The sequence below is a fragment of the Sulfitobacter sp. CB2047 genome (assembly GCF_000735125.2).
Taxonomy (GTDB): Bacteria; Pseudomonadota; Alphaproteobacteria; order Rhodobacterales; family Rhodobacteraceae; genus Sulfitobacter; species Sulfitobacter pontiacus.
This window is the reverse complement of sequence record NZ_CP072613.1, coordinates 515,660-745,635: the sequence shown is the minus strand read 5'-3', so window position 1 is coordinate 745,635 and position 229,976 is coordinate 515,660. Positions and strand designations below refer to the sequence as shown.

Genomic DNA, 229,976 nt, shown 5'->3' with positions numbered 1-229,976 from the left:
TCGCAGGATCGACACCGTATCCTCGACCGTAGGTTCGCTGACCATCACAGGCTGGAACCGACGGGCAAGTGCTGCGTCTTTTTCGACATACTTACGGTATTCGTCCAAGGTCGTCGCACCAACGCAGTGCAATTCACCCCGCGCCAACGCCGGTTTGATGAGGTTGGCCGCGTCCATCGCGCCGTCCGCCTTACCGGCACCAACCAGCGTGTGCATCTCGTCAATGAACAGGATCACCTCGCCCGCGGCTTCGGTGACCTCGGTCAGGACGGCTTTCAACCGTTCTTCGAACTCGCCACGATACTTCGCGCCGGCAATCAGCGCGCCCATGTCCAGCGCCAGCAAGCGTTTGTTGCGCAGGGATTCTGGCACATCGCCATCCACGATCCGCAGGGCGAGCCCCTCGGCAATCGCGGTTTTACCCACGCCGGGCTCACCAATCAGCACCGGGTTGTTCTTGGTACGGCGGCTCAACACCTGCATGGCGCGACGAATTTCCTCGTCCCGACCGATGATCGGGTCGATTTTGCCTTCACGGGCACGTTCCGTCAGATCAAGGCTGTACTTCTTGAGCGCCTCATACCCGTCTTCCGCACTGGCTGTATCAGCCGTGCGCCCTTTCCGGATATCATTGATAGCGGCGTTCAACCCCTGTGCGGTGACCTTACCCGCATCCAACGCGGTTTTCGCACCGGATTTTACCATCGCAAGTGCCATCAGCACGCGTTCGACCGGCACAAAGCTGTCGCCCGCTTTTTTGGCCAGCGTCTCTGCTTCGGCCAGCACTTTTGCGGTGGCATTATCAAGGTATACCTGCGCGGCGTCGCCCGACACCTTGGGCAGCTTGCCCAAAGACAGCGTCAGGGTTTCAATCACACGTGCAGGATCGCCACCGGCAGCAGCAATCAGATTGCTCGCCAGCCCTTGGTCGTCATCCAGCAGTGCTTTCAATAAATGCTCAGGCGTCAGCCGTTGGTGGCTTTCACGCGTCGCGATTGTTTGCGCAGCCTGAATAAAGCCGCGCGACCGTTCTGTGAACTTGCTCAAGTCCATGAGCTTCTCCTTTTCTTAAAGCGACCACAAAGAAGATGCCCGCTTTGCAGCACATCATGGCGTGGTCCTCGGGATAGAATTTGGGGACAGAAGGAAGGGATTCAAGAGAGTCGCCTCACAAAAGCGTCAACAAAAAACATACACCTTTTAAGATTATTTTTCAGACTGGTGGGATTTCGCCACATTGCGAACACATTGGAATCCCACAAGAAAAGTGCAGTTTCGCAATTTGCCGCTCATGGCAAGAAATAATTACAAAAATGTTAATTGACTGATTTTAAGCGAAAATTTACATTTATCCACATGACGGATGCGCCCCAGTGGAACCATTTAGTCACACATACGTTGTACTGGCAGATGAACGAAAACAAATCGAGCCGACTTTAACCAGTACAACAAATCCTTGAGGTACGAACATGCAGACGCGCCAGATTCAGATGAACGACGTTATCTACAACGCGGCAGAGCAATGCTTCGAAGCTTTGGTCACCGTCCACGATGGCGATCGGTCCCGCAAATATGCCTGCGCCATCAACGCGCCGATGACGATGTCCTTTGATCAAGCTGCCAAAGGCCTGACCAAACAAGCCGAGCGTCGCCATATAAGCCGCGGCGGCATGTATTCCGAGATCCGCGCCCAGAAGCCCGCACAACGAAGTGGCCGCCCTCGGTTCGATCCAAAAGCTTGGTTGCGCCATGTCGCCAACCTTCCCGGCCTTCGCGCCGCCTGATTTACAGTTTCGGCGGAACTGCCTGCGCGCCCGTCCCGGCGCGTGTCCCGCCCAATCCAGAGACAACTGCCTGCCTGCACGTCTCTGACACTCGCCCGGACAGCGATTGCGCTGCCCGGGCCTTTTTCTTTGCGCGATCCCTGTTTTCATAGACATGTCATGTCGAACACCGTAAGCCTCCGGCGTTTGCCAAATCTCATTACTTCGGAGCCCGCCCCATGTCAGATGACCGCCTGATCGTTGCCCTTGATGTCCCCCACGCTGTTGCCGGCCTTGAACTGACCCAAAAGCTGGGCGACGCGGTGAGCTTTTACAAAATTGGTCTGGGCATGTTGACGGGCGGCGGCCTGGCGCTTGCGAACGAGCTGATCCAGGAACACGGCAAACGCATTTTTCTGGACATGAAACTGTTCGATATCAGCGCGACCGTCGAAGCAGCGGTGCGCGGGCTTGCCCAGTTCGACCTCGATTTTCTGACCGTGCACGGTGACCCCCATGTTGTCCGCGCCGCGATGGAAGGCGCCGCAGGATCCCGCACCAAGATTTTGGCGGTGACCATCCTGACATCGCTGGACCGCAACGATCTGGACGCGGCGATGATCCAGTCGGGCGATATCCCCGATCTGGTCCAGACCCGCGCCGGGCGCGCGCTGGAGGCTGGTGCTGACGGCGTCATCGCCTCCCCGCAAGAGGCGCGCCTGATCCGCGCCCTACCCGAGGCCAACGGCAAGCTGATCGTCACCCCCGGCGTGCGACCAAGCGGGGCGGCCCTTGGCGACCAGAAACGCGTGGCAACACCGGGTCAGGCGATCTTGGACGGGGCGGATCACATCGTCGTTGGCCGTCCGATCTGGCAGGCCGAAGACCCCGCCGCCGCCGCCCGCGCGGTGTTGGCAGAGCTGCCCTAAACGCAGCCGAAATGCGCGAAACCCAACAAATAGCGCATTTTCGCCTATGTGATAAATCGGTAACAAACGTGAACTGGCTGCCAGCAACTGGAAGTTCCGTGTATGTTTTATGACATTCATATGGCAACCTTACTTTGGTGATACTCCCCGACGGGCTGGTTCTTCCTGAAGCCCGTCACCTCCCCCCGCTTCAGGCGGGGGTCTTTCTTTGCCCACCTCGCATCCACTTTTCTCCCTCTACCCGACGCTGCACGTATGTGCATGGCGAAGTCGCGTGTGATCGGGTAGACTTGCGTTAACCAGCCCTTAACCCTACCTGACCGCCATGCCCGCCCTCTGCCGAGACTGCCTGTCCGAAATCGCGCCTGCGCGCCGGTGCTCTGCCTGCGGCAGCCCGCGCATCTCGTCGCATCCCGAATTATTCGACCTTTCCATCGCCCATATGGATTGCGATGCCTTCTACGCATCCGTGGAGAAACGCGACAATCCGGCGCTGAATGGCAAGCCCGTGATCATCGGGGGCGGACGCCGTGGGGTCGTGTCGACCGCCTGCTATATCGCGCGGATCAAAGGGGTCCGGTCCGCCATGCCGATGTTCCAGGCGCTGAAACTCTGCCCCGAAGCGATCATCATCAAGCCACGCATGGATGCATATGTCGAAGCCTCCCGCGCGATCCGCGCCATGATGGAAGAGCTCACCCCCGCCCTGCAGCCGCTGTCGCTGGACGAGGCGTTTCTGGACATGACCGGCACAACCAAGCTTCACGGGGCACCCCCTGCCGTGATGCTTGCGCGACTGGTGCGTCGCATGAAGGTCGAACTGGGGCTAACCGGATCAATCGGGCTGTCACACAACAAGTTTCTGGCCAAAGTCGCCTCTGACCTTGATAAGCCGCACGGGTTTTCAGTGATCGGCAAGGCAGAAACACAGAGGTTTCTGAACGACAAACCGGTGAGCATGATCTGGGGCGTGGGCGCGGCAACGCTTGGATCTCTGAACAAGGCCGGCATCCAGACCTTCGCGGACCTGCTGCGATGGGAAAGAACCGACCTGATCGCGCGTTTCGGCAGTATGGGCGACCGCCTGTGGCATCTGGCGCGCGGCCAAGACAACCGCCGTGTTTCCGCGCATGAACCGATGAAATCCATCAGCAACGAAACCACCTTCAACGAAGACACCTCCGACCCCGACCTGCTGGACGGCCATCTGTGGCGCATGGCGCAAAAGGTGGCGGACCGCGCCAAGGCCAAAGACCTTGCCGGCCGCGTTGTCGTGCTCAAGCTCAAACGGGCCGATTTCTCGCTGATCACGCGGCGGGTGTCGCTGTATGACCCGACGCAACTGGCCGACCGCATCTACCGCACCGCGCGCGGGCTGTTTGACCAGCTTGGTGAACCGGGGCCTTTCCGGCTGCTCGGGTGTGGCATTTCGGACCTGAGCGCGGCTGACGGTGCCGATACCGCGGGCGACCTGCTGGACCCGGATGCCGCCCGCCGGGGTCAGGCAGAGCGGGCAACAGATGCCATCCGCAACCGGTTCGGGGACAAGGCAATCGTCAAGGGGCGTGCGCTGCGCTGATCACTCCGCCGCGAGGGCGAGGCTTTCTGGACGGATCCGCGCAATCTCTGCCACAACGCCGCGAAGCGCTTTTTGGACATCCTCGAAATCACCGTTGGGGCGCACCAGAGATTCGTTCATATACAGCGACCGGTCCAATTCGACCTGTACCGCATGCTGCCCCCGTGCCGGACGACCGTAAGCTTGGGTGATATAGGCCCCCGCAAACGGCGTGTTCCGTGTGACAGTGAACCCTGCCTTGACGAAAGCGGCCTCTATCTGATCCACAACATCGCTGCTGGCTGCCGCGCCGAACCGGTCACCCAAGACCACTTCAGGCCGTTTCAACCCCATACGCGCGACGCCATCCATCGCCTCGTGCGGCATCGAATGGCAATCCACCAAGATCGCCTGCCCGTGATCCGCCCGAGCGTCGTTCAGCAGGCTTTGCAACATATCGTGGTACGGCACCCAATAGGTGGCGATTCGCGCCCGTGCTTCATCCAGTGTTAATTTGCCCCGATAAATCGAGCGCCCGTTCGCCACGACACGCGGAATAACCCCCAATCCGGAGGCAACCCGCGGGTTATGCGCCTGCCGCCGAACCCCTTCGATCAGGGCCGGGTCAAGCTCGTCTCGGGACCGGTTCAGATCAAGGAACGCACGGGGGGCTCCCGCCATCAGAAACGGAGCCCCGAAATGGGGGGCAGAATTAAACAAAAGGTCAACAAACGCGTCCTCTGACGAGCGTATGCTATGCCCGTCCAACACCGTGGACCGCAGGAAGGAAAAGCTGTAATTCCGCCCCGAATGAGGGGATGCAAACACCGCGCAGGAACGGGCTTGATCGGGGCGAACGACTTCGTAGGCGATGTGTGGCATTGTTGCACCTTTCAAGAATGATCATAGCGCATGTTTTTACAAAGCCAAAACCCCTTGATCATGCCTCCGACTCTATTTATAGACCCCGCTACCGGCGCGAATATCTCGCGCCCCGATTTGGTTTGGGGTGCAAATTTCGTGCTACATAGGGGGTGATTAGCTCAGCGGTAGAGCACTTCGTTGACATCGAAGGGGTCACTGGTTCGATCCCAGTATCGCCCACCACCTAATTCATGGTTCAGCATTCGCTGAACTGCCCGCAACCCGGCGCTGGCCCGCGCCACGACACAGGAGAACGACCATGAAGGTTCGCAATTCGCTCCGCTCGCTCAAGAACCGGCACCGTGACTGCCGCGTTGTGCGTCGCAAAGGCCGCGTTTACGTAATCAACAAAACGCAGCGCCGTTTCAAAGCCCGTCAGGGTTAAGCTTCGCGCGCATCTGATGAAAGGCCGCTCCTTCGGGGGCGGCTTTTTTCGTTTGGGCCGCCGTCAACCGCGCCTCCCCCCTGCCCCAGCCAATCTGTGCTGACCTCTTGCGATCCCCCCAATACCGCTTAGGTTCTCTTCAGACTTCATCAGACGAACTGAAAGGGATCTCATGACCGATCTGCCCGACTACACCCCACCCGCCGTATGGGAGTGGGAACCCGGCAATGGCGGTAAATTCGCCAATATCAACCGCCCCATCGCAGGCCCCACCGCAGACAAAGAGCTGCCGGTCGGCAAACATCCCTATCAGCTTTACTCCCTCGCGACGCCCAATGGCGTCAAAGTCACCGTGCTGCTGGAAGAACTACTCGCCGCCGGGCACAAGGGCGCCGAGTATGACGCGTGGCTGATCAACATCGGCGAAGGGGATCAATTCGGATCCGGCTTTGTCGACATCAACCCGAACTCCAAAATTCCCGCGATGATGGACCGGTCCGGCGACGCGCCACAGCGCCTGTTTGAATCCGGGTCGATCATGCTGCATCTGGCCGAGAAGTTCGGCGAATTCATCCCCAAAGACCCAAGCCAGCGCACCGAATGTATGTCGTGGCTGTTCTGGCAAATGGGCAGCGCGCCCTATCTTGGCGGCGGCTTCGGCCATTTCTACGCCTATGCGCCGGTCAAGATTAAGTACTGCATTGACCGTTTCGCGATGGAGACCAAGCGCCAGCTTGACGTGCTCGATCGTCACCTTGCCGATAACGAATATATGGCGGGCGAATATTCGATCGCGGATATGGCGATCTGGGCATGGTACGGGCAGCTGGTTCTGGGCCGTCTCTATGACGCAGCAGAGTTCCTGAATGTCGATTCCTACGAAAACCTGATGAAATGGGCCAAGAAGATCGACGCGCGCCCTGCCGTTACACGTGGTCGCATGGTCAACCGACCGTTCGGTGAACCCGAAATGCAGCTGCACGAACGACACGATGCCAGCGATTTTGATACAAAGACTCAGGACAAAATCGGCGACTGATCCCGCGCGTCTTGCCGCCCCCACGCGGCAAGACGCTTGTCCTATTAATTCACTCAAGTATTCCTTGATATCAGCCCTCAAATCTGTTTCTTACTTTTTTTATAAGTTTTACACAGATGGAGGTCACCTGATGACTCTGACGAAATCCGCTTTCACGGCCGCCTTGATGGCCACAGTTGCGATGCCAGCATTGGCCGAAGGGCAGCTGAACCTCTACTCCTCGCGTCACTACGACACAGACGAGCGTCTGTATTCCGACTTTACCGAGCAGACCGGCATCACCATCAACCGCATCGAAGGCAAAGCAGACGAGCTACTGGCGCGTATGGAAGCCGAGGGTGCAAACTCCCCCGCGGACGTTCTGATCACCGTCGACACCAGCCGCCTGAGCCGCGCCAAGGAAATGGGCCTGCTGCAATCCGTTGACAGCGACATCCTCGAAGAGCGTATCCCCAGCAACCTGCAAGACGCCGACAACGACTGGTTCGGCTTTTCGCAGCGCGCGCGGATCATCTTTTACAGCAAGGACGCTGTAGACAACCCGCCACAGAACTATCTGGATCTTGCCGATCCTGCCTATGAAGGTCAGGTCTGCATCCGTTCCTCCACCAACTCCTACAACCAGACCCTGCTGGCGGCGTTGGTCACGCACCACGGTGAAGAGAAAGCCACCGAATGGGCACAGGGCGTTGTGAACAACATGGCACGTGCACCACAGGGCGGTGACACCGACCAGCTGCGCGGTCTGGTATCGGGCGAATGCGAAATCTCCGTCTCGAACTCCTACTACTTTGCCCGTGCCATCCGCACCGAAGTAGACGGGCTGAGCGCCGATCTGGATAAAATCGGTCTGGTGTTCCCCGACCAGGAAGGCAACGGCGCGCACATGAACCTGTCGGGTGCCGGTGTTGCAGCAAATGCGCCAAACCGTGACAACGCGGTCAAGTTCCTCGAGTATCTGTCCTCCGACAGCGCGCAGGCCTACTTCTCTGCAGGCAATGACGAATTCCCCGCCGTCGAAGGTGTAGAGCTTGCGGAATCGGTCGAGAAGCTGGGCGAGTTCAAAGCAGACGAGGTGAACCTGTCCGAAGTGGCCAAGAACATCCCCACAGCACAGAAAATCTTTAACGCGGTTGGTTGGGAATAATCCCAGCCTGCCACGGCAGAGACACGACATTGAACCGCATCTGCCCCTGGCCGGTGCGGTTTTTTCATGCGCAAAGGGAAATGTCTATTTCTGCCGTCCGACCTGACGGCAGATCAGGATCACGGGCAGTAATCCCATTGCCACGATCACAAGGCTCGGCACCGCCGCCCCGTCCAGCCGCTCGTCGCTTGCCAGCCGGTAGGCCTGTACCGCCAGCGTGTCGTAGTTGAACGGTCGCATGATCAGCGTTGCAGGCAGCTCTTTCATCACATCGACGAAAACAATCAGCAGCGCGGTCAGCAGGCTTGGCGACAGAATCGGTAGATGCACACGGCGCAGCGTGCCCACAGGGGTTTCCCCCAATGACCGTGCGGCAGAGTCCATATTGGCATGCACCATCGCCTGCCCCCCCTCATACGCCCCCAGAGCCGCCGCAAGGAAGCGTACCATATAGGCGGCGACAAGCAGCCATATCGACCCGGTGACCAGCAGCCCGGTCGATATGTCAAAGGTGCTGCGCATCCAGGCATCAAGCTGGTTATCAAAGGTCGCAAAGGGCACCATCAGCCCCACGGCAATCACCCCGCCCGGCACCGCATAGCCCAACCGCGCGATATAGCCTGCACCGAACGACAGCTTGCCCGGACGCAACCGCTGGAAGAACCCCACGCAGACTGCAGCGGCCACAGTCAGCACCGCCGCCACTCCCGCCAGCGTGGCAGAGTTGCGGATGAAGCCCAGATAGCGCGGGCTCAGCAGGTCTTGCTCTGACCCGATGCCCATCCAGATCAGCACGATCACCGGCAGGATCGCCCCAAAGACAACGGGAATACCGCAGGCCAGCATCGCGGCGGCGGCCTGCCACCCCTTAAGCTGCGCGGGCGGCATCGCCACGGCACGACGCGCCGGATCGTGGTATTGCGCCTTGCCGCGCTGGATACGCTCCAGCATCGCGAGCAGCAGCGCAAAACTGAGCAAACACAGTGCAAGCTGCGCCGCACCAGCGCGGTCGAACAGGGAAAACCAGCTGGTGTAGATCCCCGTCGCAAAGGTCTGCACACTGAAATAGGCGACGGTGCCGAAATCGGCGATCGTCTCCATGACGGTCAACAGAACACCTGCGGCAATCGCCGGTCGGGCCAGCGGCAGGCTCACCTTGAAGAAGGCCGCCCAGGCACTGCTACCCAAGGCACGTGCGGCCAGAAACGTCGTGGCGGATTGCTGCAGGAACGCGGCGCGCGCCAAGAGGTAGACGTAGGGATAAAGCACCAGCACCAGCATCAAGGCCGCGCCCCCAAGGGACCGGATTTCCGGGAACCAGTAGTCGCGCGGACCCCAGCCCGTGACATCACGCAGCACCGTTTGCACGATTCCAGGGTGGTCAAGGATATGCGTGTAGGCATAGGCCAGCACATAGGCGGGAAAGGCCAGCGGCAGCACCAGCGCGATTTCAAGCATGCGGGCACCGGGGAAGCGGGTCATGGTCACCAGCCACGCGGTCCCCACGCCCAAGGCAAAGGTGCCCGTGGCCACCATTGCGACCAGCAGAAGGGTGGTGCCCGCGTACCCCAGCAGCACCGTATCGATCAGGTGGCGCACGGTATCGGTGCCCCCAACCAGCGCGGCCAGCAAAACGGCCACCATCGGCAAGGCACAGGTCGCCGCAATCGCGACCGCAACCCCCGCCAGTAAACGCACGCCGTCCCGCGATCGTTTCACGGCGGCGGGGCTTGTATTGATATCCTGTGTCGTCATGCAATCGGTTTCGACTAATTCAGTCGGAAATACCAGCGGGATGACTGAAAATTGTAGCGCGAGGCGCAGGTGCAAAGGCGTGATCCTGCCTTTGCAGCAGAATCTCCGGTGTCAGGATGCGTGCCTTCAGCACGGGTCAGTCATAGCTGCGCTGGTCTTCGATCACCAATCCGTCGTTGGGCAGGCTGCCCGGCGCGGCCAGCACGACCTTGCCCTTCAGCTTGAGAAGCGCGGCGACAGAGGCACCGTAGCTGTCCGCGTCATCACCCGTCGTCTCAAGATGCACGGTCATGACGTCCTGTTCATTCGCACGGCTTGCCACCACGCGGGCCTTCGTGACCTCGGGGTGATTAGCAACAAGCGCCGCGACCTGTTCGGGGCGTACGAACATGCCCTTGATCTTGGTGGTCTGATCCGCACGGCCCATCCAGCCCTTGATGCGCATATTGGTCCGCCCGCAAGGAGACGCCCCCGGCAGTACGGCGCTCAGGTCGCCGGTGGCGAAACGGATCAGCGGATAGTCGGGGTTCAAGGTGGTCACGACGACCTCGCCCACCTCGCCCGGAGCGACGGGGGTGCCGGTGCCGGGGGTCACGATCTCGACGATTACATTCTCATCCACGATCATGCCTTCGGCGGCGGGGCTTTCGTAGGCGATGTTGCCCAGATCCGCCGTTGCATAGCTTTGCAAACAGGTGATCCCCCGCTCTGCGTAATAGTCGCGCAAGGACGGGAACAGCGCGCCCCCGCCCACGGCCGCTTTGGTGATGCCAAGGGTCACCCCCATCTCATCCGCCTTTTCGAGAATGATCTTGAGGTAATCCGGCGTGCCAGCATAGGCGGTCGTGCCGATATCGCGCGCGGCGATGACCTGCAGTTCGGTCTGCCCCGTGCCCGCCGGCAGCACCGCAGCCCCCACAGCCCGCGCCCCGGATTCAAAGATCATGCCCGCAGGTGTCAGGTGATAGCCAAAACAGTTCTGGACGATGTCGCCCTCGCCAATCCCCACCGCATGCAGGAACCGCCCCATGCGCCACCAGTCCGGCGCGTCGGACGAGGGTTCATAGATCGGGCCGGGAGACTGGAAGATATGGGTAAACGCATGGGCGGGTTTGGTGGTGAAACCGCCAAAGGGGGCCGACTGCGCCTGCTGTTTCCCGATCTCGGATTTGCGCAGAACCGGCAGCGCGGCCAGCGCCTCGACATTGGTGATCGTGTCTGGCGCGACCCCGTCCAACGATCCGGCATAGCCCGGCAGCGCCTGCGCCCGTGCGATCTGCGCGGGCAAGGACCGGGCGAGATCGGCCGCCCGTGTCTCGGGGCTGCGGGTCTCTAGGCTGTCAAAATAGGACGTCTGTGCCATGTCGCTTACTCGCAATTCATCTGGGTGGTCAGGAAATGGAAAACTCGTGGGCCGTGCGCTGGATCAGCTGAGCCAGCGTTTGCGGCGCCGATAGCTGCGGACATCGCGGAAGGATTTGCGCCCCTCGTCCGACATGCCAAGGTAGAATTCCTTAACGTCCTGGTTCTCGCGCAGGTCGGCGGCAGGGCCGTCCATCACGACGCGACCGGATTCCAGAATATAGCCGTAATGCGCAAAGCGCAGGGCAACGTTGGTGTTCTGTTCGGCCAGCAAGAAGGTCACGCCTTCGTTTTCATTCACCGATTTGACGATCTCGAAAATCTGTTCGACCAACTGCGGCGCAAGACCCATCGATGGCTCGTCCAGCAGGATCGTTTCAGGACGCGACATCAGGGCACGACCAATGGCGCACATCTGCTGTTCCCCGCCCGAGGTATAGCCCGCTTGCGATTTGCGCCGTTCGCGCAGCCGTGGGAAATAGTCGTACACCATTTCCAGATCACGGGCGATCGCCGCCTTGCCGTCGCTGCGGGTATAGGCACCGGTCAGCAGGTTCTCTTCGATGGTCAGGTGTTCAAAGCAATGCCGCCCCTCCATCACCTGCACGACACCCCGTTTCACCATCTCTGCGGGGTCGAGCTTGTGCACCGGATCATTGCGGTATTTGATCGACCCTTTGGTGACCTCGCCCCGTTCGGAATGCAGCAGGTTGGAAATCGCCTTGAGCGTCGTGGTCTTGCCCGCGCCATTGCCGCCCAACAGGGCCGTGATACCGCCCTTGGGCACCTTCAGGCTCACGCCCTTCAGCACCAGAATGACCGAGTTATAGATCACCTCGATATTATTGACCTCAAGAAGGGTCTCGACCTGCGCGTCGGGCGTTGGGGTGGCATCCAGCATGGGTGTCTCTTTCACTAGGTGGCGTGGGGGTCGGGCGCGGCAACAATGCCGCCGCGCCCTTGTTCAAGGGCTGCGCTTAGCAGCTGGGTTCGATACCGGATTCCGCGGCAAAGGCCTGCGCATCTTCGGTCACCAGCGGGGCCAGCACGTCTTGGTCCGACTGGATGTAGTCGGTGATCAGGCTCCAGCTGTCGGCAGCAGCATCCCACTGCGCCACAGCACCATAGCCGTTACCGCCGTGGTTTTCACAAGACACCGTGAACTCTGGCCCAAAGTTCGGCAGACCCAGATCCGCCATCTTGGCTTCGGTGATTTCCAGTGCTTCCATGCCGTCCCGCATCTGCGCTGGTGTCAGCGCCTTGGTGTCATGGATACCCTGCGCCGTTTTGGCAGCTTCGGCAGCCAGCATCGCGGCGTAAAGACCACGGTTATACAAAGCGGTCCCGATCTGGTCGCCCGCACCTGCGGCCTTGCCAGTATCAACAACATACTTCTGGATGTCGTCGAACACGGGGAAGTCATCGCCCACGTTGTGGAACGTCAGCGCCTTGTAGCCATTGGCTTTGTCGCCCGCTGGACGCACGTCGTTTTCAGAACCGGACCACCAGATGCCGATGAACTGATCCATCGGATAGCGGATGTTCGCGGCTTCCTGCACGGCGACCTGGTTCATCACACCCCAACCGTACATGATCACATTGTCCGGCTTTTCACGACGGATCTGCAACCACTGGGATTTCTGTTCCTGACCGGGGTGATCAACGGGCAGCAAGGACAGTTCGAACCCGTGCTTTTTGCCCAACTCTTCCAGGGTGCGGATCGGCTCTTTGCCGTAGGCAGAGTTGTGATAGACCAGCGCGATTTTCTTACCTTCAAGGCTGCCACCGTTCAGATCCAGCAGGTGCTTGATCGCGACCGAAGCGCCGTCCCAGTAGTTGGTGGGGTAGTTGAAGATATTCTTGAACACCGACCCGTCTTTGGCCGATGTCCGGCCATACCCCATGGAGTGGACAGGGATGCCATCTGCCGTCGCTTTGGGGATCAGCTGATAGGTGATGCCGGTGGACAGCGGTTGATAGACCAGCGCGCCTTCGCCCTTGGTGCTTTCATAGCATTCCACACCCTTTTCGGTGTTATAGCCGGTTTCACATTCGATCATCCGGATCGGTTCGCCACCGATACCGCCATCACGTTCGTTCAGCAGCGTGAAGTAATCCGCATAGCCGTCGGCAAAAGGAATCCCGTTTGCCGCATAAGGGCCCGTGCGATAGCTGAGCGACGGGAATACAAGCTCTGCCATTGCAGGGCCCGCAGCCAGAGCAGCGCCAAGCGCCAACGTAGTCATCTTCAGTTTCATCGGTGTTTCCTCCCTTGGATGTATCCGATCTTGCCGGGTTGTCCCGGTCGTCTCTTCTTCGGCCTTGGGTCTCCTCCCCCCGGCCATGCGTCCTTCCCTAGTGCGGGAAGGGCCACAATCTCAGTTTTTCCTTGGCGACGCGCCATAGCTGGGCCAGCCCATGCGGTTCCGCGATCAGGAAGATGATGATCAACCCGCCCACGATCACAAGCTGCAGATGCGCAACGATATCCGTCGGCCAGCCGAACCAGTCGACGCCCACGATTTTCAACGCAACCGGCAAGAGCACAAGGAACGCCGCCCCGGCAAAGCTGCCAAAGATCGATCCCAGCCCGCCGATGATGATCATAAAGAGCACAAGGAACGATTTCTGGATGCCAAAGGCCTCGCCCACTTCGACCGCACCCAGATAGACCGCAAAGAACAGCGCCCCCGAGATGCCGATGAAGAAAGAGCTGACCGCAAAGGCCGTCAGTTTCGCCCGCAGCGGGTTCACCCCGATGATCTCGGCCGCGATGTCCATATCACGGATCGCCATCCATTTGCGTCCCACCGACCCACGGGTCAGGTTGCGTGCTACATAGGCGCTGAAGATCACGAACATCAGGCAGAACAGATAGGTCGCCCAGGCCTGCGTATTCGGTCCGGTGATCTCGATTCCGAAGAATGTCCGCTCCGGCGCGCTGATCTGGCCCGAGGCAGAGTAGTTGTAGAACCACGGCACACGGTTGAAGAGCCAGACCAGAAAGAACTGCGCCGCCAGCGTTGCCACGGCCAGATAGAACCCTTTGATCCGCAGCGATGGCAGGCCGAACAACACGCCGACACCGGCGGTCACCAACCCCGACAGCAACACATGCACCAGCATGCTCACGTCGGGAAAGGCGGTCATGAATTTGTAGCAGGCATAGGCCCCCACGGCCATAAAGCCACCGGTCCCCAAGCTCACCTGCCCGCAATAGCCCACCAGAATGTTCAGCCCGATCGCCGCAATGGCATAGATCAGGAACGGCAGGAACAGCGAGTTTACCCAATAGTCATTGATCACAAACGGGATCACGGCGATGGCGATGAACAGCACCAGATAATAGCGATACCGGTCGAACTTGATCGGAAACGTCTGGCTGTCTTCTTCGTATGAGGCGCTGAAATCCCCGGCTTCACGATAGAACATCAGATGCTCCCCCCGTTCCAAATGGTTTTAAATCCTGGGTTCCGGGGCAAAGCCCCGGTCAGGGAGTTGCCAAAACTACACACGTTCAATGATCTTCTCCCCGAACAAGCCCTGCGGACGGAACACCAGAAAGATCAGCGCCAGCATGTAGGCGAACCAGTTCTCTGTCGCACCGCCAAGGAATGGCGCACCGATCAGGAATTCGAACAGCTTCTCCCCCACACCGATGATCAAGCCGCCGACGATGGCACCGGGGATAGAGGTGAACCCCCCTAGCATCAGCACCGGCAACGCCTTCAGCGCGATCAGCGAGAGCGAGAATTGAACCCCCGATTTCGTGCCCCACATAATGCCCGCGACAAGGGCGACAAAGCCCGCCAGCGACCATACGAGGATCCAGATAAAGTTCAGTGACACGCCGACAGACAAAGCCGCTTGGTGGTCATCCGCCACAGCCCGCATGGCGCGGCCCTGTTTGGTGTATTGCGCGAACATCACCAAGCCGATCACCAGCAACGCGGCAATGATGCTGGCCACGATATCCAGATTATCGATAAAGAACCCGTAGCCAAAGGCGTTAAAGGTGGTGTCATCGATCCAGGTGTTCAGCCCCTGCGGCAGCCCCACATCCATAGACTTGATGTCGGACCCCCACATCAGATCGCCCACCCCTTCCAGGAAATAGGCCAGACCGATGGTCGCCATGAAGAGGATGATCGGCTCTTGCCCGACCAGATGGCGGAAGACCAACCGCTGCACCGCATAGGCCAGCGCGATCATCACCACCATCGTCAGCAAAATCGCGAGGAACGCCGGCACGTGCCAGCCGAAATGGTGAATATCCGTGCCCAGGATTGCGTTGATCAGGTGGCTAAACGGCACCTGCCCGTCAATGATCCCTGCCAGAGTCAGGGCCGCAAACAGCGCCATAACCCCTTGGGCATAGTTAAAAATACCCGAGGCTTTGTAGATCAGAACAAACCCCAGGGCGACCAGTGCATACAGCACCCCCGCCATCAGCCCGTTCAGGAACACCTCGATTGTAAAGGCCAGTTGCTCAGGCATATCAGACCCTCCCCATCGCAAAACCAGTGGCAAAATCAGTCATGTGCAACCCCCAGATATGCGTCGATCACGTCTTGGTTGTTGCGCACCTCGCTCGGGGTGCCGTCGCCGATCTTCTTGCCGTAATCCATCACGACCACACGGTCGCTCAGGTCCATCACAACGCCCATATCGTGTTCGATCAGGGCAATCGTCGTGCCGAATTCATCGTTCACATCCAGAATAAAGCGGCTCATGTCCTCTTTTTCCTCGACGTTCATGCCTGCCATCGGTTCATCCAGCAGCAGGATCGACGGCTCGGCGGCCAGCGCGCGGGCCAGTTCGACCCGTTTCTTCAAGCCGTAGGACAAACGCGACACGGGCGTCTTGCGGATCGCCTGAATCTCAAGGAAATCGATGATCTTTTCGGCGACTTCGCGGTTCGCGGTCTCTTCGCGCTCCGCTTTGCCCTTCCAGATCGACTGCCAGAACATGCCGGTCTTCATATTGGTCAAACGCCCCGTCATGACGTTGTCCAGCACCGACATCCCTTCGAACAGGGCGATGTTCTGGAACGTGCGTGCGATCCCCTGCTGCGCCACCTCAAAGGGTTTCATCGCCGGACGGCGGCTGCCCTTGTACCAGACCTCGCCTTCCTGCGGCACATAGAACCCGCTGATCACGTTCAGCATGGATGATTTGCCCGCGCCATTCGGGCCGATGATCGCGCGGATCTCGCCCTGACGGATGTCGAAAGAGATATCCTTGATCGCCTCCACCCCACCGAACCGCAGGGTGATGTTTTTCATTTCCATCACAACGGGGCCAATCTGGCGCCCATCCGCTGTGACATAGCCGTCGGTCATATCTTTCACGCCGCAGCCCCCTTCCAAATGGTCTTAAAATCCACTGCGCAACCGCAGCGCCCGCATGCTCCGCCTGATGTCACGCTCATTGCGCGGCCATCTTGCGGGTGTCTGCGAACACCTTGGCATCGCGCACCTCCAGCGTGGCCGAGATCGACCCCTTGCGCCCGTCTTCATAGGTCACTTCAGTAACCGTGCTGACAGAGGGCGACCCGTCGTAGAGCGCGGTGATGATATCGTCGAACTTCTCGCCGATGACCTTGCGACGGACTTTGCGCGTGCGCGTCAGCTCTCCGTCGTCGGCATCAAGTTCCTTGTGCAGCACAACAAAGCGATGCACCTGACAGCCCGACAGCATTTCGTCTTCTGCGATAGAGGCGTTGACCTCTTCCACATGGCTCTGGATCGTGTCCATCACCTGCGGATGCCGCGCCAGTTCCTGATAGGACGCATAGCCGATGTTGTTGCGCTCCGCCCAGTTTCCGACCGCGGTCAGGTCGATATTGATAAAGGCGGTGCATTCGTCGCGTCCGTTCCCGAATACCACCGCTTCAAGGATGTTGGGGAAGAACTTCAGCTTGTTTTCCACGTATTTCGGCGCGAACAGGCTGCCATTGGCCATTTTGCCAACGTCTTTGGCGCGGTCGATAATGCGCAGATGCCCGGTGCCTTCCTCGATAAAGCCCGCGTCGCCTGTCGCGACCCAGCCTTCGGCATCCTTGGTATCGGCGGTGCTTTCGGGGTTCTTGTAATACTCCACAAAAACGCCGGGGCTGCGGTAGAAGACTTCGCCGTTCTCGGCGATCTTCAGCTCCACGCCGGGGCAGGTCACGCCGACCGTGTCACTGCGCACTTCGCCATCGGGCTGCGCGGTGATAAAGACGGTGGCTTCGGTCTGGCCATAAAGCTGTTTCAGGTTGATCCCGAGCGAGCGGTAGAAATCGAAAATCTCCGGCCCGATCGCCTCGCCCGCGGTATAGCCGACGCGCACGCGGCTGAGGCCAAGCGTGTTTTTCAGCGGGCCATAGATCATCAGCTCGCCCAGGGCGTATTTCGCACGGTCCATCGCTCCGACGGATTTACCGTCCAGAATGGCGGGGCCCACCTTGCGCGCATGGGCCATGAATTTGTCGAACAGCCATTTTTTGAAACGGCTCGCGTCCTCCATCCGGATCATCACCGATGTCAGCTGGGTTTCGAACACGCGCGGTGGAGCGAAATAATAGGTCGGGCCGATCTCGCGCAGGTCCACATGCATCGTGTCCGCGCTTTCAGGGCAGTTCGTGCAGAAGCCTGTCCACAGCGCCTGCCCGACGGAAAAGATGAAATCCCCCACCCAGGCCATCGGCAGATAGGCCAGAATATCGTCCGTCTGACGCAGCTTGTCGAAAGCGGAAGAGGATTTGGCCGTCTCGATAATATTGCGGTTGCTCAGCACCACACCTTTGGGCTTGCCCGTGGTGCCAGAGGTATACAGCATGACGCCCGTGCTGTCGTAGTCCAGCTTGGCCTGACGCGCCTCAAGCTCTTTGATGTGCTTGTCGCGGGCCTTGCGGCCCATGTCCTGGACGGCGCTATACTGGTCCAGCGCGGCGTGGTCGTATTTGCGCAATCCGCGTGGATCAAGATAGATCATACGCTCGAACTGGGTCAGCTGATCCTGAACGTCCAGCACCTTGTCGACCTGTTCCTGATCACCGGCGATCACAAAACGCGCGCCACAATGATCCAGCACATAGGCCATCTCTTCGGCGTTGGCGTCCTGATACAGCGGCACAGGCACGGCACCGACCATCTCTGCGGCCATCATGGCCCAATACAGATAGGGACGGTTGCGGCCGATGATGGCGATAAAGTCACCCTCGTTCGCGCCAAGCTCCAGCAGGCCAAGCGCAAGCGCTTCGACCTCGTCGCGGGTCTGTGCCCACGTCCAGCTTTGCCAGATGCCATATTCTTTTTCGCGATACGCAGGCGCGTTCGCAAATTGCTTTGCATTACGATGCAGCAGCGCCGGAACCGATTGCGGTCCGTCGGCGCTCACGAGCGTGTGAGCCAAATGTCTTCCTCCCAAACCCTGCTCTTTTTCGGCAGGTCGATCGCTGGTGCGATTCTGATGTCACACCATGATGTTGACCTGATGCTCTGCGTCAACTTTTACCTAATGATTTCTCAATTCTAACGAATTGTAACAGGCGTGATTTCCCAAGGTTGCGCTTGGCGGCGCTGTGGGGATGGTGCAGTCTGCCGCTGGGGGAGGCTGCATGCAGATCGACGATCACCAGACAAAACTCATGACCGCTGCGGGGCTGAACCTGATCGCGCAAGCGCTGACGATCTATGACGCGGATTTGCGGCTGGTGCTGTGTAATGCACCGTTCCAGCAGATGTTCGACCTCCCCAAAGCGCTGGTCACCCCCGGTGCGAGCTTTCAGGAAACGATCACCCTGCTGGCACAGTTGGGTGAATACGGTGACGTGGACGACGTGGCGCATTTTGTGGCCGAAAGGGTGGAACAGGCCCGCGCATTTGAACCCCATTACATGGAACGTACCCGCGCCAATGGCCGCACCATCTCGGTCGAAGGCTCCCCCCTGCCCCAAGGCGGCTGGGTCACCGTCTACACCGACATCACCCGCACCAAACAGCAAGAGGCACTGCTGCGCGCCCGGTCTGATGCCCTGTCGGGGCAGGTGCTGGCCCACGCCGAAGAACTGTCAGCCACCAACCGCGAACTTGCCGCGATGAACACCGCGCTGGAAGAGGCAAAACGCCAGCTCACCCTGTCCGAAGCCCGCACGCGGCTGACCACAGAAATGATGCCGGCCCATATTGCCCATGTGGATGCAAACGCCTGTTACACCTATTCAAACCGGCGGTTGGCCTCTGTCATGCCGGGGCGGCGCGCGGATCTGATCGGCCGCCATATCGCAGAGGTTCTGGGTCAGCAGGCCTACGACTCTATCGCCCCTTCGCTCACCCAGGCCTTTGCCGGAAAGCCGTCGGTGATCGAATTCACGGACGAGATGAGCGCCCGGCGCATCCGCGGCGCCTTTACCCCCGATACAAACGGCGGGGTCTATATCCTGTCGATGGATGTGACCGAGGAAACCCAGAACCGTGTCGCCCTGCAGCAAACCCGACGACGCGAGATCGCGGCGCAGGTGATCTCGGGGCTGGCGCATGATTTTTCCAACCTGCTGACGATCATTCTTGGCCTGCAGTCCCGGCTGGGGCGGCTGGACGGCCAACCGGCAGAGGCCGCCCCCCTCATCGAAGGCACCCTTGCCGCGGCGCGCCGGGGCGGCACGTTGCTCAGCTCTATCGCCGATATGACAGGCGCGCGCACGCTGCGTCCGACTGCGACCCATATCCCGCGGCTGCTTGAAGATCTGACCCTGATCGCGCGCCCCACCCTGCCCAAGGGCATGACGCTAAGCATCGACAACCAGATGGGTGACACCCCCGTACTGCTGGACAGCGGTCTGGTGCAGGACGGGCTGTTGAACCTGATCCTGAACGCCCGCGATGCCTGCGGGGCCGCGGGGGCGATCTCGCTCGAAGTGCGACAGGTCCATGACACATGGATCGAATGGGTCTTGCGCGATACCGGCCCCGGTTTTTCGCCCTCGGCGCTAGAACACGGGTTTGATCCGTTTTTTACCACCAAAGGGGCCGAAGGATCGGGGCTGGGGCTGCCGATGGTCTATGACATGGTGAAATCGGCGGGGGGCGATCTGCGCCTTGGCAATACGGCCCATGGCGCGCAGGTGACCATGCGGCTGCCCTACCGCCCCGCCGTAGCTGCCACCACCGGACTGGTTCTGCTGGTCGAAGACGCGGATGACCTGCGCGCGCTGGTGCGAGACATGTTGATGGGGCTGGGCCATTCCGTGATCGAAGCTGCCAGCGCGGATGAGGCCACCGCCCTGCTGGCCGATCTACCCGACATCGCGCTGATCCTGTCCGACATCCAGCTTATGGGCGAGGCGACGGGGCTGGACCTTGCCAAACGCCTACCCGCCGATGCGCCGCCGCTGGTATTGATGACCTCGCTACCGCCCGATGATGCCCAGTTTCTTGAGGCGCAAACCCTTGCCCCTGTGCTGCGCAAACCCTTCGAGATTGCGGATCTGACCGCGCTGATTGCCCCGAAAGAGAGTGCCGCCCAATGACCCGCCCCCTCGTCACCATTCTGGACGATGAACCAGAAATCCGCACGCTTCTCGCCGACGCTTTAGAGGAAGCGGGCTTTGACACGCTGTCGTTCAGCCGCGCCCGCGCGTTCGAGGCCGCCTTGGCGACCCACACCCCCGATGTCTGTCTGGTGGACCTGTCCCTGCCGGATTCAGACGGGCTGACGCTGGTGCATCGACTGGCGCTGGAACAAGGGGCCATCGTGATCATCATCTCGGGCCGCGCACAGGTGCAGGACCGCGTCACGGGACTGGAACTTGGCGCGGATGACTACATCATCAAGCCCTTTGATCCGGCAGAGGTCGTCGCCCGTATCCGTGCCCGTCTGCGCAGCGCCAAACCCACGCCGCAAGCCGGCACCGTCGCCGCGTTCAGCGGGTGGAAGGCGCATTTCGACCGCTACGCGCTTGAGGATGAAAGCGGCGTCGAAACCCCCTTCTCCCACGCGGAGGGGGAGGTGCTGCGCCTGTTTCTGGACGCGCCCAAACGTCTGCTCAGCCGCGCGCAGATGCAGTCGAGCCTTGGCGGCGTCGCCTCTGAAAGCTTTGACAGGGCGATGGACGTGCGGATTTCGCGGCTGCGGACCAAACTGCGCGAAGACCCCAAAAACCCGCAGTTGATCAAGACGATCTATGGCGCGGGCTACATCTTTCTGGGCGACGTCACATGGAGCTGACCCCCCGTCGCATCAGCGGTGGCAGCCCCCATCTGGACGACGTGCTGCATCTGATGCGCGACTGCTTTGCCTATATGGAGGGGCGCATTGACCCGCCAAGCTCGCTTGGCCAAACCACATTGCCATCGCTGCAAGGCACGGCGGATAGAGATGAAATCTGGGCGATCGGCGCGCCGCCCGTGGCGTGTGTGGTGCTGAGCGTGAAACCGGCGGTTCTTTATCTGGGCAAGCTCTGCGTCGCCCCCAGCCATCAGCGACTGGGGCTGGCACGCCATCTGATCACCCACGCCGAGAGCCGTGCCCGTGCCCTGCACCTTGGCCAGCTGGAACTGCAAACGCGGGTGGAGCTGTTGGACAATCACGCCACCTTTCGCGCGCTCGGCTTTCACGAATATGCCCGCACAGCGCACGCGGGGTTTGACCGCCCCACCAGCATCACCCTGCGCAAAACCGTCGCCTGAGCTACGCGGTGCCACCTGCCGCCACAGATGGCGCCGCTGTCTTTTCTGCCTCGGGTGCTGCCGTTTTTTATTGCGCGCCTGCCCCTTGGCCCGCTAGATTCTACCCATGATCGAATGCTTGCTGTACAGGACCAACCCCGCCCAGAGACGGCTGTTCTATCGCGTCGAAATCGCGATGAACCTGTTCAGCGAAGTCTCTGTCCTGCGCGAATGGGGCGTCGCAGGTGGCCAGCCCAAAGCGGTAATCCAGTGTTTCGGTAACCTGCGCGAGGCGTCAAAAATGGCAGACCGCTATCGCACACGGGCCGAGCGTCGCGGCTATCTACGTCACTGACCCCAGCCGCGTCACAGCGCGGGCAAGCACCTGAACACCGGCCGCCAGATCGGCCTCGTCCGTGTCTTCCTCGAAAGTATGGGACAGCCCCCCGATCGACGGCACAAACAGCATCGCCACCGGCATCTTGCGCGACACATTGGTCGCGTCATGCAGCGCCCCTGACGGCATCTTGCGCCAGTTGCCCGGCGCGACTTCTTCCGCGCCGGCTTCCAGCGCGGTGCGCAGGACCGGGTCCATCGCGACGGGTTCCAGCCCCAGCATTGTGCCAAAGCTGACCGTCAGCCCCTGCTGCGCCGCGATCTCGGTGGCGGTGTCGCGGATGATCTGTTCCATCCGGCCCAGACGGTCCGCATCCGCGTCGCGCCACTGCATCGAAAATACCGCACGCCCCGGCACGATAGAGGATGCATTTGGGTGCAGCGCAACATGGCCGATGGTCCAGACGGTTTGCGGTGTGACGACATTGCGCAGCCGGTCATTCAACGCGGCATTGAAGGCAGAGACCGCCTGAAACGCATCGCGGCGCAGATGCATCGGTGTGGTGCCCGCGTGGTTCTGCTGCCCGTCAAAGGTGATCTTCATGTCGCGGATGCCGACGATATCGGTGACCACGCCAATCTGTTCGCCGCTGGTATCCAGCGCCGGCCCCTGTTCGATATGCAACTCGACAAAGCCGGTGAACGGATCGGGCGACACCTCCCCCGTGACCAGATGCGCCACGGCCTGACGCGCGTCACCAAGGGTCACACCCGCATGATCGGTCAGCGCATCGGCGGCGGCCTGATCCAGATGCCCGCCCCAAACGGCGCTGCCCGTGGTGACGCCAAACCGCCCCTCTTCATCCTGAAACGACACGACAGAGATCGCGGGGCCGCCGGCCTCGGCTGCGGCGCGGGCGACTTCAAGCGCGGCAATCACGCCAAGCGCGCCGTCCAGCCATCCGCCTTCGGGCTGGCTATCGGAATGCGACCCCATCAATAGCGACGGCCCATCTGCCAAGCCGAAAAGATTGCCCATCTGGTCCATTTCAACCCGCAGTCCGGCATCACGCATCTGATCGGCCAGCCAGTCCCGCGCGGCGACATCGGCGTCGCTATAGGCCGGGCGGACCACCCCTTTGCCCACCCCCGCTGCGCCGAACGAACGCAATTTGTGAAGGTCGGCGAGAAAGCGGTCGGGGTTGATCTGCATGGTTACTCCGCGGGTTGGGGGGCTGTTGCGGCCTCTACTTTCACGGCCGAGAATTTAAACTCGGGGATTTTGCCATAAGGGTCAACCGCTGGATTTGTCAGGATATTTGCCGCCGCTTCAACATAGGCAAAGGGCAGAAACACCATATCGGGCGACACGGCGCGGTCTTCGCGCGCCATCAGTTCGATCGACCCGCGCTTGGTCGTGAGCCGGATATAGGCACCCGGCTCTACCCCCAGCTTGCGTAAGGTAGACGGGTGGAGCGAACAGTTCGCCTCGGGCTCCAGCCCATCAAGCACATAGGACCGCCGCGTCATCGACCCCGTGTGCCAATGTTCAAGCTGCCGGCCCGTGGTCAGGATCATCGGATAGTCGTCATCCGGCGCGTCGTCAGGCGCGATGATGCTGGCAGGGGTAAACCGTGCGCGTCCGTCCTGTCGCGGGAAGCCATCGGCAAAGACAATCGCCTGCCCCGGATCGGTGGGGCTGGTGGATGGGTAGGTCACCGCCCCTTCACTCTCTAACCTGTCCCAAGTGATGTTATTGAGCGACGACATATTCAGCTTCATCTCGGCGAAAACCTCGCTCGGGTCGGTATAGGTCCAGCCCAGCCCCAAGCGTTTGGCAAGCTCGACCTCGATCCACCAATCCTCTTTCGCATCGCCGGGTGGCGGCACCGCGGGGCGGCCCATCTGCACCTGTCGGTTGGTATTGGTCACCGTGCCGGATTTTTCCGCAAAGGCGCTGGCGGGCAGGATCACATCGGCAAAATTCGCGGTCTCGGTCAGGAAGATATCCTGCACCACCAGATGATCGAGCTTGGCCAGCGCAGCGCGGGCGTGTTCGACATCGGGGTCAGACATCGCCGGGTTTTCACCCAGCACATAGAGGCTGCGAATATCCCCGTCATGCACCGCGTCCATAATCTCGGTCACGGTGAGGCCCTTCTTGTTGCTGAAATCGCTGCTTTGCCACACTTCGGTAAAGGCAGAGCGGACGCCATCATCGGACACCGGCTGGTAATCAGGCAGGAACATCGGGATCAGCCCCGCGTCAGACGCGCCCTGCACATTGTTCTGCCCCCGCAACGGATGCAGCCCCGCGCCGGGTCGCCCGATCTGACCCGTCATCAGCGCAAGCGAAATCAGGCAGCGCGAATTATCGGTGCCGTGGATGTGCTGCGAAATGCCCATCCCCCAGAAAATCATCGCCGCATTCGCCCCCGCAAAGGTCCGCGCCACATCGCGCAGCACCTCCGCGTCGATGCCGCAGATCTTGGACATCTTTTCAGGGGTGAAGGTTTTCAGGTGGGCTTTCTCGATCTCCCAGCTTTCGGTATAGGCTTCGATATACTGTTGGTCGTAAAGCTTTTCCTCGACAATCACATGCATGATCGCGTTCAGCATCGATACATCGGTGCCGGGGCGGAATTGCAGCATATGCGACGCGTGCCGCTTCAGCGCCTGACCGCGCGGGTCCATCACGATCAGCTTGCCGCCGCGCTTGGCGAACTGCTTGAAGAAGGTCGCCGCGACGGGGTGGTTCTCGGTCGGGTTGGCACCGATCACAATCGCAACATCGGCGTTTTCGATCTGGTTGAAGGTCGCGGTGACCGCACCGGATCCGACATTCTCCATCAGCGCGGCCACTGACGAGGCATGACACAGCCGCGTGCAGTGATCGACGTTGTTGTGACCAAAACCCTGCCGGATGATCTTTTGAAACAGGTAGGCTTCCTCGTTCGTGCATTTCGCTGATCCAAAGCCCGCCACACCCGCGCCGCCGATCTTTTTCATGCCGCCCGCAGCGAAATCCAGCGCCTCGTCCCAGGTGGCTTCGCGGAACTGGGTTTGCCAGTTGCCCGGGTCCACGTTCAGCCCTTTGGGCGGGGCGTCCTTGCGACGGATCAGCGGTTTAGTCAGACGATGGGGATGGTGGATATAGTCAAAACCAAAGCGCCCCTTGACGCACAGCCGCCCTTCGTTCGCGGGACCGTTGATGCCCTCGACATATTTGATCTTGCCGTCTTTCACCTTCAGCGACACCTGACAGCCCACACCGCAGAACGGGCAAATACTGTCGACTTCGCTGTCAAAGTCGGCGCTGTCGCCCACCTGCGCGTCATCGACCACCGTAGCGGGCATCAGCGCCCCCGTCGGGCAGGCCTGCACACATTCACCGCAGGCCACACAAGAGGACGCGCCCATCGGGTCGGCCATGTCGAACACCGGATAGCTGTCGTGCCCGCGACCGGCCATCCCGATCACATCATTGACCTGCACCTCGCGGCAGGCGCGCACACACAGGTTGCACTGGATACAGGCATCAAGGTTCACACGCATCGCCACATGGCTGTCGTCGAGCAACGGGATGCGCCCCTCTTCCAGCTTGGGGAAGCGGCTTTCCGAGATACCTTCCATTGCGGCCATGTCCCACAGGTGGCTGGATTTATCGTGGGCGACTTCGGGGGCGGGCTGATCAGTGACCAGCAGTTCCATCACCATCTTGCGGGCATTTTCGGCGCGCGCGTTGTTGGTGGTGACGACCATACCGTCGCTCGGTTCGCGCAGGCAGGAGGCGGCCAGCACGCGTTCGCCTTCGATCTCGACCATACAGGCACGGCAGTTGCCATCGGGGCGATACCCCGGCTCCGGTGTGAAACACAGATGCGGGATTTTCAGACCGCGCCCATTGGCGATTTCCCAGATGGTCAGCCCGGTGTCGGCCTCGACCTCTTCGCCGTCGAGCGTGAATTTTACCTTATCCGCCATGGGGAACCCTCCTGTACCGCCCCGCAGTATAGGCAGGGCACGCATGTGACGGCAGTCATATTCCCGACACCCTGCCCCGTTTTTGCGCCACCGGCGTTTCCGATACGCGACGCGGGGGGGCCGCCTGCAAAAAATCGACATGCGAGGGGCGGGCAGGCTTTCCACCCGCGCATGGCTTGCCTATCAATGGCGCAACAGAAAAAGGCGCGCTATGTCCCATATTACCCTCATCCGTCACGGTCAGGCAAATTCCCAGGCCAAGGACGAAATCAGCTATGACAAGTTAAGCCCGCTTGGTCACGAACAGGCTGCGTGGCTGGGCGACCACCTGCGCCAGTCCGAAACCCACCACACGCGGCTGTATACCGGCACGCTACGCCGCCATATCGAGACGGCAGAGGGGATGAACACCGGGCTTGAACCGATACGCGACGCGCGGCTGAACGAGCTTGAGTATTTCACCCTCGCCACCATGATGGAGCAGCAGCACGGCATCCCTTTCCCCACGGAACAGGGCGGGTTCACCAACCACCTGCCGCTGGTGTTCGAGACGTGGAAAAGCGACAGGCTCGAAAACCCGCCCGAGAGCTACGCCAATTTCGAAGGGCGCATCAAATCCGTGCTATCAGAGATCTCGGACGGGGACGGGCCGGCGCTGGTCGTGACCTCTGGGGGGCTGATCTCGATGGTGATGGCGCAGGCGATGGGGCTGGGCATTCCGGCCATGTCGCGCATCGCGCTGGCGATCATGCACACGTCGATGCACCGGCTGTTCCCCATTGGCGGCCACTGGTCGCCGGTGCTCTTCAACGCGGTGCCCCATCTGGATACCCCCGCACGCCGTGTCGCGCAGACCCATATCTGAAAGGCAAAACGATGCTTACGCTATATTTTACGCCCGGAACCATCTCTGTCGCGGTGGCGATTGCCATCGAAGAAGCCGCCCTGCCCTATCAGCCGGTGCGCGTCGATTTCGCTACGGCAGAGCAGACGAAACCCGAATATCTGGCGATCAACCCCAAGGGGCGCGTGCCTGCGCTGCGGCTTGGGGATGATACGATCCTGACCGAAACCGGTGCGCTGCTGGACTATGTCGCTGCCATTGCGCCCAAAGCCGGGCTGGTCCCCACGGACCCGACCGCCGCCGCACAGATGCGCAGCGCGATGTACTACCTCGCCTCTACCATGCATGTTGCCCATGCCCACAAGATGCGCGGATCGCGGTGGGCCAAACAACAATCCAGCTTCGAGGATATGACGGCTCAGGTGCCAGAAACCATGGCCGCCTGTGCCGATTTTGTCGAAAGCGATATCCTGCACGGGCCCTATGTGTTGGGCGACGATTTCAGCCTTGCCGATCCCTATCTGTTCGTCGTGTGCAACTGGCTTGAGGGCGACGGCGTGGATACGGCGGCCTACCCCAAGATCACGACATTCATGCAGCAGATGACCGCCCGCGCCAGCGTGGCAGCGGTGAAAGACAAGGGGATGCTATGACCGCGCCACATCTATGGGTCCGCGCCGAGCAGCGCGACAATGAAACCCGCGTCGGCATCACACCCGAAGGGGCTACCGCGTTGATGGCGCAGGGGTTTCGCGTCACCGTCGAAGCCTCGGACAGCCGCGTGATCGCGACCGATGCCTATGCGGCCACGGGCTGCACCATCGCCCCACAGAACAGCTGGCCCGACGCGCCCGCCGATGCGATCATCTTTGGCCTGAAGGAACTGCCAGAGGACGGCACACCGCTGGTGCACCGGCACATCATGTTCGGTCACGCCTACAAGGGTCAATCGGCGGGGCGTATCCTGTTACAACGTTTCAAGGCGGGCGGCGGCACCTTGCTGGACCTTGAGTATCTGACCGACGAGACAGGCCGACGCGTCGCCGCCTTTGGCTATTGGGCGGGGTTCGCGGGGGCGGCGGTGGCCGTCAAATGCTGGGCCGCCCAAACCCGTGGGCACGCTGTCGCCCCCATCACCCCCTACCCCAACGCCGATGCGCTGACCCGCGACCTCGCGGCAGAGATCGACGGGCTCGCCACGCCCGACGCTTTGGTCATCGGTGCACTTGGTCGGGTTGGCAGCGGTGCCGCAGATCTTTGCGGCCGTCTGGGGATCAAGGTCACCGGATGGGATATGAAGGAGACCGCCCACGGCGGCCCATTCCCCGAGATTTTGCAGCATGTGCTGTTTTTCAACTGCATTCTGGCGGGGCCGCAGACACCGGTTTTCGTGCCCAAAAGCGCGCTGGACAGGGATCGCGCGCTGCGGGTGATCGGCGATATCGCTTGCGATCCCGACAGCGACTTCAACCCCGTGCCGGTCTATGACCGCGCGACCACATGGGAAGAGCCCGCGTTACGCGTGCATGACACCCCACCTTTGGATGTCACCGCGATTGACAACCTGCCCTCGATGCTGCCGCTGGAAAGCTCTGAAGACTACGCCGCGCAGCTGCTGCCGACGCTCTCGGCACTGGCGGAAGATGCCTCGCCGGTCTGGGCGCGGGCTCGTGCGCTGTTCGAAGAACACAGCGCCGCCGTGTGACGCGATCAGACCGGGCGGATCACGCGCCCGATCCGGTCACCCGAATAGACGGTAGTAGATGCCGTCGGGCAGGAACTGCGCCAGCCGGAAGAAAAGCGAGAACCCGAAGGGGAAGCTTTTCTTAAAGCTGCTGCCGCTCATATGCTCGACCACTTGCTGCGCAGCGGCCTCGGGCTCCATCAAAAAGGGCATCTTGAAGTCGTTCTTGTCGGTCAGCTGCGTGCGGATGAAACCGGGGTTGATCACCTGCACCTTCACGCCGGTCTTGCGCAGGTCGGCGTGCATACATTCCGCCAAGGACAAGGTGCCTGCCTTGGACGCCGTATAGCCGATAGACTTTGGCAGCCCGCGGTAGGCCGTCAGGCTAGAGGTGATCACGATGTGGCCCGCGTCGCGCTTGACCATATCGGGCACCACTTCGCCCATCACGCGCACCAGCCCGGTGAGGTTTACATCGATCATTGTGGTCGCATGCTCCGGCTCCCATGCCTGCGCCCCAAAGGGCCAATAGGCCCCCGCCAGATAGACGACGCCATCCACCGGCCCGACGGCTTTGACCGCGGCGCGGATGCTGTCGATATCCTGAACGTCGATGGTCTGGTAGCTTGCGGAAACGGGCAGTTCATCGACCAGCGCCGCCAACTTGTCTTCAGACCGGGCAGAGACGATGACCTCGGCCCCCAGTCGGCCCAGCTTATGTGCCAGCGCTTCGCCCAGTCCGGCGCTCGCCCCGATCAGCCAATAGCGTTTTCCTGTCCATTCGGTCATGCTGCGTCCTTTCTTCGGATGGTGGCGACCAATTCGGCTACCTTCACCCCAAATTTTCGGAACTGACTGCGGTTGATGATCGTGCCATCGCCGGTCAGATACATCCAGTCCACGGTATTCAGCAGGTGCCCGCCCACGTCATCGGGCAGCCTGATGGTGTATTTCGACTGCACCGTCGCACCGACGTTGCGGCCCTTGGCCGTGCCTTTGACGTCCGGCGCGGTGGCGGTGAAATGCCCCGTCTCGCCCAATGTGATCGTCCATGTGCGGTCTTGGGTCGTGTTGTCGTCATAGACGAAATGTTCTTCGATACGTGCGGTGTCGCCGTCCCATGTCACGTTGAAATCTGCCACGAAACTGCTGGTGACCCGCCCCGCGGGGCCAAAGATTACGCCTTCGCAGACCATCGCCCCGTCCAGATGTTTCCTCATGTCAAAGACAGTGTAGTCATCCGCATAATCCGACGGCTTTTGCGCAGGGAAATCGGTGATCCGCCGCCGCGCCAGCCAGATTGCGGCCACCACTGCGGCCCCCAGAGCAAACTGCAACATGTCCATCATTCTTCATCATCCTTTTGCATCGGCGTGGCGGCCAGAAAACCGATGGCCAACAGCTTGAGCCCGCAAGGCACGCCCGCATAGAGCCATATGAGCGTCGAGATTGCCACCGGTCCATTGCCCGTCGTACCGCTGTCAAAGCCGGACGCCTGCAGGGTGGGAAGTAGCGTTATCGCCGCGAAGGCAAGGGCGAATTTCGACACCAGCGACCACAGCCCGAACCCCTCGGCGGCCTGCGGGGCGACCACCGCCATCCGCGCGGAGAACATCGCGGGCAGCAGTGTCAGGTCGGCCCCCAGCACCGCGCCAGAGGCGATGCAGACCAGCACGAACCACGCCACATCCCCCGCCCCCAGCAGCAAAGTCCCTGCAAACACAAGGATCGCCAAGCCCATTGCGGACAGCAGGACGGGTTTGGGGCTGAAACGCTCTGCCAGCTTGCCCCACAACGGCGCGGCCACAGCAGCCGAAAGAAAGAAGAGCAACAGCAGCGCCCCCGCCCACCCCGGGGCACGCAGCACGCTTTCGACGTAGAACAGAAATAACGTAGATGTGACCGCGACAGGGGCCGCATTGAACAGCGCGATCAGCAGCAACCGACGGGCAATCGGATCGCGCAGGACCACGCCGATCCCCGTCGGCCCCGCGATATCCGCGCCGCGCCATTCGCCCCGCATGGCAAAAACGCTGCCCAGACCAAGCGCGGCAAAACCGATGGCAAACCCTGTAAACGGGGCCCCCATCACCAGCCCCAGCATCACAGGCAGTACCGAGGCCGCGCAGACACCCAGCAACGCCCCCGTCTCGCGCCAGCGCGCCAGCACCAGATGCCCGCGTCCGGGCAGCAGCGCGGCTTTGGCGACCCCTTGCGCGTAAAAGCAGATCGTCAGAAAGCTGAACGCCGAAAACACCCCCGTCAGTGTCAGCGCGAACCACATCAGCGGCGGCAGCAGGGGCGGCACTGCAAACAGGGCAAACATCGATACAGCCATCAGGCCGACACCGACGGCGACAGCCGTGCCACGCCTGTGACGCAAGGCTTGCGATAGCCGCCCCAGCAACGGGTCCTGCACCACATCCAACAGGCGCAGCGCAAAAAGCACCGTGCCCAAAGCCCCGAGAGACACCCCGTATTCATCAACAAAGAACTTGGGCGCGTGAATATAAATCGGCAGCCCCGCCGCCGCCAGAAGCGACGCAAACAGCGCATAGGCAGGCAGTTGATGTGCCGAACGGGTCACGTGCCCGACACGTCTTTCACTGGCGGTTCAGGACGCGGGCGATAGCCGCCGCCTTTCCACCAAAGCTTTAGCGCCTGCCAGTGGATCAAGGCCAACACCCGCCGCGCCCCGAAGGGACGCCGCAGCAGCGACCACAGGATTGCCCGGTTCGTGAGAGGGCCACGACGGCCCGTCAGGGTGGCGATCAAGCCCCCTTCGGACTGGGTATAATCGATCCAGACACCAATACGGTCGGCGCGGATATCAAAGCGAAAACTGTATCCCCCTTCGACCGGCTGAAATGGCGATACGTGGAAAATCTTGGTCGCGTGCAGATGATCAGTGGCCGTGATCGGGCGCAGGTCATCGTGGTGGCACAGATAGCTGTGCCGGTCACCGAAGGTATTCGATACCTCTGATATCACGGCGATCAGCGCACCGTCCGCGCGGTGGCACAGCCAAAAGCTGACAGGGTTGAACACATGCCCCAGCACGCGCGGCTGCGCCATCAGCTCTATCCGCGCGACGCCCGTGACATCGTGCTGTGCCAGAACATCCCGCACCCACGCGGCCCCGCGACCCGCGCCTTTGGCTCCGCCGTGGTCTTCGTCCCACAGCGATGTCACGGCCCCGCGGTTGCGCCTGAACAACGCTGGTGTTTGCAGCGATGCCTCTGCATCCAGAACCACGTAATCGACCGAATAGCGAAAGCTGTTTTCGACCGCCCCCTTGCGCCCATGATAGGTCACACCACGGATATGATCGACGCCGGCGCTCATTCTGCGGCCAGTGCGACCTTTGCCTTGGCCCGCAGCCCCTGCACCACGTCAACAGCGCTAGACAGCCCGTCCTCGTGGAAGCCATGCTTCATCCAGGCGCCGCAGAACCAGGTATTCCGCGTGCCGTTGAAGGCGCGCACCTGCTCTTGTGCGGCCAGCGCGCCCAGATCGTAGACCGGATGGCGCAGGGTGACCTGATCATAGATGAGCTCTTCGCGGATCGGGCGCTTGGTATTGAGCGTCACGAAATGCGGGTCATCCATCGGGATCGGTTGCAGTGAGTTCATCCAGTAGGTCAGGTCGATCCGGTCGGACTTCTGCCCCTTATCCTCGGCATAGATCCACGAGGCCCAGGTCTTGCGCAGCTTGGGCATAACAGAGGCATCGGCATGTAGTACCACGTCGTTGGGCTGGTATTTCATCGCGCCCAAGGTAGCACGCTCTGCCGCGCTTGGGTCGGCCAGAAGGGCAAGCGTATCATCGGAATGGCTCGCAAAGACGACCTCGTCAAACGCTTCCCATTCCGCGCCATGGGTTTTCACCTGTGCGCCCAAGGGCGTGCGGCGGACGGATTGCACCGGCGTGCCAAGGCGAATGTCGACGCCCTTGGCTGTCAGCGATGCCCCCAGACGGTTCACATATTCCTGCGACCCGCCCTCAACCGTATACCACTGGTGCTGGCCTGTGTGGCTTAGCAAGGCGTGGTTCTCGAAGAAGTCGATCATGGAATAGGCGGGGAAATCCATGATCTTGTCCACCGGCGTCGACCAGATCGCGCCCGACAGCGGCGTCAGGTAGTATTTGCGAAAATATTCACCCGCGCCAAGCTTGTCCAAGAACCCCGCGATGGTCAGCGTACGGTCCTGCGCCAGCTTGGTCGCCGTGCTGTTGAACCGCACGATATCGGTCAACATACGCAGGAATTTCGGGTTCAGCGCATTGCGCCGCTGCGCGAAGATCGAATCCAGCGTCATCAGCCCGTATTCCAACCGCCCCCCGTCGATGGAGGCCCCGAAGCTCATGTTGGATTTGACCACCGGCACGTCGAGCTCTTTGAACAGCGCGGCGAGGTTGGGATAATTGGCGTAGTTGAACACGATAAAGCCCGTATCTACAGGCTGGTCGCCTTTCTTGCCCGCCATCTTCGTGCGCGCGTGGCCACCCAGACGGGGGCAGCTTTCGAACAAGGTCACCTGATGGTCGTCGCCCAGCATATGCGCCGCCCCCATGCCGGAAATACCCGCGCCGATGACGGCAATCTTTCGGTGGCCTGCCAAAGAGTGGTTCTGTGGCGGGTCGATGGCTTCAAATGGCATAAGGCGAGAATTTCCAGTCTGTCAGGTTTGTATCGGCACTTTCGGTGATACACGGGCTGGACGGTACATGAGTTGCAGTTAATCAGACACTAACTACGACTTTTTGTGACACCCTTGTCGTGGCTCCTCGCTTAGATAGCCCGTCAGGGCCGTTTGTCAGGGCGCGAAAGCGGCACAACGCGATTATCCTGCTCTGACAGTTCTTCGAAATCGAAATTATCCAGTTTGGCCGCACGTTTACCCGCGCGTTCAGCAGCCGTGCCCAAGCCTTCAAGATCGGCGCGGGCCTGCCCGAAATGGGTGTTCAGCTTGCCCACACGTTCGACCACGATCTCGACATCGCGGTGCAGCATCTTGAGCGTTTTGCGGATGGCCCCTGCCTGTTCCCGCATCCGCGCATCCTTGAGGATCGCGCGCATCGTATTCAGCGTTGCCATGCAGGTGGTCGGCGATACGATCCAGACCCGCGCATCAAAACCTTCGCGGACGAGTTCAGGGAAGTTCGCATGCAGCTCGGCATAGACGGCTTCCGAGGGCAGGAACATCAGCGCGCCATCCGCGGTCTCGCCCTCGATGATGTATTTCGTGGTGATCGCCTGAATATGCGCCTTGACCGCAACCCGCATGGCGCGGGCAGCATCCTTGACCTCGTATTCCGTCTTGGCACGGCGCAGGGCTTCATAGGCTTCAAGCGGGAATTTACTGTCGATCACGATCGGGCCGGGCGGATTCGGCAGGTGGATCAGGCAATCCGCGCGCCTGCCGTTGGAAAGCGTCGCCTGCATCGTATAGCTGTCACTTGGCAGCGCCTTAGAGACGATATCGTGAAGCTGGATTTCACCGAATGCGCCACGGGTCTGTTTGTTGCTCAGGATATCCTGCAGCGACAACACGTCGCCCGACAGTTTGGTGATATTGTCCTGCGCCTTGTCAATCGCGGCCAGCCGTTCCTGTAGCTGGGTCAGGCTGGTCGTTGTCTGCTTGCTGGAACCGTGAAGTGTCGCGCTCATGCGTTCCTGCATCTCTGCCAAGGACCGGGCAGAGCGGGCCGCGTTCTCGGCCAGCCGGTCCTGCATTTGCTGCTGCACATGGGCCATGCGGGCCTCGATGCTTTGCACCATCTGAGCCTGCGCATTGGCTTGGGTATCCGACACGGTTTGCAAACCACCGCGCAGTTGTTCCTGCCCCATGCCAAGCTGTTGTACATGGCCGCCCAGTATCTGCATCTGTCGCGCCAGCGGTGCCGCCACCCGCGCCGACCGCCCCGCCGCACGCACCGCCATCACCAACAGGATCAGCACCAGCAAGACCACGCCCCCGCCGCCAATCAGCAGCAGCATGGCAGGGCCTGTCAGCGCGTAGGTTTCACCGCCAAGCTGGATCATGTGCGCCCGAACAGACGTTCGATATCGCTCAACTTCAGCTCGACATAGGTGGGGCGGCCGTGGTTGCACTGGCCGGAATGGGGCGTCGCCTCCATCTCGCGCAGCAGCGCGTTCATTTCCTCGCCCCGCATCCAGCGGCCCGAGCGGATGGAACCGTGACAGGCCACACGGCTGAGGATCGCTTCGATCCGGGCCTGTAACGTGTTGCTTTCGTTCTGATCCGCGAGCTCATCAAGGATATCCAGCACCATCGCCTTGGCGTCCACTGTGCCAAGGATCGCGGGCGTTTCGCGCACGGCAATGGCACTGCCGCCAAAGGGCTCGATCCCCAGTCCAAACCGCGCGAGGTCTTCCGCGACCTCGAGCAGCCGCGCGCAGTCCGACGCTGACAGATCCACGATCTCGGGGATCAGCAAGGCCTGCGCCGCGACACCGTTTTCGGCCATCTGGCGTTTCAGCTTTTCATAGACCAGTCGTTCATGCGCTGCGTGCTGGTCCACGATGACCATGCCCGTCGCTGTCTGTGCGATGATGTAATTCTCGTGCACCTGTCCCCGCGCGGTCCCAAGGGGGAAGTCCGGCGCGGGTTCGGCGGCGGGCGTGTGTGCGTCGTGGGTCCGAGTGTCGTGGGTCTGGACGTCAGCACCGCCAGCCTCGTACTGGGGGGGCGTTTCAACACGGCCCCACATGCCGGCGGTTTCGGCAAAGCCGGGTTCGGGCGCTTGCGCCTGATAGGCAGCACTGCGCGCACCAAGCGAGGGGCGGTCCATCTGATACACCCGCGCACCGGGCTGTTCGGGGCGCATCGCCCCCAAGGTCGCATTCGCCACGGTGGTCGAGGCACGGTGCCCCGCATCCGCCAGTGCATGGCGCAGCGCCGATACGATCAACCCGCGTGCCAGTCCGGGATCGCGAAAGCGCACTTCGGATTTGGCCGGGTGGACGTTGACATCCACAAGCTTGGGATCGCAATCGACGAACAATGCGGCGGCGGGATGGCGGTCACGGCTCAGCAGGTCGAAATAGGCCCCGCGCAACGCCCCCACCAGCAGCTTGTCACGGACGGGACGCCCGTTCACAAACAGGTATTGCGTCACGGCAGAGCCGCGCGAATAGGTCGGCAGGGCCGCATAGCCCGTCAGGTGCAGCCCTTCGCGTTCGGCATCGATGGCCAGCGCGTTTTCAGCAAATTCGCGCCCCAACACCTGTGCCAAACGCCCGTGCAGCGCGGCGAACATATCGCCCTGTTCGGCCTCGGCGCGAAACACCTCGCGGCCCGGTCCGTCGCCGGACACATCGCGCAGGGTGAAACGCACGAAGGGTTCCGCCATCGCCAGCCGCTTGATGATGTCAGAGATCGCCTGCGCCTCGGCGCGATCGGTGCGCAGGAACTTCAACCGTGCGGGCGTAGCAAAGAAGAGATCGCGCAGGGTGACGACGGTGCCACCATTCAGCGCAGCAGGGCGCACAGGGCCGGTCACGCCGCCGTTGACCGAAATCTCTGCCCCGTCCTGTCCCGCAACACGGCTGCAAATGGTCAGCCGCCCGACAGCCCCAAGCGAGGGCAGCGCTTCACCGCGAAAACCGAAGGTGTGGATGTTCAGCAGGTCCGTCCCGTCGATCTTCGAGGTCGCGTGCCGGGACAGCGCCAGCGTCAGATCGTCCGCGGCGATGCCGCAGCCGTCGTCGGTGACGCGGATCAGGGTCTTGCCACCATCGGCATATTCGACCGTGATTTGCCGCGCGCCCGCATCAATTGCGTTCTCGACCAGTTCCTTGACCGCTGAGGCAGGGCGTTCAACGACCTCTCCGGCGGCGATACGGTTAATCGCCGAGTCGTCGAGCTGCCGGATCACCGGGCGATTTTCGCTTATATTGGGGTTTGGATGCGCCATGCTTCTAGACCTAGCATAGAGGCGCGCGATTCTGAAAGCCGCGAATACGGATGGTTAACGCTCGTCGGCGAGGTTAATCCTGTGTGGCTGCATTGAACCAGGCGACGATCTCGGCGCGTTCGCTGGCCTGCATATGGCTTAAGTTGGCAGGGGGCATCGCATCGGTCACGCCTGCTTGCAAATAGATCTGTTTGGCCGCGCTGGCGATCTGATGTTCTGTCTCAAGCCGGATGGATTTCGGCGGCCAAAGCAGCCCGTCCCACGCGGGTTCTGCCGCATGACACATGCTGCACCGACCGCGCACGATATCTTGCACCCGGTCAAACCCTTCGGCCTGGGCAAAGCGCAGTGCGGGGCCGGTCGCCTCTTCCGGCTCGACGCTGCGGAACATCGGCGCGGTCGACAGCCACATGATCGTGACGAACAACAGCGCGGTGACCGCCCATGTCCACGTCGGATTGCCCTGACGCGCGTGCAGGCTGTTGAAGTAATGGCGGATCGTGACCCCCATCAGAAACACCAGTGCCGCAATCAGCCAGTTCATTTCCGACGCGAAGGCCAGCGGGTAGTGGTTGCTGAGCATCAGGAAGATGACCGGCAAGGTCAGATAGTTATTATGTGTGCTGCGCTGTTTGGCGATCTTGCCGTATTTCGCATCCGGCACCCGCCCCGCCTTGAGGTCGGCCACCACGATCCGCTGGTTCGGCATGATGATGAAGAACACATTCGCCGACATGATCGTCGCGGTGAACGCGCCCAGATGCAGCAACGCTGCACGCCCCGAGAAGACCGAGGTATAGAAATAGGCCATCCCCACAAGGATCACATAGAGGCCGATCATCAGCCGTGTGTTGTTATCGCCGAATTTGCTTTTGCAGATCTGGTCGTAAACCAGCCAACCAAAGCCGAGCGACAGAAGGGAAATCCCCACGGCCTGCCAGTTCGCCAGTTCTGCGACAGTGGGATCGACAAGATAGAATTCCGACCCGAGGTAGTAGACCAGGATCAGTAAGGCAAAGCCGGAAAGCCACGTCGAATAGCTTTCCCATTTGAACCAGATCAGATCGTCGGGCATCTGCGCGGGGGCCACCAGATATTTCTGCACGTGATAGAACCCGCCGCCGTGGACCTGCCATTCTTCCCCGTCCGCGCCGGTTTTGAGGTTGCGGTCGCGGTGCAGGCCCAGATCCAGCGCGATAAAGTAGAACGACGACCCGATCCACGCGATGGCCGTGATGACATGCACCCAGCGAACGGCAAACTCGATCCAAGCGCCAATGGCGGCCATATCGTACATGGGGTGGCTCCTTAGTGTAGCGTCTTGGGTGTATGCGGCAGTTTACCCTTGGAACTGCCCGACAACCCGCCCGAGACTTCCTCGGTTGATTCCTCTGCCAGTTCTTCGGGCAGAAGCAGGTTCAGTACAATAGCAATCAGCGCCGCGGGAAGCAGACCGCTGGTCAGCAGGATCTTGGCCGTGTCGGGCAGGTGTTGCACCGCGCCGGGTTCCAGCTGAAGCCCCAGACCGATCGAGATCGAGATGGCAAAGATCACCATATTGCGGCGGTTCCAGTCCACGTCGGACAACATCGACATGCCGGCGGCCACGACCATGCCGAACATCACGATAACCCCTCCGCCCAAGACCTCGATCGGGATGGTGCGGATCACGCCGCCGACCTTGGGGACCAGCCCGCAGAGGATCAGGAACAGCGCGCCGACGGTGACGACGTGGCGGCTCATCACGCCTGTCATGGCGATCAGGCCGACGTTCTGGCTGAAGGATGTGTTGGGCAGCCCCCCAAAAAGACCGGCGACGGCAGACCCGATCCCGTCGGCATAGGTCGCGCCCTGGATTTCGCGGTCGGCCGCCTCACGGCCCGCGCCGCCCTTTGTGATCCCGGCGACGTCACCCACGGTTTCAATCGCCGAGATAAACGCCATCAGACAAAAGCCGATGATCGCCGCTGCCGAAAACTCGAACCCGTATTTCAGCGGATTGGGCAGCGCAAAGGCGGCAGAGCGTGACCACGACCCGCTGATGTCGCCAAAGCTGAGCATCCCCACGGCCAGCGCATAGATATACCCCACGATCAAGCCGATCAGCACAGCCGAGATCGACAGCATTCCGCGGGTGAAAAACTTGATCCCCAATGTGACAAAGATCACCACCAGCGCGGCCGACCAGTTCAGCAGGCTGCCATAGGCAGGCGTGCCAATCGCGGGCACACCACCGGCAGCGTATTGGATCCCCACCTTGACCAGCGCCAGACCGATCATCGTGACCACCAGCCCCGTGACAAGCGGCGGCAGCGCAAATCGGATCTTGCCGATGAACAGCCCCAGAAAGGCGTGGAACATGCCGCCGATCACAACGCCTCCGAACAGCGCGGCAAGCCCGTCCACACCCTTGCCCGCCACCAGAGGGATCATGATGGGGATGAACGCGAAAGACGTGCCCTGCACAATCGGCAGCCCTGCCCCGACAGGCCCCAGAGTCAGCGTTTGCAGCAGCGTCGCGACACCGGCAAACAGCATCGACATCTGGATCAGGTACAGCAGTTCGGGAAAGTCGGGCGAATTCGACCCGAACCCAAAGCCCGCCGCGCCCGCGATGATGATGGCGGGGGTGACATTGGACACGAACATCGCCAGCACGTGCTGAACACCCAGAGGAATAGCGCGATACAGCGGCGGCATGTAATTGGGGTCGCGCAGTTGTTCCAGCGTGCCGATGGCGTGGCGTGTCATATCAAATGTCCCTTGTTGATCACTGGCCGCTATTTGTGCGGTCCGATTATCTGCGGGGTTTACCCCTTGATCACATAAGGCGGGTCCAGCGGGTATTCGTCAAGGTTGGGGCTGGTGGCGATGCGGTCCACCACGGCGAAAAGCCCGGGCTCTGCCAAAGGGGTAAGCACGCCGTGCCATGTCCCGCGGTGAAAGTTCACGCCTTGATGCGGTGCCGTCAAGAACGCCAGCGGTGTGCCGGGGGTATCGCCCTCGTCAGGTGCCACGATCACAAGAAACGGCGCGCCCGTCAGTGGCAGGAAGGCTTGAGACCCTTCGGGGTGCCGTTCAAGCAGGTCCAACTGGTACGGCAGACGACGGGCCTGCGCGTTAAAGATGCTGATGCCCGCGCGACCGTCGGGCCCGAAATCCAGCTTTGCCAGATCATGGTGCCGCCCACACAGCCCCGCGTTGATGATCCGGTCCGGCGCGCCCGAGGCGTCCAGCACTTCACCGAAAGGGGCGAAGGCATCTGCGGTCAGGGGCTGAACGGTGATCTCGCGCGGGCTCATAGCGACAGCGGCATGTGGCGGTTCACATCCTTATACAGCAGATAGCGGAAGGGTTCTTGCCCCGTTGCGATACAGGCCTGCGGACAGAAAGCACGCAGCCACATGAAATCGCCCGCTTCAACCGGCACCCAGTCGCGGTTCAGCAAATAATCCGCCGTGCCCTGAATGACGTAAAGCCCGTGCTCCATCACATGGGTCTCTGCGAAAGGGATGCGCCCGCCCGGTTGGAAGGTCACGATATTGACGTGCATGTCGTGGCGTAGATCGTTTGGGTCCGCGAAACGCTGGGTCGCCCAAGCGCCATCGGTATCGGGCATGGCAATCGGCGCGACTTCGTTGTCATGGGTCACGAATGCCTCCGGCGCGTCCAAGCCGTCTACAGGCACATAGCGCTTGCGCACCCAGTGCAAGCCGCAAGGCGTATCGCCGGTGTTCCAAAGCGTCCATTTGGCCGCAGGGGGAATATAGGCGTAAGACCCTGCCACAAGATCATACCCCTGCCCGTCCAGCGTCAACCGCGCGCGGCCTGTGGCCACGAACAAGACCGCTTGCGCCTGCGCGTCCGGTTCGGGTGTGTCGCTGCCCCCCTTGGGGGCAAGCTCTACCGCGTATTGCGCGAAGGTTTCGGCAAATCCGGTCAGCGGCCGCGCCAGCACCCAAGCGCGTGTGTTCACCCATCCGGGCAGCAAGCTGGTGACGATGTCCCGCTGCACCGAGGCAGGGATCACCGCGTAGGCGTCGGTGAACACAGCCGTGCTTTCAGGAGAGACAGTCTGGTCCGGCAGACCGCCGGGGGGGAAGGCATAGGTCATAGCATATCCTCCAGCCGCAGCCGTGCGATCCGTTCGACCTGTGCGCATGCGGTGGTAAATTCATCTTCGGTTGCGTTGGCGATGCGGGTCTCGAACTGGCGCAGGATGCCGTCCTTGTCGTGATCCTTCACCGCGATGATAAAGGGAAACCCGTGTTTCGCGACGTATTGGCTGTTCAACGTCTCGAAGCGCGTACGCTCGGCATCGGTCAAGGCGTCCAGCCCGGCGCTGGCTTGTTCTTGCGTGCTTTCAGCCGTCAGCCGCTTGGCCGCCGCCAGCTTGCCCGCCAGATCGGGGTGCGCGGTTAGCACGCCCAAGCGTTCCGCCCGCGTCGCCGACCGGAACATCCGCGCCAAAGCATTGTGTATCCCCGCGACAGAGCTATGCGCGGGCCCAAGTTCAAGATCATACGCGCGTTCGGCGATCCACGCTGAATGTTCGAACACCCCGCCGAATTTCGCGACAAAGCTGGCGCGGTCCATCTGGTCCAGACGCAGGCGCGGCTGAGGCGGATGGGTGTCACGCCAATGCTCTGCGATGTCGATGCGGCGCGGCGTCCAGACGCCTTCGAACCCTTTGATGTAGTCGATAAAGCGTTTCAGCGCCTGTATCCGTCCGGGCCGCCCGATCAGACGGCAATGCAGCCCGACCGACATCATCTTGGCCTGCCCGGCGCTGCCTTCGGCATAAAGCGCATCGAAGGTATCGCGCAGATAGGCATAGAACTGATCGCCCGAATTAAAGCCCTGCGGCGTGGCAAAGCGCATATCGTTGCAATCAAGAGTATAGGGGATGATCAGTTGATCGCGCCCTGCTACCTGCATCCAATAGGGCAGATCATCGTCGTATGTATCCGAGATATAGTCGAAGGCCCCCGTCTCTGCCGCCAGCGCGACCGTGTTCACAGAGCTGCGCCCCGTGTACCAGCCACGCGGCGCTGTGCCGACGACCTCGCGGTGCAGGCGGATCGCCTCGTCCATATCGGCGCTTTCAACCTCGGCGGTGTGATCCTTGTAGTCGATCCATTTCAGCCCGTGGCTTGCGATTTCCCAATCGGCCTGGGTCATCGCCTCTACCTGCTGCGGGGACCGCGCCAAGGCGGTGGCGACGCCATAAACGGTAACAGGGATATCCGCTCCGGTGAACAGGCGGTGCAACCGCCAAAAGCCCGCCCGCGCGCCGTAGTCATAGATGGATTCCATGTTCCAGTGACGTTGCCCCGGCCAAGGGGCGGCCCCGACGATCTCGGACAAGAAGGCCTCTGACGCGGCATCCCCGTGAAGCAGACAGTTCTCGCCGCCTTCTTCATAGTTCAGCACGAATTGCACCGCGATCCGCGCGCCGCCCGGCCATTGTGCATCAGGCGGTGTGGGGCCGTAGCCGTGAAAATCACGAGGGTAGCGTGTCATGGGATCGTCCTTTGGTCAGCGCCTGCGCGCTCGGGGAAACCGCGCGCTGCGGGCCGTTGTTTTAGTCAACCAACGGTTTTCTGGCACTGATTTTTCGCAATGTACAGCCAGCCAACCCTTCCCGAAAGGTCGGCCGGCTGCCAGATCGGCTCGAGTGGCCCTGCTCTCTTATAGCGAAAGTTCTAAGGCGCTGGCCGGCCTGAAACTCAAACACATACGGGGGGCATATCGGGCGGGAAAGTGAGTGGAAGGGGCCGCTCTTGCTGCGCTATGCAACACGAGTCCTGTCGGCCCCTGCCCAATGATCGTCGCACCACGTGCGACTTGCCCGATCATAAGAATTCTGTCCCCCAGAATACATACTCGGATTGTATGGGTCGCTGGCAGGCAACACCTCCGATTGAATGTTGTGTACCATATAGGCGCAGGATGATTCGCGGCTCAAGCAAAAACGATTCGGTAGGCGAATTATTTTTCGCCATCGCCCGAATCACCGCCTCTTTCAGCGCTGGCGCGCCCAGAAAGCCGACTGCAGATCCGCCATTGACCTAGCCCGACACCCGCCTATCGTAAGGGTCCAACGGATCAGGAAAGACCCCACCCATGGCAAACGGCTATTTGACGACGCATGTTCTGGACACCGCACGCGGCCGCCCCGCAGGCGGGTTGGAAATCACGCTTTACCGGATCGAGGGGGCCAACCGCATGAAGCTGGTGCAGATGACCACCAATGCTGACGGTCGCACCGACACCCCGATCTTGCCCAAGGGCCAGTTTGCGGCTGGCACCTACGAGCTGGTGTTCGAAGCCGGGGCCTATCTTGATGCCATCGGAGCGGAGCCCGAAGCACCGCGTTTCCTGGACCAGATCCCCCTGCGCTTTGGCATTTCGGATGCGGATGCGCATTATCACGTGCCGCTTTTGCTATCGCCGTTCGGCTATTCAACCTATCGCGGCAGCTGAACGCCGCTGGCGGATGTGACGTGAGGGCGCGATGCTTGCATTGCGCCGTTGCCCCGTGGCACATTGCCTGTCTGATCAGACAGGAAAGCGCCCATGTCCACGCATGTATATGACCCGACCGAACTGGCCCAAAGCCACCTGCCACAGGTGACGGAACCCCGCAATCCGGGGATGCCGCTGGATATGGATTGGGTGCGCGCCGTGCAAGTGAACTCCTCTGCGGTAGAGCGCCGCGCCGCGGGTTTGCCCGCGCGCCGTTCCGTGAAGAAAGAGTATCAGGCCGCGTGGCTGCTGCGCGCCGTCAGCTGCATCGACCTGACCACGCTGTCAGGGGATGATACCGCCCGCCGTGTCGAGCGGCTTTGTGCGAAGGCACGTCAACCGATTGCGCCCGCGCTGCTGGACGCGCTTGGCATGTCGCAGATCACCGTGGGCGCGGTCTGTGTCTACCACGAGATGATCGCCCCCGCCAAAGCAGCACTGCAGGGCACCGGCATCCCGATTGCCGCCGTTTCTACAGGATTTCCCGCCGGTCTCTCCCCGTTCGAGCTGCGTCTGCGCGAGATCGAGATGAGCGTCGCCGCCGGAGCCGCCGAGATCGACATCGTTATTTCGCGCCGCCATGTGCTGTCAGGCGACTGGCAGGCGCTGTATGATGAAATGCGTGCCTTCCGCGCCGCTTGTGGCGATGCGCATGTCAAGGCGATCCTCGCGACCGGAGAGTTGGGCAGCCTGCGCAATGTCGCGCGTGCCTCGCTGATCTGCATGATGGCGGGTGCTGACTTCATCAAGACCTCCACCGGTAAGGAAAGCGTTAATGCGACCCTGCCCGTGACCCTCGTGATGATCCGCGCGATCCGCGACTATTTCGACCGCACCGGCTTCCGCGTTGGCTACAAGCCCGCGGGCGGGATATCGAAGGCAAAGGACGCGCTGGTCTATCTGGCCATGATGAAAGAGGAATTGGGCGACCGCTGGTTGCAGCCCGACCTCTTCCGTTTCGGGGCCTCGTCGCTGTTGGGCGACATCGAACGACAGCTCGACCACCATGTGTCGGGCAGCTATTCCGCAAGCCATCGTCACGCCATCAGCTGAGCCGCGTGAAACCAATGTCGGATTTGAGTATTTTGAAAAGGGTGAACCCATGAGCGTGTCCGAAATCTATGAAACCATGGACTATGGGACGGCACCGGAAAATGCCGCTGACGCACTGGCGTGGCTGGTCGATCAGGGCAGCCGTTTCGGGCATTTCATCGACGGCGCGTTCACCGAGGCGCGGGATGATTTCGAAAGCCGCAACCCCGCCAATGGCAATGTGCTGGCAACGTTGACGCAGGCCAGCCAGGCAGAGGTCGACACCGCGGTTGCCGCGGCGCGCAAGGCACAGCCCAAATGGGCCAAGCTGGGCGGTCACGGACGGGCGCGGTTCCTTTATGCGCTGGCGCGGTTGCTGCAGAAACACAGCCGGTTGTTCGCCGTGCTGGAAACGCTGGACAACGGCAAACCCATCCGCGAGGCGCGCGATGTGGATGTGCCCTTGGCGCAGCGGCATTTCTATTACCACGCGGGCATGGCCCAGCTGATGGAGTCCGAGCTACCCGACGCAGACGCGCTTGGCGTATGCGGGCAGATCATCCCGTGGAACTTCCCGCTGCTGATGCTGGCGTGGAAGGTGGCCCCTGCTTTGGCGATGGGGAATACGGTGGTATTGAAACCGGCGGAGTATACGTCGCTGACCGCGCTGCTGTTTGCCGATATCTGTGTGCAGGCGGGCTTGCCCAAGGGTGTCGTCAATATTGTCACCGGTGACGGCGCCGTGGGCGAGATGATCGTGCAGGCTGAGGTAGACAAGATCGCCTTTACCGGATCGACCCCTGTCGGGCGGCGCATCCGCGAGGCGACCGCCGGAAGCGGCAAGGCGCTGACGCTCGAGCTGGGGGGCAAGTCGCCCTATATCGTTTTCGACGATGCAGATCTGGATTCAGCCGTCGAGGGGTTGGTGGATGCGATCTGGTTCAATCAGGGGCAGGTCTGCTGTGCAGGCTCGCGCCTGCTGGTGCACGAGCCCGTGGCGGATCGGCTCTATGCCAAGCTGCGGGCGCGGATGGCGAAGCTGCGGGTCGGTGATCCGCTGGACAAATCCGTGGATGTGGGCGCGCTGGTGGACCCCGTTCAGGTGCAGCGCGTGACCGAAATGGTCGCCGCCAACACCAGTGGCGAGGTGTTTACCGCGGGCGATATCCCCGCGACCGGATGCTATTATCCGCCCACATTGATCACCGGCATGAACCCTGCCGATCCCTTGATGCAGGACGAGATCTTTGGCCCCGTGCTGGTATCCACCACTTTCCGCACCCCTGCCGAGGCGGTCGAGCTGGCCAATAACACCCGCTACGGGCTGGCGGCGACGGTCTGGTCCGAGAATATCAACCTCGCGCTGGATATCGCGCCCAAACTGGTATCGGGCATCGTCTGGGTGAACGGCACCAATATGATGGATGCGGCGGCGGGCTTTGGCGGTGTGCGCGAAAGCGGCTTTGGCCGCGAAGGTGGCTGGGAAGGGCTGGCGGCCTATACCCGTCCGAAAACCACGCAAAAACCTTTGAAAGAGATCACGGCCTTTTCCGGCAGCGGCACGCCAGCGGACCCGATTGACCGGACGGCCAAGCTTTATATCGGCGGCAAGCAAAGCCGCCCTGACAGCGGCTATTCCGCTCCGGTCTGGGGCAAGTCCGGCGATCTGCTGGGCCATGTCTCGCTCGCGTCGCGCAAGGATGTGCGCAATGCCGTGGAAGCGGCTCATGCCGCAAAGGGGTGGCGCAAGACCACAGGTCATCTGCGCGCGCAGATCCTCTATTATATCGCTGAAAATCTGGCGGCACGCGGGGATGAATTCGCACGGCGTCTGGATGCGATGCAGGGCGCTAAAACCGGTAAATCCGAGGTCGATCTCGCGGTCAAACGTCTGTTCACCTACGCGGCCTGGGCCGACAAATATGATGGGCAGGTGCATGGCGTACCGATCCGCGGCGTGGCGCTTGCCATGAAGGAACCTGTGGGCGTGATCGGCGCGCTTTGCCCGGCGGAGGCACCCTTGCTGGGGCTGATCTCTTGCATGGCGCCGGCGATTGCGATGGGGAACCGGATCATCTTGTCCGCCAGCGGCCCCTTCCCGCTTGCTGCGACGGATTTCGTGCAGGTGCTTGAAACCTCTGACGTGCCGGCGGGTGTGGTGAATATCTTGACCGGCCCGCAGAAGGACATCGCCGAAACACTGGCGCGGCATATGGACGTGGATGCGGTCTGGAGCTTTGGCGACAAGGCGCAAAGCGAAACCGTCGAGCGGGCCAGCGCGCAAAACCTGAAGCGCACCTGGGTCAACAACGGTATGGCCCGCGACTGGGACGGCGCAGAGGGTGAAGGCAAAGCGTTCTTGCACGCCGCGACCGAGGTCAAGAATATCTGGATCCCTTACGGCGAGTAACCTGGCGATGTCCTGAAACGAAAAACGGGCGCTGAGAAGCGCCCGTTTTTTTTGTGTCCGGTCTTGGTTGGAGGCCGCGGTCAGTCGCTTTCCTGCGCCGTGGCCTCGATCCCTTCGGGTTGGCCGACAACAACAAAGGCCAGCCCGTCAGGGTCCAGCAGGTCGCCGGCAACACGTTTCACATCGTCCAGCGTCACCGCTTCGACCTTGTCGTTGCGCGTGGCGATATAGTCGATGGGCAGGTCGATCATCTGCATCCCCACAAGGATGCTCGCGATGGTCTGGTTGCCGTCAAAACGCAGCGGGTAGGAGCCTGTGATATAGGTCTTGGCATCGTCCAACTCTTGCTGAGTTACGCCCTCGGCCGCGGCTTTGGCCCATTCGTCCTTGATCACATCCATCGCCTGCCCGATCCGGTCGTTCGCCGAACTGACCGATCCTTGCCATGTTTCAGCCAGATCCATCGGCACCAGATAGGAATAGACGCCATAGGTCAGCCCGCGTTTCTCGCGCACTTCGGTCATCAGACGGCTTTCAAACGATCCACCGCCAAGCACTTGGTTCAACACGGTCGCGGCAAAGAAATCATCGTCCTTCTGGGAAATGCCCTTTTGCGCAAAAATCGCGACAGATTGGGGCGTCGGGAAATCGACGACCGTGGTGCCCGACGGGATAGCGACCTCGGCCTGTGGGGGCAGCGGTGCACCGGTTTCGGGCAGATCGCCCAACAGTTCGTCAAGCATCAGGCCCAGCTCTTCTGGCGTGATGTCCCCCACCGCACCGATGAAGATACGGTCGCGCGCCAGCACATCCTTATGTGCCGCGACAAGGTCATCGCGTGTCAGAGCGGTCACCGTTTCTTCGGTCCCGCTGAGCGGCGAGCCGTAGGGGTGATCGCCATACAGCAGCTCGTCCATCTTTTTGCGCGCGATATCGTTCGGGTCTTTCGCGCTGGAGCGGATCCCCGAAAGCACCTGCCCGCGCACCCGTTCAATCGCATCCGGGTCAAACCGGGGCGTCTGCAACGCCTGTTTCAACAGCGCGATCGACGCGTCCTGATTTTCGGTGAGAAAGCGCGAGGATACGGAGAGCGCATCGTCATCCACGCTGAACCGAAAGCTGCTGGCCAGCCCTTCGGCGGCACGGGCGAAATCGCGTGCGCCCATGTCACCGGCCCCCTCTTCCAGCAGGCCCGTCATCAGGTTGATTGCGCCGCGTTTTTCGGGGGCATCCAGCGATGCACCGCCGCGAAAGCGCACATCAAGTGCGACGAAGGGGATCGAATGTTCCTCTACCAGCCACGCGGTGATGCCACCGGGGGACGTCACCTCTTGGATGTCCACCTCGGCACGGGCGGGCAGCGCGGCCAGAACCGTCAGGACGATTGCGTAAAACAGTCTCATTCCGTCACCTCTTCGCGCATCAGCCACCCTGTGACAGAGGCTTCGCGGTTAAACACATCTTTGGCGGCCTGCATGATGTCTTCGGCTGTCACGGCCTCAAGCACATCCGGCCAATCCTGCACGTCCTGCACCGTCAACCCGATGGCAAGGGCGCTGCCATAGCGGTTGGCGACGCTGTCGGCGTTATCGCGGGCATAGATCTGTTCGGCACGGACCTGTTGCTTGATCCGTTCAAGTTGCTCGGCATCCACCCCGTCTTTCATGAAACCCGCGATGGCGGCGTCCATGGCATCTTCGGCGTCCTGCAGGGACAGGCCCGGTTGCGGCACAACGACAAGGTTAAAAGTCGTATCGTCCAGCGATTGGCCACTATAGAACGCCGCTGAATAGGTCGCGACAGGCGCGTCAAACTGCAGTTTTTCGGCGAAATAGGATGTGGTGCCACCGCCCAGCAGTTCGGCCAATATGGTCAGGGCCGCTGCGGTTTTCTGGTCGCCGGGATCCCGCTCCTGCGCCAGATAGGACCGGCTGACGTATTCCTGTGCAACGCGGTCATCGCGAAAGATCAGGCGACGTTCGGCGGTCTGTGGCGGCTCTTGCGTCCGCGATCGGTCGGGCAGATCCGGATTGGCGGGGATCTTGCCGTAATACTGTTCTGCCAGGGTGCGAACGTTTTCAGGCTCTACATCCCCAGACACGACAAGGATCGCGTTGTTGGGGGAGTAATACAGCTTGTAGAAATCCAGCGCATCCTGCAGGTCCAGCGCGCGCATCTCGTGCATCCATCCGATGATCGGCGTGCCGTAGCGGTGGTTGAGGTATTGCGCGGCGTTCAGCTGTTCACGGAACAGCGCGCTCGGGTCATTTTCGGTGCGCTGGTTGCGCTCTTCGATGATCACATCCCGTTCGGTCGCGATGTTTTCCGGTGTCAGGCGGATGTTTTTCATCCGGTCGGATTCCATCTGCATCATCAGCTCAAGCCTGTCTGCCGCAACCCGTTGAAAATAGGCGGTATAATCATAACTGGTGAAGGCGTTATCGCGCCCGCCATTCTTGGCAACCGTGGCTGAAAACTCGCCCGACTCCATCTTGTCGGTGGCTTTGAAAAGCAGGTGTTCCAGAAAATGCGCCACGCCCGACGACCCTTTGGGTTCGTCCGCCGAGCCAGCGCGGTACCACACCATCTGCTGCACAGCGGGGGCGCGGTGGTCTTCGACGACCACGACCTCCATCCCGTTATCCAAGGTGAAATGCGTGACGTCTTCGTTGTCACGCGCAAGCGCGGCTGTGGTGGGCAGCGCAAGCGCCAATAGGGCCCCGAGGGCCGGTAATCTGATCATGGTCGGTCCTTTGAGCAGGGTCCTGAGACCTCTTACTTACGCCACCCAACGGGGTGATCAAGGGACCTAACAGAATTGTAATTCAGCCAGCGTCACTCTGCCGGAGGGGCGGAGGGCGTGCGTGCACCGGCCCGACGCCAGCGCGCGGCCTCGCGGGGGGCATCCAGGATCTGGCGTTTGTAGGCTTGGTCGTAGCGATCTGTCGGCACGATCTTGATCTGCGTGAACCGCGCCTTGCGCTTGCGGAACGCAGCATCGGTTTCGGCAAGTTCCTGACGGATGTTCGCCGACACGCCCATGCGGCTGGCCTGTTGCACCAGCGCGGCATCCGAGGCGGGTATGCCTGTCGTATTGCTTTGCGGTGTGCCGCCAAAGGCCAGAACCCCTTCGGCAATCGCGTTGCGGTCCGTCAGGTTCGCCTGCCCCGGCGTTGGCACGGGCAGCGCGTTATAGCTGTCAGGCTGCTGCAGGGGTTTGGAGGGCTGGACCATGAATTCGTCAGGCCCTTTCGCAGCGCTGCGAATGTCCCGCAGGCCAGTGTTGCCGCAGGCCCCAAGGGCAAGCGGTAGCAAGACAAGAGCGGCGACAAAGCGCATGACGGATCTCCTTAAGGACTTGTTAAGGTCTTTGTACCAATATCGCAGTCACGCGGTAATTGTCACTGGCCTTTTTTCTGGGCCTTTTTCGGTGTGGCTTTCGCCGGTTTTTTGGTGTCGCCGGTAAAGTAAATCAGCCCCAAAGCGCCCGCAAAAATGAAGACATCGGCGATGTTGAACACGAAAGGATTATTGATACCGCAACAAGACATGTTCAAGAAATCAAGCACATAGCCGTAGATCAGGCGATCAACCACATTGGCCAACGCCCCCCCGATCAGCAGACCTGCGCTGATATTGGCCCAAAGGCTCATGGTTTGGCGGCTTGCCCAGATCAGCACGCCCACGCAGATTGCAAAGGCCAGCCCGATGAGGATCCAACGACTTGCGTCGGACCCATCACCGAAAAGGCCAAAGTTGATCCCGCGGTTCTCGCCGTAGCGAAAGTTGATCAGCGGCGGCAATACGTCGATGGACCGGATACGGCTAAGCTCCATCGTATGCACGACAAGATACTTGCTAAGCTGATCCGCAAGAAACGCCGCAAAACCGGCCCAAAAAATAGTACGCATAACGACCGCTTTCCGTGGTTAGTGGCGGAAGTGGCGCATGCCGGTAAAGACCATGGCAAGCCCGGCCTCATCCGCTGCTGCGATCACTTCGTCATCCCGCATCGACCCGCCGGGCTGAATAAGCGCCGTCGCCCCTGCTTCTGCGGCAGTGATCAACCCGTCAGCAAAGGGGAAGAACGCATCGGAAGCGACGACAGAGCCCTGCGTCAGCGGTGCGGACAAGCCCATGGCTTCGGCCATATCCTGCGCTTTGCGTGCGGCGATACGCGTGCTGTCGACGCGGCTCATCTGGCCGGCACCGACGCCCACGGTCGCGCCATCCTTGACGTAGATGATCGCGTTGGATTTTACGTGTTTCGCGACGGTCCAGGCGAACATCAGGTCCGACAGCTCTTGATCGGACGGCTGGCGCTTTGTCACGACCTTCAGGTCATCCATGGTGATGCGGCCAACGTCTTTGTCCTGCACCAGATAGCCCCCCGACACCTGACGGAACGACAACGCCGCCTGTGCCGGATCGGCCAGACCGTTGGTGGTCAGCAAGCGCAGGTTCTTCTTCTTGCCAAAAATCTCCATCGCTTCGGGTGTAGCGTTCGGCGCGATCACGACCTCGGTAAAGATCGCGCTGATCGCCTCGGCGGTTTCGGCGTCAAGCGTCTGGTTCAGCGCGATAATCCCGCCAAAGGCACTGGTGCGGTCGCAGTCGAACGCGCGGGTATAGGCATCCACCATCGACGTGCCTTGCGCCACGCCGCAGGGGTTGGCGTGCTTGATGATCGCACAGGCAGGCCCTTTGGCCGGATCGAATTCGCTGACTAGTTCAAAGGCGGCATCGGTGTCGTTGATATTGTTATACGACAGTTCTTTACCCTGATGCTGGGTCGCCGTAGCAACACCGGGACGTGCCGAGCCATCGGTGTAGAAGGCCGCTTGCTGGTGGGGGTTCTCACCGTAGCGCAAGGTCTGCGCCAGCGTGCCGCCCACGGTACGACGACGCGGGGTGTCCCCGACCTGCGCGGCCATCCATGTGCTGACAGCCGTGTCATAGGCCGCCGTGCGGGCATAGGCCGTCTGCGCCAAACGCTGGCGCAGCGCATAGGTGGTCTGCCCGTTATTCTCGGACAGTTCGTTGATCACTGTCGTGTAGTCTTCGACATCGACGATCACATTCACAAAACCGTGGTTCTTCGCGGCAGAACGGATCATCGCAGGGCCACCGATATCGATATTCTCGATCACCTCGGCATATTCCGCCCCTTTGGCGACGGTTTCTTCAAAGGGATACAGGTTCACCACAACCAGATCGATCGCGCCAATGTCATGTTTGTCCATCGCCGCGACATGTTCGTCATTGTCACGCAGCGCCAGCAACCCACCGTGCACGACGGGGTGCAGCGTCTTGACCCGCCCGTCCATCATCTCGGGGAAGCCGGTGACCTCGGACACATCTTTCACCGTCAGACCTGCGTCGCGCAGCGCCTTGGCGGTGCCGCCGGTGCTCAGCAATTCGACCCCATGCGCCGCGAGCGCCTGCCCCAGCTCGACCAGACCGGTCTTGTCAGATACGGAAAGAAGCGCGCGGGAGACGGGGTGAAGATCAGGCATCGGGGAGGTTCCTTTGGTCAGTCTTGGTCATCATATGGATCGTCGAGCGATAAATCTCGCACGCCAATCGCAGTTTCCTGCGCTTTGGACAAGGACCACCTGACCCTGCTGGCATAGTCGACGACCCGCCCGCTGAGCAGAATTTGCACCGACGCGCGGGGTTTCAGCCGGTTGCGCTCAAGGTAAACGCTTGGTTCCAATGACAGTTTATGCGTCCCATCATGACGGAACACCCAGATCTCGCCGCTTTTCTGAGCCATGGAAATTGCTGCCCCGCCCAGATCGACGGTGGCATCCACATCCGGGTGCAGGTGGAAACGAATCTCGAACGGGATACCGGCAAGCTTCACCGCATCCATTTCCCGATCAAAGACACGCTTTTCAGCAGGCTCTATCGCGAGCAGCATGTCCTCCCCCGCGAGGCCGCGACCGTCGTGGGTCAGTTCTAGGCTGCGGGCATGGGTCAGGCCAAAGCCCGCGACATAGCCATTATGCGCGCCCTGAAACTGGGTGCCATCCCCGACGGAGCCGATTTCGACGGGCACATAGGTCGGGCATTCGATCAAAGCCTCGGCACCCGTGTGCCGGTCGGGCTCCGCCAGACGCGCGCTGGAATAGCCGCCAAGCGACAGGCCGGAATGCGACGGTGTCGCACGCCCGGCCCGCCGCCAATCAGCGCCAAATGAATCGCCCGGCCCGCAGTTCACGACCAAAGGCCGCCGCCCGCTGGTCAGTTCGAACGCAAGCGTAGAGGCATGGGCATTGAACGATGCGGCCCCGCCGGGGGGCGGGCTGGCGTCGACGATCACACTGGTGCGCCCTGCGGACAGGCGCGCATACCCCATCGACAGCCCGTCCGGCTGGCGCGTCTTGATCTTCGCCGTGGCCAGCGCGTGATCCAGCCAGCCTTCGGCCCCGCGCCCGCCGCCATGGAACCGCGCCAGCCCGCCGTCGGAATGCCGCAGGGTGCGCAGGGTGGGCGCGATGCGTTCGATCGCCTCCATATGCGCAGTTGGCGTGCCGCGTCCCGCATCGCTTAGCGCGGCGGCGGCCCATGTCAGAAGGGTAAATGCGTGCAACAGCTCTTCGGGGTTGCGGGTGGGCAGGCCGCCCTGCGCATCGATCTGCGCCTCGCATTCGCGGGCCAGTGCCTTGATCGCAGGATCGGCGCGCGACTCTTGCCCCTCAAGCGAAAGACCGGCGTAGATCAACCCGGTCAGCGCCTCGAACCGCGGCAATCCCGGGGCTGCGGCATGCCAGCGACGCGACAGGAAATCCGTTTGTTCGACCAACGAGCGATAGAAGACATCGCTTTCGTCTTGCGAGGTGCCACGCAGTACAAACAGCGCGTGGTTGATCCAGCGGATCAGCCGCCGGCCGGTCAGATCAGGGGTCCAGCCGATGCCTCGGCCCTTGCCGTAATGGTCGATCCAGCCCCAAAGCCAACGCTGCGCCGTGCCGCGGGCCCGCACGTCGCCAACCGCAGCCAGATCATCCATCCAGGCGAAACCGTGCAGATCACGCGCGAAGTCCTGATCCGGCGTGGCGACTTCCCACAGGCTTGACGCGTCCGGCGCTTCGATCAGACTGCCGGAAAACAGGAGGTTGCCCGCGATCAGCTGCCTGCCCCGCGCAAAAGACCCGATGGTGCGCGGTTCGGGAGAGGAAACGAATCCCCTCGCTTGGGTACGCGTTTTGGTCGCGGCACGGGCGTGCCACCGGTTTAGAAAACGCGTTTTTCGCGCATTGAAGCTGGTACTTGTCATGCGGCTGCCCTTGTACGCTCTGCTGGCGTTTTGCGGATGTTAGCCGCTGTTGCCACCTGAGTCACCGCATTTTGACACGGGTTTTTGCGGGCGACGCAAATCCGCCCGCGTCAGGTCAACCCTTTAGGCGTCCTTGCGCAGGCAGGCGATGTAAAACCCGTCCATGCCACCCAGTTCAGGCCAGTAATCGGGGCGCAAACGCAGGCCGCCCTCTTGGGTTGTCCACGCGGGATCAACACCGGGCACAGCCAAAGCGTCGCGGTCCACGCGCATATCCGCATGACGTTCCAACGCCTCGTCGACCTGCACTTCGCCTTCGTCGGGCAGCAGGGAGCAAGTGCAGAAAATCAAGCGTCCCCCGGGGTTGAGCAGGGACCACGCATGGTCGATCATTTCCGACTGCAGCTCGATCAGATCACCGAATTCGGACCCATCCTTGGCGTGGGGCAGATCGGGGTGACGACGGATCGTGCCCGTAGCAGAGCAAGGCGCATCCAGCAGAATCGCGTCAAACGTCCCCTCGAACCGGCGCGCATCGACGACAACGACTTTGGCCGGCAGATGCACCCGTGCAAGGTTTTCCCGAACCCGCTGCATCCGCTGCTTGGAGTTATCGACCGCCGTCACCTGCGCACCTGCGGCGGCAAGCTGCATGGTTTTGCCCCCGGGCGCGGCGCAAAGGTCGAGCACGGCCTCGCCTTTTTGTGGCGCAAGGATTTTAACGGGCAGCGCCGCGGCGGCGTCCTGCACCCACCAATCGCCCTCGGCAAAACCGGGCATGGTGGTGACCTGCCCCGCATCGGCGACGCGCACCGAACCTGTGGGCAAGACAGAGCCCCCCACGGCCGCGGCCAAACTTTCAGGATCTCGTTTCGCGGTCAGATCCAGCGGCGCACCTGCGAAATGCGCGGCTTCGATACCCGTCATCGCGTCGGGCCCCCAGGCTTCGGTCAGCGGACCCCGCAGCCATTTTGGCAAGCGCGGCGCGCGCAAGGCCTCCCATGCCTCTGGGCCGTCGGCGGCGATTTTGCGCAAAACGGCATTGGTCAGCCCCTTGAGGTGCCCGAGTCTTTTATGCGTTGCCACCAGTTCGACCATCGCATTCACCACGCCGTGGGCAGCGCCGCCCTGACACAGCTCGACCGTGCCGACGCGCAGCGCGTTGCGCACGGTCAGCGGCGGGTATTTCGACAGGTGTTTCTGCAACAGACGGTCGGCGCGTTCCATTCCGCGCAGGGTATCCATCGCCAGACGCTGCGCCCGTGCGCGGTCATCGGGGGGCAGCTTGTCCAACGCCCCCGCCGACAAGAGCTCTGACATCAGACGTTCTTCCCCCAGGATCATATCCAAAAGGTACACCGCACTTCTGCGGGCCTGAACGCCGGTGTCTGACATGCGATAAGCTTTCTTCTTTGGGGTGCCCGGGTTGTCTGGGCTTGGTTCCGGCGTATATCAAGGGGACAGTGGCCTCAAGAGGATGAGAGTATGACCGAAGCCGGCAAACGCCCCATGCCAAGCCCACCCCATGATCCGACACCCATGCCGGAGCCCGGGCCGGATATTCCGCCAGAACCCACGCCCGACCCGATGCCGATGGTACAAGAGCTTCCCGCCGCCGCGCAACGCGCGCTGGCGGAGGCCGCCGAACGCCGCAAGGCCGCGCAGGCACTGGACCTGCCGACAGAGCTTGGTGGTCGCGACGGACCAGAACCTGTCCGCTATGGCGATTGGGAGAAAAAGGGCATCGCTGTCGATTTTTAAGACACGTGCCCCCTATGCGCTGAATCCCCCATGCGCTGACAATGCGTCGCGCAGATCGAGATTACGGCCAAGCGCCCTGTGGCGCTTGCACATGGGCGAGGCTACTTCAACGAAAAGACCGCTGACTGCCCTGCCCCCTTATCCGAGGTAAAGCGGATTTTCCCACCGTTTACAGCGACTTCCTGACAATTGTAGCCAAGGTCGTCATCGCCCCAGATCAGGCTTCGGCAGAAATACCCGCCCTTCCAGACCCATTGGCCCGACACGTCCCACACGGCACCTGTACCCGATATGCCGCCGCTTTCGGTGACGCGCAATTCGACCAGCGGGCGGGTCAGTGTTTTACCTTCCACCACCGAAACGAAATCGCGCTGGCTGTCCAGTTTCTGGAATTCTGCCCAAGCGGCCCCGGTCAGCGCAAAGAACGCCGCGCAGGTCAGTAACGTCAGTTTTTTCATCACACCCTCCAACCAGATTGTTCCCATGAACATACGGGCCAGAGGTTAAGATAGTTTCACCACGGTTAAGCGACAGGGCGGCGGGTGGCGTCAGTCGTTCAGGCCCAGAACATCCAGCATATCATAGGCTCCGGCAGGTTTGCCCTGCCCCCAAACGGCAGCTTTGATGGCACCGCGCGCGAAAACCGCGCGATCCGACGCGATGTGGCGCAGTATGATTCGCTCGCCCGCGGCGGCGAACATAACGTCATGTTCGCCCACAATGTCGCCCCCGCGGATCGCTGTGAACCCGATGTCACCCCGCTTGCGCGCGCCGGTGATCCCGTCACGCCCGCGGTCAGAGACATCCGCCAGCGCGACGCCGCGCCCTTCCGCGGCGGCTTCGCCCAGCATCAGCGCAGTGCCCGACGGCGCGTCGACCTTCTGGTTGTGATGCGCCTCTATCACCTCGATATCAAAGTCTTCATCAAGCGCGGCTGCGACACGTTTGGTCAACTGGGTCAAAAGGTTAACGCCCAGGCTCATGTTGCCCGCCCGCACGATCACCGTCTGCTTTGAAGGTCCGTCCAGCGCGCCGATCTGCGCGTCGGTCATACCGGTGGTACCGATAACATGAACCACACCCGCGTCAGCCGCGATCTTGGCGAAGGCGAGTGTCGCTTCCGGAGCGGTGAAATCAATGACGGCCTGCGCGTCTTGCATCGCCTCTGCCGCGTTATCGGTCACGATCACGCCAACAGCAGTGCCGCCCATAGCAACACCGATATCCTGACCGACCCACGCATGTCCGGCACGTTCGACCGCACCCGCCAGATGCACCCTGTCGCTGGCAGAAACCTGCCCAATCAACATCTGGCCCATGCGGCCCGAAGCCCCTGTAATCACTATGCCGGGTGTATCGCTCATGTTATGCTCCTTATTCGGTTCCGGTTTAGCGCGTGGTGATCTGCTTGGCAAAACCTCAGCGAACCCTTAGATGAAGCGCATGGCAAAGAACAAGTTTCATGAGGGCTCAGGCCCGTCGCAACGGCAGCTTCGCGTAGGCGAAACCATTCGTCGCGCCCTATCGGATGTTCTGGCGCGTGGCGATGTCCACGACCCTGAACTGAACCGGATGTCGATCACCGTGGGCGAAGTACGCGCCTCCCCCGACCTGAAGATCGCGACGGCCTATGTGCTGCCTTTGGGCGGAGACGGTCAGGAAGACGTGCTTAAGCTGCTGGCGCGCAACAAGGGCGAGCTCCGCCGGTTGATGGCGAAGAAGCTGGTCCTGAAATATGCGCCGGACCTGCGGTTCCAATTGGACGAAACATTCGACCGTATGGACGAAACGCGCCGGATGCTGGCGCAGGACGTGGTGCGCCGCGATGCTGACGCCCCCGACCGCGGATCGGAAGACACGTGAAACGGTTCTGGGCCGCGCTTGGCTTCATGGGCTGGGCCGCCGCGCCCGTCCAAGCCGAAACCTGCGAAACCCTGACCTACAACGGCACCGGCTATACCCTGTGCCACGTCGACCTGACGCAGGACCGGCTTGAGCTGTTCCTTTACGATGCGGACGGCAAACCGCATGGGTATTTCAACACATTGAATACTGCGTTGAAAAAGCGCGGCGCACAGCTGGGCTTTGCGATGAACGCGGGCATGTATCACGATACCCGTGCGCCGGTGGGCTATTACCTTGAGAACGGCAAAGAATATCAGCAGGTGATCAGCAGCGACGGCCCCGGTAACTTTGGCCTGCTGCCCAATGGCGTGCTCTGCCTGCGCGACGGGCGTGCCGATGTGATCGAAACCAAAGCTTTTCTGCGCGACGCCCCCGACTGCCGCAGCGCCACACAATCGGGACCGATGTTGGTGATCGATGGCAAGATGCATCCGCGCTTTCTGAAAGATGGCACCTCGCGCTATATCCGCAACGGCGTCGGTACCAGCGCCGATGGCAAACGCGCGGTTTTTGCCATCTCGAACGAGACGGTGAATTTCTATGATTTCGCGCTGCTGTTCCGGGATCACCTAAAGCTGCCAAATGCGCTTTATTTTGATGGCAATATCTCGAGGATGCGCGCACCCGATCTGGGCCGCAATGACTTGGGCTTTAGCGCGCTTGGCCCTATCATTGGCGTCGTGAAGCCCGACGCGCCGTAGCGCAACAAGAGTTTTCTTGCCTTCGGCGAGGATTTTTCACCATTTGGAAGCCAGAGTCTCTGGGCAATCTTGCCGGACCTTTGATAGGAGGCGGGCAAATCAATTAAGGGCATTTGATATGGGACGCAGGCGCAAGGGACGGGATATTTCGGGGTGGTTGGTGGTGGACAAGCCCGCTGGCCCGACCTCTACGACCGTGGTGAACAAGGTCCGTTGGGCGCTGAACGCGAATAAGGCGGGCCATGCGGGCACCCTTGACCCCGAAGCCACCGGCGTTCTGGCAATCGCGCTTGGCGAGGCGACCAAGACGGTTCCCTTTATCACGGACGCGATGAAAGCCTATGAGTTCACGGTCCGCCTTGGGATCGCGACAAATACCGATGATGCCGAGGGCGAGGTCATCGCAACCTCGGAACTGCGGCCCGATGACGACGCGATCAAGGATGCTTTGGGCAAGTTTATCGGTGATATCCAACAGGTGCCGCCGCAGTTTTCCGCCGTAAAGATCGACGGCCAGCGCGCCTATAAACTGGCGCGCGACGGTGAGACGATGGAGCTGGCAGCCCGCCCGCTTTTTGTCGAACAGCTGCTGCTGGTGGACCGCCCCGATGCCGACCACGTGACGTTGGAGATGGTGTGCGGCAAGGGCGGCTATGTCCGGTCGATTGCGCGCGATCTGGGACAAGCCTTGGGGTGTCTGGGCCATGTGCGCGAATTGCGCCGCATCTGGTCGGGCCCGTTCGAGGCCTCTGAAGGGCTGACGCTGGCGCAGATCGAAGAGATGGCGCGCACAGACGCTTTGGACGCGCATTTGCTGCCGTTAGAGCAAGGGTTGCAGGACCTGCCAGAGGTGAAAGCCACGCCGGAAGGGGCCACTCGTCTGCGCAACGGCAACCCCGGTATGGTGATCGCCCATGACGTTGAATATGGCGACGAGGTCTGGGCGTCGTTTGAGGGCCGCGCCGTTGCTGTTGGGCGTTTCAAGGCGGGCGAATTGCATCCGTCGCGTGTGTTCAACCAGCCCGGTTCTGCGTGATCACGCGCAGCCATACCAAGGGCGATGCGCCGTCGACGGCTGTCTATTCGGACTGCGAAAACTACCGCTATAGTCTGACCCGCGTCTGGCACCCCGAGGCGGAGCGGGTGCTGTTCGTCATGCTAAATCCGTCAAAAGCGACGGAAATTGAAAACGACCCAACGGTCGAGCGGTGCGAGCGCCGTGCCCGCGCCTTGGGCTTCGGGGGGGTTCAGGTCACCAATATCTTTGCCTGGCGCGAAACCAGCCCCAAGTTGATGCGTCAGGCCAAAGACCCCGTCGGCCCTGATAACGATATGATTTTGAACGAAGGTATCTTGTGGGCCGATCAGGTGATCGCGGCTTGGGGCACCCATGGCGCACATCTTGGGCGGGGTGCGCAGGTGCAAGAACTGCTGTCGCGCAGCCAAACGCCCGTGTACCATTTGGGCCTGTCCAAGGACGGGCATCCCAAGCATCCTTTGTATATCCGCTATGCTCAGGAACCGATTTTCTGGGGCCTTTAGGGCAAGCTTAACTTTCTTGATTCTACGGTGCTGATGCGGCCTTGGGTTTTGGGGCCGTTTCATCTGTATCCCCGCGTGATGCGGGCAATAGGGTCGGGTTTGCACATGCTGTTTCTTGCCGGATTAATGGGGTTGATCACCGTCGGGGCCGCCGCCTTTATCGACATCGGGGTCGAGGAGGAGGAGACAGCCACCGACGAAGATGCACCGGCCGGCGATGTGATCTCCGGCACCCCCCGGGATGACCTGATTATCGGCTCGGGCGGCAGCGATCAGATCGCGGGCGATGGCGACGATGACCTTGTGGAGGCGCGGAATGGCGATGACACCGTTTTTGGGGACAGTGGCGATGATACATTGAGGGGCGGCGCGGGGAACGATGACCTGCATGGCAATGATGGCGATGATCTATTGGCAGGGGCCGAGGATGCGGATGGGCTTACCGGCCATAATGACGATGACATCCTGCAGGGCGGTGCGGGCCACGATACGCTAAACGGCTCTGCCGGGGGTGATACGCTTTTCGGGGAGAGCGGGGATGACGCCGTGATGGGCGGTTTGGGCGATGACTTGCTGATTGGGGGGCGCGGGCAAGACGCGCTCTTTGGTGGATGGGGGAACGATACGATTGACGGCACCGTCGATCCGGACCGGCAGGATGCGCGCGTCACCGATATCGACGAAGGGGATTACCTGAATGGCGGTGGCGGCGATGATGTGATCCTTGCGGGAACAAACGACACGGTGACCCCGGGCGCAGGGCGTGATGATGTGATCCTTGGCGATTGGGTCAGCCCCGATGGCATCGTCGATATCCGCAGTTTCGACATAGAAGATGACAGTCTGCTGCTGGTCTGGGACGACAGCGATGCAGCCGCGACAGCGCCCAAGGTGGCCGTTGAACCGGATCCGGAGGATCTGCACACCCATCTGATATCAATGGACGGGGCGATTGTGGCAATGGTGCAGTCGGACCAGTTGCTGATGCCGGGCGACCTGTCGCTTATCCCCCTCAGCTCGGCCCTCGCTGCGGGGCTAACGCGCGGCTGAGCCGCCGATGCCCTCTCAACGGGCAAAGAAGCCAACGCGCCCCGCGACGCATTAATCCTTTGCCAAGGGGGCGAAACTTTCCTATACGCCCCCATCGCCCGATGATTCCTGTCAGCGGGTGATACTCCATGGGCCTGTGCTGGACGACATCCCGGCCTGTGCCATCACTTTAACCTTTCGAAAAGGAGACCCCGATGTCGATTACGCAAGAAGAAAAAGCACGCGTCATGAAAGAATTCGGCACCAAAGAAGGCGACACCGGTTCGCCCGAAGTACAGGTTGCCATTCTGTCCTCGCGCATCGCAACGCTGACCGAGCACTTCAAAACCCACAAGAAAGACAACCACGGTCGCCGTGGCCTTTTGAAAATGGTTGCGACACGCCGGAAGCTTCTGGACTATGTCAAAGGTAAAGATGACGCGCGTTATCAGGACCTGATCAAACGTTTGGGCCTGCGCCGCTAACCAGCGCTGCACCGCCACAACGATGAAAACCGCGCCCTGGCAACAGGGGGCGGTTTTTTCGTTTCCCCCTGTGCTTTAGTGATGTGCGCCAAAAGGAGAGTCTATGCCAATCAACCTGCGTGACCTCACCCCGCAAGATACCGACGCAGCCGCGCTGCTTTTCTTTGCCGCGGTGCATCAGGGCACCGCCGATGTGTATTCAGCCGAACAACGCATTGCTTGGGCCGGTAAAGCCCCCGCACCCGCCACATGGCGAGGGCGGTTTGATACCGTGTCGGGTATCGTGGCCGAGATAGACAACCGTATGGCGGGCTTCATGACCCTTGACCGCGAGGGGCTGATCGATCTGGCCTTTGTGCACCCCGATCATATGGGCACGGGCGTGGGGCGCACTGTCCATTTTGCCATCGAAGACCGTGCCCGCACATTCGGCGTGCGACGTCTTCGGACCTTTGCCAGCGAAAAGGCAAAGCCGTTTTTCACGCGTATGGGCTGGACCGTCGAGGCCCCCAATATCGTCACCAAAGGCGGGGTCACCTTGCAAAACTACAAGATGTTCAAGACCTTGTCAGGCTGACCCCCTTGCCGCTCTGCTGCGGCTTGCAATCTGTGGCGTGCAGGGCCGCGTGTAGGGGGCAACGCTTCCCTTCCCATCGCAGGCAAACTGCTGTATGGCCGCACAATCTGAAAGCCGGCGCCCGGACTCCAGCGCCCGACAAAGAAGATACCGGAGTCAGGGGGAATATGCCCTCTACGCAAATGGCCCGATCCGGGCCGAAACAGGAAACGTAGATGTTTAATGTAACGAAAAAATCCATGCAGTGGGGCGAAGAGACGCTGACACTGGAAACTGGCAAAGTGGCCCGTCAGGCAGACGGTTCGGTGATTGCGACACTGGGCGAAACCAGCGTCATGGCGAACGTCACCTTTGCACGCCAGCAAAAACCCGGTCAGGACTTCTTTCCGCTGACCGTCCACTACCAAGAGAAATACTACGCCGCCGGTAAAGTACCGGGTGGCTTCTTCAAGCGTGAGGCCCGCCCCACCGAGAAGGAAACCCTGACAGCCCGTCTGATCGACCGTCCGATCCGTCCGCTGTTCGTTCCCGGCTTCAAAAACGAAGTTCTGGTGATGTGTACCGTTCTCAGCCACGATCTGGTTAACGATCCCGACATGGTCGCCATGATCGCTGCCTCCGCAGCGCTGACCATTTCCGGCGCGCCGTTCCGCGGCCCGATCGGTGCCTGCCGCGTTGGTTTCGAGGATGGCGATTACGTTCTGAACCCGACCGTCGACGACATGCAGGACCTGCGCCTGAACCCTGATCAACGTCTTGATCTGGTTGTCGCCGGCACCAAAGAAGCCGTGATGATGGTTGAATCCGAAGCCTATGAGCTGTCGGAAGAAGAAATGCTGGGTGCGGTGAAATTCGCGCACGAGCAGATCCAGCCTGTTATCGACCTGATCATCGATCTGGCCGAAGACGCCGCGAAAGAGCCGTTTGACTTCCAGCCGGTTGACTATTCGGACCTGTCCGCAGCTGTCAAAGCTGCTGGCGAAGACGCCATGCGCGCCGCCTTTGCAATCGCCGACAAGCAAGAGCGCACCGCCGCTGTTGCCGCTGCCCGCGAAACAATCAAAGCCGCGCTGACCGAAGAGCAACTGGAAGACGCGAACCTCGGGTCCGCTCTGAAAGGCCTCGAAGCGTCCATCCTGCGTGGTGACGTGGTTAAAACCGGTAAGCGTATCGACGGCCGTAAGACCGACGAAATCCGCGACATCGTGGCCGAAACCGGCATCCTGCCCCGTACACACGGGTCGTCGCTGTTCACACGTGGCGAAACACAGGGTCTGGTTGTGACCACTTTGGGCACCGGCGATGACGAACAGTTCATCGATGCGCTGCACGGCAACTTCAAATCCAACTTCATGCTGCACTATAACTTCCCGCCCTATTCGGTTGGTGAAGTTGGCCGTGTCGGTGGCCCCGGCCGTCGCGAAATCGGTCACGGCAAGTTGGCTTGGCGTGCGTTGCAGGCGGTTCTGCCTGCCTCCACCGACTTCCCCTACACCATCCGCGTTGTGTCCGAGATCACTGAATCGAACGGCTCCAGCTCGATGGCGTCGGTTTGCGGTGGCTCCTTGTCCATGATGGACGCAGGTGTGCCGTTGAAAGCGCCCGTCGCGGGTGTTGCCATGGGTCTGATCCTGGAAGAAGACGGCTCCTACGCGATCCTGTCCGACATCTTGGGTGACGAAGACCACCTGGGCGACATGGACTTTAAAGTAGCCGGTACCGAAGCAGGTATCACGTCGCTGCAAATGGACATCAAGATCGCCGGCATCACGCCCGAGATCATGGAGAAAGCTCTGGCACAAGCCAAAGCGGGCCGTGTGCACATTCTGGGCGAGATGAACAAAGCCATCTCCGGCGCGGGTGAATTCTCTGTCCACGCCCCACGCATCGAAACGATGCAGATCCCAACCGACAAGATCCGTGAAGTGATCGGGTCCGGCGGTAAAGTGATCCGCGAGATCGTTGAAGTGTCCGGCGCGAAAGTCGACATCAACGACGAAGGCATCATCAAGATCGCATCGCCAAACGGCGACTCGATCAAGAAAGCCTATGACATGATCTGGTCCATCGTGGCCGAGCCTGAAGAAGGTGCGGTTTACACCGGTACCGTCGTCAAGATCGTTGATTTCGGTGCCTTCGTGAACTTCTTTGGCAAGCGCGATGGTCTGGTACACGTATCCCAGATCGAAAATCGCCGCCTGAACCACCCTTCGGATGTTCTGAAGGAAGGTCAGGAAGTGAAAGTGAAGCTGCTTGGCTTTGACGATCGCGGCAAGGTGCGCCTGTCGATGAAAGTTGTCGATCAGGAAACTGGCGAAGAGATCAAGAAAGAAGAAGGCGGCGAAGCGTAAGCTTCTCCACCCCTTCTGAAATGGCGAAAGCCCCGGCCTATGTGCCGGGGCTTTTTTTGTGCCGTGACGGATTTGTCCCGTTTGGCTTTAGCTTTCCATAAAGCTGTCCAGACGGTCCCAAAGCGAGTTATCCAGCAGCAGCTTGAAGCGCAGGTAGAAACCTTCCTGATACAGATCGCTGCGCAGGGCCGATTTGTTCATCGCGCGGTTATAGCCCAATGCAACCAGCGCACCTTTGGTGGGGGCAAACCCAATCTCTGCGCCGATACCGTTGGTGGCATTGCCTTGGTCGTCCCACAGATGCGCGGCGTTCAAGCCGATCTGGAACCGGTTGTCGCCGAACTCGTAGTTAAAGCCAGCCTGCACCAGTTGGGTGGTGGCGCGGGCAGAGAAGCCGCCAAGCGTGGTCAGCTTTTGCGACTGGCCCGCGTATTTCGCGTTCAGGCGCAGGTCGGCGTCTACTTCATAGGCCGCGTCTACAGACCACATATGGGTCACCGACTTGGTCTCGCGCTGTTCGATGCGGTGCTCGTACCATGCCAGCACTTCGAGGCGTGGATCGTGAACCGGACGGTAGGCGATACCCGCACGCGACCGGATCCGGCGGTAATCACGACCGTCGCGCTTGTCCAGTGCAACACGGGTACGGCCCAGCACGGTGAAGTCAGGTGTGATCTTACCCGCGATGCCAAAACTGGCGTAATGGGTGTTGCCACTGTCTTCAAAGGTGGTGTCCGCATCGGCATCGCCCACCCAGCTTTCCGCGCTGGACCCCCACTTCGCGCCAAGGGCAACGCTGGTCAGACGGTGATCGTCGCTTTCCATGCTGCGGGAATGTTCAATCCCGAAGCTGAAGCTGGTGTTCCCGTTCATGGCCCATTTGCCCATCATCGCTTGGGTAAACATGGTGTCCGAAGATCCCAGACCTTTGACGAAATCGGTGCTCCCGCGCAGCCAGTCATTCAGGTCGTAAGAGAAACCTAGCTTGGAGTGTGTGGCCATGCTGTCGTCGCCAAAGGTCATTTCGACCTCGCTATAGGCACGCCAGCCGGGCACGGGCTCGCGGTACATGCCCAGGGTCAGCTCTGTCGGACGGTCCGAGCCGCCAAAGGGGTGACGCAGCTCTGCGGTGATGACGGTGCCGGGGCGGTTCGCAGGGGTCCAGTGGCCGCCAAGGATCAGACCGGGATGGGCCTTCTTCGAGGTTGCGGTGTGGTCCAGGCGATACTCCAGCCCGATGTAGCCTTTGAAATTCGTGCTGAACTCTTTGGCATAGACGGCATCCACGGTCAGTCGCTCGATGTCAGAGGTGCGGTCACGTACATAGTCCACACCAAGAACAAAGTCGCTGGTCCCGTCGATCTCAAAACCGTAGTTCAGACGTGCGCGGGTGGTGCCGGGCAGTGCCAGACCGCCGCGCGAGGCAAACTTCTCGCCGGTGTGAACCATCTCGAAGTTGAAGTGTCCGGTTTCCTTGCGGATGTCATAGGACAGACGGTAGGCGGTATCCGATACGCCATTCGCATCTTCGGAGCGCGCAGCCTCGGCTTCCCACACGCCACCCTGCGTCCCCTCGTGACGGATATAGGCAGAGTGCAGACGCTCGCGGGCGGTGTTGCCACGGTCGGCATCGGCATGCACGATACGTGCGCCAACGGTGGTGCGGTCGGTCAGCGCGAGGTTCACCTCACCGCCATAGAGCCAGTAGCGGTCAGCCCCTTCCACATCGACTTCGTAGGTGACGCGCACCGACACAGGGTTGCCCTGACCGTCGAACTGGCGCACCGCATCGTCAAAAGTGATCGAGTTGCCAAAGAAGTCCAGCAGGTAGTCGCTGCCGCGGCGCAGCGGCGTGGTCGAGATGACGTCCCCGCCCTCTTCGTCGCGCACCAGCAGTTCAACCCGCTCGGAGCCTTGTACATAGCCGTCCAGATCCAGATCATAGGGGCCGGACACACCACGCCCGAGGAATTCCTGCACGCGCTGCTCTTGGGCGGTACGGGCACCGAACAGGGTCACGCCGACCTTGTCGTTTTCCCAATGGGCCTTGGCACCGGTGACCACACGACGCATGCCGTCAAGCTTCAGCGCGCTGGCTTCGGGTTCGATCGCGATGTCACCGTAAAGGATGTACGAACGACCCTTCTCGACCTTAACGTACAGGTTTTCCGAGGATTGCGCGTCGAAACCACGTTCGGAGTTGTCACCATACACAGGGTAGAACTCGTCGCCACGGATGTCGCGGAACAGGCGGTCTTCGGTGTCACGGTCCGAGCTATAGCGCAGTGTCAACAGCGCATCACCCGAGATCACGCCCTTGAGGTACACTTCACCCCGCAGACCGGTGGTTGTGTCTTCGAAAGAGCTGAAACGATCCGCGTCCAGCAGCTCACCCTTCGCACCGCCCAAGGCCACGGCCCCTTCGATCACGCCAACCATGATGCGCTGGTCCAGATCGGGGGTGAATGTGATGGTCTCTTCGGCGCGGCCAAAGGCACCGCTGATGGTGATACGGTCTGTGCCTGCAATCTGTGGCGGGATCAGCCCAAAGGTGGCCTCGCCGTTGTCCAGATAGACCTGCACGCCGGGGGTGCCTTCGCGGATGTCGGCCACGTCCCACAGGGCCAGCTTGGCGCTGAGGGTCACGGTACCGGAGGCAGGTACAGGCATGCCACGGGCATCCAGCACACGCACCACAACCGGGATCACGTCGGTCGGCGATGCGGGCGCGGTGTCGGGCATGATCACCTCGAATTTGGCGGGCTTGCCGGGGGCAACCACGGTGATTTCCTCGCGGACACGTTCGATGCCGAAACCGTCACGGCCGACCAGCGTCAGGGTGTTTTGCCCCGCGTCCAGTTTTACCGCGACAAAATCCAGTGCCTGCGTGTTGTTCTTCTCGAAGCTTGTACGCTCGCCTACGCGGTCGCTGCTCAGCTCGCGGCCGTTCACCAGCAGGCCCAGCGACAGATCGCCCTTGCCCTTGACGCGCACGCTTTGGGTGCGGCGATCCAGTGTCTGACCATCGGTCAGGTCCACGAAACCGGGTGCATCATCCAGCGTTTTGATCAGCATCTCGAGCGACTGGCGCTGTGCCTTGCCAGACGCTTTTTCAGAGACGGAGTTCGCCGCGCGGTTTTCATCCAGACGCTGCATCAGACGCGAGGTCAGCTGCGTGGTGGTCGCCACACCAGCTTCGCTGCGCACGGAACGTACCGGCGCACGCTGGCCTTCAATCGGCAGGTCGGCAGCCGTCAGCGCGTTGGATTGCGGCTGCTCGGCAAAGTACTTCTGACGCTGGTCAACCTCGGCCATCGCTTCGGGGGTGCAGTCCAGCACGGCGAAGTGCTCGGCGCGCAGTTCCCCCTTGCGCAGCGGGATCAGGCGCGACCCACCGCGCAGCAGATCATTGGTGCGGGTTACGGTCACTTCGGTACCAACGGGCAGGGTTTCGTCCTGCACAAGGAACGCATGGGTCACGGGACGCAGACCGAAAAGGGAGTATTTACCATCCATATCGGTCACAACCGACAGGCCCTCTTGGGTCACGATACGGACGCCGGGGATGCCTGGTTCAGTGTGGTCGCCACGGATACCGTCTTTGTCACAGTCCATAAAGACCGACCCGATGACAGTGGCTTCGCGGGCGAAGACGCCACCGCTGTTGTTCAGTTTGACCATCGCGCGGGCAGTCTGGGACTGCATCACGGTACCGGTGCCCGCCTGACGACCCGTCAGAACCGCGGTGTTCTCGTTGCGGCCTTCGCGGGCGGCTGCGGTGAACTGCATGACATAGGTCAGCTCGTGGCTCGACAGGGGGGCCAGCATGCCCAGGTCATAGGTCATGTCACCCGACGCATCGACGGCAGGGTCTTCCATTGTCTCGCCGTTGAAGGTCACCGACCCTGCAACCAGCTGGCTGCCATAGGCGGGGCGATCCATGATTTCGGCACCGATCAGCGCCTGGTTCATGTTGTTGGTGAAGTTCAGGGTGTAGACCACGAACTCGCCCGCGCCGACCATATCCTTGTCGGCCTGCTTGTCCAGCGCCAGCGGCACGCCATAGTGTGGGTCCGCAGGAATGTCCGAGATGTCGAGCATCCCACCCGCGTGGCGGAAGCTTGCCATATAACCGGCCCCCGCAACACGACGGTTAAAGCCAGGGAAGTCGGCGCGCACGGAAGGAACGTCCCATGCGGGGGCGTTCATCACGGCGTACTGGTATTCACCGGCAGGCATGTAACCGAAGCTGAAGAACCCGCGGGCATCGGTCATACGGCGCGCCATTTCGGCACCGCTGTTCATGTCCATCAGCGCGATGGCCACATCACCGATCGGCTCGTTGGTCAGCGAATTGAACAGGAAGTTACCGGGGGTGATCAGCAGCTCGTCTTGCAGCGCGGCACCGGCACAATCGGCAGTGGCGATCAGACGGTCACCGTCGGTGGTCGCGATCACATTGTCGCCGGATACGGGCACATCCATCCGCGCCATAGGAACGGCGGCGGTAAGGAAAACACCGTTATTAGGGTCTGTTTCCGTGGCGGTCACACGCTCTACATCGCCGGTCAGGAAGCTGCGCAGCGTGATGATCGCACGATCTGCGGACATCGTTTCGTTACACGCACCGGCGGTCAGACGCAGGCGGGTATCGCTGTTTGGCACGGCGTGCGGCTGGTCTGCTGCGGTTTCAGGATGTTCAAAGCGCAGGGCACCGGTCCCGGCAGCATCGCGGCTGTAAACTGTTGTGTTAGAGTCTACATCAACTGTGCGATCTTCCATTTTCACGAAGCTGCGCGCGGTGTTCGCGACCTCTACGTCGCCCAGGTTCATGGGCACGGTCACAGTGAACGCAGGGTCGCGGGCAAAACCGATTTCGTAGTCGCCCTCGTGAAAGAAGGCCACGGCGTCGACCTCGCCAGCAGGGCGCGCCGTCTGGTAATCATGACGCGCATCACCTGCCGCGTGATACAGCGCAACCATGCCGCTTGGGTCGGTGATGCTGTGGAAACGGGCGTTCAGGGGCACCTCGTCGCGCAGCAGAACACCTGTGGCGGCGGCCCCGTCGATGCGGATCTGGGCACCGTGTACGTCACCATAGGCCAGCACATCACCGTCCGAGTCGTTGCGCAGGCGCAGCGTGTAGGTCAGCTGTGTTTCGTCTTCCATCTCGCGGACGGATTGTTCCTTTTGCAGCTCAAGCGAGCTGCCCATGATGGTGGTCTTGCCAGCTGCGGCACCCGTCAGGATGCGCCGGGCCGCGAAGCCTGTTGTGCTTGTGGCGGATACCGACAGCACCGACTGCATCAGCGTGGCGGGAGTGGCGTAGAAGGAGGTACGGAATTCGTAGATGAGCTGAGCGCTGTCGCCCACATCCATGAACATCGGCGCGCCTGCGCTGATCGTGGCTTCGCCATTGTCGATGCGGCCATTGGCATTCGCGTCATAGACAAGGCGGGCGTCGTTCATCATGGCGGCACCCTCTTGGTGCTGCATGGTCATGGCGGCGTTCAGCGGGACGTTCCCGATGTTGGCGACCTCGAAGTAGTATTGCGCCATCGCGCCACGGGTCAGCATCAGTTCGGAGTATCCGTTGACATCCAGCGCAGGCACTGCGGCTACTTTGGCGTCTACGGCGTTCGAGTATACAGTCTCGATGATGCCCAGCGCTTCGTTAAAGTAGGTGGTCTGCGCGACGTTCCGGATGAAGGTTCCTGCGGGTACCTGCTTGGCAGCGGTGCCGTGCGGCAGGAGGGAGATCACCAGCGCGACGATCCAGAAACACGACATCATGCGGAGGGCGGTTTTTTGAAAGGTGCGGTCCATTTGATCAATCCCTGTTCTATCTTTTCTAAGAGGAGAGGAAGTGTGGTTCCCCCGGAGCGAGGGGGGGAAGGGTGCTCCGGGGAAACCTGGGGTTCGTTTACTCGTCCACCTGAACGGTGAATTCTAGCGTGGCGAACCCACCCGGAAGGACCGTGCCGTGGTCGCTCGAGATATTGCTCGAGGTGACTGTGGCGGTGCTACCTGCCGGGAAGAGCGTCTCGCTGCATGTGCCACCACAGTCGGTTACCGATGTGTAGGCAGGGGCGGCATCAGAGATGATGACGTTTGCAGCGGGAGAGGAGCCGGTGTTTTCAGCTTCCACTTTGTAGCGGATGCACTGACCGGGAGAGACGTCCTGACGGGTCTTGGTAAAGGTCCCGACGGTGCCGTCGCAGTTGGCGTCGATGTACTGGTACTTGCTCAGCGTGACGTCGCCAGAGATGATCACGATCCGGTCTTCTACTGCGTTGTCAGCAGTATCCGCGTCGGTCGCTGTGCCACCGTTCAGCGAGGGGTCAAGGCTGATGGTACCGATTTCGGTCACACCGCTTGTCGCTGTCGATGGTGTTTGCACACGGTAGATGACCGAGATGCTTTCACCGGGGGCAAGCCCGTTCACACCAGCCGAGACACCGTCCGTCAGATCATCAAAGTTGTCGATCACCAGCTCGGAGGGGTCGATCACACCGTTGCCGTTGGCATCCCAGAACAAAGCGCCCGAGAAGTTGTTCAACCCTGTGTCGTTGATCGCACCTTCGGTGATCGCAACGTTTCCGGTGTTGGTGATGGTGTGCACCATGTCGACGATACCACCGGGCGAGGCCTGGGCGTTCTGGTCATCGATGATCTCTACGTTGTAGATCTCGTTCACGGTCACTTCGTTGACGATCCGGTCGCCTTGGCCCGAGACAGAGGACACCAGCGCGATGTCGACCAATGTGTCACCCGGTGCCTGATCTGCCGGCGGGGTTACCACAACGGTGAAGGTATCGCTTGCACCAGCAGGGATGGTCCCGGTGTTGCTGATCGCGGACCCGTCAGCGGAGCGGAATTCGACGGTCCAACCGGCGGGCAGCGCTTGTGCCAGCGAGAGGTTGTAGCTGTCGGATACCGGACCGTTGTTTTCAACGACCATGTCGTAGGTGACCGGTGCACCGGGGTCGGTGGCATAGTTCACCCAAGGCGCGCCGCCGTTGGTGGGGTCAAGGCCATCGCCTTCGGAGCCTGCGACTGCGTTCTCAAGATCAACGGCAGAGGCAAGGATCGCACCGGTGAAGGTCGCTGTCGATGTATCGGAAACACCCGAGGCATCGGAGGTAGTGGATACGGTGGCGTTGAAGTTGGCAGCAGCCGTTGGGGCCACATCTGTTGGCAGTGTTGCGATCAAGGTGACCTTGGCGCTGTCACCCGCAGCAAGCGGACCGACGGAACCGATGATCGGTGTCACACCGTCTGCACCCACAAAGCGGAAGGTTGTGCCCGCGGGGTAGTCGATGTTGCTGACATCAAGCGTCAGGCTGTCGGTCTGGTTCGACCGGTTGGTCAGCACGAATTCATGCTTCACTGTGCCACCCTGGGCCGCGTCGCCAGTTTCGGTCACGACATCGTTGTTTGCCGCGTCATCATCTGTTGCCGATGCCGTCGTTGGATCGGCTGCACCAGCACCGTCGATGGCTGTATCAGCGATCGAGACCGCGAATTGGTCATCCACAATGATCGAAGCTGTGTTCGAGGGCGGGAAGGCAACGTTGTCGATTTCCTGTGTGGCGACGTTTTCAATGATACCCGCATCAGCAGTGTCGAGGATCACAGCTTGGAACGTCACACTACCGGAGCGGCCGGAACCGACGCTCGAGATGTTGAAGTTGACGCTCTGGCCGTTGGTATCAAAGGCGATTGTCTCGCCCGAGCCATTGGTCGCATCGACCGAAGAAGACCCGTTGGCGTCATCCAGAATACCCGCGGCGTCAGACCACCGTGCCGAACCGGGCACATAGGCCAGGCGACCGTCCAGAATGTCATCGACGGTATAGTTGTTCGCAGCAGCCAGACCGGTGCTGGAATATGTCAGCTCGATGCTCACGGTATCGCCGGCATCGACGATGTTGGGGTTACCGCCGGACGCTGCATCAGCGACCATGGATTTGACCAGTTCGACAATCGCGTCGTTCGAGATGGTTAGCGTATCGGTGTTGACGGCTGTCTCTGTGCCATCAAGATCAGACCTTGCGGTCACTGTGATGCTGTCCGACCCTGTTGCGTTGGAGGGGACAGAGACTTCGATGACGACGCCGAACTGCTCGCCCGGTGCCAATGTTGGCGTTTCGGTCAGCGGTGTGGCGCTATCGGCGACACCATCCATGTTCGCATCCGGATAGAAGACGATGGCAGAGGTATCGAGCGTGCCTGTGTCTGTCTCTACTGCGGTCAGTGCGAAGAAGTCTGCGCCGTTCCCTTCGTTGGTAACGATGTGCGGCAGGAAGGCTTTACCACCGGGTGCGATGGTTTCGTTGTTGTCCGAGGTCAATGTCACGCCAGCAACCTGCTGAACGATCGTTTCAACCGTGTTCGACGTGACCGTGATGGTATCGCCGGCTTGGTTTGTGTAGGTCGCAACCGCTTGGTTGCCGATCACGGACCCGGCTTCTGGTGCGGCGGCCAAAGCAGCTGCGCCAAATGCGGCAGTCACCGCCATCGCGCTTGCAGAGCGCATGAAGAAAGATTGATGTTTCACGTTAGTCATTCCTTTGATTTATCTAGATTAGGTAAATTGGATCAGGTTCCCCCCGATCAGTTGACGCGCACCCGATAGCTGTTGAGTGCGATTTCGCCTGACTCCAAAGGTTCGCTGAGCGTCCAACGGACGGCAGCGATCTGATCCTCAGGAAGTGGTTCTGGTTGGAGTGTGCCATCTGCACCGGCGACCATGCGGGTGGCGGGAAGTGTGGACCATTCAAGGCCATCGTTTTCAGGGTCGAGATCAGCCTGGACTTCGAACACGGCCTTGATCGATGTGCTCTGTGCGCCAAGCGTCAGGGTGACCCCTTCGGGTACGGGGGCCGCAATAACGATCCCCGCAAGTGCGTCTGCAGTCGTGTTCTCGTGCTGCAGTTGGTATTGGATGACCTCGCCTGGGCGGACGGTGCCCCGCTCGATCAACTGCTCTTCGCCACCGTCATTGGTTTCGACGATGCGGAAAGAAAATGTGCTGGAAAGTGCGTCAGCAAAAGCCGGCACGCCGGCGACAGAAATAGCGACACCAGCAAGCAGTGCACGGGCGATTTGTTGAGTTTTGAAAGTCATAATTTTTTCCCCTAGTTGCCGACCACCGCCGGCGGTTTTGATGAACCGGCCCAGTGTTTGGGCTGTCCTGAACTCATCATCAGGGGAAATGTCTCGGGGTGCATTCTCGCTTAGGGCTAGGTTTTTGATCTGCTGGGCAGCCCCCTACCCGTCCGTATATGCGGCGCTATCAATTCGATGGCGAAACACGCAATTCGCGCGGTGATTGCAGACGAAAACCCGCATCTCGCCGCGCAAAGCAGGCGAGTCACCCTCATGCAAAAGGGCGTTGATTCTATTTATTTTGGGGAATGTTTCGCCCGATCCGGGCCCAGATCAGGGAAAACCCCGACCGGATAGCCGGACAGGGCGTTTCGTATAGTTAACTGTCAGTGAGAATGGCCGTGCCCGCCATGATCGTCATCGTCTAACGATCCGTGTATCGCAAACTGGTCAATTCCCGCATCCTGCGGTTCAATGAAACGATAGCTTTCGCGCACACCGCTGTCGGAAAGCTCGCGTGCGACGGTCAGCAAGGTGTTTGGCGCGTGGTCGGCGCAAAGCTCCATCATCTGGGCGACTTCCTCTTCCGCGACGGGGCGGGCCGCTTCAGGCGACGGGGCGCCATAGATCTCGACGAAATGCTTCATCAGTTGCAAGGTGATCGCTTCAACCTCGAAGGGTTCGGCTTTGGTCACGGCAACAAAGGTGACGCGGCCAAACGTCTCTACGCCCATCCAGCCATTCGCGAAGGCCTGCCGCGCCTTGCCGGTCAGATCACCTTCGGACCAGTTCGAAAATTCAAACCCGCCAGAGACGCACCATTCGCCCGTGCGCGCGGGCGTGTGGAACACATTGCGGTCGCTTTCATCAAAGTGGATGGCGCGGGCGAGGAAAAGATCGCTCATGGGGTTGGCTCCAGCAGGTCGGTCAGAGGGATTAGATGCGTGGTCGTATCGGTTTTCAGCAGCAGACCAAAGTTTTCGTCGATACCGAAAAAGTCGCCCGTCATATCGCCATAGGTGATCTGATCGCCCATGGCCCAGGCCAATCCGGTCCATTCCTTGTGCAAGGGGCCCGCGCCCTCGTCATCCCAGCGGTTCAGCGCAACCAGCATATGCCGCGCCCAGGCCTCTAGCAGCTCGACCGGGCTCACCTCGGCACACCCCTCGCCATAAAGTGTGGTGACATCCGGCGTTTCGCCCGGCGTGTCGGATTGCGGCAATAGCTTCACGTGAAACGAAACGACCAGCCAGTCGGGCACGTGTTGCGGGTCTGTATCAGACGACGCCGCCCGCATCTGGCCGCAGATCGCACCGTTCAAACGCAGATCGCCGTTCCACGCGAGATGCACCCCCACCTCTGGCGGGGCGAGCGCGCCAAGCGCGTTCTGGAAGCCCACCGCACAAAGCGGGAGCATCGCCATCGCTTGGGCCAACGGCACCTCGGGCGCAAAGACGATGGCGGCCTGCAATACGCTTGGCCCCAGATTATACAGCACCAGCCCCGCATCACACCCCTGCCGCGCCTCTGCGCAGGCCTGAGCGAACGGGTCCTCCGCCTGTGCGCCGGTCAACAAAGGGGGGAAGACGGGGCTGCCGCTCATGCGTGCCTGCCCGCGATCAGGGCCTTGGCCACCTTGCGGAAGCCTTCGGCCTGCGTGCTGTCGGGTTTGGACACCACAATCGGCGCGCCCCCGTCAGCCGCGATACGGATATCCAGATGCAACGGAATCTCGGCCAACAAAGGCACGCCCAGCTTTTCAGCCTCGGCGGCGACGCCCCCATGCCCAAAGACATGTTCCTCGTGCCCGCAGTTAGAGCAGATATGCGTGCTCATGTTCTCTATCATGCCAAGGATCGGGGTCTTCAGCTGGTTGAACATGTCGATCCCCTTACGGGCATCCAGCAGCGCCACATCCTGCGGTGTGCTGACGATGATCGCGCCGTCCACATGGGCCTTTTGCGCCAGCGTCATCTGCACGTCGCCGGTGCCGGGCGGCAGATCGACAATCAACACATCCAGCGCGCCCCATTGGACCTGCATCATCATCTGCTGCAACGCGCCCATCAGCATCGGGCCGCGCCAGACGACCGCCTGATCGTCATTGGTCATCAACCCGATCGACATCATCGTCACGCCAAAGTTGCGCATCGGCAGGATCGTCTTGCCATCGGGGGACGCAGGCCGCCCGGAAACGCCCAGCATCCGCGGCTGCGAGGGGCCGTAGACATCGGCATCCAGCATGCCCACGCGACGCCCTTCGGCGGCCAGCGCACAGGCAAGGTTCGCGGCAACGGTAGATTTACCCACCCCGCCCTTGCCCGACGCAATGGCGATGATCCGGTCCACGCCGGGGATCTTCTCGGGCCCCGCGGGTTCGGACTTGCGCCCCAGCTTCAGGTCGGGCGGCGGTGCCTGCTTGGAATGGGCCGTCAGCACGGCCGAGACAGAGGCAACGCCCTCGAGCGCCTTTACAGCGACGTCGGCCTCGTCGCGCAGCTTGGCGTAGGCGTCGGCGTGGCTCGGGTTGACCTCAAGCACAAAGCGCACCGCGCCGTCGTCGACGGTCAGCGCCTTCACAAGGCCAAGCTCTACAATATCCTTACCGGATACGGGATCGTTCAGGGTTTTCAGGCAGGCCAGTACGGCATCACGGGTGACGCTCACGCTTCGGACTGCCCTTGGATCTTGCCAGTCACGACATGTTCAAGGTCCAGCCCGTCGATGGTCAGCACCACCTTGGCCTCGAATGTCTTGCCGCCGGTGTCGCCGTTTTCGCGCATCGCTTCTTCGATCGCCTGCTGCGAGGTCACACCGACCTGCTTGAGGAACTTGCGCATCGACATGTTGAAATCATCGCTCATGATTTTCTCCTGTTCTTTGGGTGGGTCGGCACAGCGCTTAGTGATCTTTGCGCTTGCTGAAATAGTCTTCGGATGTGCGCACACGCGGGCGTTCTTTGCCAGCCAGCGGATTGTTCTGCGCGTGGTACTGCGCGTTGATCCGGCAGTTGTCGCACATCTGGATCATCTTCGCCGCCTCGGACGAGGCGAACATCGCGTGTTTTCCTGCCAGCTTTTCGGTGATCTTCTCAACCGTGGATTTCACGCCGAAAAGCGACCCGCATTCGATACAGGCAAAGGGCTCTTCCTCGTGCAGCACCACTTGGGTGAAAGCCTGCGCGGTCAGGTTCAACTGCGGCTTTAGTGTAATCGCATCCTCGGGGCAGACGTTCGCACATAGCCCGCATTGCAGGCAGGCGTCTTCCTGAAAGCGCAGCTGGGGCAGATCGGGGTTATCGCCAAGCGCCCCGGACGGGCAAAGCGACACACAGGACAGGCAGAGCGTGCAGGCATCGGTATCCACCAGCACCGCGCCATAGGGGGCGGCGTCGGGCAGGTCGATCACCTTGGCCTCGGGCTGAAGGGTTTTGCCTGCAAGCCGTGCGATCTGACGGCGGGTGCCCAGAGGCAGCAGCGTGTCATGCGCGGGCTGCGCGGTTTCGGTGACCAGCGCTGTTTCCAGCGCATCGGGGTCGGCCACATCAATGAGACGGATCGTATCGCTGCCGCTGATCGCGCGGGCAATCTCGGCCTGCACCTCGATCACGTCACGCTCTGTACGCGGCGACAGTAATACATCCACATGCGCAAAGCCGCAGCCAAGTGCGGCGAGCATCTCTGCATGGCCAAACCCCGCCAGCGCATCCACGGCCAGCGGGATGACATCAACTGGCAAGCCCGCGCCAAAACGCGCGTAAAGGCGGATCATTTCGGCCCCGTGGTCGTCGTGATGCACCAGCAAGCGCGGCGCGGTGCCGCCTGCCTTGCGATAGGTCGATGCCAGCGTCGATAACCGGCGGAACAGGGTATCAACGGGCGGCGCGTCATAGGTGATGGCACCGGACGGACAAACCGCAGAACAGCTACCGCAACCCGCGCAGATCATCGGGTCGATCGCCACATGTTCACCGGCCGAGGTGATCGCCCCCGTCGGGCAGAGGTCCAGACAGTTGGAACAGGCGGCCTGCCCGGCCCGCGAATGGGCGCAAAGACTTTCACTCAGCCGCACGTAAAGCGGCTTTTCAAAGGTGCCGACCATCTGCATGGCCTCGCGCACGGCCTCTGCCACGGCGGGCTTGCTGCCCGGATCGGCCCGCAGATAGCCGTCACGTTTGTGCGGCGCGGGAAACAGTGATGTATTCCCCGTCAAATCCAGAATGATATCGCATTGCGACTTGGCCCCGTCCCGCGGCGCGGTGAACGAAGGCGCGCCGCGTCCGCCGGGGATCAACATCTGCAACTGGTCAAAGGTCAGGCTGAAATCGCCCAATGCGCCCGATGCCTTGCGCAGATCGCCTTTGACCACGTCAAAACGCGGATCAACCGCCCCGTCATAATCGCCCTGCCACAGCACCGTCACCGCAAGCGTATCGGCCACCATCTCTGCCACCTCAAGCGCGAGGGCGGGCGGGGCCATGATCAGACACGTGCCCTCAGACACGACATCCATCACCCGTGGTGCCGGTGCGGCAAGCTGCTGCTCCGCCATCAGGGCGGCCATCTTGGGCGTCGCGTCGCCCTGATCGTCGTGCCAGCCGGCGCGATCGCGAATATCGACGAACTGGGGCACCTCTGCGTTGATCTCGGCGGCCAGCTCCTCGAAGCGGGGGCGTTCCTGCTGGCACGCGATCACGGTGTTGCCCGCGGCCATCGCCTCTGCCGCGGTGCCGATCTGGTCGGTGCACAGACAGCTATAGACCTTAGAGCACGGCAGACCCGTCGCCTTTGACAAGGCAGGCGCGTCAATATCCTGACTGCCCAGACAGTCGCACAGCAGAAAAGTCTTTTCCATAATCTCCTCGGGGACAGCACCGGATGGGATGGGTCAAGCGGCGGGGCACTGTCAGCGCTCGCACGCCAAGCTAGTGGTGTTCGCGACCCGCCGCAAACCCCTAATTGCCCCTGCGTCCCGCAAAAGGGCTGTTCGCACCTACGGCATGAATTACCCAACAAAAACAGTCGGAAAGACCGAAACCCCAGTCAAATATGGCAAATGCTGACGCATGGGAAATGCCGCATTGCAGCAATCACAAAACTGTGTGATTCAACCCTAGAATCCTCTTTGATACGCGTTATGATTACGTCAATATGAGGCCGGAAACGCCTGAAACATCATCGGAAACCAAATTGAACGCACCGCTTAAATCAGCGCAAACGATGCCCGTCGGGGTCGTCCTTCGCAAGTCACCCGGCGTGACGAAATGGGCGAAGTTCGTTTGGCGTGCGGTTTGTGTCCTGCCCGGTGCCGACCCCGCCGACTGGAAGCTGCTGCGTACCGAAGGCGAGGTGTCGGACTATCACGTGACCACTGTGCCGCTGACGCTGTACCGCTCCGACACCGAAGCCTATGTGCACGGGCTCGCCGCGAATGTACCCTGTCTTTATGTCATCTGCCGCGAAACCCGCGACCCTGCCCGCCCGCTTGAGGTGGTGATGGTCACCGCCTCTCCCTATGAGGCGCAGGATTACAGCGACAATGGCGAGGATATCGTCGAAAAGGTCATGATGACCCCGCAGGTCCATGCCTGGATCAGCGCCTATGTCGACACGCACCACGAAGAAGAAGCCTTTGTGAAGCGGCGGCGCGACAAATACCAAGAGCCGAAGCAAGACGGGATCGGGGACGCGCGCATCTCGCAGACAACCGATGTCTACCGCGCACCGCGCACGTCGCGTTCGGGGTCGTCACAATGACCCGTCACACATCCTTTTGGGATCGCCGCCGCGCTGCCGTCAAGGCAGAGGAAGCCGCCGCGCAGCAAGCCGCCGCAGAGCAGGCAGAGGCGCAGCATCAGGCCGCGCTGGCGGAAAAATCCGACGCCGAACTGCTGGCGGAGTTCGATCTGCCCGACCCTGACACGCTGAAAGCGGGCGATGATTTCTCGGCCTTTATGGCCCGTGCCATCCCCGAACACCTGCGCCGCCGTGCGCTGCGCAAACTGTGGGTGTCCGATCCGGCGCTGGCCTGTCTGGATGATCTGGTCGACTACGCTGACGACTATACCCAAGCCTCTGCCATGACGAATTTCACTACAAGCTATGAGGTTGGCAAAGGGCTGCGCCGCCATATCGAAGATGTCGCGCGCAAGGCTGCGGCCGCGCTCGACACCGCCACCGATGCGGCAGAAACACCTGCTGAAACAGAGCCGGCTTCGCCCATCGTTCCGGCAGAGGTCGACGCACCCGCCGTCGCCGTGGCCCAAGCGGATACCCCCGCAGAGCCCCCCGTCGCCGAAACCGCGATGGAAGAACCCGCAGCCCTGCCCCCGCGCCGCATGGCCTTTCGTTTTGAGGAGCAAAGCGCATGACCGCTGCCGCCCAAGCCACCCAAGTCTCTGCCGAAGATCGCCTGCGCGCTGATCTGTACAATTACCTTGGCGTGATGCTGGCCCGCCCTGCGGATCAGATGTTGCTGGACCAGACCGCCGGCCTGTCCGGCGATGACAGCCCGTTGGGAGAGGCGATCAACGGGCTTGCGCGCGTGGCCAAGGCCATGCCCCCCAAGAAAGTGCAAACCGAATTCAACGCGCTGTTCATTGGTCTCGGTCGGGGCGAACTGCTGCCCTATGCCAGCTATTACCTGACCGGCTTTCTGAACGAAAAGCCCCTCGCCGCCCTGCGCAGCGATATGGCCGCACAGCGCATCAGCCGCGCCGAGAATGTCTTTGAACCCGAAGACAACATCGCATCCCTGATGGAGATGATGGGCGGTATGATCGTCGGGCGCTTTGGGGCGCCGGCCAGCGACGCCACGCAGCGGGCGTTTTTCAACAAACACATCGCGCCTTGGGCGGGTCACTTCTTTACCGACCTGCAAGGGGCCAAGAACTCCGTCCTATATGCCGGGGTTGCCGCAGTCGGCAGCGCCTTCATGGACATTGAACGCGAAGCATTTCGTATGACGGCGGGATAACCGCACCACATCAGGCGGGCTTCCCCCCGCACAACCAAGGAAAGGGGTACAACCCATGACCCAGGATACCAAAGGCACCAACCGCCGCAATTTCCTGAAACTGGCAGGGACAGCCGCACCGGCAGCCGCCGTTGCCGTGGCCAGCAGCGGCACCGCCGCCGAGGCGCAGCCAGTCGATCTGCAATCGGACAAGATGCAAGATACCGCGCACACCCGCGCCTATCTGGAAAGCACACGCTTCTAATTCAGTGATCAACAACCCGCGCGCCTAACCACCGCGGGAGGGAAACTCAGCCCCGGTCCGACCCACGCGGTCAGAGCACGCGGGCATCAAGGGAGACTATTATGCTTCGGAAAAAGACCAACGGGATGGCACGGCGGCCCCAGCGGGCGGGCATGCTATCCGACATCGCGGAAAAATCCGTTGACCGTCGCGCATTCCTGCGCGGGTCCGGTCTGGCCATCGGCGGCCTTGCGGCGATCGCATCGACCGCGGGCTCTGTCACACAAGCGTCAGCTGCCACCGCCGTCAGCGGCGCGGTAGAGACGATCAAATCTGTCTGCACCCACTGTTCGGTTGGCTGTACCGTCATCGCCGAAGTGTCCAACGGCGTCTGGACGGGTCAGGAACCCGGCTGGGACAGCCCGTTCAACCTTGGCTCGCATTGCGCCAAAGGGGCGTCGGTACGCGAACACGCCCACGGTGAACGCCGCCTGAAATACCCGATGAAAAAAGAGGGTGGCCAGTGGGTTCGGATCAGCTGGGAACAGGCGATCAACGAGATCGGCGACAAGATGAACGTGATCCGCGAAGAAAGCGGTCCCGATTCCGTCTACTGGCTCGGCTCGGCCAAGCATAACAACGAACAGGCGTATCTGTTCCGCAAGTTCGCGGCCTATTGGGGCACCAATAACGTCGACCACCAGGCGCGTATCTGTCACTCCACCACCGTTGCGGGCGTTGCGAACACATGGGGCTACGGCGCCATGACCAACAGCTACAACGACATCCACAACAGCCAGGCGATCTTTGTCATCGGCGGCAACCCTGCCGAGGCGCACCCCGTGTCGCTGCTGCACCTGCTGAAAGCGAAAGAGCAGAACAACGCGCCGATGATCGTGTGCGATCCACGCTTTACCCGTACAGCGGCCCACGCGGATGAATATGTCCGCTTCCGTCCCGGTTCGGACGTGGCGCTGGTCTGGGGTATCCTCTGGCACATTTTCGAGAACGGATGGGAAGACAAGGAATTCATCCGCACCCGCGTTTGGGGCATGGACCAGATCCGTGACGAAGTCGCGAAGTGGACACCCGAAGAAGTCGAACGCGTTACCGGCGCGCCTGCGTCGCAACTTGAACGCGTTGCGCGCACCCTGGCCAATAACCGTCCCGGCACCGTGATCTGGTGCATGGGCGGCACGCAGCACAGCAACGGCAACAACAACACCCGCGCGTACTGCATCCTGCAGCTGGCTCTTGGCAACATGGGCACCGCAGGCGGCGGCACAAACATCTTCCGCGGCCACGACAACGTTCAGGGTGCCACCGATCTGGGCGTTCTGGCCGATACGCTGCCGGGCTACTATGGTCTGTCCGCAGGGGCATGGGCCCACTGGGCGCGGGTTTGGGAAGAAGACCTTGAATGGTTGCAATCCCGCTTCTCCAAGGCGTCGTTCAACGACACCTCGATGATGAACCTGACCGGTATCCCCGTGAGCCGCTGGATTGACGGCGTGCTGGAAGACAAGGAAAACATCGACCAGCCGGACAACACCCGCGCGATGGTTCTGTGGGGCCACGCGCCCAACTCGCAGACCCGTCAAAAGGAAATGGTCACCGCAATGGAGAAACTCGACCTGATGGTCGTTGTCGATCCATATCCAACGGTGTCCGCCGTGATGCAGGACCGCCAAGACGGGCTGTATCTGTTGCCCGCAACGACCCAGTTCGAAACCCGCGGCTCTGTCACCGCGTCCAACCGGTCGCTGCAGTGGCGTGATCAGGTCGTCGAGCCCCTGTTCGAATCCAAGCCCGACCACACGATCATCAAGCTGTTCGCGGACAAGTTCGGTTTCAGCGACCGTCTGTTCAAGAACATCGCGCTGGACGGGGACGAACCCAACATCGAGGACCTGACCCGCGAATTCAACCGCGGCATGTGGACAATCGGTTACACCGCACAAAGCCCCGAGCGCATGAAGATGCACATGGCCAACCAGCACACCTTTGACCGCACCACGCTGCGCGCCAAAGGCGGACCGGCCGACGGGGACTTTTACGGTATGCCTTGGCCCGCATGGGGCACCCCCGAGATGAACCACCCCGGCACAGCGAACCTGTACGATATGTCGCTGCCCGTTGCCGAAGGCGGTCTGACCTTCCGCGCCCGTTTCGGTGTGGAACGTGACGGTGACAACCTACTGGCCGAAGGCGTCTACAGCGCTGGTTCCGAGATCAAGGACGGCTACCCCGAGTTCACTATGGCCATGCTGCGTGAGCTGGGCTGGGACAAAGATCTGACCGACGAAGAGATGGCCGTGATCAACTATGTTGCCGGCTATCCCGAAGGCGAACCGGCGAACGCAAAGCCGGACGAGGAAGTCGGTGAAACATCCCAGACCGGCGAGACCCCGTCGGACTATATCGCCGACACCGGTGGCGTGAACTGGAAGACCGACCTGTCGGGCGGCATCCAGCGCGTCGCGATCAAGCATGGCTGTGCCCCCTTCGGCAACGCCAAGGCCCGCGCCGTGGTCTGGACCTTCCCCGATCCGGTGCCAATCCACCGCGAACCGCTGTACACCAACCGTCGTGATCTGGTCGCAGACTACCCGACCTATGACGACAAGAAGTTCTGGCGCCTGCCCACCATGTATAAGTCCATCCAGGAGAACGACTTCTCCAAGGACTATCCGATCGTGCTGACCTCTGGTCGTCTCGTCGAATACGAAGGGGGCGGCGACGAAACCCGATCCAACCCCTGGTTGGCCGAGCTTCAGCAGGACATGTTCATCGAGATCAACACCCGCGACGCTAACAATCTGGGTGTGCGTGACGGGGCCGATGTCTGGGTCGAAGGCCCCGAAGGCGGCAAGGTCAAGGTGATGGCGATGGTCACGGAACGTGTCGAAAGCGGCGTGGCGTTCATGCCATTCCACTTTGGCGGCCACATGGAAGGCGTTGATTTGCGGGACAGATACCCAGAGGGGGCCGACCCATACGTCCTGGGTGAATCCACCAACACCGCGCAAACATATGGCTATGACTCAGTAACTCAGATGCAAGAGACCAAAGCTACTCTCTGCAAAATCTGGACAGCGTAAGGAGACTATCAAGATGGCAAGAGCAAAGTTTCTCTGCGACGCCGAACGCTGCATCGAATGCAACGCCTGCGTCACGGCCTGTAAGAACGAACACGAAGTACCGTGGGGCATCAACCGCCGTAAGGTCGTCACCATTCAGGACGGCCAACCCGGCGAGCGGTCGATCTCGGTCGCGTGTATGCATTGTTCCGATGCGCCCTGTATGGCGGTCTGCCCTGTAGACTGCTTCTACCAGACCGACGACGGCATCGTTCTGCACTCAAAAGACCTGTGCATCGGTTGCGGCTACTGCTTCTACGCCTGCCCCTTCGGCGCGCCGCAGTATCCACAGGCGGGCAACTTCGGGTCGCGCGGCAAGATGGACAAATGTACTTTTTGCGCCGGTGGCCCCGAGGAAAACCACTCCGAAGCGGAATTCCAGAAGTACGGCCGCAACCGGATCGCCGAAGGCAAGCTGCCGATCTGCGCCGAGATGTGTTCGACCAAAGCGCTGCTGGCCGGTGACGGCGATGTCGTTTCGGGCATCTACCGCGAACGCGTCGTCGCGCGCGGCTTTGGCTCGGGCGCCTGGGGCTGGGGCACGGCATACGAGCAAAAGGGCGGCTAAGCCCCCTTTCGCATATTCATGCTTTCCTTGGCCCGCTGGCACCTGCTGCTGGCGGGCCAACTATCTTTATCCTGTCGGAGGTCCCGATGACATTGCTGCGCGTTCTGCTGCCTCTCATATTTATTGTGTCCTTTGCCGGTCTTTCCGCCGCGCAAGACACCTCGGGCGATGCCTCGGTCCTGCAACCGGGCCAACAGTCGCTTGAAGACATCATGGCCCGCCAACGCGGCGAGGACGTGCCCTTTGGGGCCGAGCTTCCCTTACCGCTTGAGGGCAACCCCCCCCCGGCCGAATCTCACCTTGGACCGCTTGGTAGCGCATCCGACGCGGACCTGTGGCGCGAGATCCGGGCGGACGCCCTGCCCGACGCGCGCGCCAGCAACCGCGGACCTGCGGCCAAGGTTCTCATGCAGGACGGCGGCATGTGGTGGCTGAACTTCCGTCACGGCCCGCTGCTGACCTATGGCAGCCTGCTGTTGGGTGTCACCGTCGTGCTGATGGCGATTTTCTATCTGATCCGCGGACGTATCCGTATCGAACACGGGCGCGCGGGTATCACCATCGAACGGTTCAAATTCATCGAACGCTTCGGCCACTGGCTGATTGCAAGCTCTTTCATCCTGCTGGCCATCACCGGTCTGCTATCGCTTGCGGGGCGTAAACTGCTGATCCCGCTGTTCGGGCACGAGGCGTTTTCGACCTTCGCCATCGCGAGCAAGTGGATCCACAACAACGTGTCATGGGCCTTTATGCTCGGGCTGGTGATGGTGTTCGTCATGTGGATCGTCCACAATCTACCGGATCGCACAGACATCAACTGGATCCTCAAGGGCGGCGGGATCTTCGGCAAGGGTCACCCCCCCGCCAAGAAGTTCAACGCCGGTCAAAAGCTGATCTTCTGGGCCGTCATCATTCTGGGCACCTCGATCTCTGTCTCGGGTATTTCGCTGCTCTTCCCGTTCGAACTGACGATGTTCGAACCTACGCTGGCGCTGTTGAATGACATGGGCGTTCCGCAACTGTTGGGGCTTGGCACAATAGACGCCACGCTGACCCCGCAAGAGGAGATGCAATACGCCCAGCTGTGGCACGCCGTTATCAGCTTTGTCCTGATGGCTGTGATCATCGCGCATATCTATATCGGGACACTCGGCATGGAAGGCGCGTTCGAGGCGATGGGGTCGGGCGATGTCGATCTTGAATGGGCGCGCGAGCACCACAGCATCTGGGCCGACGAAGTTGTCGCGAAGCAGGGTAAACCTGCCTCTGGCACGCAGCCAGCAGAGTGATATGATGCACCCAACGCCCCCCACCCAGCGTGCCAATGCGCATCAACGAGGTACGGAATGAAAGCTTTTATCACTGCCATCGTCGCCTTGGTCATTCTTGCTGCGGGCATGAACTTTGCGTTGGACAACGCAGGGTTCTCCGCGGCCGAGCAGACCTCGTCTGATCGCAATGTCCGGCTGGGCGACTAAGACCGCATCCTATGCATAGCAAACTCCGACGGCCCGCCCGATGAATGATATCTGGGCGGGCCTTTCTTCTGCGTTCTGGCTGGTTGTCACCGGCGATCCCGACCTGATCGAGATTACGCTCAGGTCGTTGCAGGTCAGCCTGACGGCGCTGGTCATTGCCTCGACCATCGCGCTGCCCTTCGGCACATGGCTCGCCATCCGCCGTTTCCGCTTCCGCCGTACCGCGATTGCGGTGCTGAACTCCCTCATGGGATTGCCGCCCGTCGTGGTGGGGTTGATCGTCTATCTGCTGCTGTCGCGCGCCGGTCCCTTCGGGGTGCTGGGGCTGCTGTTCACGCCGACGGCGATGATCATTGCGCAGGTGATCATTATCACGCCGCTCATCGCCTCTATCACCCATCAGGCGATGCGTGATCTTTGGGCCGAATACCACGATCTGCTGATCTCGCTGAACACCACCCCGACGCGGCGCATCCTGACGCTGATCTCGGACGGGCGGCGGGCCTTGTTGACGGCGGCGCTGGCAGGCTTTGGCCGCGCCATCGGCGAGGTCGGCGCGATCATGATCGTGGGCGGCAATATCGACCACGCCACCCGCGTGCTGACCACCGCCATCGCGCTGGAAACCGGCAAGGGTGATTTCGCACTGGCGCTTGGTCTGGGCTTTGTGCTGATCGCGCTGGCGCTGAGTGTGAACCTGATCATCCACGCCCTGTCGCGCACGGAAAGAGAAGGCAGATGGTGACCCCCCTGCTGCCCGCCCATATGCGCGACGTCAGCGTCACCCGCCGCGGCAAGCGATTGCTGGGCCCCGTGGACCTGACCCTTGGCAAAACCGGCTTCACGATCCTGCTGGGGCCCAATGGCGCGGGCAAGACGACATTCCTCAAGGCGCTGCACGGGCTTGAACGGCTGTCGACAGGCACGGTTACATGGGCCGTGCCCGATGACCTTGCGCGGATGCGGCAGGCCTATGTTTTCCAAAGCCCCGTGATGCTGCGCCGGTCGGTGCGCGCCAATCTGGGCTATCCTCTGGCGATACTCGGTCAGCCCAAGGCGCAGGTGAACAAAGCAGTAGAGGCATGGGCGGCTCGCATCGGCCTGACGCCCGCGCTGGATCGCCCCGCGATGGGGTTGTCCGGTGGCGAGAAACAAAAGCTCGCCCTCGCCCGCGCCTTGATCCGCACCCCCGAGATGCTGCTGCTGGATGAGCCCTGCGCCAATCTGGATGGCCGCTCCGTCAAGGATATAGAGGCGCTGCTGCAGTCTGCCCATCAGTCAGGGACGCGCATCGTGATGGCGACCCATGATCTGGGTCAGGCGCGGCGCCTTGCAACTGAAATATTGTTTCTGTTTAAAGGTCGCATTCACGAGGCTGGCCCGGCGCCCGATGCGTTTGACGCCCCGCAGACCCCGGAATTCAAATCGTTCCTGAATGGAGATATTTTGATATGAAATCCTTGATCACCGCTCTTGTTCTAGCACTTGGCACCACGGCTGCGCAGGCGGACACCATGAAAATGGCTGTCACCACGTCCTTCAACAACTCTGGTCTGTCCGACGTTCTGCTGCCCGCCATCAAAGAAGATCTCGACCTTGACGTACAACTGCTGATCGTCGGCACCGGTCAAGCCTTGCGCTTGGGCGAAGCAGGCGACGTCGATGCCATTCTGGTACACTCCAAGAAAGCCGAAGAGGCCTTTGTCGCCGACGGCTATGGCACCCACCGCCGCGAGATCATGTATAATGATTTCGTCCTGATCGGCCCAAATGACGACCCCGCCGCGATCAAAGACGCAGAGGCTGCGAAGGACGCGCTGGTCAAGATCGAAGCCGCCGAGGCGCCTTTCGTGAGCCGTGGCGACGACAGCGGCACCCACAAAAAAGAACTCTCGCTTTGGGCCGGTGCGGATCTGGACCCCGCGACATTCGGTGAATGGTACAAAGCTGTCGGCGCGGGCATGGGCGCGAGCCTCAACACCGCTGCAGGGATGGGAGCCTATATCATGTCCGACCGCGCGAGCTGGCTGAACTTTGACAACAAGGCCGATCTGGCAATCCTCTTTGCGGGCGATCCGGTGCTGTTCAACCAATATGCCTATATTCCGGTGAACCCCGAGAAGCATGCGCATGTGAACAAAGATGCCGCGGCCCAGTTGGAAGACTGGCTGGTCGGCGACCGCGCCAAAGACCTGATCGACAGCTATACGATCAACGGCGAAAAGCTGTTCACCTTTAACGCCGAGCAGTGATTTTAAACGGTTTGAGAACGTCACCAAGCGCGGTATCAAACCGTATGAAATCATTGATCATCCATATGTCCACCAGCACCGCGCGGCACGCCAATGTCGCGCGGTTGCTGCAGGATCTGCCCGATGCGCAGGTCGTCGAAGCGGTGAATGGCCGCGACCCTACGCAGGTCGCAGATGTGCGCACCCACTCTGGCAACCTGCACAGCCCGTCCTATCCCTTCGCCCTGACACCGGCCGAGATCGGCGTCTTTCAAAGCCATCGCAAATGCTGGCAAATGATCGTCGATCAGGGCTGGGATTACGCGATGATTGTCGAGGATGACCTCGCCGTGTCGCGGCCAGAGCTGGACCGCGCGTTGCAGCTTATCCACCAGAATTTGACGCCCGATATGTACCTGCGCCTGCCGCCCAAAATGCGAGAGCTGCCCGCAGATGTCGTGGCGCGTGACGGGGATATGACGTTGATCCTGCCCAAGCGGATCGGCTTGCAGTGTTGCTGTCAGGTGGTGGGGCGCGACGCCGCGCAGCGCTTGCTTGACGGATCGACCCAGATTGACCGCCCTGTCGATACATGGCTGCAGATGCATTGGGTGACGGGGCAAAAGCTCCACGCCCTGCTTCCCAACGGGCTAAGCGAAATCGCCAACCAGATCGGCGGGTCAACCATCCAGCAAAAAACCCGCACCAGCGGCAAGCTGATGCGGGAATTAAAGCGGGCGTGGTATCGCACGCAGGTTAAATTGCGACCTCAGAGAGCCTGAGATCCGGCGCTTAGCTGGGCGCTTTGGTGGTGCGCAGGTAGGGCAGGATCTTGTTGAAGTCGCCGAACTTCGCCTTGGCGTCATCGTCCGACAGGGTCGCGGGGATGATCACGTCGTCGCCGACATTCCAGTTCGCCGGTGTCGCCACGCCCTTGCCGGTCGAGGTTTGCAGCCCGTCCAGCGCGCGCAGAACCTCGGCAAAGTTACGGCCCACGGTCATCGGGTAGGTCATCGACAGCTTCAGCTGCTTGTCCGGCCCGATGATGAACACGGCGCGGACTGTGGCGCTGTCGTTGGGGGTGCGGCCATCGGGCATATAGGCGTCGGCGGGCAGCATGTCGAAGGCTTTGGCAACGGTCAGGTCGTTATCCGCGATGATCGGAAAGCCCGCTTTGGCACCGGCGAAGGTCTCGATATCGCCTTTCCATTTCTTGTGCTCTTCAACACCGTCCACGGAAATGCCCATCACCTTGGTGCCGCGCTTTTCCCATTCGTCGGCAAGCTGTGCGACCGCCCCGAATTCGGTGGTGCAGACCGGCGTGAAATCCTTTGGGTGCGAAAAAAGGATCGCCCAGCTGTCGCCCACCCAGTCGTGCAGGCTGATCGTGCCCTGATCGGTTTCGACAGTCAGATCGGGGATGGTATCGTTGATGCGCAAGGACATAATATTCTCCGGCTTCATGGTTTCGGTTTGTCGTTCTCCACTTATGTAAGACGTTGCGCTGCCGGTTTCACCCCCTCACTTGCGGGTCCCCAGATGTGGTGACATGGTACGCGCAACAGGCTGGGGGAAACGTCCCCGGCACCGCATGACAAAAGGAGTTTTCCCATGCTGGAGAAGCGCGAGTTTTACATCAACGGTGAATGGGTATCCCCCGCCAAGCCGAATGACTATCACGTGATCGACCCCACCACAGAGGAGCCCTGCGCGGTCATCTCGCTTGGGGATCAGGCGGATACCGATGCCGCGGTTGCCGCTGCCAAGGCCGCCCTGCCCGGCTGGATGGCGACGCCTCCGGCGGAACGCATCGCTCTGCTGGAAAAGCTGCTAGAGGTTTATCAGGCCCGCGCCGAGGATCTGGCCAAAGCGATGAGCACGGCCATGGGTGCGCCGATGGATCTGGCCCGCACATCGCAGGTTGGTGCCGGTTCTTATCACCTGAGCAACTTCATCAAGGCCGCGAAAGAGTTCAAATTCGAACAGCCGCTTGGCGATCACGCCCCGAATGACCGGATCATCCGCGAAGCCGTGGGCGTTGCCGGTCTGATCACGCCGTGGAACTGGCCGATGAACCAGATCACGCTCAAGGTCGGCGCGGCGATTGTATCGGGCTGCACGATGGTGCTGAAACCGTCCGAGGAAAGCCCGCTGGACGCGATGATCTTTGCCGAACTGATTGACGAGGCAGGCTTCCCCAAAGGGGTATTCAACCTTGTGAACGGCGATGGCGTCGGTGTCGGCAGCCAGATGTCGTCGCATAAAGACATCGACATGATCAGCTTCACCGGCTCCACCCGCGCGGGCACGCTGATCTCGAAAGCGGCGGCGGATACGCTGAAAAAGGTCCACCTTGAACTGGGTGGCAAAGGCGCGAACATCATTTTCAACGATGCAGATGACAAGGCTGTCAAACGCGGCGTGCTGCATATGATGAACAACACTGGCCAGTCGTGTAACGCCCCCAGCCGTATGCTGGTGCAGTCGGATGTCTATGACAAAGCCGTTGAAGAAGCAGGCGCTGTGGCGTCGCAGGTTACCGTTGGTCCTGCCTCCGAAGATGGGCGTCATATCGGCCCCGTGGTCAATGAATCGCAGTTCAACAAGATTCAGGACCTGATCCAGAAGGGCATCGACGAAGGCGCGCGTTTGGTTGCGGGCGGCACCGGACGTCCCGATGGCTTGAACCGCGGGTTCTTTGTCAAACCCACCGTCTTTGCAGACGTGACCCCCGACATGACCATCGCGCGCGAGGAAATCTTTGGGCCGGTTCTGTCGATCATGAAGTTCGACAGCGAAGAGCAAGCGGTCCAGATCGCCAATGACACGGTTTACGGCCTGACCAACTATGTCCAGTCGCAAGATGGCGAGCGTCGCAACCGTCTGGCGCGTCAGCTGCGGTCGGGCATGGTCGAGATGAACGGCCAAAGCCGCGCCGCGGGGTCGCCCTTTGGCGGCATGAAGCAGTCGGGCAATGGCCGTGAGGGTGGCATGTACGGGATCGAGGACTTTACCGAGATCAAGGCCGTCTCGGGTTGGGCCGCTGAATAAGCTGTCCCTTCGGCATCGCCCACAAACACCAAGGCCACCCTGCGGGGTGGCCTTTTTCGTCTGCGCCCTATGGCCTTTAGAACGGTGCCTTGGCGCGGATCTTGGTCGAATGTCCGCCCTGAGGATGGTTGAACCGCAGCTCCTCTGAATGGAGCATCAGGCGCGGATACGCCAACGCGGGCCCCGTGGCGTAAAACGGATCGCCCAGAATCGGATGGCCGAGGCTCAGCATATGCACCCGCAGCTGATGGCTGCGCCCTGTCTTGGGGCTAAGGCGCACCCGCGCGGTGTCGCCTTCGTCTTTCAGCACACGCCAGTCGGTTTGTGCGGGTTTACCCGTTTCATGGCAGACCATCTGGCGCGGGCGGTTCGGCCAATCCACGATCAGCGGCAGATCAATGGTGCCGGTCTTTTCCTGCGGTACCCCCCAGACCCGCGCGACATAGGTCTTGCGCGTCATCCGCTTTTCAAACTGCAATCCCAGATGGCGCTGCGCATGGGGCGTCAGCGCAAAGATCATCACGCCCGAGGTGTCCCGATCCAGACGATGCACCAGCAGCGCGTCCGGAAATGCGTCCTGCACCCGCGCGATGAGACAATCGGCCAGATGTGGCCCCTTGCCCGGCACCGACAGCAAGCCCGCGGGCTTGTCGACCAGCAGCACTTCGGCGTCTTCATGCAGGACAACCAGCGGATCTTGGGGCGGATTATATTCTGTTTCCATAAGTGTCCGTCTCAGAGTTAGGGTAGGTTTTCAAGCCAATCTGTACCAAAGGACCCGGAATGCATCCTACTATTACCAAGATGATTGATGTTGTCGCCAAGGGGGATTCGGAAAAGATCGCCCCGCTGCTGGCGGAAGACGTCACCTTCATGCCGCCGACATATTACAAGACCTGGACCGGCCGCGCCCCTGTGGCAGCGGTTCTGGGGCACGTCGGCAATGTCTTTAGCGATTTCAAATACCGCCGGATCATGGGGGAAGGGACAGATTGGGCGCTGGAGTTCCAGTGCAAGATCGGGGATCTGGATGCCGTTGGCGTCGATCTGATCACCCTGGGTGACGACGGTCTGATCGCCAAATTCGAGGTGGTGATGCGCCCCTATAAATCCATCGGTGCCCTACGTGAGGCGATGAACGCACGGGTGATGAAAGACCCCAGCTTCCTCGCCTTCAAGGACGCGCTGTCCTGAGCGAATGATATAATGATCGAGGGGCGCGACATGTCTGCGCCCCTCCTCCCCCCTTGTCACGCCGGTTTGTGCCGCATCTGCCGGAACAGCGAGATCGAATAGATCACCAGCGCCCCCCAGATCAGCGGAAAGGCAATCATGCGCGCGCGCCCAAAGGGTTCGTCAAAGACCAGCACAGCGCAAAGGAAGATCATCGTCGGCGCGATATACTGCAAGATACCGATGGTCGACAGCCGCAGCCGCTTGGCTCCGTTGGCATAAAAGATCAACGGCACCGCCGTGACCACGCCGCAGCCCACCAGCATCCACGTATTAAACGGCACGCCCTGACCAAAGTGGTTTTGCCCCGTCATAATCAGGTAAACCAGATAAGCCAGCGCAGGGGCGAGCAGGATCAGGACCTCAAGCAGGAAACCCTGGTTCGGCCCGATCGGCAGCCGCTTTTTCGCCAGCGCATACAGCCCGAACGTGAATGTCAGGCTCAGTGCGACCCAAGGGAAGCGACCGGAATCAAGCGTCAGGATCGCGACGGCGACGGCTGCGAGCCCGATTGCCGCAAGCTGAAGTCTCGACAGACGTTCCCCCAGCAGCAGCGCCCCCAGCAAGATGCTGAACAACGGGTTGATGTAATAGCCCAAGGCCGCGTCCAGCGCATGACCCGAGTTCACCGCCCAGATGTAGATGCCCCAGTTGACCGAGATCAGCGTCGCCGTGACACAGCCCATCGCCAAGGTACGCGGCGACCGGAACGCCTCGCGCAGGGTGGCGGTGCGCCCCAGAAGGATCAGCACCAATGCGCCCACGGGCACAGACCAGATGACCCGGTGCACGACGATCTCTGCCGCGGGAATATGGGCGATGGCCTTCATGTACAGCGGCAGAAACCCCCAAAGACCATAGGCCCCGATCGCAAAGGCAAGCCCTTGGGGCGTGTCCTCGGGCGGGGCGGGCTGGGTGTTGGATAGGGTATCTGGGTTGCGCATATCGTGTCTCCTTGGGGTCTGCTTACGCCCGCAGGACCGCAGGGACCAGAGGGAAAGACTGACCCAAGGGCAGTTGCCCCACAGGCGCGCAAGATCAGCCCTTGATCACCCCTTAGGCATCGGCGTATGCGCGCTGCCCAACAGCACCCCGTAGATGACAAAGCTGACCGCCATCACGCGGCGGAACCAGACGTTGAACACCGCGCCCAAGGCAGCCCGCCCCAGCCCCGCCCCAAGCGCCGTAAACCCGGTATAGCTGGCCGCGGTCAGGGTCAGCGCCGTCGGCACGATCACGATCATCTGGTCCCAGATCGGGACATCCGGCTGCACGAATTGGCTGAAGGCCGCAAGATATCCGGCGACCGATTTGGGGTTGATCGTCGCAATCGCAAAGGCACGCCAATAGACCGACGCGGCGGGGCGATCCTCCATCATCACAGGCTTGCCCGCCATGACCAGCCCGCGCACGCCCAGATAGATCAGAAACCCTGCCCCGATCATCTTGGCCACAAAGAACCCCGTGGCCGAGGCCGTCAGCAGCGCCGTCACGCCAATCGCTGACAGCGCCAGAAACAGCGAGGCCTGCGTCAGGATCGCCAGCACCCCGACCATTGCCCGCGCAAAGCCCAGGTTCATCCCGTTGCTGATACAGTTCACCGCGTTCGGCCCCGGCGTGGTGACAAACACCACCCAGAACAGGGCAAACACGAGCCAAGCGTCAAAGCTCATGACATTTCCTTTGATCGACGGGCAGGATCACCGGCCTAGACGTTTGCGAAAACGGATTTCAAAATCGCGGCGAGTTCGTCGGCGTCGGTCTGGTCAAACGCGGCGGGCTGGTTGCTGTCGATATCAAAGACACCCAGCAGCTCTCCGGTGCCGTTCCAGACGGGCAGGACCAGTTCAGACCGCGTGGAGGACGCGCAGGCGATGTGGCCCGGAAAGGCATCCACATCCGCAACCAGCTGCGTTTCGCCCGTGCGCGCGGCGGCCCCGCACACCCCACGCGCGAAGGGGATCACCAGACAGCCATGCCCGCCCTGATAGGGCCCGATCTTAAGCAGCTCTGGCGCGGTCACACGGTAGAACCCCGTCCAGTCAAAGCGGTCGTCGGCGTGGTGCACCTCGCAGGCGACGGTGGCCATCAGCGCGACGCTGTCGGTTTCGCCGTCCGTCAAGGCGTGGAGGGTTTTGGAGAGGGTAGGATAGTCAACGCGCATAAAAGTGCCTTTTGTTACTGTCGGACCGGGGGGCTGTCTGCCCCCCGACCCCCGAGGATTTAGTCCATTTGGAGAATCAGGGGCGTTCGATCGCAATCGCGGTGCCTTCACCGCCACCAATGCAGATCGCCGCGATGCCCCGTTTCAGCCCGCGTTTTTCCAGTGCATTCAGCAGGGTCACGATAATACGTGCGCCAGAGGCCCCGATGGGGTGGCCAAGCGCACAGGCACCGCCGTTCACGTTCACGATGTCATGGGACAGCCCCATTTCATGCATGAAGGCCAGTGGCACGACGGCAAAGGCCTCGTTCACTTCCCACAGATCAACGTCGTCTTTCTGCCAGCCCAACCGGTCCAGCAGTTTCTGCGCCGCCGGTACGGGCGCGGTGGTGAAAAGCCCCGGTGCCTGTGCGTGACTGGCGTGGCCGAGGATATGCGCGCGGACATTCAACCCTTGGGATTTGGCTGCTGTTTCAGATGCCAGCACCAATGCCGCCGCCCCGTCCGAGATGGAAGACGCATTCGCCGCCGTGACTGTGCCGCCCTCGCGGAAGGCGGGTTTGAGTTCTGGGATCTTCTCGGGTCGTGCGTTGCCGGGCTGTTCATCCGCCGAGATGGTGACCGACCCTTTACGCGATTTCAGATCAACCGCTGCGATCTCGCCGTCGAACGCGCCGCTGCTTTGCGCGTCAAGCGCGCGGGACAGGGAGGCCAGCGCATAGTCATCCTGCACGGCGCGGGTGAATTGAAATGTCTCGGCGCAGTCTTCGGCAAAGGTGCCCATCAGCCGGCCCTTGTCATAGGCGTCTTCCAACCCGTCAAGGAACATGTGATCGATCACCTGACCGTGCCCCAACCGCGCGCCGCCGCGCATTTTCGGCAGCACATAGGGCGCATTTGTCATGCTCTCCATCCCGCCGGCGATCATGGTATCGGTCTGACCCAAGGCGATCTGGTCGAAGGCGATCATCGCCGCCTTCATCCCCGAGCCGCACATCTTGTTCAGCGTTGTCGCCGGCACCTCTTCGCCCAGACCTGCCTTGAAGCCGGCCTGACGCGCGGGGGCTTGGCCCTGCCCTGCGGGCAACACACAGCCCATCAGCACCTCGTCCACGGTATTGGTGCCGGCACCGTCCAGCGCCGCCTTGATCGCATGCCCCCCCAGATCGGCCGCGGTCAGATCGGCAAAAGCCCCCTGAAACCCGCCCATCGGCGTCCGCGCAGCCCCTGCTATCACGACTTTTTCCATTTCGTCCCCTCCCCGGGAAATGATCATCTTTTGGTAAGGTATCGGCGCTATGTCTTCTGGCGTCCGGGACACCTTGGAGATGACCATATGAAACTCTCAACCAGAACAGAAGGGCAGCTGCACATCATATCCGTGATGGAAGACCGTATTGATGCCGCCGTTGCCCGCGCCTTTAAAGAAGCCATGCGGGATATGATCGAAGATGGGCCACCTGTGGTTATTCTGGATCTGGGGCAGGTGAACTTTATTGATTCCAGCGGGCTTGGCGCGGTGGTGGCGACGTTGAAACTTCTGTTACCGGACCGCAGCCTCACGCTGGCGGGGCTGACGCCCTCGGTTGATCGGGTGTTTCGATTGACGCGGATGGACAGCGTTTTTCCCCTTTTCCCGACCTTGGACGCCGCATTGGCCGCGCAGGTGCCCGCATGAGCGCCCCGAACCGGAACGAAGGCACAGTCGGTCAGGCGGATACCCCCTATGGGTTCGAGGTGACGTTGGAAGCCTCTGCCGATGCGGTACGCGCGGCCCTTGGACATATCCGCACAGAACTGGCCGATCGGGGGCTATCGCAAGAAAACCTCGAGATTGTGGAACTGGTGCTGGCCGAGACGTTGAATAACGTGGTTGAACACGCTTATGCCGGATTGCCCCAAGCGGGGCTAATCGGGGTGCGCGGGGCCTATGCGCCTGATGACTTGCGGTTTCGCATCACCGATCTGGGCAAACCGATGCCGGGGTTCACCCTACCCCCGGGTGAAGCATTCGATGTGCTGAAACTTGCAGACGAACTGCCCGAAGGGGGATTCGGCTGGAGCCTGATCCGGTTGCTGAGCTGCGAGCTGGAATATTCGCGCACCGGTGATATGAACCTGCTGGCGCTGCGCATTCCGCTTGCCGCGGGGTAAGCTGGGTACGGGCGGCAGCCACTAGGGGGGGCCTTTGCGGCCAAGGGTTAAGTGTTGGTCACCTTTGGGGCAGCTTGAAGCAACGCTCCGCAATAGCGCCTCAAAGGTTTCATAATTCCGCCCAGCTTTGCGGGCAACGTCGGTTCTGTAGCTGCATATGGCTTCCCTCGGCGTTGCGTTTTAATAGCCCCCACCCAGTACGCAACGCCGAGGCACATTTACTGTGCCCAGCTCCCCTTTATGTACCCAGCTCCCCTTTAAGTGCCCAACTGCCCTTTAGTGATTGCCCGCCCGTCCTGCACCGCGCTACGTTCAGCCCGATGACAGCAACCTGAGGCCAATGACATGCGCGACTTTCACCTTCCCGGACGATCCCCCGTTCTGGCGAGCAATGGCATGTGTGCCACGTCCCATCCTTTGGCCGCAAAGACCGCTGTCGATATTCTTGAGCGGGGCGGCAACGCGATGGATGCCGCGATTGCCGGTGCCGTGCTGCTGGGGATTTGCGAGCCGCAGATGACCGGAATCGGCGGGGATTGCTTTGTGCTGTACTCGCCAGCGGGCAGCGACGAAGTGCACGCGCTGAACGGATCGGGCCGCGCCCCTGCTGCGTTGGATGCCGCCCATTTGCGGGACGCTGGTGAAAAGACGGTACCGCTGCGCAGCGCCCATGCCGTGACCATTCCCGGCGCGATCGACGCGTTTTGCCACCTGTCCGACACCATCGGCACCATGGGTCTGGACACGATTCTTGCCCCTGCGATCCGCTATGCCGAAGAAGGCGTGCCCGTCGCGGCACGTGTCGCCTTTGATTGGGGTAATGATGCGGGCACCTTGCAGGGGGCCGCACGCGATTTCTATCTGACCGGCGGCGAGGCCCCAAAGACCGGCGACATCTTCCGCGCCCCCGGTCAGGCCGAAGTCCTGCGTCGCATCGCCAAGGACGGACGCGATGCCTTCTATACCGGTGAGGTGGCCGAAGATATCGTCGCCTCTCTCAATGCGATGGGGGGCAAGCACACGGCAGAGGATTTTGCCGCCACCGCTTGCACCCCCGGTGAGCCCCTTGCCTCCACTTATCAGGGCGTTGAGGTGCTGGAACATGCGCCGAACGGTCAGGGGGCCACGGCACTGTTAATGATGAACATGCTGTCGCATTTCGACATTGCATCCATGGATCCTTGGGGCGCGGAGCGTGTGCATATCGAGGCGGAAACCGCCAAGCTGGCGTACGATGCGCGCAATCGTTTTCTGGCGGACCCGGACCATACCGCACGTCTGGCCCATATGCTTGCGCCCGAAACGGCGCAGGAGCTGGCGGCGTTGATCGACCCGAAGAAAGCCATGCCCGACCCCGTCGCCCTGTCAGAGGCGGTGCATAAGGATACGATCTATATCACCGTGGTGGACAAGGATGGGATGTCCGTGTCGTTGATCTATTCGATCTTCCACGGTTTCGGGTCGGGCATCGCGTCGGATAAATTCGGTATCCTGCTGCAGAACCGCGGTGCTGGTTTCACCCTTGACCAAGGGCACGCGAACGAGCTGAAGGGCGGCAAGCGGCCGATGCATACGATCATTCCGGGGATGATCAAACGCGACGGTAAGGTGATCATGCCGTTTGGCGTGATGGGCGGGGCCTACCAGCCCAATGGCCACGCGCGGTTTGTCTCTAACCTGACGGATTTCGGGCTAGACCCTCAGGCCGCCATCGACGCCCCCCGCGCGTTTTCCGACAATGGCATCCTCAGGGTCGAACGCGGCTATAGCGATGCGGTCCGTGCCGAGCTGGCCGAGATGGGGCATAAGGTCGAAATTCCGGCCACAGCCATCGGCGGCGCGCAGGCGATCCAGCTGCATGACAACGGTTTGCTGGAGGGGGCGAGCGACGCACGCAAGGATGGGTGTGCTCTCGGCTATTGAAAAAGGGTGGCAGGGCGCGGGTCACCCACGCTTTGCCTCAGTTCAGTTGGAAGTGCAGCGGATAGGCCCCATCGGTGAACGGGCCGAAGAGGTCGGGGATATCGGGATGGTCCACAGGTTCGCCCGAGTAATCGGCCACGAGGTTCTGCTCGGACACATAGGCCACGTAATAGCTTTGTTCGTTTTCGGCCAGCAGGTGATAATAGGGCTGGTCTTTCTCGGGGCGGCTGTCTTCCGGAATAGCCTCGTACCATTCTTCGGTATTGGCAAATTCGGGGTCCACGTCAAAAATCACCCCTCGGAAGGGATGTTTTTTGTGCCGGACGATCTGGCCCAAGTGGTATTTCGCGCGCGTTCTTATCATAACATCGGTGCACCTACCGTTCGTTCGTAGTCCCTTCAAGGGGCTTTTGTCCAATCCTGCGACGCGTAACCAAGGAAACAGTTTGTGAACCTCGTCCTGACAGTGCTTGAAATTGTGGCTCCTGTGTTCCTGCTCGCGGGGATCGGCTTTGCCTGGGTAAAGCTGGGGTTCGAGTATCGCATCCAGTTTGTGACCCAGCTGGCGATGACCCTATCGGTGCCCTGCCTGATTTTCGTGTCGCTGATGACAACGCAGATCGACCCCGCCGCGCTGAGCGCTTTGTCACTGGCGACAGTGGCGGCCTATGGCGGGGTGACGCTGCTGGCTGCGGTGATCGTGCGCGTGTTTGGGTTGAACCGGCGGACGTATTTGGCCCCGATGATCTTCGGGAATACCGGCAATCTGGGTCTGCCGCTCGCGCTTTTTGCCTTTGGCGACACGGGGTTGGGTTACGCCGTTGTGGTCTTTGCAATTATGGCCATCTGGTCGTTCACCTTTGGCATCTGGCTGGTGGCGGGGTCTGGCTCCTTTGGGAAAGTCATCCGTGAACCGCTGGTCTGGGGCACGGCATTGGGCGCATTGTTTCTGGTGCAAGGCTGGGAAACGCCGGTGTTTCTGACCAATACGCTGTCCCTGCTCGGTCAGATGGCGATCCCGATTATGCTGATCACATTGGGCGTTGCCGTGGCTCGGCTGTCCCCCGGCGGGATCGGGCGCGCAGTGGTGTTGTCGCTGATCAAGCTTGCGATCTGCATCGGTATCGCCGCCTTGGCGGGCTGGTTCTTTGACCTTGATAAAATCGCTTTTGGCGTGCTGGTCTTACAGGTCGCAACACCGGTGGCGGTGACATCCTACCTGCTGGCAGAGAAATACGGTGCGGATGCGCAGTCTGTCGCGGGGCTGGTTGTCGTCTCTACCGTGCTATCGGTTGCCGCTTTACCGCTTATGCTGGGGTTTCTGCTGTAATTTCTGGTGGGCGTCGGCAGGGCAATCTGATAAACTAAATGTAATAAAAACACGATAAAAGCGAGAGGCCGATGAGCAGAACCTTTTGCGCCCTGATAATTGCTGTGCTTTTGGCATCATGTAGTGGCGGTCCGACCAGTGCCCCACGAGACCTTGATAACGCATGTGCGATTCTCAAAGAGCGCCCAGAATATTACCGCGCATTCCGTGCAGCTGAACGCCGTTGGGGCGTGCCTGTCCATGTGCAGATGGCGACGATCCATCAGGAAAGCAAATTCATCGCGGACGCCCGTACGCCGTTCCGCTATGTCATCGGCGTGATCCCCATGGGCCGCCAGTCAAGCGCCTTTGGCTACAGCCAGGCGCTTGATGCGACATGGGATGAATATCTGGCCGAAGCTGGCGGTTTCCGCGCCAAGCGCGACCGGATCAACGACGCGTCGGATTTCATGGGGTGGTACATGAACAAGAGCCGCGACAAGAACGGCATCCCCCTGCATGACGCGGAAAACCAGTATCTGGCCTATCACGAAGGCAACACAGGCTATGCGCGCCAAAGCTATAATTCGAAACCCTGGCTGGTCGCCGTGGCCCGCAAGGTGCGCGCGCGCTCCGATATGTACCAGCAGCAGATTGCAGGGTGTCGCCTGTCACGTTGGTAAGCTGACCAACACAGGACAAAGAAAGGGGCCCCGAACGTATGTTCGAGGCCCTTTTCCCTTAGCGGTTCACCTGACCGGGGCTGCCGACGTCAAACAGTTTGTTGGGCAGGCTGCCGCCCTTCTGCAGGTCGCCCAGAACCACGGTGGTCTTGGTGCCGTTGCCGTCGTTGATGATCCACTGACGCAGCTCGACCGGGTTGCCGGTGAACTTCAGCTCGATATTGCCATATTCAGGATGCGCGGGGTCTTGGGCGCGCACGGTGGTCGCGGTGCCGTCATAGTTATGCCCCGTCACCATCTTGGCCTGACCAAGGTTCACATTCGCGGCCAGAATGATCGACAGCGGCGTTTTGGACAGCGGGTATGTCTCTGCCGGTTGGTTGGATTTCTTGTCGTAGATCACAACCGTATTGCTGCCCGCCACGACAATCCCCGAATCCGGCGCGTTGTATTCAAAGCGCACTTTGCCCGGACGTTTGATGTAGATCGTGCCGGTGCTGATCGAGCCGTCGTCGTTGATCTGGGTGAATTCGCCCTTGGCGGTTTTCAGATCGTTAAGATAGCCGGAAATCGCGTTCAGCGGCAGTTTGTCGGCGGCGGCGGGCATTACAGCTGCCAGCCCCAGACCAATGGCCAGAACGGTGGTGGTAACAAAACGCATCATAGTCTTCCTATTCTTATTCCAGTGCCTTGCCTTCGACATAGGGCTTCGCGTCATGATATACGATATCACGCAGCAGGATATCGCCTAACACGCCCGAAATGCAAAAGGGGCTGGCCTGTTCCCAAGCCAACCCCCGGCGTCGCAATGACGTTCCGATTATTTTTGCGCGCTACCCCTGCTCTGGTATCAGGATCTCGCGCTTGCCCACGTGGTTGGCTGGCGAAACAAGGCCCGCGTCCTCCATCTGTTCGACCAGACGCGCGGCTTTGTTATAGCCGATGCCCAGTTTCCGCTGGATGTAGGACGTCGAACACTTGCGGTCTTTTGCAACGATCGCCACGGCCGTGTCATATTGCGCGTCTTCGCTGTCGGTATTGCCGCCCAGACCCAGAACCGCGTCGATGTTCCCTTCTTGGTCATCGGATGGCCCTTCGACCACACCCGACACATAATCAGGTTCACCATAGGCCTTGAGGTGGTTCACGATCTCTTCGACCTCTTCGTCGCTGACAAAGGGGCCGTGGCAGCGCACGATCTTGGACCCGCCCGCCATATAGAGCATGTCGCCCATGCCAAGGAGCTGTTCGGCTCCCATCTCGCCCAGGATCGTGCGGCTGTCGATCTTGGAGGTCACCTGGAAGGAAATCCGCGTCGGGAAGTTCGCCTTGATCGTGCCGGTGATGACATCGACCGAAGGACGCTGTGTCGCCATGATCAGGTGAATACCCGAGGCCCGCGCCATCTGTGCCAGACGCTGGATGCAGGCTTCGATCTCTTTACCCGCGACCATCATCAGATCGGCCATCTCGTCCACAATCACGACGATATAGGGCAGCGCTTCGGGCTTGAATTCATCCGTCTCGAAGATCGGCTCGCCCGTATCCTCGTCAAAGCCGGTCTGGACGGTACGGCTGAACATCTCTCCCTTGGCCAGGGCCTCGCGGACACGACCGTTATAGCCTTCGATGTTGCGCACGCCCATCTTGGACATCTTGCGATAGCGCTCTTCCATCTCGCCCACGGTCCACTTCAGCGCGACAACGGCCTTTTTCGGGTCGGTCACAACGGGGGACAGCAGATGCGGGATGCCGTCATAGACCGACAGTTCCAGCATCTTGGGGTCGATCATGATCATTCGGCATTCTTCTGGCGTCAGCTTGTAGAGCAGCGACAGGATCATTGTGTTGATCGCAACGGATTTACCCGAACCGGTGGTCCCCGCGATCAGCAGGTGAGGCATCTTGGCAAGGTTCGCGACCACAGGGTCACCGCCAATGTCTTTGCCCAAGGCCAGCGGCAGACGCATGGTGCTGTCGCCGAAATCACGCGCGGCGAGGATTTCGCGCAGCACGACCTTCTCGCGGTTCTCGTTAGGTAGTTCGATCCCGATCACGCTGCGCCCCGGCACGGTAGACACACGCGCCGACAGTGCCGCCATAGAGCGCGCGATATCGTCCGCCAGACCGATCACACGGCTCGCCTTAAGGCCCGGTGCCGGTTCCAGCTCGTACATGGTCACAACGGGGCCCGGACGGACGGCGACGATTTCACCCTTCACGCCATAGTCATCCAGCACGTTTTCCAGCATGCGCGCGTTCTCTTCCAGCGCGTCGTCACTCAGGTGCAGGCGTTCGACATTATCCGGGCTTTCCAGCAGGTTCAGCGGCGGCAGTTCAAATCCGGGATGCGTGTCTTCAAAGGTCAACGCAGGCTGTGCCTCGGCCTGAGCCTGTTTGCTGGGCTGCACCGGCTTGCGCATCTGCGGCTGCACCACTTTGCGCGGCTGAGCCACGGGGATCTGCATGGCCGGTTCCCGCTCTGCCTCTTGCAGTGGCAGGTGGCTGTCGGTCATCGGTTCATCATCCAGAACCGCCATATCCGCGTCGTGATCCGGTTCGGAGGGGGTTAGCTCAAGCACGGGGCGCTCCGCGACCAAAGGTGCACGGCTTGCGGTTAAAGGCGGCTCCGCCCGAGTAGGGGAGGGGGCCGGCGCACCGGTTAATGGCGGCTCTTCGCGGCGGGCACCACGGGCGGTGGTATCCAGCAGCAGCGGATCAGGGCCACGGCCGCGACCGCGGGTCAAGGGGGCGGTGGTGGCAGTATGCACAGCCCCGCCCGTGCGCACGCGGCTTTTGATCACATCGGCGATCTTGGATTTGATACGGTCGCTGCTGGGGGCTTCGTCCAGCTCGGGTTCAGCCCATGTCTCGACCAGTTCAGGTTCGGGCAGCGGGTCGGCGCGTTTGACCAGCGTCGGCATTTTCGACAGGAGGCCGGTTTTTGGCGCAGGTGCAGGCGCGTCGCTATAGGCCAGTTCGTCGTCATAGTATCCTTGGCTGGCCGCGAATTGCGCGTTCTCCTCGGCCTCGATCCGGTTGCGTTCGCGGCGTTCAAGCTGGCGGGCCTGAATGCCCTGCGCGGCGGCAACCGCCCCCGACGCACCCCGCCCCAGAAGGGTCATCAATCCGGCATAAGCCATGATCAGCCCGACCAGCATGAAGCGGAACAGACGTTGCAGTTCAAGTCGGGTGAAGCCGACAACAAAGGCACCAAAGGCAAGGATCGCCACGCCCATCAACAGCGACATCAGCTTGATCGTAAAGGTCGACCCGATCGGCAGGACGGTCAGGATCACGCCCATGACCGTGTCGCCAAAAAGCCCGCCCAGACCAAAGCTATGGGTTTGCAGCCAAGCCGCATCCGGCGTCAGCGTTGCCCCGTAGATCGAACACAAGGCGACAGCAATCGGGGCAAAGATCAAACGGCCCACGGCGCGCTCCTCGCCGCGGTGCAGGGCAAAGCGTGCGCCCCAGGCCAGCAGGATTGCCGCGACAGACCACGCGCCCCAGCCCACGATCATGAACAAAGGCGCGGCCAGCGACGCGCCCATGCGCCCCAGCCAGTTCTGCACCGGCGCATCGGTGGACACCATAAAGTTGGGATCATCAGGGGTGTAGCTGCCGATCATCATGGCGGCCATAAGGCCCAGGGCGATCAGCCCGAGGCCCAGCAGCTCCTTGCCGCGTTTTTCGATCGCTTCGGCCATGTTGGTGTCTAGCAAAGGGTCGCGCCCACGTGTCTGATATGCCATTGCTCTGATCCCTCGTCTTATTCTGGATAGAGACAGCGGCGGATCGCTTCGATCCCGCGCGTTGTCTCTTCTTTTGGGGCGACCATCGCCACCCGAATATATTGTTTCCCGGGGTTTTCGCCGTTCACGCTTTGCGCCAGATAGCCGCCCGGCAGCACCCGCACGCCGGTTTCACGCCAGAGTTTCAGCGCCGCAGCTTCGTCATCTTCCACCGGCAGCCACAAAAAGAACCCGGCCTCGGGGCTGTGGTACCCGGGGACGTTGCCGAGAATCCGGTCGGCGACCTCGTATTTCTCGATGTAAAGCGCGCGGTTCTCGGCCACATGGGCTTCGTCGTCCCAGACCGCAGCCGACGCCGCTTGCAACGGTAGCGGCAGCGGTGCACCGGCATAGTTCCGCAGCTGCTTGATCTCGCGCATGGTATTGGCACCCGACGCGACAAAGCCGGACCGCAGCCCGGGCAGGTTCGACCGTTTCGACAGCGAATGGAAAATCACCACACGATCCGGATCGGCCCCGACCTCTTGCGCCACTTGTAGCGCCCCGACGGGCGGCGTGTCGCGGTAGATCTCTGAATAGCATTCATCCGCGAAAATCTTGAAATCGTACTTTTCTGCCAGCGCGATCAGATCGGCCCAATACGCATGGGTGGCCACGGCCCCCTGCGGGTTGGCGGGCGAGCAGATATAGGCCGCAGTGGTCCGGTTCAGCACATCTTCGGGCAGGCTGGCAAAATCGGGCAGATGCCCTGTTTCGCGCGTAGCAGGCACCATCACCGGATCAGCGGCACCGGAAATCGCGGCGATCATATAGACCTGATAGAACGGGTTCGGCATCAGAATGGCGGGCTTGCGGCCATTCTTTGTCTCGGGACAGGTGGCCATGACGGCGTTATACAGCCCTTCGCGGGTGCCGTTCAGCGGCATCACCTGCGTGTCCGCATCCACATCCACACCGTAGCGCCGCTTGATCCATCCGGCAATCGCGCCGCGTAACCGGGGCGTGCCGTCGTTGGCCGGGTAGCTGTTAAATCCGGCAGCATTTTCGGCAATCACATCGGTGACCCATGCCGGAAAAGCATGTTTCGGCTCGCCAATCGTCATGTGGATCGGCGTGCCACCGCCTTCATGCGCATCAAGCAATGCGCGCAGGCGCGGCCACGCGTGGGCCGGAAGGTTCGAAAACCGCTCGGGGTACATCATTTCACTGCCTCGGGTTCGGGATCATTCACGCCCCGTTTGTTCCAGAGTACCCAAGGGCTTGCCCCGCGTCCAGACATTGCAGGACGCAGGGCAAGGTTTGTGTCATTTAGGCCAAAGCCTCTTCGGCCGCTGCGGCAATGCGCAGCAGGTGCTCTTCGCCAAAGGGCTGGCCCATCAGCATGATCCCGCAGGATGGGGTGCCCGTGGGCAGGGTCACCGCCGCCAGCCCCATAAGATTCCCGATACGCGTGTTGCGCAGGGTCATGAGGTTGGCCGAGACGTAATAGTCATGCTCGGTTTCCAGCCGGTCCAGCTTGGGGGGTAGCAGCGGTGCGGTGGGGATCAGCACCGCGTCATAGCCCGCCACAGCTTTCACATAGGCCGCGCGGATCTGGTCGATCTTGGCCCAGGCTGCCACATAATCGGGGCCGGAGTGGGATTTACCCAAGCGGAACCTTTCAAGGATTTCGCCGTACATCGCATCCGGGTTCGCCTCGATCACGTCGCGCCACAGGCCGTAGGCTTCGGCGGTGTAAAGGCATCCGCTCAGCGGCATCGCCTCTTTGATCGGGTCGAAATCGATGTCCTCGATCACCGCCCCCGCTTCCTTCAGCCGCGCGACGGCATCGTCGAAAGCCGCCGCGGGGGCGTCTTCAATATCGTCGAACGCCACCGTGCGCAGGATCGCAAAGCGACGCCCTTCGATGTCGGTGCTGCCCATGTCCATCGGCTTGGACCCTTCGGTGAGCGCCAGCAACAGGCTCGCATCCTCGACCGAGCGGCAAAGCGGGCCGACCGTGTCGAACTTGGCCGCCAGCGGCACGGTCCCCTCAAGCGACACACGGCCCGAGGTGGTTTTCAGCCCCACAAGATCGTTCCACGCGGCAGGCACCCGCACCGATCCGCCGGTATCCGACCCGATCGCCGCCGCCGCCAGACCGAAAGCGACAGAAGCCGCAGCCCCGGACGACGACCCGCCCGACACGGCAGCTTCATCGTTCACGCAAGGGGGGGTGGCGGTGGTGGGGTTATACCCGAGCCCCGAAAACGCCAGCTCGCTCATATGGGTCTTGCCCAGACAGACCAACCCCATCGCGGTGGCATTCGCCAACACGCGCGCGTCGCGGTCCGGCACGCGGTCTTTCAGCAGGGCGCTGCCCGCCTCGGTCGCGATCCCGGCGGTGTCGAACAGGTCTTTCCAGCTGATCGGCACCCCGTCCAGTGGCGACAAACGCTGGCCCGCACGCGCGCGATCCCGCGCGGCACCCGCCTCGGCCAGGGCCCGTTCGGCGGTCACGCGGGCATAGATACGATCCCGCAGGGGGTGGGCGTCGATCGCGTCAAGATAGGTCTGACACAGCACAACAGGGTCGATCTGGCCGTCCCCGATGCCCCGTCCCAGATCTGCGGCTGTCATGGTTAACCACTCTTGCATGTTGCTTCCTCGAATAATGCTTTGGAAAAGGGACGGTAACGACGCCAGCGCGCATGGACAATCCCTGCTGCACGCCCATATCTAAAGCTATGGATTTTGATACAGATATCGCAATCGTCGGTGGTGGGCTGAATGGCCCGACACTTGCCTTGGCTTTGGCGCAGATCGGGCTGCGGGTCACGTTGATCGACAGGCTGCCCGCTGCCACGCGGGAAGATGCGGCGTTTGACGGGCGATCCTATGCGCTGGCGTTGACCTCGACACGGATGCTCGGGGCGCTCGGGATTTGGGATAATGTGAAATCCCACGCGCAACCGATGCTCGAGATCAAAGTGACGGACGGGCGCGCGGGCGAAGGCCCCTCCCCTTTCTTCATGCATTTCGATCACGCAGAGATCGAAGAAGGGCCGATGGGCCATATGGTCGAGGACCGCCACCTGCGCCGCGCCTTGGCAGAAGCCGTGAGCGCTGAGGCCCGCATCACGCGGCTGGACGGCGAAACGGTCATCGCGCAAGACGCCGCCCCGGCGGGCGTCACCCTGACACTGGAAGACGGTAAGACCCTGCGCACGCGTCTGGTTGTCGGCGCGGATGGTCGCGCCTCGGGCACCGCCACGCGGGCGGGGATCAAACGCATCGGCTGGGATTATGCGCAAACCGCGCTGGTCTGCGCCATCGCCCATGAAAAACCCCATCACGGGGTCGCGCATCAGTTCTTTATGCCCCCGGGTCCGCTGGCGATCCTGCCGCTGACCGAAAACCGGTCCTCCATCGTCTGGAGCGAGACCGCCGCCAACGCAGCGCATATTCACGCGCTGCCAGATGCGGGATACCTCGACGTGCTTCGTCCGCGCTTTGGTGATTTTCTGGGCGAGATTTCCCTTGCCGGTGCGCGGTACACTTACCCGCTGAGCCTGTCGCTGGCGCATTCGATGGTGGCACCGCGTGTCGCGCTGCTGGGGGATGCCGCACATGGGGTGCACCCGATTGCCGGTCAGGGGTTGAACGCCGGCATGCGCGATGTCGCCGCGCTAGCAGAGGTGATCGCTGATGCACAACGGCGCGGGCAGGATGTCGGGAGCACCACGGTGCTCGAGCAATATCAGCTGTGGCGTCGCTTTGATAACACCGCGCTGGCATTGGCGACGGACAGCTTCAACCGGTTGTTTTCCAACGACAACCCGCTGCTGCGTCTTGCACGTGATGTGGGGATGGCGGCAATTAACGCCCTGCCCGATGCCCGTCGCGGTTTCATGCGCGAGGCGGCGGGGCTGACGGGCACCCTGCCCCGTCTGATGCAGGGTAAGGCGCTTTAGGGCGCTATCCGCCCCGCCGTGTCAGTCGATAACCCGCGCTTCGTCCACCAGCATCACGGGGATACCGTTGCGGATCGGATAGGCAAGACCGGCCGCGTCCGAGATCAGCTCTTGCTTGTCGGCGTCATAGGTCAGCCGCATCTGCGTGCGGGGGCAAATCAGCGCCTCTAGCATGCGGCGGTCGAATGGTATCTCTTCGGCGTTCAATTCATCATCTCCCCTTCTTGGCCACCCCGCAGGGTGTATTCGATCAACGTCAGCAACGTCTCGCGTCGGGTAGAGAGGGATGGTGCCTCAAGCAAGGCCTGTTTGTCTTCGCAGTCAAGATCCAGCATCATCGACAGTGAATTGATCAACAGTTCATCGTCGGCCTCTTGCAACGTATCCCAATCTGCCGACAGGTTACGCGCGTCGAAGTAACGGCCAAGCGTGTTCAGGAAATTATCGCGGTCAAAACTGCTGTCCTGTTCATCCTTGCCAAGATCGCGTTCAAACCCGTCCCAGTTGACATCGCAACGGCGGTAGGGCGCGAAGCCTTCGACCTCTTTCACCACCCGAAAACGCGAGATCCCCGCGAGGGTGATCATATAGCGCCCGTCCTCTGTCTCGGAGAACTGGGTGATCCGCCCGGCGCAGCCGATGGTTTGCAGCCCCGGACCCTCGCGCCCCGGCACCACATTGGGCTGCACCATGCCGATCAACCGCCCCGGCGTTTTCAGACTGTCTTCGATCATCTGCAGATAGCGCGGTTCAAAGATATGCAGCGGCAACCGCGAGCGCGGCAGCAGCAATGCGCCCGACAACGGGAAGATCGCGATTGTGTCTGGCAGGTCCGATTGCTGTATCATGTAAGCATACCTAGGGCGCGCACAGCCTTATGCAAATATCATAGAGCTAAGTTTACGACGACCATTCAGCGCAATCGGATCGTTGGGTTTCAACGCCTCGAAAATGGTGAACAATTGCGTCTTGGCGGCCCCGTCATTCCATTCACGATCCTTGCCGAAAAGCGTCAGCAGTTGATCCACAGCGGCTTGCGTGTCGCCATGCGCATACAGCGCCTGCGCCAGATCGAAACGCGCCTGCATGTCATTAGGGTTGGCATCCACCGCCGCCTGAAGCTCTGCCACAGGGCCCGCGTCGGCTGCCTGTCGTGCCAGTTGAAGCTGCGCATGCGCGGCCTCAAGCTCGGGCGCTTTGGAGATTTCGATGGGTGCGCCGTTCAGATGCGCTTCGGCCTGATCAAGCTGATCCAACGCGATATAGGCGCGCACCATCCCGCTATAAGCACCGGCATGGTTCGGGTCTTCGCCCAGGATCGCGGCAAAAGTGTCCAGCGCGTCCTGCGCCGCCCCTTCGGCCAGCATGTCATCCGCAGCGGCCACGGCCTCTGACAGCTCTTCACCGGGGGCAGCGCCGCCGCCCGCTTTGATCACGCGGTCGATGAACGCCTTGATCTCGGACTGTGGCAGGGCCCCCTGAAACCCGTCAACCGGCTGGCCCTTGAAGAAAGCATAAACCGTCGGGATCGACTGGATCTGCAACTGGCCTGCGATCTGTTGGGCCTCGTCAACGTTGATCTTGACCATCTTGACCGCGCCTTTGGCCGCGCGCACCGCGTCTTCGAGCATCGGGCCAAGGGTCTTACACGGGCCGCACCACGGGGCCCAGAAATCGACAATCACCGGCACCGTTTGCGATGCCTCGACAACATCGGACATGAAGGTCGCTTCGCTCGTGTCTTTGATCAGATCGGCATCACCGGTACCGGCGGGGGAAAGGTTCAAATCCATCATATCAAAATCCTCGCTTGGGGTTGCCCTTTATATGAGGGCGCGTCTGTCTATTTCAAAGGTCGAATGTCGCAAAGACCGGCGCGTGGTCGCTGGGCTTTTCCCAACCACGGGCGTCGCGCAACACGCGGCTGGAATGTGCCGCGCCCGAGATATCGGGCGTTGCCCAGACGTGATCCAACCGGCGGCCCTTGTCTGCCGCATCCCAATCCTTGGCGCGGTAGGACCACCAGCTGTACAGGTTGCCTTGCGGGATATCCTGCCGCGTTACGTCAACAAAACCACCGGCGTCCTGCGTCTCGGCCAGCTTTTCGACCTCTATCGGTGTGTGGCTTACCACCTTGAGCAGCTTCTTGTGATCCCAGACGTCATCCTCGCGCGGTGCGATGTTCAGGTCGCCCACCAGAATGGATTTCTCGGGTTTGTCGCCGTGGAACCAGTCGCGCATGTCTGCCAGATAATCGAGCTTTTGGCCAAACTTCTCGTTCACCTCGCGGTCGGGCACGTCGCCGCCAGCGGGCACATAGAAGTTATGCACCGTCACCCCGTTTTCGAGCTTTGCCGCAACATGGCGCGCGTGGCCCAGCGTCGCAAAATCTTGATCACCGGCATCCTCCAAGGGCAGACGCGACAGGATTGCCACACCATTGTATCCTTTTTGCCCTCGCGCCACCATGTGGGTGTAGCCCGCTTCGATGAAGGCCGCGGTGGGGATTTTGTCGACCGGGCTTTTACATTCCTGCAAACACAGCACATCCGGCCCATGTTCAGCCAGCAGCTTGAGCACAATCGGTTCGCGCAACCGGACAGAGTTGATATTCCATGTGGCCAGCGTGAAAGGCATGAGGCAGCTCCCTTGGGTCAGATCGCGCGCACCCTACCGCGAAATGCGCAGCGTCCACCATGCCGAATTCCCGGGACTTCCGGGCTGCGGACAAAAAAAGACCGGGCACAAGGGCCCGGCCTAGTCCAACAGGGAGGTATGTATCATTTCCCGGATACAAACTTCGGGTTCAAACCGATCGACGGGTCATGAAAACCCCGTCTCTCGCAGGAATAACCAGTGGCGCCCGCTTGGGTTCCACAATTATGAAATAATTCTGTAACCGCCTGATTCAGTTAGCAAAATTCTTGCGTTCGAGGGATCAGGCTCGATCTTCTGGCGCAGACGGTAAATGTGGGTTTCCAACGTGTGCGTCGTGACACCGGCATTATAGCCCCAGACCTCGTGCAAAAGCGTGTCGCGCGGGACGACGCCCGCGGCAGCACGGTATAGGAACTTGAGAATATTCGTCTCTTTTTCAGTCAGCCTGATTTTCTTGTCGTCTTCGGTGATCAACAGCTTGGCCGACGGTTTGAACGTATAGGGCCCAAGCTGGAAAATCGCCTCTTCGGATTGTTCGTGCTGGCGCAGCTGTGCCCGGATGCGCGCCAAGAGAACGGGGAATTTGAACGGCTTGGTGACGTAATCATTCGCGCCCGCATCAAGACCCATGATCGTATCCGCGTCACTGTCATGCCCCGTCAGCATCAGAATCGGGCTTTTCACGCCCTGGGTACGCAGGTCGCGACACAGGTCACGCCCGTCGATGTCCGGCAGTCCAACATCCAGAATGACCAGATCATACAATGCTTCGGCGGCGCGGGTTTTGGCGTCTGCGCCATTGCCTGCTTCGAATACATCAAAGTCTTCGGTCAGCAATAATTGCTCGCTCAGCGCGTCGCGCAGGTCATCGTCATCATCTACGAGCAAGATTTTCTTTAGCTGGGCCATATCAACTCATCCTCTACAACTTTACTTTAGATGTGTTCACAAAGCCGTGCGTGCAAGAGTAGCAGGTGTTTGATCACACGACCGTGCGAAATTGTCGCGCAATGTTTCAATCCGCCGGTTTCTGCAGTAAGAAATGTGACAACATAACATGAAAGATTTCAAATCATGGTTTTTGGGCCCGATATAACCGAGCAACTGGCACGCGCCCGTGCGGACCTGCGTTTGGGCGTTCCCATTGTACTGGCGGGATCGCGGCCAGTTCTGGTTATGGCTGCCGAAACGCTGACGCCCGCGCGGTTGACCGGCCTGCTTGCCATGGGTGGCGAACCGGTGTTGGTGATCAGCGCCCGGCGCGCCGAAACCCTGAAAGCGCGCGCCTACGATGGCAGCTTTGCGCGTGTCCTCCTGCCACGGGACGCCACGTTGCGATGGGTGAAATCCATCGCGGATCCGGCGGACGATCTGCGCAGCCCCCTGAAAGGCCCGCTGGCCTGCGCACGTGGGGGCGATGCGACGCCGCACGGCCTGGCGATTGATCTGATCAAGTCAGCGCGCCTGCTACCCGCTGCTGTGATACTCGACCTTGCGGATGCAAGTCAGTTCGCCCAGCAAAACGGCCTGACGATGATCAACCTGAGCGCGGCACAACCGATCCTTGCCGCGCGCAGCCCCTTGCATCCGGTGGTCAATGCGCGTCTCCCGATGGAGGTCTCAGAGGCCGGACGTCTGCATATCTTCCGCCCCGACGACGGCGGAGAGGAACATTACGCCATCGAAATCGGCCGCCCCGATCGCAGCAAACCCGTGCTCGCGCGACTGCATTCGGCCTGCTTTACCGGCGATATCATGGGCAGTCTGAAATGCGACTGCGGGCCGCAGTTGCATGCCGCGCTGACGCAGATGGGCAAGGAAGGGCACGGCGTGTTGCTGTACCTCAACCAAGAGGGGCGCGGCATCGGGCTGACCAACAAGATGCGCGCCTATTCCCTTCAGGATCAAGGCTTTGACACGGTCGAGGCGAACCACCGTCTGGGCTTTGAAGACGATGAACGGGATTTTCGCTTGGGGTCGGACATCCTGACATCAATGGGGTTTTCGTCGGTGCGTCTGTTGACCAACAACCCCCGCAAGGTCGAGATGATGGAGGCAAGCGGCGTCAAAGTCGCAGAGCGCGTCCCTCTCAAGGTCGGCGAGAACAGCCACAACCACGCCTACCTTGCCACAAAAGCCGCCAAATCCGGGCACCTTCTGTGACACCCGACGATCTGGTTCTCACGCCGCGGGGCGTCCGGTTTCAGGGGCAACTTTACCCCTGCACCATCGGCAAAACCGGTATCACCCGCAATAAGCGCGAGGGCGACAAGGCGACGCCAGCGGGCATTCACCGCATTGTCGGGATGCTCTACCGTCCCGACCGTATTCCCGCCCCTGTGCCATGGGCGATGCCGATCGGCCCGCGTGATCTTTGGTCTGATGATGGGACGCAGGGCGACTACAACAGCCTTGTGCAGGCCCCCTACCCGCACAGCCACGAGGTTCTGCGCCGTGCCGACCCCCTATACGATCTGGTGATCCTGACAGATTGGAACTGGCCCGATGCCGTTGCAGGGCTCGGGTCGGCGATCTTTATCCACCAGCAGCGTCGTCCGGGGTATCCCACCGAAGGCTGCGTCGCCTTTTCACGCGCGCATCTGCACCAGATCGCCGTGCGGCTGACCCGCCACAGCAGGTTGATCGTCTAGCCTGCGCTACGTTCCCCGAAGATGGCGGAGCCGACGCGCACATGGGTCGCCCCAAGCGCGATGGCCTTTTCAAAATCGCTGCTCATCCCCATCGACAAATCCCGCAACCCGTTGCGCGCCGCGATTTTAGCCAGCAGCGCGAAATGCAGCGCGGCTTCTTCATCGACCGGCGGGATGCACATCAGCCCGCGCACGGGCAGATCAAGCGACAGACATTCCTTGATAAAATCGTCGGCATCCGCTGGAAGAACACCGGCCTTCTGATCCTCTTCGCCGGTGTTAACCTGCACGAACATATCAGGACAGCGCCCCATTTCCTGCGCCAGCCGCGCAAAGGTTTGCGCCAGTTTGGGGCGGTCAAGCGTGTGAATGACGTCAAATAATTCGAACGCGCTACGTGCCTTGTTACTTTGCAGTGGGCCGATCAGATGCAGCTTTACGCCGTCAAACTCCTGCCGGAAAGCGGGCCATTTGCCTTCGGCCTCCTGCACGCGGTTCTCGCCGAAACAGCGGTGACCTTCCGACAGCACCGCCGCAACGCGCGCGTCCGGCTGCACCTTGCTCACGGCGATCAGCTCAACGCTGCCCGGCGCGCGGCCTGCGTCGGTTTCGGCTTTGGCGATGCGGGATGTGATGTCGTGCAAGCTCATGTCAGTCGGCCCTTGTTGTTGAGGGCGCACAGAACAACAGCTTGGCGCAAAAGAAAAGGGGCAGACCAACGGCCTGCCCCTCTTTTAGACTGTATCGTTCAACTTAGAAGTTGAAGCGAACACCCAGGTCAGCAACAGTTGCGCCGTTGCGGTTGTTCTGAACACCACCGCGCAGCGATGTACCGCCGCCCAGGTCGTGTGTTACGCCAACGCCGTATACGGTGTCGGTGTAGGATTCTTGGTCAAGTACAACAGCTGTCAGACGTGTTGCCGCACCGATGTCGAACGCCGCGGTGATCGCAAATGCGTCGCCGCCGGTGCCGTTGTCAGCATAACCGAATGTCAGGTCTGCAACGCCGACGTTACCGCCAACTGTCAGAGCAACTTCAGTGTCGTTTGCGATGTCGGAGTCTTGCAGACCCAGAGCAACGGTCCAGCCGCTGAATGTGTACGCCAAGTAACCTTCGATGCGCTCGCCTTCGAGGTCGTTGTTGTTCGCAACTAGGTCCAGCTCGGAGTACGACAGGTGCGCTTTCAGGTCGCCCATTGCGTACAGAACTTCAACACCGTTGCGGCCAGCTGCGCCGTTACCATCGGAGTCGTATGTCGCGGAGTACGCGCCGGCACCGTTGATGATGTAGTCATAGGACAGACCGGTCAGGCCCAGCTCGACGGGGTACATGCCGGGCATGGAGTCGATCGCGCCGTAGATGTTGCCAACGCCGACTTCCAGACCGCCGGAGCGCGCGAAGTAACGGATGCCGTTGATGCCTGTTTCGATGCGGTCGTTGCGGAATGTGCCGCCTACGGAAGCTGCATCTTCACCGAGGTTTGCACCGTTGCTGTCGCCGTCGTTGTCCTGCTGGATACGAGCGCGTGCACCGAAGGTGATGCCGTTGTCGGACTCAGCTGTCGCGTCGATTTGCAGACGGAAACGGCTGGTGATGGTTGTTTCGTTTGTTGCGCCTTCAACATAGATGACACCAAAACGGCCGTAGCCGCCGAATGTAACGTCTGCAGCTGCAACGCCAGCGGTCGCAACCAGAGCTGTTGTAGCGAAGAGAACTTTTTTCATGAGTTATCCCTCGGTTTGAATTCATATGCCCATACCGGGGAATCCGGTAAAGGTATGAGAGGTGTTTTCAGCGTTTGCCCTAGTTTTGGCAAGGATCGCGGAAGCCTTGGCATCATTGGAAAAAACTGTGATGCAGCTATGTCACAGTTGTGCAACCCCGCAGAATGCACGGACGGGCCAAGAACGCAGAGGCACAGGTGCCCTGTACTCTAGTATATACTGACATTGCGCTTGCCCACCGAACCCCGCTTGGATAGACCTGTGCGCAAACAGGCAAAGGACGGTCGAGATGGTGCGCAGTTCGGTATTCAAATCTACACTAGCCCTCGTGGTGGTCTCAGCGCTTGGCGCATGCGGCGCGCTCAACCTTGGCGCACCCGCGGATCGCGACCCCAATCTTGGCCTTGAGCCCACAAACCCCAACTATGTCGAGATGGACCCAGACAACACGATCTGGGCGATTTTCAATCGCAAGAATGTTGATACCAGCGTGTCGGTCAACAAATACCTGTGGTCCGCGTCGCTCGAAGTTCTCAACTTCCTGCCAGTGCAATCCATCGACCCCTATACCGGCGTGATCGTGACCGGCTATGGCACCCCCCCGGGGGGCAGCCAGTCCTACCGCGCGACGGTCCTGATTGATGATCCCGCGCTTGATGCACGGTCGCTGAACATCGCGCTGCAAACCCGTGGCGGTCGTACCGTCAGCAAAGCAACCTCTCGCGCGGTCGAAGACGCGATCCTGAGCCGTGCGCGTGAAATGCGTATTGCCGACGCCAAATTCTAAGCCCGCACCCGTCTATTCCCCATTATCACGCCGGGCCACGCGCTAGTCGCTCGCCCGGCGTTTTTCGTTGATAAGGTCCGCCAAGATGCCCTCCTACTCCCCCGCCGAAATCGAAGCCCGCTGGCAAGCCGCCTGGGAAAAGAACGATGTGTTCCAAGCGGTACGCAACGCCGACAAGCCAAAGTATTACGTGCTCGAGATGTTTCCCTATCCATCGGGGCGCATCCACATGGGGCACGTGCGGAACTATACGATGGGCGACGTGATCGCGCGCTACAAGATCGCGACGGGGCATAACGTGCTGCACCCGATGGGCTGGGATGCCTTCGGGATGCCCGCTGAAAATGCCGCGATGGCCATTGGCGGTCACCCCAAAGACTGGACCTATGGCAACATCGCCGACATGCGCGACCAGATGAAACCGCTGGGGTTGTCGATCGACTGGTCCCGCGAATTTGCCACCTGCGACCCTGAATATTACGGCCAGCAGCAGGCGCTGTTCCTCGATTTCCTGTCGGAAGGGCTGGTCTATCGCAAGAACGCCATCGTGAACTGGGATCCGGTCGATATGACCGTTCTGGCCAACGAACAGGTCGAGGCAGGGCGCGGCTGGCGCTCTGGCGCGCTGGTGGAACGGCGCGAGCTGACGCAATGGTTCTTCAAAATCTCCGACCACTCGGAAGAGCTGCTTGATGCGTTGGACACGCTTGATAACTGGCCCGCGAAGGTCAAGCTGATGCAGGCGAACTGGATCGGCAAATCGCGCGGGCTGCAATTCGCGTTCTCGACCATCGACGCGCCGGAAGGTTTCGACCGGATCGAAGTCTACACCACGCGCCCCGACACCCTGCTTGGCGCAAGCTTTGTCGGCATTTCACCCGATCACCCGCTGGCCAAACTGCTCGAGAAAGACAGCCCCGAAATCGCGGCCTTCTGTGCCGAATGTCGCAAGGGCGGCACAACCGAAGAAGCGATCGAGACTGCCGAAAAGCTGGGGATGGATACCGGCCTGCGTGTGCGCCACCCCTTCGATACCGCGTGGGAACTGCCCATCTATATCGCGAATTTCATCCTGATGGACTACGGCACGGGGGCGATCTTTGGCTGCCCCGCCCATGACGCACGGGACTTTGAATTCGCCACCAAATACGGGCTGCCGATCACGTCGACCTTCTTGCCGTCCGAGGACGCAGACCCAAAGCTCTCCGCGCCCTTCGTGCCGGCGAAATCCGAAAAAGTGTATTACAACGGCGGCTTTGCCGGCGAGAAATGGCAAACCGGCGAAGAGGCGATCATTGCGGCCATCGACGCCTGCGAAGCGCAGGGCGTGGGCCAAGGCGTGACCAAATACCGCCTGCGCGATTGGGGCCTGTCCCGGCAACGCTACTGGGGCTGCCCGATCCCGGTCGTGCATTGCGACACCTGCGGCGTGGTGCCCGAAAAGAAAGAGAGCCTGCCGATCGAGCTGCCCTATGACGTCAGCTTTGACACGCCCGGCAACCCGTTGGACCGACACCCCACATGGCGCGACTGCGCCTGCCCGTCTTGCGGTGCGCCCGCGAAACGCGAAACCGATACGATGGACACATTCGTCGATTCCTCTTGGTATTTCGCCCGCTTTACCGCGCCACGCGCTGACACGCCGACCAATATGGCGGATGCGGAATACTGGATGAATGTGGACCAATATATCGGTGGCATCGAACACGCGATTCTGCACCTGCTGTATTCGCGCTTCTTCGCCCGCGCGATGCAGATCACCGGCCATCTGCCCGAAAAAGCGATTGAGCCGTTTAACGCACTGTTCACGCAAGGCATGGTAACACATGAGATTTACCAGACCCGCGACGCAAATGACCGCCCCGTCTATCACCTGCCCGAAGATGTGACCGACGGCAAACTCGCCGATGGGACAGAGGTTGAAATCATCCCCTCGGCCAAGATGTCGAAGTCGAAGAAAAACGTAGTCGACCCGCTGGGAATCATCGCGAATTACGGGGCGGATACCGCCCGCTGGTTCGTTCTGTCCGATTCGCCCCCCGAACGCGATGTCGAATGGACCGCATCCGGGGCAGAGGCGGCGTATAAGCACCTTAACCGCGTGTGGAACATCAGCAGCCGCATCGCCGAGATGGACGACAGCACCGCAGGTACAGGCGACGACGATCTGCTGCGCGCGATGCACAAGACCATCCACGATGTCACGATGGGTGTGGAATCCTTTGGCTTCAACGCCGCGATTGCCAAGCTTTATGCCTTTACCGCGACGTTGCAGAAATCCAAGGCGGGCAAAGCCGCACAGCGCGAAGCGATCATGACGCTGGCCCAGTTGATGGCCCCGATGACGCCCCACCTGGCAGAGGAAATCTGGACCGCGCAAGGCGGCGACGGTCTGATCACTACCTCGACCTGGCCGCAAGCAGACGAGGCGATGCTGGTCGACGATACGGTGACCCTGCCGATCCAGATTAACGGCAAACGCCGCGCGGAAATTCAGGTACCTGCCGATATGCCGAAGGAAGAGGTTGAAAAGATCGCGCTGAGCCACGAAGCTGTCATTCGTACCCTTGATGGGGCCACGCCTAAAAAGGTCATCGTTGTGCCCGGACGGATCGTCAATGTCGTTGCTTAACCGCCGTTTTATTATCGCATTGCCACTGCTGGTCCTGGCGGCCTGCGGGTTTCAACCCGTTTACGGCCCCGGCGGCACTGGCACGGCGCTGCAAAACGCGGTGCAGGTCGACGCGCCGAATGATGCCTATTCCTACACGCTCGTGCGCGAGATCGAGACGCGATTGGGCCGCGCCGCCAGTCCTCGTTATGCTTTGGCCCTGACCGTCGATACCTCGGAAGAGGGGTTGGCGATCGACAGCGAAGACAACACCACACGGTATAACCTAGTCGGCAAGGTCGAATTCGCCCTGCGCAACCTCAGCAGTGGTCAGATCGAGGTATCAGGAAATGTCGAAAACTTTACCGGCTATTCCGCGACCGGTTCGACTGTTGCAACGCTCGCGGCAGAACGTGATGCCCAAAAACGCTTGATGGTCATGTTGGCCGACCAGCTGGTCACCCGCCTATACGCGGCCGATCTGACCCCATGAAGCTGCCCCCGCGCGACGCGAATGCCTATTTCGCCAAGCCCGATCCGACGAAGACCGGGCTGCTGATCTATGGCGGCGATGCGATGCGCGTCGCGTTGAAACGGCAGAGTTTTCTGAAAAACCTGCTGGGCCCCAATGCCGAAGAGGAAATGCGCCTGACCCGTATTCAGGCCGCTGACCTGCGGCGGGATGCGCCCATGTTGCTGGACGCAATCAAGGCGGTAGGTTTCTTCCCGGGGCCGCGCGCGGCTTTTGTGGAAGACGCCAACGACAATATCGCCAAAATCCTGACCGATGCACTGGCCGACTGGCAGCCGGGGGACGCGCAGATCGTCGTGTCGGCGGGGGATCTGAAAAAAACCTCCAAGGTGCTCAAGGCGTTCGAGGCACATAAGAACGCTTTCGCCACCCCGATCTACGACAATCCGCCTGACCGGGCAGAGATTGAACGCGTGCTTGCCGAAGCAAAGCTCAGCCCCGAGGCGGATGCGATGGGGGCGCTTAGTGAACTGGCGCGGGTGCTTGATCCGGGCGATTTTCGTCAAATGGTCGATAAAATCACGCTTTATAAGATCGGCGACGCAGGCCCCCTCACGGCAGAGGATGTGGCCAACTGCGCCCCCACCTCGACAGAGGCAGAGGTCGACGACATTCTCCACGTCGTGGCAGAGGCGCGCGCGGGCGACATCGGCCCCGTGATGGCCAAGCTGCAGGCCCAAGGGGTGAACGCCGTGACGCTGATCATCATGGCGACACGTCATTTTCGCACGCTTTACCGCATCGCGAGCAATCCGGGCGGCCAGATCTGGGGCGTCCGCGACCGCGATCGCGCCATGCGTCAGGCCAAAAACTGGGGCGCGGCCAAACTAGAAACCGCATTGACCGTGCTGACAGACACCGACCTGACGCTTCGGTCAGCAGGCCAACACGCGCCGACGATGGCGCTGGTCGAACGCGCCTTTATCCGCCTCGCCATGCTGGGGGCACAACGCTAAATTCAGGTTAATTCTTGGGAGGGAATGTCGATGTATAAGGTAATCGGGGCAACCAAAACGCGGGCGATGCGGGTGATGTGGATGCTCGAGGAGTTGGGCCAGCCCTACGATCACCTGCCCTGTGCGCCACGTTCGGACGAGGCCAAGCAATACAACCCGTCCGGCAAAATTCCGGCACTTGTGGACGGCGACGACGTGCTGACCGATTCTGTCGCGATCATGCAGTATCTGGCGGACAAGCACGGCGCGCTGACCGCCCCCCCAGGCACCGCGGCCCGAGCGCATCAGGATGCGTTGACCTTCTGGCTGATCGACGAAATGGATGCGATCCTTTGGGCTGCGGCGAAACACAGCTTTGTTTTCCCGCAGGAACAGCGCGTCCCCGAGATCAAGGATAGCCTGAAAGCCGAATTCGCCCGCTCCGCCGCGATCCTGTCAGACAGGTTGGACGGGCCGTTCCTGATGGGGGAGGAGGTCACCATACCGGATTTGCTGGCGACCCATTGCATCAACTGGTCCATCGGCGCGGGATTTGCGCGGGTGGATGACAAGCTGGGAAATTGGGCAAAGTCCATGCGTGACCGCCCCGCGTTCAAGGCTGCCGCCACCCGCGAAGGTTAATCCCGCTGCGCCCAAGCGGCAGCGTGTTGTCCGGCCCATCGGCCTGTCGCAAGGCAGGCCGAGATCAGATACCCGCCCGTCGGGGCCTCCCAATCCAGCATTTCGCCTGCAACGAAAACGCCGGGGCGGGCGTGTAGCATCAACCCGTCATCCAGCGCATCAAGCTTTACCCCGCCTGCGGTTGAAATCGCCTCGTCCAGCGGGCGCAGGCCTGCGTGTTTCACCGGCAGCGCTTTCAGCAACCTCGCCAAGTCAGTCGCGTTCGCCGGCAAGGGGCGCGCCATTTCCTGAAGCAGCGCAATCTTGGCCACGTCCAGTATGAGCGTTTTGCGCAGATAGTTTGCCACGCTCATCTTGCCACGCGGCTTAGCCAGCTTTTCGACCAGCGCCTCGCGGGATTGGTCCGGCAGCAGGTCCAGCATCAGCGGATGCCCTTCACGCAGCCCGCGCGACACGGTGTAGATCCCGCCGCCTTCCAATCCGCGGGCGGAAATCACCGCCTCCCCCCGCGATCGGTAGGTGCCGGATTTCAAGCCGATCCCTTTCAGCGCCGCGCCGAAATGCGCCTCCATATGCGGCGACCAGTTCATCGCGATTCCTGCATTGGCAGGCGCAAAAGGCGCGATATCGACGCCGGCGTCGCGCAGCGTCAAGGCCCAAGCGCCGGTGGACCCCAAGCGTGACCAGCTTGCCCCACCCATGGCCAGCACAGTGACATCGGCCGGCAAGCCTTTCATGCCTTCTGGCGTATCGAACACCGGCGCGCCGTCTTCCCATCCGGTCCAACGCCAACGGGTGTTCACCGCAACGCCTGCATCGGCCAGCCGCGCCAGCCACGCACGCAGCAGCGGCGACGCCTTCATCACGGTCGGGAAAACCCGCCCGGTAGAGCCGGTAAACAGGGTTTGCCCCAATCCCTTGGCCCATTCCTGCACCGCCGTAGCATCGAAACTGTTAAGAATGGGTTCAAGCGGTTCTTTTGCCGTCGAAAAAGCGTTCAGGAATTTGGCGTGTTCTTCGGCCTTGGTAATATTCAGCCCCGATTTACCCGCCATCAACAGCTTGCGCCCGACGGATGGCTTGTGATCGCAGACCGTCACAGCCAAGCCTGCCGCGGCCATCATTTCGGCCGCCATCAGCCCTGCAGGCCCCGCGCCGATGACAACCCCGCGGCGGGCGGGCAAATTTTCTGATGTCATGACGTGCTCTTCCATTCGGGTTAAGGATATAGCTGTGAGTTACAGCGGCACCATTAACTTGACCTTAAACCAAATGCACGACGATCGTGCTTATTCCAATAAAAGGGCAGAATATGCGCATCATTTTAATCATCTCGGGCCTTACACTGCTGGCAAGCTGCGGCGTGCCCTTTGTCCCGTTCATCTAACCGCCTGACCTAGGGCATCTCGGCAGGGGTTTCGGGCGGGGCGCACATCGCTTTGATCCCAGTGGCAATTTCGGGCGTGGCGGCAACGGTATCGGCGACGATATCGCGTGCGCTTTGCATAAGCTCCTCGGCAGGCACAATACGATCGACCAAGCCGAACGTTAGTGCCTCTTCGGCGGTGATCTTCTGCCCGCCCATCAGAATAAGCTTGCTGCGCGCAGGGCCGATCAAGGCTGCCATACGTGCGGGGTCGCTGGGTTGCGGCAAAAACCCCAGCTTCATCACCGGATAGAAAAATTTGGCCCCGGGCACGCAAATCCGCAGATCGCAGGCCAGCGCCATCCCCATAGCGCCCCCTGCCAGCGTCCCGTTCAGCGCGCAGATGCTCAGCCCCGGCAGCGCGGCAATCGCGCCCGACAGCCTCTCCCATATGTCAGAGACAGCGAGCCCCGCGCGCGCCTCGTCCAGATCGGCACCAGCACTGAACACTTTGCCAGTACCCGTCAGGATCACCGCGCGGGCGGCTTGGGCGTCTTCCATGAACTCGGCCAGGGCGACCAGCATCTCGTGGGTGAGAGAATTCGCCTTGTCCGGCCGGTTGATCGTCGCGACCCAGACGGGGCCTTCGCGGTCGAAATCGATCATACCAGACCAATCGCTTTGCGGATGCCCTCGTCGCGCAGCGAGATTTCCTCGCCACAGTATTTGTCGGCCTCGGCGCTGCACATCCACAACAGGGCCCGCGCGGGCCAATCGGCGGGGATGTGATCTTCCCATGCCAGTTCGCTGACGGGGTTGATGCCGCTTGCCTTGATCTCGCGCTGCATCTGGGTTGCGACCGTGCCCGGCGACAGACCGATGGCGCGGATCCCGTTCGCGGCTTCCTCCAGGTGGATCGAGCGGCCCATCATGTTCACCGCCGCTTTGGACGCGCAATAGTGGCTCCAGGCTTCGATGGCGTGATGCGCGGCACCCGAGCTGATGGTCAGGATCGACCCGCCGCCTGCGTCTTTCATCACGGGCAAGACAGCGCGCATGCCGTTGTAGACACCCTTGAGGTTGATATCGATGACCTGCGACCATTCGTCAGGGTCCGACGCGGAAAGATGCGAGATCGGTTCGATCACACCGGCGTTATTGATCAGCACATCGACGCCGCCAAAGGCCCCCAGCACCGTTTCCACCGCCGAGGACATCTCACCGAAACGGGCCACGTTGCAGGGGATCGCGATGGCTTGCTTGCCAATTTCGCCCGCCAGATCGGCAATCGCGTCCTGAGACCGCGCCATCAGCACGACATTCGCCCCTGCGTCTGCAAAAACCCGTGCCGCTTCGGCCCCGATCCCGCGGCTGGCACCGGTGATCATCACGGTTTTACCTGTCATATCCATCGTATAATTCCCTTCGTCATCAATAAGCCCCGCACGGGGCCTGCCGTACACGGCGTTTGGTGACATCGTTAGCAACAACATCCGCCAGCGCCAATCAAAAGCGCCCCCGCGGGCGGAACATCGCAGATTGGCGCGGGTCGCTTTGCCTTGTAAGGTGGCGTCGGGCGCTTACCTTTAGCGCAGCCGCGCTGTCACCGGATAGCCGCCCGCGATTTGCGACAAAGGAATTTTTCATGATCCGCCCTCTCTTCGGCAGTGCCGCCCTTTCAGTTCTTTTTACCTCGTCCAGCGCTTTGGCGGATGTGACGCCGCAGGATGTGTGGCGTGACTGGCAGGACCATATGCAAAGCATGGGCTATGCGCTGACGGCCACCGAAAAGGTATCCGGGGATACGCTCGCGGTGAGCAATGTCCGCTTTGATCTGACGAGCGAGCCTGATCTGGGCCAGATCTCGATGTCGCTTGAACAATTGAGCCTTGTGCAAAACGACGATGGCACCGTGTCGGTGGTCATGCCCGACGCAATGCCCTTGGTGTTCGAAATCACCCCGACCGACCCGGATGAAGACCGCGTGCGCGCAGCGCTGACCGTGAACCAGACTGGCCAGAACATGCGCGTGAGCGGGACGCCGACCGACCTGAGCAGCGCCTATGCTGCCGGTCTTCTAGGCTTGACGCTGGATCAGATGACGGTGGGCGACGAGACCTTCGGCCCCGACAACGCGTCGCTGAATGTGGTGCTGAACAACGTCGAATACGCCTCTAAATCGGTGCTGGACGATATGCGCGCCTATGCGCAGGACGGGTCCATTGCGTCGATGACGTTTGACATGCGCTTCAAAGATCCCAAAGAGCCCGCCATCGCGACGATCAACGGCACCTCGACGGATATGACGTTCGACGGCGACGGGCGCTTGCCACTGGGGATTGCGCAGGCCAGTGATATGGCCGCGATGCTGCGGGCAGGCATGACCGGCGCGGGCACGTTCACCAGCGGCAACAGCACCATGACGGTCGACATCGAAGATCCCGAGAACGGTAATATGTCTGCCGCTGTCGCCTCTGAAGGGGGGCGTTTGACGGTGGAAACCAGCGCCGACGGCATGAGCTATGCCGGTTCGCGTCAGGGCATGGCGCTGTCAGTGCAGCCGCAGCAGTTTCCATTCCTTCTGTCCTTCGGCCTCGATAATGCGGCGTTCAACCTGAGCGCGCCGGTGCTCAAGACCGACGATGCGCAGGACGTGGCCCTTGGGTTGAACCTCGAAGGGTTCACCATGTCGGATATGGTCTGGGGCATGATCAACCCGCAAGGCACCCTGCCCCGCGATCCGGCCAACCTGTCGCTGGATGTGTCCGGCAAGGCGCGGCTGCTGATGGATTACTTTGACCCCGAGGCCGCGACCAGAATGGCCGAGACCGGACAGGTGCCAGCACAGCTCGATAGCGTGAACCTGAATGCGCTGATCGTGGATGCACTGGGGGCCAAGCTGACCGGCAATGGCGCGGTCACGTTCGAGCATGACGAAAACGACCCAACGGCGCTCAAGCCGTCGGGCGCTGTTGACCTCAAGCTGGTGGGCGGGAACACCTTGATCGATACGCTGGTGTCCTCGGGCTTGCTGCCTGCGCAGATGGCGATGGGTGCGCGTATGATGATGGGCATGTTCGCCGTCCCGGCCGAGGGTGAGGAGGATACGCTGAAATCCAAGCTCGAATTTACCCGCGACGGGCAAATCCTCGCCAATGGGCAGCGGATCAAGTAACCCTTTGCGACCACGGCCCTCCAGCGACTGGCGTCCCTTGCACAGCTGCGGCAGGGGCGCTAGCAGTCTTTCACCCATTCAAGGAGTATCCCCCAATGTCGCAATCCATTGAGGCGCTGACCAAGTCGTTGCTGCATGCCGCCCGTCAAGCGGGTGCGGATAGTGCTGATGCGATGGCCGTGCGCGGAACTTCGGTGAACGTCGATGTGCGTGGCGGGGTGCTGGAACAGGCCGAACGGGCCGAGGGCGTCGATATCGGGCTGCGGGTTTTTGTCGGGCAACGCTCTGCCAACGTCTCTGCTTCCGACACATCGGACCGCACGATCGAGGAAATGGCGATCCGCGCGGTGGCAATGGCGAAAGAGGCCCCCGAAGATCCCTACATCGGCCTTGCCGATCCCGACCAGCTGGCGACGGATTGGGATGTCGAGGCGCTTGAGCTTTACGACCCCGCGCCCGAGCCTTCGCCCGAAGCGCTGCAGGATGACGCCGCCCGCGCCGAGGCCGCAGGGCTGGCCGTCAAAGGTGTCAGTCAGGTGCAGTCCGCGGGTGCGGGCTATGGCGCGCAACAGGTATTTATGGCGGCCAGCAACGGCTTCGAGGGCGGATACCGCCGTACCGACCGCGGGCTGTCCTGCGTTGCAATCGCCGGCACCGGCACAGGGATGGAGCGGGACTATGACGGCGACAGCCGCATCTTCCAGGCCGACCTGCGCAGCCCCGAAGACATTGGCACCAAAGCCGGTGAGCGCGTTCTTGAACGCATGGGTGCACGCAAACCGCCCACGGGGGCCTATCCGGTGTTGTTTGACGAACGCATTTCCTCGGCGCTGATCGGGCATCTTCTGTCGGCGATCAGTGGCACGGCGATTGCACGCGGTGCCTCGTGGCTGCGCGACGCTATGGGCGAACAGGTGCTGCCAAAGGGCATATCCCTGATCGAAGACCCGTTTCGCCCTCGCGTCGCAGGTTCGCGCCCGTTCGATGGCGAAGGGCTGCCCACGTCGCGCCGCACCATAGTGGACGACGGGATGTTGCAGGGCTGGACCCTTGATCTGGCGACGGCCCGCAAGCTGGGGCTGACCCCGACCGGCAATGCCGCACGCGGCACCGGATCGAACCCCGGTCCGGCCACATGGAATATCGCGCTGTCCCAGGGCAATGCCACCCGCGCAGACCTGATCCGTGATATGGGCACAGGTCTTTTGGTGACGTCGATGATCGGGTCGACCATCAACCCCAATACCGGCGACTACTCTCGTGGGGCGTCCGGTCTGTGGATCGAAAACGGCGAGATCACCCACGCGATCAACGAATGTACCATCGCGGGCAATCTGCGTGATATGCTGCAATCGATTGTACCGGCCAATGACGCGCGCGCGCATCTGAGCCGCGTTGTGCCGTCGCTTCTTGTCTCGGGAATGACCCTTGCCGGCGCTTGATGACCTCTCCCTTCTGATCGAGGCCGCACGCCGCTCGGGCGAGATTGCGACCTCTTTCACCGGCAAGACCGCGCAGCGTTGGGACAAGCCCGATGATGCTGGCCCGGTGACCGAGGCTGACCTTGCGGTGAACGCGATGCTGCACCAGACGCTGACGGCGGCACGCCCGGATTATGGCTGGCTGTCCGAGGAAAGCGACGACGGTACCCGGCGGCTGGGGCAGCGTGATCTGTTCATCGTCGACCCGATTGACGGCACACGCAGCTTTATCGAAGGGTCCGACACCTGGTCCCATTCCCTTGCCATTGCGCGCGACGGGAGGATCACGGCGGCGGTGGTGTTCCTGCCCATGCTCGACCGGCTCTATGCCGCGGCGGCGGGGGCCGGTGCCACCCTGAACGGGCAAAGCATCTCTGTCTCCGACATCGCCACGTTGCCCGAGGCGACCGTGCTGGCCACGAAACCGGTGATGGAAATGCAGCATTGGACCAAGGGCGACCCCGGCTTCAAACGCGCGCACCGTCCGTCGCTGGCCTATCGGCTGGGGCTGGTGGGGCAGGGTCGTTTTGACGGCATGGTCACGTTGCGCAAAAGCTGGGAATGGGACATTGCCGCAGGGGCGCTGATTGTCACCGAAGCAGGCGGGCAATGCACCGACCGCACAGGGCAACCCCTGCGGTTCAACAACCCCGATCCACGCCTGAACGGTGTTGTCGCGGGGGGCGATGCCGTCCATGCGGCGCTGCTAAGCGGCCTTGCCCAGACCCAAGCCACCCCTTAGATTGCCCCCAAGGCCATCTGTTTGAAAACAAAGGACCGCGATATGACCCAACGCTTGCACCTCGTCTTTGGGGGCGAACTGATTTCGCCCACCGGTACCGCGTTCAAAAACGTCGATGACATCCATGTCGTCGGAATTTTTCCGAACTACGCCAGCGCCTATGATGCATGGAAAAACGAGGCACAGCGCACGGTCGATAATGCGCATATGCGGTATTTTATCGCGCATCTGCACCGTCTGCGCGACGAAGAGGCTGCGGCCTCCTCGACCGAAGAGCTGGGGTAAACTCTTATGGCGCGGTCGCTTGGGCTGTCGGCCTATCGCGCCTTTACCGGTCGCGGGGGCGTGCCGCCATTCACCCCTGTGGCCAAGCGCCCCACCGGAGAGCTGGTCTGGTGCCACGCCCCCGAACCTGGCAGCTTGTTCGCGATACAGGATCTGGCCATTCGTCTGTGCCGGAGCCGTCCGGGGCTGAGTGTTCTGATCACCGTTCCCCAAGCCTTGGTGCCGGTGGACCTGCCGCCGTGTAGCGAAGCCGACGTGCTGATCGATACCCTGCCCGAAGACCACCCGACGCTTGCCAAAAACTTTATCGATTACTGGCAGCCCGACGCCTGTGTCTGGGCATGGGGGCGTTTGCACCCGAATATGATTGCAGAGATGACCACACAGGCCTGTCCGATGTTCCTGATCGATGCCGACAGCGACGGCTTTGACGGGCGACGCGACCGGTGGCTGCGCGATCTGACCCGCGATCTGCTGATGCATTTCTCGGTGATCATGACGCGGTCGGAGGCGGGGATGCAGCGGCTTGTCCGGCTTGGGCTCGCCCGCAAGGACATAGAGCTGACCCCCGCCCTTCAGGCCGGTGGCCGCGTGTTGCCTTGTATGGATTCCGATCTGGCCGATCTGTCGGCTGCGGTTGTGGGGCGCCCGATCTGGTTCGCCAATCAGGTGCTCGAGGGTGAGCTGAACACCGTCCTTACCGCGCACCGCCAAGGGCTTCGCCTGTCACACCGGCTGTTGCTGATCCTCGCGCCCGCCGACCCCAAGCAGGCCGATGTTTTCGCGCAGCGGATGGAGGATCAGAACTTTCGCGTGCTGCGATGGGGCGACGCGGGCTATCCGGACGCCTCAACCCAGGTGATGATCGCCGATGATCCGGCAGAGATCGGCTTGTTCTACCGGCTGGCCCCTGTGTCCTTTCTGGGCAACTCCCTGATCAACGGCAGCGGTGGCTGTGATCCGTTCGAGGCCGCGGCCCTAGGGTCGGCTGTTCTCTATGGGCCGAAAGTCCGGCGGTATCTGCCGCTGTATACCCGGCTGGCTGCCGAAGGAGCCGCGCGGATCGTGAATGATGCCACAGCGCTTGGCACCGCCGTGAACCGGCTGATCGCGCCAGATCAGGCAGCGACGATGGCGCAGGCAGGGTGGGATGTGATCAGCCGCGGTGCAGCCGTCACCGACAAGGTGATCGACCTTGTGCAGGAAACGCTTGACAAGCGAGAGACCACCTCATGAAACGCGCCCCCGCCTTTTGGCACCGCCCCACGCCCGATTGGCGCGCGCGCCTGTTGCAACCTCTGGGCGCGCTTTATGCCAAGGCCACTGCCCGCAGGCTGGCGGCGGGCACGCCGCTGCGTCTGGATATTCCGGTGGTCTGCGTCGGCAACATCAACGCCGGGGGCACGGGCAAGACGCCAACGGTCATGGCTGTCGTCGAACACCTGCGCGACAGGTATCACACGCCCCATGTGGTGTCGCGCGGTTACGGCGGCACACTGAAGGGGCCGGTGCAGGTTGATCCGTCGCGCCACAGTGCCGCGCAGGTGGGGGATGAACCGCTGCTACTGGCCGCCTTTGCCGATGTCTGGGTTGCGCAGGATCGCGCAGCGGGGGCGCAGGCCGCGGCGGAAGCGGGGGCATCGGTGATTGTGATGGACGACGGCTTCCAGAACCCCGCGCTGCATCAGGATCTATCGATTGTGGTGGTGGATGCGGCCAAGGGGTTCGGCAACGGGCTGTGCCTGCCTGCGGGCCCCTTGCGCGAACCCGTTGTTACGGGTCTGGCGCGGGCGGATATCGTGCTGTCCATTGGTGGCGCAGCAGATCAGGCGCAGTTCGACGCGACCGCCCTGCCCGACGGGCTGCCGCATGTGCGTGCCGAACTCGCCCCCCTGCAAACGGGGATGGATTGGTCCGACACCCGCGCGCTGGCCTTCGCAGGCATCGGCCACCCCGAGAAGTTTTTTGCCACCCTGCGCGATCTGGGGGCAGAGATTGTCCACGCCGAAGCGCTGGAGGATCACCAGCCGCTGAACCCTGCGCTGATGGGACGGCTAGAGGCGGATGCCGCCCTGCGCGGCGCACAGCTCGTCACAACGGAAAAAGACGCGGTGCGTCTGCCCGCGTCTTTCAGAATGAAGGTGATAACCCTGCCTGTGCGACTGAAGTTCGATCCTGATAACGCGCTTTTTGCCGCGCTGGATCGACTGCCGAAACCGGCATAACCGCCAGAGCTTCCAGCGAAGCCCGGGCGGCATGTCGGGGCGAACCTAGTCGTCCTGCCCCAGCTTTGGCGCGGCGCGATGCAAAGCCAGTTCAGCGCCCGAGAATTTGAACGGCGACCGGATGCCCGGCACCCCGTCCAGTTCGACCTTCATGCCACGCGCGATGACTTGGGGGTCTTCGAACATATCGGCCATGTCGTTGATCGGCCCGGCTGGCACGCCCTCTGCCTCGCAGGCGGCGAGCAGGTCGTCGCGGGTGCGTTGGCTGGTAGCCCCGTTCAGACGGCGGATCATCTCGGGCCGGTTGGCGACGCGGTCGGCGTTCTTGGCATAGTCCGCCGAGGTTGCCATATCATCCAACCCCAGCATCCGGCACAGCCGCTGGAACTGCCCGTCATTGCCCGTCGCGATGATCAGATGCCCGTCAGAGGATGTGAACACCTCGTAGGGGGTCAGGTTCGGGTGTGCATTGCCCATCCGCGTCGGCGCATTGCCCGTGGTCAGATAGTTCATCGCCTGATTGCCCGTGACCGCAACAGCGCAATCCAGCAGTGCCATGTCAATATGCTGGCCCACGCCGGTCTGGCTGCGCTGGTGTACCGCTGCCAGAATGGCCGTGGTGGCATAGACGCCGGTAAAGATATCGGTGATCGCCATGCCGTGTTTCTGCGGCTGACGGTCGGGTTCACCCGTGATCGACATCAGGCCGGACATGCCTTGGATGATGAAATCATAGCCCGCGCGATGCGCATAGGGGCCGTCCTGCCCGAAACCGGTGATAGAACAATAGATCAGCTTGGGGAACTGCTTGGACAGGCTGGCGTAATCCATCCCGTATTTGGCAAGCCCGCCGGTTTTGAAATTCTCGATCAGGATGTCGGCATCGGCCAAAAGCTCTTTCATCTTGGCCTGACCTTCATCGGTGGTCAGATCGACAACAACCGAGGCTTTGCCCCGGTTGGCCGAGTGGAAATACGAGGCGGATTTATCTTCCCCGCGCTCGATGAACGGAGGCCCCCACTGGCGGGTGTCGTCGCCCGCCGGGCTTTCGACCTTGATCACCTCGCAGCCGAGATCCGAAAGCGTCTGACCGGCCCAAGGGCCTGCCAGAATACGTGCCAGCTCAATAACCTTGAGCCCTGCCAGCGGGGCCGCCATTATTCTTCCAGCGCCGCGTCGATGATCTCTTTCATCTCGGCATAGGGCATGTTGGAGTATTTCTTGCCGTTGATGATGAAGCTTGGCGTGCTGTTGATGTCATCCGCCTTCTGGTTTTCTTCCCACCATGCGACCAGCGACTGTGCTTTTTCACCGTCTTGCAGACAGGCGTCCAGTTCAGCATTGTCGAGACCGGCCAAACGGCCGATTTTGCGCAGCTCTTCGACGATCGCGGCAGGCTCTCCGGCGCGGACCCATTCGGACTGACCGGCATAGATCATGTCGGTAATGCCAAAGAACTTGTCCTCGCCACCGCAGCGCGACACCATCGACGCCCAAAGGCCGTAGCGATCAAAATAGACCTCGCGGTAGGTGAAGCCGATTTTGTCGTTGTCGATGTAATCCGCCTTGAGCTGCTGGAACGGGCCTTGGTCAAAGGCGGCGCAGTGCGGGCAGGTGTAGGATGCGTATTCGATGATCTGGACCGCTGAATCGGGGTTGCCCAATGTCATGTCCCGAATTTCGGTGGTTGCAGCAGGCGCATCTGCCTCTGCCATGTCGGCTGACTGTGCGTTGGCCGCGCTCACCAGCGGGTTGATCGGTGTGCTGTTCACGGCATTTGTACCGCTGAAAGCGTACCAGCCACCTGCGGCAGCTACGGCAACAGCCGCAAGGATGGGGAATGTCGGTTTCATGTGATTTCCTTTTTCAGCGTTTGGTCTTGTTCAATATGTTCTCGCCCAGACGTGCAAGTGCATCGCGCAGGGCCTCGTTCGCGACAGGGCTGACGGTTTCGGCAGCACGCTGTTGCAAGACGGGGTCGTTCGGCGGTTCGGGATGGGTCTTAGGTTGCGGCGCAAAAGCGACCTGGCCTTCGGCAAAGCCGGTGGCAGCCGTCTGGGTCACCCGCACCCGCGCAATCGCGTTGAACCCGTAGATGGCGTTCACCTTGGCGCGCAGCTGTTCCTTCTGCATCTCCAGCATCGGCGCATTTGCCCCTGTCGTCAGCAAGGTCAGCGTTGCCCCCATACCGCCGCGGCCATAGCTGACCTCGACAGGGCGCGAGATGGCCGCGACGTCCTGACCGACGATTTCGGCCCATTGGGTCAACAGACGGGATTGGGCAAAGCCGCGAGTCTCGCTCGCCTGACGGATCTTGGCCGAAAGCAGGCTATCCGTCCTTTTGAACCCTTTTGTACTGGTACGCCGTGGCGCCATGACTATCTTTCCCGAATGACTAGCCACAACATAGCGATCCCGCCTCGTATCACCAGCCATACCCAACCGAAAAGGTTATAAACATTGCGTGACACCGACCCCTCCGGCGACCTCCCGCTGATCCTTCTGGAATGGTACGATGTCCATGCGCGTGCGATGCCTTGGCGCGTGCCGCCAGCGGCGCGGGCGGCGGGCGTGCGCCCCGATCCCTACCGCATCTGGCTAAGCGAGGTGATGCTGCAACAAACCACCGTCGCAACCGTGCGCGACTACTTCCAGCGGTTCACCGCGCGCTGGCCGACGGTCGCTGATCTGGCAGCGGCTGCGGATGCGGATGTGATGGGAGAATGGGCCGGATTGGGCTATTACGCCCGTGCCCGCAATCTGCTGAAATGCGCCCGCGCTGTGGTGGCCGATCATGACGGCCGGTTCCCCGCCGACCACGCGGCCTTGCTAAAGCTGCCAGGGATTGGCCCTTATACCGCTGCGGCCGTATCCTCTATCGCGTTTGACCTGCCCTTCACCGTGCTGGATGGCAATGTCGAACGGGTGATGGCGCGGCTCTATGACATCCACACCCCCCTGCCCGCTGCCAAGCCCGAGCTGATGACACGTGCAGAGGCGCTGACCCCAACCACCCGCCCCGGAGATTACGCCCAAGCGGTGATGGATCTGGGGGCCACGATCTGCACCCCCAAATCCCCGGCCTGCGGCATTTGTCCGTGGCGCGATCCCTGCCTTGCCCGCCGCAATGGCACGGCGGCCGAACTGCCCAAGAAGACACCGAAGAAGCCGAAGCCGATCCGGCATGGCACGGTCTATCTGGGGCAGCGCGCGGATGGCGCCTGGCTGCTTGAGACGCGCCCCGACAAAGGGTTGCTGGGCGGTATGCTCGGTTGGCCCGGCACGGACTGGATCGAGGCAGACGGCCCGCGCCCCGCAGGCACACCGCCTGCCCCCGCCGACTGGCAGCCCCTTGCAGGGGAGGTGCGGCACACGTTCACGCATTTTCACCTGATGCTGACCGTCATGCACGCGCCCCTAACGAATGACACGGTGCCAGCACGCGGACACTTTGTCGTGCGGGATGATTTCCGCCCCTCGGACCTGCCCACGGTGATGCGCAAAGCCTATGACTTGCTACGTTAGCGGCGGCGCGGCATAGTTTGTCGCAGCCAAAGCTGTGCCCGACCCCTTGGGCCAGATAACCCGAAAAGGCCGTGCAGCATGACCTCGCCCACCACAAACATAAGCACCGACCAGCTGTCGCAGTTCCGGCGTGCGCTGCCTTTTGCCCTGTCCTTTGCGCTGATCCCGCTGGTCTGGGTCTCAGCCACCGTCGGCGGCTGGACCGTGCTCCTGATGCCGCTGGTCACATGGTATCTGTTTTCGATCATCGACGCGATCGCGGGGCTGAACCTTGATAACGCCGATCCGGACGCGTCAGACGGCGACCTGTTCTGGTATCGCATGATCACGACCGCGTGGATGCCGGTGCAGTTTCTCACGCTCTTCGGGTTGCTATGGTACGTGCCACAGGCCGCGCATCTGTCCGGCTGGGAGAAAGCCGCCGTCTTCTTCGGCGTCGGCGTCATGACGGGCACCATCGGGATCAACTACGCCCACGAGCTGATGCACCAACGCAATAGACGCGAACGCTTCTGGGCCGATGCGCTGCTGGCGATGGTGCTGTATTCCCACTTCCGGTCTGAACATCTGCTGGTGCACCACCGCTATGTCGCCACCCCGCGCGATCCGGTGACCGCACGCTATAACGAAGGGTTCCACCGCTTTTACCCGCGCGTCCTGCGGCAATCGCTGGTGTCCAGCTTTCAGGCCGAAAAAGCGATGCTGGCACGCAAGGGCAAACCCTGGACCGACCTGAGCAACCCGTTTTTCAAATATGGGGCGCTGCAAGCAGGCTGTCTGATCCTCGCCGTGGTCCTTGGCGGCTGGGTCGGTCTGGGCCTGTTCCTGCTGCAAGCGGGCGTGGCGATCTGGCAGCTTGAGCTGGTGAATTACATCGAACACTACGGTCTGACGCGCAAACATCTGGATGACGGCAAATATGAACACGTCCAGCCGCGTCATTCGTGGAACGCGGCGCATATGGCGTCCAACTGGCTGCTGATCAATCTGCAACGCCATTCCGACCACCACTACAAACCCGACCGGCGGTTTCCCGTGCTGCAAACCTATGGCGACGCAGAAGCGCCGCAATTACCCTATGGCTACCCCGTCATGACAATGGCCGCGATGATGCCCTGGGTCTGGCGGCGTGTGATGAACCCTCGGGTGCGGGAATGGCGCCGGACCTACTACCCCGAGATCACGGACTGGGCCGAGTATAACGCGGGCAAGACCCCCTATCCCCGCTGAACATCGCTGAACCTTCCTGACCGCCTGAAACGAAAAAGACCCCGCCAATGAAAGGCGGGGCCAAGGTGAGTGTCCTTATGGGCACGCCTTCTCATGAGGCGGCAAGGACACCGGCGGTGTTCGTAAATAGGGTGTGAAAGTGGGGAGAGGCCTAGTTGGCCATCTCTGCCCGGATCTGCTGGCGCAAGATATCGATCGGCACGCGTTTGCCGTCTTTCTTGTAGCACCAATATGTCCAACCATTGCAGCTTGGCGCTTTCTCGTACGCCGCACCAACTTGGTGGATCGATCCTTTGACCTCGTTCCCGACAAGCGTGCCATCGGCACGAACCTTGGCGGAATACCGGCCGTTCAGGGAATAAAGCTCTTCGCCCGGGCGCAGCATGCCACGTTCAACCAGCTGGCCAAACGGCACGCGCGGCTCGGCGCGCTTCGAGGTGGTGGTCTGCAACGCTTCCTTATCGAACTTGCGCACGGATTTGATCCGCTTTTCGGCAACCTTGCGATACGCCTCTTCCCGTTCGATCCCGATAAAGTCGCGGCCCAGCATCTTGGCCACGGCACCTGTGGTGCCTGTGCCAAAGAACGGATCAAGCACGACATCACCGGGGTTGGTGGACCCTACAAGAATACGGTGCAACAGGCTTTCGGGCTTTTGCGTCGGATGCGCTTTATCGCCCATCTCGTCCTTCAGACGTTCGTGGCCGGTGCAGATCGGCAGCACCCAATCACTGCGCATCTGGATACCTTCGTTCAGCGCTTTCAACGCTTCGTAGTTGAAGGTGTATTTGGAATTCTCGTCCTTGCCGGCCCAGATCATGGTTTCATGCGCATTGGTAAAGCGCTTGCCGCGAAAGTTCGGCATCGGGTTCGACTTGCGCCACACCACGTCGTTCAAGATCCAGAAACCCGCATCCTGCAATGCGGCACCAACGCGGAAAATATTGTGATAGCTGCCAATGACCCAGATCGCGCCATTGGGTTTCAACAGACGCCGCGCGGCTTTCAGCCATTCGCGGGTAAACTTGTCATAGACGGCAAAGCTGGAAAACTGGTCCCACGCATCATCGACCGCATCCACCTTTGAATTGTCGGGGCGATGCAAGTCGCCACGCAACTGCAGGTTATAGGGGGGATCTGCAAAGATAAGGTCCACCGACTCTGCCGGAAGCGCATTCATCGCTTCGATACAGTCGCCAGAAATGATCGTGTTTAAAGGGAGTGCTGCCGCACCCTTGGTCATCGTCTTCATAATAGCTGCCTCTTGCCCGGCACATTGTGTGCTCTTGGTTATCCACAAGATGCCCCGACAGACGATTCCTGGTCAATTTCTTTTTTGAATCAAGTGGTTAGTTATTTATCTTGATACAACATGTTGTGTACGGGTTTGAACAAACGTCTATGGTGTGGGGTCACACCAATTTTCTGCAACGCCTCCATGTGCTTTTTCGACCCGTATCCCATGTTGGTTTCCCAGCCATATCCGGGGTGCTGTTGCGCCAAGGACAACATGACACAATCTCGACATATTTTGGCCGCAATTGAGGCCGCGGAAATCGACTGCGACCGGGCGTCTCCCTTGATCACGGTTTCGGCAGGCAAGGTCAGATCGCGCGGGATCATATTGCCGTCGATCAACGCATAATCGGCGGGGGTCTTCAGCCCCTCCAGCGCGCGCAGCATGGCAAGGTGGCTCGCCCTCAGGATGTTAAGCTCTTCAATCTCTTCGACCGAGGCATGGGCAACGCTGACATCCGCAACCTGCAAAAGCTCTTCATACAGGCGTTCTCGCGCAGGTTTGGTCAGCTTTTTTGAATCGTTCAGCCCTTCGGGAATGCGATCCGGGTCCAGCACCACGGCAGCGGCAGTGACCGGCCCCGCCAAGGGCCCGCGCCCCACCTCGTCCACGCCGGCGACCCGCTCAAAGCCGCGCGCATGGGCGGCCCGTTCAAATTCAAAATCTGGTTTCATGACCCGTGAAAACCCCAACCCGCGCCAAAGCTCAAGCCCCGCCCAAGCGAATTGTGACCTTGCGAAGACTGCGATGTCACAATCGCAAAAGATATCCACAGCACATAAGAAAGGGAGGGATGCCCGAACATCCCTCCCTTCCCCACCCGAGAGCATCGAAATGCCCCCGGTATTGGCACGCTGAGATTAACCGCGCGCCAAACTGTATCCCGCGCCGCGCAGGCAGCGGGCGTCATATCCATAGCGGGTGCCCCGATGGGTCCGGATCTGCTGCGCGCATTGCCGCGGCAGACGGTTGGCATGACGGAAATTATTCTCAAGACAGCGGCGGCCGAACATCAGCACCTGACCGCGACGCGTGTCGAAGCTCTGGAAACACTGTTTGGGCAGCAGCTTGGCGTTGGCATGGGTGTGATGCTGCTTGCGCTTGTAGCCCTTGGGCAGCGGACGCGGCTCTACCCGGTGGCGCGATTGCGGCGCGCGGTAGACGGGCACGCGCTCGGCCCGTTGAGTGCGTGGGGCGCGGTACACAGTGTTTGGCGCATGGCGGTGCTTTGATACTTCCTGCCGTGCACGTTCTTCGTCGCGCTTGTTCTTGTCGTGAATGATCTTGCCGACAATGGCCACGCCCAGAACACCGACCGCGATTTTCGCCAGATCCCTGTTGCGGTCGCCCGCCGCGGCGGGGGCAGCAGTAAAGGCGGTGATAGCGACGGCTGCGGCTGCAATCGAGGCGATGAATTTATGGTGCAATGTAAAGCGCATTGTCTGATCCTTTCGGTTGGGGGCAACATGGGAAGCACCCCATGCAAAGCCATCAAGAGCGAGGCCGTGGGATCAAACTGGCCGCACCCCCCTCAGACAGGCAATAACACCCCCCTGTTATCGAATAACAAAGCGGTACAGACCCAATGGATATTGAATATCCGCCCGGATAGGCGCAGTCTGATCGTCATGAAACACATCCTCCTTTCCCTGGCTGCTGCGGGGCTTCTGGCCCTCTCCGCCCCCTCTGCCCAAGCGGCGGAATGTTTTGCCGATTACAAGGCAAAGCAGGAAAACCCCTTGCGCCTGCATTATGGTGTGGCGCAGGTATCCGGTGACTGCAGCCGTGCCTCGGCGCAGGCCCAATTGACGGACCGGCTGGCTGCACATGGCTGGACGTTGCTGACGATCGTCTCTGTCTTTGGCAAGGATGGCCTAAACCAAAGGAAAGCGAGTGCCGGACCAAATTTCCTCCGCTTCTGAGATGCGCCGCACGGGCGGGCGTTTTGTCGGCGGTGGTATCGCGGCCGTTGTGGCGATCATTCTGATCGGCGCAGGGCTGTTGCTATGGGCCTTGCCCGACGCCAATGCCTTTAACGCGCAGGTTGAACGCATCTTTGTCGAGAACGACGATCTGACGACTCAGGCCGAAATCAAACTGCTTGAAATTCTCGCACAATCGGGCACCGCGTTTTCCGAAACCCTGTCGAGCTACCGGATCGTGATCATCGTGCTGCTGGTCTTTGCGACGGCCATGCTGGTCGCTGCGCTGGTGTTCCTGATCATGCTCGTGGGCTTCAACCGTCGCATGGCGCAGATCGAACGGGTGGGGATACAAGTAAACTCGCTCCTGATCAGCCGCGAGGAAAACACCGTCTATCTCAACAACCTCGGCTTCAAACTGACCGCCGCCGCGATGGAAACGATGTCGGTCCTTGCCGAAGCGCGCATGGATGACGACGTGCTCTCAGGCTCCGAGATCGAGGGCATGATCTCGGGCCGGACCGCCGCTGATTGCGACGAAGCAGCAGGGGCCACGCGCATCAAACGTCTGCGCGATACATTGGGCAATCAGATCGTGTCGGAACTGCTGGTCAAGAATATCGCGCGGCGCGGCTATATGCTGGCCATCGACAAAGACGTGATCAAGGTCATCTGACCTCTTCATTTTGCCCTGAAAACTCCGGGGGAGTCGCGCCTGCGCGACGGGGGCAGCGCCCCCTCTGCCCGGCCTCGTGCTATTCGCGAGGGTATCCCCGCCTTGTCGACCCGCGCTTTATCAACTCCACGTCGAGCCGGATATGCGGCGTTTGGATGGCCGCGCGGTCGGCGATTGCGTCCCGAAGCAGGGTCATTGCCCCTGCGCCGACCTCATAGCGCGGCGTCGCGACAGAGGTAATACCCGGGTTCAGGTGTCGCGACATTTCAAGGTCGTTGAAGCCGCAAATACCCAGATCGTTGGGGACGTTGATGCGACGGCGTTCGGCCTCGAACAGCGCGCCGGCGGCGAGGTCGTCGTTATTGCAGAACACAGCATCGGTGTCTGGCGCTTGCGCAAGAAGATCGCTCAGCAGTTGCCCGCCCATACCCACCGAGGACGGGTGGGTCGTCGTGATCACGCGGGTCGGGTCATACAGGCCGCGCGCCTGCGCTTCGGCTGTGAAACCCGCAAGCCGCGCCTGCGAGCGCGGGTCCATTCGCGCGCCCAGAAATCCGGGCTTTTTGTACCCCGCATCGATCAAGTGCCGCGTGCCTTCGACCGCACCATCGTAGTGTGAGAACCCGATCATGAGGTCAATCGGAGAGTCCGACACGTCCATAATCTGCACGACGGGACAGGGGGCGGACTTGAGCAGGGTCCGTGCGGCGTCGGTTTGGTCGATCCCTGCCACAATCAGCCCCGCAGGGCGCTGACGCAGGAAGGTACGCAAAAGGTTCTCTTCTTTGCTGGGGCTATAGCGGAAATTACCGATTTGCACCGATAAGCCTGACCCGTCGATCACATCGTAAACACCGCGCAAGACGTCAGAAAACACCGCGTTGGTCAGCGATGGGACCAGCAGACCCACCACATTTGTCCGCTCGGACGCAAGCGCCGAAGCGGCTTGATCCGGTACATACCCAAGCAGTTCGATCGCAGCCTGAACCTTCTTTCGCACGCCAGCCGAGACCATGTTCGGGGCACGAATCGTCCGCGATACCGTGATAGCGCTGACACCGGCCTCTGCCGCGACTTCATTCAACGTAACCCGCTTGTATTTAGTGTTCTTTTCCATGCGATAAAACCTATCACGTGCACAGGTCTTTGTGAATAGTTGACAGATGACAGCGCTGTCATTAGCGTCCGCCCATCGTCACCGTTTACGGTCACGACTTTTTAGGGAGGATAAACACATGCGCTTTACCGCTAGGCTTCTGGCCGCAACCGCACTTGTCAGCGCCGGGCTGGCCGGTGCCGCTGCTGCACAAGATTTTTCGCTCAAGTTCCAGTCATCTGATCCGGCAGGCAACGCCAACTTCTTGCTCCAGCAAGAATGGGCAAAAGACGTCGCCGCCAAAACCGACGGCCGCGTCGAGGTCGATCTGCTGCCCGTTGAAACAATCGTCGCCCATACTGAATCTCAGGATGCCGTGGCGGCTGGCATTATCGATGGCCACGTCACTGATACCTCTTATTTCGCAGGGAAAGAGCCGGCGTTTGGTCTGATTGCCAATCCGGTCGGGGCATGGTCAGACCCGCAGCAGATGTTCGACTTTATGGAGAACGGCGGCGGCAATGAGCTGATGAACGAAATGCTTGAACCCTACGGTTTGCACTTCATCGGCGCGACGACCCCCGGCCTCGAGGCGTTTTTGTCGAAGGTGCCGCTGGACGGTGTGGACGATCTGAAGGGGCTGAAAATGCGCGCGCCCGAAGGTATGGTGCAGAAAGTCTTTGCCGCAGCGGGCGCGTCTCCGGTCAACCTGCCTGGCTCCGAGGTGTTCACCTCGCTTGACAAGGGCGTGATCGACGCGGCGGATTATACCGTCTTCTCGACCAACCACGCGCAGGGCATGCATGACGTGGCGAACCATCCTGTATATCCCGGCTTCCACTCCATGCCGCTGGTCGAGGTGTCGATCAACAAAGGTGTATGGGATTCGATGCCCGAGGATATCCAAAGCGCATTGGTGGAGTCCGTAAAAGACTTCCGGCAGCTCCAGGTGTCGACCTTGGCCGAACGTGATATGGCCGCGGTGAAAGAAGCCGAAGCCAACGCCGATATCACCGTGCACAATTGGTCCGATGAAGAGCGTGCGAAATTCCGCGCCTTCGCCAAGACCGAATGGGAGAAGGCGGCCGAAGCATCCGACGCATCGCGCAAGGTCTATGACACGCTGACCGCCTATCTCGAAGAAAACGGGCTGCTGAAATAAGCGCCGAAGCACCAGCACCCTTCCGGACAGACCGGAGGGGTGAACGCTCGGGAGGGGCATATGCAAGACAGGACAGATCCCAACGTCGCGGCCAGCGCACCAGTGGATATTGACGCACCCAAGGGGGCGATCCCGGAGGCCGGGCTGCTAGGGCGCGGCATCGACCGGATCGGCATCCTTTTTGCCTTTGCGATCCTCGCCTCTGCCGCGATTCTCGGGATCGAGGTGGTCTTGCGCTATGTCTTTGACGCCCCCACGATCTGGGCGCATGAGACGGTGATCTTTCTGAACGCCACCGCTTTTGTTTACGGGGGGCTTTATGTGGTATCGCGGGATGCGCATATCCGTGTGGTCCTGATCTACGATTACCTGTCAGCCCCGTGGCGGCGCATTTTCAATGTGGTGATTTCGCTGGTCTGCCTCGTGGCGACGGCTTTCTTCGGCTGGGCCGCATGGCAAAGCCTTGTGCGTGCGGTCTGGACGCCAACCGGTGCGATCCGGCTGGAAAGCAGCGGCAGCGCATGGGATCCACCCACGCCGGGGATGCTTAAAATCTTTCTCTTTACAATTCTCGTGGTCATGGCCGTGCAGTTCGCTGTGCTTGCTTGGAACTACATGACAAAACAGGACCGGTGATGGACCTTCTCACAGCGCTGTTCGACTTTAAGGCCATGGGGATCGAAGTGGCGACAGGGGCGATGTTCGTCACCTTGTTCCTGCTGCTGATCACCGGCATGCCACTGGCTTTCGTGACCCTGCTCGTGGCGCTGATTTTTGCGCTTGGCTGGTTCGGGCCGATGGCCGTGCCGTTGATCACCAGCCGCATCTTCAGCTTCGTCAATTCCTTCGTCTTCGTATCCGTACCGATGTTCGTATTGATGGCCGCGATCCTGGATCGGTCGGGCATTGCACGCGATCTGTTCGACGCCATGCGCGTGGTCGGTGGCCGTCTGCGGGGCGGCATCGCGATCCAGACTTTGCTGGTCGCCGTGGTGCTGGCCGCCATGTCCGGCATCATCGGGGGCGAGGTGGTGCTGCTGGGTCTGCTGGCGCTGCCCCAGATGTTGCGGCTTGGCTATGACCGGCGTCTGGCCATCGGCGTCTGCTGCGCGGGCGGGGCCTTGGGGACAATGGTGCCCCCGTCCATCGTCTTGATCATCTATGGTCTGACGGCGTCCGTCTCTATCGGGGATCTGTTCACCGCGTCCTTCCTGCCCGGTCTGATGCTGGCAAGCTTCTATATCATCTACGTGCTGGTGCGGGCCTACATGAACCCCGACATCGCCCCGATCCCGGAACCGGACGAGACCTCGACAGCCGAGAAGATGCGTCTGCTCAAAGGGTTGATCTTGCCAATCATGGTGGTGATCTTTGTGCTGGGGTCGATCTATGGCGGCATTGCCTCGGTCACCGAAGCCTCTGCCATCGGGGTGATCGGCGTGACCCTGTCCACGATGATCCGCGGCGAATTCACCACAGAGCTGATGGTAGGCGCGGCCAAGCGGACGCTCGCGACCGTCGGGATGATCGTCTGGATCGGGATCGGTGCCTCGGCACTGGTCGGGGTCTTTAACCTGATGGGCGGCATCACCTTTGTCTCTAACCTGATCACCGGCGTGTCCGACAATCCAACCGTGATTGTCTTGTTCATGATGGCGATCCTCTTTGTCGTTGGAATGTTTCTGGACTGGGTAGGGATTGCGCTGCTGACCATGCCGATCTTTGTCCCGATCATTCGCGATCTTGGTCTTGATCCTGTGTGGTTCGGTGTGGTCTTCGCCATGAACATGCAGGTCAGCTTCCTGTCGCCGCCCTTTGGTCCCGCCGCCTTCTATCTCAAGTCGGTGACACCACCCGATATCTCTTTGGGAGAGATCTTTCGCTCTCTCCTGCCCTTCATTGCCCTTCAAATCCTCGCGCTCGCTATTCTCATTGCCTTCCCGGGCGTGACCGGCCGCTGAAAGACGAATTATGACCGACACCAAATCTCTGCGCTCCCGTAAGTGGTTCGACAATCTCGACGATCCGGAGATGACCGCGCTCTATATTGAACGCTACCTGAACTACGGGCTCACGCTTGAAGAACTGCGGTCAGGCAAGCCGGTGATCGGGATCGCGCAGACCGGCAGCGACCTGAGCCCTTGCAACCGCCACCATATCGAGCTGGCCAAACGGACCCGCGACGGGATCATCGCCGCCGGAGGCATTCCGATGGAAATTCCGGTGCATCCTATCCAGGAAACCGGCAAGCGTCCGACCGCGATGCTGGACCGTAACCTCGCCTATCTTAGCCTCGTCGAAAGCCTGTATGGCTATCCGATCGACGGCGTCGTGCTGACAATTGGCTGTGACAAAACCACGCCGGCGCTGCTGATGGCAGCGGCGACGGTGGGCATGCCCGCCCTGGCCTTTTCGGTCGGGCCGATGCTGAACGGCTGGCACCGGGGCGAACGTGCAGGATCGGGGTCGGTGATCTGGCAGGCGCGGCAAGAGCTGGCGGCCGGCACAATCGACGCCGAAGAATTCCTCGAGATCGCGGCCTCTTCCGCCCCCTCGGTCGGGTTCTGCAACACGATGGGCACCGCGTCGACGATGAACTCCCTGTCAGAGGCTTTGGGCATGCAGCTGCCCGGCGTTGCCTCTATCCCCGCCCCCTACCGCGAACGCGGGCAAGCGGCCTATCATACGGGAAAACGTATCGTTGATATGGTCCATGCAGACCTGCGCCCGGCCCAGATCATGACGCGCGAAGCCTTCGAGAATGCCATTGTCGTCAACTCCGCGCTTGGCGGTTCAACAAATGCGCCGATCCACCTCAATGCCATCGCCGCGCATCTTGGCATCGCGCTGAGCAACGGAGACTGGGAGGAATTCGGCCACGCCGTGCCACTCCTCGTCAATATGCAGCCGGTCGGCACCTATCTGGGCGAAGACTTCCACCGCGCGGGGGGCACAGCCGCTGTGATCGGTGAATTGTTGCGGGCCGGGCTTTTGCCACATCCCGATGCGCTGACTGTAACCGGTCAAACGATCGCCGAACTCTATACCGACACGCCAATCCTTGATGAGGATGTGATCCGCCGCGCGGCGTCACCGTTGAAACCCAATGCGGGTTTCCTGAACATGCGCGGCAATCTGTTCGACAGCGCCTTGATGAAAACCTCGGCCATCGACGCGGGCTTTCGGGCGCGCTATTTCTCGAACGCACAAGAGGCTTTCGAAGGCCGTGTCGCGGTATTCGACGGGCCAGAAGACTTTCACGCCCGCATCGATGACCCCGCGTTGGGGCTGACCGATGACAGTGTTCTGGTGATGCGTGGCGCAGGGCCCAAGGGCTATCCCGGCGGGGCCGAGGTGGTGAACATGCGCCCGCCAAGCTATCTGATCAAACAGGGGGTCCGCGCACTCCCCTGCATCGGCGACGGGCGGCAGTCGGGCACCTCTGGCTCGGCGTCGATCCTGAATGCGTCGCCCGAAGCTGCGGATGGGGGCGGGCTTGCGCTGTTGCAAGACGGCGATCCGATCCGCATTGACCTGAAACAGCGCCGCGTGGACGTGCTGCTGGACGAAACCGAGCTTGCCGCGCGCCGCGCTGCGCTGGACGCTGCGGGGGGCTATGCGCAGCCAGAAAGCCAATCCCCCTGGCAAGAGATCTTCCGCGAGAAAGTACGCCCCTTCTCTGAAGGTATGGTCTTTGAAGGTGCTACCGAATACCGCGACATCACAAGCCGCGGCCTGCCGCGCAACAACCACTGACCCCATGCGCGACTTCGAAATCATCTGCATTGGCGAACCGCTGGTCGAGTTCAACCAGATCAACGGGACGCAGTGGCATCAGGGGTTCGGTGGTGACGTGTCAAACGTCGCCATTGCCGCTGCCCGTCTCGGCGCGCGCAGCGCCATCGCAACGCGCTTGGGCGACGACGGTTTCGGGCAAGAGCTTCGCAATCTTTGGAGCCGCGAGGGCGTCGATGCCTCCTGCGTTGCGACGGACGCATCAGCTCCGACGGGGCTCTACTTCGTGCGGCACGGGTCAGATGGGCACCGGTTCGAATATCGTCGCGCAGGCTCTGCTGCCAGCCGAATGACCGCAGACAGCTTGCCTGTTGAGGCCATAGAGAGCGCCCGGTTCACCCATCTGTCCGGCATCACTCTGGCGATCAGTGCCAGCGCGCGCGATGCCGGTCTGGAGGCGATGCGTATCGCACGGGCGGCCGGACGGCAGGTGTCTTTCGATCCGAACTTGCGGCTGGCGCTCTGGCCCCTTGAGCAAGCCCGTTCCGTGATTACCCAAGCGCTCGGGCTGGCGGATATCGCGCTGCCGGGTCTGGATGACGCGCGCCAGATTACGGGGCTGGACACCCCCGAAGACATCGTGCGGGCATTTCATAAAATGGGGCCGGACATCGTCGCCCTGACCCTCGGAGAGGACGGCGCACTTCTGGGGCACGCCGGAGTGATAACGCATATCCCCGGTGTTCGGGTCACAGCCGTCGACGCCACAGGTGCCGGAGACTGTTTCGACGGGGCCTTCCTGACCCGCCTGTCAAAAGGCGACACCCCCGAAGCCGCCTGCCACTACGCCGTCGCGGCCTCTGCGCTGTCTGTCCAGGGCTACGGCGCCGTCGCCCCGCTGCCCACTGTTGCCGACATGGCGGCGGGTTAGGCAAACGTCTGCGCGACGGGGGCAGCGCCCCCTCTGGACACTCCGTGATGCTTGACCCTAGGGTACGCCGAAACAGCACCAAGGATCATGCCCATGCCAGCCCCCTTCAACGCGTTCAAACAGGCTTTGAAACAAGGCGATACCGTCTTTGGCTGCTGGTTGGGCCTTGCGGACACCTATAGCGCCGAACTGATGGGGACCGCCGGTTTTGACTGGCTGGTCATTGACGGAGAGCACGCGCCGAACGACCTGCGCTCTATCATGGCGCAGCTTCAGGTGCTTGAAGCCTCTGACAGCCACCCCGTCGTGCGCGTCCCCGTGGGGGAGACCTATCTGATCAAACAGATGCTGGATGCGGGGGCGCAGACCCTGCTGGTGCCGATGGTCGATAATGCCGATCAGGCCCGCCAGCTGGTGCGCGATGTCACCTATCCGCCTCACGGCGACCGCGGTGTCGGCTATGCGCTGACCCGCGCCGCGCGTTTCTCGCAGATCGCGGATTACGGCACCACGGCGGATGATGAGATCTGCCTGCTGGTGCAGGTCGAAAGCGTGAAGGGCCTTGAGAACCTGAATGCGATCCTCGCGGTCGACGGGATCGACGGCGTGTTCATCGGCCCTGCGGATCTGGCGGCTGATATGGGGTATATGGGCAATGCGCTTCACCCCGATGTACAAGACGCGATCATGACCGCACTTCACAAGATCCACGCGGCAGGTAAGGCACCGGGCATCTTGTCGACCCACGACGACATGACCCGCGACGCGCTTGAGGCCGGGGCGCAGTTTGTTGCGGTCGGGGCGGATGTTCTGCTGCTCAGCCACGCGGCGCAAGCGCTTGCGGGCAAATGGCGTGACACACTGACATGACACGCGGGGTAGCTTTGTTGGGGCTGGGCTATGTGCTCAGCCAGTTTTTCCGTGCCTTTCTGGCCGTGCTCAGCCCATCACTGCGCGTTGATCTGGGGGCCACGCCCGAAGACCTCGCCTTTGCGTCGGGGCTTTGGTTCTTCTCCTTTGCGGCGATGCAACTGCCTGTGGGATGGGCGCTGGATACAGTCGGGCCGCGGCGCACGGCGGCCAGCTTGCTGCTGGTGGGCGGAGGCGGCGGGGCGGCTTTGTTCGCGGTGGCGACGCAGCCGCTGCACATCAATCTGGCGATGGTCCTGATCGGGATCGGCTGTGCGCCGGTGTTGATGGGAGCCTACTATATCTTTGCGCGTGAATTCGCACCAAGCCGCTTTGTCGTGCTCGCCTCTGTCATGGTGGGCATCGGCACGCTTGGCAATCTCGTCGCCTCCTATCCGATGGCGATTGCGGCGGAAACGATCGGCTGGCGCGCGTCGCTTTGGGGGCTTTGCGCCATCACCACGCTGACGGCGATTGGCATCTGGAGCGTCGTGCGCGACCCCGCCACCCCCGAAGGGGAACAACGCGGCAGCCTACTTGGCGTGTTCAAGATCAAGGCGCTGTGGTTCATCTTTCCCATCATGAGCGTCAGCTACGCCCAGGTCGGCGCGTTGCGCGGGCTTTGGATCGGTCCCTATTTCGAGGATGTCTTTGCCGCGAACGCTCACCAGATCGGCTGGGCTACCCTGTTGATGGGGATCGCGATGGTAGCAGGCAGCCTCGCCTATGGCCCGCTGGACCGCGTGATCGGCAGCACGAAATGGGTGATTGTCGGGGGCACGGCGCTGAACCTCGCGGCCTTGGTGGCGCTTATGCTTTTCCCCGACAGCGGCATCATTCTTGCCACGGCGCTGATGGCCGCTGTCGGTTTCTTTGGCGCGACCTATGCGGTGATCATCGCCCACGGCCGCAGCTTTATGCCGCCGCAGCTCGTCGGGCGGGGCATGACCCTGTTGAACCTGTGCAGCATTGGCGGCGTTGGCGTGGCGCAGTTCCTGTCGGGGCGCGTCTATGCGGCCAGCCAGCCCGCCGTCACCGCGCAGGCCCCCTATGTGATGATTTTCACCCTGTTTGCCGCGCTCATGGCAGCGGGTCTGTTCGTCTACCTGTTTTCCCGCGATGCAGGCGAATAGGCCACGCCCCCTTCCCCCGCGGGCCCAAGCGGTATAAGAGGCCCGCACCATCACATTTTAGTATTGGAGTTTTAAGATGGGTTATCGCGTCGTCATCGCGGGTGCCACAGGCAATGTGGGCCGTGAAATGCTGAACATTCTGGCCGAGCGCCACTTCCCTGTAGACGAAATCGTGGCACTTGCCTCGCGCAAGTCTATGGGATCCGAAGTCAGCTTTGGCGACAAGACGCTCAAGACGAAAGACTTGGATACGTTCGACTTCACGGGCTGGGATATGGCGCTGTTCGCCGTCGGTTCGGAAGCGACCAAAAAATACGCGCCCAAGGCCGCCAAGGCCGGTTGCGTGGTCATCGATAACTCGTCGCTGTACCGCTACGATCCCGATATCCCGCTGATCGTGCCAGAGGTGAACGCTGACGCGATCCACGATTATTCCAAGAAAAACATCATCGCGAACCCGAATTGCTCGACCGCGCAGATGGTTGTCGCGCTCAAGCCGCTGCACGACCGCGCCACGATCAAACGTGTTGTCGTGTCGACCTACCAGTCGGTGTCCGGTTCGGGCAAAGACGGCATGGACGAACTGTGGGACCAGACCAAATCGATCTACAACCCCACCGACGACAAGCCCGCGAAGAAATTCACCAAACAGATCGCCTTTAACGTGATCCCGCATATCGACGTCTTCATGGACAGCGGTGACACGAAAGAAGAGTGGAAGATGATGGTAGAGACGAAGAAAATCGTCGATCCCAAAATCAAGGTCACAGCGACCTGTGTCCGCGTTCCGGTCTTCGTGGGCCACGCCGAATCGATCAACATCGAGTTCGAAGAGCATCTGGACGAGAACGAGGCCCGCGACATCCTGCGCGAAGCCCCCGGTATCATGGTCATCGATAAGCGCGAAGACGGTGGCTATGTCACCCCCGTTGAATGTGCGGGCGATTTCGCAACCTTCATCAGCCGCATCCGTCAGGACAGCACGATCGACAACGGTCTGAACCTGTGGTGTGTCAGCGACAACCTGCGCAAGGGTGCCGCATTGAACGCCGTGCAGATCGCGGAACTGCTGGGCCGCGAAGTTTTGAAAAAAGGCTAAGCGCCCCTTATCTTTATGTCGGGAAAGGCCAGTGCGATGCGCTGGCCTTTTTCATGTCCGGCATGTTCAGATCAACGCTGCCGCGGGCGCTCTGGCCATCAGGCGGCGCTCTGTTCGTCTGACAGCGTGGCAAAGTCGAACCACAGCTCTTGTTGCCGGTATCCGCCCTTGATCAGATGTCCGCGTCGCAGCACCTCGGGAAAGTCATCGGCCCAGTCACGGTAGCGGTCATTGCTCACGACAACCGCCCCCATCTCGCGCGCGGCGGTGAGGATGAAGGGATCGGCGGGCGATCCGCTTGGCACGACCATCACCTGATCCACCGGCAGCTTCAGCATCGCCGCCAGCGCCGCATCATCTTTGTAAGCGTTCGTCAGCAGATGCCCTGCGTTGGCATCAAAGACCACGCCTGTCTTGAAGCCGAGGTCTTTCAGGGTCCGCACCACGTCCTGCACTGGCGTGATCAGCGGCGTGCCGCCCCACCAGTACATGACGTTTGACCCGTCAATCACCACCGCCCCACGGGCACTGCGCCGGGATTGCCCCGCCAGCCAGACCCGGGCCTCGCGCAGGAGCAAGATGGCGCTGGCGATGGCACAAGGCCCCGCCAGCAAAACCAGATCCCCCCAAACCGGTTGGGAGGTCGCGATGACCGTACCAATAATCGACACGGTCAGCAAAAGCGCAGGAACGATCACGCGCAGGTGCCGCCGGAACCGTCCCTGTCAGACCGGCCCATTATACGGGCCGGAACATCTCTTTATCGGCGCTATAGCACTCAAGCCCGCCCTCGCCGATGTTGTGCCACAGGCCGTGCAACGTCAGCTCGCCCGCTTTGACCTGCTGCGCAACAAAGGGGAACGTCATCAGGTTCTCAAGAGAGGTCATAACAGCGTGTTTCTCAAGCTGGCGCGCCTGCTCTTTCGGGTCTTCGATGTCCGATACCGCATCGTACTTAGGGCGCAGGATATCCATCCACCGACCGACGAAGCTGTCTTTAGCATCCAGCGCTGGCGCGTTGCCTTTGCACATGTCCAGACAGCCCTGCACACCGCCACAGCTGGAGTGACCGAGCACGATAACATGCGCGACTTTCAACGACTGAACCGCATATTCAACCGCGGCCGACGTCCCGTGCTGCTGCCCGTCAGGCTGGTAAGGTGGCACCAAGTTGGCGATATTACGGTGAATAAAGAATTCACCCTGATCCGCCCCAAAGATCGATGTTACATGCACGCGGCTATCGCAGCACGAAATGATCATCGCACGAGGATGCTGCCCGTCGGTGGCCAAACGGCGGTACCATGCCTCGTTTTCAGCGTAACTGGTTGCTTTCCATCCGTGATACCGTTGAACCAGATAATTCGGGAGCGGTTTCGCGTTATCCATCTCTGTCTCGCCTTTACTAAATTTTAGCCAAAATACTCTGAATTCGCATCGTATTCGAGCGAAAACGCACACGGCCGTAAACGAATTGGACATCAATTGGCCGACATAGTGCAGATGCGCTGTGGGGGCGTAATGATGAGGTGACTCTAATGTATGTATTGCAAATGCGGCCTGTCGAACAAGTCCGCGTAGATCAGGAACGTCTGGGTATCCTGTATGACCAACTGGGTGAATCAGGGGCCGAAGATGTCGTCTGTCGCGCGATGGAGGAATTGGCCCTGCGCATGTCCCACTGCGACCGTCTGTATCAGGCATCCAACTGGCTTGAGCTGCGTAAAAACTGCCGGTCGCTGATTGCGATTGCCGAACAGGTGGGGCTGCAAAAGCTGGCAAACGTCGCGGGGGATGTGATCTGCGCGATTGACCAGAACAGTCACGTCGCGATCGGGGCGACGCTCACGCGGCTGATCCGCATCGGCGAACGGTCGCTGACCGCGATCTGGGACACACAGGATGTGACCCTTTGACGGGCTTGCAGCGCCACAGGATACGTCTAGGCTGCGCGCGACTATCACGCACGAAAGGCCCAGCCCTATGTCCGCTCTCTTCGCCGACCCCTCCGCCGCTGCGATCCCGCTGCATCTGATTGCCTCCGATGCCCTGCCTGACTGGCTCGAGGGGCAATCCGATGCCACACGCACTTGGGTCGCGGCACAAGGGTTTACCGGCGCGTTGGGGCAGGCGTTGACGCTGCCGGGCGAAGATGGCGCGCTGCGTATGGCTCTGGCGGGCTACGGCACGGCCAGCGCCCGCAAACGGGGGCGCTTCCATCTGGCAGGTGCCGCGGCAAAGCTGCCCAAGGGCGACTATGACCTGCACGCCGACCTGCCCGCGGCAGAGCGCGCGGTGGAGGCTCTGGGGTGGCTGCTCGCGTCCTATCGGTTTGACCGCTACGCCTCGCAATCTCCGATGGCCGCCCGCCTTGTTGCGCCCGCTGGGATCGACGCCGATCACATCCGCGCCCTCGCCGAAGGGGAGATGCTGACCCGTGACCTGATCAACACGCCCGCCTCGGATATGGGCCCGCCCGATCTGGAAGCCGCAGCGCGAAAACTGGCAGATCAACACGGGGCGCAGATCTCTGTCATCACGGGCGACGATCTGTTGGCACAGAACCTGCCGCTGATCCATACCGTCGGCCGCGCCGCCGACCGCGCGCCCCGGCTGATCGACCTGACCTGGGGCAAAACCGGGAAAAAGCTGACGCTGGTGGGCAAAGGCGTGTGTTTTGACACCGGTGGGCTGAACCTGAAACCCGGCGCGTCGATGGGTCTGATGAAAAAGGATATGGGTGGCGCGGCGGCGGTACTGGGTCTGGCGCATATGATCATGGCCACGGGGATGGACCTGCAACTGCGCGTGCTGATCCCCGCGGTTGAAAACGCGGTCTCCGGCAATGCTTTCCGCCCCCAAGACATCCTGACCTCGCGCAAAGGCCTCACGGTCGAGATCAACAATACCGACGCCGAAGGCCGGTTGGTGCTGGCCGATGCGCTGGCACTCGCGGACGAGGACAAGCCCGATCAGATTATCTCTATGGCGACGCTGACCGGTGCCGCACGGGTCGCCGTGGGCCCCGATCTTGCCCCCTATTTCAGCGACGATCCCGATTTCGTCGCCGCGTTGGAATCCGCTGCCGCCACCCACGCCGACCCCGTCTGGCGTATGCCCTTCCACACGCCCTACGAGCCGCTGATCGAACCCGGTATCGCCGATCTGGATAACGCCCCCTCTGGCGGGTTCGCAGGCTGTATCACCGCCGCGCTGTTTCTGCGTCGTTTCGTCACCGACAGCCCCTATGCGCATTTCGACATCTACGGCTGGCAACCAAGCGCCGCCCCTGCCCGCGCCAAAGGCGGCGTTGGTCAGGCCACACGCGCGTTGCATGCCAGCCTCGGGGCGATCTTGTCAAAATGACCGACCGACGCCTGCATCCCGACCCCAAGCGGATCACCGAAAAGACAGCGGCGCAGATCACCCTTCCGGTCGTTGATCTGAACCGCAGTCCCGACGGCCCCCGCGACCGGCAAGCGCTCTACGGTGAGGCGCTGACCGTGCTTCATCGCACCGATGGCACCGCCTATGTGCAACTGACCAAGGACAACTACTGCGGTTACATATCCGAAACCGCCATCGGCCCTGCGGTCCCCCCGACTCACGTCGTCACCGCACCCGCCACCCACGCCTATACGCGTGCCGATCTGAAATCACCGGATGTCAGCAGCCTCAGCTTTGGCAGCCGCGTTATGGTGACTGGAACGGAAGGCCGATTTGCCCAGACCTCGCTTGGCCACATCCCGACCCAGCACCTCGCCCCGCTGCCGCACGCTTTCCCGGACCCCGCCGCCGTGGCAGAGCTGTTTCTCGGCACGCCCTACCTCTGGGGCGGGAACAGCCGCTGGGGGATCGATTGCTCGGGCCTCGTTCAGGCCGCCTTCCTCGCCTGCGGCATTCCCTGCCCCGGTGACAGCGACCAGCAGCAGATCAGCGTTGCCGACACCGTGGCAGGTGCAGGCCCCGTCCCGCGCGACATCCGACGCAATGACCTCCTGTTCTGGAAAGGCCATGTGGCGCTGGTCCTCGACCCCGCCACCATGATCCACGCCAATGCGCATCATATGGCCGTCACCCGCGAACCCATCCAGGACGCGCTGACCCGTATCGCCAAAACCGACGGCCCGCTGACCGGGCACAAACGGCTCAGCCCTTCCAAATGGCCTTAAATCCATCCGCCCCCTCGACCAGCGCGGCGGTCTAGGGGTCGACGGCGCGGATCATCTTGCGTTCCAGCACGCGCAGCACGGCAGCCAGATCCTGACCGCGGCGCAGCACCTGCCCATTGGCCCCGATCACCGCGTACATCCCCTGCTTTAGCCGCAGCTTGGGGCGTTTCTCGATCCGGTAAAGCGGCATCTCTGCAGTGCGTCTGAAGATTGAAAACACCGCGACCTCGCGCAGCGAAGAGATTCCATAGTCGCGCCATTCCCCCGCCGCGACCATGCGCCCATAAAGCGACAGGATCGGGCCAAGCTCCGTCCGGTGAAAGGAAACCTGTTCGGGCGCGCGTTCATTCTGCGGGTGTGAGGGATGAATATGCACTGTCATGTTTTGACAGTTGCGCCCTTCGCCGCTCAAATCAAGAGAGCCGCCGATCAATTCTCTTGAAAGCGTTACATTATCTGTGCAAGCATCCAAATTGTGAAACATAAAGGCCCGCCATGACCCCGCAACTCCGCGCCGAAAAATCCGCCGCTGCCATGTGGTCCACCGATACGGCCAGCCAATCTCTGGGGATGCGCATCGACCATATCGCACCCGGCGCGGCGGATCTGTCGATGGTGGTCACCGCGGCCATGTTGAACGGCCACGGCATCGCCCACGGCGGGTATATCTTCACCCTCGCCGACAGCGCCTTTGCCTTCGCCTGCAACAGCTACAACCAGCTTGCCGTCGCCCAGCAGAACCAGATTTCCTACCTCGCACCGGGGAAGGCTGGCGAACGGCTGCACGCGGCGGCACGCGAACAATCCAGAACCGGACGCTCCGGCGTCTATGACGTGACAGTCACGGGGGAGGACGGGCGCACCATCGCCTTGTTCCGTGGCCTGTCACGCACCATCAAAGGCCACCATTTCGAGGAGGAAATGACCCCATGAAAGACCTCACGCCTGCCCGATCATCGCTTGACCCGATCGAGCTTGCCAGCCGCGATGAAATCAGCGCCCTGCAACTGGAGCGGCTGAAAAAATCCCTGCACCACGCCTATGCGAATGTGCCTTTCTACCGTCAAAGCTTTGATGCCGCGGGCGTCCACCCCGACGACTTGAACGACCTGAGCGATCTGGCGAAATTCCCCTTCACCGTAAAAACCGACCTGCGCGACAATTACCCCTTCGGGATGTTCGCCGTGCCCCGCGACCAGCTGGCGCGCATCCATGCGTCCTCGGGCACCACCGGCCAGCCGACGGTCGTGGGCTACACCAAGAATGACCTCGCCAATTGGGGCAGTGTCATGGGGCGGTCCTTGCGCGCGGCAGGGCTGAAACCCGGCGACATGCTGCATAACGCCTATGGCTACGGGCTGTTTACCGGAGGGTTGGGGGTGCATCTGGGGGCGGATAGCCTTGGGCTAAGCACCGTACCGATCTCGGGCGGGATGACCCCGCGACAGGTCCGCCTGATCGAGGATTTCAAACCCGACGGCATCACGGTCACACCCTCTTATGCGCTGTCGATCCTGGATGAATACGCGCGTCAGGGCATCGATCCGCGCCAGTCTTCGCTGCAAGTAGGTATCTTCGGGGCCGAACCCTGGACCAATGCCATGCGGCTCGAGATTGAACAGGCGTTTGATATGCACGCTGTCGATATCTATGGCCTGTCCGAGATTATGGGCCCCGGCGTATCCTGCGAATGTGTTGAAACCAAAGACGGTTTGCACATCTGGGAGGATCATTTCTACCCCGAGGTCATCAACCCCGAAACCGGGCAGCCCGTGGCCGATGGCGAACAGGGGGAGCTGGTCTTTACCTCGCTCACCAAAGAGGCGTTTCCCATCATCCGTTACCGCACCCGCGATCTGACCCGCCTGCTCGCCGGCACCGCCCGCAGCATGCGCCGGATGGAGAAAGTCACCGGCCGCAGCGACGACATGATCATCCTGCGCGGCGTCAACGTCTTCCCCACCCAGATCGAAGAGGCGCTGATGGCCACCCCCGGTCTCGCCCCACATTTCCAGATCGAGCTCAGCAAGCCCGACCGCATGGATCAGATGCGGGTGCTGTGCGAATGTGTCGACGCCACCGTCGACGATGCCGCCAGGCAAACAGCGGCACAGCAGCTGGCCGCGCAGATCAAGGAAACCGTGGGCATCAGCGTGATGATCGACGTGGGCGATGTGAACACCATCACCCGTTCCGAAGGCAAAGCGGTGCGGATTATCGACAACCGGCCCAAGGGCTAAGCCGCATAGCGCGCCAGAAACATATCGACCGCGCTGTCTACCACGCGGTCGATCTCTGCCTGAGAAATCCTGTCGATGATCCCAAAGGTCAGTCGCAGCCAGACATCCCCCTTGCAGAGCTCTCCGAATTGGTCGGCCGCCAGTAGCGGGTCCTCCATACGCAGCTGCCCACGCGCGACAGCGGTCTCGAAATACCCCGCCATCTCGCGCCGGACCACAGCTGGGCCGGAATTATAAAAGCGCTGGCCAAGCTCGGGGAAGCGGTCACATTCGGCCACGCATAGGCGAAACATCTGCTGACCAAAGGTCGATGTGATGAACCCTAGCAGATGCCGACCGGCCAGCCCCAGCACCACACGCGGCGGCGCATCGGTGTCGATACTATCGAAAGCCTGCCGTGACTGGCGGGCACATTCGGTATCGGCGACCTCCATGAACAACAGGCGTTTGTCGGGGAAATAGCTGTACAGTGTCGCCTTGGACACGCCGGCGGCACGGGCAATCGCATCAACGCTCGCGCCCTCAAACCCGTCTGCCATGAAGACATCACGCGCCCCCGCAAGAACCTGATCGAATTTACGGCCCTTACGAACCTTGGTCTGGTCACTGGTCATGAAGGCTCCGGCAGTTTGAAAGGCAGAGTATAAACTGAACCGTTCAGTTCCAAGTCCCAAATGCAGCCTCCACCCCAAAGCCTGTGTATTTGCGTCACAGCACTGTTGCCCCGTTGCACGAAGCACAGCCAGCCGCTACCAATTTCACATGCTGGCGATCTTTCTCAAGACACTTCCCTTTTTCGCGCTGATCGGCTTGGGCTATTGGGCCGGGCGCACGCGGTTCTTCACCGCAGAGGCCACGGCCTATCTGACCAAATTCGTCTTCTACTTCGCCCTCTCTGCCATGCTGTTCCGCTTTTCCGCCAACCTGTCCTTGGCCGAGGTCTGGGACAGCCGCCTTGTCGCGGCCTATCTATGGGGCACGGGCTTTGTCTATGGCATCGCAACGCTGACAGGCTTTCTGCGCCGCCTCGATGTCCCCGCCACCGCGATGGAGGCCCAATGTGCCGTGATCGGCAATACCGGCTTCCTCGGCGTGCCCATGCTGACCCTGCTGCTCGGGGCAGAGGCTATCGGCCCGGTTGTACTGGCCCTGGCGGTGGATCTGATCGTGTTTTCCAGCCTCATCGTGATCCTGATCACCGGGGCGCGCGATGGTCAGCTGAGCCTGCGCGCCCTGCGCACGATTTCCGTGGGGCTGGTGAAAAACCCGATGATCGTCGCCATGACCCTTGGCTTTATCTGGTCCGGCCTTCAGATCCCGATCCCTGATCCGATGAACGAATTTCTGGCCATCCTCGGCGGGGCCGCGACCCCCGGCGCGCTTTTTGCCATCGGGGCATCGCTGGCAACGAAATCGGCGGAAAAGCTGCATGTCGCGGGCTGGCTGTCGTTTTGCAAACTCGTGCTCCATCCGGCCTTTGTGGGTTTTGCCGCGCTGTGGTTGTTCAACGTCGATCCGTATAAGGCGGGCGTGATCATCGCCACCGCCGCGCTGCCGGTCGCGGGCAACGTCTATATGCTGGCCCAACACTATAACGTCGGGCCGCAACGGGTGTCTGCCGCAATCCTTGTCTCGACACTGCTCAGCATCCTCAGCGTTAGCCTCGTCATCGCGTGGGTCACCGCGCTTTAGCCTTCACCCTTTTGCAAATACTCAGCCAGCGCAGCGTCCTGCCCTTGCCGCGCAGACCGAGGGCCGATAGCCATAGACCAACCAGACACAGGAGACGCCCGATGAAAACGATTTCCGAAAACGCCAGCTTCAAAGGCACCCAAGGCGTCTATTCCCACCGTTCCACCGCCTGCAACTGCGATATGACCTTTGCGCTGTTCCTGCCCGAAGAGGCGCAGCAGGGCCCGGTGCCCTTGATGTGGTTCCTGTCGGGGCTGACCTGCACCCATGAAAACGCGATGACCAAAGCGGGGGCGCAGGCATGGGCCGCGGAACACGGGATCGCGGTGGTCTTTCCCGACACCTCCCCCCGCGGTGAGGATGTGGCCGACGACGACGCCTATGATCTGGGCAAGGGCGCGGGCTTCTATGTGAACGCCACCCAAGACCCATGGGCACCGCACTTCCAGATGTGGGACTATATCGTCGACGAGCTGCCGGCGCTGCTGGGTGAAAACTTCGCGCTGGACATGGACCGGCAGGCGATCTGCGGCCACTCCATGGGCGGGCACGGGGCGCTGACGCTGGCGATGAACCTGCCGGGGCGCTTTACCTCGGTCTCGGCTTTCGCGCCGATTGCGCATCCAACCAGCAGTGACTGGGGCCGCAAACAACTGGCAGCCTATCTGGGCAGTGACGAGACGACCTGGGCCAAACATGACGCGACGCTTTTGATGGCGGAGCGCGGCTTTGACGGGCCAATCCTCATTGATCAGGGCACCGATGACCAATTCCTTGACCTGCTGAAACCCGAAGCATTGGCCGAGGCGATGGCGAAAGCCCGCCAGAACGCCACATTGCGGATGCAGCCGGGCTATGATCACAGCTATTTCTTCATCTCGACCTTCATGGAAGACCACATCGCCTTCCACGCCGATGCGCTTTATGCGCGATAGGGCCAGGCGATGACGGTGCTTTATATCGACGCGGACGCCTGCCCCGTGAAGGCAGAGGCGGAACGCGTTGCCACCCGCCACAAGGTGCGGATGTTTGTGGTGTCCAACGGCGGGCTGCGCCCCTCGCAGAACCCGCTGGTCGAAACCGTGATTGTCCCCGACGGCCCCGACATCGCCGACATCTGGATCGCCGAACGCTGCGGCCCCGGTGACGTCGTGGTGACCGGCGACATTCCCCTTGCCGCGCGCTGCGTCGAAGCCGGCGCGCGGGTGCTGAAACACAATGGCGAAGCGCTGACCGCAGCCAATATCGGCAATGTGCTGGCGACGCGTGATTTGATGGCCGACCTGCGCGCCGCGGACCCGTTTCGCCAGGGCGGCGGCAAAGGGTTTACAAAGGCCGACCGCTCCCGTTTTCTGGACGCGCTAGAACGCGAGCTTCGCGCGGCACAACGATAGGGCAAGGGCGGCGCAGGTGCCCCCGCCGACCCGGCAATAGGAAGAGCACATGAAACCAGCGGCAGTCGTCTTTGACATCGGGAATGTGCTGATCGAATGGCAGCCCGAACGGTTCTATGACTCCGTAATCGGAGAGGACCGCCGCCGCGCCATGTTCGCCGAGGTGGACCTGCACGGCATGAACGATCTTGTCGATAGCGGCCAGCATTTCACCGACACGATCTATGCCGCCGCCGAGGCCAACCCCGCCTGGCGCGATGAGATCCGCATGTGGCATGATCGCTGGATCGAAATGGCCGCCCCCGTGATCCCCCGCTCTCTCAGGCTGAAAGAGGCGCTGCAGGCCAAGGGCGTGCCGGTGTTTTCACTGACCAATTTCGGCATCCAATCCTATGATCATGCGGCAGAACACTACCCTTTCCTGCGCGCCTTTGATCGCGATTTCATCTCGGGTCATATGGGAATGATCAAACCCGACCCCGCGATCTATGCAGCGCTCGAGGAAGGATCGGGCCTGTCCGGCGACGCGCTTTTGTTCACCGACGACCGTATCGACAATATCAACGCCGCCAACGCCCGCGGCTGGCAGACCCATCATTTCACCGGGCCGGACGGTTGGGCTGACAGGCTCGTCGCTGCGGGGCTGTTGACGGAAGCAGAGGCCGCATGACCCAGTTCGACATCATCCCCTTTGACGCCGGCGACGCCCTGCTGGACTGGATCGGCCTGACCGACGCACTGGCCCAGGGGCACAACCTGCCGCGCGCCGAAATCGCAGATACGTTTTTGTATCGGGGCAAGGACACCTTGCTGAACCGCGCCGCATGGATCGACGGGCTGGGTTTGGCGGTGAAATCCGCCACCATCTTTCCCGACAACCCCGCCAAAGGGGCGCCGATGGTGAACGGCGGCGTGTCGCTTTACGCAGATGATCACGGCGCGCTCGAGGCTTTGGTAGATTTTCACCTCGTGACCAAATGGAAAACCGCCGGTGACAGCCTGCTCGCCGCGCGCAGGCTTGCCCGTCCTGACAGCCGCAAAATCCTGATCGTCGGCGCGGGCACCCAAGGGCGCGGACTGCACGCTGCCTACCGGGCGGCGTTTCCCGATGCCGCATTCACGGTGTGGAACCGATCCGCCCCCAATGCTCAGGCGATGGCACGTGATATCGACGGGCTGCGCGTTGCCGATGATCTTGAGACCGCGGTGCGCGACGCGGACATCATCACCAGCGCCACCATGTCGACCGAACCGCTGATCAAGGGCGCGTGGCTGCAACCCGGCCAGCACCTTGACCTGATCGGTGCCTACCGCCCCGACATGCGCGAGGTGGATGATACGGCGCTGACCCGTGCCCGGGTCTTTGTCGACAGCCTCGACACCACGGTTGAACATATCGGAGAGCTGAAGATCCCGATCGCCCAAGGTGTGCTGAGCGCAAGTGACATCGTCGCGGATTACTATGATCTCGGTGCGTTCACCCGCCAGTCAGAGGATGACATCACCCTGTTCAAAAACGGCGGCGGCGCACATCTCGACCTGATGACCAGCCGCTATATCCTTGACCGGTGGCGCGCTCACAGATGATCTGGTTTCTTCTCATTGCGGCTCTGGTCATCGCAATCCCGCTTGTGATCGAACGCAACCGTGCCGAAATGGAGGACGCGGACCGCGGCAGCGCCCTTGGCCAATTCGCAGAGCTGCCCGACGGCGTGACCCATTACGCCTGGACCGGCCCCACCCAAGGCCCTGTTGTCGTTTGCATCCACGGGTTGACCACCCCCAGCATTGTCTGGCGCGCGGTCGCCCGCGGGTTGGCGTCGATGGGGTACCGGACTCTAACCTATGACCTTTACGGGCGCGGCTATTCCGACCGTCCGTCTGCCCCGCAAGATCGCCAGTTCTTTATCAAACAGCTGCAAGACCTGCTGGAAGATCAGGATGTCACCGGCAGCTTTACCCTGCTGGGGTATTCCATGGGCGGCTCTATCGCGACGTGCTTTGCCGCCGCTTTCCCCGAACGTGTCGAACGGCTGATCCTGCTGGCTCCCGCAGGGATGGGGCTGGTGCCGAACAAGCTGGTCGACTTTATGGCCAAAACCCCGCTGGTCGGCGATTGGCTGATGCTGGCGCTGTTCCCGCCGACCTTCCGGCGCGGCATCAGGGCCGAACGTGACATCCCCGTACAGGTCCGCCACATCCACGACCATCAGGCCGAACAGCTGGACTATAAGCACTATGTTCCCGCGGTGCTGGCCAGCCGTCGCGGTATTCTGGCGGATGTGCTGCGGGATGAACACCGCGCGATCCGGACGCATGATATCCCTGTGCTGGCGCTTTGGGGGCAGGATGATCAGGTGATCCCCGCGTCAGCCATCGGCAGCCTTGCCGAATGGAACCGCGCCGCCGAACACGAGGTGATCAAAGGCGCGGGCCACGGCCTGCCCTATACCCATGCGCCCCAGATCATTGCAGCGATCAAGGCACATATCGACACGGCGGATAAAGCGACGGATTAACTCGTCACCAGCCCGGGCAACCGCTTCTCGCGGATGGGCAAATGGATCAGCGCGCTAAACGCGCCCACGGCCACACCGATCCACCACACGGCGGTGTAATCGCCGTAAGCGTCATACATCCGCCCGCCCAGCCAGACCCCCATAAAGCTGCCCAACTGATGGCTGAAAAACACGATCCCATAAAGCGTGCCCATATAGCGCAGCCCATAAATATGCGCGACCAGCCCGCTGGTCAGCGGCACCGTCGCCAACCACAATGCCCCCATCCCGATGGAGAACAGGATGACCGACACCGGCGTGATCGGCAGTAGGATAAACAACGCCGCAATCACGGTACGTCCGGTATAAATCGCAGCCAGCAGGTACTTTTTGGAATAGCGTTTGCCCGCCCACCCCGCCAGCAATGTTCCGGCGATATTGGCCAGACCGATCAGGGAAATCGCCACCGCACCCAGGGCAGAGGTTGTTGTGATCCCGATGTTATGCAGCACGCCGCCCGCCAGGATCGGACCGCAAAGTTCGGTCACGAAGGCAGGAAAATGCGCGGTGATAAAGGCCAGCTGATAGCCGCAGGAAAAGAAGCCGATAAAGATGAAGGTAAATGTCGGGTCGCGCAGCGCCTTGCCCAGGATTTGCGACAGGCTTTCCTCCAGTTCGGCCTTGCTGGCCATCGCGGGGGCGCGCATCAACGGCAGCGTCAACAACATCGCCATGATCGCGCCCGCAAAGACAAGGAAGGTCGCCTGCCAGCTGAGGAACCCCAGCAACCATTCCGCCACTGGCGCACCAAAGACCTGTCCCGCGCTGCCCGCCGCCGTGGCAATGGCCAGCGACATCGACCGGTTCTCGGCCGTTGAGGCGCGGCCAACCACGGCCAAAATCACGCCAAAGCCCGTTCCCGCGATCCCGAAACCCACCAACCACGCATAGGTTTGGTGTTCAATCGGTGACACCGAATTGGCCGACAGCACCAGCCCCACGGCATAGACCACGGACCCAATGATAATGGCGCGGCGGTCTCCGATCTTCTCGGCCATCGCGCCAAAGATCGGTTGGCCGATGCCCCAGGCGAGGTTCTGGATCGCGATCGCCAGCGAGAATTCGGAGCGGAGCCAGCCGAACTCTTCCGCGATGGGGATCTGAAAGACGCCAAAAGAGGCACGCACGGCAAAGCTCACCATGATGATCAGACACCCGACGATCAGCACCGGTGTGAAGATTGACGTAGTTTTTTCCATGATGACCCCCGAAGCACGTGCCGCTACCGTAGCTTTGAAACCGGGGCCGTCAATTTCAAAACTGCGCGCATATCGGCCTGCGGGGGTTCTTCCCAAAGCCTGTGGCACATTGTAAGCCAAAGGTATGACTGATTTACGCACCATTTACGATAACCGCGTTGCCGACGGCAGCCTGACGCCGGACCCCGCGCAAGAGGCCGTGCTGCCGGAGCTTGACCGCATTCGCAGCGCCTTGATGGCCCCGCAGAAAAAGGGCTTTTTCAAGCGCGCGCCCGAGCCACCGCAGGGTCTGTATCTTTGGGGTGGTGTGGGTCGCGGCAAGTCGATGCTGATGGATATGTTCGCGGCAAATATGGGCGATGTGCCAACGCGGCGGGTGCATTTCCACGCGTTCATGCAGGAAATTCACAGCGCGATGCATGAGGCGCGGAAAACAGGCGTCGACGATGCGATTGCGCCAGTCGCGGCCGAAGTCGCGAATAGCGTGAAGCTGCTGGCCTTTGACGAGATGCAGATTACTGACATCACCGACGCCATGATCGTTGGCCGGCTGTTTGAAGCGCTTTTTGCAGCTGGTGTGGTTGTGGTTACAACGTCGAACCGGATACCGGATGATCTGTATAAAGACGGTCTGAACCGCCAGATATTCCTGCCCTTCATCGAATTGATCAAAGAGAAGATGAAGGTGATGGAGCTTGCCAGCCCGCGCGACTACCGACAGGACCGATTGGCGGGTACGAAATCCTATTTCACCCCCGTCAACCCAGAGAGCCGTGCCGCGATGAATGCCGTCTGGGATGATCTGGCTGGCGGCCCGGGGGAGGAGCTGATCCTGCGGGTGAAGGGGCGCGATGTCGTCGTGCCGGAGTTTCGCAACGGTGTCGCCCGCGCCAAGTTCCACGCGCTTTGTGGTCGGCCCCTAGGGGCGGCAGATTATTTGACATTGGCAGAGGCCGTGCGCGTGCTGATGCTGGACGATATCCCCAGTCTTGGCCGGTCAAACTTCAATGAAGCCAAACGCTTTGTGACCCTGATCGACGCGTTATACGAGGCTAAGGTGAGGCTGATCTGCTCGGCCGCGGCCGAACCCGAAATGCTATATCTTGAGGGGGAAGGCACCTTCGAGTTCGAGCGTACGGCATCGCGTTTGCGCGAAATGCAGGGGGAAGGCTGGGGCGCTTAATTGCGCCGCCGCCCCGGGGCGTACCCATCCCGCTGCAGATCGACTGCGGCCAGATAGAGTGGCGCAGCCTGATTGTGGTAAAAGGCGACGGATTGGCGGATCTGCTGCCCGTCGCGAGCATGAGCTTGATCGCCGTCAGTCTGGCGGGCGGCCAAAGCCTTGCGTTCAGCGACAACAACCGCCGTCAGCAAACCTGCCGTATCCAGCGCACCAGAGGCTGTCGTAAGCGCCGGTGGTACTTTGAAATCGCCTTTGGCCGCCGCGCTGTTCAGCAAAGTATCAATATAGCTGTCCGACCGTTCCGTGCTAATCGCCCAGATCAGGTAGGATTCAAGCACTTGGCCGCGTTTGCTATCATCAAACGATTGGACGATCGCGCTGATTGCATCGCCCACGTCAAAGGAAGCGTCTTTGTGCATCTTGTTGAGCAGCGCCGCAGGCGACAGCGGCACAAAGGCTGGCCCACCGGAGGCCAGATACGCCACCTGTCCATTGGCATAGCCCTGCGCGGTGTCGTGGCCCCCGGAAGATCGCCAGTGATCGACGATAAAGGTCACACCGACAAAGATCGTGAGCAGACGGAGATGGCCGAACACCATCCTGCGCAGCGCAAGGAAATTCTGATACGTATTGGTCATTGCATTGGTCCCCCCAAAGGCAAAAATGTTACCCTCAGACCTTAGGACGCAAATTCCCTACAAATCGTAAATATAGCCAATTCTAATTGTTAAAAGGCTATCCGTTTTCCCGCAAAATTGCGCCTGCCAGATAGAGCGAACCGCAGATCAATACCCGCGCGTGGGGCACCTTCGCGACAATGGTTGCAAGCGCTTCGGCGACGCTAGATGTCTCTTGCGCGGTCAGGCCGACGTCGATCGCTGCGCGCGCGGTTTCGGTGGCCGGCAACGTCGCTGCTTCGCCCGGGATCGAGACGGCGAACAATTGTTCTGCATGGCGAGCCAGCGGGCGCAGATAGCCGCCGATATCCTTGGTATTCAACATGCCACAGATCAGGAATGTGGGGCGGGCGGGCATGTCTTCTAGCACCGCTGCGATGGCCTCGCCCGCAGCAGGGTTATGCCCGCCGTCCAGCCATAATTCGGCCTGCGGCGCACTGTCGATCAGCGGCCCGTGACGCAGACGTTGCATTCGGGCGGGCCATTCGGCGCGGGTCACAGCCGCCTCGCAGGCTTGTGCGGAGGCCCCCAATTGACGCAATGCCGCCAAAGCCGCACCGGCGTTGGAAATCTGGTGCGCGCCCAATAGGTTAGGCTTGGGCAGGTCCAGCAGCCCCGAGTCATCCTGATAGACCACGCGTCCGGCTTCGGGGGCCACATGCCACTGCTGACCATAGGCAAAAACCGGGGCGTGGTGGCGTGCTGCCTGCGTCTCTATCACCTCGAGCGCGGCATCTTGTTGCGGGCCGACGATGCAGGGCACGCGACGTTTGATGATGCCGGCTTTTTCACCCGCAATCTCCGGCAGGGTCGTGCCCAGAAACTGTTGGTGATCAATCGACACCGGCGTGATCACGGTCAATGCGGGCTGGTCGATCACATTGGTCGCGTCCAGACGCCCGCCAAGGCCGACCTCAAGCAGGGTATAATCCGCCGGAGTACGGGCAAAGGCCAGTAGCGCGGCGCAGGTTGTGATCTCGAAATAAGTGATGCTCTCGCCGTTGTTGGCGGCGTAACATTCATCCAGCATCTCGGTCAGCGCGGCTTCGGAAATCAGCTCTCCGGCAAGGCGGATGCGTTCGTGAAAGCGCGCCAGATGGGGCGAGGTATAGGCGTGGACGCGGTGGCCATCCGCCTCAAGCCCCGCACGGATCATCGCCTGTGTCGATCCTTTACCATTGGTGCCGGCAATATGGATCACAGGGGGCAGGTCGTTCTGGGGGTTGCCCAAAGCGTCCAGCAGCCGCGACATGCGATCCAGCGTCAGGTCGATAATCTTGGGATGCAGCGCCATCATGCGTGCAAGCACTGCATCCGATGTGTTCTGCGTCATTTCGCCTTGGGTTCCGCCGCTTCGGCTTTGGGGGCCGCATCGGGTTCTGGCGTCAGCGCATGGGCAATATCGCCGCCTTCGGTAGGCGCAGGCAGATCGCCGCGCACCGCGGGGGGCAGTTTCATCAGCATCCGCGTGATGTCGATCAACTCGTCCCGCATCTGGGTGCGCGGTGTCACGCGGTCCAGCATGCCGTGGTCCAGCAGATATTCGGCGCGCTGGAAGCCTTCGGGCAGTTTCTCGCGAATGGTCTGTTCAATCACACGCGGGCCGGCAAAGCAGATCAGCGCATTGGGTTCCGCAATCTGGACATCCCCCAGCATCGCATAGCTCGCCGTGACACCACCGGTCGTGGGGTGGGTCAGAACGACGATATAGGGCAGCCCCGCTTCTTTCAGCATCTGCACGGCGATGGTGGTGCGCGGCATTTGCATCAGGCTCAGGATGCCTTCTTGCATACGCGCGCCACCGGCAGCGGAGAAGAGCACCAGCGGGCATTTCAGCTTAACCGCTTTTTCAGCTGCGGCGATGATGGCGTTGCCGACATACATGCCCATGGACCCGGCCATAAACGAGAAGTCCTGACCTGCCGCGACGATCGGCGTGCGGCCGATTTCACCGGTGGCGACCAGCATCGCTTCGGCTTCGCCCGTTTGTTTCTGGGCGGCCTTCAGACGGTCGGGGTATTTCTTCTGATCGCGAAAGTGCAAAGGGTCCGGCGTCGGCGCGGGGACTTTGACCTCGGTAAAGATGCCGCCGTCGAACAGCGCCTTGAAGCGTTCACGCGGGGTAATCGCCATGTGGTGACCACAGCTGGTGCAGACGTTCAGGTTGTCCGACACCTCGCGGTGGAACAGCATGGTGCCGCATTCTTCGCATTTCGTCCACAGATTGTCCGGCGTCTCGCGACGCGAGAAGATGGAGTTAATCCGAGGACGGACGTAGTTGTTGATCCAGTTCATGGTGAACCTTTGCTTCCAGTTTCGCCTTCCAAATAAGCTGACGCGCAGTAAATTGCAATCAACGGCGGATCGCCAGCCGTGCGGCAAGCCAGCTGACCAGCATCAGCGCGAAATCGACGGGCAACCACGCGCGCAACGCGTCGACATCATTCATCCCGAAGGGGGTCAAATACAGCGCCAAACCCGATAGGTCATCGGGCAGAGAGGTAATGACGATCGCCGCGACATTATTGCAGAAATGCACTGCAATGGCTGGCCCCAGCGACCCTGCCCGCGCGGTCAGATCGGCCATCAACATCCCGAAGACACCGGCCCAAAGTGCTATGACCAGCGCATTTTCGCCGGCTTGGTCGGGAAGATAGTGCCCAAGCGCGAAAATCACGGCCGGCAGCACCATCCACACCAGCGGAGAGTTGAACCGTGCCGCCAATTGCTGCTGGACATAACCGCGAAAGACGATCTCTTCGGCGCTGACCTGTACCAGCACCCCGAGCAGCGAAAACGGCAGCAACATCAGCCATGTGCCAAGCGCGAGGTTGGGCACATAGGGCGCGCCAAGGTTCCAAGGCGGCAGCAAATAGGTCACCGCACCAAGCAGCACCAGCATCTTGAGCACGGCCCAGAACTGCGGCACCACCAGCCCCGACGGGCCGATCAGGCCACGCACGGGACGTTTGTGGATCACCCGTGTCACCACGGCCACGCCGACGATCATCAGCCCGAAGCTGCCAAGCAGCAGGAACATCGCCATCGGCGTCTTGCCTGACAGCAAGCTGTCATAAAACCCGTCCGCACTCGGCCCCATCAGGTTGAACAGGGTGGTGAACATCAGGTTGTTAAGCAGCAGGTAGATCGCGGTTGCCGCAAGAAACCCCAAGATCAGCCGCCACAGCGCCGCCGAGGGGATCGCAGGAGCGACAAAGGCTTTGTGGGCAGCGTATCGGGTCACGCGGGGTCATCTCCTACGGGCGGGGGCAAGGCTTCGTCTTCGCGCGGGATATCCACCCGTGCCGCACGAAGCAAGTCGGCGGCGTTGGTCAGATGGCTTGATACCGTGCGTAGAAGGCTCAGCAGGATCACACGGTCGTTTTCAACCACAGACTTGAATTGATCCGCGCCGATCCGAAGGAAACGGCTGTCTTCGACAGCGACAAAATCCATCTGCCGCGGCTCGTTCACGATGACCGCAAGGTCACCGATCAACCGCCCCTTTTCGACGGTCGAGACGTGATGCGCCAACCCTTCGGGGTCGCGCCAGCTCAGCTCTCCCTTGCCCGACAGACAGAGGTAGACCGCATCTGGCCGTTGGTCTTGAGCAAAGACCATCTCTCCCTGTGCGACGGTGTACCACTGCGCCGCAAAGGCCAGCAGGCGCTGGTTGCGCGGGTCGAGGTTGCCGAACAAGTCGTTGCGCGCGATGATCCGCAGCTTGCGTCGCAAATCGTCCGAGATGCTGTCGTCCTGACTGGGAGTATCAACTTGCGCCAGACCGTCAATGCGCCCGCCACGGATCTTGATGTACATGTCGAAATCGTCAGGATTGGCAAAGGAGCTATCCATGTAGATCTGGGTCGTTTCGGGCAGCAGTTCGCTGACCTTGTCGCGCAACCGTTGCAGGCTTTCTGCGTCATGCCCCGCAAGCGACTGGTTCAGGATCAGGATATCGGGTCGTTTCATCGCCGCGCGGCTGAATCCGGCGCGTTCCTGGAACATCATCGCGATATTTGACCCGCCGATGCTGACCGGCAGATCAAAGACGTTGAGCGCGACATCCTGTTGCAGCCCGTGTTTCTTGAACACGTCCGACACCACATCCAGAACCAGATCCGCCTGAAGCCCCGCCACGGCGGAAATCCGGCCATACAACACGTTTTCAAGTATCGTCAGACGCGGCAGATACTGGTCAGGTGTGATCGGCACGAACATATCCCGCGCCCGTTCGCGCATCTCGGCGCCCTGCTGCTTACGGATTTTCAGGATCTCATCCTTGAAGGTCGCAGGGAAAGCCGGGCCGATCTGTTCGGCCGTGAAGGCAAAGGGCACGGTAAGCAGCAACGAGAATTCATCCTCGCTCAGCGCTTCATCCCCTTTGGCGCGACGCCGTAGCGCGATATCGACCAGTTGTTCGTACAGTTCTTCCTCGATGCCGAGCGCGGTGAACAGCGGGTGGTCGGTGCCATCACGTCCAAAGGTCTGGTGCAACGTTTCTACCAGCGTCTGCGAAATCGCGATGCCCTGCTCGGCCAGACCCTGTTCGATGATCATCGCCAGAAAGCTGCGTTCAAGCGCCAGACCCGCCTGCGAGATGCTGCGGATGGGCGCGGCGAACATCAGGTTCCCCCCAAGCGGCAGCGCCGGGTTGAACCGATCTGGGTCAAAGCGGTGCACCACTTTGTCCAGTCCTTGCTCTTTCAGCCGCTCGTGCACCTCGTCGCGCAGGGCAACCACGCGGGCCGCAAGCTCGGGGTGTTTGTCCGGGTCCATCCGGTCGGCGGCCATGCGACGGAACATCATGTCCTGTGTGCCAACGGCGCTGGCCAGCTCATACCACCAGTCGTTGATGTCCTCGCGGGTGCTCAGATCGGCGAGCCCGGGGTCCAGCCAATCCGCCTTGGTGCTGTCCAGACTATTGCCTGACCTCTTTGTCTCGATCGCGGCGCGGTCGGTTTTCATGGGGTCCCAGAGGACGGTTTTCGGGCTCGACCGCAGGGGCATCAGCAGATTGTCCCCGACGGTGCCCTGAAACAGATAGGGGTGCGCATCGGAATAGCCGATCCGCGCCGCAAGCACGGCCTGATGCAGCTCTGCCAGATTATGCCCCGCCATCGTGATCCGCCCGCGGCTCGGCACGGCCTCGCGCACCAAAAGCTCTGCCAGAGCGTTGCGTTCGGATTGGTTGGGCATCTCAAGCGCAACGCGCGCGCCTTTGGGTATTTCGAGGTTCAGATCATCCAGGATCGTGTTCCCGTCCGGCGTGCGCAAAGACACATGTTCCAGCACAATAGGGCCGCGCAGATGCGGGACTTCATCGGGCTCGCCTTCGAACAGGCGCGCGTCGATCTCGCCCCGCGGGGCGAAACGTTCAATGACCACATCCCACCGCAGCGACATGTCCTGCGTCTGATTGTAATAGGTCAGCAGTTCCTTCCACGGGCTCGACAAATCCTTGTAGGCGGCCAAGGCCGCGACCAGCGCGCCCACCGTGATCTGCCCCTTGATCGCAAGATATCCCCCCACGGCATAGAAAAAGAACGGTGTCAGCTGGGTGATGAAGTTGTTGAGAAACTTCATGAAGAATTTCTTCTGGTAGATCTGGAAGCGGACCTCGAACAGTTGGCCCAACCGGTCGGTGAACAGCGCCAGACGGTAGCGCCAGCCGCCGTTGGTGCGCAGGTCGGTGATACCGGCGGCAGTCTCGCCGATTTCCGACGACAGGTGCCGCACTTCCTTGATCCGCTGTTTGTTCAGCAGGTTGATCTGCCGCTGCAGCATCGGGATGAGATACGCCTGCAACGGGATCAATGCGACGCCCGCCAACCCGAACCACGGGGATTGCAGGAAGAGGAACAGCAGGATGATCAGCATCTGCCCCGCCTGGAACACAGGCTGGGCGACCGCATCGCCCATCAACCCGCCCATCGGCTCTGCCTCCGAGGTGACCATCGACACCAGCTCGCCCTGACTGGTGTTTTCGAAATAGCTGCGCGGAAAACGCATCATCCGCGCGATCAACTGATAGCGGAAGCGACGCAGTAGCCGCTCCGCCAGCACCCCCTTCATCGTGTTCAAACGCATCTTCATCAGACCGTGGATCAGCACCGAGAAAAGATATGCAAAACACAGCACCATCAGGAACTGCACCTGACTGAACGACACCCCGAAAACGTCGATCACATCGGTCTCTGCCCCAATGGCATCGTTGATGATGCGCTTGGGCAGTTCGAGGGTGATGTAGAGGATCGGGAAGGTAATCAGCGTGAGGACAAGCAAAACCAGTTGGTCACGACGGGAGTATTTCCAAATAAAGGAAAAAATCGAATGCTCCATGCAGGGTCGCTTTCGCTAGGGGCGGCACAGAGCCAAGGATTATTTAACACCTAAGCCCACAGCCCGCGCTGTTCAACTGGTGGCTTGAGCCTTGCAGCGACAGGGCTGGGTGGCTATTCCGGTGTAAACGTCCACTCAGGGAGGCCTGCCACATGTCCACCAACACCCGCTTTGATAAATCCAGACTGCCAAGCCGGCACGTGACCGAGGGGCCAGAGCGCGCGCCGCACCGGTCCTATTACTACGCAATGGGCATGACCGAAGAAGAGATTCACCAGCCTCTGGTGGGTGTGGCAACCTGCTGGAACGAAGCGGCCCCCTGTAACATCGCGCTGAACCGTCAGGCCCAAGCGGTCAAGGTCGGCGTCAAGGCGCAGCAAGGCACGCCACGCGAATTCACCACCATCACCGTCACCGACGGGATCGCCATGGGCCACGAGGGCATGCGCTCTTCCCTAGCGTCGCGCGAAGCGATTGCCGACACGGTAGAACTGACAATGCGCGGTCACTGCTACGACGCGATTGTCGGCCTTGCGGGCTGTGACAAATCGCTGCCGGGCATGATGATGGCGATGCTGCGGCTGAACGTGCCGTCCGTGTTCCTCTACGGTGGGTCGATCCTGCCGGGCAAAGTCCCGGAAGGGGCCGATGTGCCTGCCGATTTCGCCAGCCGCGACCTGACTGTGCAAGACGTTTTCGAAGCCGTGGGCAACTACCAGAACGGCAGCATGTCGCAAGCCGCGCTTGAAGTTCTGGAACGCGTCGCTTGCCCGACAGCCGGTGCCTGCGGGGGCCAGTTCACCGCCAACACCATGGCCTGCGTGTCCGAGGCGATCGGTCTGGCGCTGCTGAACTCCTCTGGCATGCCTGCGCCCTATGAATCGCGCGACGCCTATGCGGCGGCCTCGGGTGAAGCCGTCATGAACCTGATCGAAAAGAACATCCGCGCGCGCGACATCTGCACCCGCGAAGCATTCGAGAACGCGGCGCGCATCGTGGCCTGCACCGGCGGGTCGACCAATGCCGGTCTGCACCTGCCCGCTATGGCCGCCGAGGCGGGTATCGACTTTAACCTCAGCGATGTATGCGACATCTTCCGCGACACGCCTTATTTCGTCGACATGAAACCCGGCGGGTCGCATGTGGCCAAAGACCTGTATGACGCGGGCGGCGTGCCAGTTGTGATGAAAGAACTGCGCAAGGCTGGCCTGCTGCATGATGACTGCCTGACCGCCTCGGGCCTGTCCATCGGTGAAGAGCTTGACAAGATCGAACGCGAGGCCGACGGCAAGGTGATCCACGCGATCGAAACACCGATCAGCAAGACCGGCGGCGTCGTTGGTCTGAAGGGCAACCTCGCGCCCGAAGGGGCCATCGTGAAAATCGCTGGCATGTCCGAAGAAGACATCGTCTTTACCGGTCCGGCGCTGATCTTTGAATGTGAACAAGACGCGTTCGAAGCCGTGCAAAACCGGGCCTACAGCGAAGGCGACGTGTTCGTGATCCGCAACGAAGGCCCCGCTGGTGGCCCCGGCATGCGCGAAATGCTGGCGACCACGGCGGCCCTGTCCGGTCAAGGCATGGGCAAAAAGGTAGCGCTGATCACCGACGGCCGTTTCTCCGGCGCGACACGGGGTTTCTGCGTTGGTCACGTCGGCCCCGAAGCCGCGCATGGCGGACCGATTGCCTTGCTCAAACAGGGCGACATGATCACGCTGAACGCGATCACCGGTTCGATCTCTGTCGATATCTCGGACGAGGAAATGGCAGAGCGCAAAGCGGCTTGGCCCGGTGCCCGCAAAACCAACTATCAAAGCGGTGCTCTGTGGAAATACGCGCAGCTTGTGGGCCCAACCTATCTTGGTGCGGTGACGCATCCCGGCGCGAAGGCGGAAACACATGACTACATGGACCTGTAAAGGTCCGCTTGCCGCCTTTGGCGTGATGCTTCTGACCGCCTGCGAGGGCGGTCAGGGGCTTGGCGCGTCCTCGGGTGCCGCCAAGCCGCCGCTGTCACGCGCGAAAATGGCCGGAGGGGTCGAACTGGTCGCCCCCGACGGTTTCTGCATCGACCAAACCAGCCTCGAGGCGCGCTTTGCCGTGATTGCACGCTGTGACGGATTAGGGGCCCCTGCTTCTGCGGGGGCAGCACCGCGCGGGTTGATCACGGTCAGCCTGACCCAGTCCAAACCCGGCTCCCTGCCAAGCGCCCAGCAGATCGCGGCTGAAACCTCGCTCCAGAATGTGAGCGATGTGGAGAAAGGCGACCAAAGCGTCACCTTCCGCGCGCAGGGGCGTATTCCTGTCGGTGGGCTTTCCCCCAACCAATGGCGCGGCGTCGCACGGATGGGCACGCAAACCGCCGGTATCGCTGTCTACGGCCCCGAACGCGGCGAGATCGTCAGCGCCTCTGGCCGAAGGGTTCTGACACAGTTGATCACCCGCAGCATCGACGCCAGTGCACCTGCAAAAACTACCGTCGCGCAACGCAACTAGCGCGCCGGCCCCTTGGCCCATTTCATTTGTGCCCCCACGCCACAGGCGGTAGGGTACGACCAACAACCCATTCGTAATCGGGGCAACAGGCACATGCGCAAACTCGGGAAAAAGCTGATCGACAGCGCCTTGATCGCGCGGTTTACCCGCCGCTGGTCCGCCAAAGCCGACCGTGCCCCCCAGACAGAACTGTCCGTGCTGCGCAAACAAGCGGGTCAAGCACGCGCCTTGCGTCGGCATCTGGACAAGCTGATCTACACCGCCGAAGACCGGCTTGCCCTGCCCCGTATCGGTTCTAACAAGTTCTCTCGGCCCCATAACACCGATTGGTCCTGGCGCCCGCAGCTGTGGCGCGCGCCCTTGACCAAATCGGGGCTGTCGTCGGTGCAATCCAAGGCGACCATGGGCGATGAGGTCACGATTTTCCACGACTGCACCCTGTCCGAACTCGGCATCCGGCAAATCCGCAACCTCGAAGAAAACCATCTGGCACCCTATGGGCTTCGGCTTGAGGTCTACCGTTTCGACGGGTCTTTCCTGTCGCTGGTGCTGGACCTGCAGGATGATTGCGTTGACGGGATGAAGCGCACGCATGTCCTGCGCGTGGACGCCGTAATCGAGATGGAGAAACCGATCGAGATTTTCGCCCGCCTGAACATCCGCCACGGGCCCAACACCGAACAGATGGTGCAGGAACTGCCGGTGAACAAATCCGAGGTCACGGCAGAATTCGACCTCGCCTATTCCAACCTGAACGAAAAACGCGTCGAGAAAGCCTGGATCGACCTGATTTTTGAAGGGCCCGAAATGAACCAGATCATGCTGCGTGACCTGACCTTTTCGCGCCGCCCCCGCGCCCAGTTGTAGGAGCCCCGCATGAGCAACCTGACCCTCACCAAAACCCAGATGCGCGACGGCACCTGGCAAGGGATCGTGACCGGCGCGGACGATACCAAACCCGATCTTGCGGTCACCCACGCCGATGCCGATGTCGCGGGGGTGCAGTTGGAACATGACGCGTCATCGGATCACTGGGTGCTCAGCATCCCTGTGCCCGCAGCCGCAATCGCCGATGGGCTGCATACATTGCTGGTGGTCGACCGCGCGTCTGGCTCGACATTGGCCAGCATCACCCTGATCGGGGACGAGGTCACCGGCCCCGATTTGCGCGCCGAGGTGGATTTGCTGCGCGCCGAGCTTGATATGCTGAAGCGTGCGTTCCGGCGGCACTGCGTCGAAACGACCTGACGGCGCTTGCTTGCTTGCCCCTGTGACGCGATGTATCCCTTGGCAAGACTGAGCCCTTCAGAGGACCCTCGTGATGGCAGTGAAAAGACGGACTATCGGCGTGATCGGCCTTGGCAATTTTGGCTCTACGGTCGCAACCGAGCTGCAGCGTTTTGGCAACTACGTGATCGGCGTGGACCTGAACGACCAGCGCGTCAGCAACCATGTCGAAAAGCTGAGCCAAGCCGTTATCGTGGACGCCCGGGATGATGCCGCCCTGCGCGAGGCCGGGTTGGGCGACTGTTCGATGGCGCTGGTCGCCATGGGCAGCGATCTTGAATCGAGCATCCTGTCGGCCATCAACCTGAAACTGCTGGGCGTCGAGACGATCTGGGCAAAGGCCAAGACAAAAACGCATCACCGCATCCTGTCGAAACTGGGTGTCGACCGCGTGATCCACCCCGAAGTCGAAGTCGGCCAGCATATCGCGCAGGTGATCCACAACCCCTTGGTGCGCGACTATGTCAGCCTCGGGAACGGATACCACGTGGTCAACTTCCGCATCCCAGAAGCGCTTGAGGGCAAATCGCTCGAGACGTTGTCATACGGCAAGAAGTTCGACCTGCGCTGTCTGGGCGTGATGCGGGGCACCGAATATATCGGGCGCGACGGGTTGGACTGCACGTTGCAACGGGACGATCTGTTGATCCTGCTCGGGCAGCGCACCGACCTGCGCAGCTTTGCGGCAAGCCTTTGAAGCTCTTTTCAAAGTCACAGAAAAGCGCGTGGCGGCTTCTGCCCCCGCCCGCCGTGCTTGTGTTGATCTATCTGACGATGGTGGTTCTGGGCGGATTGATCCTGTGGACTCCGCTGGCGAATACTGCGGGGATCAGCCTGTCGGACGCGCTGTTCACCTCTACCTCTGCTGTTACGGTGACGGGGCTGGCGGTGGTCGATACTGGCACCGCTTTTACCGGTTTCGGGCAGGCGGTCATCGCACTTCTGATCCAGATGGGCGGCTTGGGGTTGATGACCTTTGCCGTTCTGGTGCTGTCCGCGCTTGGTATCCCTTTGGGGATGCCGCAGCGGATTATCCTGCGCGAAGACCTGAACCAGCCGAGCATCTACAATCTGACCTCGCTGGTGATGGCGATCCTGAAGATCGCCATTCTGGCAGAGCTTATCGGCGCTGCCTTGATGGCCTTTGTCTTCGTGCCCGAATTCGGGCTGGCGCAGGGGCTTTGGCATTCGGTGTTCCTAAGCATTTCTGCATTCAACAATGCGGGGTTCGCGCTGTTCCCCGACAGCCTAAGTAACTGGGTCAGCGATCCGATTATCAACGTCGTGATCCCCGCCCTGTTCATCATCGGCGGCATCGGGTTCATCGTGCTGGCCGATATCTGGGAAAAACGCAGCTGGCGACGGCTCAGCCTGCACAGCAAGCTGATGCTCACCGGCACGGTGGTGCTGATCCTGCTGGCCTGGGCGCTGTTTGCAGCACTTGAATGGCGCAACCCCGCGACCTTGGGCCAGTTCGGCAGCCTTGGCAGCAAGCTTTGGGCCAGTTGGTTTCAGGCCGTCACCCCACGGACAGCGGGCTTTAATACGCTTGATTACGCCGAGGTCCACGAGAGTACTGCCTTGATGACCATGACGCTGATGCTGGTCGGCGGCGGCAGCACGTCGACGGCAGGCGGCATCAAGGTGACCACGCTCATCGTGCTGATCCTCGCCACCGTGGCCTTCTTCCGGCGCAGCACCAGCCTGCATGCTTTTGGTCGGTCGATGGGGCCGGATGAAGTGTTCAAGGTCATGGCGCTGACCACGATCAGCATCCTTCTGGTCCTGACGGGCATCTTCATCATGTCGATCAAACATGACGGAGAGTTCATCGACCTCGCGTTCGAGGCAACATCGGCCTTTGGCACCGTCGGCCTGTCGCGCGGTGCCACGGCAGAGCTTGATAGCACCGGCCGCGCGATGATCATGCTGATGATGTTTCTGGGCCGCGTCGGCCCGCTGACCATCGGGTTCTTTCTGGCGACGCAATCGGTGCCCCGCGTGCGCTACCCCGAAGGCAAGGTCTATCTGGGCTGAACACCCGCCCTTGGCCCAACAAAAAAGACCGGCCCGCCTATCTGCGGACCGGTCTTTGATGCGAACGCGTGATCGCCGCGCTTACTTCTTCGGGCCCAATGCGGACAGACCCTTGAGGATGTCGATGGCATAGGCCAGCTGGTAATCCTCTTCCCGCAAGGACGCAGCTTTTTCGGCCTTGGCGCGGTCTTCCATGATCTGGTCGACCTGATCGTCGGTCAGGCTGTCGTTGTTCAGGCTGCCGCGCAGGTCTGCTTCGGACCGCAGGGGACGTGCTGTTGCATCCTCTTCCTCGGTGTCTGCAGGCTGTGCCGGTGGCTGGGCGACGATGATGTCGGGGGACACGCCAAGTGCCTGAATAGAGCGGCCCGACGGCGTGTAGTACCGCGCTGTGGTCAGGCGCATCGCCCCTTCACCGCGCAGCGGCATGATCGTTTGCACCGACCCTTTGCCAAAGCTTTTGGTCCCGACGACAATCGCGCGACGGTGGTCTTGCAAGGCACCGGCAACGATCTCGGAAGCCGAGGCAGAGCCGCCGTTGATCAGCACCACAATCGGCTTGCCTTCGGCCAGATCGCCGGGGGTGGCGTTGGTGCGGTCGCCATCCGCGGCATCACGGCCACGGGTGCTGACGATCTCGCCTTCTTCAAGGAAAGCATCCGACACGGCGATAGCCTGATTCAGCAGACCACCGGGGTTGTTGCGCAGATCCACGACAAAGCCGCTGACATTCTCGATGCCGCCGGCGGCCTCGACCTGCTCTTCCAGACCCTCTTTCAGCTTGGGGTAGGTCTGTTCGTTAAAGGTGGTGACCCGCAGCACAACCGCGTCGCCTTCGGTACGGGCGCGCACCGCCGTCAGCTGGATGGTATCGCGCACCAGCGACACGTCGAAGGGTTCGGTCTCGCCTTCTCGCACCACGGTAATCTCGATCTCTGATCCCACCGGCCCGCGCATCAGCTCGACCGCGTCATCCAACGTCAGCCCCAGCAGGCTTTCGCCGTCCACATGGGTGATGAAATCGCCCGCTTCGATACCCGCTTCAGAGGCAGGCGTACCATCAATCGGGGAAACGACTTTGACGAACCCTTCTTCCTGCGTCACCTCGATGCCGAGACCGCCGAATTCACCACGGGTCTGGTCGCGCATCTTCAGCGCGTCTTTCGGCGACAGGTAGCTGGAGTGTGGATCAAGCGAGGTAAGCATGCCGTTGATCGCGGCCTCTACCAGCTCTTCGGTGTCGACCTCTTCGACGTATTGCGCACGGATGCGTTCAAAGATGTCGCCGAACAGGTCAAGCTGTTCATAAACGTTGCTGTTCTTTTCAGTTTCCTGTGCCAGCAAGGGGCCCGCAATCTGCGTCGTGGCAATTACCCCTGCCAGCGTACCGCCCACGGCAGCCATCACGAACTTCTTCATCGTTTATCCATCCTTATCAGTTCGGAACCAGTCTGACGGGTCCTGCGGAACATTGTTCTCTCTTACTTCTATATAGAGCGTTTCTGAACGCTCCACGCCAGCCCCATCACCATTTGGTGACAGCGCCTGTTGATTTACGCCGGCCGGACCGCCCATAAGGCCAATCGGCGTCTCTGCCCCGATCACCTGCCCTGCCTCGCCATAAACCACATCCAGCCCTGCCAATACAAACAACGCCCCGGCCCGAGGTTCAAGAATGACCACGTTTCCAAGGTCCAGCAGCGGGCCGGTGTAGCGGATTGTCGCCGCCGTGGGCGATGTCACGATGGCACGCGGGCGGGTCGCGAGGATAATCCCGGGGCGCGTGACCCCCGCCGCATCGGTTTCATTGGCACGGCGCAGGATCACGCCCTGCACCGGCAAGGTCAGGTCGCCCTTCTGCCCTTCGAAATCGGCGGGCGCATCCGCAATCGGGTCCGAGGTCATCTCGGACAGGCCGCTGGCGAACCCCGATAGCGTCTCGGAGGTCGAGATCAGGATCGCGGTGCGCACCGGGTCTTCGTTGAAGCGTTTGGGCAGATCAGTCCGGTTGGCCATCGCCTGATTAAGCTCTGTCCGGGCGCGCTGGATTTCCGTCAGCCCCTCTTGCAAGCGCTGTGCCGCATCGGTCTGAAGCGCCCGCAGGGTCTGCACGTCTTCAAGATCCTGCCGCAAGACATCGGCGCGGGTGTTCAGGGCCGGTGTCAGCTCTGCCAGCAACATACCCGCGCGTGCCGTGCCGACGGGCCCTTCAGGATGCAGGAACAAGGTGGGCGACGGGTTACCGCCGATGCTTTGCAACACGCCCAGCAACTGCGCGACCTCGCCATCGCGGGCCTGTAGCTTCTTGCTCAGCTGCGCCTCGTTGATGGCCGCCTGACGCAGCCCCTCGCGCATGGCCCCGAGGCCGGTTTCAAACGCCTGAATCGTCTGGGTCAGCGCCTGCACGCGGTCCCGCGCCCCATCTGCGGCGTCCAACTGGGCAGAGGCCGCTTCAAGGTCGGCCATCGCGCGACGCGCCTGCTCTGCCGCCTCGGTTTGCGCGAACACACCGACGGGCCAGAACATCAGGGCAAGGGCGCAAAGGCGGATCATTCGAGCAGCGACTTTCCCGTCATCTCGGCCGGTTGATCCAGCCCCATCAACTGCAACACTGTCGGTGCCAGATCGGCCAGACGACCGCTGCGCAGGCTGGCACCATCGGGCCCGCCGACAACCGCCACGGGCACGGGGTTGAGCGTATGCGCCGTATGCGCCCCGCCGGTTTCGGGATCAATCATCGTTTCGCAATTACCGTGGTCCGCGGTGACGATCATCGCGCCGCCGACCTCCTCAAGCGCCTCAAGCACGCGCCCAAGGCCGGTATCCACCGCCTCGCAGGCCGCGATGGCGGCATCAAGATCACCGGTATGCCCCACCATATCGGGGTTCGCGTAATTCACGACAATCAGATCGTAGCGGTCCTTGATCGCTTGCACGAAACGGTCGGTGACTTCCGCACAAGACATCTCTGGCTGCAAATCATAGGTCGCCACATTCGGCGACTTGGGCATATAGCGGTCCTCGCCCGTTGTGGGTGTTTCCTCGCCCCCGTTCAGAAAGAACGTCACATGCGGGTATTTCTCTGTCTCGGCCAAGCGGAACTGCCGCAGGCCGTGCTGTGCGACCCATGCGCCAAGCGTGTTCACGATCTCGGGCTTGGGGTACATGGTGGTCATGAACGCCCCATGCGCGTCGGAGTATTCCGCCATGCCCATCACCGCAGACCACGTAGGCCGCGCACCTGTGTCGAAGGCATCAAACTCCGGATCCGCAAGCGCCGACATGATTTCGCGCGCGCGGTCGGCGCGAAAATTCAGGCAGAAGATCCCATCGCCGTCCTGTACGCCAGTGTAGCCCTCCAGCACCGTGGGCGTGATAAATTCATCGTTTTCGTCCAGACCGTAGGCATCATTCACCGCATCGCGGGCGGTTGGGGCGGCACTGCCCTTGCCCTGCACGATCGCCTCATAGGCTTTGGCAACGCGGTCCCAGCGGTTGTCACGGTCCATCGCGTAATAGCGCCCCGAGACGGTCGCGATACGCGCCCCGTCGGGCAAGGCGGCGTGCAGCGTCTCGAAATAGCCCAAGGCCGAGCGCGGCGCGACATCGCGCCCGTCGGTCAGCGCATGGATCACCACCGGAATACCCTGCGCCCGCAGCGCACGTACCGCGGCAATCATATGCGTCAGGTGCCCATGCACCCCGCCATCAGAGACAAGCCCCATCACATGCGCCGTGCCGCCGGTCTGTTTCAGCGTCTCGGCAAAGTCCAGCAACGGTTGATGGGTGGCAAACGCGCCTTCCTCGATCGCAAGATCGATCTGTCCCAGATCCATCGCGACGACACGACCAGCCCCGATATTGGTATGCCCCACCTCGGAGTTGCCCATCTGCCCCTGTGGCAGTCCCACATCAGGCCCGAAGGTGGTCAGCGTCGCCGAAGGGCAGCTTTGCATGATCCGGTCGACATGCGGGGTCTTTGCCAGAAGGGGCGCATTGCCCTGAGGGTCATCGCGCAGGCCCCACCCATCCAGAATGCACAATACGACAGGTTTTGGGGTGTTCATCCTGAGACCGCTCCGCAGGTTTACAGTGGTTTTCCGTCTTTTAGCGGCTCTGTGGCCGATGGTGAACCTAATTCAACGTAGTTTACAAACTTGTAAGCAGAGGGCGGCCAAATCACACGGCGCACCCTTGCCCTGCCTGCGCGGTTTGGTCATAAGATGGGCGCATCAAAGCCAAGGACGACAGCATGACATCCCAAGCACCGGAAACCCGCATTGTGAACACCTGGCGCGTCGCCTGTGACGGCAGCGAAGGCGCCTTGGGGCACCCGCGCGTCTGGCTGCAAATCCCGCAAGACAAGGGCTGGGTCGAATGTGGGTACTGCGACTGCAAGTTCATCCACGCCGAGTTTGAGGGCAAGGTCTGACCAAAGCGTTACGATGGCTGGGCGCGCTTGCGCTTTTGCCCGCGTGCTTTGTGCTTGCCGCAGTGATCGGTGCCCTCTGGGCCGCTCCTGCCTCTGATGAACCGCGCGCGGTGCCGACGCGCGAGGTGCTGCTGGTCCACGGACCCATCCACTATGATCTGCTGATCCCGATTGATGATATCTCGGGCCCGCGGTTTGCCGCGCTCGAGACGCGGGGTCTGCCGCTATCGCACCCCGATGCGCGGTGGCTTGTCATCGGATGGGGGGCGCGCAAGTTTTATACGGAAACCCCCACCTATCGCGAATTGAAACCCGGCAATGTCTGGCGCGGGATTATCGGCGACGACGCGGTGCTGCGGATTGATGTCATTGGCCCCATCGCCCCGACCGCCAAACGCCGGACCGTGACGATGACCGAAGGCGCGTACCGCAGGCTGGTCGCGAATGTCTGGTCGGCGCTTGACCCCGGCCCTGACGGGCTGCCCCAACGTGTGGATGTGGATGGGTATACCGCCACCGATGGATTCTTTGCCGCCAAGGGACGCTTTAGCATCCTGCGCACCTGCAACGTCTGGATCGGCGACCAACTTCGCGCGGCAGGGCTGCGGTTCGGACGCTGGACGCCACTACCCTTGTCAGTGAGCCTCTCCTGGCGCCTTTACCAAAGCGAGCCCCGCTAGGCAGGGACGCTCCGCGGGGAGTTTATTTGGCAAAATGAAGCCGGTCGCGGGCAATTGGCCGCTGGAGAGTTTGCCGGCTTCGTGGCACAAGAAAGCTTGTCTGAAAGAGGAGCACCGACATGTCCGGCACATTTGGCAAAGGTCACCATCTGCATCTGATCGACGGGTCGGCGTTTATTTTCCGCGCCTATCACGCGCTGCCACCGCTGACGCGCAAGTCGGACGGGCTGCCGATTGGTGCGGTGGCGGGTTTTTGCAACATGTTGCACCGCTATGTCGAAGGCAACACAGGGCCGGATGCACCGACCCATGTGGCCGTGATCTTTGACAAGGGCAGCCATACCTTCCGCAATGACATGTATGACAAATACAAGGCCAACCGCGAGGCCATGCCCGAAGACCTGCGCCCGCAGATCCCGCTGACCCGTACCGCCACCGAAGCGTTCAACATCGCTTGCAAGGAAAAGGAAGGTTTCGAGGCGGACGACATCATTGCCACGCTCGCCGTGCAGGCACGCGCCGCAGGTGGCCGCTGCACCATCATCAGTTCGGACAAGGATTTGATGCAGCTGGTCGGCGGCGGTGTTGAAATGCTGGATGCGATGAAAAACAAGAGCATCGACCGCGACGGTGTGTTCGAGAAATTCGGCGTCTATCCCGATCGTGTGGTGGATGTGCAGGCGCTGGCGGGCGACTCTGTCGATAACGTCCCCGGGGCACCCGGGATCGGGATCAAGACTGCGGCTTTGCTGATCAACGAATATGGTGATCTCGATGCGCTGCTGGAGCGCGCGGGCGAGATCAAGCAGCCCAAGCGGCGCCAGACCCTGATCGACCATGCTGATCAAATTCGGTTGTCCCGCGATCTGGTCAAGCTGGACGAGAACACGCCGCTGGACTTCACCCTTGACGATCTTGAGGTGCGCGACCCTGATGCAGATCAACTGCTGGGCTTTCTGGCCGAGATGGAGTTTCGCACCCTGTCCAAACGTGTGGCCGAGGTGCTGGGGAAAGAGGCCCCCACCATCGCCGAGGCACCGGTCGCCGCCGATGCCCCGGCCGCGGCGGATGTGCCCTTTGACGCAGATCTCTATGAACACGTCAGTGACACAGCGGCGCTGCAGGCGTGGATCAACCGTATCTACGAATTCGGCTATGTCGCCGTCGATACAGAGACCACCGGGCTGGACGATATGGTCGCGCAGCTTGTCGGCGTTTCGCTCTGTGTCGAACCGGGCAAGGCCTGCTACATCCCGCTCATCCACAAGGCGCGCGGCAGCGATGATCTGTTCGGGAATGATGATCTCGCCGAGGGGCAGATCCCTACCGAAGAGGCGCTGCGCCTGCTGACCCCGATGCTGGAGGATCCCTCGATCCTCAAGATCGGGCAGAACATGAAATACGACAGCAAGATTTTCGCTCAGCTTGGGATCAACGTCGCGCCCATCGACGACACGATGCTGCTGTCTTACGCGATGCACGCCGGGCTGCACGGCCACGGCATGGACACGCTGTCTGAACGCTATCTGTCGCATACACCGATCCCGATCAAGCCGCTGCTGGGGACAGGCAAATCGGCCATCACCTTTGATAAAGTGCCGCTCGCCGATGCGGTGAAATATGCCGCCGAGGATGCCGATATCACTCTGCGTCTGTGGCAATTGTTCAAACCCCAGCTCCACCGCGTCGGGGTGACGAAGGTTTATGAAACGCTTGAACGCCCGCTTGTGCCTGTTTTGGCGGCAATGGAACGCTCTGGCGTGAAGGTGGACCGCGATACGCTGAGCCGGATGTCCAACGCCTTTGCCCAGAAGATGGCGGGGCTTGAGGACGAGATCTATGAGCTCGCCGGGCGTAAATTCAACGTCGGCTCGCCCAAGCAGTTGGGGGAAATCCTGTTCGACGAGATGGGGCTGGAAGGCGGCAAGAAAGGCAAGACGGGGGCCTATGCCACCGGTGCCGATGTGCTTGAGGACCTCGCGACAGAACATGATCTGCCGGCGCGGGTGCTGGACTGGCGGCAGCTGTCCAAGCTGAAATCGACCTATACCGACGCGCTGCAGGATCACATCAACCCCGACACGGGCCGTGTGCATACGTCCTATTCCATCGCGGGGGCGTCGACCGGGCGGCTGGCTTCGACCGATCCGAACCTGCAAAACATCCCGATCCGGTCCGAAGAAGGGCGGCGCATCCGCGAGGCCTTTGTCGCAGAGCCGGGCAAGGCGCTGGTCGCGCTTGACTATTCCCAGATCGAGCTGCGGATACTGGCGCATATCGCCAATATCCCCGAGCTTAAGCAGGCGTTTCAGGACGGGATCGACATTCACGCGCTGACCGCTTCGGAAATGTTCGGCGTGCCGCTGGACGAGATGACGTCGGACGTGCGTCGTCAGGCCAAGGCGATCAACTTTGGCGTGATCTATGGCATCTCGGGCTTCGGTCTGGCGCGCAACCTGCGTATCCCGCGCGCCGAAGCACAGGGGTTCATCGACCGCTATTTCGAACGTTTCCCCGGCATCCGTACCTATATGAATGACACCAAGGCTTTCGCCAAAGAGCATGGCTTTGTGCAGACGCTGTTCGGGCGCAAGATCCACACGCCCGAGATCAGCGCCAAGGGCCCCCGCGCCGGTTTTGCCCAACGGGCGGCCATCAACGCACCTATTCAGGGCACCGCCGCCGATGTGATCCGCCGCGCGATGATCCGCATGCCCGACGCGATCAAGGATCTGCCCGCCACCATGTTGTTGCAGGTCCACGATGAATTGCTGTTCGAGGTGGAGAAAGGGGCCGAGGACGAACTGATCGCCGCCGCGCGCCAGGTGATGGAGAATGCAGCCGATCCGGTGGTCAAACTGGACGTGAAGCTCGACGTGGATGCGGGCGTCGGGGCGAGTTGGGCGGAGGCGCATTAATCGCCTCTGAAGTGCCCCCCTGCGGCTAGCTGAGTGTCATCCAGCCGAGGCTGTCCTCGGTCCGTGGGCCGGGGATATATTCGCCACTGACCCAGCCGCGATACCCCGCGCGGCGCAGGGCGGCGAAGAGCGCGGGGAAATCAACCGTACCCGTACCGGGCGCGCTGCGATCGGGCGCGTCGCCAAGCTGCACATGTACGATCAGGTCTTTGTATTGATCGAACACCGCCACTGCGTCGCCGTGGATCATCTGCGCGTGGTAGCTGTCATACTGCAGCCCAACGTTCGGCCGGTTCACAGCACGCAGCACATCGGCGGCAAGCGCGTAGTCGTTCATGAAATACCCCGGCATCGCGACGGGGTTCAGCGGTTCGACCGTCAGGGTAAGCCCCTTGGGCGCGATATCAGCCGCCCAGATCAGATTGTCGATGAAGGTTTGCCGCGCCAGCGCGCCTTGCCCATTGCCCGCCATGACATGCAGATAGCGGACCTTGAGCGCGGTGGCATATCGAAACGACCGCTGGATATCGGCGCGGAAACGGGCCGCCTGTTCGGGCGCCGCGGCAAAGCCCTGTGCGCCGCCGGTGTAATTGGGCGGCGGGGCGTTGATCAGGATCAGCTGCAAGCCGTTGGCGACACAGGCGCGCAGCGTCTCTTTGGCGGCCAGATCATAGGGGAAAAGCACCTCTACCGCGGTAAATCCTGCCTTCGCGGCGGCGGCAAAACGGTCAAGATAGGGCAGCTCGGGCCACAGCAGAGTAAGGTTCGCGGCTGGCTTCATGAAGGATCATCCGGTTCGGGCCGCTATCGTCGCGCTGTGGCAGGCAGGATCAATCGGGCAGTTCGTCCGAGGGGATAATACCAAAGAAGCTGCCGCCCGACCAGACGCCGAACCAGCCCTCGTGATGGACGCCAAGCTCGACCAACCGGTAAAAGCTTTTGCGGTCGATCAGCGCCTCCAGGTTGCGGCGGATACGCACGTAGGGCGCGGGTTCACCATCTTCTGGGTCGCGCTCAACTCGGATAGGCAGATCGGGGCCGGCGACGGCGATGTCTTCCAGATTGGTCTGGAAGGTCAGCGTCTGGTCGGTGCCACTGCCTTCGGCCTCGAAATCGATGGCGACAAAGGGGGCGTCCTCGACCTTGATGCCGACTTTTTCAACCGGTGTCACAAGGAAATAATCATCTTCTTCGCGGATCAGAATCGATGCGAACAGCTTTACCAGCCCGATGCGTCCGATGGGGGTGCCTTGATAGAACCAAGTGCCGTCGCGTTTGATCTCCATGTCCAGATCGCCGCAAAACGGGGGGTTCCACTTTTCAACCGGCGGCAATCCGCGTGTTTTGGCGGCGGAAACAGAGGCGGCAAGGCTTTCTGCTGTCGGGGTCACGGTTTTTTGTCCACTCATTGCTTTTGCCATTTCCTGTTCACACGATACACTTACATCTAACTGATATAACCCCGAGGACGCAAAAGTCATGACCCAAGCCCGCGATATGGTAGCAGAAATCGAGACGCTTGGCGAAAAGCTGGCCGAGGCGAAGGCGTCGATCAACCGGCGTTTCATCGGGCAGCAACGGGTCGTTGATCTGACGCTGACGGCGCTGCTCTGCGGGGGCCACGGGCTGCTGATCGGTTTACCGGGTCTAGGCAAGACGCGGCTGGTCGAAACGCTGAGCACGGTAATGGGGCTGGATGGCAATCGGGTCCAGTTCACGCCCGATTTGATGCCTGCCGATATTCTGGGGTCAGAGGTGCTGGACACCGCCGCCGATGGCACCCGCGCGTTCCGCTTTGTCGAGGGGCCGATCTTTTGCCAATTGCTGATGGCGGACGAGATCAACCGCGCCTCGCCGCGCACCCAGTCGGCTTTGCTACAGGCGATGCAGGAAAAGACCGTGACCGTCGCCGGACAGGACCGCGCCTTGGGGCATCCGTTTCACGTGCTCGCCACCCAGAACCCTATTGAACAAGAAGGCACCTACCCGCTGCCCGAGGCCCAGCTTGACCGCTTTTTGGTGCAGATCGATGTGGCCTACCCCGACCGGGAGACAGAGCGGGATATTCTGCTGGCCACCACAGGGGATACCGATGCGCAGGCCGCGCCCGTCTTTACCACGGCAGAGCTGCTGGCCGCGCAAACGCTGCTGCGGCAGATGCCTGTGGGTGAATCGGTGGTCGAGCTGATCCTTGATCTGGTCCGCGCCTTCCGCCCTGACGGGCCTGATGCCAGCCCGCAAGTGCGCGATACCGTGGCGTGGGGCCCCGGCCCACGCGCCGCGCAAGCGTTGATGCTGACGGTGCGGGCGCGCGCTTTGTTGCAGGGGCGTCTGGCACCGTCCGCGGAGGATGTCATCGATATGGCCCGTCCTGTGTTGCTGCACCGTATGGCGCTGAACTTCGCGGCGCGCGCTCGTGGCGACAGCCTATCCGCGCTGATTGACACAACCGCTGCCAGCCTGATCGGGAAAAAGGCAGCGGCGTGAACAGCCCCGACACCCTTCGCATCCGATCAGAGGAGCAAGCCGCCCGTTTGCCCGCGCTGCTGGCCCGTGCAGAGCATCTGGCCGGTGCAGTCCTGCTGGGTGCCCATGGGCGTCGACGCGCAGGGGTGGGGGATGATTTCTGGCAATACCGTCCGGCACAGGCCGGGGATAGCCGTCGCAGCATTGATCACCGGCGTTCGGCCATGGGGGACCACGAGTTCGTGCGCGAACGCGAATGGCAGATCGCGCAGTCGGTCATGCTTTGGGTCGATCAGGGGGCGTCCATGCGCTTTGCCTCGACGCCTGCGTTGGAACAGAAGGGCGACCGCGCGCGGCTGATCGGGTTGGCGCTGGCGATCCTGCTGCAACGGGGCGGTGAACGGGTCGGGCTGACCGGCAGCGCCCTGCCCCCGCGATCCGGCAGGCCGCAGATCCTGCGCCTTGCCGAAGCCCTGTGTCAGGACGACGCCGCCGACTACGCCCCGCCGGAACATCGCGCCATGATCCCCCATGCACGGGCTGTGTTCATCTCTGACTTCATGGGGGATCTTGCGGGGGTGACCACAGCGCTGACCAAAGCGGCGGACCGCGGGGTGCGCGGCGTGCTGTATCATGTGCTGGACCCCTCGGAGGAGGCCTTCCCCTTCACCGGTCGCACCATCTTTGAAAGCGTCGGCGGCACGCTGCGCCACGAGACCTTGAAAGCGAACGACCTGAAAGACCGCTATCTGGAACGGCTCGCCGCGCGCAAGGCAGAGCTGCGGCAGCTTTGTGCCCTGACTGGCTGGCAATACGGGCTGCACCACACCGACAGCACCGCACAATCGGCGCTTTTGTGGCTCTATGCGGCGCTGGATACGCGCAGCGGGGGGGCCGCATGACCGTTCTGGGGGGCATCGGCTTTACCGCGCCGTGGATGCTGTTGGCGCTTCTGGCGCTGCCGATCCTGTGGCTGATCCTGCGCGCGGTGCCGCCTGCGCCGATCCGCCGCCGCTTTCCCGGCGTGGCGCTGCTGCTTGGGCTGAGCGATGATGAAAGCGTGTCGGACCGCACGCCGTGGTGGTTGCTGCTGCTGCGCATGCTGGCGGTGGCCGCATTGATCATCGGGCTGGCCGGACCGATCCTGAACCCGCAAGAGGAACAGACCCAAGGCACCGGCCCGCTGCTGATCGTGCTCGACGGGTCTTGGGCGGGAGCCACGCGTTGGCCGCAGCAAACCGAAGCGCTAGAGGCGCAGTTGACCCGTGCGGCACGCGCTGGACGCACTGTCGGTTTTCTGACCCTTACCCGACCAGAAGCACCCGCCTTTCAATCCGCTGACGCATGGCGCAGCCGTCTGGCCGGGTTTGATCCCGCCCCCTGGCAGCCCGCCCCCGCCGACATTGACCGCGCGATAGAGATCGCGGACACGCTTGGCGGTTTCGATACCCTGTGGTTCAGCGACGGGCTAGCCTATGCCGGGCGCGACGCGATGCTTGATGCGCTTCAGGGCAAGGGCAGCGTCGAGGTCTATCAGACTGGTGCAGACGTACTGGCACTGGCCCCCGCGACCTATGAGGACGGGGCGATTACCCTGACCGCCAAGCGCGCCCTCGCTGGTGCCGAGCGGTCGGTGACCATCACTGCGCAGGGCCGTGATCCCGCGGGCAATATCCGCGTCCTCGCCAGCGTTCCGGCCACATTCGAAGCAGAATCAACGCAGGCCAGCGCGGCCCTGTCCCTGCCCGCAGAGCTGCGCGCGCGGATCACGCGTTTCGACATCGCGGGCCAACGCTCCGCCGGGGCGACGACGCTGGTGGATGATGCGCTGCGGCGGCGCGAGGTTGGGCTGATCGCCGGGCGGGAAAACCGCGAGGGGCTGGAGCTGCTGTCCCCCCTGCACTACATCGAACAGGCCTTGGCCCCCGCCGCCGATCTGATTGAGGGGGGAATTGGCGATGTGCTGCCCGCAAACCCAGATGTGATCGTACTGGCCGATATCGCGACCCTATCGGAGGCAGAGCAGGCCCCCTTGATCGACTGGATCGAAGCCGGTGGCATGTTGGTGCGTTTCGCCGGTCCACGCATCGCCGCCAGCGACATCAGCCGAGATACCGAAGACCCTCTGATGCCTGTGCGCCTGCGGGCCGGTGGCCGCAGTGTCGGCGGCGCAATGAGCTGGGGCGCCCCGAAAACGCTGGACAGCTTCCGCGAGTCCTCTCCTTTCTACGGTCTGGAGATACCGCAGGATGTGACCGTCTCGGCCCAGGTCGTCGCGCAGCCCGACCCGACACTGGCAGAGCGTGTGATCGCGTCGCTGAGCGATGGCACCCCGCTGGTCACCCGCAAGCAGGTAGGACAGGGGCAGATCGTATTGTTTCACGTGACAGCGACGGCCGAGTGGTCGACGCTGCCGCTGTCGGGGCTGTTTGTGCAGATGATGGAGCGGTTAGCGATTTCTTCATCTTCCGCCGGTATCGAGGCCTCGGACCTACAAGGCACGACGTGGACGCCCCTGCGCGTGATGGACGGGTTTGGCACACTGTCTGACGCGGGTACGCTGCCCGGTGTGGACGGGGCTGATCTGATGGCCGCGCCTGCGGGCCCAGACCTGCAACCGGGGGTCTATGCCTCTGGCGATCGGCGCATTGCGCGCAATGTGGTGGTTGCAGATACCACCCTGACCCCCGCGGCATGGCCAGCGGATGTGCCAGTACGTGGGCTTGATGTGGCCGATGAACAGCCGCTTGCCGGTTGGCTGTTGTCCCTGTCGATCCTGCTGCTGCTCGCTGATGTCATCGCGTCGCTGTCCTTGTCGGGGCGGCTGCTCAAGCACAGCAATGCCGCAGGGCTGATCCTTGCGGCGCTGATCTATGCACCGACGCAGGCCGATGCGCAGGCGGACGACAGCTTTGCCCTGAACGCCACGGCGGAAATGACGCTGGCCTATGTGATCACCGGCAACGCGTCGGTTGACGAGATGTCGGATGCCGGATTGCGCGGGTTGTCGGATACGCTTTATTTCCGCACCTCGGTCGAACCTGCCAACCCCATCGGGGTAGATCTGGAGCGGGATGAGCTTGCCTTCTTCCCCATGCTATACTGGCCCATCACCCCCGATCAGCCCCGCCCTTCGGATACGGCCTATCGCAAGTTGAACGACTATCTGCGCTCCGGCGGGATGATCCTGTTCGACACACGTGATGCGAATATCGCGGGCTTCGGGGCCGCCAGCCCCAATGGGCGCAAGCTACAAGACCTCGCCGCGCCGCTGGACATCCCCCCGCTTGAACCCTTGCCTGCGGATCACGTGCTGACGCGCACGTTCTATCTGCTGCAGGACTTCCCCGGACGACACAGCGGGCGCGATCTGTGGGTAGAGGCATCGCCCCCCGATGCCGAACAGGTAGAGGGGATGCCGTTTCGCAATCTGAATGACGGGGTGAGCCCGGTTGTCATCGGTGGCAATGACTGGGCCGCGGCCTGGGCCGTGTCCTCGAACGGCGCGCCGATGGTGCCCATCGGGCGCGGTTTCGCCGGGGAACGTCAGCGCGAGCTGGCCTACCGGTTCGGCGTCAATCTGGTCATGCATGTGCTGACCGGCAACTATAAATCCGATCAGGTGCATGTGCCTGCGCTGCTGGACAGGTTGGGCCAATGACATCAACCATCATCTTCGACCCGCTGATCCCGCTACCGATGTTATGGGGCGTTGCCGCACTGGCGTTGGTGGCCGTTGCCTTGGCGGTGCTGCGCGGGTTGCAAGGCTGGGCGCTGCGGGGGGCGGCGATGCTCGTCGTTCTGGCGGCGCTTTCTGGCCCCTCCGTGCAGCAGGAAGACCGCGCGCCGCTGACCGATATCGTCGTGATGCTGGAAGACGAAAGCGCCAGCCAATCCCTCGCAGACCGGCCCGCACAAACCGCCGCCGCCGCAGAGACGTTGGCAGCACAGATCACCGCGCGCGAGAATACGGAACTGCGCCGCGTGACTGTGCCCGATGGGGAGGGCGATAGCGGCACGCAGCTGATGACCGCCCTGTCAGAGGTGCTTGCCGAAGAGCCGCGCGCCCGTATCGCAGGCATCCTTGCGCTCAGCGACGGGCGCATTCACGACGCCGACCTGCCAGTCGATCTGCCCGCACCGATGCATCTGTTGATGACCGGAAAGCAAAGCGATTGGGATCGCCGCCTGTCCGTCCGCAACGCCCCTGCCTTTGCCATCATCGGCGAACCCGTGACCCTGACCCTGCGCATCGACGACCTTGGGGCCGCCCCGCAAAAAGACGCGCTGGCCCCGCTTGAAATTTCGGTCGATGGGGAGCCGCCGCAGACCTTCCGCGTGCCCGTTGGCCAAGATCTGGAACTGCCCGTGACCCTGCCCCACGGCGGGCGCAATGTGATCCGGTTCTCGCTGCCCGAGGCCGAAGGAGAGCTAACCGACCGCAACAATGCCGCGCTGATCCAGATCAACGGGGTGCGCGACCGCCTGCGGGTGCTTCTCGTCAGCGGGGAGCCGCATCAGGGCGGGCGTACGTGGCGCAATTTGCTGAAATCAGACAGCTCTGTCGATCTGGTGCATTTCACGATCCTGCGCCCGCCGGAAAAACAGGATGGCGTGCCGGTGGACGAACTTTCGTTGATCGCCTTTCCCACCCGCGAGTTGTTCATGGAAAAGATCGAGGATTTCGATCTGATCATCTTTGACCGCTACAAACGCCGCGGCATCCTGCCGTCGCTCTATCTTGAAAACGTCGCGAATTATGTGCGCGGCGGGGGTGCTGTGCTGGTCGCTGCCGGGGCGGATTTCGCCAGCGCCGACAGCATCTACCGTTCCCCCCTCGGAGAGGTCTTGCCCGCCACGCCGACCGCGCGGGTGATCGAACAGCCTTACCGCCCGCTGGTGTCCGAGCTGGGGCACCGCCATCCGGTGACCAGCGGCTTGCCCGAACAGGAAACATGGGGACGCTGGCTGCGGCAGATCGATGTGGCCGATCCCTTGGGACATGTGGTGATGACCGGCGAAGATGACCGGCCGCTGCTGATCCTGAACCGTGTGGAGGAAGGGCGCGTTGCGCTCATGGCGTCTGATCATGCGTGGCTGTGGAACCGTGGCTATGAAGGTGGCGGCCCGCAGCTAGAGCTGTTGCGACGCTTGGCCCACTGGATGATGAAAGAACCCGAACTTGAGGAAGAGGCCCTGACCGCCACAGCCGAAGGCCAGACCATGCGCATCACCCGTCGCACGCTGAGGGACGACATCCCGCCTGTCACCCTGACCAACCCCGATGGCAGCACGGCAGAGATCACGCTTTCGCCAGCCACGCCGGGTGTCTTCGAAGGGGTTTACGAAGGCCCCGAGATTGGCCTTTACCGACTGGAGAATGGCGACCAAAGCACAGTGATCGGTTTGGGCCCTGCCGCCCCGCGGGAGTTTGTGGAAACGATTGCCAGCGACGAAACCCTCGCCCCCGTCCTTGCGCCCCTGCGCGGTGGTGTCGCGCGGATCGAGGACGGCCTGCCCCGCCTCCGCGACATACGTGTCGGGCGCCCCGCGGCCGGACGTGGATGGATCGGTCTGACCCCTCGCAACGCCTATGAAACACGTGACGTGCGGCAGATGCCGATCCTGCCCGCGTGGCTCGTCCTGTTGCTGGGCAGCGCCCTAATCCTTGCAGCATGGCTGCGCGAAGGGCGACGTTAACCTTAAAAACAACGCCACCGCCCGATAAATCACGCAACGCTTAAGCAGTTGTTCACCCCAAGCCCCCCATGATCCCCCCGATAGGAGGGATTCGGAGCTTTGGATGAAACCAGCTGACCAGCTTGCCCATGAACAACGCCGCCGCGCAGAGGTGGAAGCGCTGCTTGAACAAACCCAGGCAGAGCTTTGTGCCGCTTACCGCAAGCTGGATGACCACGCGCAAAATGTCTCTGTCGAGATTTCTGAAACACGGGCGGAGGTTGAAAACATCCGCGGCGAAAACAAACGGGTGATGTCCGATCTATGTGCCGCGCGGGAACAGATCGAACTGACCCAACGCCGGCTGTGGCATTCGGTCGAAACCATCCACGACGGCTTTGCCTTTTTCAACAAAGACAATGAAATGATCATGGCCAATCGGTCTTATCTGGCCGTGTTCGACGGTATTGATGCCATCTGTCCGGGTGTCAGCTATTCCACCATCCTGCGTGTGCTCACCGATGAAGGGATCGTAAACATCGGGCGCCGCACACCAGAGGAATGGCGCGCCAAGATGCTTCTGCGATCGCAGCAAAAGGCCCCGGCACCCATCATCATAAAGCTCTGGAATGGCGCATATATCAAGATTGTCGATCAAAGGGGAAAAGGCGGTGATATCGTATCACTCGCTCGCGACATTACCGAAACCGTGGAATACCAACGCAAGCTCGTCGATGCCCGCGCCACGGCCGAGGCAGCCAACAGCGCGAAATCCCTTTTCCTCGCCAAGATGAGTCACGAAATCCGCACACCGATGAACGGGATCGTAGGCATGACGGAGGTGCTTGGCGATACCGCGCTGACCCAAGACCAACGCCTATATGTCGACACCATAAAGACCTCTGGTGAAGCGTTGCTGGTCATCATCAACGACGTTCTGGATTTCTCGCGCATCGAGGCAAACCGGCTGAGCATCCACCCCGCCCCCTTTGATCTGGAACGTGTCTTCCAAGAGGTACTGCTGCTTTTACAGCCCCTTGCGGTGCAAAAGGGGCTGGACCTCGCATTGGATTACGACCTGTTTCTGCCGCGCAAACTGGTCGGGGATGCAGGGCGCATCAGGCAAGTACTTACCAATCTGGTGGGAAATGCTGTTAAGTTTACGCAAAATGGACATATCCTGATCCGCGCCACGGGGCTGCCCGACGCGGGCTCTGGCAACGTACTGATCAAAATCTCCATCGAGGATACGGGCATCGGCATCGCGCCGGACATGATTGAACATATCATGGGGGAATTTACCCAAGCCAGCAGCGACCCCAGCCCCAATGCAGAGGGGACGGGACTGGGGCTCGCTATCTGCCAACGTCTGGTACAACTGATGGGGGGCGAGATTTGGGTCACGTCAGAGCATGGGGTTGGGTCGTGCTTCGGCTTCGAATTGCCCCTGAAGGCCCAAGAGGACAGTGCCGCGCCGCCGCTTAAGCCCCCCCCATTCCTGCGCCATGTCCTGATTGTCGAAAGGGAAACGATCTGCCGATCGATCTTGCAGCGCAATCTGGAACATATCGGTGTGCGCGTGACTTCCTGTGGCACCGGTGAAGCGGGGCTGGCCGCGCTGGACGGCAGTATTGATCTGCTGCTTGTCGACGACACGCTGCCCGATATGGACGGGATCGAATTTGCCCGCGCTGTACATGGCTCCGACCCCGCGACCGAGGTAATCCTGTACAGTCAGACGCCCGACAAAATTCGCGATAGTATGGATGATACGAGCGTGCGCCGGATCATGAAGAACCCGATTAGTGTCACCGAGCTGCTGGCCGAAGTGTCAACGATGCAGCCGGTGCCTGTTGGTACCCGCCCGATGCGGGTCTTGGCGGCCGAGGATAATAAGACCAATCGTCTGGTGCTTCGAAAGATGCTGCAACGGCTGAACATCGACCTGCAACTTGCCACCAACGGGCAAGAGGCCGTTGCGCTGTTTGAAACCTTCCGGCCCGATCTGGTGTTCATGGACATCTCTATGCCCAAGATGAATGGAAAAGACGCCGCCGCCGCCATTCGTGCGCTGGAAGACGGGGCAAGCAGCTGCCCGATTGTCGCGCTGACAGCACATGCCATTCAGGACGAAAAGGAAAGGATACTCGCCGCCGGGCTGGATCATTTCCTCACCAAACCCTTGCGCAAGGCGGAGCTTGTGGCGCTCCTTAACCGTTACTGCCCCAACGCGGCTTTCCCGCTGGAGGGTCAGCTGGTGGGATAGGGCCGCACAAATACGGGTTTTTCCGGCGTCGACAGCTCTTTCTGCCATGCGTATCCGCCGATATCGAAATCCTTGATCGCCTCGGCGTCGGTAAGCCGGTTCTGCACTACGAAACGCGCCATCGCCCCGCGGGCTTTCTTGGCGTAAAAGCTGACAATCTTGGGCCCTTTGCCGTCCGATTTATCTTCCATGAACTGTGGTGTCACAACCGTCGGCACCAACGCCTTAAGGTCGACCGCGCCGAAATATTCCTGACTGGCACAATTCACCAACACCTTGCTGTTGGTCTGTTCCGCCTGTTCGTTCAACGCTTCGGACAGACGCGCGCCCCAATAGTCGTACAGCGATTTGCCCCGCGGGGTTTTCAATCGGCTGCCCATCTCAAGCCGGTAGGCCTGAATGGCATCCAAGGGACGCAGCACACCATAAAGTCCCGACAGAATGCGCAGGTGGTCTTGGGCATAGTCCAGTTCATCAGGGTCCAGGCTGGTCGCTTCCAGCCCCTGATAGGTGTCACCAGCAAAGGCAAAGGCAGCGGGGCGCACAGCATCGGGGGACGGATTTTCCTCGAACGCGGTGAAACGGTCGCGGTTCAGCTTGGCCAGTTTCTCGCTCAGGTGCATCAATGATTGCAGATCACCAACGCTCAGCCCGCGGGCCACCTTGACCAAGGCGACCGCATCTTCCTGCAGGTCGGGCGTCGTCATAGCGACGTCGCGCGGGGTCCAGTCCATTTTCTTGGCGGGAGAGATAACGGTCAGCATGGATATTCCTTTTTTGGTCGCAGCAAGAGCTAGCCCGCTTGCTGCAAAACGTCCAGAAATGCGGGGCCAAACCTTTCGGTGCGTTTCTCGCCCAAAATGCGTTCGATGGCATCAAGGTTCGGCGCGTGCAGCTGCGCCACTTTTGCCAGCAGCGAGGTCGAGCAGCTCAACGGTTTTTCGCCGCCATCCGCCCCGCGAGACAAGGTGGTTTGCACTTCGCGCAATTGATCGAACACCGATCCTGCCGCGCGCCCCGCCAGCTTGCGCCGCGTCGGGTGCATCTCGGCGGCGGCCCCGTTGATCACCTCTAGAAACGCATCGCCAAAATTCTCGAGCTTTTTGGCCCCCACCCCGCCGATACGGGCCATGGCGTCCAGTGTATCCGGGCGTTTCTCGGCCATCTCGATCAGGGTGCGGTCATTAAAGATGATATAGGCGGGCACTTTTGCGGCTTCTGCCAGCCCGCGGCGTTTCGCCTTGAGCGCAGAGAGCAGCGGCGCATCCTCGTCGCTGACCATCGCCTTGACCGCAGGACGGCGCTGCGATGCGGCGGCGCGGATACTGTCCCGGCGCAGAGAGATCGACGCCTCACCGCGCAGGATTGGCAATGCGGCATCGGTCATGCGCAGCGCACCGTGACGTGCGGCATCGGGGCGCACCAGATCGTGCCCCATCATTTGCCGGAACACCGCCTGCCATTCGCGTTTGTCATATTCCTTGCCCACGCCATAGGTCGGTAAATCGCTGTGCCCGCGTTCACGGATTTTATCGGTTTCATTGCCCAACAGGATGTCGATCAGATGGCCTGCGCCAAACCATTCCTCGGTGCGCAGCATCGCCGACAGCGCCTTGCGCACGGCGGTGGTCCCGTCAAACACATCGACAGGTGTATCGCAAAGGTCGCAATTGCCACAGGTGACATCGGTTTCATCAAAGTATTTCAACAGGTTCGCACGGCGACACGCCAATGCTTCGGCCAGCCCCAGCAGCGCGTTCAACCGTGCATGATCAGCGGCGCGCCGTTCGGGTGGGGCGAGCCCTTCGTCGATCTGGCTGCGGCGCAAACGGATATCATCAGGGCCGAACAACGTCAGCGTCTCGGCCGGAGCACCATCGCGACCCGCCCGCCCGATTTCTTGATAGTAGGCTTCGATGGATTTCGGCAGATCGGCGTGGGCCACCCAGCGGATATCCGGCTTGTCGATGCCCATGCCAAAGGCCACTGTCGCCACTACAATCAGCCCGTCTTCCTGCTGGAAACGGCGTTCGGCGGTGCGGCGGTCGTCCGCCTCCATCCCGCCATGATAATGCAGTGCCAGATGCCCGTCGTCGCGCAACGCTTTGGCCAACCCTTCGGTCTTGGCCCGCGTTCCGCAATAGACGATGCCCGACTGCCCCCTACGCCCTGACGCAAAGTTCAGTATCTGCGCGCGCGGCCCGTTTTTGGCCGCAAAAGCCAGATGGATATTGGGCCGGTCGAACCCGCGCAGGAAGGCGCGCGGGGGGACACCGTCGAATAGTTTCTGAACGATCTCGGCTTGGGTTTCCGTGTCCGCCGTTGCGGTGAACGCGGCCAGCGGAACGTCAAGCGTGCGACGCAATTCGCCGATGCGCAGGTAATCGGGGCGGAAATCATGGCCCCACTGGCTGACGCAATGCGCCTCGTCCACGGCGATGAGCGATACGCCAACCCGTTTGAGCATGCCCGTAACCGACCCGGCAGCGAGCCGTTCGGGGGCCATGTAGAGCAGCTTGAGCGTCCCGGCCTCAAGCCCTTCCCACACGGCATCGGTTTCCTCTGGCGTATTGCCAGAGGTCAGCGCCCCCGCCCCGACGCCAAGCTCTTGCAGCGCGCGGACCTGATCGCGCATCAGGGCAATCAACGGCGATATCACCACCGTCACCCCGTCGCGCAAAAGTGCAGGCATTTGGAAACAAAGAGATTTACCACCACCCGTGGGCATGATGGCCAATGTGTTTTCGCCGGCGGTAACGGCCTCTACGATCTCTTGCTGGCCGGGGCGGAACCCGTTAAATCCAAAGACATCACGAAGTAGCGTGGCAGCGCCTGACATGAAAAACCCAACTGTATCTAACCTGCAGTTTGCAGAATCTCATAGTCGCGGGCGGGGAACAATCCCTGCCTGTGCGTCCAGCGGGGTCTTTGCCCCAGCAGCCACCCGATCAGTAGAACAGCGCGGCGTTGTTGATCAGCAGGATACGCAAAACGGCAACGGCGATCAGAACGACCAGCGGTGCCAGATCAAGCCCGCCCATTTGCGGCAGAAAGCTGCGGACCCGCCCATAAACAGGCTCCAACAAGCGATTCAGCCCATCCCAAACTTGCGCCACCAAAGGTTGACGAAGATTTAAAACCTGAAAATTAATCAGCCAGCTCATGATGACATGCGCGATGATGATGAACCAAACGATGTTCAGCAGAAGCATCAGGATCTGAAACAGGGATGTCATAAGGGGGCCTTTCGTTGCACAGCGCGAAAGTAGGTGCGCTGGCATCAAAGAACAAGAGCGGCAGCGCCTTGGCACCGCCGCTCTTGGTAAAATCGCATCACATCACGCTTGCATCGCGTTGATGACGACAGAAAAATCCAGACTATCGACCTGAAGCATGGACCAATCGGCGAAATGCCGTGTCTCGATCGGCTTTTCGTCGAGGATTTTGAAGCCGCTGTGACGACTGTCTTTCTGGATGTTTTCGATCAACTGGCGGATGGCGGCTTCTTCGCCCTCAAGCACCTGACAAAAGTTGCGTCCGTTGTAGGCCAAGGCACCGGTGACACCGTGTTTTTCATTCTCGCGCACAGCGACGGTAAATATGTCGGCAACATCCGCCTTAGAGACCGAAGGAACTGCGGTGCTGAAGTACAAAAGCCGGATCATCGACATACGGAGCCTCGTAAAATTATCCAAAACATTCTTAACGTTGGCACCCTGTGTAGGCAAAAAGGATTTGAAAAGCGACCCTTTTGACATGTCTTGTGACATACTGATGGGCAGTTCACGCTAGCGTTGCGCCCAACACCGCTCTTGCGCCGCGTAGGGCTGCTGCACTACCGTCCGTCAAAACAGGAGAAAGCAGTCATGGCAGCCACGTCAGCGCGCAAGAAAATCTGGGGCTGGTATTTCTTTGACTGGGCCAGCCAACCCTATAACACGCTTCTTCTGACGTTTATTTTCGGCCCCTACTTCGCGCAAACAGCAACGGCAAATCTTGTGGATAGCGGCATGGCGCTGGATGCGGCCAAGGCGCAGGCACAGGCCTATTGGGGCTACGGGCTGACGGTTGCGGGGATCATGATCGCGATACTGGCCCCGACACTTGGGGCGGTGGCTGATTCATCGGGCAAACGGATGCCGTGGATCTGGCTGTTTTCGGGGCTTTATGTGGTGGGGTCAGCCGCGCTGTGGTGGACCGCGCCGCAAGATTTCTCGGTCCTGTGGGCGCTGTTCTTCTTTGGCATTGGCCTGATCGGGATGGAATTCGCGACAATTTTCACCAACTCCTATCTGCCAGAGCTGCATCCCGACCCGGGAGAGCGCGGGCGGCTGTCGGGGTCAGGCTGGGCTTTTGGCTATGTGGGCGGTGTCGTGGCGCTGATCGTGATGATCGCGCTGTTTCAGGCGGGCAGCAACGGGCGCACGATGGCGGGGCTGAGCCCGCTTTTCGGGCTGGACCCCACGACCAAAGCCGATACGCGCATCGTCGGGCCGCTGACCGCAATCTGGTACGCGGTCTTTATGATCCCCTTCTTTCTTTATGTGCGCGATACGCCGGTGACCGGCGCGGCGCGGTACCGCGTGGGGCAAGGGCTTTCTGATCTGTGGGTCACGCTCAAGAACCTGCCGCGTCACCCGTCGCTACTGGCCTATTTGGGGTCATCCATGTTTTACCGCGATGCGCTTAACGGAATGTACACATTCGGCGGGATATACGCGCTTGGCGTATTGAACTGGAGCATTATTGATATCGGCGTCTTCGGGATACTTGCCGCGATCTCAGGCGCGGTGTTCTGCTGGGTGGGCGGGCGTGTGGATCGTGCGATCGGGCCGATGCCTGTGATCGTAACATGCTGTCTGATCCTGATTGCAACGGCCGTGCTGATCATCTCGCTGACGCCCAACTCGATTATGGGCATCACGCTGGCCGAAGGATCCTCCGCGCCCGACATCGCCTTTTACATCGCTGGTGCGTTGATCGGGGCGGCGGGCGGGGCGCTGCAGGCATCGTCGCGCAATATGCTGACCCGTCAGGGCAACCCCGACCGCATGACAGAGGCGTTTGGCCTTTACGCGCTGTCAGGCAAAGCGACCTCGTTTCTGGCCCCTGCGCTGATCGCCATCGCTAGCGACGTATCCGGCAGCCAACGGATCGGGATCGCCCCTGTCGTAGGGCTGTTCATCATCGGCCTGGTTCTGTTAGTCTGGGTGAAACCGAACGGAGATTTCGCGAAATGATCCTGACACGAATCCTCACATGTACCGCGCTAGCCCTCACGCTGGCGGCCTGCGGCGGGTCACCGTCCAAGCCGAATGCGGAAGCGTCCAAAATCCTGCCGACCATCGGGTCGTCGGGGGGCGCGCGCAGCAACATTCAGGCCAAGAAGCTTTTTGGCGCGAAAGCCGACGGGTCACGGCAGTCTTCCGCCGCTTACGGCAGCTATTCAAAGGGCTGTGTCGCGGGGGCACAACAACTGGCGGAAACGGGGCCGACCTGGCAAGCCATGCGCCTGTCGCGCAACCGCAACTGGGGCCACCCGGAGATGATCGATTACATCAAAACGCTCAGCGCGAAGGCCGCGCAGCAACCCGGATGGGAAGGGCTGTATGTCGGCGATATCAGCCAGCCCCGTGGCGGCCCGATGCTGACAGGGCACGCCAGTCACCAGATGGGTCTGGACGCCGATTTCTGGATGCTTCCGCCCAAGTCGCTGTCGCTCAGCCGGGCAGAGCGTGAAAGTATTTCCTCTATCTCCATGCGTCGGGCCAGCGGTGCCTATGTGAACAGCAGCTGGACCCCGCAGCACCATCAGGTGCTCAAGGCCGCGGCATCTGATCCCCGCGTGGCGCGCATCTTTGTTTTCCCCGGGGCCAAGGTGCAGATGTGTGCCGATGAAAAGGGCGACCGCAGCTGGCTGCGCAAAATCCGTCCTTGGTACGGGCACCACTATCATTTCCACGTTCGGCTAAGCTGCCCCAAAGGGGCGACCGGCTGCGTCAACCAGGATCCGCCCCCTGCGGGCGACGGCTGCGCCGATGCGCGTCAGTGGCAGGCGAATATCCTGAACCCGCCCCCCCCAAACCCCAATGCGCCGAAGCGCAAGCCAAAGCGCGAACTGCTGCTTGCTGACCTGCCAGCGCAATGCCAATCCGTGCTGGATTCGAACTAAGCTTGCTACAGATCCTTTTTGCCCTCGGCTTTGCCTCCGCTGCTTTTGCGGCGGGTGCAAATGGCCCTATCGCGCAGCATCAACAGTTGACGTGGGAGCATGACGCGCCCTGGTTCGGTGGCCTGTCCGGTGTCGAGATGCGCGCTGATGGCAAACAGCTTACCGCGATCAGTGACCGCGGGCGGATTATCGTGGCCGACCTGTCGCGCGACGCGCTTGGCACGCTGACGGGGATGGAGATCATCCATTCCGTCGCGCTGCGCGATAAGAACGGCGCGGTGATGGACAAACCCGAGGCCGACGCCGAAGGTCTGGCGATTGCGCCGGATGGCAGCATCTTTATCAGCTACGAAGGCGATCATCGCATCGCGCGTACCAACCTTGCCGACGGCACCCCATTGCAGTTCATCGCCCCGCCCGAGGACGCATTGCTGCGCGACAATGCCGGGTTTGAAGCTTTGGCGGTCGATGCAACGGGCGCGCTTTATGCCTTGCCCGAGGATAACCGCGGCGATCAGATCCCGCTGTACAAATACCAAGACGGCACGTGGCGCATCGCGGCCTACCTCGAGAATGACAGCCCCTTTGTCCCCGTGGGTGCGGATTTCGACGATGAAGGGCGGTTGTATCTGCTCGAGCGTACGGTCACCCCGCTGGGGTTTCGCACGCGCCTGCGGCGGATCGAACTCTCTGGGGATCAGGCCAGCGCGGTGACGCTGCTGCAAACCCTGCCCGCGCGATATGACAATCTAGAGGCGCTGACCGTTTGGCGCGACGCCATTGGGCGCACGCGGGTGATGATGATATCAGACGATAATTTCCTCTCCGTGCAGGAAACCCAGGTGATCGAGCTGACGATAACGCAATAGCTTGCGCGGGTGCCCCGCCTTCCCTACAACGCATGACGTCTGCGATCCCCGAAGGCCAAGTCGCCGCACCCTTGCAAAAAACGGTTTCAAATATGACACGCACCTACCTTCCCGGCATTCTTGCCATGGCCGCCATCGTTGTGGCCTCCAACATTCTTGTTCAGTTCCTCTTTGGCCAATGGCTGACTTGGGGCGCGTTCACCTATCCGCTGGCGTTTCTGGTCACCGACGTGATGAACCGCGTCTACGGCAAGGATGCCGCGCGCCGTGTCGTGCTGGTAGGCTTTGTCGTGGGGCTGGTCTGTTCGCTGATCGGGACACAGATCATGGGCGAATTCGGGCCGCTGGTGACCCTACGCATCGCGATCGGGTCCGGTGTGGCATTCCTCGTGGCGCAATTGGTCGATGTTGCGATCTTCTCTGCGCTGCGCGATGGCACGTGGTGGCGTGCGCCTTTGGCCAGCACGCTGGTCAGCAGCACGCTTGATACGTTGCTATTTTTCTCGATCTCATTTTCCGGTGTCCTGTCGTTCCTGCATCCTGCAACCGATGTGTCCTGGGCGGCCGAAATGTTGCCATTGCTCGGCAGCGGCCCGCTCGCGCCGCTTTGGGTATCGCTGGCCGTTGCAGACTGGTCTGTGAAACTCGGGATTGCGCTGATTGCCCTGATCCCCTTCCGCATCATCACTGCACAACTTTTGACCCGCAGTTGATAGGCACCCTTTTGTGAACCGGGACGGCTGCAGAAAACGTTTTGCGTTTTCAGATTACTGTGCCAGTCTTCAAGTGAGTTCAACAAATGTAAAGGAGGTGATCCAGTGTCAAGAACGGTATTGGAGCGAGGTGTCGGAACAGCTTGGGAGGTATCCCGTTAGGGCAGCCCCTGACGGTTGAAACAACCCGGGTGGATCGCCGATCTAACCGATCCCACCTCCTTAAACCCTTCGATTGGGCCGCTCCGCACCAGGGCGGCCCTTTTCGTATCTGGGCGTTCCCCTTTCCCTTGGGTCTGCGCGATGCGATAGTCGCCATGAAGGAGAGTTTGATGCTGCGGATCACGGACGAGATTGCCATTCAGGACTGGGAGCTGACGGAAAGCTTCATGCGTGCCTCCGGGCCCGGCGGTCAGAATGTTAACAAGGTCTCAAGCGCCGTGGAACTGCGGTTCGAGGCCGCGACCTCCCCTTCTATTCCGACGCCGGTCAAAAACCGTCTGCGCAGACTGGCGGGCCGTCGTTGGACGACCGAGGGCGCTTTGGTGCTGCAATGTGACGAAACCCGAAGTCAGGTCCGCAACCGCGAGATTATCCGCGAGCGCCTGAAGGAACTGATCACCGCCGCGTTGAAGCCGCCCAAAAAGCGTATCCCGACACGCCCCACGCTCGGTTCGAAGAAACGCCGGCTGAAGGCGAAAAAGACGCGGGGCGAGGTGAAGGCGCTGCGCGGGCGGGTAGATCCGCCGGAATAGCCTGCCGCGGGGCCTGCCCTGCGCGCCCGTTCCATCACTTCTATTGCAGCACCGCTATCTCGCCGTTTTTTGCCGGTATGCGCCCCCTATCGGCAAATCGCCGCCAGAGCGCCGAATCCGCGCCGGAACGGATCGCCGCGGCCCGGTGTTCCCCTCGCAGACATACAAGCGATGTCTGGTAGTAAATCTAAGGAGAACTCAGATGAAACTTACGACCACAACACTGATCGCGACCCTGATGGCCACCGGCGTTTCCACCGCAGCGATGGCGCAAACTTCTGTTGATGGTGCCGTTGGCGGCGCAGCAGACGTAGGGTCGGGCATCAGCGCTGACGTTGGCGCATCCGGTTCACTATCCACCGATTCCACACTGAAACAAGCCAAGGGTGCCGTGACCGACACCGGCGACACCGCGCAGGAAAACTATGGTCAGTTGATCCAGGAACTGCGCGCTGGTGCCGAAACCGACACGCAGACCCAAGCAGAAATTGACGCCTTCGATGCCGACGCCAAGCTGGACGTCGTAACCGTGTCGGAGCTCAAGGCATCCAAACAGGGGACCACAACCGCGCTGGACGACGCGCTGGACGCACAGGCCGAGGCCGTTGATGACATGCGCGCCTCTGTTGACGCCAATGCTGACCTGAGCGCAGAGCTGGAAGCCGAAGGCTTCACCTCGGAAGAGGTCGTGGCCGTGCGCGGTAACGGTATGGGCGGTCTGACCCTGATCGTCGACGACCGCGGCTAAGCGATTTGCAGTTATGCCCCGCACCCCACGCAGGCGGCATTAAGCAGAGGGGCTGGTGGGAAACCACTGGCCCCTTTTGCCGTCGGATCAGACGATAACTTTCTGAGCCGCTTGATCGCCGACGCCAAAGACACGTTTGTAACGGTCAATCTCTGACTGCGGGCCCATTGCTTTGTTAGGGTTATCCGACAGCTTCACCGTCGGGCTGCCGTTCGCCTTGACCGCTTTGCACACCAACGAAAACGGGGCGAGCGCGTCGTCAGGCACCAGCCCGCGGAAATCGTTTGTCAGCAAGGTGCCCCACCCAAAGGAGGCTTTGACCTTGCCCGCGAACTGTTGATGCAGTTCCTTGATCTTGGCGACATCCAGACCGTCGCTGAAAATAACCCGCTTTTCACTGGGGTCTTCACCGCGGGACTTCCACCAGTCGATCGCGGTCTGTGCCGCCACCGCCGGATCACCACTGTCGACGCGGATGCCGGTCCAGCCCGCCAGCCAGTCGGGCGCGTTATCCAGAAAGCCTTTCGTGCCGTAAGTATCCGGCAGAATGATACGCAGGTTGCCTTCGTGTTCATCGTGCCAGTCTTGCAGAACGTCATAGGGCGCTTGCGCAAGTGCGGCGTCGTCCTTGGCCAATGCAGCATAGACCATCGGCAGTTCATGCGCGTTGGTGCCGATCGCCTCTACCTCGCGGCTCATGGCGATTTTGCAGTTTGACGTACCGGTAAAGGCGTCGCCCAAGCCTTCCTGCATGGCCTGCACACACCAATCCTGCCACAGGAACGAATGGCGGCGACGGGTGCCGAAATCGGCGATGGACAGATCGGGAATTTCCCGCAGGGCTTCGATCTTTTCCCAAACACGGGTCATGCCGCGCGCATAGAGCACCTGCAGTTCGAACCGGCCCATACGGTCCAACACGGCGCGGCTGCGCAGCTCCATCAAGACGGCCAGGGCGGGGATCTCCCACAGCATCACCTCGGGCCACGACCCTTCGAATGTCAGCTCGTATTGGTCGCCCTTACGCTCAAGATGATAGGGCGGCAGGCGCAGGCCCTCGAACCACTCCATGAAGTCGGGGCGGAACATCTGGCGCTTGCCGTAAAAAGTATTCCCACGCAGCCAAGTGCTTTCCCCGCGGCTGAGTGACAGCGACCGGATGTGATCAAGCTGTTCGCGTAGCTCGCCTTCGTCGATGAGATCGGCCAGCGGGATATGCTTGGAACGGTTGATCAGGCTGAATGTGACCTGTGTTTCCGGCTTGTTGCGAAAAACCGACTGGCACATCAACAGCTTATAGAAATCCGTATCGATCAGGGACCGCACGATAGGGTCGATCTTCCACTTGTGGTTCCAGACGCGGCTTGCAATGTCGACCATGTTCAAAGCTCCCTTAGGCGGTGTGTTTGTGGCCCATCCATCTTGTACGGGCAAGGGAATTGCCGCTGACACAGTGCAAAACCTGTGGTAATCCACCGGCTTAACCCCCTAAGGAGCGCTGCTAGATGCTGGAATGGCCCATTCTCTTGCGAGAGTTGATTACCTTGTTTGTCGTGATCGACCCTATTGGCAGCCTTCCCGTCTTTCTTTTCGCGACAGCCAACGTCCCGCAACACCTGCACAAAAGCTTTGCGCTGCGGGCCGTACTGGTGGCCGGTCTGGTCTTGCTTGGGTTCCTCGTGGGCGGGCAATATCTGCTTGAGAACCTTGGGCTGCGGCTGGGGTCGTTTCAGGTCGCGGGCGGGATTATCCTGTTCCTCTTCGCGCTCAGCATGATTTTCGGCGATCCCAAACCGACGCAGGAAATCGAGGCGGCAGAGCGGGATCATCTCGCCGGTGCGGTCTTTCCGCTCGCCATGCCGTCTATCGCCTCTCCGGGGGCGATGCTGGCGATTGTGATCCTGACGGACAACCACACCAACCAGATATCAGACCAGCTGGTCACGGCGGGCCTGCTGGTGGTCGTGCTGCTGTTCACGCTTGTGCTTCTGTTGCTCGCAGGGCGGATCGGTCACCTGATGGGGACCACGGGCGCCAGCGTGATCAGCCGCGTCATGGGGATCATTCTGGCGACCGTCGCGGTGGATGCCACGCTTGGCGGGCTGGATGCGCTGGATATCCTCAACATCGCCCCCGTCGAAGACGCCCCGCTTAGCGCAGAGTAACCCCCGCCGTCGTCATCGCCTCGCGCGCGGCAGAAAGCGACCCGTCCAGATCGATCGCACGACACAGGTCCAAACGGACCTCGACATCAAAGCCCAGCTTCGCCGCGTCCACGGCGGAGAAGTTAACGCAGAAATCAAGCGCCAAACCTACCATCGTCAGCTTGGTTATGCCGCGTGTCCGCAAATACCCTTCAAGCCCGGTAGGCGTTTTGTGGTCATTTTCGAAGAACGCAGAATAGCTGTCTATGGCGGGGTTGTACCCTTTACGAATGATCATGTCGGCACTGGTTTGATCCAGCCGCGGGTGGAACGCGGCCCCGTTGCTGCCTTGGACACAATGATCCGGCCACAGCACCTGCGCGCCATAGGGCATCTGCGTCACCTCGAAGGGTGACTTATCCGCATGGGACGACGCAAAGGAGGAATGGCCCGCCGGATGCCAATCCTGCGTTAGAACCACCGCATCCACCCGCCCCATCAGCGCGTTGATCCCGTCGACGATGGCGTCGCCGTCTGTCACCGCAAGGGCTCCGCCGGGGCAGAAATCATTTTGCACATCAATCACGATCAGGGCGTGGGTCATATCGGGTTCCTCATAGGCCAGCTTGTGCCAAGGGACATAGCACGGCGGGTACGGCACGGCACCCCCTTGCCTGAACCGCCGCATGGGCGTATCTCAGCGCGCATGTATACCATTGCCGCCCTCTATCATTTCAGCCGTTTTGACGCGCCTGACGCCCTGCGCCCGCCGTTGGTTGCGCTTTGTGCGCAACATGACGTCAAAGGCACGCTGCTTGTCGCCGCCGAAGGCATCAACGGCACCATCGCCGGCCCCCGTGCGGGGATAGACGCGGTCATCGCGCATATCCGTGCCCTGCCCGGCTGCGCCGATCTTGAGTGGAAGGAAAGCACCGCCACGACGCCGCCCTTCGGCAAGATGAAGGTCCGCCTGAAGCGCGAGATCGTGACCATGGGTCAGCCCGATGTCGATCCGCTGGCCAAGGTCGGGCATTACGTCGATCCCGCCGACTGGAACGATCTGATCGGCCGCGACGATGTTGCCGTGATCGACACGCGCAATGATTATGAGGTCGCGATCGGCACCTTCGACGGGGCCATCGACCCGGAAACCCAGAGCTTTGGCGAATTTCCCGCCTGGTGGGAGGCGAATAAGGACCGGTTCCACAACAAGAAAATCGCGATGTTCTGCACCGGCGGTATCCGGTGTGAGAAATCGACGAACTACCTGATCGGCCAAGGGGTGGAGGACGTGTTCCACCTCAAGGGGGGCATCCTCAAGTACCTTGAAGACGTCCCCGAAGAGCAAAGCAGCTGGAAAGGCGATTGCTTTGTCTTTGATAACCGGGTCAGCGTTGGTCACGGGTTGAAAGAAGGGCCGCATATGCTGTGCCACGGTTGCCGTCGCCCGATCCTACCCGAAGATACCGCAAAGCCCGGATACGAGGCCGGCGTCAGCTGCCCGCAGTGCGTCAATGAAACCTCTGACGCGGATAAGGCGCGGTTCCGTGAGCGCCAGCGGCAGATGACGCTTGCCAAAGCACGTGGCGAAACCCACCGCAGTTGATCTCGCTGTCGGCCCGCCCTGTTCCAAGCGCGGGCCGGTGGTGCAGGTTAAGCCCCGAACCCTTCGCGCCCGATAGAGACATAGGCCGAGAAACCGGCGCGTTTGGCATCTTTCGGGCTGTAGATATTGCGCAGATCTGCCATCGCAGGGGTCGTCATCCGCTTGGCCATCCGCTTGAGGTCCAGCGCGCGGAATTCATTCCACTCCGTCAGAATGACCAGCGCGTCCGCATTTTGCGCGGCCTTATAGGCATCCTCCAGCCACGACACGCCCGGCAGCAAGGCTTCGCCCTCGCGCTTGCCCTGCGGATCAACCACACGCACCTTGGCCCCGTTGCCCACCAGCGATGGCACAATCGTCAAGCTGGGAGAGTCGCGCATATCGTCGGTGTTGGGCTTGAACGTTACCCCCAGCACCGCGATGGTCTTGCCGTTTACCGACCCGCCACAGATGTCGACCACCTTGTCGATCATCCGGCGTTTGACCTCGTCGTTCACCTTGATCACGGTTTCGGTCAGCTGCATCGGCACCGAATGATCCTGCCCCATCCGCGCCAAGGCCTGCGTGTCTTTCGGGAAGCAGCTACCGCCATAGCCCGGGCCCGCGTGCAGGAACTTGGACCCGATCCGGTTATCCAGCCCCATGCCTTTCGACACCATTTTCACATCTGCGCCTGTGCGTTCACACAGGGCCGCGATTTCGTTGATAAAGGTAATCTTGGTCGCCAAAAACGCGTTGGCGGCGTATTTGATCATCTCTGCGCTTTCCAGATCCGTCGACATGATCGAAAACTCGCGCAGCGAGAGCGGGCGGTAGATGTCCTTCATCACCTGTTCGGCGCGTTCATTCTGCGTTCCTACAACCACGCGGTCGGGGCGCATAAAGTCGTCAATCGCGGCCCCTTCACGCAGGAATTCCGGGTTCGAGGCAACGTCGAATTCGGCCTTGGGATTGGCTTTGGCGACGACCTGTTTGACCTGACGGTTGGTGCCCACGGGCACAGTCGATTTGGTGACGATCACCGCATAACCCGTCAGGACAGAGGCGATCTCTTCTGCGGCGGCCATGACATAGGTCAGATCCGCATGGCCATCCCCGCGGCGGGTCGGTGTCCCAACCGCGATAAACACGGCATCCGCACCATCCACTGCACTGGCAAGGTCACCGGTGAAAGACAGACGCCCCGCGGCAACGTTCTTGGCCATCAAATCATCAAGACCGGGCTCGTAGATCGGGACGATGCCCTTTTCCAACTTCTCGATTTTAGAGGGGTCTTTGTCGACACAGACAACTTCATGTCCGAAATCCGAGAAACAAACACCCGAGACCAAACCGACATAGCCGGTGCCAATCATCGCAATCTTCATGAAACTTTATCCTAAATCAATTTGACAGTCAGCAAGCCAAGCCAGCCGGTGCACCCACATCTAGTGATCTGACAGCGCAAAACCAAGATAGGCAAATGGCATCAGAAGCCGACGCAAGCGCCCCAGTTCGAATTTTCGCAGCGGTTTTTGCATGACCTGAGGGTAGGGCCGGTCGATGGGTTTGCCCATCACCAGATCCGCGACCAGCCCGCCCGAATAGCTGCCCATTGCAACACCATTCCCATGATAACAAAGACTTGCATAGACAGCACCGGGGTCAGGGAGCTTGCCGACAAAGGGCATTTGCGCGCGCGACAGACATACCATACCCGACCATTGGTAGGGTGTCTCAACGTCTTTCCACGCCGGGAAAAACTTTTCGAAATCGCGGCGCACACGCGCAATGGCGCGCGCCTCTGCCGCTTTGCCCGTCACCAAACCGCCGCGCATGCCGAACAACATCCGGCGGTCCGGCATCAGCCTGAAATAATGTAGCAAATTGCGCGTATCTGCGGACATATAATCGCTCTTCCAACCTGCGGCATCAAGCTCTGCCTCGGTCAGGGGGCGGGTCACAAGGACCGTCGACTGCGTGGGCATATAGCGCGCAGACAGCCCCGGCACCAAATCTTCCGACGAATACCCGTTCGTGGCGACAATCACTTTTTGTGCACGCACCCTGCCGTTGGGCGTTCGAACGTCGTGACCCTGCGCCGCCTGCCGCACCTCAAGCGCAGGCGTATCATGGTAAATCACCGCACCCGCCTTTTCCGCCGCTGCAGCAAAGCCGGTCACGTATTTCCGCGGGTTCAGCGCAAAGCCCGCCGGAATATGCAGCGCACCGTGGAACGGCCCCGAAAGCCCATGCGCCGTGAAATCCGCGGGATCAATAAGCCGCGCCTCCAGCCCGTAGTTTTCTCGCACCTCGCGGGCGCGCGTGCGAAAATCGTCCATATCCTTGGGCCGATGCGCCAGCTCGATCTCCCCGTCGGAGTGGCGGTCAACCTCGATCCCATGCCGCGTGATCAACGCGTCAACAAAGTTGATCGCCGCCAGCTCAGCCGCGCGAAAGCGCAACCGATCCTCGCGCCCTGCAAGCTTGTCCAGCGCGGCATCGCTGAGCCGCCCGCCCCCAAGGCAGCAAAAGCCCCCGTTGCGGCCCGACGCGCCCCAGCCGACGTATCGGTTTTCCAGCACGACCGCAGAATACCCAGCCTCCGCAAGGCGCAACGCGGCAGAGAGCCCTGTAAAGCCGCCCCCTACAATCGCCACGTCACAGGATACGTCACCTTCCAACGCAGACCTGTCGGTAGCGGCGCAGGTTTGATCCCACCAACAATCTTCCCTAGGCGCATCTGTATAGGCAAAATCGTTAAATATTCGTTTCATGCCGCCGCTGTTTCATGCCACGGCGCGTTCCGCCGCCTGCACATCGCGTTGCGCCTTGATCGCCTTGCGCTTCGATATCAGTGACGCCGTGATTACCCCGAAAGTCACGATACCGATCATGATGGTGGATAATGCGTTAATCTCGGGCGAGACGCCAAGACGCACCGCGCTCCAGATCTTGATCGGCAGGGTTGTGGAGGACGGGCCCGTGGTAAACGAAGCGATAACGAGGTCGTCCAGCGAGAGCGTGAACGCCAGCAACCATCCCGAAATGACCGCCGGCGCGATGATCGGCAAGGTCACCAAACGGAAGGCGTCGAAAGGCGAACACCCGAGGTCCAGCGCCGCTTCCTCCAGCGACCGATCAAAAGTCACCAGCCTTGATGACACGACCACTGACACGTAGCACATCGAAAAGGTCGTGTGTGCCAGCACGATGGTCAGCGTCCCCCGGTCCAGCCCGATCCCGATAAACAGAAGCAACAGCGACAGGCCGGTAATCACCTCCGGCATGACCAGCGGCGCGTAGATCATACCCGAGAAGAGCGTACGCCCAGCAAACCGCCCCCCGCGCACAAGAATGTATGCCGCCATCGTCCCCAACACCGTTGCCAGCGTAGAGGATGCCACCGCGACCTTCAGCGTTACCATAGCAGCATTCAGAAATGCCTCATTCTGAAGCAGCTCGCCATACCATTTGGTCGAGAAGCCGGCCCAGACAGTCACCAGTTTCGAACTGTTAAAACTGTAGATGACCAGCAGGATCATCGGCAGATAAAGAAAAGCAAACCCGAGGGTGAGCGACGTAATATTGAACCAGCTTGCGCGTCTCATGACTCCACCTCGGCCTGACGTTGCTGGTTGCGTTGGAACAGAACGATTGGAACGATCAGTATCAGCAGCAGGATCACCGCTACCGCGCTCGCGACGGGCCAGTCGCGGTTGTTAAAGAACTCCTCGAACAAGACCTTGCCGATCATCAACGTCCCTGAACCGCCCAACAAAGACGGGATAACGAATTCGCCCAGCGCGGGGATAAAGACCAGGAAACACCCTGCAATGATCCCGTTGCGAGACAAAGGTATCGTGACCAGCCAGAATGCCTTTAACCGTGAACATCCCAGATCTTCAGCGGCCTCGATCAAGGATTCGTCCAACCGATCTAGCGCGGCATAGATCGGTAGAATCATGAATGGCAGATAGGTGTAAACAATTCCTATATAGACCGCGGTCGTCGTGTTCATGATCGTCAAAGGCGTATCGATGATGCCCAACCACAGCAGGAATTGATTCAAAAGCCCCTCATTACTCAGAATACCGACCCATGCGTAAACGCGGATCAGGAAACTGGTCCAAAAGGGCAAGATCACCAGCATCATGAGGGTCGGACGCCATTCCTCGGGCGCGCGGGCCATGCCGTAGGCCATGGGGTAGCCCACCAAAACCGCTAAAACTGTAGATATTAACGCAATCTTCAAACTGCTTAGGTAAGCCTTCCAGTAGAGATCGTCCGAAGCAAGAAAGGTAAAGTTTTCCAGATCGAATGCCGCGAACATCGCCCAGATCCCGTCCTTTGCCGTCGGGGAGTAAGGAGGAATCGACAAAGCCAGATCAGAGAGAGAAATTTTAAAAACAATGATGAAAGGAATGAGAAACAGCGCGAGCAACCAGGCATAGGGCACCGCGATAAGGAAAAAGCGACGCATATTCATCGCTCCAACAGGACGCCGGCGGTGGCGCTCCATGAAATCCAGACCTTATCCTCCCACGTGATCGTGCGGCGCGACAGCCGACGCGTGTTTGCGGTCTGTGCCTTGATCACTTGACCACCGGCCAGCTGGACATGGTAGGTGCTGAGATTGCCAAGATATGCGATGTCCAGAACGGTGCCCTGAACAGCGTTCTTCATTTCTGTCGGCTTCTCGGTAGAAATGGCGATCTTCTCCGGTCGGATCGCAAGATGAGCTTCCTGCCCATCGCTAAAGGGGCGTTCTGATGCCGCAAGCAAGGGGGCCTCATTCGCGACCCAATCAAGGTGGTACATATTCTCGCCTGCGGCCTTCACCGTTCCAGAGATAATGTTCACGTCACCGATGAAGTCAGCGACGTAGACAGAATTAGGTGCTTCGTAGATACCTCCTGGCGTCGCGACCTGGATGATCTGCCCCTCGTCCATCACAGCCACGCGGCTTGCGACGGTCATCGCTTCCTCTTGGTCGTGGGTAACGATCACAAAGGTGGTCCCCGTGCTTTCCTGGATATCCATCAGTTCAAACTGGGTGTCCTGACGCAGCTTTTTGTCCAGCGCGCCAAGCGGTTCGTCCAGTAGCAAAAGCTTCGGCGCTTTGGCGAGGGACCGCGCAAGCGCGACCCGTTGACGTTGCCCCCCCGAGATTTGGTGGGGTTTGCGTTTGGCAAATTTGGTAAGGCGCGTCAGCTTGAGCATCTCTTCAACGCGTGCGGCGATATCTGCCTTGGACATATCCCCTCGTTTCAACCCAAAGGCGATATTCTCCCAGACAGACAGATGTGGGAACAGGGCATAGGACTGAAACATCATGTTCACCGCCCGCTTGTTCGGCGGGATGCCCGCGATATTCTTACCCGCCAATTCAATCTTGCCCGCGCTTGGGTTTTCAAACCCGGCAAGCATGCGCATCATCGTTGTTTTACCGCAGCCCGAAGGCCCCAGCAGTGCAAAGAACTCGCTTTCATAAATACTTAAAGACAGATCATCGATCGCAACGAAATCGCCAAAACGCTTTGTCACATTCTCGAAGCGGATAAGCGGCTTTTCGTTCGGGTCATCCCACGGGGCGAAAACGGGTTGGCTCACTTTGATCTATCCTTTGCACAGCGTTTACCCCTCCGGATGGAAGGGTCCGGTAGATCGGGTCAAAACCGATAAGGCTTTGACCCGATGCGATTTTAGATACCAGATTTGATCTTCGTCCACATACGCGTGATGACACGCTGTACCTTGGGTGAATATGAAGAAATGGTATACAGGTTTTCCAGCGTGGCTTCGTCTGGGTAAATCGCTGTGTCCCCGATCACGTCTTCGGCAAGGAACTCCTGGCTCGCCTTGTTGCCATTCGCATAGTAAACGTAGTTCGACGCGGCGGCCATATTCTTTGCGTCCATCATGAAATTCAAGAACTTATGCGCCCCATCCGGGTTTGGCGCATCCGCTGGAATAGCCATATTGTCGAACCACATCAGCGCCCCTTCCTTTGGCGCGTAATAGGCGATTTCGACACCGTTATCCGCCTCGGCGGCGCGGTCACGCGATTGCAGGATGTCACCCGACCAACCGAAGGCAACGCAGATATCACCGTTGGCCAGTGCGTTAATATACTCCGAGCTGTGGAATTTTTGAACGTGGGGGGCAACCGCCGTCAAAACAGGCTCTGCCTTCGCGATCACGTCGGGGTCCTGGGATTGGGGTTCTTCGCCCAGAAACTTCAGCGCCGCGGGGATCATTTCTGTCGGAGCGTCAAGGAAATGCACGCCGCATTCGGCCAGCTTTTCCATATTCTCGGGCTTGAATACGAGGTCAAGCGAATCAACAGGGGCATCTTCGCCCAGCACTTCCTTAACCTTGGTCATGTTCACGCCAAGCCCGGTGGTGCCCCACATATAGTTAACGGCATATTCATTGCCGGGGTCGTATTTCGATACGCGGTCCTCGATCACATCCCACATGTTGGTGATGTTCGGCAGCTTGTCTTTGTCGAGCTTCTGGAAAACCCCCGCCGTGATCTGGCGTTCAAGGAAGGTACCGGTCGGGACAACCACGTCATAGCCAGACCCGCCTGCAAGCATCTTGGTTTCAAGCACTTCGTTACTGTCAAACACGTCATAGATCAGATCAATGCCGGTTTCTTTTTCAAATTTCTGCAACAGGTCTTCGTCGATGTAGTCGGACCAGTTATAGACCCGCACCTCTTCACCCAAGGCGCTGGTGGCGATCAATGCCGTTGCTGCGATTGAGCTGAGCAAGCTATATTTCATTGTCATCTCCCGTTGTGTAGGCTCAGTTGATCCGAACCTTTCGTCAATTTGATCAAGTTTTGCGTCATGCGACAAGATCATTTATAATTTTACGCAGGTGCATGCCGTGGTTCAAAATGTGGTTGAGTACAATTTAGGCAAATTTGATGAACGTAAATTCCGCTGACCTTGCGTCGCAAAAGCCTTTGGAAAGCCCGGCCAAGGTGCCGGCCCATCAGCATGTCTATGAACGCGTGCGCAAGCTGATCCTGTTCGGCGATCTTGCCCCCGGTCAGGCGGTCACCATTCAAGGCCTCGCGGAAACCCTTGATGCGGGCATGACCCCGGTGCGCGAAGCGCTGCGCCGTTTGATCGCCGAAGGCGCGCTGGTGCATCAGGGCAATCGCCGCGTATCGGTCCCTGTGCTGGACCTCGAAGGGGTTAACGAGCTGGAATTCATGCGAAAAACTCTTGAAGCAGAGCTTGCTCAACGGGCCACAAGCCGCATGTCAGAGACTGTTTTAAGCGAACTTGCACAGGTGGACGACGCGCTGAACCACGCGATTGATCGTGGGGATATCGGCGAATACCTGACCCAGAACTACCGCTTTCACACCATCGTCAACACCTGTGCCGAGGCCCCTATTCTGGCCGCGACCGTCGACCGTTTATGGCTGATGTTCGGCCCGTCGCTGCGCGTGGTCTGCGGTCGGTTTGGCACGTCGAACCTGCCAGATAAACATGCCGACTTGCTGGCGGCTTTTCGCGAAGGCGATGCGGCAAAGGCTGCGCAGGCCATGACCGAGGATGTTTCTCAGGGCATGGTCCAGATTCGCGCCTCTCTTTGATTAAAATCTGATCGGCTGATAGCCGTTTATCGTCACCACAGCAGAGCGATTCGATTGACTCTGTATAATTTGATCATATTCTGAGCCCAATCTTCCCTCCCCATTCCCAGAGGTGTTCTTTATGGCCCATATCACCAACCACATGCCCACCGCCGAGCTGCAAGCACTTGACGCCGCGCATCACATGCACCCGTTCACCACCAATGACGAACTTGCCGAGAAGGGCGCGCGGATTATCACCCGTGCCAAGGGCGTCTACCTGACCGACAGTGAGGGGAACGAGATCCTTGACGGGATGGCGGGACTTTGGTGCGTCAACATCGGTTATGGCCGTCAGGAAATGGCCGACGTCGCCGCGCGCCAGATGCTCGAGCTGAACTACTACAACACCTTCTTCATGACCTCGCACGTGCCCGCCATCGCCCTTGCAAAAGAGATCGCGTCACTGGCCCCCGGCGATCTGAACCATGTGTTCTTTGCCGGGTCGGGCTCCGAAGCGAATGACACCAACATCCGGATGGTGCGCACCTATTGGGCCATGAAAGGGAAGCCAGAGAAATCCCACATCATCAGCCGCAAGAATGCCTATCACGGGTCGTCGATGGGGTCCGGCTCTCTTGGTGGCATGAGCTATATGCACGAACAGGGCGGCATGCCGATCCCCGGTATTCACCACATCAACCAGCCCGACTGGTGGGTGGAAGGCGGCGACCTCACGCCCGAGGCCTTCGGCCTTGCCCGCGCGCAAGAGCTTGAGGCCAAGATCCTTGAGCTTGGGGCAGATAATGTCGCGGCGTTCATCGGTGAACCCATTCAGGGCGCAGGCGGGGTTATCGTGCCGCCAAGCACCTACTGGCCCGAAATCCAGCGTATTTGTGACAAGTACGACGTATTGATCATCGCGGACGAGGTGATCTGTGGCTTTGGCCGGACAGGCAGCTGGTTCGGGTCCGAGACGATGGGGATCAAGCCGCATATCATGACCATCGCCAAGGGCCTGAGCTCTGGCTACCAGCCGATTGGCGGGTCCATTGTGTGTGACGAGATCGCGCAGACCATCGGGTCTGGGGAGTTCAATCACGGCTATACCTATTCGGGGCACCCCGTTTGCTCGGCCGTGGCACTGGAAAACCTGCGGATTATGCAGGACGAAAACATTCTGGATCACGTGAACAATGTTGCCGCCCCCGCCCTGAAGGAAGGGCTGGCCAAACTGGCAGAGCATCCATTGGTTGGCACCGTCAACGTCGCGGGTCTTATGGCGTCGCTGCCGCTGTCCCCGCGCAAAGAAACGCGGTCAAAGTTCGCAGGCGATGCAGGAACCGTCGGTTATATGTGTCGTGAACGCTGCTTTGCGAATAATCTGGTGATGCGTCATGTCGGCGACCGGATGATCATCTCGCCACCGCTGGTGATCACCCCCGAAGAGATCAAAGTATTCATGACGCGCGCCACCAAAGCGCTGGATGAAACCTATACCGCGGTCAAAGAAGGCGGCCTGCTCAAGGCAGCCGAAGACCACGCGCAAGACGCTGAATCGCCGCTCGGCTAAGGCGTGACATACATTCGGGACGAGGCGCAAAGGTCGCCCGTCCCGCCGCTGGAAGCCCTGCAAGGACTTGTCTGTTTGCGACATCGGCAGAGGCTGACCAGCGCTCAAAATCGCCGGGTTCGGGGCGAGCCGCTGAGGCTTAACCTATGGCAGATATTAACGAATTCCCCTTATTTCAAGCAGGCTGCACAGTAATTCCGCAGGCAAAAGAACTGTTTCTTGTCAAATAACCGTCGATCTTCCCGCAATTGACGCTTTCTGCCCAAAAGTGTCGTTAATTGGTTGCAAAGCGGAAACCAGCCAGTTTTAACTTCCTGTCAACAAGGGCGCTTGAACGTCACAATAAACGGGGAGCCAGCTTTGGCAGATACTTCAGCAACGAATGCGTTCGTAGAATTTGAACGCGTGCAGAAAAGCTATGACGGCGAAAATCTCGTCGTAAAAGACCTCAACCTGTCGATGCCGAAAGGCGAGTTTCTGACAATGCTCGGGCCATCGGGGTCCGGCAAGACCACCTGCCTGATGATGCTGGCGGGTTTCGAAACGGCCACGCATGGCGACATCCGGCTTGATGGTAAATCGATCAACAACATCCCGCCGCACAAACGCGGCATTGGCATGGTGTTCCAGAACTACGCGCTTTTCCCGCATATGACCGTTGCCGAAAACCTCGCCTTCCCGCTTGAGGTGCGCAAGATCGGCAAGTCCGAGCGTGAAGAGAAAGTGAAGATCGCGCTGGACCGTGTTCAGATGGGCGACTTCGGCGGCCGCCGTCCGGCACAGCTTTCCGGTGGTCAGCAGCAACGCGTTGCCTTGGCCCGTGCTTTGGTCTTCGAACCCGAACTGGTGTTGATGGACGAACCGCTGGGGGCGTTGGACAAACAGCTGCGCGAAACATTGCAGTTCGAGATCACGCATCTGGCGCATGAACTGGGCATCACCGTGGTCTACGTGACCCACGACCAGACCGAAGCGCTGACGATGTCCGACCGCGTGGCCGTGTTTGAAAACGGGCGCATCCAACAGTTGGCCCCGCCCGATCTGCTGTATGAAGAGCCCGAAAACAGCTTTGTTGCGCAGTTCATCGGCGAGAATAACACTCTTGAAGGCGTCGTGACCGAGATCAAGGGCGGCACTTGCCTTGTGCAGTTGGACGGCGGCGGCCTGATCGAGGCAAAGCCGATCAACGTGACCCGCGCCGGCGAACGCACCCGCGTATCGATCCGCCCCGAGCGCGTCGAATTCAACAAGGACCGGATGCAGGAAGGGGCACACACCCTGAAAGCCGAAGTGCTTGAATTCGTCTATATGGGCGACATCTTCCGCACCCGCCTGCGGGTTGCCGGGACCGACAACTTTATCATCAAGACACGAAACGCACCCGATCAGGTACGTTTGAAGCCAGGCCAGCAGATCGAGATTGGCTGGTTGGCAGAAGATTGCCGCGCCCTCGACGCATAAGCGTCAGGACGCGGCCGGCCGTCCAACGTTCGACGGCGTCGCACGAGGCTGTGGTTAAGCCCGATATCACACCCTCAAGACCCTAACGGGCATATAATGGGAGACTATCTAATGAAGTTTACGACAACGCTACTCGCATCCTCCGCGATCATTGGCGCTGGTACATTGGCATTCGCCGATGCGCATGCGGACATGGCCAAAGAGATGACGCTTGTTTCCTGGGGTGGCGCTTACCAAGCCAGCCAAGACAAAGCGTATCTGCAGCCCTATCTGGAAATGCACCCTGAACTCTCTGCTGTTTGGGATGAAAGCTCCAACGAAGCCGTGGCTAAGCTGCGCGCGATGAACGAAGCCGGCAACGTGACCTGGGATCTGGTCGACGTGGTTGCCGCTGACGCCATCCGCCTGTGCGACGAAGGTCTGGCGATGGAAATCGACGCGGACGAGATGCTGGCAGAAGCCCCCGACGGGACATCCGCTGAAGACGACTTTGGCGACCTGCTGGTCAGCGACTGCTTTATCCCGCAGATCGTGTATTCGACCACATTCGGGTATCGCACAGACATGGTTGGCGACACGCCTCCAACCAAAATCTGCGACGTCTTCGACACCGAAGCCTACCCAGGCAAGCGCGCGCTTGAAAAGCGCCCCATCAACAACATGGAATGGGCGCTGCTCTGTGACGGCGTTGCAAAGGACGAAGTCTATGACGTTCTGGCAACTCCAGAAGGTCAGGAACAGGCTCTGGCCAAGCTCGACACCATCAAGGACGACGTGATCTGGTGGTCCGCCGGTGCCGACACGCCACAGCTGCTGGCCGATGGCGAAGTCGTCATGGGGTCCACCTACAACGGCCGTCTGTTCAGCGTTATCGAAGAGCAAGACCAGCCCGTTGCAATGCTGTGGGACGCACAGGTGTTTGACCTTGACGGTTGGATCATCCCAGCAGGTCTGCCTGACGACCGTCTGGCGCGCGTCAAAGACTTCGTGAAATTCGCGACAGACACCCAGCGTCTGGCGGATCAATCGCAGTACATCAGCTACGGCCCTGCCCGTTTGTCCTCCGCTCCTATGGTTGGCAAGCACGCAGAACTGGGCATCGACATGGCACCACACATGCCAACCGACCCGGCCAACGCAAAGAACACGTTCCTCTACAACTACGAGTTCTGGGCTGACTACCGCGACGACATCGACGCGAAGTTCCAGGCATGGTTGGCGCAATAATCGCCTGAACCATTCGGAGGAGGCCGCTTTGGCCTCCTCCACCCCCTATTTGTTTTTCCATTTTCCCGACCTTCCAGCGACCTAACCCCATGGGGCCGATATGAGCGATACCGCCGACGCGACGAACGACACACCTGAACAAACCGGCCCGATGCTGGCCGCGGACGGCACACCGCTGAAACGCAGCCTGAACCGTGCGCTCCGTCGTCAGAAGCTCAGCGCGCTTTTGCTGATCGCCCCTCTGCTGATCTTTATCCTGATCACCTTTATCGCGCCGATCGCCGATATGCTGTTCCGCTCTGTCGAGAACCAGATCGTCAGCGACACGCTGCCCCGCACCACGCAAACCCTGTCCGACTGGGACAGCGAAAGCGGTGAAACCCCCGGTGCCCCCGTCTACAAGGCGCTCTACGAAGACCTGTTCATCGCACAGGAACGCAAATTGCACACCCGTCTGGGCTCAAGGCTCAACTACGAGCTGACCGGTGCATCGTCCCTGTTCCGCAAATCCGGCCGCGGCGTGGATGACATTGGCGAAGTGTTTCAGGACCAGTTCGAGGATCTGAACGACTTCTGGAAGAAGGGCGAAAACTGGAACGCTCTACTTGGCTCCGACGCATGGCTGGCAGAGATTTCCGACTGGAAAAAATCCTCCGGCGACGACCAGCCCGCGTTTGAAATGCGCGAAGGCATGGCAGAGCTTCTGCCCGAGACCGCCGAATACTACGAAATTTTCGCCGACTTCGTTCAGAACGACGACGAAGACAACCTGTACAAGGAAGACCCATGGGCGCTGATCTACTCGGCACTCTATGACGACCTGACAGGCCCCACGGCATCGCAAATCGCCAGCTATTCAGGCCCGGCATCAGCCGAACTTACCGAGGCAGCCGCAGCCGCCCCTGCATTCGACGCAGTCGATTACAAAACGGCCTTCACCGAGATTGACGACGATTGGGGCAAAACCCCGATCTGGAGCACAATCCGCGCCTACAGTCCCGCGCTGACCAACGGCTATTTCCTGAATGCCGTCGACATGCAGAAAACGGCTGACGGTCCCGAATTCCGCCCCGACAACGAACGCATCTACGGCACGCTGTTCCTGCGCACGCTGTTCATGTCGGTCTGCATCACCCTCAGCTGTATCCTGCTGGGCTATCCGGTGGCGTGGATCCTCGCCAACCTGCCCGCGCGTACCGCGAACCTGCTGATGATCCTCGTGCTGCTGCCCTTCTGGACCTCGCTTCTGGTGCGGACATCGGCGTGGAAGGTCATGCTGCAACAACAGGGTGTGATCAACGATACACTGGTGTGGCTGGGGCTGGTGGCCGATGACAGCCGTCTTGCGCTGATCAACAACCAAACCGGCACGATCATCGCGATGACGCACATCCTGCTGCCCTTCATGATCCTCCCGCTCTATTCCGTGATGCAAACAGTACCGCCCAGCTATCTACGTGCGGCAAAGTCGCTGGGGGCCACGAACTGGACAGCCTTCTGGCGCGTGTATTTCCCGCAATCAGTGCCCGGCATCGGCGCGAGGTCGATCCTCGTGTTCATCCTGTCGATCGGCTACTATATCACGCCGGAAATCGTCGGCGGCACCACGGGGACATTCATCTCCAACCGGATTGCCTACCACATCTCCAGCTCGCTCAACTGGGGCCTCGCGGCCGCGCTTGGGGCGATCCTGCTGGCCGTGGTGCTTGGGCTTTACTGGGCCTACGACAAGATCGTCGGCATCGACAACGTGAAACTGGGAGGCTGATATCATGGTCGCACTCACACCTATCTCCCGCAAACCCGTCGGTTTCTATGTACCGGTTGTCGCAGCAGCAGGTGCCTTTGCCGGGCTCTTTGTCGGCACCGCCCAAGGCAGCGGACTGCTGGGCATCCTGATCGGAGCCCTCTCAATGGGGGCGCTGGCCTTTGTGCTGACGCAGCTGATCAAGAACGAAACCATCGCCCGCTGGACCTCTGTCATTCTGCTGGCGGTGATCGGCTTTATTCTGGGCGGCGTGCCCTTGCTGGTCCTAGGGGCCATCTTCGGCTGGTTCTTCGGCTGGTTCAGCTTCTGGCTCTACGAGGGACGCTACCGCGCCAAGGTCGCGCCCTACCTAACCCCGGGTCAGGTGCTCTGGCACTTTGCCTTCCGCATTATTTGCGGCGCGATCCTTGTGTTCCTGATCACACCGATCCTCGTGGTCATGCCACTTAGCTTCAACGCCGAGAACTTCTTTACCTTCACCCCTGAAATGCTGCGTTTTGATCCCGAAGGGTATTCGCTGCGCCACTACAAAGACTTCTTCAGCAGCTCCGCATGGCAAGGTGCCGTCTGGAACTCGATCAAGATCGCCCCGGCCGCGACCCTTCTGTCGGTCAGCTTCGGCACCCTCGCGGCGATTGGCCTGAGCCAGCAGCACGTGCCGTTCCGGCGCGCGATCATGGCCATCCTGATCTCGCCCATGATCGTCCCGCTGATCATCTCGGCGGCGGGCATGTACTTCTTTTACAGCCGCGTCGGCCTGCAGGGCACATATGTCGGCGTTGTTCTGGCCCACGCGGCCTTGGGCATCCCCTTCGTCATCATCACCGTCACCGCGACACTGGTGGGCTTTGACCGCTCTCTCACCCGCGCGGCGGCGAATATGGGGGCCAATCCGGTCACGACCTTCTTCCGCGTGCAAATGCCGTTGATCCTGCCGGGCGTGATCTCGGGCGGTTTGTTCGCCTTCATCACCTCGTTTGATGAAGTCGTCGTGGTGCTCTTTGTCGGGTCTGCCGGTCAGAAAACGCTCCCGTGGCAGATGTTCACCGGCCTGCGCGAACAGATCAGCCCCACGATCCTTGCCGTGGCGACGATCCTCGTGGTCATCTCGATCTGCCTGCTGACCGTGGTCGAACTGCTGCGCCGCCGCTCCGAACGGCTGCGCGGGATGTCACCCGGCTAAGCCGCTTCCAAATGGTTTAAAATCCTCGCCGAAGGCACGCGCCGGACCCAAAGGTCCGGCGCGTTTCATTTACGCCAGATTATTCCGCCGCGGCTGCGCGCAGCGCCTCCAACAATCGGGGGGAGGCATAGCCGTCAGGCACAAGCCCCTGCGACAATTGGAACTCGCGCACCGCATTGATGGTCAGCGGGCCGATCTTGGCGTCGATCTGGACCGTATCAAACCCCTGCGCCGTCAACTGCGTCTGAAGCTCGATCCGTTCGTCATAGGTCAGCGCGCGGTCTTGCACCGGCCAGCTGGCCTCGATCGGCCCGCCCCCGGCGATACGGTCCGCCAGATGCCCCACACCGATCACATAGGCATCGGCCGAATTATAGCGTTCGATCACCGCGAAATTGGCATAAATCAGAAACGCCGCACCCTCTGTCCCACCGGGCAAAAGCAGGGACGCAGGGCCGTGATCCCCCAGCGACCCTGTCACAGGGCGCACCCCAAGCGCACGCCATTCCGCGGACGTTTTCAGGATATCCCGCCCCGCCAGAAGATAGTCGAACCCCTCGGGCAGCCGTACCTCGACGCCCCAAGGCTGCCCCTGGACCCATCCGAAATGCTTGAGATACGCCGCGGTAGAGGCAAGCGCGTCACGTGGATCATCGCTCCAGATATCGCGTTTGCCATCGCCGGTGAAATCCTCGGCATATTGCTGGAAAGACGAGGGCATGAACTGCGTGTGACCCATCGCACCAGCCCAACTGCCCTGCATCCTCGCGGGCGTGGTATCGCCCGCCTGCAAGATCCGCAGCGCGTCCAGCAGCTCCCCTTCAAAGAACGCCCTCCGCCGTCCGTCATAGGCCAATGTCGCCAGCGAGCTGAGCACCGGATCGCTGCCCCTAAAGGTGCCATAGGCGCTTTCCAGCCCCCAGATCGCGGTGACGATCTCTTTCTCGACGCCATAGCGCGTTTCGATCTGGGATAGCGCGTCGGCCTGCTCGGCCAGCGCCTTCTTCCCGTTGGTGACCCGTAGATCAGAGGTCGCGGTCTCCAGATAGGCCCAGATTGTTTTGGTGAATTCGGATTGGTTGCGGTCGCGGCGGATGACCTGCGGGTCATAGCGCACGGTCTGCATCGCGCGGTCAAAGACCGCACCGTCGATCCCTGCGGCCAATGCACGCGCACGAAAGGCGGTCACCCAGTCCTGCAACCCCGCCGCGTTGCCCGGCTTTTGCACCATGGCGGGTGGGCGCGCAGTACCCTCGGCCCCCGCAGCGATCACACCTGTGGCAGCCGTCACCGACAGTGTCACCCCGCCAACCAATACGCCAATTTTCAGCAGTTCCATTCCCGCGCCCTTCCCCAGCATCACGCTGCAAGCCTAGCGTCAAACGCCGCGCCCAGAAAGGCGGAGTTGCCCGCTGTGCGTGTTACTGCCCGCCTGTTCCTGCCTCGTGTCCCCGCTCCGGGGTCAGCGTCGTGTGCGTTTGACCTTGCGTTTCACCTTATCCGCCTTGCGCTTGGCTTTGACACCCTTGCGCTTGGGGTTGGTGCGGCCCGCAGGCCCACCGCGTCCGCGCCGCACCCCTTGGCCGCCCTTGGGCAGGGCGTCACCCTCAAGCGTCAGCAGCTCCAGCGCGATTCCCCCGGTGACCGGGACCGCCTCTGACAGGCGCACGGTGACACGCTGCCCGACAGAGATGATCATGCCGGTATCCGACCCCATCAGCGTGCCGGCTTCTTGGTCGAAATGGAAATACTCGCGCCCCAGCGACCGCATGGGCAGCAGCCCGTCGGCCCCGGTTTCGTCCAGCTTCACAAAGGCTCCAAATCGCGCCACGCCGCTGATCCGGCCCGAGAATTCATTGCCCACACGTTCCGACAGATAGGACGCGAGATAGCGATCGGTGGTGTCGCGCTCTGCCATCATCGACCGGCGTTCCGTGTCCGAGATATGCGCGCCGGTCTGTTCGATATCCTCGATATCATGCTGGCTTAGCCCGTCGTTGCCCCAGCCGTGGGCAGTGATCAACGCGCGGTGCACGATCAAATCCGCATAGCGCCGGATCGGAGAGGTGAAATGCGCGTAGGACCGCAGCGCCAGACCAAAGTGCCCGATATGCGCAGGCCCGTAATAGGCTTGCGTCATCGACCGCAGGGTCGACAGGTTGATCAGCTCGGCATCATCCGTGCCCGCCGCATCGTTCAGCAGCTTGTTCAGATGGCGCGTATGCAGCACCTGTCCCTTGGCCAGCGTATAGCCCGCCGCCTGCGCGGTTTCGCGCAAGGCGTCCAGCTTGGCGGGAGAGGGTTCTTCGTGGATGCGATACAGCAGCGGCGTTTTCTTGGACAGCAGTGTTTCGGCGGCGGCGACATTGGCCAGCACCATGAACTCTTCGATCAAGCGGTGCGCATCCAGCCGGTCCTTGAAGTTCACCGATTTAACGGTGCCGTCCTTGTCCAGCTCGATCCGCCGCTCGGGCAGGTCAAGGTCCAGCGGCTGACGCTCGGCGCGGGCAGCTTTCAAGGCGGCATAGGCGGCATAGATCGGTTTTAGCACAGGGTCCAGCAACGGGCCGGTGCGGTCATTGGGGGCACCGTCAATCGCGTCCTGCACCTCTTCGTAGTGCAGCGAAGCGGGCGAGCGCATCAACCCGCGATGGAAGCTATGGCCGATCTTGTTGCCCGCCGCATCCAGCACCATGCGGACAGCGATACAGGCCCGCGGCACGCCTTCGTGCAACGAACACAGATCCCCCGACAGGCGGTCGGGCAGCATCGGCACCACACGGTCAGGGAAATAGGTGGAATTGCCCCGTTTGCGCGCCTCGCGGTCCAGCGCAGAGCCGGGGGTGACATAGGCGGCCACATCGGCAATCGCGACCCAGACGACATGGCCGCCCTCGTTCTTGGGGTCTTCGTCAGCATGGGCATAGCATGCGTCATCATGGTCCCGCGCGTCCGACGGGTCGATGGTGATCAGGGGCAAATCGCGCAGATCCTCGCGCCCTTTCAGGCCCACGGGTTTCGCGGCATCGGCCTGCGCCATCACGTCGTCAGGAAAGTCGTCGGGGATACCATGCTGGTGGATCGCGATCAAAGACACAGCCTTCGGTGCCGACGGGTCCCCCAGCCGTTCAACGATACGCGCCCGTGGCGATCCCATGCGCGCCTTTGGTCCGGCCTGCTCAGCCTCGACCAGCTCGCCATCCTTGGCCCCGTGGGTCGCGTCTCCGGGCACCCACCATTCCTTGTCGGACCCTTTGTCGATGGGCACAATGCGCCCGCCTTCGGTGGTCTTGCGGAAGATGCCCAAGACCCGCTGCGGGTTCGCGCCAATGCGGCGGATCAGCCGCGCCTCGTAGTGGTGGTCTTGCGCCTGTACCAGCGTCAACCGCGCCAGAATACGGTCGCCCGCACCCAAGGCCGGGTCAGAGGCACGGGGCATCACCAGCACCACGGGCTCCACGCCTTCGCCCTGCCACTCCATCGGTTTGGCAAACAGATCGCCATCCTTGTCCGGCCCCGTGACCTGCAACACAGACACCGGCGGCAAGCGGTCAGGATCCTGATAGCTGCGCTTGCGCTTTTCCAGATGGCCTTCGGCCTCCAGCTCTTTCAGCACGCGTTTCAGATCGATCCGGGCCGCCCCCTTGATGCCGAACGCCTTCGCGATGTCACGCTTGGCGGTCAGAGTTGGGTTTTCGGCGATCCAGTCAAGGATCTCGGGCTTTGAAGGTATTTTGCTCATGCTTCACGAGGTAGCACGCGCACCCCGCTTCGTCATGAGCAAATCGTCGATTGTATCCACGTCCCGCAATGTGGCGACCTGTGCGATGCGGTGATCGGGCAGCGTGGCGACGGTATCGGCCAGCGCATGCTCCGTGGACCAGCGGACATTTTCAAACAGGCGCGGCGGCACGGGGCGGGCGCGTTTCAGCCCGACCAGCCAATAGCCCCCGTCCGGTGCAGGCCCGAACACCGCGTCATGCGACCCGAGCGCGCGAAACGCATCGGCCACCCGCGCCGCGGTCACACCCGGAATATCCGCCCCGATGACACAGACCGGGCCCGCAGGCGCAGCACGCAGCATGCGGCCCATACGGTCGCCTAGATCACCGCGCCCCTGCGGCCAGCGCGGTAGATGCGCGGGCCAGACACGGCTGGACAGCCCCGCCCGATCCGGCGCGACCGCCAGCACCACCTGCCAGCGCGGGTCTTGCACACGGCGGATCAACGCGCGGGTCTGATGCCGGAACCACCACGCGGCAGCGGTCATGCCCAGATCACGGCCAAGCCGCGTCTTGACCCGCCCCGGCAGCGGCTCTTTCACCATGATGACCAGCGTGCGGTTCAAAGCGACAGCACCATCTCGCGGTGATCAATGCCGGCGTCGTCAAAGACCGGCCCCTGCGCCACGAACCCCAGCTTTTCGTAGAACCCCAAAGCATGCAGCTGCGCGCCGAGCTTCACGAAGCGCACGGCAGGATCCTTGCGCGCCTCGTCTATCGCCGCGCGGATCAGCGCCGCGCCAAGCCCCGTACCGCGGTGGGATTTGATCACACATACGCGCCCGATCTTGGCCGTATCACCCTTGATATGCATTCGCGCCGACCCGATGGGGAGCTCTTCTTCGGTCGCAAGGAAATGCGTCGCGTCATCGTCGCGGTCGTCCATTTCATCGGCTTCCGACACGTTCTGCTCTTCGATAAAGACGATCCGGCGCAGCAGGTGACAGCTGGCGAGGTCTTCGGTCACGGCGATATGGGCGGTCATGCGAAATAGTCCTTCAGGATGCGGGTATAGATGGATTTGAGCTGGTGGATCTGCGCCACCTCGACGTTTTCGTCGACCTCGTGCATGGACTGACCAACCAGCCCGAATTCAACCACAGGGCAATGGTGCTTCATGAACCGCGCATCCGACGTCCCGCCAGAGGTGGACAGCTCGGGCGTCACCCCCGTCTCTGCCTGCACCGCTTTGGACACCAGATCAGACAGCTCACCCGGTGGCGTGATAAAGCTCTCGCCCGAAATCTTGACCTTGAGCTCGACCTGCACGCCAAAGCTGTCGCGGATCGCGGCGGCCTGTTCCTCCAGCCAGGTGGTCAGGCTAGCGCCCGAATGCTTGTCGTTAAAACGGATGTTCACCGTCGCGCGGGTTTCAGCGGGGATCACGTTGGTCGCGGGGTTGCCGGTATCGACGGTGACAATCGCCAGCGTGGAGGGATCGAAATGGTCCGTTCCCTCGTCCAGCTGATGCGAGGCAAGCTGATCCATCAGCCGCATCATCGCAGGCATAGGGTTATTGGCACGGTGAGGATAGGCCGCATGGCCCTGTTTGCCGATCACGCGAAAATGCGCGTTCAGCGACCCGCGTCGCCCGATCTTGATCATCTCGCCCATCTTGTTCGGACATGTCGGCTCCCCAACAAGACAAACATCCATTCGTTCGCCCGCCTCTTGCATGTAATCCAGCAAGGCTCGAGTGCCGTCGACGCCTTCGGCTTCCTCGTCGCCGGTGATTGCCAGCACGATGGACCCATCCGGGGGCGTGTCGCGGACAAAGTCGATGGCCGCGGCGGTAAAGGCTGCCACACCGGATTTCATATCGGTGGTGCCGCGCCCGTACATGATGCCGTCTTTGATCTCTGCGCCGAAGGGCGGCATCGTCCAATCGGCCTCGTTCCCGATGGGCACGACATCGGTGTGACCGTTAAAGCCAAAGCTGCGGGTGTTACCCTTGTTGCCCCAACGCGCAAAGAGGTTCTTGATCCCGCCACGGTCCGCCCAGGCACAATCAAACCCCGCCTCGGTCAGCAGATCGAACAGCACGTCTTGCGCGCCCCCATCTGCGGGGGTGACCGACGGGCAACGTACCAGTTTGGCGGTCAGGTCTACGGGATCGATGCTGGACATATGAGGGCTCCTTCGGCGTGTGTCGCGGTGTCGCCCTACATTTGTGGGGAAAATGCACCAAAGCCAAGGGGCAGCGCGGAAATACACAAAGCGGTGAGCCACATAGCCCACGCCAGCGCTGCAAAGCCGCGCAGGAACCTTAGTCGAAGAAAGGCGTCATCTGCGCAATAATGACAGAGTTTTCGTCCAGCGCCCGCGCCATCAAGGCCCGTTCGTCTTCGTCAATCTCGTGGCCTTCGGCCTCGCGGTCCGCAATCGTGCCATATCCGGTCACGTCCAGCGGGTTGGTATCGGCCTGTTTCAGGATGGCGACCGTCTCGCGCACGGCTTCCGCTTCGTCGATACCCGAGGCAAAGCACATCAGCGCAGCGCCCGTCGCCTTGTCCGGTAGGCCGTCGCCCTCTTTTCGGCCAATCTCGACCAGCAGCGTATAGACCTGCTGGCGCGACGGTTTCTTGGGTTTCTTCTGGTCAGACATAAAAAGGGCCACCGCATTAAGATGCGGCAGCCCTATCGTGTTCTGTGTCGTCTGAAAAGGGTCAGCTACGTCCGCGTACCAAACGTGTGACCCAAATCAACAGGCAGGCCCCGATGACACCGACGACCAGCTGACCAATCCAGCCACCCAAGGTCGCACCGACGATTGTCATCAGCAGGAAGTTGGCAACGATCGCGCCAATGATCCCCAGAATAATGTTCATGATCAGCCCCATATCGGACTTCATGATCTTTTCCGCGATCCAACCGGCCAGACCACCGACGATTATTGCTGCGAACCAACCCAGACCTGTCATTTCAAATTCTCCATAAGTCTTGTTTCATAGAGTGAACTCACAGGCCTGTGAAAAGGTTCCCTTAGTCGCGCAGCAGCTCGTTGATCGAGGTTTTGGAGCGGGTCTTTTCGTCGACGCGCTTCACGATCACGGCGCAATAAAGGTGCACACCGTTCTTCGACGGCATGGACCCCGCCACAACGACCGACCCCGCGGGCACTTCGCCATAGAAGACTTCGCCGGTTTCACGGTCGAGGATCTTGGTCGACTGGCCGATGTAAACCCCCATCCCCAGAACGGAGCCTTCGCGGACGATACAGCCTTCGACCACCTCGGAACGCGCACCGATAAAGCAGTTGTCTTCGATGATTGTCGGGCCAGCCTGCATGGGCTCGAGCACGCCACCGATGCCAACACCACCCGACAGGTGGACGTTCTTGCCGATCTGCGCGCAGGACCCGACGGTCGCCCATGTGTCAACCATTGTGCCGCTGTCGACATAGGCACCAATGTTCACAAAGGACGGCATCAGCACGACGCCCGGCGCGATATAGGCCGATTTGCGCACGACACAATTGGGCACGGCACGAAAGCCTGCCTCTTTCCAGTCGGCATCGTTCCAGCCTTTGAACTTGCTATCGACCTTGTCCCACCAGCCGCTGCCCTGCGGGCCGCCGTCTTGCTGTTCCATATCCTTGATGCGGAAGCCCAGCAGGACCGCTTTCTTGGCCCATTGGTTCACATGCCAGTCGCCGTTCTCCATCTTTTCGGCAACGCGCAGCTTGCCGCTGTCCAGCGCGGCCAGCGTGTCTTCGATCGCGTCACGTGTTTCACCGGTGGTGGCCGAAGTGATCGTGTCACGGGCGTCCCAGGCGGCTTCGATGGCGGTTTCAAGTTGGGCGTTCGACATGGGTGTAGCTCCGGCGAATGAGGGTCAAATGTTGCGCTTGGCTATACAGTCGTAGGGGCTGTGGTGCAATGACGTCGGATGGCGTGGTCATTTGCGGCAAAGGCAGGCATGTTGCAGCAAAGGGCGCCCGTCGCCCGCACAGACCGGAGAGTATGATGACCGAATCCAAACGCCACCCCTTGCGCAAGGCCGGCGACGACCGCGCCACCGCGCAGGATGTACCCGACACACCGCAAACGCGCGCCCCGGCATACCGGCTGGCCTTTACCGATGACGACTTCATGTGCCGTCAGGAGTTGCGCCCCGTCCGGCTGCAACTGGAATTGCTCAAGCCCGAGATGGAGCTGGACGCCCATGGTGTGAAATCCACCATCGTCCTGTTCGGCGGCGCGCGTATTCCCGCCCCTGCCCATAAAGACAAGGCCCGCACCAAGACACTGGCCGATCTGTCCCATTTCTATGACGAGGCCCGCGAATTCGCACG

General features: G+C 61.0%; 215 protein-coding genes and 1 tRNA gene (2 of these 216 running past the window's edge). 112 read left to right on the top strand and 104 right to left on the bottom strand.

Annotated elements, in window-relative coordinates:
* Nucleotides 1-1,053 carry the beginning of an ATP-dependent chaperone ClpB gene (gene clpB / locus IV89_RS03510; protein WP_037942856.1) on the bottom strand. The gene continues 1,563 nt to the left of window position 1, outside the view, so 1,053 of the gene's 2,616 nt are visible here — the first part of the coding sequence; its start codon is at nt 1,051-1,053; its stop codon lies beyond the left edge, outside the window.
* 416 nt (nt 1,054-1,469) lie between these two features.
* Between clpB and IV89_RS03505 the strand changes: the two genes are divergently transcribed.
* The 3 genes from IV89_RS03505 to IV89_RS03495 all read left to right on the top strand — a co-directional run bounded on the left by IV89_RS03505 (nt 1,470) and on the right by IV89_RS03495 (nt 4,271).
* The gene (locus IV89_RS03505; RefSeq protein ID WP_037942855.1) at nt 1,470-1,784 is read left to right on the top strand and encodes a hypothetical protein; all 315 of its coding nucleotides are present in this window, start codon (nt 1,470-1,472) and stop codon (nt 1,782-1,784) included.
* Nucleotides 1,785-2,002: 218 nt separating this feature from the next.
* Entirely contained in the window at nt 2,003-2,692 is a 690-nt protein-coding gene (gene pyrF / locus IV89_RS03500) for an orotidine-5'-phosphate decarboxylase (protein ID WP_037942853.1), read from the top strand.
* A 325-nt stretch (nt 2,693-3,017) separates the two neighbouring features.
* On the top strand, nt 3,018-4,271 hold the full coding sequence (locus tag IV89_RS03495) for a DNA polymerase IV (RefSeq protein WP_037942852.1): 1,254 nt from the start codon (nt 3,018-3,020) through the stop codon (nt 4,269-4,271).
* Here IV89_RS03495 and IV89_RS03490 read toward each other — a convergent pair whose 3' ends face one another.
* Nucleotides 4,272-5,132 (bottom strand): N-formylglutamate amidohydrolase, encoded by an 861-nt coding sequence (locus tag IV89_RS03490; RefSeq protein WP_037942850.1) that lies wholly within the window; start codon nt 5,130-5,132, stop codon nt 4,272-4,274.
* 150 nt (nt 5,133-5,282) lie between these two features.
* Between IV89_RS03490 and IV89_RS03485 the strand changes: the two genes are divergently transcribed.
* The 4 genes from IV89_RS03485 to IV89_RS03470 all read left to right on the top strand — a co-directional run bounded on the left by IV89_RS03485 (nt 5,283) and on the right by IV89_RS03470 (nt 7,745).
* Nucleotides 5,283-5,357 (top strand) — tRNA-Val (locus tag IV89_RS03485).
* Between the two features lie 76 nt (nt 5,358-5,433).
* Nucleotides 5,434-5,559, top strand: a complete 126-nt coding sequence (ykgO, locus tag IV89_RS03480; protein WP_005850168.1) for a type B 50S ribosomal protein L36 — start codon at nt 5,434-5,436, stop codon at nt 5,557-5,559.
* 172 nt (nt 5,560-5,731) lie between these two features.
* Nucleotides 5,732-6,598, top strand: coding sequence for a glutathione-dependent disulfide-bond oxidoreductase (yghU, locus tag IV89_RS03475; protein WP_037942849.1), 867 nt, complete (start codon nt 5,732-5,734; stop codon nt 6,596-6,598).
* Between the two features lie 130 nt (nt 6,599-6,728).
* Nucleotides 6,729-7,745, top strand: coding sequence for a Fe(3+) ABC transporter substrate-binding protein (locus tag IV89_RS03470; RefSeq protein ID WP_037942848.1), 1,017 nt, complete (start codon nt 6,729-6,731; stop codon nt 7,743-7,745).
* Nucleotides 7,746-7,829: 84 nt separating this feature from the next.
* Here the strand turns inward: IV89_RS03470 and IV89_RS03465 are convergent, their stop codons facing one another.
* The 8 genes from IV89_RS03465 to IV89_RS03430 form a co-directional block, all read right to left on the bottom strand.
* Complete coding sequence (locus tag IV89_RS03465; protein WP_037942890.1) at nt 7,830-9,500, bottom strand: iron ABC transporter permease; 1,671 nt, start codon at nt 9,498-9,500, stop codon at nt 7,830-7,832.
* 136 nt (nt 9,501-9,636) lie between these two features.
* Nucleotides 9,637-10,863 (bottom strand): AMP-binding protein, encoded by a 1,227-nt coding sequence (locus IV89_RS03460; protein WP_037942847.1) that lies wholly within the window; start codon nt 10,861-10,863, stop codon nt 9,637-9,639.
* 63 nt (nt 10,864-10,926) lie between these two features.
* Nucleotides 10,927-11,763 carry an ABC transporter ATP-binding protein gene (locus IV89_RS03455; protein WP_037942846.1) on the bottom strand — a complete coding sequence of 279 codons (837 nt, stop codon included), beginning with the start codon at nt 11,761-11,763 and terminating at the stop codon, nt 10,927-10,929.
* Nucleotides 11,764-11,839: 76 nt separating this feature from the next.
* Nucleotides 11,840-13,120, bottom strand: coding sequence for an ABC transporter substrate-binding protein (locus tag IV89_RS03450; protein WP_005850180.1), 1,281 nt, complete (start codon nt 13,118-13,120; stop codon nt 11,840-11,842).
* A 97-nt stretch (nt 13,121-13,217) separates the two neighbouring features.
* Nucleotides 13,218-14,294: a branched-chain amino acid ABC transporter permease gene (locus IV89_RS03445; protein ID WP_005850182.1), complete on the bottom strand. Its 1,077-nt coding sequence runs from the start codon at nt 14,292-14,294 to the stop codon at nt 13,218-13,220.
* A gap of 75 nt (nt 14,295-14,369) precedes the next feature.
* Nucleotides 14,370-15,359, bottom strand: coding sequence for a branched-chain amino acid ABC transporter permease (locus IV89_RS03440; protein ID WP_037942843.1), 990 nt, complete (start codon nt 15,357-15,359; stop codon nt 14,370-14,372).
* 35 nt (nt 15,360-15,394) lie between these two features.
* Nucleotides 15,395-16,204, bottom strand: coding sequence for an ABC transporter ATP-binding protein (locus IV89_RS03435; protein ID WP_174226616.1), 810 nt, complete (start codon nt 16,202-16,204; stop codon nt 15,395-15,397).
* An 85-nt stretch (nt 16,205-16,289) separates the two neighbouring features.
* Entirely contained in the window at nt 16,290-18,260 is a 1,971-nt protein-coding gene (locus IV89_RS03430; RefSeq protein WP_037942841.1) for an AMP-binding protein, read from the bottom strand.
* A gap of 205 nt (nt 18,261-18,465) precedes the next feature.
* On the opposite strand from IV89_RS03430, the gene IV89_RS03425 reads away from it, so the two are divergent.
* From IV89_RS03425 to IV89_RS03410, 4 genes are all read left to right on the top strand, one after another.
* Nucleotides 18,466-20,376: a PAS-domain containing protein gene (locus IV89_RS03425; RefSeq protein ID WP_037942839.1), complete on the top strand. Its 1,911-nt coding sequence runs from the start codon at nt 18,466-18,468 to the stop codon at nt 20,374-20,376.
* Nucleotides 20,373-21,074, top strand: coding sequence for a response regulator transcription factor (locus IV89_RS03420; RefSeq protein WP_005850190.1), 702 nt, complete (start codon nt 20,373-20,375; stop codon nt 21,072-21,074). Before IV89_RS03425 ends, IV89_RS03420 begins: the two co-directional genes overlap by 4 nt.
* Entirely contained in the window at nt 21,065-21,535 is a 471-nt protein-coding gene (locus IV89_RS03415) for a GNAT family N-acetyltransferase (RefSeq protein WP_037942838.1), read from the top strand. Before IV89_RS03420 ends, IV89_RS03415 begins: the two co-directional genes overlap by 10 nt.
* 106 nt (nt 21,536-21,641) lie before the next feature.
* Nucleotides 21,642-21,869, top strand: a complete 228-nt coding sequence (locus IV89_RS03410) for a WGR domain-containing protein (protein WP_005850193.1) — start codon at nt 21,642-21,644, stop codon at nt 21,867-21,869.
* On the opposite strand, the gene IV89_RS03405 is transcribed toward IV89_RS03410, so the two are convergent.
* Complete coding sequence (locus tag IV89_RS03405) at nt 21,858-23,063, bottom strand: Zn-dependent hydrolase (protein ID WP_037942837.1); 1,206 nt, start codon at nt 23,061-23,063, stop codon at nt 21,858-21,860. The genes IV89_RS03410 and IV89_RS03405 overlap by 12 nt on opposite strands.
* A 2-nt stretch (nt 23,064-23,065) precedes the next feature.
* Nucleotides 23,066-25,834: a formate dehydrogenase subunit alpha gene (fdhF, locus tag IV89_RS03400; protein ID WP_037942836.1), complete on the bottom strand. Its 2,769-nt coding sequence runs from the start codon at nt 25,832-25,834 to the stop codon at nt 23,066-23,068.
* A 211-nt stretch (nt 25,835-26,045) separates the two neighbouring features.
* Here fdhF and IV89_RS03395 point away from each other — a divergent pair, with 211 nt between their 5' ends.
* Genes IV89_RS03395 through IV89_RS03385 form a run of 3 tightly spaced genes read left to right on the top strand, consistent with a single transcriptional unit; the run spans nt 26,046 to nt 28,383 of the window.
* Nucleotides 26,046-26,699 carry a histidine phosphatase family protein gene (locus IV89_RS03395; protein WP_005850200.1) on the top strand — a complete coding sequence of 218 codons (654 nt, stop codon included), beginning with the start codon at nt 26,046-26,048 and terminating at the stop codon, nt 26,697-26,699.
* 11 nt (nt 26,700-26,710) lie between these two features.
* Entirely contained in the window at nt 26,711-27,331 is a 621-nt protein-coding gene (locus tag IV89_RS03390) for a glutathione S-transferase family protein (RefSeq protein WP_037942835.1), read from the top strand.
* On the top strand, nt 27,328-28,383 hold the full coding sequence (locus IV89_RS03385; protein ID WP_037942833.1) for a saccharopine dehydrogenase: 1,056 nt from the start codon (nt 27,328-27,330) through the stop codon (nt 28,381-28,383). Before IV89_RS03390 ends, IV89_RS03385 begins: the two co-directional genes overlap by 4 nt.
* Before the next feature lie 36 nt (nt 28,384-28,419).
* Here the strand turns inward: IV89_RS03385 and IV89_RS03380 are convergent, their stop codons facing one another.
* The 12 genes from IV89_RS03380 to puuE form a co-directional block, all read right to left on the bottom strand.
* Nucleotides 28,420-29,151, bottom strand: coding sequence for an SDR family NAD(P)-dependent oxidoreductase (locus IV89_RS03380; RefSeq protein ID WP_005850208.1), 732 nt, complete (start codon nt 29,149-29,151; stop codon nt 28,420-28,422).
* Nucleotides 29,148-29,711 carry a DUF3833 family protein gene (locus IV89_RS03375; protein WP_037942831.1) on the bottom strand — a complete coding sequence of 188 codons (564 nt, stop codon included), beginning with the start codon at nt 29,709-29,711 and terminating at the stop codon, nt 29,148-29,150. The genes IV89_RS03380 and IV89_RS03375 overlap by 4 nt, the downstream gene beginning before the upstream one ends.
* On the bottom strand, nt 29,708-30,949 hold the full coding sequence (locus IV89_RS03370) for an MFS transporter (RefSeq protein ID WP_037942829.1): 1,242 nt from the start codon (nt 30,947-30,949) through the stop codon (nt 29,708-29,710). The genes IV89_RS03375 and IV89_RS03370 overlap by 4 nt, the downstream gene beginning before the upstream one ends.
* Nucleotides 30,946-31,707: a DUF1365 domain-containing protein gene (locus tag IV89_RS03365; protein WP_037942827.1), complete on the bottom strand. Its 762-nt coding sequence runs from the start codon at nt 31,705-31,707 to the stop codon at nt 30,946-30,948. Before IV89_RS03365 ends, IV89_RS03370 begins: the two co-directional genes overlap by 4 nt.
* Complete coding sequence (locus IV89_RS03360) at nt 31,704-33,023, bottom strand: FAD-dependent oxidoreductase (protein ID WP_037942825.1); 1,320 nt, start codon at nt 33,021-33,023, stop codon at nt 31,704-31,706. The genes IV89_RS03365 and IV89_RS03360 overlap by 4 nt, the downstream gene beginning before the upstream one ends.
* A gap of 143 nt (nt 33,024-33,166) precedes the next feature.
* A complete protein-coding gene (gene rmuC, locus IV89_RS03355; RefSeq protein ID WP_037942824.1) occupies nt 33,167-34,408 on the bottom strand; it encodes a DNA recombination protein RmuC in 1,242 nt (413 codons plus the stop codon).
* The gene (gene mutL, locus IV89_RS03350) at nt 34,405-36,303 is read right to left on the bottom strand and encodes a DNA mismatch repair endonuclease MutL (RefSeq protein ID WP_037942822.1); all 1,899 of its coding nucleotides are present in this window, start codon (nt 36,301-36,303) and stop codon (nt 34,405-34,407) included. The genes rmuC and mutL overlap by 4 nt, the downstream gene beginning before the upstream one ends.
* Nucleotides 36,304-36,376: 73 nt before the next feature.
* Nucleotides 36,377-37,600, bottom strand: a complete 1,224-nt coding sequence (locus tag IV89_RS03345) for a urate hydroxylase PuuD (RefSeq protein WP_037942818.1) — start codon at nt 37,598-37,600, stop codon at nt 36,377-36,379.
* 11 nt (nt 37,601-37,611) lie between these two features.
* A complete protein-coding gene (locus IV89_RS03340; RefSeq protein ID WP_037942817.1) occupies nt 37,612-39,054 on the bottom strand; it encodes a nucleobase:cation symporter-2 family protein in 1,443 nt (480 codons plus the stop codon).
* A gap of 59 nt (nt 39,055-39,113) precedes the next feature.
* Nucleotides 39,114-39,605 (bottom strand): ureidoglycolate lyase, encoded by a 492-nt coding sequence (locus IV89_RS03335; RefSeq protein WP_037942816.1) that lies wholly within the window; start codon nt 39,603-39,605, stop codon nt 39,114-39,116.
* The gene (locus IV89_RS03330; protein WP_037942814.1) at nt 39,602-40,417 is read right to left on the bottom strand and encodes a bifunctional allantoicase/(S)-ureidoglycine aminohydrolase; all 816 of its coding nucleotides are present in this window, start codon (nt 40,415-40,417) and stop codon (nt 39,602-39,604) included. The genes IV89_RS03335 and IV89_RS03330 overlap by 4 nt, the downstream gene beginning before the upstream one ends.
* Nucleotides 40,414-41,826: an allantoinase PuuE gene (gene puuE, locus IV89_RS03325; protein ID WP_037942812.1), complete on the bottom strand. Its 1,413-nt coding sequence runs from the start codon at nt 41,824-41,826 to the stop codon at nt 40,414-40,416. The genes IV89_RS03330 and puuE overlap by 4 nt, the downstream gene beginning before the upstream one ends.
* 603 nt (nt 41,827-42,429) lie before the next feature.
* Here puuE and uraH point away from each other — a divergent pair.
* The 3 genes from uraH (at nt 42,430) to IV89_RS03310 (ending at nt 46,273) form a co-directional block, all read left to right on the top strand.
* Nucleotides 42,430-42,789 (top strand): hydroxyisourate hydrolase, encoded by a 360-nt coding sequence (uraH, locus tag IV89_RS03320; protein ID WP_005850231.1) that lies wholly within the window; start codon nt 42,430-42,432, stop codon nt 42,787-42,789.
* A gap of 93 nt (nt 42,790-42,882) precedes the next feature.
* Nucleotides 42,883-43,884 carry a deoxyribose-phosphate aldolase gene (gene deoC / locus IV89_RS03315; RefSeq protein WP_005850232.1) on the top strand — a complete coding sequence of 334 codons (1,002 nt, stop codon included), beginning with the start codon at nt 42,883-42,885 and terminating at the stop codon, nt 43,882-43,884.
* 49 nt (nt 43,885-43,933) lie between these two features.
* Nucleotides 43,934-46,273, top strand: coding sequence for an aldehyde dehydrogenase family protein (locus tag IV89_RS03310; RefSeq protein WP_037942809.1), 2,340 nt, complete (start codon nt 43,934-43,936; stop codon nt 46,271-46,273).
* Nucleotides 46,274-46,353: 80 nt separating this feature from the next.
* Here IV89_RS03310 and IV89_RS03305 read toward each other — a convergent pair whose 3' ends face one another.
* The 7 genes from IV89_RS03305 to IV89_RS03275 all read right to left on the bottom strand — a co-directional run bounded on the left by IV89_RS03305 (nt 46,354) and on the right by IV89_RS03275 (nt 54,950).
* Nucleotides 46,354-47,676: a pitrilysin family protein gene (locus IV89_RS03305; RefSeq protein WP_037942807.1), complete on the bottom strand. Its 1,323-nt coding sequence runs from the start codon at nt 47,674-47,676 to the stop codon at nt 46,354-46,356.
* On the bottom strand, nt 47,673-49,016 hold the full coding sequence (locus tag IV89_RS03300; RefSeq protein ID WP_037942806.1) for a pitrilysin family protein: 1,344 nt from the start codon (nt 49,014-49,016) through the stop codon (nt 47,673-47,675). Before IV89_RS03300 ends, IV89_RS03305 begins: the two co-directional genes overlap by 4 nt.
* Before the next feature lie 92 nt (nt 49,017-49,108).
* A complete protein-coding gene (locus tag IV89_RS03295; RefSeq protein WP_037942805.1) occupies nt 49,109-49,612 on the bottom strand; it encodes a DUF3035 domain-containing protein in 504 nt (167 codons plus the stop codon).
* 62 nt (nt 49,613-49,674) lie between these two features.
* A complete protein-coding gene (lspA, locus tag IV89_RS03290; protein WP_037942803.1) occupies nt 49,675-50,184 on the bottom strand; it encodes a signal peptidase II in 510 nt (169 codons plus the stop codon).
* Between the two features lie 18 nt (nt 50,185-50,202).
* Complete coding sequence (gene purH, locus IV89_RS03285; RefSeq protein ID WP_037942799.1) at nt 50,203-51,789, bottom strand: bifunctional phosphoribosylaminoimidazolecarboxamide formyltransferase/IMP cyclohydrolase; 1,587 nt, start codon at nt 51,787-51,789, stop codon at nt 50,203-50,205.
* A 17-nt stretch (nt 51,790-51,806) separates the two neighbouring features.
* Entirely contained in the window at nt 51,807-53,555 is a 1,749-nt protein-coding gene (locus IV89_RS03280; RefSeq protein WP_037942797.1) for a heparinase II/III family protein, read from the bottom strand.
* 123 nt (nt 53,556-53,678) lie between these two features.
* Entirely contained in the window at nt 53,679-54,950 is a 1,272-nt protein-coding gene (locus tag IV89_RS03275) for a transcription antitermination factor NusB (RefSeq protein WP_037942793.1), read from the bottom strand.
* A 192-nt stretch (nt 54,951-55,142) separates the two neighbouring features.
* Here IV89_RS03275 and IV89_RS03270 point away from each other — a divergent pair, with 192 nt between their 5' ends.
* Nucleotides 55,143-55,316, top strand: a complete 174-nt coding sequence (locus IV89_RS03270) for a DUF1674 domain-containing protein (RefSeq protein WP_197145971.1) — start codon at nt 55,143-55,145, stop codon at nt 55,314-55,316.
* Between the two features lie 101 nt (nt 55,317-55,417).
* On the opposite strand, the gene IV89_RS03265 is transcribed toward IV89_RS03270, so the two are convergent.
* Both IV89_RS03265 and dapB read right to left on the bottom strand, forming a co-directional pair.
* Nucleotides 55,418-55,774, bottom strand: coding sequence for a dihydrodipicolinate reductase (locus IV89_RS03265; protein WP_235183737.1), 357 nt, complete (start codon nt 55,772-55,774; stop codon nt 55,418-55,420).
* A 90-nt stretch (nt 55,775-55,864) separates the two neighbouring features.
* Nucleotides 55,865-56,680, bottom strand: coding sequence for a 4-hydroxy-tetrahydrodipicolinate reductase (gene dapB, locus IV89_RS03260; RefSeq protein ID WP_037942791.1), 816 nt, complete (start codon nt 56,678-56,680; stop codon nt 55,865-55,867).
* Between the two features lie 79 nt (nt 56,681-56,759).
* Here dapB and rbfA point away from each other — a divergent pair, with 79 nt between their 5' ends.
* The 8 genes from rbfA (at nt 56,760) to pnp (ending at nt 63,906) form a co-directional block, all read left to right on the top strand.
* Nucleotides 56,760-57,179 (top strand): 30S ribosome-binding factor RbfA, encoded by a 420-nt coding sequence (gene rbfA, locus IV89_RS03255; protein WP_037942790.1) that lies wholly within the window; start codon nt 56,760-56,762, stop codon nt 57,177-57,179.
* Nucleotides 57,176-57,922 carry a phosphodiester glycosidase family protein gene (locus IV89_RS03250; RefSeq protein ID WP_005850259.1) on the top strand — a complete coding sequence of 249 codons (747 nt, stop codon included), beginning with the start codon at nt 57,176-57,178 and terminating at the stop codon, nt 57,920-57,922. Before rbfA ends, IV89_RS03250 begins: the two co-directional genes overlap by 4 nt.
* A 118-nt stretch (nt 57,923-58,040) precedes the next feature.
* Nucleotides 58,041-58,958, top strand: coding sequence for a tRNA pseudouridine(55) synthase TruB (gene truB, locus IV89_RS03245; protein WP_005850261.1), 918 nt, complete (start codon nt 58,041-58,043; stop codon nt 58,956-58,958).
* Nucleotides 58,955-59,464, top strand: a complete 510-nt coding sequence (locus IV89_RS03240) for a DUF1643 domain-containing protein (RefSeq protein ID WP_037942789.1) — start codon at nt 58,955-58,957, stop codon at nt 59,462-59,464. The genes truB and IV89_RS03240 overlap by 4 nt, the downstream gene beginning before the upstream one ends.
* Nucleotides 59,465-59,569: 105 nt before the next feature.
* Complete coding sequence (locus IV89_RS03235) at nt 59,570-60,514, top strand: calcium-binding protein (protein ID WP_037942786.1); 945 nt, start codon at nt 59,570-59,572, stop codon at nt 60,512-60,514.
* Nucleotides 60,515-60,708: 194 nt separating this feature from the next.
* Nucleotides 60,709-60,978 carry a 30S ribosomal protein S15 gene (gene rpsO / locus IV89_RS03230; protein ID WP_005850267.1) on the top strand — a complete coding sequence of 90 codons (270 nt, stop codon included), beginning with the start codon at nt 60,709-60,711 and terminating at the stop codon, nt 60,976-60,978.
* A gap of 103 nt (nt 60,979-61,081) precedes the next feature.
* Nucleotides 61,082-61,555 (top strand): GNAT family N-acetyltransferase, encoded by a 474-nt coding sequence (locus IV89_RS03225; RefSeq protein WP_037942783.1) that lies wholly within the window; start codon nt 61,082-61,084, stop codon nt 61,553-61,555.
* 215 nt (nt 61,556-61,770) lie between these two features.
* Nucleotides 61,771-63,906 (top strand): polyribonucleotide nucleotidyltransferase, encoded by a 2,136-nt coding sequence (gene pnp, locus IV89_RS03220; protein ID WP_009825473.1) that lies wholly within the window; start codon nt 61,771-61,773, stop codon nt 63,904-63,906.
* 87 nt (nt 63,907-63,993) lie between these two features.
* On the opposite strand, the gene IV89_RS03215 is transcribed toward pnp, so the two are convergent.
* The 8 genes from IV89_RS03215 to IV89_RS03180 all read right to left on the bottom strand — a co-directional run bounded on the left by IV89_RS03215 (nt 63,994) and on the right by IV89_RS03180 (nt 77,871).
* Nucleotides 63,994-69,732 carry a DUF11 domain-containing protein gene (locus IV89_RS03215; RefSeq protein ID WP_037942781.1) on the bottom strand — a complete coding sequence of 1,913 codons (5,739 nt, stop codon included), beginning with the start codon at nt 69,730-69,732 and terminating at the stop codon, nt 63,994-63,996.
* A 97-nt stretch (nt 69,733-69,829) separates the two neighbouring features.
* A complete protein-coding gene (locus tag IV89_RS03210; protein WP_037942780.1) occupies nt 69,830-72,475 on the bottom strand; it encodes an NEW3 domain-containing protein in 2,646 nt (881 codons plus the stop codon).
* A gap of 47 nt (nt 72,476-72,522) precedes the next feature.
* Nucleotides 72,523-73,035: a hypothetical protein gene (locus IV89_RS03205; RefSeq protein WP_005850277.1), complete on the bottom strand. Its 513-nt coding sequence runs from the start codon at nt 73,033-73,035 to the stop codon at nt 72,523-72,525.
* Nucleotides 73,036-73,403: 368 nt separating this feature from the next.
* Nucleotides 73,404-73,922 carry a DUF6505 family protein gene (locus IV89_RS03200; RefSeq protein ID WP_037942778.1) on the bottom strand — a complete coding sequence of 173 codons (519 nt, stop codon included), beginning with the start codon at nt 73,920-73,922 and terminating at the stop codon, nt 73,404-73,406.
* Nucleotides 73,919-74,620, bottom strand: coding sequence for a biotin/lipoate--protein ligase family protein (locus tag IV89_RS03195; RefSeq protein WP_037942775.1), 702 nt, complete (start codon nt 74,618-74,620; stop codon nt 73,919-73,921). Before IV89_RS03195 ends, IV89_RS03200 begins: the two co-directional genes overlap by 4 nt.
* On the bottom strand, nt 74,617-75,684 hold the full coding sequence (gene apbC / locus IV89_RS03190) for an iron-sulfur cluster carrier protein ApbC (RefSeq protein WP_037942772.1): 1,068 nt from the start codon (nt 75,682-75,684) through the stop codon (nt 74,617-74,619). Before apbC ends, IV89_RS03195 begins: the two co-directional genes overlap by 4 nt.
* The gene (locus tag IV89_RS03185) at nt 75,681-75,881 is read right to left on the bottom strand and encodes a DUF6494 family protein (RefSeq protein WP_009825478.1); all 201 of its coding nucleotides are present in this window, start codon (nt 75,879-75,881) and stop codon (nt 75,681-75,683) included. The genes apbC and IV89_RS03185 overlap by 4 nt, the downstream gene beginning before the upstream one ends.
* Nucleotides 75,882-75,918: 37 nt before the next feature.
* Nucleotides 75,919-77,871, bottom strand: a complete 1,953-nt coding sequence (locus IV89_RS03180; RefSeq protein ID WP_037942770.1) for a 4Fe-4S binding protein — start codon at nt 77,869-77,871, stop codon at nt 75,919-75,921.
* Nucleotides 77,872-78,236: 365 nt separating this feature from the next.
* Here IV89_RS03180 and IV89_RS03175 point away from each other — a divergent pair, with 365 nt between their 5' ends.
* From IV89_RS03175 to IV89_RS03125, 12 genes are all read left to right on the top strand, one after another.
* Entirely contained in the window at nt 78,237-78,773 is a 537-nt protein-coding gene (locus IV89_RS03175) for a DUF3305 domain-containing protein (protein WP_037942768.1), read from the top strand.
* A complete protein-coding gene (locus IV89_RS03170) occupies nt 78,770-79,387 on the top strand; it encodes a DUF3306 domain-containing protein (protein ID WP_037942766.1) in 618 nt (205 codons plus the stop codon). The genes IV89_RS03175 and IV89_RS03170 overlap by 4 nt, the downstream gene beginning before the upstream one ends.
* Nucleotides 79,384-79,992 (top strand): molecular chaperone TorD family protein, encoded by a 609-nt coding sequence (locus IV89_RS03165; protein WP_037942764.1) that lies wholly within the window; start codon nt 79,384-79,386, stop codon nt 79,990-79,992. The genes IV89_RS03170 and IV89_RS03165 overlap by 4 nt, the downstream gene beginning before the upstream one ends.
* 55 nt (nt 79,993-80,047) lie before the next feature.
* Nucleotides 80,048-80,236: a twin-arginine translocation signal domain-containing protein gene (locus IV89_RS03160; protein ID WP_005850294.1), complete on the top strand. Its 189-nt coding sequence runs from the start codon at nt 80,048-80,050 to the stop codon at nt 80,234-80,236.
* Nucleotides 80,237-80,337: 101 nt separating this feature from the next.
* Nucleotides 80,338-83,316: a formate dehydrogenase subunit alpha gene (locus IV89_RS03155; RefSeq protein ID WP_037942762.1), complete on the top strand. Its 2,979-nt coding sequence runs from the start codon at nt 80,338-80,340 to the stop codon at nt 83,314-83,316.
* A gap of 13 nt (nt 83,317-83,329) precedes the next feature.
* Nucleotides 83,330-83,923, top strand: a complete 594-nt coding sequence (gene fdh3B, locus IV89_RS03150) for a formate dehydrogenase FDH3 subunit beta (RefSeq protein WP_005850298.1) — start codon at nt 83,330-83,332, stop codon at nt 83,921-83,923.
* 86 nt (nt 83,924-84,009) lie between these two features.
* Nucleotides 84,010-85,212, top strand: coding sequence for a formate dehydrogenase subunit gamma (locus tag IV89_RS03145; RefSeq protein WP_037942759.1), 1,203 nt, complete (start codon nt 84,010-84,012; stop codon nt 85,210-85,212).
* A gap of 57 nt (nt 85,213-85,269) precedes the next feature.
* Nucleotides 85,270-85,401, top strand: a complete 132-nt coding sequence (locus IV89_RS18630; RefSeq protein WP_005850301.1) for a hypothetical protein — start codon at nt 85,270-85,272, stop codon at nt 85,399-85,401.
* Nucleotides 85,402-85,441: 40 nt separating this feature from the next.
* On the top strand, nt 85,442-86,146 hold the full coding sequence (locus IV89_RS03140; protein ID WP_037942756.1) for an ABC transporter permease: 705 nt from the start codon (nt 85,442-85,444) through the stop codon (nt 86,144-86,146).
* Nucleotides 86,140-86,856 carry an ATP-binding cassette domain-containing protein gene (locus tag IV89_RS03135; protein WP_037942754.1) on the top strand — a complete coding sequence of 239 codons (717 nt, stop codon included), beginning with the start codon at nt 86,140-86,142 and terminating at the stop codon, nt 86,854-86,856. Before IV89_RS03140 ends, IV89_RS03135 begins: the two co-directional genes overlap by 7 nt.
* Nucleotides 86,853-87,653, top strand: a complete 801-nt coding sequence (locus tag IV89_RS03130) for a substrate-binding domain-containing protein (RefSeq protein WP_005850307.1) — start codon at nt 86,853-86,855, stop codon at nt 87,651-87,653. The genes IV89_RS03135 and IV89_RS03130 overlap by 4 nt, the downstream gene beginning before the upstream one ends.
* 44 nt (nt 87,654-87,697) lie before the next feature.
* Nucleotides 87,698-88,414, top strand: a complete 717-nt coding sequence (locus tag IV89_RS03125; protein ID WP_037942752.1) for a glycosyltransferase family 25 protein — start codon at nt 87,698-87,700, stop codon at nt 88,412-88,414.
* Between the two features lie 10 nt (nt 88,415-88,424).
* Here the strand turns inward: IV89_RS03125 and IV89_RS03120 are convergent, their stop codons facing one another.
* Nucleotides 88,425-89,078, bottom strand: a complete 654-nt coding sequence (locus IV89_RS03120; RefSeq protein ID WP_037942750.1) for a peroxiredoxin — start codon at nt 89,076-89,078, stop codon at nt 88,425-88,427.
* A 165-nt stretch (nt 89,079-89,243) separates the two neighbouring features.
* On the opposite strand from IV89_RS03120, the gene IV89_RS03115 reads away from it, so the two are divergent.
* Nucleotides 89,244-90,683: an aldehyde dehydrogenase family protein gene (locus IV89_RS03115; protein WP_005850313.1), complete on the top strand. Its 1,440-nt coding sequence runs from the start codon at nt 89,244-89,246 to the stop codon at nt 90,681-90,683.
* A 76-nt stretch (nt 90,684-90,759) separates the two neighbouring features.
* Here the strand turns inward: IV89_RS03115 and IV89_RS03110 are convergent, their stop codons facing one another.
* A complete protein-coding gene (locus IV89_RS03110; RefSeq protein ID WP_005850315.1) occupies nt 90,760-91,407 on the bottom strand; it encodes an RluA family pseudouridine synthase in 648 nt (215 codons plus the stop codon).
* A 59-nt stretch (nt 91,408-91,466) separates the two neighbouring features.
* Here IV89_RS03110 and IV89_RS03105 point away from each other — a divergent pair, with 59 nt between their 5' ends.
* On the top strand, nt 91,467-91,877 hold the full coding sequence (locus tag IV89_RS03105; RefSeq protein WP_037942746.1) for a nuclear transport factor 2 family protein: 411 nt from the start codon (nt 91,467-91,469) through the stop codon (nt 91,875-91,877).
* Between the two features lie 56 nt (nt 91,878-91,933).
* On the opposite strand, the gene rarD is transcribed toward IV89_RS03105, so the two are convergent.
* The 4 genes from rarD to IV89_RS03085 form a co-directional block, all read right to left on the bottom strand.
* Complete coding sequence (gene rarD / locus IV89_RS03100; RefSeq protein ID WP_037942744.1) at nt 91,934-92,860, bottom strand: EamA family transporter RarD; 927 nt, start codon at nt 92,858-92,860, stop codon at nt 91,934-91,936.
* A 105-nt stretch (nt 92,861-92,965) separates the two neighbouring features.
* On the bottom strand, nt 92,966-93,589 hold the full coding sequence (locus IV89_RS03095; RefSeq protein ID WP_037942742.1) for a LysE family transporter: 624 nt from the start codon (nt 93,587-93,589) through the stop codon (nt 92,966-92,968).
* Between the two features lie 35 nt (nt 93,590-93,624).
* Nucleotides 93,625-94,080 (bottom strand): GAF domain-containing protein, encoded by a 456-nt coding sequence (locus IV89_RS03090; protein ID WP_037942737.1) that lies wholly within the window; start codon nt 94,078-94,080, stop codon nt 93,625-93,627.
* A 76-nt stretch (nt 94,081-94,156) separates the two neighbouring features.
* Complete coding sequence (locus IV89_RS03085) at nt 94,157-95,329, bottom strand: acetyl-CoA C-acyltransferase (protein WP_037942735.1); 1,173 nt, start codon at nt 95,327-95,329, stop codon at nt 94,157-94,159.
* Between the two features lie 87 nt (nt 95,330-95,416).
* On the opposite strand from IV89_RS03085, the gene IV89_RS03080 reads away from it, so the two are divergent.
* The 3 genes from IV89_RS03080 (at nt 95,417) to IV89_RS03070 (ending at nt 98,157) form a co-directional block, all read left to right on the top strand.
* Nucleotides 95,417-95,758: an STAS domain-containing protein gene (locus IV89_RS03080; protein WP_037942734.1), complete on the top strand. Its 342-nt coding sequence runs from the start codon at nt 95,417-95,419 to the stop codon at nt 95,756-95,758.
* The gene (locus tag IV89_RS03075) at nt 95,755-96,234 is read left to right on the top strand and encodes an ATP-binding protein (protein ID WP_037942732.1); all 480 of its coding nucleotides are present in this window, start codon (nt 95,755-95,757) and stop codon (nt 96,232-96,234) included. Before IV89_RS03080 ends, IV89_RS03075 begins: the two co-directional genes overlap by 4 nt.
* 345 nt (nt 96,235-96,579) lie before the next feature.
* Nucleotides 96,580-98,157, top strand: coding sequence for a gamma-glutamyltransferase family protein (locus IV89_RS03070; RefSeq protein WP_037942728.1), 1,578 nt, complete (start codon nt 96,580-96,582; stop codon nt 98,155-98,157).
* 37 nt (nt 98,158-98,194) lie between these two features.
* Here IV89_RS03070 and hspQ read toward each other — a convergent pair whose 3' ends face one another.
* Nucleotides 98,195-98,521: a heat shock protein HspQ gene (hspQ, locus tag IV89_RS03065; protein ID WP_005850331.1), complete on the bottom strand. Its 327-nt coding sequence runs from the start codon at nt 98,519-98,521 to the stop codon at nt 98,195-98,197.
* A gap of 84 nt (nt 98,522-98,605) precedes the next feature.
* Between hspQ and IV89_RS03060 the strand changes: the two genes are divergently transcribed.
* Together IV89_RS03060 and IV89_RS03055 are read left to right on the top strand one after the other, a co-directional pair.
* Nucleotides 98,606-99,487 (top strand): AEC family transporter, encoded by an 882-nt coding sequence (locus tag IV89_RS03060; RefSeq protein WP_037942726.1) that lies wholly within the window; start codon nt 98,606-98,608, stop codon nt 99,485-99,487.
* A 71-nt stretch (nt 99,488-99,558) separates the two neighbouring features.
* A complete protein-coding gene (locus IV89_RS03055; protein WP_174226590.1) occupies nt 99,559-100,149 on the top strand; it encodes a lytic transglycosylase in 591 nt (196 codons plus the stop codon).
* Between the two features lie 58 nt (nt 100,150-100,207).
* Here IV89_RS03055 and IV89_RS03050 read toward each other — a convergent pair whose 3' ends face one another.
* The 4 genes from IV89_RS03050 to IV89_RS03035 form a co-directional block, all read right to left on the bottom strand.
* Entirely contained in the window at nt 100,208-100,810 is a 603-nt protein-coding gene (locus IV89_RS03050) for an outer membrane lipoprotein carrier protein LolA (protein ID WP_005850339.1), read from the bottom strand.
* Nucleotides 100,811-100,982: 172 nt separating this feature from the next.
* Nucleotides 100,983-103,904, bottom strand: a complete 2,922-nt coding sequence (locus IV89_RS03045; RefSeq protein ID WP_037942724.1) for a DNA translocase FtsK 4TM domain-containing protein — start codon at nt 103,902-103,904, stop codon at nt 100,983-100,985.
* A gap of 17 nt (nt 103,905-103,921) precedes the next feature.
* Nucleotides 103,922-105,103 carry an aminotransferase class I/II-fold pyridoxal phosphate-dependent enzyme gene (locus IV89_RS03040; protein WP_037942887.1) on the bottom strand — a complete coding sequence of 394 codons (1,182 nt, stop codon included), beginning with the start codon at nt 105,101-105,103 and terminating at the stop codon, nt 103,922-103,924.
* Between the two features lie 109 nt (nt 105,104-105,212).
* Complete coding sequence (locus IV89_RS03035) at nt 105,213-106,541, bottom strand: amidase family protein (RefSeq protein ID WP_037942722.1); 1,329 nt, start codon at nt 106,539-106,541, stop codon at nt 105,213-105,215.
* Between the two features lie 89 nt (nt 106,542-106,630).
* Between IV89_RS03035 and IV89_RS03030 the strand changes: the two genes are divergently transcribed.
* The gene (locus tag IV89_RS03030; protein WP_037942719.1) at nt 106,631-107,857 is read left to right on the top strand and encodes an FAD-dependent monooxygenase; all 1,227 of its coding nucleotides are present in this window, start codon (nt 106,631-106,633) and stop codon (nt 107,855-107,857) included.
* 21 nt (nt 107,858-107,878) lie between these two features.
* On the opposite strand, the gene IV89_RS03025 is transcribed toward IV89_RS03030, so the two are convergent.
* The 5 genes from IV89_RS03025 to IV89_RS03005 form a co-directional block, all read right to left on the bottom strand.
* Nucleotides 107,879-108,031 carry a Trm112 family protein gene (locus IV89_RS03025; protein ID WP_180829218.1) on the bottom strand — a complete coding sequence of 51 codons (153 nt, stop codon included), beginning with the start codon at nt 108,029-108,031 and terminating at the stop codon, nt 107,879-107,881.
* A gap of 29 nt (nt 108,032-108,060) precedes the next feature.
* Nucleotides 108,061-108,705, bottom strand: a complete 645-nt coding sequence (locus IV89_RS03020) for an LON peptidase substrate-binding domain-containing protein (RefSeq protein WP_037942717.1) — start codon at nt 108,703-108,705, stop codon at nt 108,061-108,063.
* 27 nt (nt 108,706-108,732) lie between these two features.
* Nucleotides 108,733-109,653: a thioredoxin gene (gene trxA, locus IV89_RS03015; RefSeq protein ID WP_037942714.1), complete on the bottom strand. Its 921-nt coding sequence runs from the start codon at nt 109,651-109,653 to the stop codon at nt 108,733-108,735.
* Between the two features lie 52 nt (nt 109,654-109,705).
* Nucleotides 109,706-110,494, bottom strand: coding sequence for an exodeoxyribonuclease III (locus IV89_RS03010; RefSeq protein ID WP_037942712.1), 789 nt, complete (start codon nt 110,492-110,494; stop codon nt 109,706-109,708).
* A 243-nt stretch (nt 110,495-110,737) separates the two neighbouring features.
* Nucleotides 110,738-111,424: a response regulator transcription factor gene (locus tag IV89_RS03005; RefSeq protein ID WP_005850360.1), complete on the bottom strand. Its 687-nt coding sequence runs from the start codon at nt 111,422-111,424 to the stop codon at nt 110,738-110,740.
* A gap of 165 nt (nt 111,425-111,589) precedes the next feature.
* On the opposite strand from IV89_RS03005, the gene ribA reads away from it, so the two are divergent.
* Together ribA and IV89_RS02995 are read left to right on the top strand one after the other, a co-directional pair.
* Nucleotides 111,590-112,678 (top strand): GTP cyclohydrolase II, encoded by a 1,089-nt coding sequence (ribA, locus tag IV89_RS03000; RefSeq protein WP_037942710.1) that lies wholly within the window; start codon nt 111,590-111,592, stop codon nt 112,676-112,678.
* Nucleotides 112,675-113,166 (top strand): L,D-transpeptidase family protein, encoded by a 492-nt coding sequence (locus tag IV89_RS02995; RefSeq protein WP_037942707.1) that lies wholly within the window; start codon nt 112,675-112,677, stop codon nt 113,164-113,166. The genes ribA and IV89_RS02995 overlap by 4 nt, the downstream gene beginning before the upstream one ends.
* On the opposite strand, the gene IV89_RS02990 is transcribed toward IV89_RS02995, so the two are convergent.
* A complete protein-coding gene (locus tag IV89_RS02990) occupies nt 113,163-113,816 on the bottom strand; it encodes a YggS family pyridoxal phosphate-dependent enzyme (RefSeq protein WP_037942706.1) in 654 nt (217 codons plus the stop codon). The genes IV89_RS02995 and IV89_RS02990 overlap by 4 nt on opposite strands.
* A gap of 103 nt (nt 113,817-113,919) precedes the next feature.
* Entirely contained in the window at nt 113,920-114,891 is a 972-nt protein-coding gene (locus IV89_RS02985; protein ID WP_037942704.1) for a porin, read from the bottom strand.
* 289 nt (nt 114,892-115,180) lie between these two features.
* On the opposite strand from IV89_RS02985, the gene IV89_RS02980 reads away from it, so the two are divergent.
* The 5 genes from IV89_RS02980 (at nt 115,181) to IV89_RS02960 (ending at nt 120,398) form a co-directional block, all read left to right on the top strand.
* The gene (locus IV89_RS02980; RefSeq protein ID WP_037942702.1) at nt 115,181-115,678 is read left to right on the top strand and encodes a DUF3576 domain-containing protein; all 498 of its coding nucleotides are present in this window, start codon (nt 115,181-115,183) and stop codon (nt 115,676-115,678) included.
* A gap of 85 nt (nt 115,679-115,763) precedes the next feature.
* The gene (gene leuS / locus IV89_RS02975; protein ID WP_037942701.1) at nt 115,764-118,310 is read left to right on the top strand and encodes a leucine--tRNA ligase; all 2,547 of its coding nucleotides are present in this window, start codon (nt 115,764-115,766) and stop codon (nt 118,308-118,310) included.
* Nucleotides 118,297-118,782, top strand: a complete 486-nt coding sequence (gene lptE / locus IV89_RS02970; protein ID WP_037942698.1) for an LPS assembly lipoprotein LptE — start codon at nt 118,297-118,299, stop codon at nt 118,780-118,782. Before leuS ends, lptE begins: the two co-directional genes overlap by 14 nt.
* On the top strand, nt 118,779-119,777 hold the full coding sequence (gene holA, locus IV89_RS02965) for a DNA polymerase III subunit delta (RefSeq protein WP_037942697.1): 999 nt from the start codon (nt 118,779-118,781) through the stop codon (nt 119,775-119,777). Before lptE ends, holA begins: the two co-directional genes overlap by 4 nt.
* Nucleotides 119,778-119,807: 30 nt before the next feature.
* On the top strand, nt 119,808-120,398 hold the full coding sequence (locus IV89_RS02960; RefSeq protein WP_037942696.1) for a glutathione S-transferase family protein: 591 nt from the start codon (nt 119,808-119,810) through the stop codon (nt 120,396-120,398).
* On the opposite strand, the gene IV89_RS02955 is transcribed toward IV89_RS02960, so the two are convergent.
* The 3 genes from IV89_RS02955 to IV89_RS02945 all read right to left on the bottom strand — a co-directional run bounded on the left by IV89_RS02955 (nt 120,395) and on the right by IV89_RS02945 (nt 123,176).
* Nucleotides 120,395-121,597 (bottom strand): TIGR03862 family flavoprotein, encoded by a 1,203-nt coding sequence (locus tag IV89_RS02955; RefSeq protein ID WP_037942695.1) that lies wholly within the window; start codon nt 121,595-121,597, stop codon nt 120,395-120,397. The two genes, IV89_RS02960 and IV89_RS02955, sit on opposite strands and share 4 nt — an antisense overlap.
* A gap of 197 nt (nt 121,598-121,794) precedes the next feature.
* A complete protein-coding gene (locus tag IV89_RS02950) occupies nt 121,795-122,430 on the bottom strand; it encodes an enoyl-CoA hydratase/isomerase family protein (RefSeq protein WP_037942694.1) in 636 nt (211 codons plus the stop codon).
* The gene (locus IV89_RS02945) at nt 122,427-123,176 is read right to left on the bottom strand and encodes an SDR family oxidoreductase (RefSeq protein WP_037942693.1); all 750 of its coding nucleotides are present in this window, start codon (nt 123,174-123,176) and stop codon (nt 122,427-122,429) included. Before IV89_RS02945 ends, IV89_RS02950 begins: the two co-directional genes overlap by 4 nt.
* Before the next feature lie 233 nt (nt 123,177-123,409).
* Between IV89_RS02945 and IV89_RS02940 the strand changes: the two genes are divergently transcribed.
* The 6 genes from IV89_RS02940 (at nt 123,410) to lpxK (ending at nt 129,672) form a co-directional block, all read left to right on the top strand.
* Entirely contained in the window at nt 123,410-124,939 is a 1,530-nt protein-coding gene (locus IV89_RS02940) for a DUF2125 domain-containing protein (RefSeq protein ID WP_037942690.1), read from the top strand.
* 95 nt (nt 124,940-125,034) lie between these two features.
* Nucleotides 125,035-126,381 (top strand): TldD/PmbA family protein, encoded by a 1,347-nt coding sequence (locus IV89_RS02935; protein WP_037942687.1) that lies wholly within the window; start codon nt 125,035-125,037, stop codon nt 126,379-126,381.
* Nucleotides 126,368-127,162, top strand: coding sequence for a 3'(2'),5'-bisphosphate nucleotidase CysQ (locus IV89_RS02930; RefSeq protein WP_037942685.1), 795 nt, complete (start codon nt 126,368-126,370; stop codon nt 127,160-127,162). Before IV89_RS02935 ends, IV89_RS02930 begins: the two co-directional genes overlap by 14 nt.
* A 42-nt stretch (nt 127,163-127,204) precedes the next feature.
* Nucleotides 127,205-127,447, top strand: a complete 243-nt coding sequence (locus IV89_RS02925; protein WP_005850395.1) for a DUF4170 domain-containing protein — start codon at nt 127,205-127,207, stop codon at nt 127,445-127,447.
* Nucleotides 127,448-127,453: 6 nt separating this feature from the next.
* Nucleotides 127,454-128,683 (top strand): glycosyltransferase N-terminal domain-containing protein, encoded by a 1,230-nt coding sequence (locus IV89_RS02920; RefSeq protein ID WP_037942684.1) that lies wholly within the window; start codon nt 127,454-127,456, stop codon nt 128,681-128,683.
* Entirely contained in the window at nt 128,680-129,672 is a 993-nt protein-coding gene (lpxK, locus tag IV89_RS02915) for a tetraacyldisaccharide 4'-kinase (RefSeq protein WP_037942683.1), read from the top strand. Before IV89_RS02920 ends, lpxK begins: the two co-directional genes overlap by 4 nt.
* Before the next feature lie 45 nt (nt 129,673-129,717).
* Here lpxK and IV89_RS02910 read toward each other — a convergent pair whose 3' ends face one another.
* The 3 genes from IV89_RS02910 to IV89_RS02900 are packed head-to-tail and all read right to left on the bottom strand — an operon-like array spanning nt 129,718 to nt 132,048.
* A complete protein-coding gene (locus tag IV89_RS02910) occupies nt 129,718-130,830 on the bottom strand; it encodes a CaiB/BaiF CoA-transferase family protein (RefSeq protein WP_005850400.1) in 1,113 nt (370 codons plus the stop codon).
* A complete protein-coding gene (locus IV89_RS02905) occupies nt 130,830-131,525 on the bottom strand; it encodes a DsbA family protein (protein WP_037942680.1) in 696 nt (231 codons plus the stop codon). The genes IV89_RS02910 and IV89_RS02905 overlap by 1 nt, the downstream gene beginning before the upstream one ends.
* A gap of 13 nt (nt 131,526-131,538) precedes the next feature.
* Nucleotides 131,539-132,048 carry a DciA family protein gene (locus tag IV89_RS02900; protein ID WP_005850403.1) on the bottom strand — a complete coding sequence of 170 codons (510 nt, stop codon included), beginning with the start codon at nt 132,046-132,048 and terminating at the stop codon, nt 131,539-131,541.
* Nucleotides 132,049-132,132: 84 nt separating this feature from the next.
* Here IV89_RS02900 and IV89_RS02895 point away from each other — a divergent pair, with 84 nt between their 5' ends.
* Complete coding sequence (locus IV89_RS02895; protein ID WP_037942678.1) at nt 132,133-133,197, top strand: A/G-specific adenine glycosylase; 1,065 nt, start codon at nt 132,133-132,135, stop codon at nt 133,195-133,197.
* Nucleotides 133,198-133,275: 78 nt separating this feature from the next.
* Nucleotides 133,276-134,427, top strand: coding sequence for an alkane 1-monooxygenase (locus tag IV89_RS02890; protein WP_037942676.1), 1,152 nt, complete (start codon nt 133,276-133,278; stop codon nt 134,425-134,427).
* Between the two features lie 151 nt (nt 134,428-134,578).
* Here the strand turns inward: IV89_RS02890 and IV89_RS02885 are convergent, their stop codons facing one another.
* The 3 genes from IV89_RS02885 to IV89_RS02875 all read right to left on the bottom strand — a co-directional run bounded on the left by IV89_RS02885 (nt 134,579) and on the right by IV89_RS02875 (nt 137,163).
* Nucleotides 134,579-135,679, bottom strand: a complete 1,101-nt coding sequence (locus IV89_RS02885) for a site-specific DNA-methyltransferase (protein ID WP_005850409.1) — start codon at nt 135,677-135,679, stop codon at nt 134,579-134,581.
* Between the two features lie 101 nt (nt 135,680-135,780).
* Nucleotides 135,781-136,398, bottom strand: a complete 618-nt coding sequence (locus IV89_RS02880) for a ribonuclease HII (protein ID WP_037942886.1) — start codon at nt 136,396-136,398, stop codon at nt 135,781-135,783.
* Nucleotides 136,399-136,584: 186 nt separating this feature from the next.
* Complete coding sequence (locus IV89_RS02875; protein WP_037942674.1) at nt 136,585-137,163, bottom strand: hypothetical protein; 579 nt, start codon at nt 137,161-137,163, stop codon at nt 136,585-136,587.
* A 189-nt stretch (nt 137,164-137,352) separates the two neighbouring features.
* On the opposite strand from IV89_RS02875, the gene IV89_RS02870 reads away from it, so the two are divergent.
* Complete coding sequence (locus IV89_RS02870) at nt 137,353-137,646, top strand: hypothetical protein (RefSeq protein ID WP_005850413.1); 294 nt, start codon at nt 137,353-137,355, stop codon at nt 137,644-137,646.
* Nucleotides 137,618-138,322, top strand: coding sequence for a hypothetical protein (locus IV89_RS02865; RefSeq protein WP_235183736.1), 705 nt, complete (start codon nt 137,618-137,620; stop codon nt 138,320-138,322). Before IV89_RS02870 ends, IV89_RS02865 begins: the two co-directional genes overlap by 29 nt.
* A gap of 79 nt (nt 138,323-138,401) precedes the next feature.
* Here IV89_RS02865 and IV89_RS02860 read toward each other — a convergent pair whose 3' ends face one another.
* The gene (locus IV89_RS02860; protein ID WP_037942667.1) at nt 138,402-139,439 is read right to left on the bottom strand and encodes a LacI family DNA-binding transcriptional regulator; all 1,038 of its coding nucleotides are present in this window, start codon (nt 139,437-139,439) and stop codon (nt 138,402-138,404) included.
* Nucleotides 139,440-139,557: 118 nt separating this feature from the next.
* On the opposite strand from IV89_RS02860, the gene IV89_RS02855 reads away from it, so the two are divergent.
* From IV89_RS02855 to IV89_RS02820, 8 genes are all read left to right on the top strand, one after another.
* Nucleotides 139,558-140,580, top strand: coding sequence for a TRAP transporter substrate-binding protein (locus IV89_RS02855; protein WP_037942665.1), 1,023 nt, complete (start codon nt 139,558-139,560; stop codon nt 140,578-140,580).
* Between the two features lie 60 nt (nt 140,581-140,640).
* Nucleotides 140,641-141,216, top strand: a complete 576-nt coding sequence (locus IV89_RS02850; protein ID WP_037942663.1) for a TRAP transporter small permease — start codon at nt 140,641-140,643, stop codon at nt 141,214-141,216.
* Complete coding sequence (locus IV89_RS02845) at nt 141,216-142,541, top strand: TRAP transporter large permease subunit (RefSeq protein WP_037942660.1); 1,326 nt, start codon at nt 141,216-141,218, stop codon at nt 142,539-142,541. The genes IV89_RS02850 and IV89_RS02845 overlap by 1 nt, the downstream gene beginning before the upstream one ends.
* A gap of 10 nt (nt 142,542-142,551) precedes the next feature.
* Nucleotides 142,552-144,336, top strand: a complete 1,785-nt coding sequence (locus IV89_RS02840) for an IlvD/Edd family dehydratase (RefSeq protein ID WP_005850424.1) — start codon at nt 142,552-142,554, stop codon at nt 144,334-144,336.
* A gap of 4 nt (nt 144,337-144,340) precedes the next feature.
* Nucleotides 144,341-145,246 carry a sugar kinase gene (locus IV89_RS02835; protein WP_037942657.1) on the top strand — a complete coding sequence of 302 codons (906 nt, stop codon included), beginning with the start codon at nt 144,341-144,343 and terminating at the stop codon, nt 145,244-145,246.
* A gap of 93 nt (nt 145,247-145,339) precedes the next feature.
* Nucleotides 145,340-146,116: an HpcH/HpaI aldolase/citrate lyase family protein gene (locus IV89_RS02830; RefSeq protein ID WP_037942656.1), complete on the top strand. Its 777-nt coding sequence runs from the start codon at nt 145,340-145,342 to the stop codon at nt 146,114-146,116.
* Nucleotides 146,113-147,288: an MFS transporter gene (locus IV89_RS02825; RefSeq protein WP_037942654.1), complete on the top strand. Its 1,176-nt coding sequence runs from the start codon at nt 146,113-146,115 to the stop codon at nt 147,286-147,288. Before IV89_RS02830 ends, IV89_RS02825 begins: the two co-directional genes overlap by 4 nt.
* Nucleotides 147,289-147,364: 76 nt before the next feature.
* A complete protein-coding gene (locus IV89_RS02820) occupies nt 147,365-148,387 on the top strand; it encodes an aspartate-semialdehyde dehydrogenase (protein ID WP_005850430.1) in 1,023 nt (340 codons plus the stop codon).
* A gap of 98 nt (nt 148,388-148,485) precedes the next feature.
* Here the strand turns inward: IV89_RS02820 and IV89_RS02815 are convergent, their stop codons facing one another.
* Nucleotides 148,486-149,085 carry a hypothetical protein gene (locus tag IV89_RS02815; RefSeq protein ID WP_037942652.1) on the bottom strand — a complete coding sequence of 200 codons (600 nt, stop codon included), beginning with the start codon at nt 149,083-149,085 and terminating at the stop codon, nt 148,486-148,488.
* Between the two features lie 40 nt (nt 149,086-149,125).
* A complete protein-coding gene (locus IV89_RS02810) occupies nt 149,126-149,776 on the bottom strand; it encodes a carbonic anhydrase (RefSeq protein ID WP_005850433.1) in 651 nt (216 codons plus the stop codon).
* A gap of 149 nt (nt 149,777-149,925) precedes the next feature.
* Here IV89_RS02810 and IV89_RS02805 point away from each other — a divergent pair, with 149 nt between their 5' ends.
* The 3 genes from IV89_RS02805 to IV89_RS02795 all read left to right on the top strand — a co-directional run bounded on the left by IV89_RS02805 (nt 149,926) and on the right by IV89_RS02795 (nt 152,559).
* Entirely contained in the window at nt 149,926-150,303 is a 378-nt protein-coding gene (locus IV89_RS02805) for a hypothetical protein (RefSeq protein WP_005850435.1), read from the top strand.
* 67 nt (nt 150,304-150,370) lie between these two features.
* Entirely contained in the window at nt 150,371-151,753 is a 1,383-nt protein-coding gene (locus IV89_RS02800) for a leucyl aminopeptidase family protein (RefSeq protein ID WP_037942650.1), read from the top strand.
* A complete protein-coding gene (locus IV89_RS02795) occupies nt 151,750-152,559 on the top strand; it encodes a C40 family peptidase (RefSeq protein WP_037942648.1) in 810 nt (269 codons plus the stop codon). The genes IV89_RS02800 and IV89_RS02795 overlap by 4 nt, the downstream gene beginning before the upstream one ends.
* A 31-nt stretch (nt 152,560-152,590) precedes the next feature.
* Here IV89_RS02795 and IV89_RS02790 read toward each other — a convergent pair whose 3' ends face one another.
* A complete protein-coding gene (locus IV89_RS02790; RefSeq protein WP_037942884.1) occupies nt 152,591-152,941 on the bottom strand; it encodes a DUF2794 domain-containing protein in 351 nt (116 codons plus the stop codon).
* Between the two features lie 113 nt (nt 152,942-153,054).
* Here IV89_RS02790 and paaI point away from each other — a divergent pair, with 113 nt between their 5' ends.
* Together paaI and paaK are read left to right on the top strand one after the other, a co-directional pair.
* Nucleotides 153,055-153,492 (top strand): hydroxyphenylacetyl-CoA thioesterase PaaI, encoded by a 438-nt coding sequence (paaI, locus tag IV89_RS02785; protein ID WP_037942645.1) that lies wholly within the window; start codon nt 153,055-153,057, stop codon nt 153,490-153,492.
* Nucleotides 153,489-154,799 carry a phenylacetate--CoA ligase PaaK gene (paaK, locus tag IV89_RS02780; protein ID WP_037942643.1) on the top strand — a complete coding sequence of 437 codons (1,311 nt, stop codon included), beginning with the start codon at nt 153,489-153,491 and terminating at the stop codon, nt 154,797-154,799. The genes paaI and paaK overlap by 4 nt, the downstream gene beginning before the upstream one ends.
* On the opposite strand, the gene IV89_RS02775 is transcribed toward paaK, so the two are convergent.
* Nucleotides 154,796-155,413 (bottom strand): TetR/AcrR family transcriptional regulator, encoded by a 618-nt coding sequence (locus tag IV89_RS02775; RefSeq protein WP_037942640.1) that lies wholly within the window; start codon nt 155,411-155,413, stop codon nt 154,796-154,798. The genes paaK and IV89_RS02775 overlap by 4 nt on opposite strands.
* 148 nt (nt 155,414-155,561) lie before the next feature.
* Between IV89_RS02775 and IV89_RS02770 the strand changes: the two genes are divergently transcribed.
* The 6 genes from IV89_RS02770 (at nt 155,562) to IV89_RS02745 (ending at nt 160,404) form a co-directional block, all read left to right on the top strand.
* Nucleotides 155,562-156,491, top strand: coding sequence for an AEC family transporter (locus tag IV89_RS02770; RefSeq protein WP_037942638.1), 930 nt, complete (start codon nt 155,562-155,564; stop codon nt 156,489-156,491).
* 101 nt (nt 156,492-156,592) lie between these two features.
* On the top strand, nt 156,593-157,426 hold the full coding sequence (fghA, locus tag IV89_RS02765) for an S-formylglutathione hydrolase (protein ID WP_037942636.1): 834 nt from the start codon (nt 156,593-156,595) through the stop codon (nt 157,424-157,426).
* 9 nt (nt 157,427-157,435) lie between these two features.
* Nucleotides 157,436-157,885 (top strand): YaiI/YqxD family protein, encoded by a 450-nt coding sequence (locus IV89_RS02760; RefSeq protein ID WP_005850449.1) that lies wholly within the window; start codon nt 157,436-157,438, stop codon nt 157,883-157,885.
* A 49-nt stretch (nt 157,886-157,934) separates the two neighbouring features.
* A complete protein-coding gene (locus IV89_RS02755) occupies nt 157,935-158,555 on the top strand; it encodes an HAD family phosphatase (protein ID WP_005850450.1) in 621 nt (206 codons plus the stop codon).
* Nucleotides 158,552-159,472 carry an ornithine cyclodeaminase gene (locus tag IV89_RS02750; protein ID WP_037942633.1) on the top strand — a complete coding sequence of 307 codons (921 nt, stop codon included), beginning with the start codon at nt 158,552-158,554 and terminating at the stop codon, nt 159,470-159,472. The genes IV89_RS02755 and IV89_RS02750 overlap by 4 nt, the downstream gene beginning before the upstream one ends.
* Entirely contained in the window at nt 159,469-160,404 is a 936-nt protein-coding gene (locus IV89_RS02745) for an alpha/beta hydrolase (protein ID WP_037942883.1), read from the top strand. The genes IV89_RS02750 and IV89_RS02745 overlap by 4 nt, the downstream gene beginning before the upstream one ends.
* Here the strand turns inward: IV89_RS02745 and IV89_RS02740 are convergent.
* Nucleotides 160,401-161,642 (bottom strand): MFS transporter, encoded by a 1,242-nt coding sequence (locus tag IV89_RS02740; protein ID WP_037942631.1) that lies wholly within the window; start codon nt 161,640-161,642, stop codon nt 160,401-160,403. The two genes, IV89_RS02745 and IV89_RS02740, sit on opposite strands and share 4 nt — an antisense overlap.
* Nucleotides 161,643-161,766: 124 nt before the next feature.
* Here IV89_RS02740 and zapE point away from each other — a divergent pair, with 124 nt between their 5' ends.
* Nucleotides 161,767-162,825: a cell division protein ZapE gene (gene zapE / locus IV89_RS02735; RefSeq protein WP_037942629.1), complete on the top strand. Its 1,059-nt coding sequence runs from the start codon at nt 161,767-161,769 to the stop codon at nt 162,823-162,825.
* Here zapE and IV89_RS02730 read toward each other — a convergent pair.
* The 5 genes from IV89_RS02730 to IV89_RS02710 all read right to left on the bottom strand — a co-directional run bounded on the left by IV89_RS02730 (nt 162,822) and on the right by IV89_RS02710 (nt 169,844).
* Nucleotides 162,822-163,463, bottom strand: a complete 642-nt coding sequence (locus tag IV89_RS02730; RefSeq protein WP_037942626.1) for a hypothetical protein — start codon at nt 163,461-163,463, stop codon at nt 162,822-162,824. The genes zapE and IV89_RS02730 overlap by 4 nt on opposite strands.
* A 97-nt stretch (nt 163,464-163,560) precedes the next feature.
* Nucleotides 163,561-164,835: a folylpolyglutamate synthase/dihydrofolate synthase family protein gene (locus tag IV89_RS02725; RefSeq protein ID WP_037942624.1), complete on the bottom strand. Its 1,275-nt coding sequence runs from the start codon at nt 164,833-164,835 to the stop codon at nt 163,561-163,563.
* Complete coding sequence (accD, locus tag IV89_RS02720) at nt 164,832-165,797, bottom strand: acetyl-CoA carboxylase, carboxyltransferase subunit beta (RefSeq protein WP_005850460.1); 966 nt, start codon at nt 165,795-165,797, stop codon at nt 164,832-164,834. Before accD ends, IV89_RS02725 begins: the two co-directional genes overlap by 4 nt.
* A 58-nt stretch (nt 165,798-165,855) precedes the next feature.
* Nucleotides 165,856-166,746: a type II CAAX endopeptidase family protein gene (locus IV89_RS02715; protein WP_037942623.1), complete on the bottom strand. Its 891-nt coding sequence runs from the start codon at nt 166,744-166,746 to the stop codon at nt 165,856-165,858.
* The gene (locus IV89_RS02710; protein ID WP_037942622.1) at nt 166,743-169,844 is read right to left on the bottom strand and encodes an ABC transporter transmembrane domain-containing protein; all 3,102 of its coding nucleotides are present in this window, start codon (nt 169,842-169,844) and stop codon (nt 166,743-166,745) included. Before IV89_RS02710 ends, IV89_RS02715 begins: the two co-directional genes overlap by 4 nt.
* A 152-nt stretch (nt 169,845-169,996) precedes the next feature.
* Here IV89_RS02710 and ilvD point away from each other — a divergent pair, with 152 nt between their 5' ends.
* From ilvD to IV89_RS02680, 6 genes are all read left to right on the top strand, one after another.
* The gene (gene ilvD, locus IV89_RS02705) at nt 169,997-171,763 is read left to right on the top strand and encodes a dihydroxy-acid dehydratase (RefSeq protein WP_005850463.1); all 1,767 of its coding nucleotides are present in this window, start codon (nt 169,997-169,999) and stop codon (nt 171,761-171,763) included.
* Nucleotides 171,744-172,340, top strand: coding sequence for a hypothetical protein (locus IV89_RS02700; RefSeq protein ID WP_051843878.1), 597 nt, complete (start codon nt 171,744-171,746; stop codon nt 172,338-172,340). The genes ilvD and IV89_RS02700 overlap by 20 nt, the downstream gene beginning before the upstream one ends.
* Before the next feature lie 93 nt (nt 172,341-172,433).
* On the top strand, nt 172,434-173,207 hold the full coding sequence (locus tag IV89_RS02695; protein ID WP_037942621.1) for a DUF6478 family protein: 774 nt from the start codon (nt 172,434-172,436) through the stop codon (nt 173,205-173,207).
* A gap of 9 nt (nt 173,208-173,216) precedes the next feature.
* The gene (locus tag IV89_RS02690) at nt 173,217-173,588 is read left to right on the top strand and encodes a hypothetical protein (RefSeq protein WP_037942620.1); all 372 of its coding nucleotides are present in this window, start codon (nt 173,217-173,219) and stop codon (nt 173,586-173,588) included.
* Nucleotides 173,589-173,661: 73 nt separating this feature from the next.
* A complete protein-coding gene (locus IV89_RS02685; protein WP_005850470.1) occupies nt 173,662-174,324 on the top strand; it encodes a TrkA family potassium uptake protein in 663 nt (220 codons plus the stop codon).
* Between the two features lie 77 nt (nt 174,325-174,401).
* Entirely contained in the window at nt 174,402-175,664 is a 1,263-nt protein-coding gene (locus IV89_RS02680; protein WP_180829220.1) for a TrkH family potassium uptake protein, read from the top strand.
* Between the two features lie 81 nt (nt 175,665-175,745).
* On the opposite strand, the gene IV89_RS02675 is transcribed toward IV89_RS02680, so the two are convergent.
* The 3 genes from IV89_RS02675 to gpmI are packed head-to-tail and all read right to left on the bottom strand — an operon-like array spanning nt 175,746 to nt 179,731.
* On the bottom strand, nt 175,746-177,083 hold the full coding sequence (locus IV89_RS02675; protein ID WP_037942619.1) for a S41 family peptidase: 1,338 nt from the start codon (nt 177,081-177,083) through the stop codon (nt 175,746-175,748).
* 3 nt (nt 177,084-177,086) lie between these two features.
* Nucleotides 177,087-178,217 carry a peptidoglycan DD-metalloendopeptidase family protein gene (locus IV89_RS02670; protein ID WP_005850474.1) on the bottom strand — a complete coding sequence of 377 codons (1,131 nt, stop codon included), beginning with the start codon at nt 178,215-178,217 and terminating at the stop codon, nt 177,087-177,089.
* Nucleotides 178,214-179,731 (bottom strand): 2,3-bisphosphoglycerate-independent phosphoglycerate mutase, encoded by a 1,518-nt coding sequence (gene gpmI / locus IV89_RS02665; RefSeq protein ID WP_037942616.1) that lies wholly within the window; start codon nt 179,729-179,731, stop codon nt 178,214-178,216. Before gpmI ends, IV89_RS02670 begins: the two co-directional genes overlap by 4 nt.
* A 185-nt stretch (nt 179,732-179,916) precedes the next feature.
* Here gpmI and IV89_RS02660 point away from each other — a divergent pair, with 185 nt between their 5' ends.
* From IV89_RS02660 to polA, 3 genes are all read left to right on the top strand, one after another.
* Nucleotides 179,917-180,096, top strand: a complete 180-nt coding sequence (locus IV89_RS02660) for a zinc-finger domain-containing protein (protein ID WP_005850479.1) — start codon at nt 179,917-179,919, stop codon at nt 180,094-180,096.
* A gap of 50 nt (nt 180,097-180,146) precedes the next feature.
* Nucleotides 180,147-180,776 (top strand): TIGR02117 family protein, encoded by a 630-nt coding sequence (locus IV89_RS02655; protein ID WP_240558215.1) that lies wholly within the window; start codon nt 180,147-180,149, stop codon nt 180,774-180,776.
* A 119-nt stretch (nt 180,777-180,895) separates the two neighbouring features.
* Complete coding sequence (polA, locus tag IV89_RS02650) at nt 180,896-183,694, top strand: DNA polymerase I (RefSeq protein WP_037942614.1); 2,799 nt, start codon at nt 180,896-180,898, stop codon at nt 183,692-183,694.
* A 25-nt stretch (nt 183,695-183,719) separates the two neighbouring features.
* On the opposite strand, the gene IV89_RS02645 is transcribed toward polA, so the two are convergent.
* The gene (locus IV89_RS02645) at nt 183,720-184,475 is read right to left on the bottom strand and encodes a TIM barrel protein (protein ID WP_037942612.1); all 756 of its coding nucleotides are present in this window, start codon (nt 184,473-184,475) and stop codon (nt 183,720-183,722) included.
* 49 nt (nt 184,476-184,524) lie between these two features.
* Entirely contained in the window at nt 184,525-185,103 is a 579-nt protein-coding gene (locus tag IV89_RS02640) for a DUF1285 domain-containing protein (protein ID WP_037942609.1), read from the bottom strand.
* Nucleotides 185,104-185,173: 70 nt separating this feature from the next.
* On the opposite strand from IV89_RS02640, the gene IV89_RS02635 reads away from it, so the two are divergent.
* From IV89_RS02635 to IV89_RS02615, 5 genes are all read left to right on the top strand, one after another.
* Nucleotides 185,174-186,181, top strand: coding sequence for a MoxR family ATPase (locus tag IV89_RS02635; protein WP_005850489.1), 1,008 nt, complete (start codon nt 185,174-185,176; stop codon nt 186,179-186,181).
* Entirely contained in the window at nt 186,178-187,062 is an 885-nt protein-coding gene (locus IV89_RS02630) for a DUF58 domain-containing protein (protein WP_005850491.1), read from the top strand. The genes IV89_RS02635 and IV89_RS02630 overlap by 4 nt, the downstream gene beginning before the upstream one ends.
* The gene (locus IV89_RS02625; protein WP_037942607.1) at nt 187,059-189,821 is read left to right on the top strand and encodes a DUF4159 domain-containing protein; all 2,763 of its coding nucleotides are present in this window, start codon (nt 187,059-187,061) and stop codon (nt 189,819-189,821) included. Before IV89_RS02630 ends, IV89_RS02625 begins: the two co-directional genes overlap by 4 nt.
* A complete protein-coding gene (locus IV89_RS02620) occupies nt 189,818-191,860 on the top strand; it encodes a membrane protein (RefSeq protein ID WP_037942605.1) in 2,043 nt (680 codons plus the stop codon). Before IV89_RS02625 ends, IV89_RS02620 begins: the two co-directional genes overlap by 4 nt.
* A 103-nt stretch (nt 191,861-191,963) precedes the next feature.
* Entirely contained in the window at nt 191,964-194,105 is a 2,142-nt protein-coding gene (locus IV89_RS02615) for a response regulator (RefSeq protein ID WP_037942603.1), read from the top strand.
* Here the strand turns inward: IV89_RS02615 and yaaA are convergent.
* From yaaA to IV89_RS02595, 4 genes are all read right to left on the bottom strand, one after another.
* Complete coding sequence (gene yaaA, locus IV89_RS02610; protein ID WP_037942600.1) at nt 194,090-194,869, bottom strand: peroxide stress protein YaaA; 780 nt, start codon at nt 194,867-194,869, stop codon at nt 194,090-194,092. The genes IV89_RS02615 and yaaA overlap by 16 nt on opposite strands.
* 29 nt (nt 194,870-194,898) lie before the next feature.
* Nucleotides 194,899-196,944 (bottom strand): DNA helicase RecQ, encoded by a 2,046-nt coding sequence (gene recQ / locus IV89_RS02605; protein ID WP_037942598.1) that lies wholly within the window; start codon nt 196,942-196,944, stop codon nt 194,899-194,901.
* 109 nt (nt 196,945-197,053) lie between these two features.
* Nucleotides 197,054-197,341: a YggT family protein gene (locus IV89_RS02600; protein WP_005850500.1), complete on the bottom strand. Its 288-nt coding sequence runs from the start codon at nt 197,339-197,341 to the stop codon at nt 197,054-197,056.
* Nucleotides 197,342-197,443: 102 nt separating this feature from the next.
* A complete protein-coding gene (locus tag IV89_RS02595; protein WP_235183734.1) occupies nt 197,444-197,770 on the bottom strand; it encodes a BLUF domain-containing protein in 327 nt (108 codons plus the stop codon).
* A 201-nt stretch (nt 197,771-197,971) separates the two neighbouring features.
* Here IV89_RS02595 and IV89_RS02590 point away from each other — a divergent pair, with 201 nt between their 5' ends.
* The 6 genes from IV89_RS02590 (at nt 197,972) to IV89_RS02565 (ending at nt 203,362) form a co-directional block, all read left to right on the top strand.
* A complete protein-coding gene (locus IV89_RS02590) occupies nt 197,972-199,345 on the top strand; it encodes an MFS transporter (RefSeq protein ID WP_037942596.1) in 1,374 nt (457 codons plus the stop codon).
* Nucleotides 199,342-200,277, top strand: a complete 936-nt coding sequence (gene mepA, locus IV89_RS02585) for a penicillin-insensitive murein endopeptidase (RefSeq protein WP_005850503.1) — start codon at nt 199,342-199,344, stop codon at nt 200,275-200,277. The genes IV89_RS02590 and mepA overlap by 4 nt, the downstream gene beginning before the upstream one ends.
* A 2-nt stretch (nt 200,278-200,279) precedes the next feature.
* Nucleotides 200,280-201,146: an esterase-like activity of phytase family protein gene (locus tag IV89_RS02580; protein ID WP_037942594.1), complete on the top strand. Its 867-nt coding sequence runs from the start codon at nt 200,280-200,282 to the stop codon at nt 201,144-201,146.
* Nucleotides 201,147-201,238: 92 nt separating this feature from the next.
* Entirely contained in the window at nt 201,239-201,859 is a 621-nt protein-coding gene (locus IV89_RS02575) for a queuosine precursor transporter (RefSeq protein WP_037942876.1), read from the top strand.
* 332 nt (nt 201,860-202,191) lie between these two features.
* Entirely contained in the window at nt 202,192-202,614 is a 423-nt protein-coding gene (gene arfB / locus IV89_RS02570; RefSeq protein WP_005850506.1) for an alternative ribosome rescue aminoacyl-tRNA hydrolase ArfB, read from the top strand.
* A gap of 202 nt (nt 202,615-202,816) precedes the next feature.
* Nucleotides 202,817-203,362: a hypothetical protein gene (locus IV89_RS02565; protein WP_037942593.1), complete on the top strand. Its 546-nt coding sequence runs from the start codon at nt 202,817-202,819 to the stop codon at nt 203,360-203,362.
* Nucleotides 203,363-203,449: 87 nt separating this feature from the next.
* On the opposite strand, the gene pncB is transcribed toward IV89_RS02565, so the two are convergent.
* Complete coding sequence (gene pncB, locus IV89_RS02560; RefSeq protein WP_009825586.1) at nt 203,450-204,742, bottom strand: nicotinate phosphoribosyltransferase; 1,293 nt, start codon at nt 204,740-204,742, stop codon at nt 203,450-203,452.
* 125 nt (nt 204,743-204,867) lie between these two features.
* On the opposite strand from pncB, the gene IV89_RS02555 reads away from it, so the two are divergent.
* The gene (locus IV89_RS02555) at nt 204,868-205,527 is read left to right on the top strand and encodes a MarC family protein (RefSeq protein WP_037942591.1); all 660 of its coding nucleotides are present in this window, start codon (nt 204,868-204,870) and stop codon (nt 205,525-205,527) included.
* Here IV89_RS02555 and pncA read toward each other — a convergent pair.
* Nucleotides 205,514-206,110: a bifunctional nicotinamidase/pyrazinamidase gene (pncA, locus tag IV89_RS02550; protein ID WP_160171650.1), complete on the bottom strand. Its 597-nt coding sequence runs from the start codon at nt 206,108-206,110 to the stop codon at nt 205,514-205,516. The two genes, IV89_RS02555 and pncA, sit on opposite strands and share 14 nt — an antisense overlap.
* Nucleotides 206,111-206,212: 102 nt before the next feature.
* Between pncA and IV89_RS02545 the strand changes: the two genes are divergently transcribed.
* On the top strand, nt 206,213-207,112 hold the full coding sequence (locus IV89_RS02545; RefSeq protein WP_037942588.1) for a rhodanese-related sulfurtransferase: 900 nt from the start codon (nt 206,213-206,215) through the stop codon (nt 207,110-207,112).
* Between the two features lie 47 nt (nt 207,113-207,159).
* Here IV89_RS02545 and IV89_RS02540 read toward each other — a convergent pair whose 3' ends face one another.
* From IV89_RS02540 to IV89_RS02515, 6 genes are all read right to left on the bottom strand, one after another.
* Complete coding sequence (locus tag IV89_RS02540) at nt 207,160-208,479, bottom strand: UDP-glucose/GDP-mannose dehydrogenase family protein (protein WP_037942586.1); 1,320 nt, start codon at nt 208,477-208,479, stop codon at nt 207,160-207,162.
* Between the two features lie 60 nt (nt 208,480-208,539).
* Nucleotides 208,540-209,868, bottom strand: coding sequence for an FAD-dependent oxidoreductase (locus IV89_RS02535; protein WP_037942584.1), 1,329 nt, complete (start codon nt 209,866-209,868; stop codon nt 208,540-208,542).
* Between the two features lie 12 nt (nt 209,869-209,880).
* Complete coding sequence (locus IV89_RS02530) at nt 209,881-210,702, bottom strand: ABC transporter permease subunit (RefSeq protein ID WP_009825592.1); 822 nt, start codon at nt 210,700-210,702, stop codon at nt 209,881-209,883.
* Nucleotides 210,699-211,574: an ABC transporter permease subunit gene (locus IV89_RS02525; protein WP_037942582.1), complete on the bottom strand. Its 876-nt coding sequence runs from the start codon at nt 211,572-211,574 to the stop codon at nt 210,699-210,701. The genes IV89_RS02530 and IV89_RS02525 overlap by 4 nt, the downstream gene beginning before the upstream one ends.
* Nucleotides 211,575-211,576: 2 nt before the next feature.
* Nucleotides 211,577-212,704, bottom strand: coding sequence for an ABC transporter ATP-binding protein (locus tag IV89_RS02520; protein WP_005850516.1), 1,128 nt, complete (start codon nt 212,702-212,704; stop codon nt 211,577-211,579).
* 92 nt (nt 212,705-212,796) lie between these two features.
* Nucleotides 212,797-213,888, bottom strand: coding sequence for a polyamine ABC transporter substrate-binding protein (locus tag IV89_RS02515; protein ID WP_181358624.1), 1,092 nt, complete (start codon nt 213,886-213,888; stop codon nt 212,797-212,799).
* Between the two features lie 140 nt (nt 213,889-214,028).
* On the opposite strand from IV89_RS02515, the gene IV89_RS02510 reads away from it, so the two are divergent.
* The 6 genes from IV89_RS02510 (at nt 214,029) to IV89_RS02485 (ending at nt 221,900) form a co-directional block, all read left to right on the top strand.
* On the top strand, nt 214,029-214,709 hold the full coding sequence (locus IV89_RS02510) for a GntR family transcriptional regulator (protein WP_051843876.1): 681 nt from the start codon (nt 214,029-214,031) through the stop codon (nt 214,707-214,709).
* Nucleotides 214,710-214,830: 121 nt separating this feature from the next.
* Nucleotides 214,831-216,261, top strand: a complete 1,431-nt coding sequence (locus IV89_RS02505) for an aspartate aminotransferase family protein (protein WP_037942577.1) — start codon at nt 214,831-214,833, stop codon at nt 216,259-216,261.
* Between the two features lie 360 nt (nt 216,262-216,621).
* Nucleotides 216,622-217,722, top strand: a complete 1,101-nt coding sequence (locus tag IV89_RS02500) for an ABC transporter ATP-binding protein (protein ID WP_005850522.1) — start codon at nt 216,622-216,624, stop codon at nt 217,720-217,722.
* Between the two features lie 111 nt (nt 217,723-217,833).
* Nucleotides 217,834-218,949, top strand: coding sequence for an extracellular solute-binding protein (locus IV89_RS02495; RefSeq protein WP_009825599.1), 1,116 nt, complete (start codon nt 217,834-217,836; stop codon nt 218,947-218,949).
* Between the two features lie 100 nt (nt 218,950-219,049).
* Entirely contained in the window at nt 219,050-220,717 is a 1,668-nt protein-coding gene (locus IV89_RS02490) for an ABC transporter permease (protein ID WP_037942575.1), read from the top strand.
* Nucleotides 220,718-220,721: 4 nt separating this feature from the next.
* Nucleotides 220,722-221,900 (top strand): ABC transporter permease, encoded by a 1,179-nt coding sequence (locus IV89_RS02485; protein WP_037942574.1) that lies wholly within the window; start codon nt 220,722-220,724, stop codon nt 221,898-221,900.
* A gap of 79 nt (nt 221,901-221,979) precedes the next feature.
* Here the strand turns inward: IV89_RS02485 and IV89_RS02480 are convergent, their stop codons facing one another.
* The 8 genes from IV89_RS02480 to dapD all read right to left on the bottom strand — a co-directional run bounded on the left by IV89_RS02480 (nt 221,980) and on the right by dapD (nt 229,492).
* Nucleotides 221,980-223,239, bottom strand: coding sequence for a lytic murein transglycosylase (locus IV89_RS02480; RefSeq protein ID WP_235183733.1), 1,260 nt, complete (start codon nt 223,237-223,239; stop codon nt 221,980-221,982).
* Nucleotides 223,240-223,362: 123 nt separating this feature from the next.
* Nucleotides 223,363-225,642 (bottom strand): ribonuclease R, encoded by a 2,280-nt coding sequence (gene rnr / locus IV89_RS02475; RefSeq protein ID WP_037942569.1) that lies wholly within the window; start codon nt 225,640-225,642, stop codon nt 223,363-223,365.
* 3 nt (nt 225,643-225,645) lie between these two features.
* Nucleotides 225,646-226,248 carry a TIGR04282 family arsenosugar biosynthesis glycosyltransferase gene (locus IV89_RS02470; protein ID WP_037942568.1) on the bottom strand — a complete coding sequence of 201 codons (603 nt, stop codon included), beginning with the start codon at nt 226,246-226,248 and terminating at the stop codon, nt 225,646-225,648.
* Complete coding sequence (locus IV89_RS02465; protein ID WP_037942566.1) at nt 226,245-226,667, bottom strand: GNAT family N-acetyltransferase; 423 nt, start codon at nt 226,665-226,667, stop codon at nt 226,245-226,247. The genes IV89_RS02470 and IV89_RS02465 overlap by 4 nt, the downstream gene beginning before the upstream one ends.
* Nucleotides 226,664-227,809: a succinyl-diaminopimelate desuccinylase gene (dapE, locus tag IV89_RS02460; protein WP_037942564.1), complete on the bottom strand. Its 1,146-nt coding sequence runs from the start codon at nt 227,807-227,809 to the stop codon at nt 226,664-226,666. The genes IV89_RS02465 and dapE overlap by 4 nt, the downstream gene beginning before the upstream one ends.
* Nucleotides 227,810-227,948: 139 nt before the next feature.
* Nucleotides 227,949-228,287, bottom strand: coding sequence for a hypothetical protein (locus tag IV89_RS02455; RefSeq protein WP_005850537.1), 339 nt, complete (start codon nt 228,285-228,287; stop codon nt 227,949-227,951).
* Nucleotides 228,288-228,348: 61 nt separating this feature from the next.
* A complete protein-coding gene (locus IV89_RS02450; RefSeq protein WP_005850538.1) occupies nt 228,349-228,603 on the bottom strand; it encodes a GlsB/YeaQ/YmgE family stress response membrane protein in 255 nt (84 codons plus the stop codon).
* Between the two features lie 61 nt (nt 228,604-228,664).
* Nucleotides 228,665-229,492, bottom strand: coding sequence for a 2,3,4,5-tetrahydropyridine-2,6-dicarboxylate N-succinyltransferase (dapD, locus tag IV89_RS02445; RefSeq protein WP_005850539.1), 828 nt, complete (start codon nt 229,490-229,492; stop codon nt 228,665-228,667).
* 155 nt (nt 229,493-229,647) lie between these two features.
* On the opposite strand from dapD, the gene IV89_RS02440 reads away from it, so the two are divergent.
* Nucleotides 229,648-229,976: the 5' portion of a TIGR00730 family Rossman fold protein gene (locus IV89_RS02440; RefSeq protein WP_037942873.1), read on the top strand. 520 nt of this gene lie beyond the right edge of the window; the window shows 329 of its 849 coding nt (coding positions 1-329); it begins with the start codon at nt 229,648-229,650; its stop codon lies off the right edge, out of view.

Excerpts from the sequence above, each read along its gene's own strand:
- IV89_RS03505 (WP_037942855.1), top strand. The coding sequence starts at position 1,470 with ATGCAGACGCGCCAGATTCAGATGAACGACGTTATCTACAACGCGGCA.
- pyrF (WP_037942853.1), top strand. The coding sequence starts at position 2,003 with ATGTCAGATGACCGCCTGATCGTTGCCCTTGATGTCCCCCACGCTGTT.
- IV89_RS03495 (WP_037942852.1), top strand. The coding sequence starts at position 3,018 with ATGCCCGCCCTCTGCCGAGACTGCCTGTCCGAAATCGCGCCTGCGCGC.
- IV89_RS03490 (WP_037942850.1), bottom strand. The coding sequence starts at position 5,132 with ATGCCACACATCGCCTACGAAGTCGTTCGCCCCGATCAAGCCCGTTCC.
- ykgO (WP_005850168.1), top strand. The coding sequence starts at position 5,434 with ATGAAGGTTCGCAATTCGCTCCGCTCGCTCAAGAACCGGCACCGTGAC.
- yghU (WP_037942849.1), top strand. The coding sequence starts at position 5,732 with ATGACCGATCTGCCCGACTACACCCCACCCGCCGTATGGGAGTGGGAA.
- IV89_RS03470 (WP_037942848.1), top strand. The coding sequence starts at position 6,729 with ATGACTCTGACGAAATCCGCTTTCACGGCCGCCTTGATGGCCACAGTT.
- IV89_RS03465 (WP_037942890.1), bottom strand. The coding sequence starts at position 9,500 with ATGACGACACAGGATATCAATACAAGCCCCGCCGCCGTGAAACGATCG.
- IV89_RS03460 (WP_037942847.1), bottom strand. The coding sequence starts at position 10,863 with ATGGCACAGACGTCCTATTTTGACAGCCTAGAGACCCGCAGCCCCGAG.
- IV89_RS03455 (WP_037942846.1), bottom strand. The coding sequence starts at position 11,763 with ATGCTGGATGCCACCCCAACGCCCGACGCGCAGGTCGAGACCCTTCTT.
- IV89_RS03450 (WP_005850180.1), bottom strand. The coding sequence starts at position 13,120 with ATGAAACTGAAGATGACTACGTTGGCGCTTGGCGCTGCTCTGGCTGCG.
- IV89_RS03445 (WP_005850182.1), bottom strand. The coding sequence starts at position 14,294 with ATGTTCTATCGTGAAGCCGGGGATTTCAGCGCCTCATACGAAGAAGAC.
- IV89_RS03440 (WP_037942843.1), bottom strand. The coding sequence starts at position 15,359 with ATGCCTGAGCAACTGGCCTTTACAATCGAGGTGTTCCTGAACGGGCTG.
- IV89_RS03435 (WP_174226616.1), bottom strand. The coding sequence starts at position 16,204 with ATGACCGACGGCTATGTCACAGCGGATGGGCGCCAGATTGGCCCCGTT.
- IV89_RS03425 (WP_037942839.1), top strand. The coding sequence starts at position 18,466 with ATGCAGATCGACGATCACCAGACAAAACTCATGACCGCTGCGGGGCTG.
- IV89_RS03420 (WP_005850190.1), top strand. The coding sequence starts at position 20,373 with ATGACCCGCCCCCTCGTCACCATTCTGGACGATGAACCAGAAATCCGC.
- IV89_RS03415 (WP_037942838.1), top strand. The coding sequence starts at position 21,065 with ATGGAGCTGACCCCCCGTCGCATCAGCGGTGGCAGCCCCCATCTGGAC.
- IV89_RS03410 (WP_005850193.1), top strand. The coding sequence starts at position 21,642 with ATGATCGAATGCTTGCTGTACAGGACCAACCCCGCCCAGAGACGGCTG.
- IV89_RS03405 (WP_037942837.1), bottom strand. The coding sequence starts at position 23,063 with ATGCAGATCAACCCCGACCGCTTTCTCGCCGACCTTCACAAATTGCGT.
- fdhF (WP_037942836.1), bottom strand. The coding sequence starts at position 25,834 with ATGGCGGATAAGGTAAAATTCACGCTCGACGGCGAAGAGGTCGAGGCC.
- IV89_RS03395 (WP_005850200.1), top strand. The coding sequence starts at position 26,046 with ATGTCCCATATTACCCTCATCCGTCACGGTCAGGCAAATTCCCAGGCC.
- IV89_RS03390 (WP_037942835.1), top strand. The coding sequence starts at position 26,711 with ATGCTTACGCTATATTTTACGCCCGGAACCATCTCTGTCGCGGTGGCG.
- IV89_RS03385 (WP_037942833.1), top strand. The coding sequence starts at position 27,328 with ATGACCGCGCCACATCTATGGGTCCGCGCCGAGCAGCGCGACAATGAA.
- IV89_RS03380 (WP_005850208.1), bottom strand. The coding sequence starts at position 29,151 with ATGACCGAATGGACAGGAAAACGCTATTGGCTGATCGGGGCGAGCGCC.
- IV89_RS03375 (WP_037942831.1), bottom strand. The coding sequence starts at position 29,711 with ATGATGGACATGTTGCAGTTTGCTCTGGGGGCCGCAGTGGTGGCCGCA.
- IV89_RS03365 (WP_037942827.1), bottom strand. The coding sequence starts at position 31,707 with ATGAGCGCCGGCGTCGATCATATCCGTGGTGTGACCTATCATGGGCGC.
- IV89_RS03360 (WP_037942825.1), bottom strand. The coding sequence starts at position 33,023 with ATGCCATTTGAAGCCATCGACCCGCCACAGAACCACTCTTTGGCAGGC.
- rmuC (WP_037942824.1), bottom strand. The coding sequence starts at position 34,408 with ATGATCCAGCTTGGCGGTGAAACCTACGCGCTGACAGGCCCTGCCATG.
- mutL (WP_037942822.1), bottom strand. The coding sequence starts at position 36,303 with ATGGCGCATCCAAACCCCAATATAAGCGAAAATCGCCCGGTGATCCGG.
- IV89_RS03345 (WP_037942818.1), bottom strand. The coding sequence starts at position 37,600 with ATGTACGATATGGCCGCCATTGGCGCTTGGATCGAGTTTGCCGTTCGC.
- IV89_RS03340 (WP_037942817.1), bottom strand. The coding sequence starts at position 39,054 with ATGACACGCCACGCCATCGGCACGCTGGAACAACTGCGCGACCCCAAT.
- IV89_RS03335 (WP_037942816.1), bottom strand. The coding sequence starts at position 39,605 with ATGAGCCCGCGCGAGATCACCGTTCAGCCCCTGACCGCAGATGCCTTC.
- IV89_RS03330 (WP_037942814.1), bottom strand. The coding sequence starts at position 40,417 with ATGACCTATGCCTTCCCCCCCGGCGGTCTGCCGGACCAGACTGTCTCT.
- puuE (WP_037942812.1), bottom strand. The coding sequence starts at position 41,826 with ATGACACGCTACCCTCGTGATTTTCACGGCTACGGCCCCACACCGCCT.
- uraH (WP_005850231.1), top strand. The coding sequence starts at position 42,430 with ATGGCAAACGGCTATTTGACGACGCATGTTCTGGACACCGCACGCGGC.
- deoC (WP_005850232.1), top strand. The coding sequence starts at position 42,883 with ATGTCCACGCATGTATATGACCCGACCGAACTGGCCCAAAGCCACCTG.
- IV89_RS03310 (WP_037942809.1), top strand. The coding sequence starts at position 43,934 with ATGAGCGTGTCCGAAATCTATGAAACCATGGACTATGGGACGGCACCG.
- IV89_RS03305 (WP_037942807.1), bottom strand. The coding sequence starts at position 47,676 with ATGAGACTGTTTTACGCAATCGTCCTGACGGTTCTGGCCGCGCTGCCC.
- IV89_RS03300 (WP_037942806.1), bottom strand. The coding sequence starts at position 49,016 with ATGATCAGATTACCGGCCCTCGGGGCCCTATTGGCGCTTGCGCTGCCC.
- IV89_RS03295 (WP_037942805.1), bottom strand. The coding sequence starts at position 49,612 with ATGCGCTTTGTCGCCGCTCTTGTCTTGCTACCGCTTGCCCTTGGGGCC.
- lspA (WP_037942803.1), bottom strand. The coding sequence starts at position 50,184 with ATGCGTACTATTTTTTGGGCCGGTTTTGCGGCGTTTCTTGCGGATCAG.
- purH (WP_037942799.1), bottom strand. The coding sequence starts at position 51,789 with ATGCCTGATCTTCACCCCGTCTCCCGCGCGCTTCTTTCCGTATCTGAC.
- IV89_RS03280 (WP_037942797.1), bottom strand. The coding sequence starts at position 53,555 with ATGACAAGTACCAGCTTCAATGCGCGAAAAACGCGTTTTCTAAACCGG.
- IV89_RS03275 (WP_037942793.1), bottom strand. The coding sequence starts at position 54,950 with ATGTCAGACACCGGCGTTCAGGCCCGCAGAAGTGCGGTGTACCTTTTG.
- IV89_RS03270 (WP_197145971.1), top strand. The coding sequence starts at position 55,143 with ATGCCGATGGTACAAGAGCTTCCCGCCGCCGCGCAACGCGCGCTGGCG.
- IV89_RS03265 (WP_235183737.1), bottom strand. The coding sequence starts at position 55,774 with ATGAAAAAACTGACGTTACTGACCTGCGCGGCGTTCTTTGCGCTGACC.
- dapB (WP_037942791.1), bottom strand. The coding sequence starts at position 56,680 with ATGAGCGATACACCCGGCATAGTGATTACAGGGGCTTCGGGCCGCATG.
- rbfA (WP_037942790.1), top strand. The coding sequence starts at position 56,760 with ATGGCAAAGAACAAGTTTCATGAGGGCTCAGGCCCGTCGCAACGGCAG.
- truB (WP_005850261.1), top strand. The coding sequence starts at position 58,041 with ATGGGACGCAGGCGCAAGGGACGGGATATTTCGGGGTGGTTGGTGGTG.
- IV89_RS03235 (WP_037942786.1), top strand. The coding sequence starts at position 59,570 with ATGCTGTTTCTTGCCGGATTAATGGGGTTGATCACCGTCGGGGCCGCC.
- rpsO (WP_005850267.1), top strand. The coding sequence starts at position 60,709 with ATGTCGATTACGCAAGAAGAAAAAGCACGCGTCATGAAAGAATTCGGC.
- IV89_RS03225 (WP_037942783.1), top strand. The coding sequence starts at position 61,082 with ATGCCAATCAACCTGCGTGACCTCACCCCGCAAGATACCGACGCAGCC.
- pnp (WP_009825473.1), top strand. The coding sequence starts at position 61,771 with ATGTTTAATGTAACGAAAAAATCCATGCAGTGGGGCGAAGAGACGCTG.
- IV89_RS03215 (WP_037942781.1), bottom strand. The coding sequence starts at position 69,732 with ATGGACCGCACCTTTCAAAAAACCGCCCTCCGCATGATGTCGTGTTTC.
- IV89_RS03210 (WP_037942780.1), bottom strand. The coding sequence starts at position 72,475 with ATGACTAACGTGAAACATCAATCTTTCTTCATGCGCTCTGCAAGCGCG.
- IV89_RS03205 (WP_005850277.1), bottom strand. The coding sequence starts at position 73,035 with ATGACTTTCAAAACTCAACAAATCGCCCGTGCACTGCTTGCTGGTGTC.
- IV89_RS03200 (WP_037942778.1), bottom strand. The coding sequence starts at position 73,922 with ATGAGCGATCTTTTCCTCGCCCGCGCCATCCACTTTGATGAAAGCGAC.
- IV89_RS03195 (WP_037942775.1), bottom strand. The coding sequence starts at position 74,620 with ATGAGCGGCAGCCCCGTCTTCCCCCCTTTGTTGACCGGCGCACAGGCG.
- IV89_RS03185 (WP_009825478.1), bottom strand. The coding sequence starts at position 75,881 with ATGAGCGATGATTTCAACATGTCGATGCGCAAGTTCCTCAAGCAGGTC.
- IV89_RS03180 (WP_037942770.1), bottom strand. The coding sequence starts at position 77,871 with ATGGAAAAGACTTTTCTGCTGTGCGACTGTCTGGGCAGTCAGGATATT.
- IV89_RS03175 (WP_037942768.1), top strand. The coding sequence starts at position 78,237 with ATGCCCGTCGGGGTCGTCCTTCGCAAGTCACCCGGCGTGACGAAATGG.
- IV89_RS03170 (WP_037942766.1), top strand. The coding sequence starts at position 78,770 with ATGACCCGTCACACATCCTTTTGGGATCGCCGCCGCGCTGCCGTCAAG.
- IV89_RS03165 (WP_037942764.1), top strand. The coding sequence starts at position 79,384 with ATGACCGCTGCCGCCCAAGCCACCCAAGTCTCTGCCGAAGATCGCCTG.
- IV89_RS03160 (WP_005850294.1), top strand. The coding sequence starts at position 80,048 with ATGACCCAGGATACCAAAGGCACCAACCGCCGCAATTTCCTGAAACTG.
- IV89_RS03155 (WP_037942762.1), top strand. The coding sequence starts at position 80,338 with ATGCTTCGGAAAAAGACCAACGGGATGGCACGGCGGCCCCAGCGGGCG.
- fdh3B (WP_005850298.1), top strand. The coding sequence starts at position 83,330 with ATGGCAAGAGCAAAGTTTCTCTGCGACGCCGAACGCTGCATCGAATGC.
- IV89_RS03145 (WP_037942759.1), top strand. The coding sequence starts at position 84,010 with ATGACATTGCTGCGCGTTCTGCTGCCTCTCATATTTATTGTGTCCTTT.
- IV89_RS18630 (WP_005850301.1), top strand. The coding sequence starts at position 85,270 with ATGAAAGCTTTTATCACTGCCATCGTCGCCTTGGTCATTCTTGCTGCG.
- IV89_RS03140 (WP_037942756.1), top strand. The coding sequence starts at position 85,442 with ATGAATGATATCTGGGCGGGCCTTTCTTCTGCGTTCTGGCTGGTTGTC.
- IV89_RS03135 (WP_037942754.1), top strand. The coding sequence starts at position 86,140 with ATGGTGACCCCCCTGCTGCCCGCCCATATGCGCGACGTCAGCGTCACC.
- IV89_RS03130 (WP_005850307.1), top strand. The coding sequence starts at position 86,853 with ATGAAATCCTTGATCACCGCTCTTGTTCTAGCACTTGGCACCACGGCT.
- IV89_RS03125 (WP_037942752.1), top strand. The coding sequence starts at position 87,698 with ATGAAATCATTGATCATCCATATGTCCACCAGCACCGCGCGGCACGCC.
- IV89_RS03120 (WP_037942750.1), bottom strand. The coding sequence starts at position 89,078 with ATGTCCTTGCGCATCAACGATACCATCCCCGATCTGACTGTCGAAACC.
- IV89_RS03115 (WP_005850313.1), top strand. The coding sequence starts at position 89,244 with ATGCTGGAGAAGCGCGAGTTTTACATCAACGGTGAATGGGTATCCCCC.
- IV89_RS03110 (WP_005850315.1), bottom strand. The coding sequence starts at position 91,407 with ATGGAAACAGAATATAATCCGCCCCAAGATCCGCTGGTTGTCCTGCAT.
- IV89_RS03105 (WP_037942746.1), top strand. The coding sequence starts at position 91,467 with ATGCATCCTACTATTACCAAGATGATTGATGTTGTCGCCAAGGGGGAT.
- rarD (WP_037942744.1), bottom strand. The coding sequence starts at position 92,860 with ATGCGCAACCCAGATACCCTATCCAACACCCAGCCCGCCCCGCCCGAG.
- IV89_RS03095 (WP_037942742.1), bottom strand. The coding sequence starts at position 93,589 with ATGAGCTTTGACGCTTGGCTCGTGTTTGCCCTGTTCTGGGTGGTGTTT.
- IV89_RS03090 (WP_037942737.1), bottom strand. The coding sequence starts at position 94,080 with ATGCGCGTTGACTATCCTACCCTCTCCAAAACCCTCCACGCCTTGACG.
- IV89_RS03085 (WP_037942735.1), bottom strand. The coding sequence starts at position 95,329 with ATGGAAAAAGTCGTGATAGCAGGGGCTGCGCGGACGCCGATGGGCGGG.
- IV89_RS03080 (WP_037942734.1), top strand. The coding sequence starts at position 95,417 with ATGAAACTCTCAACCAGAACAGAAGGGCAGCTGCACATCATATCCGTG.
- IV89_RS03075 (WP_037942732.1), top strand. The coding sequence starts at position 95,755 with ATGAGCGCCCCGAACCGGAACGAAGGCACAGTCGGTCAGGCGGATACC.
- IV89_RS03070 (WP_037942728.1), top strand. The coding sequence starts at position 96,580 with ATGCGCGACTTTCACCTTCCCGGACGATCCCCCGTTCTGGCGAGCAAT.
- hspQ (WP_005850331.1), bottom strand. The coding sequence starts at position 98,521 with ATGATAAGAACGCGCGCGAAATACCACTTGGGCCAGATCGTCCGGCAC.
- IV89_RS03055 (WP_174226590.1), top strand. The coding sequence starts at position 99,559 with ATGAGCAGAACCTTTTGCGCCCTGATAATTGCTGTGCTTTTGGCATCA.
- IV89_RS03050 (WP_005850339.1), bottom strand. The coding sequence starts at position 100,810 with ATGCGTTTTGTTACCACCACCGTTCTGGCCATTGGTCTGGGGCTGGCA.
- IV89_RS03045 (WP_037942724.1), bottom strand. The coding sequence starts at position 103,904 with ATGGCATATCAGACACGTGGGCGCGACCCTTTGCTAGACACCAACATG.
- IV89_RS03040 (WP_037942887.1), bottom strand. The coding sequence starts at position 105,103 with ATGTACCCCGAGCGGTTTTCGAACCTTCCGGCCCACGCGTGGCCGCGC.
- IV89_RS03035 (WP_037942722.1), bottom strand. The coding sequence starts at position 106,541 with ATGCAAGAGTGGTTAACCATGACAGCCGCAGATCTGGGACGGGGCATC.
- IV89_RS03030 (WP_037942719.1), top strand. The coding sequence starts at position 106,631 with ATGGATTTTGATACAGATATCGCAATCGTCGGTGGTGGGCTGAATGGC.
- IV89_RS03025 (WP_180829218.1), bottom strand. The coding sequence starts at position 108,031 with ATGCTAGAGGCGCTGATTTGCCCCCGCACGCAGATGCGGCTGACCTAT.
- IV89_RS03020 (WP_037942717.1), bottom strand. The coding sequence starts at position 108,705 with ATGATACAGCAATCGGACCTGCCAGACACAATCGCGATCTTCCCGTTG.
- trxA (WP_037942714.1), bottom strand. The coding sequence starts at position 109,653 with ATGATGGATTTGAACCTTTCCCCCGCCGGTACCGGTGATGCCGATCTG.
- IV89_RS03010 (WP_037942712.1), bottom strand. The coding sequence starts at position 110,494 with ATGCCTTTCACGCTGGCCACATGGAATATCAACTCTGTCCGGTTGCGC.
- IV89_RS03005 (WP_005850360.1), bottom strand. The coding sequence starts at position 111,424 with ATGGCCCAGCTAAAGAAAATCTTGCTCGTAGATGATGACGATGACCTG.
- ribA (WP_037942710.1), top strand. The coding sequence starts at position 111,590 with ATGGTTTTTGGGCCCGATATAACCGAGCAACTGGCACGCGCCCGTGCG.
- IV89_RS02990 (WP_037942706.1), bottom strand. The coding sequence starts at position 113,816 with ATGAGCTTGCACGACATCACATCCCGCATCGCCAAAGCCGAAACCGAC.
- IV89_RS02985 (WP_037942704.1), bottom strand. The coding sequence starts at position 114,891 with ATGAAAAAAGTTCTCTTCGCTACAACAGCTCTGGTTGCGACCGCTGGC.
- IV89_RS02980 (WP_037942702.1), top strand. The coding sequence starts at position 115,181 with ATGGTGCGCAGTTCGGTATTCAAATCTACACTAGCCCTCGTGGTGGTC.
- leuS (WP_037942701.1), top strand. The coding sequence starts at position 115,764 with ATGCCCTCCTACTCCCCCGCCGAAATCGAAGCCCGCTGGCAAGCCGCC.
- lptE (WP_037942698.1), top strand. The coding sequence starts at position 118,297 with ATGTCGTTGCTTAACCGCCGTTTTATTATCGCATTGCCACTGCTGGTC.
- holA (WP_037942697.1), top strand. The coding sequence starts at position 118,779 with ATGAAGCTGCCCCCGCGCGACGCGAATGCCTATTTCGCCAAGCCCGAT.
- IV89_RS02960 (WP_037942696.1), top strand. The coding sequence starts at position 119,808 with ATGTATAAGGTAATCGGGGCAACCAAAACGCGGGCGATGCGGGTGATG.
- IV89_RS02955 (WP_037942695.1), bottom strand. The coding sequence starts at position 121,597 with ATGACATCAGAAAATTTGCCCGCCCGCCGCGGGGTTGTCATCGGCGCG.
- IV89_RS02950 (WP_037942694.1), bottom strand. The coding sequence starts at position 122,430 with ATGATCGATTTCGACCGCGAAGGCCCCGTCTGGGTCGCGACGATCAAC.
- IV89_RS02945 (WP_037942693.1), bottom strand. The coding sequence starts at position 123,176 with ATGGATATGACAGGTAAAACCGTGATGATCACCGGTGCCAGCCGCGGG.
- IV89_RS02940 (WP_037942690.1), top strand. The coding sequence starts at position 123,410 with ATGATCCGCCCTCTCTTCGGCAGTGCCGCCCTTTCAGTTCTTTTTACC.
- IV89_RS02935 (WP_037942687.1), top strand. The coding sequence starts at position 125,035 with ATGTCGCAATCCATTGAGGCGCTGACCAAGTCGTTGCTGCATGCCGCC.
- IV89_RS02925 (WP_005850395.1), top strand. The coding sequence starts at position 127,205 with ATGACCCAACGCTTGCACCTCGTCTTTGGGGGCGAACTGATTTCGCCC.
- IV89_RS02920 (WP_037942684.1), top strand. The coding sequence starts at position 127,454 with ATGGCGCGGTCGCTTGGGCTGTCGGCCTATCGCGCCTTTACCGGTCGC.
- lpxK (WP_037942683.1), top strand. The coding sequence starts at position 128,680 with ATGAAACGCGCCCCCGCCTTTTGGCACCGCCCCACGCCCGATTGGCGC.
- IV89_RS02910 (WP_005850400.1), bottom strand. The coding sequence starts at position 130,830 with ATGGCGGCCCCGCTGGCAGGGCTCAAGGTTATTGAGCTGGCACGTATT.
- IV89_RS02905 (WP_037942680.1), bottom strand. The coding sequence starts at position 131,525 with ATGAAACCGACATTCCCCATCCTTGCGGCTGTTGCCGTAGCTGCCGCA.
- IV89_RS02900 (WP_005850403.1), bottom strand. The coding sequence starts at position 132,048 with ATGGCGCCACGGCGTACCAGTACAAAAGGGTTCAAAAGGACGGATAGC.
- IV89_RS02890 (WP_037942676.1), top strand. The coding sequence starts at position 133,276 with ATGACCTCGCCCACCACAAACATAAGCACCGACCAGCTGTCGCAGTTC.
- IV89_RS02885 (WP_005850409.1), bottom strand. The coding sequence starts at position 135,679 with ATGAAGACGATGACCAAGGGTGCGGCAGCACTCCCTTTAAACACGATC.
- IV89_RS02880 (WP_037942886.1), bottom strand. The coding sequence starts at position 136,398 with ATGAAACCAGATTTTGAATTTGAACGGGCCGCCCATGCGCGCGGCTTT.
- IV89_RS02875 (WP_037942674.1), bottom strand. The coding sequence starts at position 137,163 with ATGCGCTTTACATTGCACCATAAATTCATCGCCTCGATTGCAGCCGCA.
- IV89_RS02870 (WP_005850413.1), top strand. The coding sequence starts at position 137,353 with ATGAAACACATCCTCCTTTCCCTGGCTGCTGCGGGGCTTCTGGCCCTC.
- IV89_RS02860 (WP_037942667.1), bottom strand. The coding sequence starts at position 139,439 with ATGGAAAAGAACACTAAATACAAGCGGGTTACGTTGAATGAAGTCGCG.
- IV89_RS02855 (WP_037942665.1), top strand. The coding sequence starts at position 139,558 with ATGCGCTTTACCGCTAGGCTTCTGGCCGCAACCGCACTTGTCAGCGCC.
- IV89_RS02850 (WP_037942663.1), top strand. The coding sequence starts at position 140,641 with ATGCAAGACAGGACAGATCCCAACGTCGCGGCCAGCGCACCAGTGGAT.
- IV89_RS02845 (WP_037942660.1), top strand. The coding sequence starts at position 141,216 with ATGGACCTTCTCACAGCGCTGTTCGACTTTAAGGCCATGGGGATCGAA.
- IV89_RS02840 (WP_005850424.1), top strand. The coding sequence starts at position 142,552 with ATGACCGACACCAAATCTCTGCGCTCCCGTAAGTGGTTCGACAATCTC.
- IV89_RS02835 (WP_037942657.1), top strand. The coding sequence starts at position 144,341 with ATGCGCGACTTCGAAATCATCTGCATTGGCGAACCGCTGGTCGAGTTC.
- IV89_RS02830 (WP_037942656.1), top strand. The coding sequence starts at position 145,340 with ATGCCAGCCCCCTTCAACGCGTTCAAACAGGCTTTGAAACAAGGCGAT.
- IV89_RS02825 (WP_037942654.1), top strand. The coding sequence starts at position 146,113 with ATGACACGCGGGGTAGCTTTGTTGGGGCTGGGCTATGTGCTCAGCCAG.
- IV89_RS02820 (WP_005850430.1), top strand. The coding sequence starts at position 147,365 with ATGGGTTATCGCGTCGTCATCGCGGGTGCCACAGGCAATGTGGGCCGT.
- IV89_RS02810 (WP_005850433.1), bottom strand. The coding sequence starts at position 149,776 with ATGGATAACGCGAAACCGCTCCCGAATTATCTGGTTCAACGGTATCAC.
- IV89_RS02805 (WP_005850435.1), top strand. The coding sequence starts at position 149,926 with ATGTATGTATTGCAAATGCGGCCTGTCGAACAAGTCCGCGTAGATCAG.
- IV89_RS02800 (WP_037942650.1), top strand. The coding sequence starts at position 150,371 with ATGTCCGCTCTCTTCGCCGACCCCTCCGCCGCTGCGATCCCGCTGCAT.
- IV89_RS02795 (WP_037942648.1), top strand. The coding sequence starts at position 151,750 with ATGACCGACCGACGCCTGCATCCCGACCCCAAGCGGATCACCGAAAAG.
- IV89_RS02790 (WP_037942884.1), bottom strand. The coding sequence starts at position 152,941 with ATGACAGTGCATATTCATCCCTCACACCCGCAGAATGAACGCGCGCCC.
- paaI (WP_037942645.1), top strand. The coding sequence starts at position 153,055 with ATGACCCCGCAACTCCGCGCCGAAAAATCCGCCGCTGCCATGTGGTCC.
- paaK (WP_037942643.1), top strand. The coding sequence starts at position 153,489 with ATGAAAGACCTCACGCCTGCCCGATCATCGCTTGACCCGATCGAGCTT.
- IV89_RS02775 (WP_037942640.1), bottom strand. The coding sequence starts at position 155,413 with ATGACCAGTGACCAGACCAAGGTTCGTAAGGGCCGTAAATTCGATCAG.
- IV89_RS02770 (WP_037942638.1), top strand. The coding sequence starts at position 155,562 with ATGCTGGCGATCTTTCTCAAGACACTTCCCTTTTTCGCGCTGATCGGC.
- fghA (WP_037942636.1), top strand. The coding sequence starts at position 156,593 with ATGAAAACGATTTCCGAAAACGCCAGCTTCAAAGGCACCCAAGGCGTC.
- IV89_RS02760 (WP_005850449.1), top strand. The coding sequence starts at position 157,436 with ATGACGGTGCTTTATATCGACGCGGACGCCTGCCCCGTGAAGGCAGAG.
- IV89_RS02755 (WP_005850450.1), top strand. The coding sequence starts at position 157,935 with ATGAAACCAGCGGCAGTCGTCTTTGACATCGGGAATGTGCTGATCGAA.
- IV89_RS02750 (WP_037942633.1), top strand. The coding sequence starts at position 158,552 with ATGACCCAGTTCGACATCATCCCCTTTGACGCCGGCGACGCCCTGCTG.
- IV89_RS02745 (WP_037942883.1), top strand. The coding sequence starts at position 159,469 with ATGATCTGGTTTCTTCTCATTGCGGCTCTGGTCATCGCAATCCCGCTT.
- IV89_RS02740 (WP_037942631.1), bottom strand. The coding sequence starts at position 161,642 with ATGGAAAAAACTACGTCAATCTTCACACCGGTGCTGATCGTCGGGTGT.
- zapE (WP_037942629.1), top strand. The coding sequence starts at position 161,767 with ATGACTGATTTACGCACCATTTACGATAACCGCGTTGCCGACGGCAGC.
- IV89_RS02730 (WP_037942626.1), bottom strand. The coding sequence starts at position 163,463 with ATGACCAATACGTATCAGAATTTCCTTGCGCTGCGCAGGATGGTGTTC.
- IV89_RS02725 (WP_037942624.1), bottom strand. The coding sequence starts at position 164,835 with ATGACGCAGAACACATCGGATGCAGTGCTTGCACGCATGATGGCGCTG.
- accD (WP_005850460.1), bottom strand. The coding sequence starts at position 165,797 with ATGAACTGGATCAACAACTACGTCCGTCCTCGGATTAACTCCATCTTC.
- IV89_RS02710 (WP_037942622.1), bottom strand. The coding sequence starts at position 169,844 with ATGGAGCATTCGATTTTTTCCTTTATTTGGAAATACTCCCGTCGTGAC.
- ilvD (WP_005850463.1), top strand. The coding sequence starts at position 169,997 with ATGTCCACCAACACCCGCTTTGATAAATCCAGACTGCCAAGCCGGCAC.
- IV89_RS02700 (WP_051843878.1), top strand. The coding sequence starts at position 171,744 with ATGACTACATGGACCTGTAAAGGTCCGCTTGCCGCCTTTGGCGTGATG.
- IV89_RS02695 (WP_037942621.1), top strand. The coding sequence starts at position 172,434 with ATGCGCAAACTCGGGAAAAAGCTGATCGACAGCGCCTTGATCGCGCGG.
- IV89_RS02690 (WP_037942620.1), top strand. The coding sequence starts at position 173,217 with ATGAGCAACCTGACCCTCACCAAAACCCAGATGCGCGACGGCACCTGG.
- IV89_RS02685 (WP_005850470.1), top strand. The coding sequence starts at position 173,662 with ATGGCAGTGAAAAGACGGACTATCGGCGTGATCGGCCTTGGCAATTTT.
- IV89_RS02680 (WP_180829220.1), top strand. The coding sequence starts at position 174,402 with ATGGTGGTTCTGGGCGGATTGATCCTGTGGACTCCGCTGGCGAATACT.
- IV89_RS02675 (WP_037942619.1), bottom strand. The coding sequence starts at position 177,083 with ATGAAGAAGTTCGTGATGGCTGCCGTGGGCGGTACGCTGGCAGGGGTA.
- IV89_RS02670 (WP_005850474.1), bottom strand. The coding sequence starts at position 178,217 with ATGATCCGCCTTTGCGCCCTTGCCCTGATGTTCTGGCCCGTCGGTGTG.
- gpmI (WP_037942616.1), bottom strand. The coding sequence starts at position 179,731 with ATGAACACCCCAAAACCTGTCGTATTGTGCATTCTGGATGGGTGGGGC.
- IV89_RS02660 (WP_005850479.1), top strand. The coding sequence starts at position 179,917 with ATGACATCCCAAGCACCGGAAACCCGCATTGTGAACACCTGGCGCGTC.
- polA (WP_037942614.1), top strand. The coding sequence starts at position 180,896 with ATGTCCGGCACATTTGGCAAAGGTCACCATCTGCATCTGATCGACGGG.
- IV89_RS02645 (WP_037942612.1), bottom strand. The coding sequence starts at position 184,475 with ATGAAGCCAGCCGCGAACCTTACTCTGCTGTGGCCCGAGCTGCCCTAT.
- IV89_RS02640 (WP_037942609.1), bottom strand. The coding sequence starts at position 185,103 with ATGAGTGGACAAAAAACCGTGACCCCGACAGCAGAAAGCCTTGCCGCC.
- IV89_RS02635 (WP_005850489.1), top strand. The coding sequence starts at position 185,174 with ATGACCCAAGCCCGCGATATGGTAGCAGAAATCGAGACGCTTGGCGAA.
- IV89_RS02625 (WP_037942607.1), top strand. The coding sequence starts at position 187,059 with ATGACCGTTCTGGGGGGCATCGGCTTTACCGCGCCGTGGATGCTGTTG.
- IV89_RS02620 (WP_037942605.1), top strand. The coding sequence starts at position 189,818 with ATGACATCAACCATCATCTTCGACCCGCTGATCCCGCTACCGATGTTA.
- IV89_RS02615 (WP_037942603.1), top strand. The coding sequence starts at position 191,964 with ATGAAACCAGCTGACCAGCTTGCCCATGAACAACGCCGCCGCGCAGAG.
- yaaA (WP_037942600.1), bottom strand. The coding sequence starts at position 194,869 with ATGCTGACCGTTATCTCTCCCGCCAAGAAAATGGACTGGACCCCGCGC.
- recQ (WP_037942598.1), bottom strand. The coding sequence starts at position 196,944 with ATGTCAGGCGCTGCCACGCTACTTCGTGATGTCTTTGGATTTAACGGG.
- IV89_RS02600 (WP_005850500.1), bottom strand. The coding sequence starts at position 197,341 with ATGACATCCCTGTTTCAGATCCTGATGCTTCTGCTGAACATCGTTTGG.
- IV89_RS02595 (WP_235183734.1), bottom strand. The coding sequence starts at position 197,770 with ATGATCCGGCTTTTGTACTTCAGCACCGCAGTTCCTTCGGTCTCTAAG.
- IV89_RS02590 (WP_037942596.1), top strand. The coding sequence starts at position 197,972 with ATGGCAGCCACGTCAGCGCGCAAGAAAATCTGGGGCTGGTATTTCTTT.
- mepA (WP_005850503.1), top strand. The coding sequence starts at position 199,342 with ATGATCCTGACACGAATCCTCACATGTACCGCGCTAGCCCTCACGCTG.
- IV89_RS02575 (WP_037942876.1), top strand. The coding sequence starts at position 201,239 with ATGACACGCACCTACCTTCCCGGCATTCTTGCCATGGCCGCCATCGTT.
- arfB (WP_005850506.1), top strand. The coding sequence starts at position 202,192 with ATGCTGCGGATCACGGACGAGATTGCCATTCAGGACTGGGAGCTGACG.
- IV89_RS02565 (WP_037942593.1), top strand. The coding sequence starts at position 202,817 with ATGAAACTTACGACCACAACACTGATCGCGACCCTGATGGCCACCGGC.
- pncB (WP_009825586.1), bottom strand. The coding sequence starts at position 204,742 with ATGGTCGACATTGCAAGCCGCGTCTGGAACCACAAGTGGAAGATCGAC.
- IV89_RS02555 (WP_037942591.1), top strand. The coding sequence starts at position 204,868 with ATGCTGGAATGGCCCATTCTCTTGCGAGAGTTGATTACCTTGTTTGTC.
- pncA (WP_160171650.1), bottom strand. The coding sequence starts at position 206,110 with ATGACCCACGCCCTGATCGTGATTGATGTGCAAAATGATTTCTGCCCC.
- IV89_RS02545 (WP_037942588.1), top strand. The coding sequence starts at position 206,213 with ATGTATACCATTGCCGCCCTCTATCATTTCAGCCGTTTTGACGCGCCT.
- IV89_RS02540 (WP_037942586.1), bottom strand. The coding sequence starts at position 208,479 with ATGAAGATTGCGATGATTGGCACCGGCTATGTCGGTTTGGTCTCGGGT.
- IV89_RS02535 (WP_037942584.1), bottom strand. The coding sequence starts at position 209,868 with ATGAAACGAATATTTAACGATTTTGCCTATACAGATGCGCCTAGGGAA.
- IV89_RS02530 (WP_009825592.1), bottom strand. The coding sequence starts at position 210,702 with ATGAGACGCGCAAGCTGGTTCAATATTACGTCGCTCACCCTCGGGTTT.
- IV89_RS02525 (WP_037942582.1), bottom strand. The coding sequence starts at position 211,574 with ATGCGTCGCTTTTTCCTTATCGCGGTGCCCTATGCCTGGTTGCTCGCG.
- IV89_RS02515 (WP_181358624.1), bottom strand. The coding sequence starts at position 213,888 with ATGACAATGAAATATAGCTTGCTCAGCTCAATCGCAGCAACGGCATTG.
- IV89_RS02510 (WP_051843876.1), top strand. The coding sequence starts at position 214,029 with ATGAACGTAAATTCCGCTGACCTTGCGTCGCAAAAGCCTTTGGAAAGC.
- IV89_RS02505 (WP_037942577.1), top strand. The coding sequence starts at position 214,831 with ATGGCCCATATCACCAACCACATGCCCACCGCCGAGCTGCAAGCACTT.
- IV89_RS02495 (WP_009825599.1), top strand. The coding sequence starts at position 217,834 with ATGAAGTTTACGACAACGCTACTCGCATCCTCCGCGATCATTGGCGCT.
- IV89_RS02490 (WP_037942575.1), top strand. The coding sequence starts at position 219,050 with ATGAGCGATACCGCCGACGCGACGAACGACACACCTGAACAAACCGGC.
- IV89_RS02485 (WP_037942574.1), top strand. The coding sequence starts at position 220,722 with ATGGTCGCACTCACACCTATCTCCCGCAAACCCGTCGGTTTCTATGTA.
- IV89_RS02480 (WP_235183733.1), bottom strand. The coding sequence starts at position 223,239 with ATGGAACTGCTGAAAATTGGCGTATTGGTTGGCGGGGTGACACTGTCG.
- rnr (WP_037942569.1), bottom strand. The coding sequence starts at position 225,642 with ATGAGCAAAATACCTTCAAAGCCCGAGATCCTTGACTGGATCGCCGAA.
- IV89_RS02465 (WP_037942566.1), bottom strand. The coding sequence starts at position 226,667 with ATGACCGCCCATATCGCCGTGACCGAAGACCTCGCCAGCTGTCACCTG.
- dapE (WP_037942564.1), bottom strand. The coding sequence starts at position 227,809 with ATGTCCAGCATCGATCCCGTAGACCTGACCGCCAAACTGGTACGTTGC.
- IV89_RS02455 (WP_005850537.1), bottom strand. The coding sequence starts at position 228,287 with ATGTCTGACCAGAAGAAACCCAAGAAACCGTCGCGCCAGCAGGTCTAT.
- IV89_RS02450 (WP_005850538.1), bottom strand. The coding sequence starts at position 228,603 with ATGACAGGTCTGGGTTGGTTCGCAGCAATAATCGTCGGTGGTCTGGCC.
- dapD (WP_005850539.1), bottom strand. The coding sequence starts at position 229,492 with ATGTCGAACGCCCAACTTGAAACCGCCATCGAAGCCGCCTGGGACGCC.